The sequence below is a fragment of the Thermostichus sp. OS-CIW-26 genome (assembly GCF_054058395.1).
On the sequence record NZ_JBSSAG010000004.1, the window covers coordinates 1 to 163,552 of the forward strand.

Genomic DNA, 163,552 nt, shown 5'->3' on the forward strand with positions numbered 1-163,552 from the left:
CCGCCCAGAACACAGAGGCCATTGGGCAAGCCTTTGCAGCCATTGGTCAGAACGCAGAGGCCATTGGGCGTGTTTCCACAGTTACTGTCCAGAACACAGAGGCCATTGAGCGTCTTTTCGCAGCCACCGCCCAGAACACAGAGGCCATTGGGCAAGCCTTTGCAGCCATTGGTCAGAACGCAGAGGCCATTGGGCGTGTTTCCACAGTTACTGTCCAGAACGCAGAGGCCATTGGGCGTGTTTCCACAGTTACTGTCCAGAACACAGAGGCCATCGAGCGTCTTTTTGCAGCCACCGCCCAAAACACAGAGGCGATTGGGCAAGTTTTTGCAGCCATTGCCCAAACTAGGGAGTCCATCGCTGAGCTGCGGGCCAGCATTGCCGAGCTGCGCCAGGTGGTTGAGCAGCAAAACCGCGCCATTACCTACCTTATGAGCCAAGACTAGGCCCAGAGCCGTGGATCCCCTTCCTTCTCGGCCAGGGTTGGGGAATAATACCCGTTAGTTCCCCTGAGCTGGCCGTCGCCGAACCAAGACTGCAACCGCTACCCCAATTCTTGCTAATCCTTCGCTGGAGATTTGAGAATGTCTGACCGCAACTTCCCAACCAGTTGGCGTGTTTCCCTTGTTTCCTCAGTGTTGGCCGCCGCTCTGGCCGGGCTGATGGCTGCCTGCGGCTCTTCCTCAAGGGATCCTCTCACGGTTGCCACGCCCACGCCAACTCCGACCCCCACACCAACACCTGTGCCCACTCCAACCCCTACACCAACTCCAACACCCACCCCCACGCCAACTCCGACCCCCACACCCACGGCAACGCCCACCCCGACACCTACTCCCACGCCCACTCCAACTCCAACACCCACTCCGACACCTACTCCCACGCCCACTCCAACTCCAACACCCACGCCAACACCGACCCCGACGCCCACCCCGACTCCTGCCGGCCCGCAGATTACGATCCCGGGCTTGCCCGCAGGGGCCACGGTAACCATTCGACAAGCAGATGGCACGGTGATCGCCACCTCCACCTCGGTGTCTGGGAATGTGGCCACCTTCCCCACTTCCTTTACCATTCCCTTTGGCGGCCAGATCCGGGTGACTCCCGCCATTCCTTCACCTGGGCCGATTGCGGTCGGCGGTACTACCCTTAGCACCTTTGACAACACCACCAACCCTGGCAGCACCACCTACTTCAACTTCGGGCCGGGCATCTCAGTGAACTAGCTTGGGGCTGGCCCTAGAAGGGCAATCGGTTTCCATTCAGGAGCATGACTCTAACCCCCAAAACCCTGAACTTTGCTGAATTTACTGAGCTTTAGGCGGTTTGGCAAAAGTCATTGAGAGGGATATAGTAGACCAAGTTTCCCCCTGATCCTTGAGTCCACCGCAACGGTTGCCGGGAAGTGAAGGGGGAAAGCGCTCGGGGGGTATTCCTCAGGGCTTTGCGGGATACCGCCTTCCTGTTTGGACTCCGTCCCGCTGACGCGAACAGAGATAGGCAGGATGCGATCGCTTCTTTCCTGAACCATGTTCAGGAGAGTTCAGCGTGAATGTATCAGGTGCTAGATGGCAACCGGTTGTCTTCTTCTTCAGCTTTGGGAAAGGCACCGTCGCTGTGCTTTTTTGAGCGCCCTTTGTGGGTATACTTGAGACTAGACTCAAGGTTTGCCTTTGAGTTTCCCTGGGGTGAGCTGGGCAGCTCTTGCTAAAGACGTTGACCCTAGCAAGTTTTTGAAGGAGATCTGCCATGGCTTTCCGCAACTCAAAATCCCGCTTTCGTCACCCGGTAGCTCCCTTGATTTTGGCTTCCTCCCTCGTAGGAGGAGTGGCGGCTTGTTCCCTTACTTCGGATCCTCCGGCTGTTACTCAGCTTCCCCCGACAATTTCAGCTCAGGCGCCAGAAGCAGCAGTGCAGGGCTCTGAGAGCATTGCTTTCTACTACGACGGGGTAAAGACCTCAGTCACCATTAAGGATGCGGCAGTCCTTTTTGCCGCCTGCACCCTCAACACCAACGACTCCGGGAAGATTGTTAACTTTGTCAATAACACGCTCAAGGTGGGGCCGATTACGGCTGCCGACGTGACGGGGTTGGGCGAGCCGCTCAAGCCCTCTGTTTCCGACTTTACTGACGACGGGGTGGTGGACTGCAAGGATGCGGCGGTTTTGTTTGCGGCAATTTCAACAGGTCTTCCGCCGACGGCCAGTAAGATCAATTCCTTCCTTGCCACCACCCTGAAGCTCAGCGGTATCACCGTCACCCAACGGCAGTTGGATACCTTCTTCAGCGAGCCCACCCCGACTCCAACCCCGACCCCGACCCCGACGCCAACTCCCACACCGACTCCGACACCGACACCCACCCCAACGCCGACACCCACCCCAACGCCCACTCCAACGCCAACCCCCGCTGCTCAGTTCTATGTCGATCCGGCTCGTGGTGATGATAACAACTCGGGCGCTTCACGTGATCAGGCATTTAGAACCGTAGCAACAGCTATACAGTCTCCTCTCGTTCGAGCCGCAGCAATTCTTGGGGGCGGGACAGATGTTATTGTAAGGATCATTCGTAGCGGTGACGAGACGGTCTCTAACGACGATATCCAAAGTGCCAATTTACCAATTGGATCCATCACGATAGTTCCTGACGCTGGCGTTAACTTTGAGCTCAAGTTGAGCGGTAATCGTTTAATTCTCGAGAGGGGCAACAAGCTGCAAGGGTTTAGAATTACCAGCGGGGATCCCGGTGGTACTAATACAGGAGCCGCCGCCATCACGCTCGCTGCTGCGGGAACGCCCCTGAAAGACATGATCATTGATTGTACAGGTCTTGGCACTGCTGGTACTGCTGGCGTAGGGTCTGGCGACAGATGTATCGAAGTAACTGCTTCTTTTGCCACCGTCACCCTCGACAATGTGGATGTTTTGATTAAAGGCGACAAAGACTTCACTGCTGGGATCCGCCACGTGGGGACTAGCACAATCCTCAGAGTAATCAATGGCAGCTCGGTTGTGGCTACTGGGCAAGGGTCGTCGGGGAACCAGGGTGTCGTGGGCATTTTGGAGAATTCAATTGTCGGATCTGTAGAGATTGAAGGCCCGAACACAGAGGTCAACTTGAGCGCGATCCAACCTGCTACAGGTGCTCCCAACGTTGCTATCCTCCTAAGAGGTAATTCAGGCCCTGCAAGAAGAGTGATAAACTCCCGGATTAGGGTAAAAGAGGCATCTCCAGGTCAAACAGGTCAAATTGGCGTTTGCGTTGGTAGTAATATTGACGTAACAGTGCAAGGCAACACCTTTACCAATTCTTCTTCGGGAACCAGAAGCATCGCTATCTGTAAAGCAGCTGGAGCTGCAAGTGTGAGTCCTACTCCCCCTCCTCAGTTCAACACGTTCATCAACTTCGGCCAGTCCAGAGAGTTTGTAACTTCTTCCTGCTCTTGCCCCTCCTAACCTTTTCCAGCTCTTTCTCTGGCAGGCCCCTGGCGGGGCCTTTTTTTGTTGCAGCTCCACAACGGGTCGGGCTATCCCTGGGCATTTTGCCAAGGACGAGTTGGGGTAGCGGAGGGCCACCACGCCAAGTCTGGAAGGCTATCAGGGAAGAGGATGGATCTCGCCCCCAATTGGGCCAAAAACCGCATCGTTCCCCAGGAAAAGCCCCTCCCCTGGTCGGATGCGCCCTTCTGGCGGCAGGGCATAGGGATCCGCAGCAGACAGGTTGACGCCCGTGAACCCCAAGTCTTGCATGGCTGCAGCCGTAATACGACTAAGAGCAGGGCGTGCAGGTGGCGGTGGCAGCACCGGCGTCATCAGCTCCAACCCTAGGGTTCGCCGCCAGTGACCTTCGGGAGGTGGCTCAACCTGCACCGGCACATTCCCCGATCCGCCCAGGCTGTTGTACTCAGCAGTGGCCTGCCGGCCGGCAAAGCGCGGGTTGGTGGTGCCGCTGTTGAGGAGAAAAGGACTCCAGTTGGGAACGGTGCCAAACCCCAGAGCATGGCCCAGCTCGTGCAGGACAACGTCAAAGAGGGATCCCTGATCCTCTAAGCGACCCAGATCTGCCGGGTCGATCCCTATCCTGGCATAAGGGATGATGCGGATCCCAGGCCGAAGGGGGCCACAGGGGCCCGCTTGACCCACAACCCTACCCGGACCATCACTCTCAGGGGGGCTGGAGAGGAGCCGGGCGCCGGTTACTTGAACCAAGAGATCATCCACAGGACGATTGACCAGGGGAGTCGGGGGGAAACCAGCTCCGCAGAAGCCAGCCTGCAGAGTTAGGGTGACGTCGGGCAAGTCGCCGGTGATGATCTGTTCCCACCGCCGGGCTGCCCGAAGCACAACCTCTCGCTGGGAGGGGCTGAGGCTGTTGTCGATAAACTCAATCTCGATGTTAAACCCACCAGGAGACGGAGATGGCGAGGGGGTTGGCGGTGGTGGAGGAGGTGAGGGCGTTGGCGTTGGTGGAACTGGCAAGGGGGTTGGTGTCGATGGATCTTCCGGTGGGGGGGGTGGTGTCGGCGAAGGGGAGGCCGTTGGAGGACTTGTGGGGGGAACAAATCCCGGCCCTGGCAGTCTGGCTGCCTGTTCAGGCGTAAGGTTGAGGGGAGGTTGCAGCCGCAAAACGGTGTTGACAAAGGTGTTGATGGGGTTGGCATCGCGGGTCTGCAAAGTGGCAATGGCAAACAAAATAGCCGCATCCCGAATGGTGCCTGGCGTGCCATCCCCATCAAAATCGGAGATGGCCACCGGATTGGGGTCGGCCGTGGTCACCTCAGCCAAGGTGAGAGGAGGCTGCACCCGCAAAACGGTGTTGACAAAGCTGACAATCTGGCTGGGCTGGGTGATCCCGCTGGCTATGGCAAAGGCAATGGCGGCATCGCGGATGGTTACCGATTGCGGGTTGCCGTCGTAGTAGGCAGCAACGCCTCCTTCTGGGGCGGGCGATGAAGTCTCTGGGCGACTGAGGAGGCTGGGCCCGCTAGCTAGCCCACAAGCAGCCAGAATTCCAAGGAGAAAAGTTGCCATTAACCGAAACAGCCGCTTGCGGGGGCTCATCGAAGGATCCCTCTTCCGCCTTCCTGGCTAGTTACGAAACACTCCGCCAGTGTACCATCCTCAGGCTTTTCTGGATTTGCCTCAGTCTTTTGCTTGCTGTGCAGTACGATAGGGTACGTGCTAAGAGTGTTGGGATACCTAAAAGCAGGGAGATCACCATGGCAAAGACCGCTGTGTCTAACCCCGTCCAGGCGCAGTTTGACGAGTTTCCCTACCCAAATGTGCCAATTGAGCAGACGGTTACCGACAACTTTGCTTTGTTTGCCAACAGCCTTACGACGGCCAGGTACCTGCGGGATCGCAAGGTGGTATTGCCGGAAGGCAAGGTGATCCTCAATGCCGGCTGTGGCTCCGGTTGGGAAACCTTAGTTGTGGCAACAGCCAACCCCGGCGCTCGCTATGTGGGTGTGGATATTTCGCCGGAGTCCATCAAGATGGCAGAGCAGCGCTTTAAGTTCCATAAGATTGAAAACGCCCGCTTTCATGTTATGGACATTACCGACATGACGGCGCTGGGGGAGGAGTTTGATTTTATTGCCTGCAACGACGTTCTCTACCTACTGGACGACCCGGTTGCCGGTTTGAAAGGCATGCGGCAGGTGCTCAAGCCCGATGGGATCATCCGCACCAATGTTCATAGCCTTTATCAGCGGCAGTTTATCTTCAACATGCAGGATGCGATGGAGCTGCTGGGGGTGATGGACGAGCCGGCAGCCAAAGCGGTGCCCCTGCTACGAGAGGTGATGGAAGCGCTCACCGACGCCAGCTTTGTGAAGAGCCACTGGAACGGCGATGCCATCAAAACTACAGCGGGGATCCTGGCCAACTTCCTGCTGCGCAGCGACAAGGGCTTTACGGTGCCGCAGGTGTTTGAGATGTTGAGGCAGGCCGGCCTTGAGTTTATCAGCATGGTGAATTGGCAGCAGTGGAAGCTGGAGAGGGTCTTGACCAAGCCGGTGCCCTACTCGATGCGGCAACTCAATAAGTTAAGCGAGGAGCAAAAACTTCACTTCATCGAGCTGATTTTCCCCAACATGACCCGCTTGATTGATTTTTGGTGCGGGCACCCCGGCATTCCCAAGGCTGAGCCGTTTACAAACGACGAATGGTGGAACGGCACGGTGCAAGCCCACCCCCTTCTGGTGAAGTTGGATGCCAAGCAGGCTTTTCTCAACGCCATTCGGGACAACGGGCCTGTCAACATCAACGGCTGGCCGGGAGCTGAGGGGAACATTACCATCGATCCTTTCTCGGTGCGCTGGCTGGTGGATGTCTTCGGCCCCTTGCCGGTGCCGGTGCAATCTCTAGTCCACAAGACCATGGAGATTATGGACTGGACGCAGGAAGAAGCGTTTAGTCAAGTGTTGGCCAACCTGAAGTTTTTGGAAGAACGCCTGGTCATTCTGCTGGATTCCCCACTTCGCTAGGCAAGTGCAAAGCCAGGACTTACGAAAGCCCCCCTGATTCATACATGGGGGCCTTTTTGGTTGACATACCCCCCGCCCTAAAGGACGGGGATTCTTTCTCAGCCAGCAGAATTGCTCTCTTCCCCCTCTTCTTCCGGCAGCGTATCCCCCACCTTGTAGCAAGCTCTCAACTCATACTGCTGGCCATCCCAGCCCATCTCTACCCAAACAGGTGTGTCCCAAGCCCAGTTAATCATCAGGGGCTCATTGCCTTTCCCGTTCGACAATCGCAGCTTTCCATTGACGACTTGGATGGCTGAAGACTTCCATTGAACTTTGGAATAGTACCGACGCCGTCGAGGTGGACGGGCGTTGGGGTCGGTTTGGCGGCGTTCTCGCCAGGACTTCAAAGAGGCAAAGAAGCTTTGCACTACCGCGTCTGCACTGTGAGCATGAAGTGTATTCTCAGGGTCGTTGGGAAACCACCGCATTAGCGTGGAAGGTTTCAACCACAGTCCCTTCTTGCGGACAACCCGCCAAAAGTGAACGAGCACCTTTGAGTACAGCTCGCCTGCTGCCCTGCTCAACAGCTGCAGTTGCTCTGAGACGCCTAGCTTGAGCTTGCGGACAAGGTACATGCAAAGTTGCCTTTTCTGTCGAATAGCATCTTACAAAAGCCGCCCTAGAAGGGCGGGGCTTGTAACCCAGTTTTTTTGGTCATCGTTTTTATCCCAGCCGCTGCTCGGTTTGCGGGTCAAACAGGTGGAAGCGATCCATGTCGAAGACCACTTCTGCCCACTGGTTAACCCGAAGCTGGGTACGGGGATCCACGCGGGCCACAAACTCCTGCTCGGCCAGGATCCCTTCTCGGTCGGTGGTGCTGAGATGGAGGATCACTTCATGGCCGATCAGCTCGGTGACGGAGACCTTAGCCCGCACCGGGGCAGGTTGGATCCCTGGGGGTTGGTACTGGGGATCGTGGATGTTTTCCGGGCGGATGCCGAAGATGACCGACTTGCCGACGTATTGCCAATAGGGCTCTGCCTGGTGGGGCGGGATGGCCACGCGGAAGGCGCCGGTATCGATCCAGAGGGTGCCCTCCTGCTCCCGCAGCTTGGCCTGGAAGAAATTCATGGCGGGGCTGCCGATGAACCCGGCCACAAACAGGTTGGCCGGGCGGGTGTAGAGGGTGTGGGGGGTATCCACCTGCTGCAGGCGGCCATCCTTCATGACGGCGATGCGGTTGCCCATGGTCATGGCCTCCACTTGGTCGTGGGTAACGTAGATAAAGGTGGTGCCCAGTTGCATGTGCAACTTGCTGATCTCGGCCCGCGCCTGTACCCGCAGCTTGGCATCCAAGTTGGAGAGGGGCTCATCCATCAAAAACACCGCCGGATTGCGCACGATGGCCCGCCCGACGGCAACCCGCTGCCGTTGCCCACCCGAAAGTTCCTTGGGCTTGCGGTTGAGCAAGTGCTCGATCCCAAGGCGCTTGGCCACCCCCCTAACCCGGCTTTCGATCTCCGCCCGTGGCAGGCCGCGCAGCTTGAGGCCAAAGGCCATGTTCTCGGCCACGGTCATGTGGGGGTAGAGGGCATAGGATTGGAAGACCATGGCGATATCCCGATCCTTGGGGGGGACATCGTTCACCCGTCGATCGCCAATGTAGATGGAGCCGGCGCTCACTTCTTCCAAGCCGGCCAGCATGCGCAGGGAGGTGGTTTTGCCGCAGCCGGAGGGGCCGACAAAGACGAGAAATTCCCCGTCTTCGACGGTGATGTTCAGGTCATGGACGGCGGTGGTGTCTCTGTAGCGCTTGGTAACGTGTTCGTAGGTAACGCTGGCCATACTCTCAACCTTGGCTCCGTTGCGCACTCAAACCCTATCCAAAGCGGCGGGCAAAAGTCAAAGGGGGGTTCGGTTTAAGTTCGCTAGGGAAGGCTGGGGATCCCTGCAGCGAAGCCAGTTTATGGTCGTTGCCCCTGCCCTTGCCCCGGCCCCTTTCCCAGAAGGAGAGGGGAGCTGGGAAGCCATGGAATCTTGAACCGAAATGTAAAAAAAGGTAGGCTCATCGCCTACCTCTATGGGATCCTTTTTCCCTATTAGGAAGTTGCCTAACCTCTAGGCCATCAGGAGACAACGCTCACTTTAACCACTTGGGCTTTTTCAGAGTCTGCCTTGGGCAAGGTGAGGGTGAGGATCCCATCTTTGTATTCGGCTTTCACCTGATCGTGTTTGATCCGGCTCGGCAGTGGGATCACCCGTTGGAAGCGCCCATAACGGAATTCAGTCCGGGTTACCCCTTTGTCTTCAGAGCGCTTCTCAAATCGCCGTTCCCCGGTGATGGAGACCGCTTCGGCTGTCGCTTGGATATCCAAGTCGTTGGGGTTCAAGCCGGGCAGCTCCAGCTTCAGGGTAATGGTTTCGGGATCATCGTGCATCTCCACTGCCGGCATGAAGGCAAAGCCGTCGGCCTCGGTGGTGCGAGGGATCAACCGGTCGAACATCCGGTTCATTTCCCGTTGAATTTCGTCAATTTCACGAAATGGATCCCAGCGGACAAGAGCCATAGAGCATCCTCCTCCTCTGTTTTGCTTTTTTTGACTTCCACTTCGAGTTTGGAGCTTAGCTTTCGGGGCTCAACTTTAGAGGTGCAAGCAAAACCTCTATGCTTCTAGTGTATTCAAATCTATTCCGAGAAGTGTAGGGTTTTCTGGAATGTTTCTTAGGTGTTTACCCTACAGGTTTATCCATCCAAAACCCTCTGGGACTCCGTATGTTTGGGGCGGCGATGAAGTTTTGTGGGTAACCACATACTGAGACCGGTGGCCACCATCACCAGCAGCCCCAGTCCGTTTAAGAAGGGGTAAACCGCTTGCAGATCGAGGGGGCCCCACTGCCCTTTGTGGATTTGGATCAGCCAGTAGTAGTCGAAGTTTTGGTTAAGGCGGGCAATTTGATACAGGGATCCCGTTAGCACCGTTACCACCAAAGGCACGGCCAGGATGGGGGCAAGGGTGCGGTGGATGCGGCGGATCCTCTTTGGATTCAGGGCCATTGAGCTTTCTCCAGGGCAATGGGGCGATCCCTGCCATGCTATCAGGGCAGCTAGCCCCTATTCTCGCTCAAGAACGGCTCCTGGACAGCTCCTCCACGTGCTGCCGCGGGATGACCCGTCCTTCGTCCTCAAAGCCAGGGATCTCGTGGAAGTTGAGGTAGCGGTACAGCTCGCCGGCAAAGGGCTGGATCTTGGTGGAGACGATCTCTCGGTACTCCTCAGGGGTGGGGATCCGGCCCAAGAGAGCGCAGGCGGCGGCCAGCTCGGCGGATCCCAGATAAACCCGCGCGTCTTTGCCCATGCGGTTGTTGAAGTTGCGGGTGGAGGTGGACATGACGGTGGCCCCGTCTTCCACGCGGGCTTGGTTGCCCATACACAAGCTGCATCCCGGCATTTCCGTTCTGGCCCCGGCGGCAGCAAAGGTGCCGTACACGCCTTCCGAGCGCAGTTGTGCCTCATCCATGCGGGTGGGCGGACAGATCCAGAATTGGCGCACCTTGGCCCGCCCTTGGCCTTCCAGGATTTTGGCGGCGGCGCGGTAGTGGCCGATGTTGGTCATGCAGGAGCCGATGAAAACTTCGTCAATCTTGATCGGCGTATCGGGGTTGCCGGCGGCGTGTTGGGCATGGACTTCGCTCAGGGTCATCACCTTGTCGGGATCGTTGGGGGCACAGACGATCGGCTCGGTGATGGTGCTGAGGTCGATTTCGATGACTTCGGCGTATTCAGCGTCGGCATCCGCCTCCATCAGGCTGGGGTTGGCCAGCCATGCTTCCATTTTGGCGATGCGCCGCAGCAAGGTTCTCGCATCCTGGTAGCCGCGGGCGATCATGTTCTTCAGCAGCACCACGTTGGAGCGCAGATATTCTGAGACCGTCTCGAGGCTCAGCTGGATGGTACAGCCGGCACAGTTGCGCTCTGCCGAGGCATCGGTAAACTCGAAGGCCTGCTCCACCTTCAGATCCGGCAGGCCCTCGATCTCCATGATGCGCCCGGCAAAGACGTTTTTCTTGCCTTTTTTCTCAACGGTGAGCAGCCCCCTCTGAATGGCCACGTAGGGGATGGCATGGACAATGTCCCGCAGGGTGATCCCCGGCTGCAGTTCCCCCTTAAAGCGCACCAGCACCGATTCCGGCATGTCCAAGGGCATCACCCCCATGGCGGCGGCAAAGGCCACCAGACCGGATCCCGCCGGGAAGGAGATCCCCAAGGGGAAGCGGGTGTGGGAGTCGCCCCCGGTGCCGACGGTATCCGGCAGGAGCATGCGGTTGAGCCAGGAGTGGATAATGCCATCGCCGGGACGCAGGACAACGCCCCCGCGGGAAGCGAAAAAGTCGGGCAGCTCTTTGTGGATCTGGATGTCCACCGGCTTGGGATAGGCGGCGGTGTGGCAGAAGCTCTGCAGCACTAGGTCGGCGTTGAAGCCCAGACAGGCCAGCTCCTTCAGCTCATCGCGGGTCATGGGGCCGGTGGTGTCCTGGGATCCCACCGTGGTAATGAGGGGCTCACAACTGGTGCCCGGGCGCACGCCTGGCAGCCCACAGGCTTTGCCCACGATTTTTTGCGCTAGGGTATAGCCTTTGCCGGTGTCTGCCGGTGGAGTGGGGCGGATAAACAAGGTCGAGGGAGGCAAACCCAAGGCTTGGCGGGTTTTGTCGGTGAGGGCACGGCCAATCAACAGGGGAATACGTCCCCCCGCCCGCACTTCGTCGGGGAGGGTCACGGGCCGCAGGGAAAAGGTGGAGAGAACTTGGCCGCTCTCCGAGCGGATGACGCCCTCGTAGGGGTAGATCGTCACCACCATGCCGGTTTCCAGGCGGGAGACATCGCACTGGATGGGCAAGGCCCCGGCATCTTCGGCGGTGTTGAAGAAGATGGGCGCAATGGTGCCCCCCAGGATCACCCCCCCAGCCCGCTTGTTGGGCACATGGGGAATGTCGTGGCCGATGTGCCAGAGCAGCGAGTTGAGGGCGGATTTGCGGGAGGAGCCGGTGCCTACCACATCCCCCACAAAGGCAACGGGATGGCCGCGGCGCTTCAGCTCGGCAATGGTAACCAGGGATCCTGGAGCGCGGGACTCCAGCATGGCTTGGGCGTGGAGGGGGATATCCGGGCGGGTGGTGGCGTGGGCGGCGGGGGAAAGGTCATCGGTGTTGATCTCGCCGGCAACCTTGAACACTGTTACAGTGATGGCTGCGGCCAGGGGAGCTTTGGCGGTAAACCATTCGCCCTTGGCCCAGGACTCGATCACCTGTTGGGCATAGGCATTGCCGGACTGGCTCAGCTCCAGCACATCGTGAAAGGCATCGAAAACCAGCAGGGTGTGGCTGAGGGCGCGGGCTGCTGCCGCTGCAATCTCACTCCGGGGATCCCGCAACAGATCCAGCAAAACCTGGACGTTGTAGCCCCCCAGCATGGTGCCCAAGAGCTCCACCGCCCGCAGGGGAGTGATCAACGGGGATTCAACCTCCTCCTTGGCCACAGCGGCCAAAAAGCCCGCTTTCACATAGGCGGCTTCATCGACCCCCGGCGGGACGCGCTCTGTTAAGAGGTGCAACAAAAAGGCTTCTTCGCCAGCGGGCGGGGCCTTCAGGAGCTCGCACACCTGGCTGGTCTGGGCAGCGTTTAAGGGCAGCGGCGGGATCCCTTGGGCCTCGCGGGCAGCGGCGTGTTGGCGGTATTCGGCCAGCATGGGGGTTTAGGCACTCGACGTGGGTAATTTATTCTACCGCTAGCTCGGCAGAGGAAAGGTCCTCGAGAAGGGATCCCATTCGCTGGCGGTAACTCAGCTTGGCCTAGGATAGCTCTGCCAACAGCTCTTTTTGGTAAAGGCCAATACAAGCTTGGATCAAGTCGTCCAGCTCCCCATCCAAGATGGGCTGCAGAGGGAAATTCTGGTTGAGGCGGTGGTCGGTAACGCGGTTGTCCTTGTAGTTGTAGGTGCGAATTTTTTCCGAGCGGGATCCCGTTCCCACCTGCATGCGCCGAGCAGAGCTGATGGAGGCCTGTTGCTCCTGCAGCTTCATCTCGTAGAGTTTGGCCCGCAAAATCTGCATGGCCCGCTGGCGGTTCTGCAGCTGGGAACGCTCCTCAGTACAAAACACCCGGATCCCGGTGGGCTTGTGGAGAAGATCCACCGCCGTCTCCACCTTGTTCACGTTTTGGCCGCCTGCCCCCCCAGAACGTGCCGTTTTGATTTCGATGTCTTTCGGGTCGATGACCACCTCCACCTCGTCCACCTCTGGCATCACTGCCACCGTGGCCGTCGAGGTGTGGACACGGCCTTGCGCTTCGGTGACGGGCACCCGCTGCACCCGATGCACGCCAGCTTCAAACTTGAGCTTGCTGTACACCTGATCCCCTTGAATCTCCAGGATCGCCTCTTTGTAGCCCCCCAGCTCTCCTTCCGAGAGGCTCGCCAGACGCACCGACCAGCCCAGCTTTTCGGCGTAGCGGGTGTACATGCGGGCCAGATCCGCCGCCCACAGCGCCGCCTCCTCCCCACCGGTGCCGGCGCGAATCTCCAACATGATGTTCTTGTCGTCGTTGGGATCCCGGGGCAGCAGCAGCAGGGTGAGCTTTTCCTCCAGTTGTTCTTGGCGGGCCCGCAGTTGCTCAAGTTCCGCTCTTGCCATCGCCTCCAGCTCCGGGTCGGAGGCCGATTCCCGCAAAAGTTCTTCCGTCTGTTGCAGATCGCGATTCAGCTTTTGCCAGTCGTGAAAAGCCTCGACGGTGGCCTCCAAGGAGGAGCGGGCCTTGGCGATCCGCTGCAGCTCAGCGGGATCCGTGGCCACGTCCGGATCCGCCAAGCGCACCGTCAGCTCCTGAAAGGTGGCTTCGACATTCTTAAGCTGGTCGATCAGTTGAGCAGAAGCCATAGACTTGCGATACCCAGGAATCCAAGTATTGCCCACACCCAGATGGGGGAACCTCTACTTGGCCTTTTTGCCACCGCTCATGCCGTATTTGCGCATGAACTTCTCCACCCGGCCTTCGCTGTCGATGATCTTCTGGCTGCCGGTGAAAAAGGGATGGTTGCCCGACCAAACATCCACCCTGAGCTCCGGCTTGGTGGATCCCACCGTCATCACCACTTCGCCATTGCAGATGACTTTGGCTTCTGGATACCACTGCGGGTGCAATCCTTTCTTGGGCATAACCCTTTCCTCCTCTGGGCCTGTTTCTATACCCTTGTCTATCAACATCTTCCTCTAAAAACAACGGCAGGGATCCCTAGCGCTTCGAGTACTGGGGAGCCTTGCGGGCCTTGCGCAGGCCGTATTTCTTCCGCTCCACGGCGCGCGGATCCCGTTTCAGATAACCCTCTACTTTCAAAGGGCCGCGATTGGCCGGATCCACCTCGCAGAGGGCGCGCGCTACCCCCAGCTTGATCGCATCCGCCTGGCCGTGAACACCGCCGCCATGGGCTCGCACCAGAATATCGTAGGAGTTTTCCAGACCAAGGATCTCCAGCGGCCCCTTCACACTGGCCAGCAGGGCTTCTTGATACTGCAGATACTGGTCTCCCGGCCTGTCGTTGATGATGATTTTGCCCGTGCCGGGCACCAAACGCACGCGGGCAACGGCGGTTTTGCGGCGTCCCGTTCCCCAATAAACGGCTCGTTGGCTGCTCGCTTGAGTCATGCTTTGGCTCCTGGGATCGTGTTGAGGGGATAAACTTGGGGCTGCTGGGCCTCATGAGGGTGGTTTGGCCCGACATAAACTTTCAGCTTGGTGAATTGCCGCCGGCCCAAACGGGTGTGGGGCAACATTCCCTTGACCGCTTTTTCCACCACCCGCTCCGGCAGGCGCGCCTGCAGTTGGGCAAAGGTTTCCACTTTCATGCCGCCAGGACGGCCAGAGTGGCGGCGGTAGAGCTTTTGGGTGCGCTTTTTGCCAGTGACCACCACTTTCTCAGCGTTGATCACAATTACATAGTCCCCCGTATCCAGGTGAGGGGTGAAGTCCGGTTTATGCTTACCCCGCAAGAGGGTGGCCACAGCGGCGGCCAAGCGGCCCAGGCGCTGATTGGCAGCATCCACCAGATACCAGCGGGGCGCCAGAGTCTCGGGGTTGGGAAGGGGAGTTTTGTTCATGGCAGGCAAGGAAACATATCAGGACAAGCTTGGAGATCGCCCAGATCAACCGCAGGAATGGGCCAACGCAGCCGGCGACCGGAGGGCGGAGGGAGGCTCTGTGGGCAAGGCCCAAAAGGGCGGCGAGTGGGCGAACTGTTGACCGAAGGGATCCGCAGCATAGCCCACATCCGTCAGGCACAGCCCTTGCGGAGGAGCGCTGTAGCGGGTGCGCATCTGGCTCCAGTCGTTGTGTTGCCACAGGTGGACAAATTGGGCTGGGCTGAGCTCGCCCCGGCCCACCACCTCTAGGGATCCCACCAAGAGCCGCATCATCCGGTAGAGGAAGCCGCTGGCCTGCACCTCAATGCTGATCAAGTCCCCCAGCCGCTGGCAGAGCACCTCCTGCACCTGTACCCGCGAGTGGGGCCGATCCGATCCCCGCCGCCGGAAGGCTTCCAAGCTGTGCTCCCCCAGCAGGGAATTCAGGGCTTCCGCCATCGGCTCCACCTGCAGAGGCCAACGCACTTGCCAGCTAAAGAGGCGCCAGAACACATCCGGTCGCTCCCGGTTCAGGATCAGGTAGCGGTAACGGCGCCAGCGAGCCGAAAAGCGGGCGTGCCAGGAGTCAGGCACTTGAGCAGAAGCCAGCACTACCACATCTTCCGGCAGACAGTCGTTCAGCACCCTCGACCACTCCGCCGCAGGGATGCCGGAGGTGGTGTCGAAGTGGGCCACCTGGCCTGCAGCATGAACCCCCGTATCGGTGCGACCGGCCCCATAGAGGGTTACCGGATGCCCCGCCCGCGACGCAATCGCCTCCTCCAGCACCCCTTGCACGGTACGGCGGGCTGCCTGGCGCTGCCAGCCATAGAACCTGCTGCCGAGGTACTGAATTCTCAGGGCAATGCGACGGTACGGCATGGATCCCTTTCCGCTACACCAGCTCGATGACCGCCATTTCTGCTCCATCCCCCCGCCGATGCACGGTGCGCAAGATGCGGGTATAGCCACCGGGCCGATCCCGGTAGCGCTCAGGAGCCTGCTCAAACAGGGAGCGCACCAGCTCCTTGTCGTAGATGTAGGCCAGCGCCTGTCGCCGCGCCGCCAGGGATCCCTCTTTGGCCAGGGTGATCATCTTCTCGGTGGTGGCCCGAATGGCTTTGGCGCGGGCTTTGGTGGTGGTGATCCGCCCTTCCCGCAGCAGAGCCGTGGTCAGCGCCCGCATCAGGGCCTTGCGCTGGTCGGCGGGCTTATTGAGGTGGGGGGTACGACGGCGGTGGCGCATGGTAACCTCTGTCTTGTGTCCTACACTCTTCCGGGATCCTTGCGTTTTGACGCGGTTGTGCTAGCGGTGCAGATGCTTGAGACGGAACCTAAACTCTAGGCCTTGCCTTTTTCGCGGGTGCGGGGCAGTGTCAGACCAAAGCGGGCTTTCAAAGCCTGCACCACCTCTTCGGCAGACTTCTGGCCAAAGTTTTTGATCTCCAGCAGATCTTCCTCGGTATAGAGCAGCAGATCGGCCACCGTGTTGATCTGAGCTCGCTTCAGACAGTTGTAGGCTCGTACCGAGAGCTGTAGCTCCTCGATGGGGATCTGGTTTTTTTGGTTGTCCTCGGCTGGCTGGGGCGGCACAGGAGCATCGAAGCTGACCTCCTGCAGCGGTGCGAACAAGCCCACCAAAATGCGGGCCGCTTGGCTGAGGGCCTCTTGCGGGGTGAGGCTGCCGTTGGTCCAGATTTCCAATACTAGCCGATCTTTTTCCAGGAATTGGCCCACCCGAGCTGCTTCCACAGCGTAGTTCACCTTGCGCACCGGCATGAAGACAGAGTCGATCTGCAGAAAATCAATCGCCATCGCTTTGCTGTCGGAGTAATCGACGGCGCGGTAGCCATGTCCCCGGCCAATCATGAACTCCATTTCCAAAATCGCCCCTTCCGCCAGGGTGGCAATGTGGTGACGGGGGTTGATCACCTCCACATCGCTGGGCAATTGCAGCTTCTCAGCAGTAACTTCCCCTGGCCCCTGAGCCACCAAGCGGCCCACCTGAGTCTCGGGGGAACTGGAGCGCAGCACCAGCTCCTTCATGTTTAGAAGGATCTCCATCACGTCTTCCCGCACCCCCGGCACCGTGGAAAACTCGTGGGTCACCCCGGCAATGCGTACAGCAGTCACCGCCGTCCCCTCCAGATTGGAGAGCAACACCCGCCGCAAAGCGTTGCCCACCGTGATCCCTTGGCCGCGCTCCAGCGGCCCCAAAGCAAATTTGCCGTAGTGAACGCCGTTATCATCCCGATGAGATTCGACACACTCGGTCTGGTAGGCAACAGCACTTGCGCTCGCTCTGCTGCCCAGAGAGTGGGAGAGGGTTCGGCTGGTTTGAATCGTCATGGTGGCCCCGTCCGTCTGGCTCGATATCCGTTTGGAGAACTGATGAAACTTCGAGGTCATCTCACGCTTGGGCAGACCTTCGCTGGGGCATGGCGTAGCTCTGGAGAAAACCCCCTACAGACGCTCGACCAGCCCTCAACGCGGGATCCTTCAGACACGCCGCCGCTTGGGAGGACGGCAACCGTTGTGGGGAATGGGGGTAATATCTCGAATCAGAGTAATTTCCAGGCCCGTTGCCTGTAGAGCGCGAATGGCGGTTTCCCGACCGGCTCCCGGCCCGCTGACCATCACTTCGATCTGGCGCATGCCGTTCTCCATGGCTTGACGCGCCGCACTTTCTGCTGCCATTTGGGCGGCGAAGGGAGTGCCCTTTTTGGCCCCTTTGAAGCCCGTAGAACCTGCCGAGGCCCAAGACACCACATCGCCATTGGGATCCGTGATGGTGACGATGGTGTTGTTGAAGGTGGACTGAATGTAGGCCACCCCATTGGGGATGTTCTTTTTGACTTTACGTCCGCGCCGTTGCTGCCGAGCCATGATCCAGGTGTCCTTGCAATCGACTGTTTGGGGTTGGGATTCGGGATGGTGGAAGAGTTTTGCCTTCCGCGCAAAGCCGAGCGACTACTTCTTGGCAGGAGCTTTCTTCTTGCCGGCCACCGTTTTCCTGACCCCCTTGCGGGTGCGGGCGTTGGTGCGGGTGCGCTGACCACGCACGGGCAGACCCAGGCGATGGCGACGACCTCGATAGGTGCCGATGTCGATCAGCCGCTTGATGTTCATCGCCTCCTGGCGGCGCAGATCCCCTTCCACCTGGTATTCGCCCTCCACCACCGTTCGCAGGGCGGCCACCTCAGCGTCGGTGAGGTCGCGGGTACGAGTATCCGGATTGATACCGGTCTTCGCCAAAATCTGGCGGGAGCGGGTTAGCCCAATGCCGTAAATGTAGGTGAGGGCAATCTCCACTCGCTTTTCTCGGGGGATGTCAACTCCCGCAATCCGTGCCATAGTCAGGGGTACCTTTCAAATCAAACCAACTCGAACACACTTGCCCAGTAGGGATTGAGTTGCCTGCCTGAGATGGGATCCTCATTCAGAGAAATGTTGCTGTAGAGATGCCGGTCTTGGGATCCATGCTCACCGAGAGGTCTAGCCAACGTTTTGCTCGGTTGTGTCGGAAGCCTTTGCCTCTGTCTCCCATTGCAGGCTGAACCCACCCACCATCGACCCTCTAGCCCTGCCGCTGCTTGTGCTTGGGGTTGGAAGAACAAATGACCATCACCCGACCGTGGCGGCGGATGACTCGGCATTTCTCGCAGATCCGACGGACGGAAGGCCGCACCTTCATGGTTGATCCTGACAAAACCAGCGAATATCCATTCTATGTTCGTCTGGGCAACCTGTCAAAATGTGTTTGGGTTTGCTGACAGCGAGCGGACAGTCGGGTTGGCTATACTGGTTGGGCGAGGATCTGATACATTCACGCTGAACTCTCCTGAACATGGTTCAGGAAAGAAGCGATCGCATCCTGCCTATCTCTGAGCAGGAAGGCGGTATCCCGCAAAGCCCTGAGGAATACCCCCCGAGCGCTTTCCCCCTTCACTTCCCGGCAACCGTTGCGGTGGACTCTAAGGATCAGGGGGAAACTTGGTCTACTATATCCCTCTCAATGACTTTTGCCAAACCGCTTAAAGCTCAGTAAATTCAGCAAAGTTCAGGGTTTTGGGGGTTAGAGGCATGCTCCTGAGTCAAAGTAGGCGCGACTGTGGGGTGGAGAAGGCCATGCGGTGGCAATGGCTGGTTGTGCTGAGTGGTGTGCTGGGGCTGGGATCCCCTGTGTTGGGGCAAGGGATCCCTTCGCCGGAGGCAGGCTCCTCCTCTGCGGTGGAGAACTTTTCGACGGACGGGAACGGCCTGAGGACAGAGGGGGATTGGCTTTTGCCCTTGCGCAGCTCTGCCGATCGCATCGATGGGGTACCGGATCGGGGCTGGGTTGCGGTTGGGCTGTTGGAGGAGCAGGCCGTGACCCTGCTGGATGGGGCCAGCGGGGATCCCCTGTGGCAGGTGGCGGTGGGGTTTGCTCCCAGTGTGGTGCGGGTGGATGAGGCACGGCAGGTGGTCTACGCCTCTGGCCCCAATGCCCCTGGGCTGGTGGCCCTCGATCTGCTGACGGGGGAGCTGATTCAGGCTTATGGGTTGCCGGCAGGGGTTTTGGATATTGCCGTGGATGGGGTCACAGGGCGGGTTTTCGCCTCCATGCCTTCTGCCCAGAGTTTGGCGGTGATGGCTGCTCCCCTGCGCGTCAGCGGTGCGCAAAGCGATCCCTCAGAGCAGCCGCAAGCCCGCAATTTGCCGATGCCCGGCCCCCCTTTGGCGCTGGCCTACGATGCGCAGCGGGGATCCCTGTTTGTGGGTCTAGCCGGGGAGGATCCCCTCAGTTTGCTGGTGGTCAACCCAGACAATGGGGAGTTGTTGGCCCGTTGGCGCGGCGGCAATACTCCGGAAGCGATGGCTTTGGATGCGGAACGGCAACGCTTGGTGGTGCTCAACTCGGGCAGCCAAGACCTGACGGTGCTGGATCTGAGCCGCAGCGGCGAGGCCCTGCAGCGGGTTGGCCTGGATTGGCGACCGACGCGGCTGGCCCTTTCCCCGGATGGACGTTGGGCTTACGTGACCTCCCGCGATAGCGACCGCCTGCAGCTGGTGGATTTGCAGACGGGGCGATTGGCAGCCTCACTGCGGCTGCAGGGACAACCGACGGGTCTGGTGATGCTGGGGGAGCGGGATCTGTGGGTGGTGGCAGCAGGGATCCCAGCTTTGCGCCGTTTGCAGGATATTCAGGCTCAAGTTGGCGACGGCGGGACAGAGGTCCTGAACGGGGGAGTCCCCTCTCCAGGCAACCGCGGTGTGGTGACCGGGCGGGTGCTGGATATTGCCGGCCAACCTGTTCAGACGGGGGTTTTGCACTTGGCCGCCACGCCAACCCAACCCCAGCAAACTGTTCGCATTGCTGCCGACGGCACTTACGTGCTGCCGGAACTGCCGGCCGGCCTGTATTTGGTAGATGTGGAGGTGCCGGGTTTTCCGCTGACCAGCACCCAGGTGGAAGTCCGGGCCGGCTTTGTCTCCACTCAGGATATTCGTCTGCCGCCCGGGGAACCGACCCGCCAGCCGGAGGGCATTGGCCTTTTGCCCGATGAACCCGTTTACTCGGATGAGCTGGCCCGCCACCTCAGCATGGCCCTGAAGGAGTTGCAGCCCCAGCGACCAGTGATCCTCTTGAAGGGGCCTTTGGGGCCGGATCCCCGGTTTGAGCCGCTTCTGCCCCTCACCCAGGGCCTGACTTTGTTGGATCGGGATGAGCGCTACACCGCCGACTTGGCCAAGCTGAAGGTGATCGGGGATGCCCTGGGATTGCGCTACATCCTTTTGACCCAGATGCAGATCTCGCGGGACTACAACCGCCAGGGCAACTCTCTGCTGAATACAGCCTTACGCTTTGTGGCCCCGACGGTGCCGGTGGAAATTCCCAACTTCACCCCCAACCAGCTGCGCAGCCGCGGGGTGGTGGTGGTGGTGGACTTGCAGAGGGATCGACCTGGGGATCGGGCCCGCTACTACGAAGCCTATGGGCGGGATGATGTGGGCGGGGATCCGATGTTTGAAGATGCGGCAGCGGGCCTATTTCGGCTGCAGGTGCGCAACATGGTGCCGGTGTTTGTCCAACAATGGCAAACCAACAACCCCTTTTCTGGGTGAGGATCCCTGCAGCAGGATCTTGCCCTGTTCGCGTCAGGGGTGCGGAGCAGAATAGAACCGACTGCTACTACCGGATGCAACCTTCGCCATGCCTTTTTTCTTCTTTCATCCTCTCCGGCACAGGATTAGCTATCGCTACGCGACGCTCTCGCGAACAGGCAGTCTGGCCCTCTGCGGCTGGCTGGCACTGGCTTCAGGAGCGCTGGCTCAGGCTCCGGCCACCCCCATTCCGCGGTTGACGCCGTTGTTTCCCTCCCAAAACAGAGGGCAGCCCCAGGGAACGGCACGGCTGGTGGGGCAGGTGAGCAACAGCGTGGGACAACCTGTGGCGGGGGCACAGGTGCAGTTGGAGGGCATGGAGAACCCCAATCAGCCGATTCAAACCGATGAGCGGGGCGCTTTTGAGCTAGACCAAGCCCCAGCCGGGCGTTGGCTGTTGACGGTGTGGCACCCCGACTATGAAAAGGCAGAGCAGGAGATCCTCCTGCAAGCGGGCCTGACCACCCCTGTGGATGTGGTTTTGCAGGTGCCGATTCGGCCTCAACCCCGCCGTCGCCTTGGCATTTTGGGGGTGGGAGGGTTGGAGCACACCCAACTGTTGGGCCAGCGCCTGGCCATAGAGGCGGTGCGTCTGGACTTGATCCCCAACGGCGAGAAGGTGGTGCCTCTGGACAACCGTCGCATTCAGCCCATTTTGCAGAAGGTGGGCTGGCCCATCTACGAGCTGTTTGAGTGGGATCGCCGCAAGCCGGAGGCGGTGGGCCAATTTTTCGATTACCTGGGCCTGGAAGCCATCGTCATCGCCCGCGTCGATGTCCTCACTCGACCAGCTTCGCCAACGGAGCTGAGCCTGCGTTCCCGCAGCCGCCTGGAACTGTGGCGGTTTGATGAGCAAGGCAACCTTGTGGTAGATATCCTGGCCGAGGCCAGTCGCGATCAGGTGGAGCGGAGCAACCTCAATGCTGCCGAGCTGGCCCAGCTTTATCAAATCCAAGTCACCCAGATGGCTGCTGAGGTGGGATCCCGCTGGAAGGAGCATCACCCGCTGGCCCAGTACCTAGAACTGGCTCAGGGAGAAGCCCCACCCCCACGCTCTCGCCTGGATACGGCTGTGGAGCTGCGCATACCCTCTGCCACACCGACTCCCTAGGTCTTAAGCAGAACAGCTCCGGGATCTCTTCTGTTGTCGTGAAAGAGATTGTCCTCTGAGTTCGTCTAGCAACGACGGGAGAAGCCGCCCGAAGAGTGGCGAGAAGAGCTGCCCCCCGATGAAGGGCGGGAGGAGGAGCCGAAAGAGCCAGAAGAGCGCGAGGAGCCGCCACAACAGGAGCTTGCAAAGCTTGGATCTGGTTTTGCAGTTGTCTGCAGCGACGCTGCCTGCGCCAGTACATTGTGCCGCCGATTATCCCTGCAGCACCTGCCCCCACCCCTACCAACGGCCAGGGCGAAGGGGGAGCATGACTCTAGTCAATAATAAGCTCAACTATACTGAAAATAATGTATAATATGTTCAGTACGGATTACTACCAGTTGATCTTTCTGTTTACTTTCGAGTCTGCCAACATGGTAGCCAAAGTAAAGCAGAAAATTGGTAGTAAGACGACACGGAAACTGCGCTTTGGGTATTCTACTCAAAGCTTTGCGGGATACCGCCATTCTGTTTGGACTCCGTCCCGCTAACGCGAATGGAAACAAACAGAATGCTATCGCTGCATAGTTGAACAGTGATGTTCAGCAGTGTTCAGCGTAAATGTATCAGGCGGGTAGGTCATGCCTCTGTTGAATTGCTGCCCGGCGCTGCAGCCGGCCTGACCGCGTCAGCGCTGCAGTTCCCCCACAGCACTTTTCTCCTGAGGCCAGCTTTCCCATTGGCTATTTCTGCCGGGGATCCCCCCTGGTTGCCCGCAGGGCTCTGTCCCAACGGCGCGAAAGGGCGAGCCATCCCAGTTTTAAGGCCAGCCCCAGCACCTGCCAGCCGCGCAACCGGATCACCAGGGATCCCCATCCGTGCCAACCGATGCGAGCGAAGGTCAAGCGCAGGTGTTGGGCCAACGGAAGAGGTAGAGCGGCGATCAGCCCCAAGCATTGCCCCGTCAAAGCTGGATCGGCAAAGCCAATTTCTACGCCGCCTTGCCAAGATTGGATGTGGAGCTGCTTGCCCAGCTTCCACAGGTAGGGCCAATCTCTGGGGGAGCAACGTTCTCCCCGCTGTACCGGCCAACGGCCGCGAAGGCGCAGGGATCCCCAACGCCATTCCCAGCCACGGCGGCTGCCCCGCACGGCCCAGCCTCCCCAGCCGTGCCATTTCCAGATCCAGGCAAGGGGGCCCTGCCAGGGTTTGCGGTAGCGCAGAATGAGCTGTTGAGGCCAGAACAAGAGAGTTCCCACAAAGACGGCCAGCAGCAATCCCAAAGGACTCCGTCCCGCTAACGCGAACAGCTTGAGCACCGACTGGGATCCTCCGCGGTCAATCCATAGCGGGCCAGAAAACGGGGCAAATCGACCACCAGGCAGGTGTAGGATCCCTGCATCACCAGCCGCTCCTGCTGGGTGATCTCCACCTGAAACCGAATGCGTCTTCCCTCCACGGCCACGACTTCGACCCGAACCTGCAAGGGATCCCCCGCCACCGCTGCCGACCGATGCTCCAAGGCAAAGCGGATCCCGACCGCCGCTTCCTCCGGCTCGTAGAAGGGCTGCAAGGTGGTGTGGCTGCACCGCTCGATCAACGTCAACAAAGCCGGGGATCCGATCACCTTCACACCGGGGTTGCCCAGAGCCTCAGCGGTTTGTTCCGGGCCGAGGATCCCTTGCCAGGTGCCGAGGGTGCCCAGGGGAACAGGTTTCATCAGCGGGCGGGGGCGCGCCTTCTCCCAGAGTGCCATAGGCTCCAGCCTTGCCAGAGCAGGAGAATCAACGCCAGGATCCCGACCACCCCGGCCAGCACCAGCGCCCGTTCCAGGCGGGTGGCATGGAAGCCGGTTACCGTCCAATCGCGGCTGAGGTTGGATCCCAGAATGGCAAGCACAGCCAGGCCCAAACCTCGGATCCCCAGAGATTCCGCCCCTCTTCCCTCCTGCTGCAGGAGGATGGGCTGCAGCGCCGCCAGGATCAAAGCAGTCATCAAAGCTCCCAATAGGAAGGCCGCTTGCGGCTGAGCGTGAATGAAGTAGCCCACCCCCACCGGCAAAGCCAGGCTGGCCAGCGTCAGAGCGATCCCCGTCTGCAGGGGTTTGTCTGGCCCGTATAGCCAGTGAATGAGCGCCGCCAGCGCCATGGCCGCCATTCCCAGGTACAGCGCCGCCGACACATAGGGTTGGGTGAGGTCGATCCCGGCAACCTGCAGGTTGAACTGGTGCAACAGGTTTTGCAGCAGAGGGCGGGCCGACAAGAAGAGGGCTGCCATCGCCCCCCAGCGGCTGGGAAAAGCCAGACATCCCAGCCCCAAGAGGGCCGCCCCGTAGGATCCCCCCAATCGCAGCGCCAGCAGCGCTCCTCCCCCCACCAGCGTTAGGCCCACACAGGCCCGCCAGAGCAGCCGTCCTTGTTGCTCGGCAACGCTGACGCGACCGGCTAAAGCCTCCGGCCCGCTGACATGAGCAGGTTCCCCTGGCGCAGGGATCCCCCGTCCCGTCTGGTTCTCCAAGGCAAGCAAGGCCCACGAGAGCAGCACCCCCACCCCGTAGAGCAAGGCCCAGAAGGGATCCTGATATAGACTGTTGCGGGTCAAGGCCAAGGCCAGCGCCAGCGCCACCAGCCACCCCACCCCATGCCCCACTGCCGACAGCAGCCTGGGGGAGTCTTCTGCGGCGGTCAAGAGGGGCACAGTGCCTGCCACCAAGCTGAGGGCGGCCAGCCCCACCGGCAACAGCACCTGCCAAGGGAGATCCGGCTGGGATCCCATCTCCAGCAGGCGGGATCCCCAGGTTATGGCGGCAATGCCGCTCCACCCCTGGCCCAGCGCCATCAGCAAGGACAGGGCTTCTGTTTCGGCCAAGACCCCCAGCAAAGGGATCCCCACCAAGCCCATCCCCAGGCCGCAGCCCCACAGAAAGAGCATTCCATGCTGCTCCGCAATGCCGATGCGACCGGGGGAGCCGACAGCCAGACTTTGCCAGGCCGCCAAACTGAGCAACAGCACCACCAGCCCTTGCCCGGCCCGACCGCAGCCACTCAACCCCAGTAAACCCACCCCCACCAGGCCCCCCAACAACAAAGCCAGGGGGATCAGATCCGGCAACTGACCCAGCCAGCACCCCAGCGCCGCCAAGGCCACCAAGCCCAGCCCCACTGCCGGTTGCCAGCGGCGAACGGATCCCCAGCGGCGATATCGAATCGCTTCCAACAGCAAGACCACCAAGCCAATCGCGGCCGCAATCGCCAAAACTCCACCCAGCACGTGCTGATACATTCACGCTGAACTCTCCTGAACATGGTTCAGGAAAGAAGCGATCGCATCCTGCCTATCTCTGTTCGCGTCAGCGGGACGGAGTCCAAACAGGAAGGCGGTATCCCGCAAAGCCCTGAGGAATACCCCCCGAGCGCTTTCCCCCTTCACTTCCCGGCAACCGTTGCGGTGGACTCAAGGATCAGGGGGAAACTTGGTCTACTATATCCCTCTCAATGACTTTTGCCAAACCGCCTAAAGCTCAGTAAATTCAGCAAAGTTCAGGGTTTTGGGGGTTAGAGGCATGCTCCTTTCAAGCCCTGCACCAACTATCGCCTATCGCTGTCCGGTCATCATCGCCATTCAGAACCAATCGAGCGGAAGCGTTGCCTAGCATCAGGTTTGCTCCTTGCCCCAGACCCGATGGGGAGCAAATGCGTTTGCGTTTGTGAAAGCATCGCGCAGCGATAACGCAAAGATAAGCTGGAGAAGAGCAGCGAGCGGGCGTTCATGTCTTCAGAGCATTACAAGTTCGACCTTTTCTTGCGCTACCACCGAGAGCAAGCCCGGTGGGCGCGTCAACTGGCGGAGCGGCTGGATCGCGAGGGTTTCAAAGTCTGGTTTGACCGCTGGATGCTGCAGCCGGGGGATAACCGCAAGCTGGAGCTGCAACTGGCCATCGAACAATGCCGCTGGGTGGGAGTGGTGGCCTCTCCAGAGTTTGTTGCCGATCCCTGGCCAAGGGATGAGCTGTACAGCGGGTTTCCCCATGCCCCGGCACGACAAAACCAGCGCCTGCTGACGCTGCTGCACACCCCCACCGAGCTACCCCGCCCCCTGGAAGAGGCGCCCCTGCTGGATTTTACCGGCTCAGAAGAGGATCCGGTGCTGTTTGAGTACCGCGCCTTGGAGCTAATGCACTTTTTGGATCCCAGCTTCCCTGCCCCCGGGGATCTGCAGCGGTTCCGGCTGCAATACCGCCGCCGTGAGGGGAAAGAGTCCCTGGAAGATGAAGAGGTGCGGGGATTTCAGGCCTTTTTGCGGGCCATCCAGATGGCCATCCTGCGCATTGCCACAGGCGAAACCCCCTCCGCCACGCCAGAAGAAGGAGCGCGTCAGATCGCCATTTTGCAGTTCATTCAGCGGCTGTTTCAGTGGAACAGTGCCGACATCCAATTCGAGCGGGGGGAAGACTGGCGTCGCCGCGGCAACCTGACGGAAGCCCTGGCCGCCTACGACCGGGCTCTGAACATGGATCCCAACTTCGCCCTGGCTTGGAGCCGCCGTGGGGATGTGCTGGTGCAGCTGGCCCGCTACCGCGAGGCGGTGGACAGCTACAACGGATCCCTGAGCATCAACCCCTACGACGAAGAAACCCGGCTGCGCCTGGCCCTGATTCTGGGGCGCCTGGGGCAATACAAGTCGGCGGTGGTCAACTACGACAAGGTGCTGGAGAGCAACCCGGAAGATGCTCTGGCCTGGCATAACCGCGGCATCCGCCTGCTGCAACTGAAGCGGTCTAAGCTGGCCCTGAACAGCCTGAACAAGGCGCTGCGCTACAACCCCAAACAGCCCCGCACCTGGCTGGCCCGTGGGATCGTGTTGCGACGGCTGCGGCGGCCCAGCTCGGCAGCGGCTAGTTTTGCGCGGGTTTTGAAGCTCAACCCCAGAAGTGCGCGGGTTTGGCGCTACCAAGGCAATGCCCTCTTCCACTGCCACCGGCTGCGCTCGGCTGTCGAGTGTTACAAGCGCTCGCTGCGGCTGCGTCGCCGGGATCCCATCACCCTGCACAACTTGGGGGTGGCCCTGCTGCGCTTGGGGCAGTATCGGCTGGCCAGCAAGGCCCTAGAACGCGCTCTGCGCTACGATGCCGACAACTACAAAAGCTGGTACGCCCGCGGTGTGGCCTTCCAGAAATTGGGCTACCTGAAAGAAGCCTGTATCCACTTCGAGGAAGCCCTCAAGATCAAGCCGGAGCACTTTCCAGCCCGCTATGCCTTGGCGGTAGCTCAGCAGGAGCTGGGGCAATATGAGGCCAGCCTACGGCATTTCCAGCGCTTGGTGCAGCAGCGTCCCGGCAGTTCTGCCTGCTGGTTTGGCCAGATCACCAGCCTGCGGCGTCTGGGCCGGCTGGAAGAAGCCCGTGCCGCCTGCCAGCAGATGCTCCGCCTCAACGAACGGGATCCCTGGGGCTGGTTTGCCCTGGGGTTGATCTACAGCGAGCTGAGGGATCCCGAACAAGCTGTGCAAGCCTACTCGCGGGTTTTGCAGCTCACCCCAGAAGATGCTGTGGCCCTCAACAACCGCGCCTGGGAAGCCTTGAAATTGGGGAAGCTGGAACCTGCCCTGGCAGACGCCCAACAGGCCACGCACCTGGATCCGCAGCGGCCCGCCTTTTGGCATACCCTGGGGCTGATTCAACTGCGGGCCGGCCAGCGAGCAGCCGCCCAAGCCAGCTTGCAGCGCTGTCTGGAGCTGGATCCGCAATTTCAGCCGGCCCAAGCCGCCCTGCAGGACTTGGCCCAGGAAGACTCGGCCTGATACATTTACGCTGAACACTGCTGAACATCACTGTTCAACTATGCAGCGATAGCATTCTGTTTGTTTCCAAACAGAATGGCGGTATCCCGCAAAGCTTTGAGTAGAATACCCAAAGCGCAGTTTCCGTGTCGTCTTACTACCAATTTTCTGCTTTGCTTTGGCTACCATGTTGGCAGACTCGAAAGTAAACAGAAAGATCAACTGGTAGTAATCCGTACTGAACATATTATACATTATTTTCAGTATAGTTGAGCTTATTATTGACTAGGGTCATGCTCCCCGGCGGGAATGGCTCTGCCGGAATTGGAAACCCTCACTCCCCAACCGCAGCCGGTTGACCCCAACCCCTAGCAGGATCCCCTGGGCTTTCAAACTCCCAAGGACAGTGCCTGCAGCACGCCGACGGGAGCAGAACATGCCACACTGGATCCCACCCCCTCAGCACCGACACGCATGGATCCCTATCTGATCCCTGTCAAGCTTCCCCACAGCTCCTACGATATTCTCCTCCAGTCTGCCGAAGGCCCCCCTGGCCACAGCCTCATCCAGCTGGGATCCCAAATGCGAGCTAGAGGGCTTTCCGGCAGGGCTCTGGTGGTGAGCCATCCCGGCATTGCCAAACACTTTGCCGAGAAGTTGCTGCAGGGGCTGCAACAAGCGGGGTTTGCCGCCCACCTCTGCCTATTGCCTGCCGGCGAACGCTACAAAACCCTGCGCTCGGTGGCCAAGATCTACGACGCCGCCCTAGCCTTTGGCCTGGAGCGCTCCTCCACCTTGGTGGCTCTAGGAGGGGGGGTCATTGGCGACATAGTGGGGTTTGCAGCCGCCACCTGGCTGCGCGGGATCCCTTTTGTGCAGGTGCCCACCTCACTTTTGGCCATGGTGGATGCGGCCATTGGTGGCAAGACCGGCGTCAACCATCCTGGCGGGAAAAACCTCATTGGGGCGTTTTATCAGCCGCGCCTGGTGTGGATTGATCCAACGCTATTGCAGACTCTGCCCCAGCGGGAGTTTACCTCAGCCCTAGCGGAGGTGATCAAATACGGCGTGATTCAGGCTGCCGATGTGTTTGAGTTTTTGGAAGATCGACCCCAACTGAGCCGCTACACCGACTTTGCCCCTGACGATCTGCACTATCTGTTGCGGCGCTCTGCCGAGTGCAAAGCCTGGGTGGTGCAGCAGGACGAGAAAGAAGCGGGCCTGCGGGCCATCCTCAACTACGGCCACACCCTCGGCCATGCCCTAGAAGCTGCCACCGGCTACCGCCGCTATCTGCACGGAGAAGCTGTCGCCATCGGCATGGTAGCTGCCGGGGAGATCGCCCGCCGCCTGGGTTGGTGGAGCGCCGCTGAAGCCGAACGGCAACGACGCCTGATCGAGAAAGCAGGACTGCCCAGCCGGTGGCCGGCCGGGATCCCTTGGGAGACGGTGTTGCAGGCAATGCAGGCCGACAAGAAAGTCAAACAGGGGCGGATTCGCTTCGTTCTGCCCCGCCGCATCGGCCAGGCCGAGCTGACCGATCAAGTCGAGCTGGCAGAGGTGCAGGCTGCTTTGGCCTCGATTACAGCCACCTCTGGAACCCTAGAATTAGGAAAACCTAAGGACAAGAAAGCATGGCACGGCAACAACGGGTAGCCATCTTGGGGGCCACAGGAGCAGTAGGGACGGAGCTGCTGACGCTATTGGAAGAGCGCCACTTTCCTGTAGCCGACCTCAAGCTTTTGGCCTCGCCCCGTTCAGCGGGCACTTATTTGACCTTCAAGGGGGAGCGGATCCCGGTTGAGCCGGTTTCAGAAGCGGCCTTCCGGGGCCTGGATCTGGTGCTGGCCTCTGCCGGAGCAAGTGTTTCCAAAGCCTGGGCCAAAACCATTGTGGATGCGGGGGCGGTGATGGTGGACAACTCCAGCGCCTTTCGCCTGGATCCCAATGTTCCGCTGGTGGTGCCGGAGGTCAACCCCCAGGAAGCCTTCCGTCACCAAGGGATCATTGCCAATCCCAACTGCACCACCATCCTAATGTGCGTGGCCATCTACCCCCTGCATCGCCACATCCCCCTGCGCCGCGTGGTGGCCGCTACCTATCAATCGGCCAGTGGGGCTGGGGCCAGAGCCATGCAGGAACTTCAAGAACAAACCCGCGCCTACCTCCAGGGGCAGCCGTTGCAGCCCCAGGTGTTCCCTTACCCTATTGCCTTCAACCTCTTCCTCCACAACAGCCCCCTGCAAGAGAACGGCTACTGCCAGGAAGAGATGAAAATGGTCAACGAATCCCGCAAGATTATGGGATCCCCCAACCTGCGGCTGACAGCTACCTGTGTGCGGGTGCCGGTGCTGCGTACCCACGCCGAGGCCCTCAATCTAGAGTTTGAACAGCCCTTCCCTGTGGAAAAAGCCCGGCAAATCCTGGCCCAGGCCCCTGGGGTGGTGCTCATTGAAGATTGGCAGCAGAACCGCTTTCCCATGCCCATCGACTTGGCCGGCAGGGATGAAGTGGCGGTGGGCCGCATCCGCCAAGACATCTCTGAGCCCAAGGCTCTAGAGCTGTGGCTGTGCGGGGATCAGATCCGCAAAGGTGCGGCCCTCAACGCTCTTCAAATTGCCGAGCTGCTTTTGAAGGACTAATTCACTACAACTGTCCAGGTTACTGGCCCCGCTGTAACAGGGGCAGCCTGAGTGCTGTTCAACGTCACCGGGGAGTTGGGGTAAGTATAGGTACCGGCTGGTGTCAAAGCTACCGCTGTTTTTACAGGGATGGTCACTGTGCAGGTTGCGCCGACAGCCACTTGTCCTCCGGTGAATTGAATGGTGTTCCCACCCACCGAGGCTGTGAGAGTGGGGGAGCCGCACGAAGGTGTAAAAATCCCCGCAGCGGCAACTTGCAAACCAGAAGACGGCGCTCCCGGCAAGGTGTGGTTAAAGGCCAAGCCCGTCAATGGAATGGCTGCGTTGTTGGTTATTGTAAACGTCAGAGTTCCATTCCCGGTAACGGGAGCTGGGCCGATTGGGCCAAGCGGGTTGGGAGAAAAGGCCATGGTAAAGGTGGGAGCTGGCACCGTTACCGTTAGGTTGATAGCCGCAGCGGTGGCATTAGGCGCTTGGTTGCTGCTCAGGGTTACCGCGGGGCTGGTCAGGGATCCCGCTGTCGTGGCTGTAACCTGAAGATCCAGGCTGATGGTGCAGCTAGCGTTGGCTGCCAATGAGCCGTTGACCAGCAAGATGGAAGTTGCTCCTGGTGCAGCTGCCAGCGTCCCGCCACAGCCGTTGTTGAGGTTGTTGGGAGTGGCAACGATCAAGCCGGCAGGCAGGGGATCGGAAAAAGCTAGACCAGTCAGCGGCAGAGCGGCTGTGTTGGTGATCGTGTAGGTCAGAGTTGTTGTGGCATTAGGGCCGGCAGCTACCGAGGTGGGGCTAAATGCCTTGGTAAAAGTCGGGGCACCCGGTGTAGGCGTAGGTGTCGGGGTTGGGGTGGGTGTTGGAGTTGGGGTCGGTGTGAGTGTCGGTGTAGGTGTCGGAGTTGGAGTCGGTGTAGGTGTAGGCACTGTCGTCCCACCGCTTCCGCCGTCACCGCAGCCGGTCAGCCCCAGACAGGCCGCTCCTAGACTCAAGGCCACAAGAGAGAGTTGTAACTGCTTTTTTCTTTTTTCTTCATCGCTCTCTCACTCCTCGTCACTATCGGACTTGACTTTAGTTTTTATCGACCTGTCTTGCTGCAGTGTACTCCAGTCCAATTGCTGTTCAGGACGCTTCTGTGCCGAGGCAATTTACAATTATTGTAATAAACCTTGGCTTAGCTGGCAAACTCCAACTAGGGAATAGCTCCTTCAGACTTGCTCTTAGGTACCTTGCTTGTAAGCACAAAATCTGGCGCTCCAAGCCAACTTTCAGAACCTCGCCTATGCCGCTCGAGCCAGCAATGTTCACACAACGTTGGAAAGGGAGGAGAATTGAGAAGCATTCGGCCTTTGTGGAGATTGGCTTGTGCATCCAATTGGGATGGGATCCCTGGCCAGCTTGATCGCCGGGTTGGCAACCGGGTTAGGGGCCTTGCCCGCTCTGTTTCTCCCCTCGCTCTCGGAAAGGGCGCAAGGGATCCTGCTGGGGTTTGGGGGTGGGGTGATGTTGGCGGCCACCTCTTTTTCCCTGCTGGTGCCGGGCACCGAGGCAGCCATAGCGCTGGGGTATTCCCCATTTGGGGCGGCTGTGGTGATGGTGGCAGGCCTGTTGTTGGGGGCGATCTTCCTGGAGAGTGCCCACCGCCTCTTTCCTCACGAGCACTTTTTCAAAGGGGTGGAAGGGGAGAACCGCGCCCATTTGAAACGGATTTGGCTGTTCATCATTGCCATCGCCCTGCACAATTTCCCGGAAGGACTGGCGGTGGGAGTGGGTTTCGCTACCGGCCAAGTCGGCGATGGGTTGGCGTTGGCGTTGGGGATCGGCTTGCAGAACATGCCAGAAGGGCTGGTGGTGGCTTTGTCACTGGTGGGCCAGGGGTACTCGCGGCTGTTCGCTTTTGGCATCGCCCTGGTGACCGGGCTGGTGGAGCCCATCGGCGGGATCCTGGGAGCAACGGTGGTCTCTCTGGCGCAGCCCCTACTACCCTGGGGCATGGCTTTTGCGGCGGGGGCGATGTTGTTTGTCATTTCCGATGAGATCATCCCTGAGTCGCACCGGCAGGGGTTGGAGCGGGAGGGCACCTTTGGGGTCATCAGTGGGTTTGTGGTGATGATGTTGCTGGATATCACCTTGGGCTAGCAAGGGATCCCGTCGCGAAGTGGAACGGAGTTTTATTTTTTTATGTTTTATGTTGAGTAACGAACCCTTTTTGTGGCGAGGAGCAGGGGAACACGCCTGTCTGCTGCTACATGGATTGGGGGGCGGTGTTTACGAGTTGCAATGGCTGGCAGAGCGGCTGTTGGCGGCTGGCCTGACAGTGCAGGGATTTAACTATCCCGGCCATGACAGTGCTCCGCATCGCTTACACGGCCGCCGGTCTGCCCACATGCCCCCTTCCCGCTGGACGGAGTGGTACGGGCGGGCTTTGGAGCATTACCTGGCTTTGCGGCAGGAGTACCCGCGCGTTTCCTTGGTGGGCTTTTCCACCGGCTGTCTGCTGGCTTTGCACCTGGCTTTTGCCCATCCTGTTTACAAATTGGTGCTGCTGGCGCCGTTTTTCGCCATTCGCCACCACTGGTACTATCTTTTTCGCCCAGAGCAGTACCTGAACAGCCTGGGGTGGTTGTTGGAGGATGTCCCCCGCTTCCATCTGCCCATTCGGGACGGGGATGTCCGCGCTTTGGCGGAAAAGGTAGCCTATTTTCGCAGCTTCAATCTGTCGGCAGTGCGCAGCGCCCTCGAGCTCATCGAGCGGGTCAAGGGGGAAGTGGCCAGCATCCGGGTTCCCACCCTGATCCTGCAATCCCGCCAAGATATGGTGGTGGACCCCGACCAGGCAATGTGGCTCTATCAAGAGCTGGGATCCGAGGAGAAGATCTTGCATTGGCTGGAGCACTCCGACCACATCCTCACTTTGGACTGCGAGCGGGAAACGGTGTTTGCCCAGGTTTGCGCCTTTCTCAACCAGGATCCTTCTGCGCCCGGATCAGCGTAACCCGCTGCCAAGCACCGCGGGCATCGTAGTCCCGGATCAAACACAAGAGACAATGGCAGTCTTCCGACTGCGGAAACCAGCTCAGGCTCACCGAAAAGCTGCGATCCCGCTGGGCAGTGGGGATGGGCAAGGGATCCGGCCCGCCAATCCACAGCCCTCCCGGCAAGGGATCCCAGTTGCTCAACCACTCTGCCCCCGAGCAGTCCACCTCGGTTTCGGCAAACCGGCCCTCGGCAACCGCAAAGCTCTGGGCGATCCCCCGCCATCTCCCTTGGAGGCAGGCTCTCAGCTGCTCTCTGCTCAGGGGTGCACAGTCTGCAACGGGATCCAAAGCTTGGCCGCGCCGCTCCAGGATCGCGGTTACCTCTACCAGACGACCTTGGGCATCCCACTGTTGCACCAGCCGCGCCTTGCGATCCCCCCAGAGAAAGCCCTGCTCGACGGCAAAATCACTAAACGGCGCCAGCTGCAGCCGCCCATTGGAAAAAGATCCATCGGGGAAAAAGCGCAATCCCGGCGAGAAATCCTGGTAGACCCAGCTCTGGGAGCTTTCGGGAGTGGGGGATCCCTGTAGGGGGTAGTAGGCGTTGGTTTGGCGGATCGCGCTCCCTGCCGCCGGACTTCCTGAAGAAGAGGATGGAGCCAAGGCCTCAAAGGTGATGAGGCTGCGCTTTTGGCCCCCCAGCTCCCAGCCGCCGGCGGTGGGTCGATAGTTGGAGAAGAGGCCGTGCCACACTCCCAGGTAGAGAGCCAGACATTGTTTTTGGGTTTTCATGAAGCAATGTGAAGCTAAGATTGTGAGGACGTAACGCTGGAGAGCAAGACCTATGGGGAAGAAGCTCCAAGGTGGCATTTTAGTAAACTACCCGGCTCCGACCGCTAAGCAGTACGGAGCGGGCTTTCAGTAGCCCTGAGCCTGCTCTGCCCTACCAGAGAACAAAACAGGCCCGGACCTCTAGGCCGGTTTACGGCAGCCCCCAAAAGCGCAATCACATTCGCACCATTCAAATCCGCATCCCCTTCCCATCCACAGTGCCCACACTTAAACTTCTTTCCACTGCGGTAGGATTGCGCAGGATCGGGATGGATGTGCAAACACTTGTGGCAGGTCTGCGACGTGTAGGCAGGCGGCACAAGAATCAGAGAAACCCCTGCAACCCTCGCCTTGTATTCCAGAAACTGGCGTAGTTGGTAGAACGCCCAACTGTTGGCCCTGCGCCGCTCGGCTTTGCTGCGGGGTTGTTGATTGACTCTTTTCCGGATCCCTGTCAGGTCTTCCAGGACGATAGCGCTGTTGGTAGCTTTTGCCCTAGAGACAATAGCTTTGGAGATGCGATGATTGACCCACGCCTGAAAGCGCCTCTCCTTGCCAGACAGCCGTTGCAACAGTTCTCTGCATCTGCGCCGCGAACTGCGTGTGCCCTTACTGGCTTTGCGTTGAAGTACCGCCCTCAACCGGGAGTAGTGGTCTCGGATTCGGTTCAACTGCTGTCCATTCCAGTTATCCCCTTCCGATGTATGAGCAATATCCGTCCTTCCCAAATCCACGCCTAGCACTCTATCCGTGCGTTGCGGTGGGGATGGCTCCGCTTCCACACAGATTTGAATGGAGTAGGAACCGTCTTTGCGCTTGACCAGAGTGGCAGATTTGGGATTGGAGCCCGCCAGCCGTTCTCTCTGGTAGCGGCCAATCGCCAGCTCAAAGCGCTCCCGACCCTCCACCGTGGTCAGCGACACCGACCAGTCTTTCTCGCGAAACGAAAAGATACGAGCGTCGTAGGTAGCGAAGCCACCCTTGAACGCTTTGACGGGGCGGTTTTTCTGTTGGGCAACTTTACGGGCGCCGGCCAGCCGCCTGCAGACCTGCTGAGCCAAGTTACTGGATAAGCCGAACCGGGCACGGATTTCGCGGTAGCACAGAGACTGGAGCTTAACGGCGTTGGCGACTTTCTCGGGTGTGTTTTGGTTGACCCAGTTCAAGGCTTGGCCAAAAGCCTCCAAAGTCGCGTCCAATTTGGCGGCTTGCGACTGGGACACCTTGAGCTTGCAGGAGACGGTCAGGACTTGGGTCATGGTTCTATTGTGACTTCCGCATTCCTCCCGGCACTGACCCTACGGGTACAGTGCGGGGCTCCTGCGATTTCTAGCTGACAATGCAACCTGAAGTAGCCAAGGTTTTGGCCGAGCGGGGAGAGCGCTGGGTGCCCTGGATTCTCATGGGCTTGGGGGTGTGGATCCTGTTCAAAAATGAGACTTGGAGATGGCTTTTGTCTTAGACTCTGGCCGGGATTTGTTCGTGATAGCGGGACGGGATTCTTTCGAGTTCTAGTCGTTGTGTCGGTCTAGAGAGGGATCCCAGTCCAGATCTTCGTGGCGGTGCTCCCGTTCCCAGCGATGCACCCAGTCCCAAATGCGATAGTGCTGCTCGGCGGTGAGTTGCTTGGGATCCTGGGCCAAAGCGGCAGCCTCTTCCGGGGTGAGCAAAGCAGCCAAGCTGCCGATCTCCACCAAATAGCGGCGTTCTTCCGCAGTGGTGTGGGACTGATTGAGCCGTCGAATTAAACGACGTAAAGTGGCTACATCTTGACTCATAAGCCGATAGGAAAGAATCGACGAGCATCTAAGCTGGTAAGAACAGTTTAAGAGCAGAATCATCGAAATTATCAAAGTCATCAAAAGAAAGCAGGCCAAATTGCCCAGCCGATGCTCTTCTAATCCTCAAAGGATCCCAGAATGCGCACTTCCGGCTCCAAAAGCACCGACCATTGTTGATAGACCTTTTCCTGGGCCAAGCGAATCAAGCGGTAAATGTCCTTGGCACTCGCCTGATGGCAATTGAGGATGAAGTTGGCATGGCGCTCTGAAATTTGGGCCCCACCGATGCGGTACCCCTTCAAGCCGACCTGCTCGATGAGCCAGCCGGCAGGGTGAGACTCTGGGTTGCGAAAGACGCTGCCACAACTGGGCAAATGGTAGGGCTGAGAGCTTAGGCGTTGGTTGAGGTAGCGCTGGGTTTCCCACTGCACCTGGGACGGATCCCTGCTTGGGATCAACTGCAGCGTCGCTCCTGTCACCGTCCAGGGGGAGTCCTGTAGGCGAGAGCGGCGATAGCCAAATTGCAGATCGGCAGGTTCTAGGCGGCAGGGCTCTTGTTCCTCGTCCAAAATCTGCACTTCCACCAGCACATCCGCCATGGCGCGTCCGTGGGCACCCGCATTCATCACCACGGCTCCCCCCAGGGTGCCAGGGATCCCAATCGCCCACTCCAACCCACTCCAGCCTTGCCTGGCGGCGGCCCGCGACAGATTGACCAAAGGCTCTCCGGCAGCGGCCCAAATTCTCCCCCCTTCCAGCAGTTGGATCCCGCGCAGACGGCGGGTACCGATCACCAGCCCCTTCAACCCCGCATCGCTGATGAGCAGATTGCTGCCTGCCCCTAACAGCGTCGTGGGGATCCCTTCTGCTCGCGCCCAAGCCAAACACTGCTGCAGCTCCAGATGGCTACGGGGCTCACAATACCACTCCGCTTTGCCGCCCACGCGAAAGGTGGTCAGAGGAGCCAACGGGATCCCCGATTGAATTCGTCCAGATAGCAGAGCCGCCGGCCCGCGGGGGAGAAGCCTGTCTTCAGCGGTAAGACTTGCCGCCTCAGACTCACAGGAACCGTCCCGCTGAGGCACCACCGGAGCCGTCGTCATGATTCAATACCTCAGAAGCAGCTATCTTTTCAGCTGAAGTTTGGATTTTTGGCTTGCCCAGGCTGTTCCCTCACCTGAGCCGCATATGCCCGCATCGTAGCGATTATCTGCTGATTTAGGTCCCCTGCGCCCAAAAAAACGGCGAGATCTCCAGGCTGCAGGACGGACGGCAACACCTCCGGCAATCGCGGCAAAGACGACACATAGCGCACATGGGGATGGTGCTCCGCCACCGCCACGGCCAAGCGCAAGCTGTCGGAACCCTCAGGCGCCGGCTCTCCCGCTCCATACGTAGGCACGATCACCACCACGTCCGCCTCCCCAAAGCAGCGGGCAAAATCTTGGAACAGGGCAGCCAAGCGGCTGTGGCGATGGGGCTGAAATACCGCCACCACCCGCCGCTGCTGTAGCCGTGCTGCCTGCAGGGTGGCTCGAATCTCGCTGGGATGATGGGCATAGTCGTCGATAAAGGTGACTCCACCCACTTCCCCCTTGTGCTCAAAGCGGCGATGCGCCCCCCGAAATTGCGCCAAAGCTGAGGCAATCACCGCAAACTCCAAGCCCAACTGTCGCCCCACGGCAACCGCCGCCAGGGCATTGCTGAGGTTGTGGGATCCCAACACCTGTAGGCGAAGCTGTCCGAGCAGGGATCCCCTTTCCCAAATCTCAGCGCAGGTGAAACTGGCAGTGTAGAGGATCTGACGGGCTTGGTACTGGGCTTGGGGATGACCGGTCAGGCTGTAGCCCACATCCACCCTCAGGTGAGCCGCCACGTTGGGACAGTCCAGACAGGCCACCAGGGTTTGGCTTTGCTGCCCATACTGTTGAAAAGCCCGGATCACCTGCCCCAAATCGGCATAATGATCGGGGTGATCCAGCTCAATGTTGGTGATCACCCCAATCTTGGGATAGAGCCGCACCAGGGATCCATCCGACTCATCCACCTCGGCCACCCAATACTCCCCCTTGCCCAGACGGGCATTGCCATCCCAGGCATCCACTTCCCCGCCGATAATCAAGGTGGGATCCCAGCCCGCCGAGAGCAACACATAGCCGATCATGCTGCTGGTGGTGGTTTTGCCGTGGGTGCCGGCCACCCCAATGCCAGAGCGACGGTTAAACAGAGCCGCCAACAAGTCTGCCCGGTGCCAAACCGTCAATCCTTTGCCCAGGGCAGCAGCCAATTCCGGATTGGTGGGGCGAATGGCGCTGGAATAGACCACCTGGGGATCCCCGACCAACCCCTCCAAGCTGTGGCCCTGAAAGAAGCGCACCCCCAAAGCTTCCAGGCGGCGGGTACGGCCATTGGCGACAATGTCGGATCCGGAAACGCGAAACCCTTGTTTAGCCAGGATATAGGCCAGGGCCGACATCCCCACTCCACCAATGCCCACAAAGTGATAGGTGGAAAGCAAGGGATCTAGGGGATCCAAATGCAGGGGCGGAGGCTGAGACCGAACCGGCAACGGCGGGATGGGATCCCCTCCTCCAACTGTTTCCACCATCGCAACTCCACCCCACTCCTAAAACCGCCACACTCCAAAAAAAGGACTGCGTTCTGCTGACTACAAACAGGTTCGAACAGGCCACATCATATCAGGAATCCCCAGAGCTAGGTAGGCTGCGCCCCACCGGTTGCCGTGATCTGCCGGCACCTTGGGGAACCCACAGGGGGTGAAAATACGGTGAGCACAAGCAACACAGAATACAGCTGGACATTTTCATCCCAAAAACTTTACACTTATTTAAGAAAAAGAGGCGGCGTTTGTCGTCTGCAAAGCCACAGCGGGTAAAAGGCCATGAACCCACGAGCGCTTTGGTCGCTGGCAGGAGTCGGGCTGCTTGGTTGTGCCGGTCTGGCATGGCTGGGATTGAGCCAACAGGGAGCCACACAGTCGGTATCGGGAAGTGCAGAGGCAACGGTGGAAATGCGGCTGCCTCCGCAAGTTGGTGCTTTGGGTCGCCTGGAGCCGGAGGGGGAAGTGCTGCGCATTGCCGGTTCCCCCGGAGAACGGCTGGGAGAGCTGCTGGTGGCCGAGGGGGATCGCGTGGTGGCAGGCCAAGTGCTGGCCCGCTTGGAAAGCTACGCCGAGCGGTTGGCGGAGCGAGAGTACGCTGCCGCCCAACTTCAAGAGGCCCGCGCCCGGTTGCAGGCCGAGACCCGTTTCAGTCAGGCCCAAATCCAAGAGGCACGCACCCGCCTCAGCCGTCTGGACGAGCCGCAACAGATGCAAATCCGCTCCCAGGAAGCGGTGGTGGAACGTATCCGGGCAGAACTGGCCGATGCCGAGGCCAATCTGGCCCGCTTTCAGGAGCTCTGGCAGGAAGGAGCAATCTCGCAACAAGAGCTGGATCAACGCCGGCTGCTGGTGCGGCAACGACAGGAGGACTTGCGGGCTGCCGAGGCCACCCTGAGCCAACTGCGCCTGGCCCGTGAGCGGGATCTGCTCAATGCCCAAGCCCAAGTCCAAGCTGCCGAGGCGGGGCTGAGTTTGGCCCAAGCCCGAGTCCAACTGGGATCCCTGGCCCGCAATCTGGAACTGGCAGAAGCTCGCCTAGAGCGCACCCTCATCCGCGCTCCCCGTGCTGGACAGGTGCTCAAGATCCACACCCGCCCTGGAGAGGTCATCCCCGCCGGCGAGGGCATTCTCGAGCTGGGCAACACTGACCAAATGATGGTGGTGGCCGAGGTCTACGAAACAGACATCTTGCGGGTTCGGCCAGGCCAGCAGGCCACCATTAGCAACCGCGCTCTGCCAGAAACCCTGCAGGGCCGAGTGGAGCGGGTGGGCCTGCAGATTGGCAAGAAAGATGTGCTCAACACCGACCCAGCTGCCGATGTGGATGCCCGTGTGGTGGAAGTGTATATCCGCCTGGATCCGGAGAGCAGCGCCCGCGTGGCTGGCCTGACCAACCTGCAGGTGAATGTGGCCATTGATGTCGAGGGGTAAAGCGGGGGGATGTACAGCCTGTTCAGTGTGGCTTTTATCGCGCGCCGGATCCCGTTGGCCTGGCTGCAACTGACGCGGGAGAAGATCCGCCTGCTGGTGGCCCTGGCGGGCATCGCCTTTGCTTGCATCTTGATGTTCATGCAGTTGGGCTTCCAAGACAGTCTGCTGGAAAGTGCCATCCGCTTCCACGTGGCCCTGAAGGGAGAGATCTTCCTGGTCAGCCCCCAGTCCAACGCCCTGATTGCCATGAACACCTTCTCCCAGCGGCGACTCTATCAGGCTTTGGGCTTTGAGGGGGTGCGGGCCATCTCGCCTGTCTATGTGGGCTTTGCCCTCTGGAAAAACCCAGAGACCCGCCGTACCCGCAGCATTTTTGTGGTAGGAGTGGATCCCTCGGCTGATCTGTTGGACTTGCCGGAACTGACGCCGGACAAGCTGGAAGAGATCAAAAAGGCGGACGTGGTGCTGTTTGACCGCCGCTCCCGCAGCGAGTTTGGCCCCATCCCAGAGTGGTTTGAGTCCGGGCGAGAGGTGGTTACTGAGGTGGGAAACCGCCGCGTCCAGGTGGGGGGCCTGTTTGAGATGGGGGCCACCTTTGGAGCCGACGGCACCATCCTCACCAGCGACCTCAATTTCCTGCGCATTTTTCCGCAGCGGGGGCGCGGCCTAGTGGATATCGGCGTGGTGCAGCTTCAGCCGGGTGTGGATCCGGATCCCTTGGTGCGGCAGATGCGGGCTTTGCTGCCGGAAGATGTGCGGGTGCTCTCACGGGCGGAGTTTATCGATATGGAGCAAACCTACTGGGAAGAGGGCACAGCCATCGGCTTTATTTTCGGCCTGGGGGTGGGCATGGGCTTTATTGTCGGCATTGTGATTGTCTATCAAATTCTCTACACCGATGTGTCGGATCACCTGGCAGAATATGCCACTCTCAAAGCCATGGGCTATACCGATACCTACCTGCTGGGGGTGGTATTTCAGGAGGCGCTCCTGCTGGCCGGCTTGGGGTACATTCCTGCCTTTGCCCTGTCGGTTTTGCTCTACGATTTGACGGCAAATGCCACGTTGCTGCCTATTGCCATGACCTTCAACCGGGCAGTGCTGGTGCTGGGGCTGGCGGTGAGCATGTGCTTCATCTCAGGAGCGATTGCCGTGCGACGGCTGCGGGCAGCGGATCCCGCCGACATTTTCTAGAGTTTTGGCTGTGGGTGAAGCGCTAGGGTGTTGAGCAATAGTCTGTCAAAGGGGATCGGATGGATGGTGAAGGGTTTGAGCTAGGCTGTCTAAAAACTTCTGGGATCCTCATCAACGCTCTCCGGCCAAAGGTTTCTAAATGGTCTCATCTCAACGCTCCAAATGACGGCCTAAGTGGTCAATGAGTTGTCAACGCAAAGTTTTGAGATTTTGAGTTTCCTATGCTGACTCCTCTTCTCGATCAAGCTGCCCTTGCTTCTGCCCAGAATGCCGTTGAGCCAGTGGTGAAAGCCGAAGGTGTAAACCACTATTTCGGCGAGGGATCCCTGCGCAAGCAGATTCTCTTCGACATTAGCTTTGCCCTGCAGCCAGGGGAGATCGTGCTGCTGACTGGCCCTTCCGGCTCCGGCAAAACCACCCTGCTGACGCTGCTGGGGGCCTTGCGCTCGGTGCAGGAGGGCAGCTTGCGGGTGTTGGGACAGGAGCTGCGGGGAGCTCAGCCCAGTACTCTCATTCAAATCCGCCGCCAGGTCGGGTACATTTTCCAGGCCCATAACCTGCTGCGATCCCTGACGGCAGCCCAAAACGTGCGCATGGCCCTGGAGCTGCACAACGGCCTCTCTCCTCAGGAAGCCCAGCAGCGAGCGGAAGCAATGCTGGCGGCGGTGGGCCTGGGGGATCGCGTCCACTACTACCCGGAACAGCTTTCCGGCGGACAAAAGCAGCGGGTGGCCATTGCCCGCGCCTTGGTTAGCCATCCCAAGCTGGTGCTGGCGGACGAGCCCACGGCAGCCCTAGATAGTAAGTCGGGCCGCGAGGTGGTGACCCTGATGGAGAAGCTGGCGCGGGAGCAGGGCTGCACCATCCTCATGGTGACCCACGACAACCGCATCCTGGACATCGCGGATCGGGTGCTGCACATGGAGGATGGCCGGCTGGAGAGCCAAGGGGTTGCCTAGCTTTGCCCAGAGCAGGCGTGGCGGCGGTACCAGTCGATGGTGCGCTGCAGCCCTTCCCGCAAGCCGACTTTGGCCACAAAACCCATCCTCTCTCGGGCCTTGGAGACATCCAGACAGCGGCGGGGTTGGCCGTTGGGCTTGTCCGTTTGCCAGCGGATCTCTCCCCGGAACTCCATCAGCTCGCAGATGAGGGCAATCAGATCCCGGATGGAGATCTCTTCACCGGTGCCCAGGTTCAAGGGATCCGCCCTGTCGTAAAGCTGGGTGGCCATGACAATGCCGCGGGCCGCATCTTCAGCGTAGAAAAACTCGCGGGTGGGGCTGCCATCCCCCCACACTTCGACGTAGTTTTGGCCCCGTTGCTGCGCTTCGTGCACTTTGCGGATCAAGGCTGGGATGACGTGGGAGCTTTCGGGGTCGAAGTTGTCCATGGGGCCGTAGAGGTTCACCGGCAGGAGGTAGATGCCGTTGAAGCCGTACTGCTGCCGGTAGGCCTGCAGCTGCACCAGCAGGGCTTTCTTGGCGATGCCGTAGGGGGCGTTGGTCTCCTCTGGGTAGCCGTTCCAGAGATCCTCTTCCTTGAAGGGAACGGGGGTGAACTTGGGATAGGCGCAGATGGTGCCCACGCAGACAAACTTCTCCACCCCGGCCAGGTAGGCGGCGTGGATGAGCTGGGATCCCATGATGAGGTTGTCGTAGAAGAGTTCTGCCGGCTTGGCTTGGTTGAGGCCGATGCCACCCACGTGGGCGGCCAAATGGATGACGATATCTTGCCCTTGCACCACCTCTTGGCAGACTTCCCAACGGCGCAGATCCTGGGTGCGGGAGCGCGGGATGCGCACCTGCTCCGGCTTTACCCCCAGCACCTGCAACTGTTGCAGCACATGTTTGCCCAAAAAGCCGCTGCCCCCTGTGAGCAAAATGCGCTTCTGGCTGAGATCGACGGAGCTGGGCAAGCTGTTGGGCATAGATCCGACGCAGAGAACTTCCGGCTTTCATTATGCTGCAGACGGGATAGCCGTATTCCAGACTTGTTGGCGATGGTCATCGAGAATAGGCAAGGCATCAACTCCAAACCTGGGCAAACCGCGCCGGCGACAGAGCAGGGATCCATTCATCCGCTTGTCCATAGGCTTGTTGGGCGAAGCGACGGGCCAAAGCGGGCAGGATGGGCAGGGGATTGCTGAAGCCGGAAAACAGTTGTAAGCCTTCCCAGCCGGGCAGGGATCCCACCAGAGGCTGGTGATCGGCGCTGAAGGCCACCAAGCAGTGATACCACCGTCCAGGCAGGTGGGCCAACTTGGGCAGGTAGCGACCGGCTTGTGCCCGGATCTGGGCTTCGCTGGCGGCTGCATCCACCTCGGCATGGGGATCCGTCAATACCCGGCTGATCTGGCCCATGCGAATGCTGCCATCTACAAATTGCAGGATCCCGGCATCCAGAATCGGCGGGCAAAGCTCGTGCCCTGGCTCGTCCCAAAGGGGATCCCGATCGGGATGGGCGGCTTGTCGTTCCAGTTCCAAGCGTTGCACGGGCACGCTCATCACCAACGCTTTCAATTGCAAATCCGAGGGCTCCAGCTCCAGGGATTCGGCATGGGTGTAGTAGATGGGCACCCGGATTCCCGCTTGGCGCAACAGAGCCCGTGTCCAGCCGCCGGCGCACACCACCACCTGGCCTGCTCCGTAGCAGTCGGCTCCGGACTCTACGCCCGTGATGCGCGCTCCCTGCCGCCGCAGGGCCGTTGCTGTTGCGATCAAGAGGGATCCCCCCAATCGTTGAAAGGCTTTTTGAAAGGCCAGCGCCGTCAACAAGGGGTTGATGTGGCCATGCCGAGCCCAGAGGACTACTTCCAGAGCGGCCGGATCCAACAGCGGCTCCAGCTCGCAGGCTGCCGCCACCGAAATCCGCCGGGGTGGGATGCGACAGTCGGCCAGATCCGCCTCAACGGCCTCTGCATCGTAGCCGGGGGCAATGGGCATGAGCAGGTCCAGCTCACGAAATTGAATGTCTGCCTCCAACTCCTCTGACAGGGTGCGGTAGCGTTGGATCCCTTCTTCCCCCAAAGCTTTGAGCATCGGCGTTTTGCCCGCCCAATGGGCCAAGCCCCCGTAGCTGTAGCGGGTTGCCCCCTTCAGCACCGCTTCTTTCTCCACGAGGAGAACGGATCCCCCCTGGCGGGCCAGTTCATAGCTTAGGGCTGCCCCGGTAATCCCACCGCCGATCAGAATCCAGTCGTAGTTGGCCATCACTTCCCTCTTTGCCCTGAACCTCATCTTGCGGCAAAGAGGCTCAGTTTGGGGTAGCGAGCGCAGCAGAACTCGGATCCGCACTGGTGGCGGTACTGGCTGAAGCGGAACTCACAAAGGGCTTCCTTGAGTCCAGATTGAGAGTCCCCTTGGGTCCAGAGTCAACATAAAAGGCGGGTTAGTGGCATCGGCCATCTGCAAATGAACCTGTGGCGGCATCTGGCCCAGACTTTATCGCTGCACACTTCCCCAACAGGCAAACCCAGACAGACATAGTATCAACAGAAATAGGCAGGGATCGCCGGGATCTCTGCCCATCTCAAGCCCGAAATTGGATCTCTTCTCGGCTTTCCTCAAGCCTCTTCAAGACTCCTGCGCCAGGCGAGCGTAAAACAAGCCTTGAACGCGAACAGTGTGGGGTTCCATCGCCCCTTGCTCGGTGCTGGAAGGCTGAATGCTAACAAAGGATCCCGCCATCTCCCCGGTGCTGGGATCCACGCGAGCGATCCGCAGGGACATTTTCCCCTGGGAAACCTCGTCCACCTTGCGGTTGGTGGCAAAATCATCTTTGGCAGCCTGTAGACCTACCGCAGTGTCGTAGCCGGTGTTGGATCCCCGCCCGCGCGGGTCGAGGAAGGTGCTGCTGTGATAGCCGGGCACCAAGAACTCCCCTTCAAAATCCGTCGAAGGGTCAATGGCGGAGCCCTGGGCAGTGGCGACCAAGTCTTTCACGCTAAACAGAAACGGCACCAGCTCGCGGCGGGGCATTTGGCCGGTGGTCGGCTGAAAGGTGATCCCATCCACCACTTTGAGCTCCAGCGCACCGTCTTTGGGAGTCACCTCAGCTTTAATCGGCCCCAGAGTGGCCGCTGAGATCATGATGTTTTTGGCCTTGATGAACTCTTTCTCGCCGTTCCGCTTTTCCTCTTCCACCTCAATTTGCACCGGCTGGAAGCAGACATCCGTCAGCTTCAGGGATCCCCCCCTAGGCACTTCGATACGGCCCCGGGCGTTGTCCGAGACCGAAGGGCAAATGGCGGCCTTGCCGGTGTTGCGGATCTGGTCATAGGTCAGCGGCGCCTTGGCAGCCTTAGCCGGAACAGCAAAGACGCTCAAACAAAGCGCCAACAGGATGGCGAGCAGTGGACGGTACCGCATAATCAACCTCGAAAAACCTTTTTTGAATCTGAACGCTGCTGGGGGAAATAAGCCCGAATGCCCCCATTGTACGCAATCGTGATCCCCCTCAGCTAGAAATCGCAGGAGCCCCGCACTGTACCCGTAGGGTCAGTGCCGGGAGGAATGCGGAAGTTACGATAGAACCATGACCCAAGTCCTGACCGTTTCCTGCAAGCTCAAGGTGTCCCAGTCGCAAGCCGCAAAGTTGGATGCGACAATGGATGCCTTTGTGCAGGCGTTGAACTGGGTCAACCAAAACACACCAGAAAAAGTAGTCAACGCAGTCAAACTCCAGTCCCTTTGCTATTACCAGATTCGCGCTCGGTTTGGCTTGTCCAGTAATCTGGCCCAGCAGGTCTGCAGACGGCTGGCCGGTGCCCGTAAAGTTGCCCGACAGAAAAACCGTCCCGTCAAAGCGTTCAAAGGAGGCTTCGCTACCTACGACGCTCGTATCTTTTCGTTTCGCGAGAAAGACTGGACGGTGTCGCTGACCACGGTGGAGGGTCGGGAGCGCTTTGAGCTGGCGATTGGCCGCTACCAGAGAGAACGGCTGGCGGGCTCCAATCCCAAATCTGCCACTCTGGTCAAGCGCAAAGACGGTTCCTACTCCATTCAAATCTGTGTGGAAGCGGAGCCATCCCCACCGCAACGCACGGATAGAGTGCTGGGGGTGGATTTGGGAAGGACAGATATTGCCCATACGTCAGAGGGTGATAACTGGAATGGACAGCAGTTGAACCGAATCCGAGACCACTACTCCAAGCTGAGGGCGGCACTCCAACGCAAAGCCAGTAAGGGCACCCGCAGTTCGCGGCGCAGATGCAGAGAACTGTTGCAACGGCTGTCTGGCAAGGAGAGGCGCTTTCAGGCGTGGGTCAATCATCGCATCTCCAAAGCTATTGTCTCTAGGGCAAAGGCGACAAACAGCGCTATTGCTCTGGAAGACTTGACAGGGATCCGGGAAAGGGTCAATCAACAGCCGCGCAGCAAAGCCGAGCGGCGCAGGGCCAACAGTTGGGCGTTCTACCAGCTACGCCAGTTTCTGGAATACAAGGCGAGGGCTGCAGGGGTTTCTCTGATTCTTGTGCCGCCCGCCTACACGTCGCAGACCTGTCACAAGTGTTTACACATCCATCCCGATCCTGCGCAATCCTACCGCAGTGGAAAGAAGTTTAAGTGTGGGCACTGTGGATGGGAAGGGGATGCGGATTTGAATGGTGCGAATGTGATTGCGCTTTTGGGGGCTGCCGTAAACCAGCCTAGAGGTTCGGGCCTGTTTTGTTCTCTGGTAGAGCAGAGCAGGCTCAGGGCTACTGAAAGCCCGCTCCGTACCGCTTTAGCGGTCGGAGTCGGGTAGTTTACAGGAAGTGCCTCAAAATTAGCCACCCACCAACAGGGATCCCAGCCAGCGTTCCCGAATCTGGGTGATCAACTCGCGGATAGGCTGTTGGTTGACACGGTAGCTGATGGGATGGGCAATCAGGCGAGCTGTACTCTCGAATAGGCAGTCTCGCTCAATCAGGCCGTTTTCCCTCAGGGTGCGCCCTGTGGCTACCAAGTCGACGATGGCATCGGCCATGCCGGTGAGGGGGGCCAACTCCACCGAACCATAGAGAGAGATAAGCTCCACCGGCAAATCCAGGCGGTCAAAATACTCCCGGGCGCAGCCGACAAACTTAGAAGCCACGCGGGCATGAGCAGGCAACTGAGCTGCCGAGTGGTAGGGGCTATCTTGGGGAAGGGCCACCGACATGCGACAGTGGCCAAATTGGAGATCCAACAGGTGGGCCACCCGCGCTTCGGTGCCGGCATAGCGCTCCCGCAAGACGTCGTAGCCGACAATGCCCAACTGCGCCTGCCCGTACTCCACGTACACCGGCACATCGTGAGTGCGCACCAGCAGCGCTTCGTAGCGTTGTCCGTTCAGCCGGGTGGGGGATTCAATCCGCAGCAGGCGATTGCCGGGATCCAAAAAACGGCTGAAATCGATCCCCACCTGCTGCAGGCATTGAATGGCCTCAGGCAGCAAGGTCCCCTTGGCCAGGGCAATCGTGATGGGTGGGCTGTCGGGACGGCCATCCAGCATCTTTTTCAGGATCTACTACATTTGTCTGATACATCCGTCTGAATCTTGGGCCAGGAGCAATCAATGTAAGAATGCTGGGATCCCCGTCTGCCGGGTGGAACTCTCAGGAGAGACGGGGCAAAACGAGGGGCTCAGGGGAAACCCTTGGCGAAATGCCCAGAAGAGCAAGCCCCCTTGATTGTAGGGGATCGGAATCCCAGCAGCGATTCCCCAGCCTCTTGAAAGCCCCGCCGGTTCTCTGGAATGCCGATCCTGGGATGATAAAGTCAGAGCACGGTTAGCCCGGAGGAGTGACGACGGCATGAAAGCCATGATCCTGGCAGCAGGCAAAGGCACGCGGGTACGGCCCATCACCTACATGATGCCGAAGCCGATGATCCCCATTTTGCACAAGCCTGTCATGGAATTTTTGGTGGAGCTGCTGCGGGAACACGGCTTCGACCAGATCATGGTCAACACCAGCCACTTGGCCCACCAAATCGAAGACTACTTTCGAGATGGGCAGCAATGGGGGGTTCACATCGGCTTTTCTTTCGAAGGCCATTTTGAGAACGGCCAGCCGGTGGCCGAACCTCTGGGCTCCGCTGGCGGTATGCGCAAGATCCAGGATTTCTCCGGATTTTTCGACAGTACCTTTGTGGTGCTCTGTGGGGATGCCCTGATCGACCTGAACCTCACGCAGATCGTCAACTTCCACAAATCCAAGGGAGCGCTGGCCACTGTGGTCCTGCGGCAGGTGGATCCCAGCCAGGTCTCCAGCTACGGAGTGGTGGTAACCGATGAGACGGGTCGCATCACTGCCTTCCAAGAAAAGCCCAGGCGGGAAGAGGCCCTCGGCCACACCATCAACACCGGCATCTACGTTTTCGAGCCGGAAGTGTTCGACTACATTCCCCCCGGCTGCCCCTACGACATCGGCAGCGATCTCTTCCCGGCCTTGGTGAAAGCGGGCGCTCCCTTTTATGGGATCACGGCTGACTTTCAGTGGGTGGACATTGGCCGCACCCACGACTACTGGCTGGCGGTGCAAAAAGTGCTGCGCGGCGAGATCAAGGGAGTCAAGGTGCCTGGGATCCAGATTCAACCCGGCGTATGGACGGGGATCAACATCCGCGCCAACTGGGATCGCATCCACATCGAGCCACCGGTCTACATCGGGGCCAGCAGCTATTTGGCGGACGGGGTCAAACTCATCGGCCCCACGGCAATTGGCTACGGATGTGTGTTGAATGAAGGGTGTACGCTGGATGGCAGCTTGATTTTTAACTACACCCAGATTGCGGCAGGCGTGACCCTACGCCACCAGATGGTGATGGGTCGCTACTGCATTTCCTCGGATGGCAATGCCATCGACACCGAAGAGTCCAACCTCACGTGGCTGATCGGAGATGCCCGCAGCAATGCCAACGGCAAATCCCCATAGCGCCCTCTACCTCTACGGGATCGTCGCTGCCCCTGGCCCGCGTCATCTGAGTGTGGTGGGGCTGGACAAGCAGCCGGTGCAGGTTCATGGGCTGGGATCCCTGGCCTTCTTGTACTCCCAGGCTCGACAGGAGCGCTACCTGGCCAGCCGGGCCAACTTGCTCGCCCATGAGGCCGTGCTGGAAAAAGTGATGAACGAGGGACACCGGGCTCTGCTGCCTCTGCAATTTGGCCTGGTGGTGAGCGGCTGGGAGCAGGTGGAACGGGACTTGGTGCAGCCCCGCTTGGCGGATCTGCTGGCTCTGCTGGAGCGCCTAGAGGGCAAGCGGGAGGTGGGAGTAAAGGTCTTCTGGGATCCCGAGCAGGAGCTCAAGCTGGGGCTAGAGGAAAACCCTGCCCTCAAAGCTCGGCGAGACGAAATGGCCGGCGCTCCTCTGGGGCTGGACGCGGTAGTCGAGATCGGACGGGCTCTGGAGCAGCTCTTAGAGCAGCGACGTCAGCGCATTGCCCAGACCTTTACAGCAGCCCTCAGCCCCTTGGCCAGCGACCGCGTAGAAGGAGATCTGCTCACCGAAAACATGGCCTACAACGGCTCGTTTTTGATCAATTGGGAAGATGAGCCGGTTTTTGCCCAAAAAGTAGAGGAGCTAGACCAGACCTTCCAGGGGCGGCTGCGCATTCGCTACAACAACTTCACCGCTCCCTACAATTTCGTCAAACTTTGACACACTCAGCTGTATTGGGTCACTTCTCTACAAAAGACAAGAGGAGACCGCTCGGCTGAATGGTCGAAGGCAGGGATCCTTTTGGAAATCTGCTCAGGTATTGTGGGGATGGGCGCTGCAGTCTGTAAGCCGAGGGAGACGGTATGGGGTTGCTTATTTTTATCTTGTTTTTAGCTCTGGCTGCCGGGATCTTGGCTCTAGCCCTTTACCACGAAAAGAAACGTCGAGAAGCTCTGGAGCGGGTAGCTGCACAGCTAGGAATGCGCTTTTCTGCCCAGTTGCCTGAAGAGATTCGATCTCGCTTGTTGCAAGCAGGCTTTGGACTGTTTGAACGAAGCCATGGGCGGCGTTTCTATAATTCGATGTCCAAGCGGCTGATCGATGGCACTGAGATTACCGTTTTTGATTACCAATACACCCGCGGCAGTGGCAAGAGTTCCAGCACTTATCGCCAGTCCGTCTTCTACGCCTATCACGAGGATCTTCATCTGCCGCGTTTTCGGCTGCACCCCGAAAATGCCTTTTTCCATGGCATCGCCAAAGCTTTTGGCATGCAAGATATCAATTTCGAGAGCCACCCTAAGTTCTCCCGGAGCTATCTCTTGCGAGGAGAGAATGAAGCCCAAGTTCGGCTGCGGTTCCATCCTGGCGTCCTTGGTTTTTGGGAGCAGCATCCCAACTATTGTGCCGAAGGGGCCGGCGCCCACCTCATTCTCTGGCAGGATGACCGACAGGTGAATCCCGAAGGGATGGCAGAATGGATGCGCTTGGGGGAAGAGTTGACTCAACGGCTGCGGCGTATGTAGTAGCAGAGCCTACGGCCCCCCGCCGCAAGCAGCTAACCTCAGCCTAAACCTCAACCGCAGAGGGTGGCCTCTCTACTGGGTGCTGATCTACTGGGCGCTGAGAGCGGCCAACAAATCATCCGCCAACAACACCGCCGTATAGACCAAAGCCTGTCGTTGCTCAGGAGACAAATCGCCAACAGGAGTCTGGGGATTGCTCACGATACCCTGCAGTACTCTGCTGGCTATGTATTCCCGCTTGGAAACCCCTGGGCTGGAGATGGTGGGGTTGTCGAGAGAGAACTTCTGATGGTGCTCGAAGGGGAAGGCGTATTCGGGGGCAACCGGCATCGCTCGACTCCAGATGGATCTCTACACTCTGCTTTGCCTATTTTCCCATCCTCTCTCGCTGGGGATTTTAAAAAAGCGGTGCCTCAAAAAAGACATAACGGGTTATCGTAATCAGAGAGATCCCTATGTGGGGGAAGGATCTGGGCTGCTCTCCCTTGGGAACAGTGGACATGCATTTGAGGGATTCTTTTCGACGCACCAAAATTGTTGCCACCATCGGCCCTGCCAGCTCAAATCCAGCCATTCTCAGGGAGATGATCCTGCAAGGGGCAACCACCCTTCGCCTGAACTTCTCCCATGGGGATCATGAGCTACACCGCCGCAGCATTCGCCTGATCCGCCAAACCGCGATGGATCTGGGCATCCAGGTCGCCATTTTGCAAGACCTGCAGGGGCCCAAAATCCGCCTGGGCAAGTTCGCCGAAGGCTCGATCACCCTCAAGGCAGGGGATCCCTTTGTGTTGACCAGCAAACCTGTCTTGGGATCCCAAGAGCGCAGCTGGGTCACCTACGACAAGCTGGCCCAAGAAGTGCCCGAAGGAGCGACGATCCTCATCGACGACGGTCGAGTGGAGATGCGGGTGGAAGCCGTGGATCCGGAAGCGGGCGAACTCTTCTGCCGCACCATTGTCGGGGGTACCCTCTCCAACAACAAAGGGGTCAATTTCCCCGGTGTGCGCCTGAGCATCCGCGCCGTGACTCCAAAAGACAAAGAAGATCTCTACTTCGGCCTCAACCAAGGGGTGGATTGGGTGGCCCTCAGCTTTGTGCGGGATCCCTCTGATGTGCTGGAGCTGCGGGAGCTCATTGCCTCAGCCAAACGGCCTTCTTCCGGCTCAGCCGACAAGCGGGTACCCATCATCGTCAAGATCGAGAAACACGAGGCCATTGAACAGCTGCCCCAGATTTTGGCCCTCAGCGACGGTGTGATGGTGGCGCGGGGAGATCTGGGGGTAGAGCTGCCTGCGGAAGAGGTGCCGATCCTGCAGAAGCGGGTGATCGCCCTGGCCAACTCCCTGGGGATCCCGGTGATTACGGCCACCCAAATGCTGGACAGCATGGTGCACAGCCCCCGACCCACCCGTGCCGAGATCTCCGATGTGGCCAACGCCATTTTGGATGGCACCGATGCCGTTATGCTCTCCAACGAGACGGCTGTGGGCAAATACCCTGTCGAGGCCGTTGCCACCATGGCCCGCATTGCCGTGCGCACCGAGCGCGATTACTTTGACCTGACCTCCGCCGACCGACGACAACGCCTTCGCACCCTTGCCATGCAGGAGCTGAGCCAAAACAACGGCAACAGTCCTGCCGGGATGCGGCCCAAAACCCTGATCACCGACTCGATTAGCCGCGCCGTGGGGGAGATCGCCCAGGAGTTGGATGCCGTAGCCGTGATGACCCTGACCAAAACGGGGGCTACCGCTCGCAATGTCTCCAAGTTTCGTCCCCGCACTCCCATCCTGGCCGTAACCCCCCATGTGGAGGTGGCACGGCGGCTGCAGTTGGTTTGGGGGGTACATCCGCTGTTGGTTATGGATTTGGCCACCACCCGCCAGACCTTTCAAGCGGCCATCAGCTTGGCTCAGGAAGATGGCTTGCTCAAGGATGGCGACTTGGTGGTGCTCAGTGCAGGAACCCTGCCAGGCGTTGCGGGATCCACCGATCTGATCAAGGTGGATGTGGTGAAAGCGGTGGTGGCTCAAGGCAAAGGGTTTGGCAAAGGCATTGTCAGCGGCCCGGCCCGCATCTTGAGATCCAGCCTCGATGCCAGCAAAATCACCGCCGGAGACATTTTGGTTGCCCAATCCACCGACGCCAACTATGTGGAGGCCATCAAACAGGCAGCCGGGGTGATTACCGAGGAAGAGGGAGCTTCCTCTCATGCGGCGGTCATTGGCCTGCGGCTGGGGGTGCCGGTGCTGGTGGGGGTCAAGGATGCTACCCGCTTAATCCGGGATGGATCTATCGTCACTCTGAACCCAGAAAAAGGCATAGTGACCGCAGGAGCCGATGGCTTGGGCTTTTAAGCGGGCCTTAAGGTTGCCTGCAATACAAACTTGTATCTCTTGCTACGAAACGAGACCAAGTTCTATGATGTGGGTAGCGAGGCAAGATTTTCCCGACCCCTCGGTGCGTCCCATCCATTCCACGTGTAGGTTAAGCTATGCCCACTTTACAAGCCACCCACTATGCGGTTGAGGCCATCCAGGAGGAAGCTCGTCGCCTCATTCAGCAGGGGGTCTTACGCCGCTCTGCAGCCATTGCCCACCTGCAACCCTTTTTCCCGCAGCGGGAGTGGCAGGCGATTGCCCAAGAGCTGGAGCTGCAAGACTACTGCCCCTCGGATCCCCTCTGCGATTTGATCGGCAACTGCGAGGAGTGGAGCGAAGACTAAGCCTCGATCTGCCGAGGATGGCAAGCGGTCGGCGTTGGCAGACAGCCAATGCCTCTTTTTATTCCAGCCGTTTTTTCCTCCTCTAATCTGTCGGCGGCTAAGCTGGATGAACTATAGTCAGTAATCAAACATCCCTTTTCGCCGGGTTCGCATGGGTCAGACGGCTGTCATTGCCACCTCAGATGGAGGTCTCGACCTGAATAGCCTCGGTTTTGAGGTGCCAGGGTGGCTGCGTGCTCTGCTTTCCGGTGCCGAGGATCCCGGCGATGGGTTGCGGCCCTACACGGCTGAAGAAGCCAATCTGCTGCGCCGTGCCTTTGAGTTTTCTTACTGTTTGCATCAGGGCCAAAAACGCAAATCAGGGGATCCCTACATTGCCCATCCGGTAGCCGTGGCCACTCTCCTGCGGGAGCTGGGGGGGGATGCGGTGACAGTGGCAGCGGGCCTTTTGCACGATGTTATTGAGGATACAGAAGTTACCCCAGAAGCCCTGGAAGCTGAATTCGGCTCTGAAGTTCGCCTACTGGTAGAGGGGGTTACCAAACTCTCCAAGTTCAATTTCTCCAGCAAAACCGAGCAGCAAGCGGAAAATTTCCGCCGCATGTTCGTGGCCATGGCCAAAGACATTCGAGTCATCGTGGTCAAGCTGGCGGATCGCTTACACAACATGCGCACGCTGCAGTATCTCTCCCCCAGTAAGCAACGGCAAATTGCAGCCGAAACAATGGAAATTTTCGCCCCTTTGGCCAACCGGCTGGGGATCTGGCATTTCAAATGGGAACTGGAAGACTTGGCTTTTAAGTATCTGGACTACGAGGCTTACCGGAAGATTCAGGAATTGGTCAACGCCAAGCGCGCCGAGCGAGAGGCCGAGATCCAAGCTTTTATCGAAGAGCTGCGGCAGAACCTTCTTCAAGCGGGACTGGAACGCTTTGAGATCAGCGGACGGCCCAAACATTTGTACAGCATCTATCGCAAGATGCAGCAGCAGCACAAAGAATTTCACGAGATTTACGATCTCTCGGCAGTGCGGGTGATCGTGCATACCAACAGCGAGTGCTATCGGGTGCTGGCAGTCGTTCACAACTGCTTTCGCCCCATCCCTGGGCGTTTCAAAGACTACATTGGTCTGCCCAAGGCCAATCGTTACCAATCTTTGCATACGGCGGTGATTGGCCCGCAGGGAAGACCGGTGGAGGTGCAGATCCGCACCGAAGAGATGCACCGCGTGGCTGAGTACGGGATCGCCGCCCACTGGAAGTACAAGGAGGCCGGCAGCACCACTGTCAAGCCCGACGAGGAGCGCTTCACCTGGCTGCGGCAGCTCTTGGAGTGGCAAAACGACCTCAAAGACGACAAAGAGTATCTGGACACCCTTCGCGAGAATCTGTTTGAGAGCGAGGTTTACGTTTTCACGCCCAAGGGGGACTTGCTGGCCCTGCCCCAGGGATCCTGTCCGGTGGACTTCGCCTATCGCATCCACTCCGAAGTTGGGGATCACTGTGCGGGGGCGCGGGTGAACAACAAGATCGTGCCCCTGGATACCCGCCTGCGCAACGGCGACATCGTGCAGATCATTACCCACAAGAATGCCCATCCCAGCCTGGACTGGATCAATTTCGTTGCCACCAGCTCTGCCCGCAATCGCATTCGCCAATGGTTTAAGCGCTCAAATCGTGAGCAAAACATCGCGCGGGGCCGGCATTTGCTGGAGCGGGAGCTGGGCAAAACGGGCTTTGATGCCCTGCTCAAATCAGAGCGGATGCAGAAGGTAGCCGAAAAGCTCAACTACGCCAGTGTAGAGGATTTGTTAGCCGCTCTGGGTTATGGTGAGACAACCCCCACGCTGGTGATCCATCGGCTGCAGGAGGTCAGCAGGCCGGCAGTATCTGCTCCCACAGAGGAGGAATCGCTTGAGGGATCCAAGCTGTTGTTGCCGCGGGCTTCTGTGGCTTCCAGTTCCGTCAAATCCCAATCTCCCATTCTGGGGGTGGAGGGTCTGAAACACCAGTTGGCCAAGTGTTGTAACCCGCTGCCGGGGGATCCGATTTTGGGCGTAGTCACCCGCTTTAAGGGTATTAGTATCCACCATCAGGACTGTCCACGGGTGGCCCAGGTTTCGGGGGAACGCCTGGTGCCAGTACGCTGGAACGAAGAGCAACTGCGGCAGAGCACCCAGATCTACCCGGTAGAACTGCATCTGGAGGTTATCGACCGCGTCGGGGTGCTGCGGGACATCCTTTCCCGCCTATCGGATCAAGGTATCAATGTTCGCAATGCCAAGGTACAAACTTTTGCCAACCGCACCGCCCTGATCGATCTCTGTATCGATGTACGTGATAAAAAACAGCTCACCCAGGTTCAAAGTCAACTGCGCCAGCTTTCTGACGTGCTCGTGCTGCGCTCCCGCCATCACCAAAACGGATCCCGTTGACCTACGCCTGGCCCTTCGCGGGTACGGACTCTAGACCGCATCCCTATTGCGACTCGCTCCTGCAGCAGCCCAATTTTGGGTCAGGCGCTGTCCCATCCTCATCCTGACCTCCTTTGCCGCTTCTGGTGCGCAGAGCGCTTTCCCGCTCCTCTGGGGTCTTGCCAAGAATCCCGTGTCAGCTCACAGGTGGCCAGGCAAGGCCAACAAGCCCAGAGCAATATCCCAGGCTTTCTTCGACAGCCTGTGGAAAACCTGTGGAAATCCAGCGAAGCCCGCCCCAGCTCCGGTGGAATCCCCAGCCATATCTAGGGGGAAGGATTCACTACCTTAGGGGATCTCACACTGACTGTGCGTTAATTTTTATGAATTTGTCAGAAAACCATAACATTAGCCTGTGGAAAACCTGTGGAAAAACCTGGAAAATCTGTGGAAAACCTGTGGAAAAACCCCCCAAGTTATTAACAGGTATAAATACTCTGTGGAAAAGTGGCCAAGTTATCCACAGTTTTTCCACAGGTGGGGAATAAGCTCAAAAGCTCATGGCGCAAGGTGTTGACGATCACTTTCCACAGTTTCCACAGCCCCTACTACTACTAGATCAAAAAATTAAATTAGGCAGGGATCGAAATTTCAGATCTGTCCTACGCGCGAGGCAAATTTTCCAAAACTCGACCGCAAGGGGAGGGATCCAACCGGGGCAGTCGGTGTAGGATGTGCATGTTCAGCCCTCAAGTGCCCCTGATGGTGCAAGCTCAGCGTCCTGTGGATCGAGAATCGGAAACCGAGTCGTTCGCGCCGGTGTTGCGCAGCAGCAAGACTGCAGCTCCCTATCGTGGGGAGAGCCGCTTTAACGAAGCTGTTGACGCGCCGCTGGAGGGTTTTAGCTTCACCTGCGAGCAAGCCGATCTCAGCCACCACCTCACTTCCGTTGGACGGGCTGTGGCCAGCCGCCCCGCCCTGCCCGTTTTGGCCAATGTGTTGGTGGAGGCCGACGCGGAAACTCAGCGGGTTGCTTTGACCGCCTTTGACTTGAACTTGTGCATTCGCAGCGAGTTCGAGGCTCAGGTCAGGGGATCCGGTCGCACCACCCTGCCGGCCAAGCTGCTCAGCGACATCGTCAGCCGCCTGCCCAGCGGCCCAGTGACTCTTGACGCGAGCAGCCAAGCCCAGGAGAGTGCCCCTGTGATTCTCATGTCGGCAGCCGGCCAGTACCAAGTGCGCAGCCTGTCGGCTGAAGAGTACCCCACCCTACCGGAAATACTGCTCCGCACCGCCGACGCAGATGGCGATTTTGTGGGGGAGGAAAGCCCAACAGCTCAGGCCCTGGAGCTGCCCATCGAGAGCCTGTTGCAAGGGATCGGCCAAACCCTTTTTGCGGCCTCTGGAGATGAGACCAAGCAGGTGCTCACAGGAGTGCATGTCAAGCTCTTGCCAGGGGATCCCCCTTGCCTGGAGTTTGCAGCCACCGATGGGCATCGTCTGGCGATGGTGCAGGTGGAGGCCGAAGGGATCCCGGTTGCTTCGGCCCATGGGGAAATAGGGTTGGATTTCACCATTCCCGCTCGCACTTTGCGAGAGGTGGAGCGCATCCTCGGCACCCAGACCGCGGCCTCTACGGTGGAATTGCGGTTTGACCGATCCCAGGTGCAGTTTGTGCTGCCCCCTCGCGCCGGCAAAACCCAGTGCCAAGAGCGGATTACCAGCCGTCTCTTGGAGGGCCAATATCCCGACTACAACCGCCTAATTCCCAAGCAATTTGAGCGGCAGGTAACCCTGGAGCGTCGGCCCTTGATGGAGTCGCTGGAGCGGGTGGGAGTACTTGCTGCCCAAAGAAACGACATCGTCAAGTTCAATCTTTCTGCCGCAACCCAAACCCTGCGCATCAGCACCGAGGCGCCCGATGTGGGCAGTGGCGAGGAATCGTTGCCAGTGCAGATGTCCGGTCCTGACCTGGAGCTGGCCTTCAATGTGCGTTACCTGCTGGATGCCCTCAGGGTGTTTCATACGCAGCAGGTGAGCCTGGAGCTAAACGGCGCCACGCAGCCGGCCATCTGGAAGCCCCTTGGGGCAATGCGGCTCTGTTATTTGGTTATGCCGGTGCAGCTACGGGCTACCTAGTCTTAGGAGAGCTCCACCCAGCTCTAGTCCAAAACTCTCAAGATCATCTCAGTACAAATCTACAGTTGTTTGTACAAATCTACAGTTGTTTGCATTGCCCCCTCTCCCAGAGGGAAAGGAGCCAGGGATGGTCGCGGAAGCGGCGCCGAGCGTTCAGGGAGCATGCCTCTAACCCCCAAAACCCTGAACTTTGCTGAATTTACTGAGCTTTAGGCGGTTTGGCAAAAGTCATTGAGAGGGATATAGTAGACCAAGTTTCCCCCTGATCCTTGAGTCCACCGCAACGGTTGCCGGGAAGTGAAGGGGGAAAGCGCTCGGGGGGTATTCCTCAGGGCTTTGCGGGATACCGCCTTCCTGCTTGGACTCCGTCCCGCTGACGCGAACAGAGATAGGCAGGATGCGATCGCTTCTTTCCTGAACCATGTTCAGGAGAGTTCAGCGTGAATGTATCAGTGTCCTAATCTAGCTTGAAATGACCGTGTTTTAGGTGGGGCTACTGTGTTTGAGTCGATCCAGCTCAAACAAAGCGGTGGGTAAACTCCTGCACCAAGTCCACACGTCCTTTGCGCAAAACCGCTCCTACGAGAGCAAGACCATGGCGGCCCAGCACTGTGGCCTCAGAAAGAGGGTAGGGCATGTATGTTAGCTTGCGTCCCTGGCCCAGAGACAATAGCCCCACCATTTTCTGGCGCCGGCCTCGAGGCCGCAAGATCCTGCTAGGAAAGCGTATCCAAGTTAAGTAGAGGGGGCTTCCAAATCGTTGCTGCCAGCTGCAGAGCTGGAATTGCCTTCCAGGGCTGCTTGGGCGTTGCGGCGCAGGCGGTGGGCCTTGAGCCGGCGCAGGGCAGAGGCCGGAAACTTGTGGTCGAATTCCCGATCATCGATCCGGGCCAGCTCCTGGAGATCAGGGGCAACATTCCAAGAGTAGGGCTGAAAATCCGGGATCCGGCTGGGTTGGGCAAAGCGTTGGTTCCAAGGGCAGACCTCCTGGCAGATGTCACAGCCGGCCACCCAGTTGTGCAGGTTCTGGGCAATCTTGGCAGGGATCCGCTCAGCGTGGCTTTCTAGGGTGTGATAGGCGATGCAGCGGCGGGAATCGACCACCCCCGGACTGACGATGGCCTGCGTGGGGCAAGCCTCTAGGCAGCGGGTACAGGTGCCGCAGTGAGCGGTGTGGGGCTGGTCAGGGAGCAACGGCAGGGTGGTCAGGATCACTCCCAGAAACACCCAGGAGCCGTACTCGCGGGTGAGCAACAGGCTGTTTTTGCCGATCCAACCCAAGCCCGCCTGCATGGCCCAGGGCTTTTCCGCCACCGGGCCGGTATCGACATAGCATCGACCGCGGTAGTTCGGAAATTGCGCTTGCATCCAGAGGTGGAGCTGCTTCAGCCGCCGCCCTAACACGCGGTGATAATCTCGACCCCAAGCGTAGCGGGAGATCTTGCCCTTGCCGGGATCCTGGCTGTGGCGGATGGGGGTGTAGTAATTCAAAGCCACACAGACCAACGACTGCACCCCCGGCAGCACCTGCTTTGGATCCATTCGCCTAGGATCCGCCATCCAGGCCATGTCGGCGGCCATGCCCGCAGCCAGCCAAGCTTGCAGACCCCGCAAGTCGGGGGGATCCTCTATGCTGGCAATGCCGACTTTGTCAAAACCCAGGGCCAGGGCCTGTCGTTTCACCTGCGCAGTGGCTCTGGCCCAGTCGACCTCTGAACCCGCAGGGATCCCTGCCATGGCTATGCCGGCAAACCCATCACGCGGCGGTAGCGGGCCTCCAGCTGTGCCACCTGCTGTGAGCGGCGGGAGGGATCCCAGGTGCTGTGGGCAAACAGATCCTGCCGCAGCTTGGCCACATCCACCGTCGTCACGGCTCCGCCGGACACTACCTGTTTTCCTCGCACCCAAACGCTATGCACTGCCTGGGTGGGCCGACCCAACACCAGCAGCCCAATGGGATCGGTACGGGGCAACAGCGACAGTTGGGTGAGATCGTACAGCACCAGATCCGCTTGCTTGCCCACTTCCAGGGATCCCATCTGATCCCCCAGGCCCAAGCCGATTGCCCCACCTCGGGCTGCCATCTCGATGCTCTCGCGGGGAGAAATCCAGTGGCGGTAGTCGGGATCCGTGATGTTGTGAAGGATGGTGCCGATTTTGATGGCCTCCAGGAGATCCTGGGAATCGTTGCTGGCAGCCCCATCGCAGCCAAAGGCCACGTTCACCCCTGCCCGGCGGTATTTCAAGATGGGGGCAATGCCGCTGCCTAGGCGCAGGTTGCTCAGGGGGTTGTGAACAACCGTAGAGCCGGTACGGGCCAGGATTTCAATATCGGCATCGCTGAGCCAGACGCAGTGGGCCAAGGAAGTTTTCCGGTCTAGGTAGCCCAAGCGCTCCAGATGCTCGACTGCGCTGCAGCCGTACTTTTCCTGGGCCAGCATCTGCTGGGCACGGGTTTCCAGCAGGTGAGCGTGGCGGGGTAGGTCATACTTCTGGCTCAACTCCGCGCAGCCCTTGAACAGCTCGTCTGAGCACAGTTGGATCCCTGTGGGAGCCACCATGAGGGTAATGCCCTCTTCTGGCCGGTGAAAGCGCTGCACCGCCTCTTCCACAATGGCCAGCACCTCTGCTGTGGAGAGGGGATAGGTTTCCGGCTCCCGATCCCAAGAGGAGCTGCTGGGCAACCCCCGAGAGAGAGCCTGATCCTGGATCAAGGGGCCCACGAAGGCGCGGATCCCGACTTCTCGGTAGGCCCGTACCGCCGCCTCAATGGTGGCCAACTCTTGGCCTGGGATCAACACCAGATGATCCACCACCGAGGTGCCCCCCGTCAGCAGGGTTTCCACCGCCGTCCCCAGCGCGCTGAGATAGATTTTTTCCGGATCCGGCGGCGCATACTCGTGCAGTTGTGCCAGCCACAGCTCCAGCGGATAGGGTGGGATGATCCCTCGTTGCCACATTTCGGAAGAATGGGTGTGGGCATTGACAAAGCCCGGCAGCAAGAGTTGGTTACTGGCATCCAGTTCCAGGCTGTCTGCGCCCGTTGCGGGTAACCCTCTGCCTATGGCAGCAATCCGTTCCCCCTCGATTCGCACATCTGCGGTTTCGTAGCCGGTGGCGGTGGGAATTAACGCATTGCGCAAGATAAAACTCATGCCCGGGATCCAAAAAGGCCGTCTGCTACCCTAGCGTGCTGGAGTTAACCCTGCCAAGGCGGGAGGATCAGAACATTTGCATGCATAACCTAGCCTTTCCCCCAAGGGATACCCAAGCGTAGTGGTTATAGAACTGCCGACATAGAGCATGACTCTAATCAATAATAAGCTCAACTATACTGAAAATAATGTATAATATGTTCAGTACGGATTACTACCAGTTGATCTTTCTGTTTACTTTCGAGTCTGCCAACATGGTAGCCAAAGCAAAGCAGAAAATTGGTAGTAAGACGACACGGAAACTGCGCTTTGGGTATTCTACTCAAAGCTTTGCGGGATACCGCCATTCTGGTTGGAAACAAACAGAATGCTATCGCTGCATAGTTGAACAGTGATGTTCAGCAGTGTTCAGCGTAAATGTATCAGGTGCCCACACTCTCCATAACGCAGTTTCAACGCCTCTGCACCGCCGACATGGCCCTACAGCTCAGCCTTGACCGGCTATTTCTTTTTCTTGGCGGAGCCTTTTTTGGCCGGCTTGCTCTCGGCAGCAGGGGCCGGTTCTGGGGCAGGTTCTTCAGGAGGAGCGGGTGGAGTCTCTTCCACTTTGGGGGCCTCTGCCGGCTTGAGACCGGCTTGAGCGGCAACCTCAGCAGCAAAATCCACTTCTTCTTTCTCGATCCCCTCTCCCAGGACAAAGCGCACAAACCGCCGCACCCGAATGTTTTCCCCCAGTTTGGCAATGTGCTGCTTCACCAATTCCTCTACGGTGATCGAGGAATCTTTAATAAAGGGTTGATCCAACAGGGATAACTCTTTCAGGCGCTTTTCGATGCGACCTTGCACGATCTTCTCGCGTATGTTCTCCGGCTTATTGGCCAGATCTTCTTTGCCCATTTCAATGGCTTTTTCCCGCTCCACCACTTCAGCAGGGATCTGGTCAACGCTGACGTATTCTACGTTTTGGCAGGCGGCAATCTGCTTGGCGATGTCTTGCACCAGTTTCTTAAAATCTTCGCTGCGGGCCACGAAGTCCGTCTCGCAGTTCACTTCCACCAACACCCCAATTCGATTGCCGAAGTGGATGTAGCTGTCAACTGCCCCCTCTGCCGCGACGCGACTGGCCTTTTTGGCTGCCCCTGCCAACCCTTTCTGTCGCAGCCAGGTGATGGCTTTCTCCATATCGCCACCGGAATCTTCCAGGGCTTTTTTGCAGTCCATCATGCCTGCGCCCGTCTTTTCGCGCAGCTCTTTGACCAGTTTGGCATCAATGCTCATGAGGGCTCCTCGAATGAAAGAACGGGAAGAATGTGGCGGGATATGAGTGAGAATGAGCGGGCTTCGGTAGAATTGTAAACCTAGATTTCAAGAATACACGCCTCTGGATAGGGAACAGGCAGGGAAGTGCCCGGATTGCACGGGATCCCTGCCCTCGGTCTAGCCTTCCTCGGCTTCTCCTTCTTCTTCGTCCTCCATGTCTTCCAGCATGTCGTCGTCCAGATCCATCGCCCCTTCGTAGTCGTACTCATCCTCCTCAACGGTGTCGAGCTGCCCATGCCGCCCTTCGTAGATGGCATCCGCCAACTTGCCTACAATCAGCTTAATCGCTCGAATGGCATCGTCGTTAGAGGGAATGAAGATATCGCTGAGATCGGGGTCGCAGTTGGTGTCCAGCAGTGAGATGATCGGGATGTTCAGCTTGATACATTCCTGAACGGCGTTGGCCTCCCGCCGCTGATCGACGATGATCACCGCATCGGGGAGCTTGCGCATCGTTTTAATGCCGCCCAAGTACTTTTCCAGCCTGGCCAACTCTCGCCGCAGACGGCTGGCCTCTTGTTTGGGCAGGCGATCCAGAAGACCACTGCTCTCCATCTCCTCAATTTCTTTGAGGCGGTCGATGCGGGTTTTGATGGTGGCCCAGTTGGTGAGCATACCCCCCAACCAGCGCTGGTTGACATAGTAGCTGCCACAGCGACGAGCCTCTTGAGCGATGATCCCGGCAGCTTGCCGTTTGGTGCCCACAAACAGGAAGCGCCAACCCCTGTCAGCAGCATCCCGCACATACTCGTAGGCTTCGTTCAGATAGCGGGCCGTCTGCACCAAATCGATAATGTGGATGCCGTTCCGCTCGGTAAAGATGTAGGGCCGCATTTTCGGGTTCCAGCGGCTGGCCTTGTGGCCGAAGTGAACCCCTGCCTCCAACAGTTGAGGCAAACTGACTACGCTCATGAGTTTTTCCTCTCCTACGGGTTAGCCTCCGCCCGAACGGATCCCAGTTACGGCCTTCCCGCCGGTTACCTGCACAGAGCGCTCTACCCCCATTGGCAAGGAACTCAGGAGCTGTTGCAGCAAACCGCGAAAGGGCTGTAAGGACACCCGGTGGTTCAGGCGTGCGATTTCTTAACGGCTTAACTAAGCTAGCATGTTTTCCACGGGATCCCGCAGCTTGGGGTTAACTCTGGCCGCGATCCGATGCTAGACTAGCTAGGCACTTCATGGGCTTCTACCCGTAAGTGCGTCGGGGCGTAGCGCAGCTTGGTAGCGCACCACTTTGGGGTAGTGGGGGTCGTGGGTTCAAATCCCGCCGCTCCGATACTGAGTAATCAGGGGAGGGCTTGAGCCGGACAAAGCCCACTATGCCGGAAACTTTGAGGTACTTTGGCTCCGCTGTCAATCCCTTGCCATTGGCTCCGTTGATCGGCAGCCTTAAGAATCAGGTCACAAGCTTGGCCGGACAATATGGGATCCCGGTTTTACGGTGCTGGATCCCGATGCGGAGCCGACCTTGAACAACATGGGGTTTCGACGGATCTGGAGCGCTTAATCACGGCCCAGGATCCAGGCAATAAGGGGGGGATCCCTGTGGTCAAGATAATACCGAACGGCTTGGGTCAGGTCGATTTCCAGGTCGCGGTTTTGGATGTCGGTGATCATTCTGTACATCAGCTCCAGGTGAATGCGATCCTCTTTGGTGAGCAGCTCATACTTGCCATTAGGGCTGTTGTTGAGGGCAGCCAAGGCCGCTTGGGTGGCAGTAGCTGTTGGAGAAGGAGGCTTGAGGCGGGCGTCCCGCAGCAAGAGAAACTGAAGCCCAGGGTGAGCAATCACCAATTGGTTGAAGTTATTGACCTGCCAATACATGCTGCCAGCAGCCACTTGGATAAAGGCAATCACCCGCTTTTGGCTGGGGAAATAGAGGTGATCTGGAAGCTTGCGTTTGCCCAGCTTCAGGGCACTCATGGGGACAGGATGGATCCCTTGCAGGGCATTGACGATGGTGCGCAATTTGCCGATATCAGCTGTGCTGTCCATAATCGCCTCTTGGGGATAGCTGGCACGAAGCTGGGCCTCGGTATCACGGAGGTAGGGTTCCAAGACTTCGGCAGTATCCTCAGAGAGGCTGGGTGGCTGGAGAGGCGGAGCTACAGCAACAAGACTCTGGGCAGGAAGAAGGGGGATGAGCAGTTGTTTGAGGGTTTGCAGCTCAGTTTCGAGCCGCTGGACACGGGCGGCTAGATTGCTGGCAGTGGGTACAACTTGCACCTGGGGAGGGAGAGGGATCCCGTTGATGTAGTGGCGATAGTAGGCTGAGGCCCGGTTGAGAATGGCGCGGATGGAGGGTTGGCTGAGGATATCGCTGAGGTCATCGGCGGTGAAGAGAGCTTGGAGGTGGATCCCTGAAGGCAGGCGGCTCTGGAGAAGGGCTTGAAGCTTGGGAAGAGAGGGGAGATCTAGGGAGAGGACGGTTTGGGAGAGGCGATCGACGGTAGCCCGGTCAAATTGGGTTTGGAAATGTTGCCAACGGTCGGGGAACAGATTGAGGATAAACAGACTGTTGGGAATACGGGTAAAAAGCTCTTTTAGAGCATCGCCAAAGTTGAGAAGGATATCTCGATTTTCCTCTCGGCCCAGAGCCTCCAATTGGTCGAAGACAATGATCAGGGGCTGGTCGAGCAGCGAAAGCCTGCCGATGACTTTTATCCCTTCTAGGGCAAAGGTGTTGCGATCCAGATCTGCACTCCAAGGGGGCAACCCAATCAAGTTGGTTTCTTCAGGATCCAGGTCGGTACCGCTGAGCCAGCGGATGATCTGGTGACGGCGGTTGGGATCCCTGTAGCTGCAGTATTTGATGATGCCCTTGAGAATGTTTTCGGTGGAACCGGTAAGGAAGTTTTGCTCTGCCCACCAGCGCAGAACCAGTTTTTCAATGGCTTGCCATTGTTGACGACGACGCTCGGTGCCTTCTGCTCCCAGGCGATGAAAGAGGTTGAGGGGATCCGCCGTGAGAAGGGAGAGAAGCTCTTCAGTTTTTGAGGTTTGGGGGAAGGTTTTCAAGATTTCCACAAAGCTCTTGGCAATCAAGTAGTCGAGCTGGGTGTGGTGATGGGCATCTACCCGTTCGCGCAGGGATTCCAGGGTGTGGCTGTAGATGTGGTGGTAGATGTTGTCGGGATGGGTGGGCTGAGGGATAAACAGGAGACGGTTGTGGCGCAGGAGGTTTTGGGCCACCCGCATGATCAGGTGGGTCTTGCCGGATCCAGGTTCACCCAGTAAGACAACCCCTCGGCTCTGGTGGTTGGGATCCCGTTGGATGTCCTGTAGGGTGGCAGTGAGCTGCTGGTACTGAGGCTGATAGATGGTGGTCTCGTCGGGATAATGCTGAAAGGGATTGTCAACTCTGCTGTTGGCGAAAGGATTGGGAACATTCTGGGCTTTGAGCTGAGCGTGGGTGAGGTGGCGATAGAGGTGGTAGGTAAAGAGGGCATCGTAGCTGGCGTCGTGGGCCAGTTTGGAGTTGAAGTAACCGCTCTCCAGTTGGATCCCGAGATGTTTGCTGAGATACTCTAGGCTGTAACCGGCAAGGTTGGGAAAACATTGCTTGGCGGCTGACCAAGTACAGAAGATGGGGTTAGGAAGCCAATCTTGGTTAACTTGGTCAAAGGCTTGTTTAAGGATTTTTAGGTCGTGATCTGGTTGGTGGAAAACAAGAGTCTTGCCTTGTGCCAAGCGCCGCAGGTCAGCAACGATTTGGGCCAAAGGTTTGGGCTGGGGGTGGTGGGGCGAGTATTCTTGGGTGTAGGCATGGTAAATAAGCTTGCCGCTGCTGTCGATAAGGGCGATCTCTTCCAGGTTGGGGTTGCCCTCGGTGTCGATAACCAAGTAGCTCATGGAGGGGCGGGATCCCGTGATGCTAATGTGCTCAATATCTCAGTGTAATTCTGGGTAGGCGGGTTCACCCGACACCAAGGGAACTAGAGATGAGTGAGCAGTGGTATTTTGCATACGGAAGTAACCTAGATGCCCAGCAGATGGGACACCGTGCTGTTGATTTCAAGGAAGCTAGGCGTGCTCGTTTGCAGGGATACCGCCTGACGTTCAACAAGCGCGGCAACGATGGAACCGGCAAGGCCAACATTGTCCGGGATCCCTCTGGGGTTGTGTGGGGAGTTGCCTATCTGTGCAGCTCGGACAGGCTGGAGAGGATGGATCGGTATGAAGGAATCCCGGGAGGTCATTACCGTCGCCAGCAGGTTCAGGTTCGAAGCGATGAGGGTGAAGTGATCGAAGCAATGACTTACGTGGCGGGAGATTCATTCATTGATGATTCATTGATCCCAAGCGAGGGATATCTTCAAGGAATCTTGAAGGGGGCACGAGAGCATGGGCTTCCCCCCGACTACATTCATCAAATTGAAGCGATGGGGTTGGGTGGCTGAGAGCACTCTGTCCAAGGGGATTGAGGCTGCTGGCAAACAGGTTCCTGCCCCTGACCTTAAGATGGAGCCTCAAACCAGGTGGGTTGATCCCGAACGGTTTTGGCAGCGTCCAGATCCAAGAGAGTGCGGCCTATCCGATAAAAGTGACGGCACATCCGTTGGCAATCCGAAAGGTCGGCGACTGTTATCTCAATCACCTACAACCATGCCAAACAGGCCACAGTAAAAGGCTGGCCATCGCAATGGTACTCCTCTTGCGTCTACAGATGCGGTGGGGCTAGTGTTGCCAGACTCTCATCTAACTCAGTAACTGTTCTTGCAACACGGAGTTTCTCAATAAAACGATGTAGTCTTGAATCTCTTGCGGAAGCATTTTAATACCGTCAAACGGGGGGATCCCTGAGCAAGCTAGCTCTGAGATAGGCGCTTCACCTCAGCTCCAGAGAGCAGGCGATGGGCTTCATGCAACAAGGCCGGGATCCGGTCGCGGTGGGGGCTGTGGATAAGATAAGGTCGCAGGGCTTCGGCATCCACTTTGTCTGCCCGCTGGCCGGGGAGCCAACTGCCGGCATTGCCCAACAGGTTGTAACGGCTCTTGGCATAGTCCACCAAGTCATAGGCCAAGACCAAATTGCGCAGCAGCAGAATGAACGGGATATTCACTTGTCCGGGGGTTTGGTCGTAGCGAGGCAGGCCCTGGTGCCAAGTTTTGGCGTAGTGCTCTCCCACCTGCTCGATCAAAGCTTGCTCTAGGCGGGCCAGGATCGGCGGCAACAGCTCATCAGCCCGATCCAATAACTCCACCGCCTGCAGGTGCTCATCAAAATCGCTGGGTCGGGCCGCCCCAATGCTGAGGGTGTGAACCTGGGGATGGGACAGACAGAACAGGTCGTTGAAGACCATCGGGCTGAGGGGTTGGCACAACTGCACCAGCTTGGCGGGCGGATCGTAAAGCTTGCCCCCCTTATCCGAGGGACTGATGATGAATACCCCCATATCCTGCTGAGCGGCGGCCTCAATGGCAGGCCAGTTGGTCTGGTTGACAAAATACCAGTGCAGGTTGACGTAATCGAAGCCCCCTGACCGTATGGCTTCCACGATCAACTCCGTCGGCCCATGGGTGGAGAAGCCGACAAAACGCACCCGCCCCTGCCGTACCAGGCGCTGACACACCTCCAGACACCCCCCTGGACGCAGGCTGTGCTCCAAGTCTTCCCAGGTATTCAACCCGTGGATGGCCAGCAGATCCACATAATCGAGGTTCAAGTAGCTCATCGATTGCTCGAACTTGGCCAGGAACTGCTGCGGGTCGGCGCTGGGGCCAATTTTCGTCTGCACAATCAGATCTTGCCGGGGAAAGAGCGGCAAAATGCGGCCCAACTGCATTTCAGAAGTGCCATAGCCGCGGGCAGTTTCGATGTGGTTGATGCCCACCTCCAAGGCCTGGCGAATCGTCGCCTCCAGGTTCTGCTGGCTTGCCGCTGGGATCCCTGACCAAGGAGTATCTTGCCAACTGTGTTGATAGCGCATGCCACCACAGCTCAGCACAGGCATAGGCAGCTCGGTACGCCCAAATCTGCGATACTGCATGGTTTTTCCCCTGGACTAAGCCCCATTTTAGGGCGGGCTTTCCATACCCCACCGCCGAAACTTGAACCCTGAGCCGGCCGCATTGTGCAGCAGTCACCGTCAGAAATCAAGAAATCAGATCAGTCTGGAAATGTGAGGGCTGCAGGGGAGCGACTAAGCTAGAGTGTTTTAGGAGTACGGGGCTGACGGGGCTCGAACCCGCAACTTCCGCCGTGACAGGGCGGTGCTCTAACCAATTGAACTACAGCCCCAATCGCTGCGAATATCTATTCTGGATGTGGATGAGGATTGTTGTCAATCATGGTGGTTAGTTTGGCAGCACAGGCCGCAACCCTTGTGGATACCGCTCCGCAAAATGGGATCCCAACGGCGGCGATGCAACAGGTGGCGGATGTGCTCACCCAGGTGGCCCAACACCTGGATCACCTGCAATACACCACCTTGCGCTACCCCGATGGCGGCTGGCTGACGGTGCGGGTGGTCGAGGATCCTGCTGCTGGCGAGGCGGAGTCTTTGTCCTCAGAGGGATCCGAGCCGGCAACTCATCTGTGGATCCCGGCCTTCGGCCACCTGGAAGATGCCCACACCACGCTGGCAGAGCTCAAGGAGCGATCGCCGGAGCTGGAGACCGCTTCTTTTGGGGTTTTGGAGCTGTTGTTCTTGGCGTTGGGCCTTTCCCGGGCCGATGGTATTGTCTTTTACGACCAAGCTGGGGATCGGCAACAGGGCAAAACCGTAGCCTGCCGAGCTCTGACGGAACAGGTCAACCGGTCTCTTCGCAGATGGGCTTCCCCACCCCCTTCGATGGCTTGATCTCTTGTTTATAGTCATCTCGATTCAAACCAGGACACTGTGCCCACACTAAGACGTCGGTCGCGTCTTCGCGTCAGCGTTGCGGAGCAATGGCATTGCGGGGCAATAATGCGGAGGGCCAGAAGGCTTTTCTAAGGACTCCGTCCCGCCGGCGCGATAGGACTCCGTCCCGCTGGCGCGAGCAGTAGCACAGACGTCTCATCCTAACCTGAAACAACTATAAAACTATTAAAGTATTAAAGATCTATAAAGTTAAAGATCGCAACGCAAAATTCCAGATCCGCCAGGTCCGCAATCCGCCCTGCGTCAACTCAAGATGGCCCCCTGTCGGCGGGCAAACTTCCGTAGCTTCTCGTCCATCCGTGCCCCCCGCAGATCTGCTTTGCAAAAGTTGGTAAAGCGCTTGCTCTTTTCTTCTGGGTATCGAGCCAAACGAACCCCACCGCCCATCGACCAGATCACCGAGCTGGCCACCACCAAGGCGATCCCAGCCGCTCCTAACGCATAAACCAAATTGCCCGTGGTCAGGCGGACAAGCAAAAAGGCCAGGATCCCTGAGCCCAGCAGCCCCCCCAAGCCTGTCAGGATCCCTCCCAACGTCTTGGCCGATCCAGACAGTTGGATCAAAACCCGCAGCCAGTAGGGTTGAGGGGTGTTGAAGAGGATGCCGCGCAGATCCGCCCCCTGCAAGTTGGCCCCTGAGAAATCGGCCCCCCGCAGATCGGCCTGGCGCAAATCGTAGCCGGCTAGGTTTTGGTTGGCAAAGGACTTTCCCCGCAGATCCGCTCCCGCCATGGAAGGGATCCGCGGTGGGGTAGCCGGCTTGATCCGTCCGCTGCCTGTGATGCTGCTGGCTCGGCCCAGTTGGGTAAAACCGGTGGTGCTCCCCCACTCAGAGGGGATGGATAGCGGGCTGCTGGCTGTCATTCCCCCTGCAGTGAACTGAGGTAGGGGTGTGGGCGAGAAACCGCCTGAGCGGCGCTTGGCCCAGTAGCCGGAGATCACCGATGTGCTGGGATTGGCAGACAGGGGGGAGTTGGGCAACACAATCGGTGCTTCTTCCACCGGGATCCCTTGCAGCGCCCGCAAGACCTCGGTGGCGGTGGCAAAGCGCTGATTGATGGCCGGCTGCAACATGCGGTGCAGAATGGCGTCGAATTCCGGGCTGAGCTGCAGGCAATCCGACCAATCCCACTGTCCCGTTTCATGGTTATAAAACTTGGCCGGAGATTCCAACGTCATCAAGTTGATGCAGGTGGCAGCCAAGGCATAGAGATCGCTAGAGGGACCGACCGCCTGGCCGGCTACTTGCTCTGGGGGAGAAAAGCCCAGCGAGCGAATGGCCGTCGCCTCTTCTGCCGAATCCTGGCCCGGGCCGAGCTGCTTGACGGCCCCAAAGTCGATCAGCACCAATCGACCATCTTCTTTGCGACGAATCAGGTTGGCGGGTTTAATGTCTCGGTGAACCGTGTTGTGGCTGTGGACATAGCTGAGGATCAGCAGCACCTCCTGCATCACCTGCCGGGTTTGTTCTTCGGAAAAGGGCCCATTGCGACGCATTTCTTGGGAGAGGGTGGTGCCCTGGATAAATTCCTGCACCAAGTAGAACTTGCCGCCTTCCTGAAAGTGGGCGTAGAGCTTGGGGATCTGCGAATGTTCGCCCAGGCGCTCCAACACTTGGGCCTCGCGATTGAAGAGCTCCTCCGCCAGCTTGGCCAGTTGCGGGGATCCCTCGACCGGGCGCAACTGCTTGATCACCCGCCAAGGTTTGGAGGGCATGTCCTCATCCCGCGCCAAAAAGGTAGAGCCAAATCCCCCCTGGCCGATGCGCTTGAAGGCCCGGTAGCGATTGCGCAGCAGGAGGGGATGGCCACAAGAGGCACAGGTAGAGGCATCCGCCGGGTTTTCCGGGTGCAAACAGGCAGGGTTAAGGCAGTAGCAAGTGGGCATACCAGTTTGGGGTTACCGGCTGGCGATCCGGACAACCGAGACGGAGCCAAGAAGTCGGCAGGCAAGTTGTGAGAGATACATACAGGTTAGACCAAGAAGAAACAAATCTTGCACAACTGCCTCAGATAGGCTGATCTTAGCGTCTGCCCGCCCTGAGGTTAATCGGACAAATCGCTCAGGTTTTCGGCGGATGGGGTTTGGTGGAACAGAGGAGAACAACAAGGGCTGGACTGCCCTGCAGAGGGAAAACTTAGAATTGATGAATACAGCCATCTTCGCCTGTCATGTTTCCAGCTCTTTCCGGTGCCGCCATTCGGCAAACTTTTCTGGACTTCTACGCCCAGCGGGGCCACCAGGTGTTGCCCAGCGCCTCCTTGGTGCCAGAAGATCCAACGGTGCTGCTGACCATTGCTGGCATGTTGCCCTTTAAGCCCATTTTCCTGGGGCAACGGGATCCGGAGTACCCACGGGTTACAACGGCCCAGAAATGTGTGCGCACCAACGACATCGAGAACGTGGGCCGAACGGCGCGCCACCACACCTTCTTCGAGATGCTGGGCAACTTCAGCTTTGGCGACTACTTCAAAAAGGAGGCCATCGCCTGGGCCTGGGAGCTGGTGACGGAGGTGTTCGGCCTGCCCCCGGAACGGCTGGTGGTGAGCGTCTTTCGCGAAGATGAGGAGGCTTTTGCCCTCTGGCGAGATGAGATAGGGATCCCGGCCCACCGCATCCAGCGCATGGGAGAGGCGGATAATTTCTGGGCTGCCGGCCCCACCGGCCCCTGTGGCCCTTGTTCTGAGATTTACTACGACTTCAAGCCGGAGCTGGGGGATGAGCGGATCGATTTGGAGGATGACTCCCGCTTTCTGGAGATCTACAACCTGGTGTTCATGGAGCTGAACCGGGATAGCGAAGGTCACCTGATGCCGCTGGCCAAGCAAAACATCGACACCGGCCTGGGGTTGGAGCGGTTGGCCCAAGTGTTGCAGGGGGTGCCCAACAACTACGAGACGGACTTGATCTTTCCCATCATTCAAACGGCGGCTGGGATCGCCGGGCTGAACTACTCCAAGGCCAACCCGGAGCAGCAGATCTCTCTGAAGGTGATCGGGGATCACGCGCGGGCAGTGATGCACTTGATTGCCGATGGGGTGCTTCCTTCCAATGTGGATCGGGGCTATGTGCTGCGGCGGCTGATCCGGCGGATGGTGCGCCACGGTCGGTTGCTGGGGATCGGCGAGCCTTTCACCATCCCGGTGATCGAGACCGCGATTCAGTTGGCCGAGGCTGCCTATCCTCAGGTGCGGGAGCGAGAAACCCTGATCAAGACCGAGCTGCAACGGGAGGAAGAGCAGTTTCTCAAAACCCTGGAGCGGGGGGAACGGCTACTGCTGGATTTGTTTACTGCTGTCGAATCTTCCCGCCGTGACAGCAGCTCGCCAAAGCAGATCTCCGGCGCCGACGCCTTCAAGCTCTTCGATACCTACGGTTTTCCGCTGGAGCTAACCCAAGAAATTGCCCAGGAACACGGCTTCAGCGTGGATCTGGAGGGCTTTGAGCAAGAGATGGAGAAACAGCGGCAGCGGGCCCGCGCCGCCCACCAAACCATCGACCTCACAGCCCAGGGATCCCTGGACGAGTTGGCGGATTTCCTCAGCCAAACGGAGTTTTTGGGATACAGCCAATCTTCCGCCCGCGGCGTGGTCGAGGCCCTGTTGGTCGAGGGAAAATCGGTGCCCCAAGTGGAGGCAGGGCAGGCAGTGCAGGTCGTTTTGGATCGCACGCCCTTCTACGCCGAGTCCGGCGGGCAAATTGGCGACCGGGGCTACCTTTCTGGGGACGGCCTGCTGGTGCGGATTGAAGATGTGCAAAAGCAAGGGGATCTGTTCGTTCACTTTGGCCGTGTGGAACGCGGGATCCTGCGGGTGGGGGATCCCGTCCAAGCCCAGATTGACCTGGCCTGTCGGCGGCGCGCCCAAGCCCACCACACCGCCACCCACCTGCTGCAGGCGGCCCTGAAAAGAATTGTCGATCCCTCGATTGGTCAGGCGGGATCCCTGGTGGCCTTTGACCGGCTGCGCTTTGATTTCACCCTATCCCGGCCAGTCACCCCTGAGGAGCTGGAACAGATCGAGAACTTGGTGAACACCTGGATTGCCGAGGCTCATGCTGCTCAAGTGGCGATCATGCCCCTGGCCGAAGCCAAAGCCAGAGGTGCCGTGGCCATGTTCGGGGAAAAATACGGCGCTGAGGTGCGGGTGATCGACTTTCCGGGGGTGTCGATGGAGCTGTGCGGTGGCACCCATGTCAACAACACCGCCGAGATCGGCCTGTTCAAGATCATCGCCGAGACCGGGGTGGCTGCCGGGATCCGTCGCATCGAGGCCGTGGCCGGGCCGGCTGTACTGGAATACCTGAACGAGCGGGACAGGGTGGTGCGGGAGCTGAGCGCCCAATTCAAAGCCAAGCCCCAGGAACTGCCGGAGCGGGTTGCTGCCCTACAGGCGGAGCTGAAAGCTGCTCAGAAGGAGCTGGAGGAGGTGCGCAGCCAGTTGGCCTTGCTACAGGCCGAAGGTCTGCTGGCCCAAGCGGTTGCCGTCGGAGATCTCAAGGTGCTGGTGGCCGAGCTGGGATCCACCACCCCTGAGGCCCTCAAAACCGCTGCCGAGCATCTGCTCCACAAGCTGGGGGAAGGGGCAGTGGTGCTGGGATCGGTGCCGGAAGCCGGCAAGGTCAGCCTGGTGGCTGCCTTTAGCCCTGCGGTGCAGCAACTTGGCCTGAAGGCGGGATCCTTCGTCGGCGAGATTGCCAAACTGACTGGGGGCGGTGGTGGCGGACGGCCCAACTTGGCCCAAGCTGGGGGCAAACAGCCGGAGAAATTGGCAGAGGCTTTGCAGGTGGCCCGGGAGCGGTTGCAAGCGGAGCTGATCTCGCGCTAGGGGAGCGAAGCCCTTTTGAGCACCAACAGGCCGTCCATCAGCCACTACAGTCGTTCAGTTTAGAGTGCTGTTCAGTTTAGGGTGAGACGCCTGGGCTATAGAGAGAAGCCTTCTGGCCGCGTATGGGGTTATGGGTTTAGTGTCCTAGTTTAAATCGAAATGACTATAGATCTTCGGCCAGTGCAGTTTCCGACAGGTCTTCCAAGCTCAGTTGCACCTGCCGCTGCAGCGCCTGAATCGCCTGGTATTCCTGCTGGATGCTGGCCTGGTACTGGGCAGCCAGGGCGGTGTTGCCTTCGGAAAAGGCTTGATCCCACAGTTGGGTCCAGTAGCGGTAGCGCTTCTGGCGAATTTCCAGCTCCATGTTGGCAATGGCGGCCCGCACCACCATCCGTGGACGCATCAGGGCTACGCGGGTGTTTTCGTCCAGCCAAAGCAGATGGCTGAGGCGCTCGTTGAGCTGCTCATCTTGGGCACAGAGGGTGCGCAAAGCCGTCAGCAACGTCTCTTCTTGCTCTTCCAGCTCCGGCTGTGCCGAGATCAGTTCCAAGATCCGCTGCCACAGCTCCCGGTGGGGGCGAAAACTAAATTGCAGCTCTCGCTCCAGCAAAGTTTGCCGAATTTCGTGGCGATACTCGCCAAAATGCAGAAAGATCTGCAAAAGATGGGACTCAGATTGCAAGAGTTTGGATCCCTTATTGAGGGAAGGTTGCCGGGGTTTGGCCCAGCGGTACTGCCGCACGGCTCGGCGCAGGTCTTCTTCCAAATCTCGACTGAGGCGACCGTTGCCGCGGCTGAGCAATTCTGCCACTTTGTGCAAATACAAAGAGCGCCATTGTCCACCCAAACCGGCCAGCAGTTGCACAAGGGCTTGACGGGCCTGCTGAAAATCGGTGGCCCGGCTCAGATCCCGACCGGCCAACACCTGTTCAATTCGCCAATCCAGCCACAGGGGAGCTTGCTCGATCAGGGTTTGCAGTTCAGCAACCGCTGGTGTCAGCGGGGCGGAGCCCCTGTGCTCCCGCAAAAATTCGTCGGCATCTTTGCCCTCAGGAAGGGTGAGAATGCGCAGCTCAATTTCTCCGCGCCGCGCTTGTTCTTCAATGGCTTCAATGGCCCGGCTGGCGGCGTTCAAACCGGCCCGATCCGCATCAAAATTGAGGATCAGCCGCTTCGACTGGGTGTAGCGCAGCAGGGTCTTCACCTGGTGGGGCGTCAAAGCAGTGCCCATGGCCGCTACAGCATAGGCAACTCCCGCCTGATGCAGGGCGATGACATCGAAATAGCCTTCCACCACCAAGACTTGATCGGCTTTGGCAATGGCATCGCGGGCAAAGTTGAGACCATAGACCACCTGGCTTTTGTTGAAAAGCTCTGTTTCTGGAGAGTTGAGGTACTTGGGCTGTCCTGACTCCCCCAAGGCTCTGCCGGCAAACCCGATCACCCGCCCCTGCACATCGAAAATGGGCAGTATGATCCGGTTGCGAAAGCGGTCGTAGTGGCCGGATCCCTGCTGGCGGGGAACCAGCAATCCAGCCTCTTCTAAAAGTTTGACCGGTTGGCGCTTGTGGTTGACCAAGTATTCGTAGAGAGATTGCCAGCCGGGGGGAGCAAAGCCGATTTGAAATTTTTGCAAAGTTTCTTCGCTCAGGTGGCGGCTGTGCAGGTACTGGCGGGCGGCGGATCCTAGCTGGGAGCGGAGGGCATGCTGATAAAAATCGGCGGCCATGGCCAAAATCTCCAGCAGCTTTTCCCGGTGGGAGAGCTCCCGCTCATCAAGGGATCCCAAGGGCTGCGCCTCGGGATTGCGGGTGGGCAGATGTATGTGGTATCGCCGCGCCAAGTGGCGCACGGCCTCAGCAAAGGAGAGATGCTCGGTCTGCATGACAAAGCGCAGCACATCTCCCCCTGCCCCGCAGGAGAAGCACTTGTAGATCTGCTTGCTGGGACTGACCTGAAAACTGGGTTTGTGGTCGTTGTGGAAAGGGCAAAGCCCAACGAAGTTCTTTCCCTGCTTGCGCAGCACCACTTTTTCGGCCACCACTTCCACGAGGTCGGCCTTTTGGCGCACCAACTGAATGAAATCGGGGGGCAGACCGCTCATGGCTGCAGGGGATCCTGACCTTATAGTAGCCGGGGGAAACTCGACAGGCTGTCTTTTGACCTGGCCCAACGGGCTTGGGATAATGGGCGGGCCTTAAAGGCTAGTTTTCGGTCAGTCCCTGAGATGAAAATGCGAATGATCAACCTTTTTATCGGGCTTTTGGTGGCAGTATTTGCCCTCTTTTTAGGCCCGCAAATGGCTTCTGCTGAGCCGGATTTGGCCTTGGGAGCCAAGGTCTTTCAGGCCAAATGTGTGGGTTGTCACTTGAACGGGCGCAACACTTTGGTGGCAGCGAAAAACCTTTCTCTGGCGGCTCTTCATGAGTACCACGTAGACACCCCTGAGCTGATCCAGGCCCAAGTGAGAAACGGCAAAGGGGCCATGCCGGCTTTTGCCAAGATTCTCAAGCCGGAGGAGATCGAGGCGGTGGCGGCCTACGTTTTGGATCGCGCTGAGCACAACTGGAGTAGAGGCTAGTGTCCAAAGAGAAGACTCAAGATCCAGCCTTGCTGCAGGAAAGCCCGGCGGAGCGGCTGCCTCACGAGCAGGGATGTGAAGGACAGGGATCCCGCCGCAAAGTCCTGTCGGTTGGCGTGGGAGCCCATGGCTTGGTGGCGGTGGGCATCTCTGCCCATGGGGTAGTGGCCATCGGCGTGGTGACCCACGGCATCCTCTCCATTGGCCTGGTGGCTATGGGAGCGCTCTCCTTCGGGCTGGTGTCGATGGGCTTGGCCAGTGCCGGCCTGGTGTCGATGGGCCTCTCCAGTTGGGGACAGCACAGCATGAGCGTAACGGAATCCCACGGATCCCATCACCACCCCTAGGTTTTGACCAACAAACACTGCATTTTTCTCTTTCTCTACAGGCTTGTAAGGAGCATCTGCGAATGTTCAGTCTGCAAAGTTACTTGACCCTGGCCAAGAAATCTCTGCTGGCCCTGGGAATGAGTTTTTTACCCCTTTCCTCTGCCTGGGCCCATGTCACCGTCCATCCCAAAGAGGCCCCGGCGGGCAGCTTTGCCAAGCTCACCTTTCGGGTGCCCCATGGCTGCGATGGATCCCCGACCGTGCGCCTGCGGGTGCAGATTCCGGAGGGATTCGTCTCTGTGAAGCCGATGGTGCATCCCCTGTGGAAAATCGAGACCGTCAAAAAGCCGCTGGAGACCCCCTATGAGTCGCATGGGAAGATGATTACCGAAACGGTTGCCGAGGTGATCTGGAGCGGCGGCTCGCTGCCCGATGAGTTCATGGATGAGTTCAGCATCAGCCTCAAGCTGCCGAATCGCCCCGGTGAGGTCATCCCCATCCCAGTGATTCAGGAGTGCGAGCAGGGCATGTACCGCTGGATTCAGGTGGCTCAGCCTGGCGAGGATCCCAAGAGTTTGCCGCAGCCGGCTCCGCTGCTGAAGCTGACGGGTGGAGACAGTGGACAGGGTCACGGTCACGGCCATGGGCACGGCCATGGACACGGTCACGGTACCCGCTAGGCGGCCTGGTTGGGATCATGTCTTATCCTAGGGGGGGTTTTGCTGGGATTTGGGCTGGGATCCTCTGCCTCTTGCTGTGGCTGGCCGGGATCCAGCCCGTTTTTGCCCATGCCAGCTTGCTATCCACCTTCCCGGAGGATGGGGCAGTGTTGCAGGAAGCTCCGGCCCAGGTGCGGCTTGTTTTCAATGAGCCGGTGCAGATCACACAGCTCCAGGTTTTAGACAGCAACGGACGAGCTCTGCCCTTGGAAAATCGGGTGACCAGGGGTGAGGCACCGCAGGGGGATCTGCCCCAGGAGATCCCAGAGGGGGTTTACATTGTCAGCTGGCGGGCCATTTCTGCCGATTCTCATCCGGTGAGTGGATCGTTTGCCTTCCAGGTGGGGGCAGCCGATCCTGGGCAATTGCAGGCGGCGAGGACAGCTCACGCCCAAGGAAGGGATCCCTTGTACTGGCCGCTGGTGGGGGTGCGCTGGGGGATCTACTTGGGCAGCCTTTTTGTGGTGGGGGTGCTGGGCTGGTGGCGACTGTTGCGGGGGCGGTTAAACGCCGAGGCCGGATCTTGGGCTTTTGCGACAGCTTGGATCACCCTCAGTTTGACCGCGGTGGCCTTCAGTCTGCATTTGGCCCAGCTCTACCCTTACTTTAATGGGCGAGAGCTGCTGCGTGTGATGCTTTCTCCCTACGGTTGGGGTACAGGGCTGCGGCTGGTGGGGCTAGGGATCCTGATCTGGGCCTGTGAGGGAGGTGCCGTCTGGGCCAGCGGTATGGGGTCGGTGTTGGTGCTCGGCTCCTTTTTGCCCATTGGCCATGCTCTCACCAGTGAGCATCCGATGGGGACAATGGCGCTGCTGGGGCTGCATCTGGCCGGTTCAGCTTTCTGGTTGGGAGGGTTGTGGGGGCTGGAGCGCCTGCTGGGCAAGGAATCTGCTCCCTACCCATCTGTAGGCATCATCCAACGGTTTTCTGACGTGGCCGCCTGGGCGGTACCGGGGCTTATCCTGGCGGGGGTGGGGATGGGTGGGATCCACCGCGGCTGGGACTGGGATCATCCGTATGGGCAGTATCTCTGGGCCAAGCTGCTGCTGGTGCTGATGATGGTGGGGTTGGGCGCCCACAACAAGTTTCGGCTGGTGCCGGGATTACAGCAAGGTGGACAGGCCGCGGGCCGGTCGCTGCGCCGGATCGTCCGCCTGGAGTTGGTGGGGCTGATGCTGGTGCTGGCCTTGACCAGCTTCCTGGTGGCCCAGGCTCCTCCCAGTAATGGAAGGCACGGCATGGGATCCCTCCTGGAATCAGGTTGGCAGACCAGTTGTGAAGAGCACTTGAACTGGCCGGAAGGCAGCCTGCACCTGAAGATTCTGCCCTGCCGTCCCGGAGAAAACCAGATCCAAGTTGAAGTGAAAGGGATCCCGGCCCAGGAATTGACCCTTGGGTTTTCCCTGCCAGAACAGGGGATCCCCCCTCTACGCCGTACTGTAGCGCCGGATAGGCCTGGCCAATTTGTGGTGGAAAATGTGCCTCTGGCCCTGGCGGGGGAATGGCAGATCGAGGTGAGACTGCTGATCAGCGATTTTGAAGAGCGGCGAGGTCAGATCGCGGTTTCTCTCTGACTGAATTGTTACAGACATTGAAGATCGCGAAAAGAAAAAGCAGAAAAAGACCCTGGATAGGAGCTGTGGATTGCTCCGCCCAAGGGCGTCCGCCTGTGGCAGAATCGAGCCAGCTTGCAGTGGCAAAAGGCTGCGCCGCTCAGGGACTGACTTGGCCATGGAAGACAAGATCAGAGCGGGAAGTGTGCTCAGGGGACGCTATCGCATTCTCCATCCCCTCGGGGAAGGGGGATTTGGCATAACCTACAAGGCGGTGGATCAAGACACCTTCGATAGCCCCTGCGTCGTCAAGCGCCTTCGCCCCCTCTCCACGGATCCTTATACACTGGCCACGGCTCGCAAGCTCTTTGAACGGGAAGCCAAGGTTCTCAACCGGCTCAACCACTTCGACCAAGTGCCCCGCCTTTTGGCCCACTTCGAGCAGGATCAGGATTTTTACTTGGTGCAAGAGTTTGTTGCCGGGCATGATCTCAGCCAGGAGCTGATCCCGGGCAAGCCGCTGAGCGAGGCCGAGGTTTTGAAACTGTTGTGGGATATTTTGGAGATCCTGCGCCATGTACACGCCCACCAGATCGTCCATCGGGATATCAAGCCGGCCAACCTGATGCGCCGCGATGCCGATGGCAAGTTGGTGTTGATCGACTTTGGGGCAGTCAAGGAAGTGGGGCGGTTGGTCAGCCATGCCCCCGGCCAAACTCAGTTGGCGACGGTGATTGGCTCGGTTGGCTACATGGCGCCCGAACAGCTCAACGGCAAGCCCCAGCCCTGCAGCGACCTGTACTCCGTAGGGGTGCTGGCCATCCAAGCCCTCACCGGTCGTCCTCCCCATAAGATCCGGGACGATCCCCGCACCGGCCAACTGCTCTGGCGGGATTTGGTTCAGGTCAGCGAGGAGCTGGCCGAGATTTTGGATCGCCTGATCTGCCCCCACTGGCAAGAGCGCTTCCAGTCCGCTGCTGAAGTGTTGGAGGCGCTGCGGTCCCTGTTGCCTTTTCCCCAAGAGGCGACGCTCGGCGATGTTTCGGTGGATCAGGTTTTGGTGACGCGCCTGTTGGCCCGCGCACAGGAGAAAGCCCGCCAAGGGGATTTCCAGGGGGCGATTGCCGACTGTACGTTGGCCATTCAATTGGATCCCCAAAATAGCCGCGCCTACAGCCAGCGGGGCAGCGCCCGCTACAAAAGTGGGGACTTGGCAGGGGCCATCGCAGATTACACCCAAGTCATTCAACTGGCAGGGGACGCCCGCGCCTATTTCAACCGCGGCATTGCCCGCTACCGGCTGGAGGACTACGAGGGAGCTGTTGCCGACTACACCCAGGCTCTCGGCCTCAACCCACAATGGGCGGTGGCCTACTACAACCGTGGCAATGCTTACCGGCAACTCAATCAGCAGCAGCAGGCCATCGAAGACTATTCGCGGGCCATTGAGCTCAACCCGGAAGATGTGCGGGCCTATTTCAACCGCGGCGTGGTGCGCGGCCATCTGGGAGATGCGCAGGGGGCAGCAGCCGATTTTTCCGAGGTGATCAAGCGGGACCCTCAGGACGGGGAAGCCTACTTCAACCGGGGAGTGGCGCGGGTCCAGTTGTCAGATCTACAGGGGGCTATTGAGGACTACACCCAAGCGCTGCAGTTGGATCCTCGCCACGGCAAAGCCTATTACCACCGGGGCCTGGCCCGGCAAGCGTTGGGGGATCCCCAGGGGGCTGTTGAAGACTTTTCTCAGGCCCTATCCCTACGGTCTGCTGAGGCCACTGAGCTACCTGAGGCAGAGGCGGCAGCCCAGGCGGATCTCTACTTGCAGCGGGCCATGGCCTACCTGAGCAGCAACGCCCTGGAGTCGGCGCTGGCGGATTGTGAACAGGCTCTCCGCCTGGATCCTAAGCTGTCGCGGGCCTATCTCTGCCGGGGCTTGGCCCGTCAGGGGCTGGGGGATCCCGGCGGCGCTCTGGCAGACTTCAACCGCGCCCTGGAGCTGGATCCCCAGATGGCCAAAGCCTACCTCAACCGGGGCATTGCCCACCTGGACTTGGGCAACATTGAAGCGGCTTTGTCCGACTTGAACCAGGCCATTGCTTTGGATCCCCAAGATGCCAGTGCCTACAGCAGCCGCGGGCGAATCCATTGGCTGTTGGGGGATCCCCTGGCGGCTCTGCGGGATTATACAGCTGCCCTGGAGCGGGATCCGCAGAACCCTCAGCTCTACTTCAACCGCGGCCAACTCCATGCTGAGCGGGAAGATTGGCCGGCAGCCTGTGAGGACTTCTCGCAGGTGTTGCAGTGGGGGATCCCACGCGGGCCGGAGCTGCTGGTTAATGCCCATCTGCGCCGCGGTATGGCACGGCAACGGTTGGGGGATTGGCAGGGAGCGCTGGCCGATTTCGACCAAGCTCTGCAAGGGGATCCTCAGTCGGGCTTGGCTTATTTCCATCGCGGCCAAGTGCGGGCTGCTCTGGGAGATGGGCTGGGGGCCATCCAGGATTACCACCAGGCTTTGGCGCTGGGGGTGGCAGTGGCCGAGGCGGATATCCGCCGAGATCTGGCGCGGGCCCAAATCCAGACGGGAGATCTGCAGGCGGCCTTAGAGCAGTTGAACGAGGCGGTGCGCTTGCAGCCGGAACGGCGGGATCTGCGCCAAGAGCGAGCTGAGTTGTGCCGACAGCTGGGCCGGTGGCCAGAGGCCATTGCCGACTACGACGAGGTGTTGCGGCAGGATCCTCAGGACTGGACGGCTTGGCTGGGACGGGGCATGGCCCATGGACAGGTGGGCAACTGGGATTCCGCCATTCAGGATCTCAGCCGGGTTTTGCAGCAGGATCCTGACCACAGGGAAGCGCTGTGGCACCGCGCACAGGCCCTGCAACAGTTGGGCCAGACCGTTGGCGAAAGCGGGAGGGAGTCCTTAGCGGCCTTGCAAGATCTAAACCGTCTGCTGCAGCGGGATCCCCAACACAGGATGGCCCGCTTGGCCCGCGGCTCTCTGTTGTTGGCGTTGGCGGTGCGCGGCACCGATGGCCCTACCAACCGTGCGGAGCAGGATCGCGTCAGCGGGACGGAGTCCTTGGAGCTGGGGTACTACGCGCAGGCTGAATCCGACTTCGACCAAGTCATCCAGGAAGAGGCCCAAGACGGGGAACAGTCCCGGCAGCTCTATCTGGAGGCCCACCTGAAGCGGGCCCAAGTCCGCCGCCTGCGCCACAACCTGGAGGGGGCAATAGCCGATTGGGATCGGGTCTTGGAGCTGGCCAGCCCAGGGGATCCAGAAGTGCTGGTCACCGAAGCCCTGTTGTATCGGGGCTTGTGTCGCCAAGAGAGGGGAGATCTGGCTGGGGCGTTGGCCGATTTCACGGCGCTGATCCAGCAGCAACCGCAGGCTTCTCAGGCTTTTGCTTTGCGGGCAAGGGTGCATCTGGCTTTGGGGGATCAAGAGGCGGCATTGGCGGATCTCAACCAAGCTCTGAGCCTCGACCAGAACTGGGGGGTGGCCGATGCTGCCCTGGCCTACCGTCAACGGGGGGATCTACACCGGCAGGCCAATTGCCCTGAGCTGGCCATTGCCGACTACACGCAGGCCCTGGCCTTGAACCCTCAGGAGCACTCTGCTTTGCTCTGCCGAGCTCTCTTGTGGGATCGCGCGGGACAGACGGACAAAGCGATAGAAGACTACACCCGACTGCTGCAACTGGAGCTGGATCCCCAGGAGCGGGTCTGGGTTTTGAACAACCGCGGCTGGGCCTATGCCCAACAGGGGGATTTTTCGGCGGCCATCCGCGACTACGACCAAGCCATAACACTCTGCACTGCTGACGCGAGCGATAGGGATCCCTGCCACCTCAAGGCCCACCTCAACCGCGCCCTGGCCCGGACTGCCCTTGGGGATTGGCAGAGAGCCTGCCAGGATTTCCAGGCTGCCCTCCAGATGCAAGGGTACGAAGGTCGGCTTTTGGAAGACGTTATCGCTAGTTATTTCAAAATAGGTTGAGACACTTCCCAAAGGCTCCGCGCCGTCGCCGCGGCCACCTCCAACCTCTCTTAGAAATCGATGGGATTTGAATGGACAGTTAGAGGGATCGGCTCAAGCCTCCTCCGCCACTTCTCCCGTCTCGGGCCGCAGCAGCGGAAAGGCAATGACATCGCGAATGCTGGGAGCGTCGCACAGCAGCATCACCAAGCGGTCGATCCCCACGCCCAGGCCACCTGTGGGGGGCAGGCCATATTCCAAGGCGGTGAGAAAGTCTTCATCCAGAAAATGGGCCTCTTCATCGCCGGCTGCCTTCAGGGCTGCCTGGGCCTCCAGCCGCTGCCGCTGATCCACCGGATCGGTGAGCTCGGAGTAGGCGTTGGCCGTCTCCCGCCCAACGATGAACAGCTCGAAGCGCTCGGCCAACCCCGGTTTGCTGCGGTGGGGCTTGGTGAGGGGACACACCTCCAGGGGATAGTCCAGAACAAAGGTGGGCTGGCGCAGGCGGCTCTCGCAGCAGTGCTCAAAGGCTTTGACCAGCAACTGGCCGGGGGAGTCCTGGGGGGAGAGATCGGGGATCCCTTGGGCGGCCAAGGCCGGCAAGAGCTCTTCAGGGCATCCCTTTTCCACATCGATGAAAATGCCAGTGGCCTCCTCCACCAGCTCCTGCATCGTCACCCGTCGCCAGGGAGGGGTGAGGTCGATGGCTTCCCCTTGGTAGGTGAGCTGCAGGGATCCCCGCACCGCCAGGGCGGCGTTGCAGACCAGGGTTTCCGTCAGCTCCATCATGGTGTGGTAGTCGGCGAAGGCTTGATAGGCCTCTAGAGAGGTGAACTCCGGGTTGTGGCGGGTGGAGATGCCTTCGTTGCGAAAGACCCGCCCAATTTCATAGACTCGCTCGATCCCGCCCACCACCAGCCGCTTCAGGTGCAGCTCGGTGGCAATGCGCAAGTAGAGATCCAGATCCAGGGCGTTGTGGTGGGTAACAAAAGGCCGCGCCTCCGCCCCGCCGGGGATCACCTGCAACACTGGCGTCTCAATTTCCACAAAACCTCGCTCTTCCAGAGTCTGCCGCAGGGAGCGGATGATCTGGGCGCGGTCGAGCAAGGTCTGCTTGACCTCAGGGTTGACGATGAGATCGACGTAGCGCTGGCGGTAGCGTTTCTCCACATCCCGCAGGCCGTGCCACTTGTCCGGCAGCGGCAACAGCGCCTTGGTTAGCACCTGGTACTCGTCCACCCGCACCGACAATTCCCCTTTTTCGGTGCGCTTGAGGCAGCCCTTGGCCCCCAGCCAATCGCCCACGTCGATGAGCTTGTCCAAGTTCTTGAAGGCCAACTCCCCCATATGCTCCGTCAGCCGTTGCTTCTCCAGGTAAAGCTGGATGGTGCCGGAGCGATCCTGAAGGGTAAAGAAAGCCAGCTTGCCCATGACCCGCCGCGCCCGGATCCGCCCGGCCACCGCCACCTGCACATCCTCCCGCTCGCCGCCGGGCTCTAGGTCGGCAAATTGCTCCTGCAGCTCGGCAGCCAGATGGGTAACAGGAAAAGAATAGGCATAGGGCGGGATCCCTTGTTCCCGCAGGTGTTGGGCTTTTTCCAGGCGGGCGGCCCGTTGGGCGGCTTCGCTGCTGCTGGGGAGGGTAGACATGGCGGTGGATAGGCAATGGACAATGGAAGCCCCGTTAGGGACGGGATTTTTCAGGCTGCCGGCGGTGCGATCGCGTTAGCGGGACGGAGTCCTTTCGCGTTAGCGGGACGGAGTCCTTTGTCCTCCAGCCATGTGGACGCGAAGGGGACAAACTCACCTCCCCGCCGCTGAAAAAGGGCCAGAGGGGATCCCTGCAGTTCCCTTAGTTGCCGCAAGGGAGAGGCTACGCCCGCTGTGCGATCGTAGACCGCGTAGTAGCTGACGCCGGCGCGGGCATAGTCTTTGCGTTTGCGGCCCAGCTCTTCCCCTTTGCGCTTGGAGACAATCTCAATGACCACATCCGGCGGCTTACCCATCTCCCAGACCAGGTAGGTGCGATCTTCCTTGCGCTCAAAGCTGGCGGGGGGAGCCACCTCCAGGCTGAGCGTCACATCGGGCATCAGGGGGGGCAGTTTGAGGGCAGAGAACAGGCCAATATTGGCTGTGGCCAAAAAGGGGATCAGCTCCCCCGTGTCTTCGGCCTTGGGCTGGAAGGAGGCGTAGAGAGCGCTGGTGAGCAGGCGCTGCAGCTTCTCCGAGTGAATGCTGTCCACAGGCTCATCGTCCTCGATGACCAGGTCGCTGTTCGCGCAGCGGGTGTAGCCTTTATCCGGTGGCGGAGGAAATGCCGTCTTTGGCATCGAGGGCTGGACTGGGCTGGAGGGTGCGGAAACCATGCTCACCGGGATCCCTTGCTGGTGCCGCTAACTGAGGGCTGGGGTTTGACTCATGCTACTGAGCTGTTCGCGCAGCAGGCGTAACCTTTTTTGAGAGTAACAAAAGTCTTCGGGAAAGTGATGAAGGCACCACCAGAGCAGCCGACGATGTTCCTGCAGCAGGCGTAGCCTCTGGAGATAGGGCGCAGCAAAACCCGGCGACGGGATGAAGTGCAAGGGGATTTTCTTGGGCAACTGCCCTCATTCTGGGCTCTGGGAACTGGGCAGAGCCACGAGCAGAGCCTCCAGCACCCGCTGCACCCGGCTCAAGCGCAATCCATAATCTGACAAAACGGGACTGTTGGGAATGATGGCGTGGCGAAACCCCAGCTTGCTGGCTTCTTTCAAGCGCTGCTCCAATTGGGCCACCGGGCGCACCTGTCCTCCCAACCCCACTTCGCCGATCAAGACCGTCAAGGGATCCACCTGTCGATCCCGGAAGCTGGCGGCCACAGCCACTGCCACCCCTAAGTCGGCAGCCGGCTCGGCCACCTGAATGCCGCCGGCAGAGGCGATGTAGGCATCGTATTTGGAAAGCGGGATCCCCACCCGTTTTTCCAGCACAGCCAAGATCTGCAAAAAGCGGTTGATTTCAATGCCGGTGGAGGTGCGGCGGGGGGAACTGTAGCTGGTGGGGCTGACCAGGGCCTGCACTTCCACCACCAGAGGACGGGTGCCCTCACAGGCGACGATGGTGGCCGTTCCGGGTGTGGCCTGATCCCGGCTGCTCAAGAAAAGCTGAGAAGGATTGTCCACCTCCACCAAGCCAGAGGCGGTCATCTCAAAAACACCCATTTCCTGGGCTGCCCCAAAGCGGTTTTTGACGGCGCGCAATAGGCGGTGGCTTTGGAAGCGATCCCCCTCAAAGTACAAGACCGTGTCCACCAAATGCTCCAGCACCTTCGGCCCGGCCAGGGATCCGTCTTTGGTAACATGGCCTACAATCAGCAGAGCCACCCCCAGTTTTTTGGCCAGCCGCATTAACAGGCCGGTGCATTCCCGCACCTGGGAAACGGATCCCGGCGCCGAGGTGAGCTGCCCCCAGAAGATGGCTTGAATGCTGTCGATCACCGCCACCTGCGGTTGCAGAGCCTGGATCTCCGCCACGATGGCCTCCAGGTCGGTCTCGGCCAAGAGGTAGAGCTGCTCGCTTTCCACCCCCAGCCGATCGGCGCGTAGCTTGATCTGCTGGGCTGATTCTTCCCCCGACACGTATAAGATGGGCCCGCTCTTGGCCAGGTGGGCAGCGCTCTGCAGCAGCAGGGTGCTCTTGCCAATGCCCGGATCCCCGCCGATGAGCACCAGGGATCCCGGCACAATGCCGCCCCCCAGCACCCGATCAAACTCGCCAAAGCCGGAGGAAAGGCGAGGGTGGCGATCTGAGGAGACCTGGGAGAGGGGGAGGGCCGACCGGGGGATCCCATTGGCGCGGTTGGACCTAGGAGCGAGGGCTTGGGCCCGTGGGGACTTGGCCGCTGGGGCGACGACCACTTCCGTCAGGGTGTTCCAGGCGCCGCAATGGTCGCAGCGGCCCAAAAACTTGGCATAGCGCTCGCCGCACTGGCTGCACTCCCAGACGGTTTTGGCCTTGGCCATAGCCGGGGACTCCTAGGCCTGGGGAGCAGCGGCGACAGGAAGGGGCACCTCCGGCAAGACCAGGGATCCGCACTGGGCGTGGTGGCGCAGCAGATGGTCGCAGAGGACCAGGGCCACCATCGCCTCCACCATCGGCACTGCCCGCGGCAAGACACAGGGATCGTGGCGTCCCCGCGCCGCCAAAACCGTCTCTTGCCCATTGAGGGTGACGGTGTTTTGAGGCTGGCGAATGGTGGCAGTGGGCTTAAAGGCTACCCGCAGGACGATGTCTTCGCCGTTGCTGATGCCCCCCTGGATGCCGCCGGAGCGGTTGCTGCGGGTACGCCAGCCGGCAGGGGTCATGTAAAACTCGTCGTTGTGCTGCTTACCCGTCAAGTAGGTGCCGGCAAACCCAGAGCCGATCTCAAACCCTTTGCTGGCCGGCAGGGACATCACCGCCTTGGCCAAGTCGGCCTCCAGCTTGTCAAACACCGGGGATCCCAGCCCGCGCGGCACCCGGCGGGCTACACACTCCACCACTCCCCCCAGCGAATCCCCTTCCCGCGCCGCCTCCTCAATTTTTTGGATCATGGCCGCCGCCGCTTGGGGATCGGGGCAGCGGACGATGTTGGCCTCCACCTGCTCTGCCGTCACCGAGCTGGGATCCACCTGGGCTTCCACGTCTTTCACCCGCTGCACATAGGCTAGGATCTCCACTCCCGCCGCCAGGCGCAGGATCTTCTTGGCAATGGCCCCGGCAGCCACCCGGCCAATGGTCTCTCGCGCTGAGGCCCGTCCTCCCCCCTGCCAGTTGCGGATGCCGTACTTGGCCTGGTAGGTGGCATCGGCATGGGAGGGGCGGAAGGTGGTGGCCATTTCGCTGTAATCCTGGGGGCGGGCATCCTGGTTGCGTACCAGGATGTGGATGGGGGTGCCAAGGGTGAGGCCCTGGAAGACTCCCGAAGTGATCTCGCAGCGATCGGCTTCCTGGCGCGGCGTGGTGATGGAGCTCTGGCCAGGGCGACGCCGATCCAGCTCCGCTTGAATGTCGGCCTCGGTCAACGGCAGGCGGGGCGGACAGCCATCTACCACCACCCCCACTGCCCCACCGTGGGACTCGCCGTAGGTAGTAACCGAAAACAGGACGCCGAAGGAGTTGCCGTTGGCCATGGGATCCCGAACTTTTGGGTTTGCAACTTTGTCTTGCAACTATTCTGCAACAGGGGGCTGCCCGGCGGCGCGGTGCCACTGACGGCAGCAGGCGATCCCCCGCAACACCAGGTGAGGATCCCAATGTAGTGGAGTGAGGAGTGAGGCTCTCTTCTCTCCGCTCTTTCCTCTCTGCTCTCTGCTCAAGGACTCCGTCCCGCTGTCGCTAACGGGGTTTTGCCGGTAACTTTGCAGGTGGGAGTAGAGCCACTCCCCATCCCCGCCGGTCAGCAGCAAAGGGCCTTGGGGAAAGCGGCGACGCCAGTCGGCAATAAACTCCCGCAACCCCGCCAGCAGAGTGTGGAGAATGCCGCTGCGGATGGCAGCCACGGTGTCGTTGGCCCAGCGAGGGGGCAAGGGATCCTGCGGATCCCACTGCACTTTGGGCAGCAGGGCTGTGTGATCAGCCAACGCTTGCGCCTGCAGCCCTAGGCCGGGCAAGATCGCCCCCCCCACCAGGGATCCTTCAGAGTCAGCTCCTGTGAGGGTCAGGGCAGTACCCGCGTCGATCACCAAACAAGGCCAGCCGTAGTGGATCCCGGCAGCCCACAAGGCCAAGGCCCGATCCAGCCCCAGCCCTGGGTAGGGATCCCGCAGCGGCACCTGCGATAGCTCCAATCGATGCACCCAAGGGGATTCCGGCGGCAGGGGAGCAGAGCCCACAGGAGCCAGCCACAGCTCTGTCTGCTGCGGCCAGGACAAGGGCTGGTGGGCAGGAAACCGCTCCACCTTCACCAGGGTCTCCCCCACAAACCAGCCCCAGCGCACGTGAGTGTTGCCCAGCACGGCTGCCAGCCATTCACGACAGCGGTGCGAAGCGCTGAGATCTGCCCCCTCCTCAAAACTCATGCAGCAGCTCTGCCTCCACGCGAAACAGCTCCACCGGCTGGTCGACAGGGATCCCGGCCAACCTCTTAGCGGTAGCAAGCTGCCATTCTGTCGTCAAAGCCTCTCCCGGCAGCAACACCGCTCCCCGGGTTCCAGAGCGGACAAATAGGCCCATGCGGGTGGGATCCACCTGCTCCACAGCGGCAAAAGGACTCCGTCCTGCCGACGCAATGGGCACCACCCGCCGCACAATGGCTACCTGAATGGAGGCCGACTCCAGCTCCCCGGGTTGCAGAGGTACGTAGCGCCAATCGCGGGTGACTGCCCCCACCGCCGCCCGGATGGTGGCCCTGACCAGGTCCTCGCCGCTGGGATCCAAGCTGCCCCAGCAGCCACGGGGCCGACCCTCTGTACTCACCGTTACAAAAACCCCCGCAGAGCGCCGCCAGTGGGGCGGGATCTCGTCTGGAGGTGGCAGCACCTGGCCGGTGGCGAAGTAGTAGGCAATGGCCTGACGCGCCAGCGCCGGCAGGGTGTCAGGGAGAGGTTGTCGCCGGCTGGGAGAGGGGATCCCTTCTGAATCGGACTCCGTCCCGCCAGTGCGATCCCGTAAGCGGTGCGAGGCACCCATGGACTCCGGCGGAGGAACAGGGGCAGTTGTCTCAGAAGGCTGCGGCAGGGATCCCGTCCACAAGCCCAGCCCCGCAGCCAGGAGCAGGCCGATCGCGTTAGCGGGACGGAGTCCAATCGCGTTAGCGGGACGGAGTCCTTGAAGACCCAGCAATCGAACCGTGAAGTGAACTCGGCAGGTGAACACCCAAGAGAATCCCGTTGGTGGTCACAACAACCGTACTCTAAAAGCTACGTCCCCGCTGCTGCAAATACTTGAAAACGGTGTTTAGATCCTTGTCGCCGCGCCCAGAACAGTTGACCACCACCCGCTGCTGAGGGCCGAGCTGTGGGGCCAAAGTTTTCAGGTAGGCCAGCGCATGGGCCGTCTCCAGCGCGGGGATGATCCCTTCCAGCCGCGACAGCAGCAGCAACGCCTCTACGGCCTCATCATCGGTGGCAGCGTAGTACTCGGCTCGTCCAATTTCTTTCAGATAGCTGTGCTCGGGCCCTACACCGGGGTAATCCAAGCCGGCGCTGATGGAGTGGGCCTCCTGCACCTGCCCTTCTTCATCCTGCAGTAGGTAGCTCATGGCTCCATGCAGGACTCCAATCCGACCGCGGTTGAGGGTGGCAGCGTGGCGGGGCGTGTGCAGCCCTTCTCCGGCGGCTTCGATGCCGATCAGTCGCACCCCTGGATCCCGGACAAACTCGTTGAACAGCCCCAGCGCGTTGGATCCACCCCCCACACAGGCCAGCAACACATCCGGCAGCCCTCCCCATTTTTCCTGGCACTGCTGCCGCGTCTCCTGGCCGATGACATCGTGAAAGGCCCGCACCAGCTTCGGGTAAGGGTGGGGCCCCGCCACCGTGCCGATGACGTAGTGGGTGGTCTCCACGTTGGTTACCCAGTCGCGGATGGCCTCGGAGAGGGCGTCTTTGAGGGTGCGCGTGCCCGATTCCACTCCCCGCACCTCAGCGCCCAAAAGGCGCATCCGCTGCACATTGGGGGCCTGCCGCTCCATATCCAGCGCCCCCATGTAGATGACGCATTCTAGGCCAAAGCGGGCGCACACGGTTGCCGTGGCCACCCCATGTTGGCCGGCGCCAGTCTCGGCAATGATCCGCCGCTTGCCCATGCGCACCGCCAGCAGCACTTGGCCAAGGGCGTTGTTGATCTTGTGGGCGCCGGTATGGTTGAGATCTTCCCGTTTGAGGTAGATCTGCGGGCCGCCGTAGTATTCGGTTAGCCGCTGGGCAAAGTAGAGGGGGCTGGGCCGCCCAACAAAATCCCGCAGCAGGCTGTGAAACTCAGCGCGAAAATCGGGATCCCGCCAATGCTGCTCAAAGGCTTCCTCCAGCTCTGTCAGGGCGCTCATCAGGGTTTCCGGCACAAACCGACCCCCAAACGGCCCAAACCGCCCCTGGGGATCCGGACGCACTTGAGGGTCGAGAGGATCCAAAACACGAGGGGGAGAAGCAAGAGGAGCTGAGGTCATGGCAAAATCCGTCCGGGCCTTGCAGCCTGCAATAAGAGATTGAGACGAGCTTTCCCATTCTACAGAAGTTGGGAACTCGAGAAGGGGGGGTGGCCAACCTCTCCTCTCTTTTCCTGCCGTTCTCCCCCAACAGGGATCCCGAAAAGTTGTTTTGAACAAGGGTCTTCCCAGGATTTTTAAGATAAGGCCGTCCGATTTTGAGGCGGCCTTATGGACAAGCATCTGCAAGAGTTGCTCCAGCAAGAAGATCAAAAGCGCAGAGATGAAGAGGTGCGGCGCACCTATGCCCTTTCTCAAAAGTCCGAGGGGATGGTGATCCTTCTGTCTATTCTGCTTGCCTTCGGAGCCTACCTCTACACGCGGCGGTGGAAAGCTTTGATGGTTTTTCTGGGCTGGTGTTTCTTCCTTGGCGTGTTGTTTAGCGACGACGAGGGAGAGGTTTCCCTACCCGGACTGTTTCTGGCCTCTACCTGGGCAGCGGTAGACAATTGCAGCGCTATCCAGCGGGCAAGAGAAGAAATTGAACGGCTGCGCTCCGGCCAAAACCCTGATGTTGATCGGCAAACTTAAACTTGGTCGACAAAACAAAATAGTGGCCCAAAAATCGGTATTTTATTTCAAACTCTCGAAAAAGATGCTATACCTACTATTTCAAGTGGCACCCAGATACAAGCGGCGCAACCGACCCATTCTCAACGGCAGTGAAACTTGGATTCTCATTCCCTTTGTCTTTTGGGAAAGAGCTTGGACAAACCAAATTCTGTCCCCCTAGGAGAGGGGCTGGAGGTGAGAGAGCTTAGGATAGCTACAGATTAGAGCAATCAAAACCATGAAGTCTGCTGCTCGCCTAGCTTGTCTGCTTGCCGGACTGATCCTAGGAGCGGGGATCCCCGTCATTGCTCCCGCCCCTGCCCTTCCCGTTGCCCAAGCCGGTTTCCGGCCCTATCTCAATGCCCGTTTCGGCTACCGCATCGACTACCCGGCAGACTTCATTCCGCAAGGGGAATCGGACAACGGCGATGGCCAAGTGTTTCTCGGTCAAGACGGGGCTGAGCTGCGCGTTTGGGGTGGGTACAACATTTTTCAAGCAACGCCCGCCAGCGCCCTGCAGGAAGAACTTCGCCGCAGCCGGGAAAACCAGCGCCAGGTTACTTACCAAACCGTTGGCCGGGATTTCTTCGTGGTCTCCGGCTACGAGCCCGTTCGTGTCAGCGGTGCGGAGCCCTTTGGCCAGCGGATTTTCTATCTCAAAACAGTTGTCCGCCCTTCGCTGCAAGCTGGCTTTGAGTTCGTGTACCCGGCCAGCCGGCGCGAGCGCTATGACCGAGATGTGGAAGCTATAGCCCGTTCCCTGCGCCTTGCCGATCCCTGAGCTAGACCCAAGTTGGGGCATGATCGTAGGGATCCCTGGCAAAACCCAATGGCCGAGAGACCGCTGGATAGTTGGCTGCAGGAACGCATGCGGGTTGTTGGCCTGTCTTCTTGGCGCGCTTTACAGGCCCAAGCGGGGATCAGCCGCCGCGCCCTTGATCAGGTGCGCCGAGGGAAGTGGGGATCCCTGCGCCTGGAGCAACTGCAAAAGTTGGCTGCCGCTCTGCAGTGGGATTTGGGATCCCTACTGCGCCTCAACGGGAATGACAAAATGGAATCCACCGATTCCTCAGAAGTCCTCTTCTCTCTGCTGCAGCCGCTGCTGACCAGCTACCCCACTGTCCGCCAGATTGCCCAGCGCAAGCCCGATTGGCCGGCCCAAAACGTGACAGCTCTGTTTCGCTCCTTAGACGCTCTGCTGCAGCGCTGGGGGTATGAGCCCATCGGCAACCCCCTGGAGTCCGTCCCCTTTGATCCGCAACGGCATCAGCCGGATCAGCCGGATATTCAGAAGGGGGATCCCGTTTACATTCGCTTTGTCGGCTACCGCCGCGGTGACCACATCCTCTGCCCAGCCAAAGTCAGCCGTTCCCTGCCTGGAGGATTGAGCTGATGGCACCTGCCCCCAAAGCGACCCTAGCCATTGATTTTGGCACCAGCAACACGGTGGTGGCAGTTTGGGATCCCGCCCAAGCAGTGCCCCGTCTCCTCACTCTTCCCGGCCTCTCTCGCCCAGACCACTCGGCTATTCCCAGCTTGGTCTACGTGAAGGGAAAAGGCCAGCTCCTGGTGGGGGAAACCGTGCGCGCCGGTCGGTGGGGGGCAGTGGATCCGCAACGGCTGTTTCAGGGGTTTAAGCGGGACTTGGTGGCGGAGTTTGTCCCTCCGCCGCGAGTTCTAGATGGAGAGCGCTACGACGCCGAGAGGGTGGCCCAAGCTTTTTTGCAGACGGTGATGGAAGCTGTCCCGAAAGAACACCTGCAGCCGCAACAGCTGGTGTTCACCGCCCCTGTCGGCTCTTTTGAGCGCTACCTCAATTGGCTGCGGGGAGTGGCCAGTGCCTGTGGCTGGGATCCCGTTCAAATTGTCGATGAAGCCACGGCAGCAGCCCTGGGCTATGCGGTTGGCCAGCCGGGATCCCTAGTGCTGGTGGTGGATTTCGGCGGCGGTACCTTGGATCTCAGCCTGGTGCGCACCCTCGCTCCCCAAGCGGGTAGCCCTGTCCTCAAAGCGGAGGTGATCGCCAAGGCCGATGCCTATGTGGGCGGGGTGGACATCGACATTTGGATTGCCGACTACCTACTGCAGCAACTGGGGCTAAGCCGACAGCAAATTGGAGCTCTGGGCTGGCTCAACCTCCTGGAGCAGGCGGAACAGCTCAAGATCGCCCTTTCCACTCAGATGGAAGCGGTGGGCAGTTGGTTTGACGACGAAGCCCTCACTGCCCATGAGTTGAAGTTAAGCCGGCAGGAGCTGGAAGAGATCCTGGAAGCTCGTCAGCTTTTGGATCAAATCCGCCAGTGCCTAGACGACGTTCTCCTCACCGCCCAGGCGAGGGGATTGGGCAAGAACCAAATTGAGCAGGTGCTCTTGGTAGGAGGCAGCTCCCAACTGCCAGCAGTTCAAGAGCTGCTGCGCTCCTACTTCGGCAAAAAGAAAGTGCGCTGCGAACGCCCCTTCGATGCTGTGGCCCTGGGCGCCCTGCAGGTGGGCCGCCAGGTGAAGCTGGAGGATCGCCTGCACCACAGCTATGCCCTCCGCCTCTGGGATCCCTTGCAGAAAAGCTACATCTACTACCCCCTCTTCGAACAGGGCAGCCCCTATCCCTGCCGACGGGCTGAGCCCTTGATCCTGCAAGTGGCCAACGACGGACAAACGGAGATTCGCCTAGAGGTGGGAGAAGTGGCCCAGGTAGTCCAGTCGGAAGTGGTTTACGACGAGCTGGGGCGGATGAGCAGCCGGCAGCTCACCCGGCAAACCGATTTCCGATCCCTAGCTCCTCTTGGATCCCTGCCCATTCGCCTCAGCGAGACGGAGTCCTTACCGGTTTGTCTGGCCCGTTTGCAGCCCCCTGGCCGCGTGGGAGAGGATCGCCTTCGCATCGAATTTGCCATTGATAGCTCGCGGCGCTTGTTGGTCACCATCACCGACCTGCAAACTCAGGCGCTCTTGGCAGAGGCCCAGCCTGTAGCCACCTTGAGTTAAGAGACGAAAGTAGAGAGAAGAGAGCGTCTTCACTGCAACGGAAGACAAAGAAAGCAATGTAAAGGGCACGACATGGCCACGATTCCCAACTCTCATCTCCCCTTGTGAGAGAGGGGTCGGGGGCTTGAGGAGAGTAGAGAGCGGTTGCGCCGACGGCGTGGGGTCTCAGGGGAAGGATCTCAATCATTGATATTGTTGATATTGATTATTGATTGAGAATGGCTGCATATCCAGTGATCTCTGTAGCGACTTGATGAATAATCTGAGCGATGGGATATGAATCTGATTTGCGTTTAACTACACTTCTTCTCTTGAGCTACCTTGGGAACAAATCTTGCTCTTGTCACCACCGCCCCATTTTGCCCGTCCTCCCCTCGACTTTATTCCGCCCGCCTATAGCGCCTGGGTGCTACGGCTCGTCCACGGGATCCTGCCCCTGCTCTTGCGGGTGAGGGTGCGGCGCTGGCTTCCTTCCGGCATTGCCAAAATCGAGGCCACAGGGGCGGAGATCTTGGCGCGGCTCTACCACCAGTTCCAGGAGGGTCAAATTCGCCTAGTCCTGGCTTTCCGACATGTGGAGGTGGATGACCCGCTGGTGGGCCTGTACGTTCTATCTCGCCTGGTGCCCGAAGCCGCCCGTCGACAAGGGATCCGCCTTCGAGAACCCCTTCACGCCCATTTTCTCTACGACCGGGGCATGCCCCTCTGGGGAGGGGAATGGCTGGGGTGGCTGTTGTCTCGCCTGGGCGGGATCCCTATACGCCGCGGTCGGAGGGTGGATCGGGTGGCGCTAAAGGCGGCCCGGCAACTGCTCCTGGATGGGCAATTTCCCTTTGCAATCGCCCCAGAAGGAGCCACCAACGGCCACAGCGAACGGATCAATCCCCTGGAACCGGGAATGGCTCAGCTGTGCTTTTGGTGCGCCGAGGACCTGGCCAAAGCTGGTCGCTCAGAGACCGTCATTTTGCTGCCCATTGGCATTCGGTACTACTACACGGATCCCTCCTGGACGAAGCTGGAGCGCCTGCTGGCGCGCCTTGAGCACCTGAGTGGGTTGACGCCTCCGAAGCCAGAGCCAAGATCCTCCAGGAGCCCCAACCTTCGCTACACCCAGCGGATCTGCCGCCTAGCCCAGCATCTCCTGGGACAACTGGAAGCCTTCTACGACCTACCTCCTTTTGTCTCCGAAAGAGATGATAAAGAGCCACCGCTAGAGCAGAGGCTAGCCCCTGGCCACTTTAACGCTCGCCTGGAGCGGCTGCTCCACAGAGCCCTGGAAACCGCAGAGACCTACTTTGGCCTATCTCCCCAGGGGGATTGGAACAGCCGCTGCCGCCGCATTGAAGAAGTCGCCTGGATCCAGATTTACCGAGAAGAATTGCGGCATCCTGGATCCCTGTCTCCCCTGCAGCGGGGGTTGCTCGACTGGAAAGCCCACCAGGCAACGCTCTACCTGCAGCACATGCGCTTGGTGGAAAGCTGTGTAGCCGTCCAGGAAGAGTATTTGCTGAGCAAACCCTCTTTTGAGCGGCTGGCAGAAACTGCCCTCATTCTATTTGATGTGCTGGCCCGCCTTCGAGGGGAATCCTACCCAGCCCGCCCTCGCCTAGGCTGGCGGGGGGTTCACGTGACCGTCGGGGATCCCATCTCCGTTAGCGAGCGGTTAGAGCGGTATTGCCGAGGCCGCCAGGAAGCCAAACAGGCGGTGACCGAGCTAACTCAGGATGTTTTTTCTTTCCAATTTCTTTCTTTTTCTTCCAATTTCTAGGGATCCCCCAAAGGGGGAACCAGCTTAGGTGAGAAGCCTGGCACTACCGCCGAGAGACTGCCGAGAGATAAACCACCTTCCCGTCATAGAACAGAGCTGAGCCTTGGTCGCCCCGCTGGGACTCTGCTCGGTACTCCCAGCAGCAATAGGAACTCACTGTGGTTTTCCACAACCAGGTGAGGTACTGCTCCGGCCTCGCTCACCTCGGTGATGGTTGCTTCCTGGGTTTGCAGTTCTGGAAGGCGATAGGCAACTTCCTGCTCCCCCTGAGAAAAGAGAGGGAAAACCTGGAAACTGCCCTCTTGAATGGGATCCCCAATACGCAAGGTTGGAAAGTTAAGGCTGGCCATCGACTCCTCCTTCTCGTTGAAGTTGCAAGGGTGTTGCGGAAGCTGCCCTTCCCCTTGTTGGCTTGGGATCAGCTCGCCGGATCCTGCTCCAATCTAAAGTCCTTTGGAAATGCTCCCTTCCTAAAAAAAAGAGGTGAGGGGACAGCCTTCGCCTTTCGGGACTCTGGTAGCGCGGCTGGAAATCATCCTGACCAAAAGAGAGGGATCCCTAAAAAAGGGATCCCTGCCTCAATATCTGGGGTTGATCTCTAGCCTGAAATAATTGAAATTAATCAGCACTAGTGAGTATCAAAGCACTCCGGGACTAGTCCCGCTCAATGTACAAAAAAAGCACTGCCATGCCCACTGCAGGAAGCAGCCAACCAACAATGGGGATAAAAATCCAAGGAAGATAAGCAGCAGCGTAAGAACCGGTCATGATTTTGCTCCTCTCAAGTGACTTGACAAACTTGACAACTAATTTACCAGCCCTCGAAAGATGGCGTCGATCCCGGCAAAGTTCTCCAGCAGGAAATAGGCAGCGAACACGCCACCCATACCTCCCAAGAAAAATCCTGCCGTCAGATCCCCCCAACCCCGAGCTGTAGCCAGAGGAGCGGCCCCCGGTGTTTCCGGCTTGTTTCCGAAGGTAACGCTGCCATAGGCCGACATGCAGGCGGTTCCCAGCAGCACAATCGCCATCGCCGTAACCAGCCCGCCTAAGTTAGCTGCCTCAGGGTAATCCCGCAGCGGCCCCAGCACAATTTCTGGCCCTACCAAGAAATAGCCATGGGCCAGCCCAATTTCTAGACCCCGCAACAGCGGCGATAAGCCAGGACGGTTGATGGGGAGATTGTTGATAAACAGACGGGTGACAGGAGAATCGCTGATGGGCGTCGAAAGATGCCCCTCGCAGGGATCGTCGTTAAAGGTGCGAATGTAATCCATGTCCGAATGTCCTGCCTGGAATTTTGCGATTCATTCTACGGGGCCTAAGTTACCCTCTCGGCAACCACCACCCGGATCGTTAAAAAAGTTCATGCTCGCTTAACACAGAGATAGCTCTTGTGACATCCTCTCAACACTCACCCTAACAACCAGTTGGCTGTCTTGTAGTGGAAATCCTTGCGCTGATTGGCTACTTTGAGATGGGCCTTCGCCACTCGCCTTAAGGCTTTCTTACGGCGGTTTGACCCTTGCTTCTTGCGGGATAATGACCGCTGTAATCTCTGTAACCGCTTTTGTGCTTGGCGATAATACTGGGGAACTGGAACAGACTCCCCTGCATTGGTCACCAAAAAGGATTTCAACGTGATGGGTAGCCCCGGAAAAAGTGGTAGATACAACAGCATCGAAAGGCCTAACTGAATTCAGCTAGGCCATAAAAACCATGCGGCTTTGTACCCCTACCTATTGCGGGCTACTACCAGACTAACAGACTAAAAACCTCAAACTTACAGGCTCGAGCCCAAGCCCACATAGGAGCCATAGAAGAAAAGCCCAACTACCGTGAGCACACCCAAACCGGCAACCACGGCCACTATCCACAAAGGGATCCTTGCTTGACTGGTCATAGCAACTGGTCTCCAAAAGAACTAAAGACGGAACTAGCAGCAATTACATTTTCGGTAACAAGGGAACAAAAGCTGGCCAAAAGCCAACTGTATCCCTTGCCAGCCCCTTTCAACTCTAAGAAGAGCAGAGTGGGATCCTGGCCTCAGTTGAGAAAGTAGCTGGAGAACAACAGCCCAACCACAAACACCAGCAGCAAACCCAGGTAAAGGGAAGTGCGGTTTAGCTCCACCGGTTGGGAGTTGGGATTCCTTTCGGGTTGATCAGCCATTGGGTTCACCGTTGAATAAACTGCATTGCAGCAATGGCTCCCAAGAAGAAAACCGTTGGGATCGCCAAGGTATGCACCGCCAGCCAACGGACGGTAAAAACAGGGTAAAAAACGGGTTCATCAGATTTAGTGGCCATAGATATCACCCTACGCAAAAAGCTCAATCAACTTACAAATTGCAACAACGAATAGCCCACTTACCCACGGGCACTCCTAGCGAGTCAGCCTCTCCAGCTCCTCCAGAGCATTGAAGCGATCGCTAACGATCGGCAACTCCTGGCGCTCTGCCGTGAAATACTCATTGGGGCGCGGGGTGCCAAAAATATCATAGGCCAGGCCAGTGCTCACAAAAAGCCAGCCTGCCAAAAACAAAGCGGGAATGGTCAGGGCGTGAATAACCCAGTAGCGGACACTGGTAATGATATCGACAAAAGGTCGCTCTCCGGTGCTGCCAGCCATGAAACTCCTCCCTAGGGTAGGGGCAAAAGTGCTTTCTGAACTTTCTGAGTCTATAACACAATGATAAGGATTTGGATGCACAACTACAAGTTACGAGACCCTTGCTTAGGCCCTTTGCTGTCAAGCCGGATCCCGTCTTGCATAGGTAAAATCTCCTAAGGGATCCCTGCGGCGAACCTTCTTACCCGAGTTTTCAGAATCTCACTGCCAAAGGGCGCAATCCCAAGGGGCATCGAGGGCTTGAGGATGGGGCGGAAGTTTGAGATAAGCTGGCCCTGAGGGGATGTTGTTGGAACAGGAGTGACAGCTATGCGGTGCTCGTGGCCCCTAGCTCTGAGCTTGTGTTGGACGCTGGGCTGGTCGGGTGTCAGCTTGCCGGCTTGGTCCCAAGGGGTGGAGCAGCAAGCCTCGCTGGCCTGGACCGACCCCTACGTGGCGGCTCTGGAACGTCAGACAGATGTGGTGATCACCCAAGAACCCCTGTCAGCCACCCTGACCCGTCTGGAATTGGCCCAGTGGCTGACGGAGTTTTTCGGCTACATTCCCAATCCCAACCAGGTGCAGGAGATTCGCGACCTGGAGCCCAACACCCCCGACTATTGGACTGCCCAAGCCGTGCTACAGGCGGGGGCGATGCGCCTATACGAGGGCAACGAGTTTCGCCCGCAAGGGGACATTACCCACCTAGAAGCCCTGGCCATTTTGGTGCGGGCTCTGCAATTGCCTGCTCCCACTCAGGCCGATATTGAGCGCTGGATGGCTCTGTACACCGATGCGGCTGATGTGCCGGAGGTAGGGCGGGCTTTTGTGGCCATGGCAGGCGAGGCGGGGCTGCTGGTGAATGTGCCGGATCCAGCTCGTCTTCAGCCCAATCGCGTGCTGAGGCGAGCAGAAGGGGCGGTGTTGTTGCATCAGGCCCTGGTGTATCGCGGTCAGCTTCCGCCCTTGCCACCCCCTGTGGCCCAGTTGCGTCCCTCCCCAGCGCGGGTGGCCGAGACTGTCCAACCCGAAATCTTCCAAACGCGGATCACTCCCGAGGGAGGAAGTGTTCCTGCAGGGGGAACCTTGACCATTGAAGCGCAGGCCACTCCCAACGGCAGGGCTACGGTTGATATCGGCGGCGTGGTTCAGGGTCTGCCGATGCAGGAGGTGCAGCCCGGCTACTACCGCGCAGTTTATAGCCTTGGTCCTCAGGATGCCGTCTTTGGCCCCGACATCAGTATTCAGTTGACCCTCAATGGCGTCAGTACCCGCGTTCAACGGCGGCTACCTCAACTGGCCTTGGGCAATGTCGCTCCCCCGCCGGTGGAGTCGGTATTTCCGCCCCCGGCTCCTCTGCCGCAGCCGTCCCCTGCCCCTCTGACTGCAGCCGGCAATCGCTATCCGCGCATTGAGGCCATTCGCTTGGATCCCCAGCGCGACTTGGTGGAAGGGGACATTCTCACCATTGCCATTTGGGGGGAATCTGGAGGGATCGCCCAGTTTGATCTGGGGAATCTGGCCCTGAACCAGCCGATGCGGGAGGTACGACCCAACCACTACGAAGGCACCTACGTGGTAGCCCCCACCCACCAGGCCAACAATCCCACCTTGAGGATTGTGCTCACCAAGGACGGCCTCAGCCAGGAACATCGGGAGATTTTTCCTTTTTCCATCGATGGCTCCAGAGGAACCCGCTCCACCATTCAGCCGGTTTCCGCACCCGTCGCCACGGGACTGCCCCAGATTTTCAGTGTCACCACCAACAGCACCAATCTGCGCATGGGAGAAATTCTCAAAGTCACCATGCGAGGGGATCCGGGGGGGCGGGCTGCTTTTCGGATTGTTGGGGTAACGCCGGAAGTCGAAATGCGGGAGGTGGCGCCGGGCCTATACGAAACCCAGCAGCAGTTGCCCTTCAACATGCAGCCGGTCAACAACGGCATCATCGAGGTGATTTTGCAAAGAGGGGGCCAAAAGACCACCCAAACCAGCCCCTCGCCCATTACCATCGCCCCTTAGCTAGGATCCCCGAGAAGGCTAAACTGCTGCCTCAAAGGGATCGGCGCTGCGCTGGATCTGGGTAGAGAGCTTGGGGATTACCTGCAGGTTGAACTGTTGCTCGAAGACTTTTTTCTTCTCGTTTAAGCTCCACAACTCTAGGGCACAGTCGTCCTTGGGATGCCTGGGATCCAAAATCAACTCCATGCGGCGGGGGCCTTCTCCCAGGAGCTGAAAACGGCAGTGCAGGGCTTGAATGGCCTGCAGGCGGCGGCGATCCAAAGCACAGGCTATGCGCAGCAGGGGGCTCAGTTCCAGCACCACTTGGCGATCCCGCTCGTCGCTGAGGCGCTGGAAGTTCTCGTGCTTCTTCTTGGGAGGCGATTTGCGGTGGTAGCGGGCCAAGTTGGCGATCACCTCCACCTCTTCTTCGTTGAAGCCCAAGAGTTCTCCATGGCGGATCAGGTAGTAGGAGTGCTTGTGGTGGGCGGCATGGCTGATGAAGTGGCCGCAGTTGTGCAGCATGGCCGCCGCCCAGAGAAGAGCCCGCTCCCGGGATCCCCAGCCATGCAGGATGCCGCGGGTTTGATCGAAAAGGCTGAGGGCAAACTCGGCCACCCGCTCGGCATAGGGGATCTCCACCTGGTATTTTTCCGCCAACTTGAGGACGCTGCGCCGCCGCACCGAGCTGTGGTAGCGCAGCCGATCCTCAATCAGCCCTTGGCCGATCATCCAATCCACGATCAGCCCTTCCCGCAGAGCCCGTTCGCAAAACTGGATCCGCTCCACCCCCAGCAGGGTCATCACTTCTTCCAAGATGACCGCCCCGGCTAGGATGATCTCCCCCCGCCTTTCCCCCAGGACGGGCAGCTTTTGCCGTTCGGCCACCGTGAGGGAGCGCAGCTCTTTGATGTAGCCGCGCAGGGCTTCCAGGCTGAACTCATACCCCTGCAGGCGATGGGGGAGAGCGCCCAACCGACGGCGGGCATCCAACTGGGCCAGGCACTCGACGGTGCCAGAGGTGCCCACCAAAGGCAGGGATCCCTGTTGTTGTGAAGAGGCAAGGATCCGCTTCATCTGCTCGATGGGGGATTCCAGCATGCCGCGGATGTGCTGGCGCAGGGCTTGCAGTTCGGCAGAAGTGGGCGGGTCGTGGTGCAAAAAAGCCTGGGTCAGACGCACTGCCCCTACCTTGACGCTGCGCAGAAACTCCGGCTCTTGGCCATTGCCCAAAATCAGCTCGGTGGAGCCGCCACCAATATCCACCACCGCGTGCAGCCGGTTGTGGAACTCCATCGCCGAGAGCACCCCCAGGTAGATGCGGCGGGCCTCTTCCTGCCCCGAGATTAACTCCACCCGCAGGCCCAGCTCCCGTTCAATCCGCTTCAAAAACTCCAGCCCATTGGGGGCCTCGCGCACAGCACTGGTAGCCACGGCAACAATATCCTGCACCTGAAAGCTCTCAGCAATGCGGCAAAACCGCTCCAGAGCCGTCCGGGCCCGTTCCATAGCTGCAGGCGTGAGGGCGCCCGTCTGGCTGCAAAACTCCCCCAGCCGGACGGTGGCTTTTTCGCGGGAGATGATGGTGAAGCTAGGGATACGGGGATTGATGCGCACCACCACCATGTGGAGAGAGTTGCTGCCCACATCGATGGCGGCCAGAACGGGGGCAGCCCAAGATTCAGGACGAGAAGCCGGGCCGGTTTCGGAAACTGGGGGAGCAGAGGCGACAGGGCATTCCGTGAAGTCGGTGCGCGAAGAGATCATGGCTCGGGTAAGGGGGTCAACCCCTTTAGGATACTGTGTACTTTCCCCCCTTGTTCCGGGCCGAGTCGTGAGGTGAGGTTCGCGGTTGACTCGGCAAACAGGGGAATTGATTAGCTGGGGATCCCTGCCGCTCTCGCCCCAGCCTAAGATAGGGACACAGTATTTGATTTGTTTGTTTCAAAGTAGGTTCCGATGTCTCAGCCAGCCGAATCACCTCAGAAGGCCAACAGCACCCTCAAACTGCTGCGCACTCACGAGTCTCCCAAACTGGAGCGCATCCGCCACACCACTTCCCATGTCCTGGCTATGGCGGTGCAAAAGCTGTTTCCCAAGGCCCAGGTGACCATCGGCCCCACAACCGACTACGGCTTCTACTACGATTTTGACCATCCCGAGCCCTTCACGCCGGAAGATCTGGATCGCATCAAAAAAGAGATGCAGGCAATCATCAAAAAGGGCCTGCCGGTGATCCGCGAGGAGGTGAGCCGTGAAGAGGCCAGGCGCCGCATCGAAGCCCTCGGAGAACCCTACAAGCTGGAGATCTTAGACAGCATTCCCGAAGGGGAGGTCATCAGCATTTACCACTTGGGGAATGAATGGTGGGATCTCTGTGCCGGTCCCCACGTGGAAAACACCCAAGAGCTCAACCCCAAAGCTTTCGATCTGCTCAGCGTGGCCGGCGCTTATTGGCGGGGGGATGAAACCAAGCCGCAGCTCCAACGCATCTACGGCACCGCCTGGGAAACTCCAGAGGAGCTGAAGGAATACAAGCGGCGGCTGGAGGAGGCCAAACGGCGGGATCACCGCAAGCTGGGCAAAGAACTGGGTCTCTTCCTGTTTTCCGATGAAGTGGGTCCGGGCTTGCCCCTTTGGACTCCGAAAGGAACTACCCTACGCTGGGTGCTGGAGGATTTTCTCAAGCAGGAGCAGCTCAAGCGGGGCTACCTGCCGGTGGTTACCCCTCATATTGCCCGTGTGGACTTGTTCAAGATCTCCGGCCACTGGCAAAAGTACCGGGAAGATATGTTCCCCATGATGGCGGAGAATGAGCAGGATCGCGCAGCCGAACAGGGCTTTGTCATGAAGCCGATGAATTGTCCTTTTCACATCCAAATCTACAAATCCGAGCTGCGATCCTACCGCGATTTGCCCCTACGATATGCCGAATTCGGCACCGTCTATCGCTACGAGCAATCGGGGGAATTGGGAGGTCTGACGCGAGTGCGTGGCTTTACGGTGGACGATGCCCACCTGTTTGTCCGGCCCGATCAGCTGGAGGAGGAGTTTCTTAAGGTTGTTGATCTCATTTTGGTGGTCTTCGACAAGCTTAAACTCAAAGATTTTCGCGCCCGCCTCAGCTTCCGCGATCCCAAGTCGGACAAATATCTGGGATCCCCTGAGGACTGGGACAGGGCCGAGAATGCCATCCGTCGCGCTGTAGAGAAGTTGTCGATGCCCCACTTTGAAGGGATCGGCGAAGCAGCCTTCTATGGGCCAAAGCTGGATTTTATTTTCCGCGACGCCCTGGATCGGGAGTGGCAACTGGGCACGGTGCAGGTGGATTACCAAAACCCACAGCGCTTTGATCTGCAATACGTAGCTGAGGACGGATCCCGGCAACGCCCGGTGATGATCCACCGTGCTCCCTTTGGCTCGCTGGAGCGGCTGATTGGGATCCTCATCGAAGAATACGCTGGGGATTTTCCCTTCTGGCTGGCCCCGGAACAGGTGCGCATTTTGCCCGTTTCCGACCAATACCTGGGCTACGCCCTCCAGGTGCGGGATCAACTGCGAGAACACGGGATCCGCGTCCACATCGATGCCGACAGCGAGCGCCTGTCCAAAAAGATCCGCAATGCCGAGAAGGCCCGGATCCCCTTCATGCTGATCGTGGGGGAACAGGAACAGGCGGCAGGAACGGTGAGCGTGCGCCAGCGCCACGGAAAAGACCTGGGATCCCTGACGGTGGCAGACTTCCTGGATCAGGTGCAGGCGCTCAACTAGCCGGTTGCGGCAATGGAGGGCAGTGGAGTTTTCAGAACTTGAGGATCCCAGATGCCGGGGAGCTCAAGAAAGGGCCTAAATGTCCCTTTCTAAAGAAAAGCCAGCCGACGGCCGTGTTGACGGCCCGCCGCTATTCTGGCGGCAATGCCCAGAAGATCGTTGTGGGGCGGGAGCTTTCCTGTGGATCCAAGGTGCTGGTGGCTGCCCAACCGACGCGGGGGGTGGATGTGGGGGCCATCGACGCCATTCATCGGCGCATCCTGCAGGCGCGGGATCAGGGCATGGGGGTGCTGCTGGTATCGGCGGATTTGAATGAGGTGATCAGCTTGTCGGATCGCATTTTGGTGATCCATGAGGGCCACCTGGTGGGAGAACTCACGCCTGAAGAGGCTACCGAAGAACAGCTAGGGCTGCTGATGGGCGGGATCCAGCATTAGACGAGGCCGGGGGCAGCTTGAGAAGACCCTGCCGCCCGTTCTTGGGCTAGGGCTGCTCGCCGTTGCTCCAACTCTTGAGGAGAGATGCGCCCATAGGTCACGCTCATCTCGGCCAGGCGCTGGATCATGTCCTGCCGCAGCATGTCCTCGCGGTAGCGCCAGGCCCAGTTGTTCTCGGTGGTGCCGGGGAAGTTCATGCGCGCCTCTGCCCCCAAGCCCATCACATCTTGCAGGGGAATGATGGCCAGATCGGCTACGGAAGAAAGGGCTAGGCGAATGAGATCCCAATGGATGCCCCCGGATCCCTGGCAGCCCAAATAGCGCAGCAGGTTTTGTTTTTCCCACTCCGAGCGCTCCGGGTCATGAAACCAGCCCACCACCGTGTTGTTGTCGTGGGTGCCGGTGTAAACGACAAAGTTGCGCTCATAGGCATGGGGCAAATAGGGGTTATCGGGCCCGGAACCAAAAGCAAACAGCAGCACCTTCATGCCGGGCAAGCCAAATTGATCCCGCAGTTGCAACACCTCGGGCGTGATGTCTCCCAGATCTTCGGCAATCACCGGGATTTCCCCCAGCTTGTCGGCCAGGGTCTGAAAGAAATCTGCCCCCGGCCCTTTTTGCCACTCCCCTTCCACAGCCGTTTCTGCATCGCCTGGAATGGCCCAGTAGCTCTCGAAGCCGCGAAAGTGGTCGATGCGCACACAGTCCACCTGCTTGAGGATGGCCTGGATGCGCCGGATCCACCAGTCGTAGCCGCGAGCCTTGAGCACCTCCCAGTTGTAGAGGGGGTTACCCCAGCGTTGCCCAGTAGGGCTGAAATAGTCCGGCGGCACACCGGCTACCTGCAAGGGCTGTCCCCGTTCATCCAGGTGAAACAGCTCCCGGTTGGCCCACACGTCGGCACTGTTGGGGGCAACGTAGATGGGCACATCCCCAATGAGCCGCACTTGATGCCGATGAGCATACTCCCTTAGGGATCCCCACTGCTGGGCAAACAGATACTGCCAAAACATCTGCTCGGTAATGGCATCGGCATAGCGATCGCGAGCCTCTTGCAAAGCCGGCGGATCCCGTCGCACCAAGGCCGGATCCCATTGGTTCCACTCTTGCTCGCCGTACACATCCTTGAGGGCCATGAACAGGGCATAGTCCGGCAGCCAGTCGGCCTCGGCAGCGCAATAGGCTTGGAAAGCTTCCCAATCGGGGCCGGAAGCTTTTTCTTTGAAGGTTGCCCAGGCGCGGTGCAGCAGGCCCAGCTTGAAGGGGATCACGGTTTCGTAGTCCACCCGCTCGGCAGACCCGGCTTGGATCGTTGGCCATTGGGGCAGATCCTGCCAACTGTCGGGCTCTAGCCAGCCGGCTTTTACCAACAGCTCCGGGCTGATGAGCAGCGGGTTGCCGGCAATGGAGGAAAAGCTCATGTAGGGGGAGTTGCCCCAGCCGGTAGGTCCCAGAGGCAGCACCTGCCAGAGGCGCTGGCCGCTCTCCACCAGAAAATCCACAAACCGGTAAGCAGCCGGCCCCAGGTCGCCGATGCCAAATGGCCCCGGTAGCGAGGTGGGGTGCAAGAGGATCCCGCTGAGTCTGCCCATGCGCATGGCCAAGCCCTTTTGCTGAAGGTGGCTTCACCGCCTATGCTGTCACTTCCAGAGCCACGGTGGACAGCTCCAGACAAGACAAAATTAGAACAAAGTTAAAAAATGAGCAGGATCCAAGGCCAAGACGCGCTTTTCCCTCTGGCCAGGGGATCCCGTCAGGGCGTCTCAGGAGCAGGGCAGGCTTGGGCATACCAGTCGTAGAGGCCATCACCGGTGGTGAGCCAAGTCTGAGGGCGAGATTGGATGTGCTGCAAGGCTTTTTTCAGGGATCCCATCCGCAGCGGCTGCCCAACGATGAAGGGGTGCAGGCCAATGGCCATGATGCGGGGGGAGCGTTCCCCATCCTGCCAGAGTTGATCAAACTGGTCGATGAGGGCTTGGGCAAAGTCTTCTGCCGACAGGCGGGCGCTGAGACAGAGGCTGATGTCGTTGGCCTCCAGGGTGTAAGGGATCCCCAAGAGGGGGCCGGCGGCGGTCTGCAGCCAATAGGGTTGGTCGTCGTTTACCCAGTCGGTGGTGTAGCGGATCCCGGCAGCCTTGAGCAGGTCAAAGGTGTTCTCGCTAACGGAAAACCCCGGCGTCAGCCAGCCCCAAGGGCGGGATCCCGACACCTTCTCCAAAAGGGACAAACTGCGCTCAATGAGCTCCTGTTCGACGTCACGGGCCAGGCCGCTGTGGCCGGTGGAGTTGTTCCAGCCGTGGGCCAGCACCGACCAGCCGTATTGGCGGATCCCTTCGATGATGGGGGGGTAAAGATCCACCATTTCCGCATTCAAGGCCGCCGTCACCGGGATCCCCAGCTCGGCAAACAGCTCAAACAAGCGCCAAATGCCCACCCGATTGCCGTAGTCCCGCCAGCCATAGTTGGCGATCTCAGGGGAGCTGGTGAGATGGGGTTGAATGGCTGTGCCCAGCTTGCCAAAGGTGAAGTGCTCGATGTTCATCACCACGTACACAGCCACCCGCGCCTGATCCGGTAAGCTCGGCAGATTTCGGCTGGGCAGAGCTGAGTAGGCAGGGGGCAGCATGTCCGCTCTCCAGATACTCCATACCAACTTAGCGGGCAAGCCGGCCTTCCGATCCTCGGGTAGAGGATACACAAGCCCGCACCTCTTCAAGGGTGAACAGGCGGCGAAACGGGATCCCTGCTTCTCGGTAGCGGTCTTCTGCCCCTTCCAGCCGATCCACCAAAGCGAGGATCCCTTCCGCCCAGTAGCCGGCTGCCCGCACCCGTTCGACAGCCTTCAAAGCAGAACTGCCGGTGGTCACCACATCTTCCAGGATCCACACCCGACTGCCTGCCGGCAACTCCGGCCCCTCGATCCAGGCTTGCGTGCCGTGCCCCTTGGGCTCTTTGCGCACGATTAGGGCGGCTAGGTTGGCAGGCTCAGCCCTCAGGGAGGCCAAACTCACCGCCGTCACCAGGGGATCCGCTCCCAGCGTCATCCCGGCCACTGCTTCGGTTTCGGGCGGCAACAGTCGGTGCAGCAGGGATCCCACCCAATAAGCCCCCTGGGGGTGAAGGGTGACCGGCTTGCAGTTGATGTAGTAGGGGCTCTTCTGTCCAGAAGTGAGGGTAAAGGAGCCTTCTCGATAGGCCAGTTGGGCAAGGAGGTACAACAGTTTCTCCCGCGCTGCCTCTGGGGAAAGGGTCAGGGGAGAGCAGTCAAGAAGCAACACAGCGGGGATCCTCTTGGTTCAATGGCTGGCAAGAAAGATCACTCAGGACATTTCATTATGCGGCAAATCTCCACCGAATCCAATCTCCCGTTTTTCGGCTTCACGGGAGGGATCCCTGTCACGCAAAAGATACGCCTGTCTTGGCTAGGGCCAATGTTGCTGAAGTTCTAGACCGGCGGATACCTGAAAATCTGTTCAAACAACCACCTGGGGCATCATTTGCTCAACCAACAGAAGCAACGTGTTGGCAACAGAAGCCGGCTCTTGGGCATTCAAAGTGGTGTGGGGAATCGCGCCATCTTGATTCCCCAAAATTAACAAAATGTCTTCTGGATCCCACGCATTGGGTTGATCGACGTGGGTGATCCCAATCACGCAGGGGGCACTTGTTCTCACCTTCATAAAAGATTGAATGGCTTGGGCATTGCGAAATTGACCCGGCAGGTGCGCGGGCACCAGGAGGACATAACCGTGAGCGCGCTTAATCAAAATATCCCACATAAAGTTAAAGCGAGACTGGCCGGGAGTACCGTAGAGATGCAGCCACATCTCTTCTTCCTCCTCTCCAATCCTCAAACGGCCAAAATCCATGCTTACCGTTGTGGTTTTCTTCAGTTCTGCCACCTCGTCTGTTGCTTTGCAATCGGTGTCTACTACCTCAATCTCGCTAATCGTGCGAATAAAGGTAGACTTTCCAGCTCCCACCGGCCCTGTTACAACAATTCGCAAGATATTTCCCATAAACTGGCCTCAGACTAAGCTCTAGCGACAAAGCTGAATAAAACTCGGGGGAGTGCACCGATGTGCCGCACGGGAGGTAAAGCTATCTCCAGGTTGCTTCTAAGATAATCTAAAAAAGATACCAACGCCAGCTCTGCTCCAGAGGGATCCCAGAAACTCAAGCACCTCAGCCCAAGAAGGTAGAGAAATTAAGCAAGTAGAGTAAGCAAGAGCCCACTCTAACTCAAACAACTCAAATTAAACTGTTGGCACCATTGGCAATTAACCGTTTGAATAAAGCCTCGCTCATGCCTGTTTCCTGTTGCATGGCGTTATAGGCCACCTCAAGGTAGGCTTGCTCAATAAAGGAGAGGTCAATCATACAGACCTTGCTCAAGCTGGTGCGCAACTGCTCAGGCTTGCCTTCTTTCACCAACCGCCGACTGACCTCCTGCACAACTGTGGCCATAGAAGGTACAACATGTTGGGGGCCGATGCCAACGCGCACATGAACTATGCCGATTTTCCAGCGGCGATCCGCATACTGGGGGCCCCAATTGTCCATGCCCGTAAACATTTCCTTGAACCAGTCGGCAAAGGTTTGGCCCAGCCGCTGCCGGTTGTGCTTGGCTATCACTGCCGCCATTTCGGCATCGCGATCCAGATAGCCGTAAAAGGCGTCTGACATTTCCGCCGCGATACTGCCGCCCCAGTCAGCACTTTGCTGCAAAACTTTCTTGTCATCATCTGTGAATTGCGTGCGCGAGATCAGGACTTGGAGCAGCTCAGAAGGTTTAATGGCCATACTTCCCTCAACGTCAGGACAGAATCAAAAACTTAGCCTCCACATTTGATTTTCTTACTTCATTGCCTCTGCAATGCTTGCCGCGACTCGCTTAATTTCCAAAAAAAGCAAGCCCTGCTTGACTTCATGGCTGGCAATTGTCAGCAAGACAGCATCGGGGCCACAACTGGTTAAAACCCCGTATCCTTTTTCCCCCTGTACAAAAACTCTCTCTATGGCTCCGCGCCCTAGCTCTCTCCCAATCCGTTCGCCCAAAGAAAGCATGGCAGCCGACATAGCAGAGGTTCTCTCTTCATCCATACCCACAGGCAATGTGGAAGCCAAAGGTAACCCGTCAGGGGTGACCACTGCTGCTCCCTGGACTTCTGGCGTATTGGCAACATAGCTCTGGAGGATCGCCTGCAAAGAGGACAGATTAGCCATCCTACATCTCCCTAATGTCCTTATGCTTTTACTTTTCGCGAATGCCCTTGAGGAGGGTGGCTAATCGACTGACCAGAGAAGGCTTGACGGGGCCGCCCTCATCCTGGAGACCAGGCACCCTTGCCCCCAGCCTCTCCCTCACCGGCTCGGGATTCACCTCCTCAGCAATCGACGGCAGTTCGGTGCTGGTACGCCAAAAGCAACTATCGGGTTCGGGCAGGTCTTTTTCGGGGCGTTGCTCCAGCTTGAGCTGCTGCAGGGCTTCCAGGACAGCAGCGGTGGCGCTTTTGCTGAGGCCAGTCATTTCTAGGTAGGGCATGGGCACGTTGGGCAGGAAGCTGAACTGGCCGGATTCGAGGGCGAAGAGGCTGTAGAGGCCGGTTTGCAGTTGATGGCGGAACAGCTTGGCCAGGGCTGCTGGGGTAATCAACCCTTGCCGCTGCAAGCAACGCCCCAGAGGCTCTTCCGAGCCGCAAAAGGAAGCCAGCTTCTCGACCACCCGATCGCTCACCAAGCAGGAATGGGCCAGCAAGCTCTCCAGGCGGTGTTCTTCTTGGGGGGGTAGGGCAGCAATGACCCGACCTTGGTAAAACCAGATCCTGTAGATGCCGCCGGGCGCCCAGATAGAGAGCTGTCCTGTTTTGCTGCCTCTCTCGATCAGTTGCAGCAGATCGGGCAAGGAAAATTCTTGGAGGTCTCCAACTATGGCCATAAGAACTCTCTATGAACCTCGCTTCGATGGAATGGGTGAAAAGCAATACTCAAACAACCCTGCAGACCCCCCCATTTTCGTACATGGCTTCTCAGGCAACAACCGTGTATCAACGACTACACTTATTGTAACTAGATACTTCGACCGTCCGCAATTGCACTTACGGTTTCAGAAAATCTGTCAAGGAATACAATTACTCAGCGATCCCAAGCCCCTTCTAGAAGGCTTGCAACCGCTTTTATTTTAGCTTTATGCCGCAATCATGTTGCTTCGTAAACATGGAGTTCCTGAATTTATTGTTCTTTGAAGGGAAAGAGAGAGAAAAGTTGCAGATTCTTCAATTTCTTTACGAAGCCAGAAAAGCCTAAATTATGTCTTAGGTTTGCTTCACTTTTCGCGAATGCCCTTGAGGAGGGTGGCTAATCGACTGACCAGAGAAGGCTTGACGGGGCCGCCCTCATCCTGGAGACCAGGCACCCTTGCCCCCAGCCTCTCCCTCACCGGCTCGGGATTCACCTCCTCAGCAATCGACTTGGACAGCTCCCAGTGACCAGACCGAGCCAGAACCGTTGGCCCCTCACAAGGGCTGATCAACCCCAGCTTGGCCAGACGGGCGCAGGCATAGCGCACCTCCAACAAGTCGGCCCCCAGGGCTTGAGCCAAAGCCGTCAGCTTGCGGGAAGGCGACACCTGCTCCAGGATCCCCCACTCCAGCGCAGAAAGTTTGAACAGAGGCAGTTCGGTGCTGGTACGCCAAAAGCAACTATCGGGTTCGGGCAGGTCTTTTTCGGGGCGTTGCTCCAGCTTGAGCTGCTGCAGGGCTTCCAGGACGGCAGCGGTGGCGCCTTTGCTCAGGCCGGTCATTTCTCGGTAGGGCATGGGCACGTTGGGCAGGAAGCTGAACTGGCCGGATTCGAGGGCGAAGAGGCTGTAGAGGCCGGTTTGCAGTTGATGGCGGAAGAGCTTGGCCAGGGCTGCTGGGGTAATCAACCCCTGTCGCTGCAAATAACGCCCCAGAGGCTCGTTTAGGGGGTGAGGGCAAGCTGAGCGAGTTGAGGCGGCAACTTCCTGCTCGCACGCCAATCTGGGGTCAGCCAGCAAATTCTCGAGTTGAGGCGGCAACTTCCTGCTCGCACGCCAATCTGGGGTCAGCCAGCAAATTCTCAAGACTATGCTCTGGTTGGGGCGGTATGGCCGTAACCACTCGACCTTGATAAAACCAGATCCGGTAAATACCATTGGGAGCCCAAATGGACAGTTGGCCTGTTTTCCTGCCCCTTTCTATGAGATGTAACAAATCGCATAGGGAAAACTCCTGAAGGTCACCCACCATGGCCATAGTTCTGTCCTCTCCTGTGCTTTCTTCGACGACCAACTTTCTCAGTAATTGTACGGTTTTCCTTTTGCTAAGGAAGTAACTGAGTGCGAGAGCCTTTGAGTTAAATTGGCTCAATTCTACACTCGGGGTTACAAAAATTCAAGGATAGTTAACATTGTCAGGCAAACTCGATCGAAATGGACGAAGCTCCCCTTAAGATTTGGCAAAGATATGTAGGGGATTCAGTGAAACTTCTGAAATAGCAATGAACTGTGACAGAAGATTTGCAGGTTTTGATGATTCTTAGCGCGAGTTGTAAGGGGATCCACTGAATACAAGAGTTCGCCTCAAAAGGAGTGAATTGAGGATTACACTGAGGGAACTCAAGGCCATGAGACCCCCAGCGATTGCCGGGCTAAGCCCAATGCCAAAGGGGGGTAGGAGCACGCCTGCTGCCACTGGGATCCCCACCAGGTTGTAGCCAAAGGCCCAGAGGAGGTTCTGCTGGATCTTGCGGAAGGTGGCGCGGCTGAGGCGGATAGCTTCCACCACATCCCAGAGGCGGTTGCGCATGAGGATGATATCGGCGGTTTCTAAGGCCGCATCAGTGGCTGAGTGCAGGGCGATGCCCACATCGGCTTGGGCCAAAGCCGGAGCGTCGTTAATGCCATCGCCCACCATGGCCACCCTCTGACCCTGGGCCTGCAGATCTCGGATGACTTGAGCTTTGTCTGCCGGGTAAACCTGGGCAATAACGCGGAGACCTGGCACTTGCAGAGCCTCAGCCACCTGGTGGGCCACCTCCGCCCGATCGCCGGTTAGCAAAACCACCTGCAGGCCCATTTTCCGGAGCTGTTGCAGCGTTGCCTGCGCATCGGGCCGCAAGGGATCCTGGGCTGCCAGCAGCCCCACCAGGGATCCCTCTAGAGCCACGCCCACCACTGTTTTGCCGGCTGCCAATAGCGCCTCGGCCTGGGCCTGCGCCTCTGGGGAAATTGGGATCCCCAGAGCAGCCAGACCATCCAGGGATCCCAACACCACTTCCTGCCCTTCCACTTGGGCGGCGACTCCTATCCCCGGTTGGGTTTGAAACTCGCCGGCGGAGAGCAACGGCAAACCCTGGGTGCGGGCGGCTTGCAAAATGGCTTGCGCCAGAGGGTGGCGAGTGCCGCTTTCCACTGTGGCCGCCAGTTGGAGCAGGCGATTGGGATCCAGGGAGGGGTCAAGGCTGAGACAGTCCGTCAGGTGGGGATCCCCTTGGGTGAGGGTGCCGGTTTTGTCGAAGACCACCGTTTGCAAGCGATGGGCTTTCTCCAGAATATCTCCCCCTCGGATGAGCAAACCCCGCTCGGCTCCCAAGCCAGTACCCACCAGGATGGCCATCGGCGTAGCCAATCCCAAAGCACAGGGGCAGGCCACCACCAAAACGGCAATGGCCATCTTGAGGCTGCTGAGCAGGGGTGTGGGGTGAGGGGGATGGTCACCCAGATGCAGATGGGAGTGCAGGCTGAACCCCTCCAGGACAAAGTGCTCCGCACCGTCGCTCCCCCAAAGCGGGATCCCAATCCAGTACCAGAACCCAAAGGTGAGAATGGCCAGCGTGACCACCCCATAGGTGAAGTAGCCCGCCACCTGGTCGGCTATCCGTTGGATGGGGGCCTTGCGAGCTTGGGCCTCTTCCACCAGGCGAATGACCTGGGCCAAGGTGGTGTCTTTCCCGGTGCGCGTCGCCCGGCACAGCAGCAACCCCGATTGGTTCAGCGTTCCCGCCACCACGGGATCCCCCGCTTGTTTCAGCACCGGCAAGGGTTCCCCTGTCAGCATCCCCTCGTTGACCGTGGCCTGGCCGGCAATGACTTCTCCATCCACCGGGATCTGTTCGCCGGCCCGCACTTGGAGCCAATCCCCCACTCGCACCTGTTCGACAGGGCACCATTCTCCGGTTTGGGATCCCAGATCCAGGTTCCCCTCTGGGCTGGAAGCCAGAGATCCCGCCTTCTCTGCAGGCTGAACCCGCCGAGCCAAACTGGGACACAAGCTCACCAGCGATTGCAGGCTGCTGGCCGCCCGCAGGCGGCTGTGCTGTTCCAAGGCCCGTCCCAACAGGATGAAGCTGAGCATCATGACGGGCTCGTCGAAAAAGCACTCCCAGCCCACCTGAGGGGCCAACAACCCCACCAGACTGGCCAGGTAGGCCGATCCGGATCCCAGGGTAACCAGGGTGTTCATGTTGGGGGCCAGCCGCCGTGCCCCTCTCCAACCATCCAGGACAATGCCGCGAGCTGGGCCGACAAAAGTCAAGGTCGCCAAGCCCCAGTGCAGCCAGACATCATTAAGGAGGGGCAAGCCCAGACGGGCGAAGAGATCCAAGTGTCCGGCGGCAGAAATCAGCAGCAAAAAAGCGGCGGTGAGCGCTTGGCGAATGTGGTGTCGGGTCTGCTGTCGCTGCCGAGAGAGGGGATCCGCAGGCACATCCAAGGCTTCTTCCCACCCACTGGGAGGGGAAGAGGGATCTTGAGAGTGCTCCGCACTGCTGACGCGAACGGAACTCCCGCCGGAGAGGGCCTCACCCTCTGAACTGTAGCGGCTGGGAAACCCTGCCTCTGTCAAAATCTGGGCCAGGTGCTGCGGGTCGGGCCGGATCCCAGGGGCAAACTCCACAAGGGCCGACTCGGTAACCAGGTTAACGCTGGCTTTGACCACCCCCGGCTGTCTCAGCAGGGCCTGCTCAACGGTGCGAACGCAGCCGGCACAACTCATGCCCCCCACGTGGAGAATCAGGGATCCCGCCTGAGAAGGCGCTGTGGGCCTATCTTGGCCAGCTGGATCCCTTGGCCTGTCTGCCTTATGGGCCTTATGGGTCAGAGTGCTCCGCACCGCTGACGCGAATGCATCTGGGATGGCCATCTTTGTTCTCCCGTGGTTAACAGCCCCCTCGCCCTACTGGCCAGTTATGTAGCGGTAGGACAGAGCTCTACATCCCATTTTTTGCCAAACTCAATCGTAGGACTGGGATCCCGGCGACAAAGTGCTCCCCACCGCTAACGCAAACGGCAAGGGAACAGAAAGCAACAACTAGGCAGCGCGGGCAGGCGGGGACATAAAGCTGGGGGGAATGGACTCGGGAACATACCTTTGCAAAATATCCTCGATGGTCTGCATCGCTTCCGCATCCAGCGACCAGCCCCAAAGGCCGGATATCGCTTCCAGATGATGGGGTTTGCGCGCCCCCCACAGTGCCACACTCACCCCTGGTTGATCCAGCAGCCAGCGCACCGCCAACTGGGCCAAGGTCTTGCCATAGCGATCCTGAGCAAACTGGCTCAATGCCTCTGCCGCCTTTAGGTACTGGGAGTAGCGCGGTTCAACAAACTTGGGGTCGATCCCGGCGCGCATGTCCCCTGGGGGGAAGGTGGTTTGCGGCGTCATCCGTCCGCTCAGCAGACCTCGGCAGAGGGGACTGTACACCAAAGTGTGAATGCCGTGCTGATACATTTACGCTGAACACTGCTGAACATCACTGTTCAACTATGCAGCGATAGCATTCTGCTTGTTTCCATTCGCGTCAGCGGGACGGAGTCCAAACAGAATGGCGGTATCCCGCAAAGCTTTGAGTAGAATACCCAAAGCGCAGTTTCCGTGTCGTCTTACTACCAATTTTCTGCTTTGCTTTGGCTACCATGTTGGCAGACTCGAAAGTAAACAGAAAGATCAACTGGTAGTAATCCGTACTGAACATATTATACATTATTTTCAGTATAGTTGAGCTTATTATTGACTAGAGTCATGCTCTCGACAGTAGGGCAAGACCTCTGCTTCAATCTGCCGCTCGAACAGGTTGTAGGGGGGCTGGGCGGTGTGCAGAGGAGCCACCTGGCGAAACCGATCCATCTGTTCGGGGGAAAAGTTGCTGACCCCAATGGCGCGGATCTTGCCCTGCTGCAGCAACTGCCCCAGAAACGCCGCCGTTTCTTCGATCGGTTCCAAGGGATCCGGCCAATGAATTTGGTAGAGATCGATCACATCTGTTTGCAAGCGGCGCAGAGAATCCTCCAGTTCTTGGGCCAAGCAAGGCAGGCTGGAGTTGCGCACCACTTTGTTGTTTGTCCACTCCAGTCCCGCTTTAGTCCCGCTTTGGTGGCGAGAACCACCCGATCGCGGCAACCTGAGTCTTTGATCGCTTGCCCCAGCACTTCCTCCGAAACACCCAGTCCGTAGATGGGAGCGGTGTCGAAGGTGGTTATGCCCAAATCAATGGCTTTGCGAATCGTGGTGTAAGATTCCTGGCGGTCGGAAGGGCCCCACCAGCCGCCGCCCATCGCCCAAGTGCCCAGGCCCACCCGGCTCAACCTTAGCCCTGCATCTGCGAGGGTGACGAACTCCATGGCTGCTCCTGCTGAACCCCGATCCTCCCACTGTGGCCAGGGATCCTCTCCAAAAATCTAGCAGACATTGCTGACAGCAGCCGAGGTTGCGTGAACGACCCAAGCCTGTGACCGGGGTTGGAAGGAGAGGAGAGGCTTTTGACTCTGCTGTTGTAAGGAACTGAATCGATAGGATCCCCTTCAAGAGCTGCAGCGTCTCTCAACCCAGAACTTTTGCGAGGAATGGCTCCATGAAGCCCACTTTTCTTGTCTCTACTGTCAGCTCCGTCGGTATGGCTCTCCTGTGGGGATCCCTTCTGGCTGGAAGGGCTGCCCAAGCGCAGGTGATCACCCCTCTTTTCCCCTCTGGAACTCCCATCCCCGTCGAACCCTTGCCCCCCAGTCCCGATATTCCCACCCTGCCCATTGTGCCGGATCCCCGGCCTGTGCCGGCAACCCCTGCTCCCCAGCGACCGCTGCCCAGGGGGAGTTTTGAGGAGATCAGCCGCTACTTCCGGGATCTCAACCGCGCCAAAAACCTGGCCCGTCAAGCTGCCGAGATCGCCAATGGGGGCCTACAGCGCTATCGCGCCGAAGCTTCCATGCACGGGGCAGCCATCGACTCGCCGTTTGAAGAGTTTGAAGATGCTTGGATCTTCACCTTCCGGGGGGGAGAGCCCGGCTTTGTCCAGCCCAGCATTGAAACCCAGGTGCGGGTGGACAGGCGCACCTTTCAAACCACCATCCTCTACAACGGCCCCATCCGCTCTCTGCGCTGAGGGATCCCTGGCATAATCAAAAGGCAAAAGGGAAGGGATCCAGGCCATGACCAAGTTTGTCTTCGTCACCGGTGGAGTGGTCTCCAGCATCGGCAAAGGCATTGTAGCGGCCAGCTTGGGTCGCCTCCTCAAATCCCGCAACTACACGGTGTCGATTTTGAAGCTGGATCCCTATATCAATGTGGATCCCGGCACCATGAGTCCCTACCAGCATGGAGAAGTGTTCGTCACCGACGACGGCGCCGAGACCGACCTGGACTTGGGCCACTACGAGCGCTTCACCGACACCAACATGTCTAAGCTCAACAACGTCACCACCGGCTCCATCTACCAGGCCGTGATCCACAAAGAGCGGCGCGGCGATTACCAGGGCAGCACGGTGCAGGTGATCCCCCACGTCACCCAAGAGATCAAAGAGCGGATCCGGCGAGTGGCCCGCGAGACCAACCCCGATGTGGTGCTGGTGGAGGTGGGGGGCACGGTGGGGGATATCGAGTCTCTGCCCTTTTTGGAGGCCATTCGCCAATTTCGCAAGGATGTGGGCCGCGCCAATGTCGCCTATGTGCATGTCACCCTGGTGCCCCTGATCAAAGCGGCAGGGGAGATGAAAACCAAGCCCACCCAGCACTCGGTGAAGGAGCTGCGCTCCATTGGCATCCAGCCGGACGTGTTGGTGTGCCGCTGCGAACAGCCATTGCCCCGCGGGATCAAGGAGAAGATCTCCGAGTTTTGCGATGTGCCGGTGGAATGTGTGATTCAGGCTCAGGATGCCCCCAGTATCTACGATGTGCCTTTGGTGCTCGAGCAGGAGGGGTTGGCGCAGCGGGTTTTGGAGATCCTCAACTTGGATCCGCAGCAGCCAGATCTACGGGAGTGGGAGCTCCTGGTGCAGCGGCTGCACCACCCCCAAGAGCAGGTGGAGATTGCCATTGTCGGCAAATACGTGCGCCTTACGGATGCCTATCTTTCGGTGGCCGAGGCCCTGCGCCATGCCGGGTTGGCCCTCAATGCCGGCGTCACGCTGCGCTGGATCTCTTCTGAGGAGATCGAAGAGCGGGGACCAGAGGCATTGCTTTCCGGCGTGGATGGAGTGGTGGTGCCAGGGGGGTTTGGCAATCGCGGCATCGAGGGCAAAGTGGCCAGTATTTGCTACGTGAGGGAGCGGGGCATTCCCTTTCTGGGCCTGTGTCTGGGCATGCAATGCGCGGTGATCGACTGGGGATGTCACATTGCCCAACTGGAGCGGGCCAATAGCTATGAGTTTGATCCCGATACCCCCCACCCTGTCATCAGCCTGCTGCCGGAGCAGAAAGATGTAGAGGATCTGGGGGGAACCCTGCGGCTGGGCCTCTATCCCTGTCGTATCATGCCCAATACCCTAGCGGCCAAGCTCTACGGTGAGGCCATCATCTACGAGCGGCACCGCCATCGCTATGAGTTTAACAATGCCTACCGCAGCCTTTTTCTGGACTCTGGTTATATCATCAGCGGAGTCTCGCCGGATAACCGCTTGGTGGAGATTATCGAGCTGCCCAGCCACCCCTTTTTCATCGCCACCCAGTTCCATCCGGAGTTTCGCTCCCGCCCCAACCGCCCCCACCCCCTCTTTTTGGGGTTGATCGAAGCTGCCCTGCGCAGCCGCCCTCAGCCTCACCCCCTGCAGTTGCAGAAGATGGGCTAGTTGACAGATCCCTTGTCCAAAAGTGGGGGCACGCCTCTGGTCCTGGTTCTGCAGAGCTTTGCTGAACATAAACTGCTGCGGAATCCTGGGTTTCGCCTGTGGAGCAGCCGTGGCCTACTGCCTAAAACGAGGTCATCCAATCTGCCAAAATTTCCTGTCGGCGTGGATGGCGCAGTTTGCGCATGGCTCGTGCTTGAATTTGTCGGACGCGCTCTCGAGACAGGCCGAAGAGCTGACCAATTTCGGAGAGAGTGTGCAGGTGGCCATCTTTCAGCCCATAGCGGAGCTTGAGGATTTCTTGCTCTCGGGGGCTGAGCTGCTCCAGCATTTCTTCCAGTTGGGCAGACAGCAGGTGCAAGTCCATTTGCGATTCGGGAGTGAGGCTGTTGGCGTCCTCGATAAGCTGCATCAGCTCCGTATCTTCCTCTTTGCCGACCGGAGTATGCAGCGAAAGAGTTTGGCGACCGGCTTCCAAGAGGGTTAAGAGAGCGTCCAGCTTGTCGGGGGAAATCTCCAGAGCTTTGGCAATCTCTGCTTGGGTGGGGCGACGGTTTAGGGTCTCGGTCAGCTCCCGCCGGATCCGCTTCACCTGGTTGAGCTTTTCTACCATATGCACCGGGATCCGCACCAGGCGCCCCTGATTGGCAACGGCGCGGGTGATCCCTTGGCGAATCCACCAGTAGGCGTAGGTGGAAAACTTGTAGCCGCGTTCGTACTCAAATTTTTCTGCGGCTCGGATCAGGCCAATGGTGCCTTCTTGAATCAGATCCAGAAACGGCACACCGCGATTTAAGTACTTTTTGGCAATCGAGACCACCAGGCGCAGGTTGGCCCTAACCAATTCCCGTTTCGCCCGTTCCCCGGCGGCTCCCCCCTCTGCAATCAGCCGTCCCAATTTCACTTCCTGGTCGGCACTGAGGAGTGGGTAGCGAGCCATTTCCCGCAAAAATACGCCCGCTGAGTCTTCCGAAAGCGAGGCTTGGGTCGCTCGGTTGCCGGGTTTGCTGAGCCGTACCTCAACCCGTTTCGGTGGGGGGGGACAATTCTGAACAGCTACATCCATCCCATTCGGTTGAGACTTCATACAAACTCACATCCACAAGCGGATGTTGGAAACTTTGCTTGGATACAGGACAGAACCGGTTGACCCTTCAGCAAACCCAGCTCCCTGCAGACACAGGGCAGAGATCTCGCCGGATTTCAAGAGGCTACTCGATTTCTCTAGGTTCAGACTTCAGCTTTTGCTAAGGTGGGGCGCAGACTAAACACTTCCGTGATGGTAACGGTCAGCATCCGGTAGGATTGTTAAACTGACTACAGAGTTGACCTTGTTTTGCAGTGCACCATGCCACGCCAACGGAAGAAATCGGATTTGCCCAGCAAGATTTGTCTCACCTGTCAGCGACCCTTCACCTGGCGCAAAAAGTGGGCCGACTGTTGGTCGGAGGTGAAATACTGTTCTGAGCGGTGTCGCAATCATCGCCCCAAGGGATCCCTGCCTGCTTCCCGGCAAGACGGTTGGGACGGATAATGTTGTCTCAGGATCAGGACATAAGGGTTTGGATCTGTCGGGGTTGGCGATGCGGTTTCTCAAGTGGCTGTTGCACAATCCCCACGAGACAGAAGAGGAGGATCCCTTTTTGCGGGCCATCACCCGCCTGGAAAGCCTGATCTCGAAGCTACTGTCAATTTTGATGATCGGGCTAATCACAGTAGCAGTGGTGGACTTGGCCCGGTTCTTGGTGGCAGATTTGCTGACCGAGCCAACTGGGTTTTTCTCCACCACTTTAATAGAGATCTTCGGCCTCTTTTTAAATATTCTGATTGCGCTGGAAATTCTGGAGAACATTACCGCCTACTTGCAAAAGCAGGTGGTGCAGGTGGAGCTGGTGATCGTCACCTCTTTGATTGCGGTGGCCCGCAAGATCATCATTTTTGATTTCGAGAAGCTGGGGGGGTTGGAGCTCATTGGCTTGGGGGCAGCAACGTTGGCCCTCTCGGTGAGTTATTGGCTGGTGCGGCGAGCCAAGCCTCCATCCAAGTCCGGGGAAAATTAGGCTAGGACAGAATCCTGGTACGATGGGGATGGAGCTTTCCTGCAAGAAACGTGCGTGTGCGATCTAAGTTGGCCAGCCTGGTGAAGTTAGCTGTGCTGATGGTGGTGCTTTGGGTGGGGCTGAGTGCTCTCCCTGTCTTGGCCCGCCCGCATTCTTCTCGCGATTTGCTCCTGGCACAACACTTGGGCAAACCCGTGAAAACCTACAACAGTCCCCCGCCGATGGTGATCGACCCGGCCAAGTCCTACACGGCCACGATGGAGACCACCGCCGGCACAATGGTTCTGGAGCTGTTCCCGCAAGAAGCTCCCCTCGCCGTCAACAATTTCGTCTTTTTGGCCAACGACCACTTCTACGATGGTGTCATCTTTCACCGCGTGATTCGGGGCTTCATGATCCAAGGTGGGGATCCCACGGGTACAGGGCGGGGTGGGCCGGGCTACCGCTTTCCCGATGAGCCGGTGCAACGTCCCTACAGCCGCGGCACTTTGGCTATGGCCAATGCTGGCCCCAACACCAACGGCAGCCAGTTTTTTATCATGCACGCCGACTATCCGCTGCCGCCCAACTACACGATCTTTGGGCAATTGATCGAGGGAGAGGATGTCTTGGATAAAATTGCAACGGCTCCCACCGGCCCCCAGGATCGCCCCCTGAAACCGGTGGAGATCAAGTCGGTTCGCATCTTGGAATCCAATTAGGTTGGGCCAATCGGGTGGAACAGTTTGGTTAAATTAACTTGGCCTCTGGCCCCATTTTTGCAACTTGCCCCCAGGGGGACTCAGGTATGGAGTTCGCTAGGCCCCGGCGAATGTCCCCCCGCATTCTGGTTCTGGATTTTGATGGTGTGCTCTGCGATGGGCGGGCGGAGTATTTTGCTTCCTCCTGCCGCGTTTGTGCTCAGGTGTGGGGCCTGGCTCCTGCTCAGCTAGAGCCGCTGCGTCCTGCCTTCGACCGTCTGCGCCCGCTGATCGAGACCGGCTGGGAGATGCCTTTGTTGTTGTGGGGGCTGCAGCAAGGGATCCGGGAGGAAGACTTGCGCCAAGACTGGCCCAGCTGGCGGCAGCGGTTGTTGCAGCAGTCAGGGATCCCTGCCCTCTCTCTAATCCAAGCGTTGGATCGGGTGCGGGATCGTTGGATTGCAGAGGATCTGCAGGGGTGGCTGGGGCTGCACCGGTTTTATCCGGGGGTGGCGGCTTGGCTACGCCAGGTTCAGGCTGCAGGGGAGCCGCGCTTGGCCATCCTCAGCACCAAAGAGGGACGGTTCATCCAGCAGCTCTTGGGCCGAGCAGGGATCCAACTGCCGCGCCACCGCATTCTGGGCAAGGAAGTGCGCGCCCCCAAGGCCACCACTTTACAGCGGCTACTGGCTGCCGCCCAACTGCCGGCTGAGGAGCTGTGGTTTGTGGAGGATCGCCTGCAAACGCTGCGCCAGGTGCAGAGGGTGCCGGAGCTGGAGCAGGTTCTCTTGTTTTTGGCCGACTGGGGCTACAACCTACCAGAGGAAAGGGAAGAGGCCGCTCGGGATCCCCGTCTCCATTTGCTCAGCCTGGAACAGCTTTGCCAGCCCTTTGACCGTTGGATTGCCCCTTCTCCCCCGCCGCGCTTTTCGATCAGTCCCGCCAGCTCGGAAGACTTGAGCCAGGCTCGGCCCACCCCTGGCCGGAAACGCCCGGAAGCCGGTTTGGCCTCTCTGGTGCTGACCTTGGTGGAGCTGTTGCGGCAGTTGATGGAGGCGCAGGTGGTGCGGCAAATGGAGGCCGAGCGCCTTTCTGCAGAGCAGATTGAGCGGGCCGGCAGCAGCCTACAAGCCTTGCGGGAGCAAATTCGACAAATCTGCAGCCTGTTGGAGATTGACCCGGCGGATTTAAACCTGGATCTCGGAGATCTGGGCACCCTCCTGCCCCGCCAGGGGGACTACTACCCTGGACAACCCCACCGCGAGGGATCCGTGCTGGAACTCTTGGATCGCCTGATCCACACCGGCATCGTCATCGATGGGGAGATCGACCTGGGGCTGGCGGACTTGGATCTGATCCACGCCCGCCTGAAGTTGGTGCTCACCTCCAGCGCCAAGCTCTACTGAGCATGTAGATTGAGAGCGCTGATGGAGACGATTGGGAGAAGAGATGCCTGAAGCGGAAAGAGAGACCGGAAATCGCGGTATGCTGGCTGTGGATCCCCTTAATCTCTCTTCATAGTCTTCTCCTATGGATGTCTTTGCCCCAACCGGAAACCTGTATGCCGGTGCCATTTGGCCGGAAGTGGTGGTTACCCTCACCCTCTTGCTCGTCTTGGTGGTGGATTTGGTCGGTGGTTCGGCGGCGCGCAAAAGTCTTCCGGCCCTCTCCATCTTTGGCTTGATTGGGGCTTTGGTGACCTTGGTGTTGCAGTGGCAGCAGCCCCAGTTGGAGAGCTTCTTGGGCAGCTTTGCGGCGGATCCCATCAGCATTCTCTTCCGTGGCCTGGTGGTGGGGACGGCGGTGCTGACGGTGATGATGGCAGAACGCTACATCGCCCAGTCGGGAGCCCCCACAGGCGAGTTTTATGTGTTGCTGCTCACGGCCACCTTGGGGGGCATGTTCCTCTCCGGGGCGACGGACTTGATCCTAGTGTTTGTATCTTTAGAAACGCTGGGCATCGCCAGCTACCTGATGGCCGGCTACACCAAGCGGGATCCGCGTTCTTCCGAGGCAGCCCTGAAATATCTCTTGATCGGGGCCAGCAGCACAGCCATTTTTCTCTACGGCATGTCGCTGCTCTACGGCCTTTCGGGTGGGCAAACGAAGCTGGAAGCCATTGCCTCCTCTATGGGGGATGCCGGCTTGGCAGGGATCATCGCTTTGGTCCTCTGCATTGGTGGTATCGGGTTTAAGTTGGCGGCAGTGCCCTTTCACCAGTGGACTCCTGATGTCTACGAGGGATCCCCAACGCCGGTGGTGGCCTTTTTGTCAGTGGGATCCAAAGCAGCAGGCTTTGCCTTGGCGGTGCGCTTTCTGGCCACCGTGTTTCCGGCCATGACGGAAGAGTGGCGGGCGGTGCTCTCGGTGCTGGCCATTTTGACCATGGTGCTGGGGAATGTGGTGGCCATTGCCCAAACCCGCCTCAAACGGCTGCTGGCCTATTCTTCCATTGGACAGGCGGGCTTTGTTTTGATCGGCTTGGTGGCGGGCACTGAGGCCGGCTATGCCAGCTTGATCTTCTACTTGATGGTCTATTTGGCCATGAACTTGGGGGCCTTTTTGTGCATCACCCTGTTCAGCCTGAAGACCGGCACCGACGAAATCAACGAGTACAGCGGCCTTTACCAGAAGGATCCCTTCCTCACCCTGTGCTTGAGCATTTGTTTGCTCTCCTTGGGTGGGTTGCCGCCTCTGGCGGGCTTCTTCGGCAAGCTGTATCTGTTCTGGGCCGGTTGGCAGGCGGGGGCCTATACCCTGGTGTTGGTGGGGTTGGTCACCAGTGTTATCTCCATTTACTACTACGTGCGGGTGGTGAAAACGATTGTGGTGAAAGAGCCGCAAGAGATGTCGGTTTCGGTGCAAAATTACCCCGAGACCAACTGGCAGGCAGAAGGTATGCCTGCTCTGCGGGTCGGTATGGTGTTGACTCTGGTGGCCACCATCTTTGCCGGGATTCTCTCCAACCCCTTGTTTACCTTGTCCATCCAGGCGGTGGAGCAAAGCCCGTTCTTAGGGTTCCCGACAGCACAAGCGCCCATTCCAGAGTCGGCGAGTCTTCAGGTGGCAGTCGATGGATCTTTGGGTTCATTGACTCAGCCCAGCCAAGGGTAGTCTGTAGTTTTTCAGGGATCCACCAAGCTGACCACAATGCGTCGGTTTTGCTTGCCTTTGCTTTCGATCTTGCTCACCACCAACTTGCCAATTTCTCCTGTCGCCCGTACATGAGTGCCGCCGCAGGGTTGCAAGTCCACATTCTCAATTTCCAGCAAGCGCACTTGCCCCTGTCCGGTGGGGGGCTTGACCGACATGGTGCGCACCAGGCTGGGATTGGCTTTTAGTTCTTCATCGCTAACCCAGCGGGGGTTCACGGCGTGGTTACCTTGTACCAAAGCATTGAGACGCACCCGTCAGGGTTTCTTTGTCGGGTTTTTCTCCAGGGATGTTAAAGTCCAATCGGCTTTTGCTTTCACCCACCTGACCCCCCGTAACGCCACCTTCTACCACTGCACAGAGCAGGTGTAGAGCCGTATGCATGCGCATGTGCCGATAGCGACGTTCCCAGTCGATGCTGGCGCTGACTGACTCCCCCAGACTGAGGGGTGGGGATCCCTCTGCCGGGATTTGGAGGATGCCCGTTTCCCCCTTTTGGGTATCGACAATCGGGATGACACGACCGTCCGATGTAATCAGGGATCCCGTATCGCCGGGTTGTCCACCGCCAGTGGGATAGAATACCGTCCGATCCAACTGGATCCCGTTATCCACAAGGGCAATTACCCGAGCCTGGCAGGTGGTGAGATAGGCCTCCGCCCGAAACAGTTCTTCCGTCATGAGTCATACAGTTGTGCTGTTGCAAACTGCCCTTCACCGTAGCCTATCCGGATCCCTGGGCTAAATCAGAGCTTGCCGGGCCTTGGCGGAGATCCACTCGCTGATGAGCACAGAAACGAAGATCACAAGCAGGATCATGCTCACCTGATTCCAGCGCAGGGTGTTGATGGAAGCATCTAGCTGTAGGCCAATTCCACCGGCACCGACCAATCCAACCACCGTAGACTCTCGCAAATTGATATCCCAACGGTAAACTGTTACCCCGAGGATGTTGGTGATCACCTGCGGCCAAATGGCATAGCTCAGTACCTGGGCACCGCTAGCCCCCGTGGAACGGATCGCTTCTACTGGCTCTTCGTTAATCTCTTCGATGCCTTCATAGATCAGCTTGCCCATAAATCCGATAGAGCGTAGGGCAATGGCTAAGGTTCCGGACAAGACCCCTGGCCCAAGAACAACCACCAGGATCAAAGCCCAAATCAGGGAGTTAACCGAACGGGTGCCGACGATGATGAACAGGGCGATGTAGCGCACCAGCAAATTGGGAGTGGTGTTGCGGGCTGCCAAAAAGGCCACCGGCACCGAAATCACAAAGGAAAGGGCCGTACCCAATGTGGCAATGTTGAAGGTATCCCAAAGGGGGCGCCAAAGCTGTGACATGTAGTCCCAACGGGGCGGTACCCCCCGCGAGAGCATTTCTCTTCCCTGGCGCGGTGCATCCAGCACAAAGCCCCAGGTGGTACGGTCTGCAATGAACTTAGCGCAGGCAAACATCAGTAACAGCAGAGCCAACCAGAAGGCATACTCAAGCAAAGTTTGCTTTTGATTGCGCCACTGCCAGGTCTTGATCCCACTGCTTTCCAGAACAGGCATTATTGCACCCTCTTGCGAATCCAACCAGAACTCAATTCCACCACCATCACCAGAGCGATAATCACAAGGATGATGGCAGAGGCCGTGTCATAGTCGTAGCGACGTAAGGAGGTGTTCAGGGTAGAGCCAATCCCACCGGCACCGACAATCCCCAGAATGGCCGCCTCCCGAATGTTGATGTCGAAACGATACAGAGTCAAGCCGATCATGCGGGGCAACACCTGCGGCACCACCGCGTAGCTGACCATTTGGAGCCAAGAAGCCCCCGTGGAGCGAATCGCCTCCACCTGTACTGCATCAATTTCTTCGATGTCTTCTGCCAAAAGCTTGCTGAAAAAACCCAAACTCCCAAAGATGAGGGTGAGCACTCCAGCAAAAGGCCCAAAGCCAAACATGACCACAAACAAAATGGCGATGATCACCTCTTGGAAGGTGCGCGACAGGGCAATCAGGCCACGACAAACCAGGTAGACCGGCATTGGCACCAAGTTGCGTGCGGCCCCAAACCCCACCGGAACCGCGACAATAAATCCTGCCACGGTGGAAATGGCGGCCATGGTCACACTTTCCAGCATCCCGGTGAAAATCAAGTTGCCGCGGGTGGTGAAATCGGGATGCAAAAAGGCCAACAAGAGACGGCCACTACGCTGCATACCGCGGGCTACCCGGGCTGGATCGAAATTGAGAGTAGAAAGCGCAAAGATCAGGTAAATGACCGCCCCAAGAATCAGTCCCCAGCGAACCCAAGGATTTTTAATCAAAGGTGGTGGCGACCATTGGCGCCCGCTCAGTGTCGTTGCCTGTGCCATGGGTGTGCTCCGCACTACTGACTTCTATTGACTTCTACTGACTTCTGCAAGGGATCCCTTAGTGGGTGGCTACTCCAGCCGAGACGGCTTCGTTTTCTTCGGAGTCTTGGGCTGGGCCAGAAGCGGGCCAGAAGCATTCCAATCTTCTTCGCCGTAGATTTCGTTTAAGACGCTGGGGGTGAGGCAATTGGGGGGGCCATCATACACCACTTCCCCAAACCGCAAACCGACGATCCGCTGGGCAAACATTTGCGCTAGAGGCACATCGTGAATGCTGATGATCACCGATAGGCCCCGCTCTGAAGCCAGCTCGTTGATCAGGCGCATAATTTGGCGGGAGGTTTTCGGGTCCAAACTGGCGGTCGGTTCATCCACCAATAGCAGCTCTGGGTTTTGCAGGAGAGCCCGGGCGATTCCCACCCGTTGCCGTTGCCCCCCAGACAAAGCATCTGCCCGCTTATCAGGAAAGTCCGACAATCCCACTCGATCGAGTAAGCGGAAGGCTTCGTCGATGGTGGCTTGGGGAAACTTGCGGAACCAGCTTTGCCAAAAATTGACGTAGCCCAACTGACCCGCAAGAACATTTTCCATCACGGTCAGGCGCTCCACGAGGGCATATTCCTGAAAGATCATGCCGATTTTGCGTCGTGCTTGCCGCAACTCCCGGGTGTTCAAGCGAGTGAGGTCGATTCCATTGAGCCAAATGCTGCCACTGGTCGGCTCCACCAAGCGGTTGATGCAACGGAGCAGCGTACTTTTCCCAGCACCCGAAGGACCAATCAAGGCCATCACCTGCCCATCGGGAACTTCTAAGGTCACCCCTTTCAGGGCCATATCGCCTGTGGGGTAACGTTTGCTGAGGGAGTCGATACGTAGCATCTTGATAACCTACTTGAAGTGGACATTTGCAATTGCGGGCCTTCTAGAACCAGATGTTTGCAATCTTGAGAGAATTTTGAAATCAGAAGGGATCCCCTATGGCTTGCCCTGAACAAGGGATCCCGATTCTGTTCAGCCCACCTATTGGGGAGGGGCATTTTCTTGAATCAGCCGGATCACTTCCCAATCTTTCTTGTAGGTGATGGGAGCAAAGGAAGCTCGGTCAAAGGCTTTTGCCAACTTAGTGCCTGCAAAGTCAAAGGTATAGAAGGCCTCGCGGATTTTCTCCTGCAGCTGTGGATCCAAATTGTGAGCATAGCCAAATGGGCCGCTGGGGAAAGTAGCCGATTTGTAGAGGGTACGAAACTGATCGCACTGCACTTGTCCGGCGATGCACATGCGGTTGAGCACATCGTTGGCAATGGGGGCCGCATCGTAGTCTCCGTTGAACACACCCAAAATGGAGTTTTCGTGCCCCCCAGAGAAAGTGGCTTCGTAGTCCACACCGTCCTTAAAGCCAGTTTCCGCCTCGATCAAAATACGGGCGCTGATGTAGCCGGAATTGGAGGAGGGCTGGGTGAAAGCAATGCGGCGGCCTTTGATGTCTTCTAGTTTTTCCAAGCCACTATCGATGCGAGTGATCACTTCCATTTCGTAGCCAAAGCTACCATCTTCCTTGGCAAAAACGGCGAAAGGCACAAAGCCTGCTTGGTTCACAGCGCGGGGGGTACAGCCGGTGCAGGTGCCCATGATGTGTAAACGTCCGGCCCGCATTGCCTCGGTTTGGGCGGCCTCGGAATCAACTGGCACAAATTGCACATCTTTACCGGTCACTTGCTTGAGGTAGTCGGTAAATTCCTGCCAGGTTTCTGAATAAACGGCGGGATCCTCGGAAGAAGTGTAGGAGATGAGCAAAGTGTCAGGATTGACAATTTGAGCGGGATCCGTCGGAGTATCCGCCACCAGATCCCCATCGGCATCACAATAGCGCTCATCCATGCCTGCCGGACGAGGGCAAGATTGAGCTTGAGCAGATTGATAACCCACTAGCACAGCAACCAAACCAGCCAGGGCAAGGCTTTTGGATAACAGACGAGCCACAGAGCAAAACGCCAACATTGCAAAAACCCCCGAATGCAAGATGAAGCAAACCGTTATCAGCTAAAAAACACAAAAGTGGGCGAGAAGATCCAGCTAATCAAGAGACTTGATGTGAATTCATAAGCTACAGAACCCAAAGAAGATCTGCAAAACTCACGTCGCCTAACGAAACTTAATAATATAGTAGCGCTGTTTGACCCCTGTAGAGTTAAGACAGGTTTAATAGGAAGTTAAGAGTGGGTTATCACATACTCGTCGAGATGGGGTATGGACGGAACCAGCCAGTGCGATTTCTCTAGATTCAGCTCTAGATTCAGAACTATGTAAATCAGGGATCCTCTCTGGGCAGGGGATCCCTGAGGACTGCCTAAAGCGTATATTCCACGCCCTCTTCTTCCTGAATGCGACGGATGATCTCCCAGTTTTCTTGATAAGTAATCGGTGCAAAAGCTACCCGGTCAAAAGCTTGTCGCATGGCTGTGCCCTCAAACTCAAAAGTAAAGAAGGCTTCTCGGATCCTTTCTGCCAGCTCAGGGTGGAGATTGTGGGCATGGCCGAAAGAGCCGCTGGGGAAGGTCTCCGATTTGTAGAGGCTGCGGAACTGGCTACAATCCACTTGCTCGTTGAGGCACATGCGATTAAGCACATCGTTGGCAATGGGGGCGGCATCGTAGTCTTCGTTGAACACACCCAAAATGGAGTTTTGGTGGCTGCCAGAAAACTCGGCGATGTAGTCTCCTGCCTCATCATCCAAGCCTGTCTCTTGTTTGATCAAAATGCGAGCACTGATATAACCGGAGTTGGAGGAAGGATGGGTAAAAGCTACACGACGACCGGCAATATCATCGAGGGCTTGAATATCGCTATTCACATGAGTGATCACTTCCATCTCGTAGCCGATGGATCCATCTTCTTGTTGGAAAATGGCAAAGGGCACAAAGCCGGCAACATTCACGGCTACAGGAGTACAGCCTGTGCAGGTACCCATAATGTGTAGACGTCCAGCGCGCATTGCCTCGTACTGAGCAGCCTGAGAATCGGCAGGGACAAATTGCACCCGTCTACCGGTGACTTCCTCTAAGTGAGCGGTGAATTCAGCCCAGGTATTGGCATAGACAGCTGGCTCTTCTGAGGAGGTATAAGACACCAACAGCACTTCCGGATCTACCCACTCCGAGGGATCCTCCGGCAAATCGGCAACCAGATCCCCCACCCGATCACAGTAGCGGGCATCCATTTGAGGAGGGCGGGGACAGTCTAGACGAGCCTGAGAAAGGCTGCTGCCCAACCCCAAGGTGACAGCTCCCGCCAATCCAGCTCCCATCACCAGCTTTCCCAACGGGATCCGAGTTCCAAAAGAAGATAGTGTCATCATGAATAAAAGCTCCCAACTATGGCAATCAACAAGAGCATCTGACGAACCCAGAAGAGGTAAAAATTCCTCCTCTAGGCCCTAGAAGTCTTGCCTGAAAAGCAAAAACCATCTCAAATTCATTGAGATGGTTCATTCATTTGTATTTATGTCATATTACAGTTAATAAATTTTTAAGAAGAGTCTAGGATCTCGTTAAGGTTGCTCCATTAGCGCCCGCCAATCACAGCGATGTAGTTGGTCACCCATTCGTAGTAGGGCACACAATCCATCCGGCCATCCCCACAATCGGCCACCGGCGTCTTCCAGAAGGAGATGCGCTCAAAATTGTCGATGCCATTGGTTTGGCAACCTTCCGGCCCCAGCAGCTCACTGGCCTGACAAGCGGCTGGCACCACCGGCACCGACCCAAACCAAGCCGCCAGATCCCCTTGCACCTTCGGGTTCAAGGAATGTTCCATCCACAGGTAGGCACAGTTGGGGTGTTTGGCGGTAGCGCTGAGCATGGTGGTATCAGACCAGCCGGTGGCTCCCTCTTCCGGTACCACGCTGGCGATGGGCTGTTCCTCGTACTGCAACAGGTTCACCTGGAAGGGCCAAGAGCCGGAGGCCACCACTCCTTCGTTGACAAAATCATCCACCTGCACCGCCGCATCGTGCCAGTAGCGTCCAATCAGTTGCCGCTGCTGTCGCAACAGATCTAGGGCGGCATCAAACTGTTCACGGGTTAGCTCATAGGGATCCGTGATGCCCAATTCTGGGCGGTGGGCCTTCAGGTAGAGGGCGGCATCGGCAATGTAGATGGGGCCATCGTAGGCTTGGATGCGGCCCTTGTTGGATTTGCCGTCTAGCAGGATTTTTTCTTCAAACACCACATCCCAACTGGTGGGGGGTTCCGGGAAAACCTTTGTGTTGTACATCAACACGTTGGATCCCCATTGATAGGGTTGGATCCCCATTGATAGGGCACGCCGTAATGCTTGCCATCCACAGTATGCCAGGGAGCATCCTGCAGGCGCGGGTCGATGGTCTCCCAACTGGGGATCAGGCGGGGGTTAATCTGCTGCACCCGTTCCCCCTTGATCAGTCGCAGGGTGGCATCGCCGGAGGCCGTCACCAGATCAAAGCCGCCCTCATTCATCAGGGCCACCATCTCATCGGAGGTGGCTGCCACCTTAACGCTGACTTGGCAGCCGGTTTCTTTCTCAAACTCGGTCACCCAGTCATAGGCGGGATCCGTTTCCCCCCGTTCGATGTAGCCTGCCCAAGCCACAATCGAGACCGCCCCTTCTGGACGACCCAAGCGATACAGGGGCCCGCGAGCAGCATGGGCGGAATGGGAGGTCAGCAGCAGCGTGAGCAAGGCCAAGCCCAATGAGAGCAGAAGAGTTAGCCAGAGGCGAAACAGAATAGACCCCAGCTTCTTGGCCTGTAGGGGAATGAAGGGGTTCAGGTTGGCCATCACAGGCTTCTCCCAGGCAACAACTGCGCTGGCATCAAGGGTAGATCATTCCTCGAAGAGATCCCGCTACATTGAAAACAATCTCGACAACTCTCTATTCGACTCCACAGTTCTGGATCCCCCTCAATGGTTTCACTGTTGCCCAAGGATGGGATTCCGTCTCGCTCAAGCGACCAGCAGGGCGGGGTCAAAGCAATGGCACCGCAGGGAATCAAATGCCCTCTAAGCTGACGTTGAGAAAGCGGGCAATCTCGGCGGCTTGGTTTTCAATCTCGGCCAAAGAAGGCGGCTGCCCAACGCCGGTGAGGGGGATGTCGCCACGTCCTTTCACCCGCAAGTAGATGGCTCGGCGGGGGTTAAGCCCCTCTCTCAGCTCCACCCGTAAGCTTTGCACATCGGCAAAGTCATACTCCAGGCGGACTTCACGGTTTTTGCCCGGAAAGCCCTGGCGCACCAGCGTTATCTTTTGCGTGCGCCGGTCGAACTCGTTGTAGCCGCCTCCCAAGTTCCAATACAAACTCAGCCACTGGTATAGCCCCGCCAGGGATCCGAGCACCCCGTAAAAGAGCATGGCAATGCCCTGGGGAATAAACACCAGGCTGGCGGGATCGGAAAAGGGGAGCAAATTGCGGTGGAGATAGCTGGAAAGGCCGGCCAAGGTAAAGCCCAGCCCTCCCCCCGTCAGCGCCACCGCCCAAAAGTACACGCTGGGCCGCCGCGACCCAATCACGGTGTAGCGCAGCAGATCGGCAGAACGGATTTCAGGAACAATGGCGGACACAGTTGGGATCCCTGCGGGTTTTCCAAGGTTGGCTTCTCTCATTTTATTAGGTGGCAAGGGCTCTCCCCGGCAGAGGGGCGCTCAGGGGACTGTCAAGAGCCAATGCTGCCCAGGGAGTGGCGACGGAAGTGCTCTGCGCTGCACAGCCCTCACTGCTAGCCGCTTTCTCGAAAGGAAAAGGAGCTGGGGAGCGATGGAACGAGCCGTTGGGTTGCCCCTTGCAATGACTGTAGCAGGGATCCCTGCTGGAGCTCTGAGGTGTTCCATCTGCTGATAAAACCTGGACAGTATACGCCGATGGGATCCCTCTCACCTCAGGGTTAGGGCTTACCCGGCGTGACGATCCTACCCTCTCCTGGGGCGACTTCCGGGGGGTTGGGTCGGGTCTGCCCAGGGGGCTCATCAGCAGCATTCGAGGGAGAGGCAGGGTTGGGATCCGGCTTGGGAGAAGCCGTCTGCTCCGGTTCTGCGGCAGGGGGAGAAGGCTGAGGCTCAGGGGTTGGGTCTGGCAAGGCTGGCGGCTGGGGTATGGCGTCTTGGGCCGTTCGTTCCCCAAAAGCCGACAGGGCGATGGCGGCTTCCCCGCGGCTAACCGGCTCGAAGGGGTTGAAGGTGCGGATGGGGCCAAAGGTGCGCAGCACGGTGGAGGCATTCTCCAGACTGCGATCCGCTACCAGAGCAGGAATGGCTTCAGGAGGAATTTGCGCCGCATCGGTGAACCCCCAGCGCTCCTCCAGCTCCGCTCGGGATCCCTTGATCTGGCCGGGAGGTAAGTCCAGAGGCACCTTCATGCGGATCAACTCTGCCCGCGACAGCAGGCTGTTGGGGCGAAACTCTCGATTGGCATCTCCGGCAATTATGCCGGCAGCTCCCAGGGCTTGAATGTAGCGAAAGTTGGGATCCTCTTCCGGCACATCCAAAAAGAGGGGGCGTTCCGAGGGGGATCCCAGGCGGATTTGCCGGCTGGGCTCATCGGCGTGGATGGCGTTGTTGGCCAACACCAGCCAACGGGCAAATTCTCCGCGACGAACGCTGCGCTGCGGCTGAAATTCGCTGCTGGAGATATCGGCAAAAACTCCCAACCGATCTAGGTATCCCACCGAACGGGCCACCAGAGATCCGGGCTCCAAGTCTGTAAAGCGGCTGCTGTCCGGGCTGGGCAGGGGTGAGGAAGGGGTGGGAGCAGTGGGGATCGAGATAGAGGGCGGGATGGATCCCGGCGAAGGTTGAGGCGAGGGAGGTGCCAGCGGCTCGGATTGGGCTGTGGGCGGGCCCACTGGGCGTACAGCGCGCTCTAGCTGTTCTCCCCACTCGGTTCCCTGACAGGCCGACAACAGCCAGAGCAGCGGAATAAGGCTGCCGAGCTTGAGCCAGAGGCCGGGCCGCATAGGTTTAGACTGATGATGCACCGCTCTACCTTTCTCTATTGGTCTCTATTGGGCCCATTTGCGGCTGAACTCCTCCAGCACGTCCAGCAGGTTAAGCAGGCTTTGCATCGGCAGGAGATCGGCCAGGGGCAATTCTTTGCGCCCACCCCCCACTTTCACCGGGATCCCTTGCAAGATCTCTGTGACGGCGTCCTCATCCACCTTGCCTGCCATCACCTGGGGTGCCAGTCGCTCCGCCAAAAGGGTATGCAGGTGGGCATCGCGCAGGTAAAGATGCCAGCGGGCCACATCGATGTAAACTTCTTTACCAATGGCAGCAGCTAATTGCTCAATGTCTGGGTTGCTGGGCACTTTGGCCATCGCTCAGCTCCGTTGGGGGTTGCGTCTGCCCTTGCTCAATCATAACCCGAACCCAAGGACTCCTCAGGGAGAGCTGGCAGCCGAGCGGTCGGGTAGAGGTAGGGCGAAGTTCTCTTGCAACTGCCGCAGCATCAACAGGTGTTCCAGAGCTAGGCGATCCCGTTCTGTCCGCAACTGGCTCAGTTGGGCCTGAATTTGGCGGATATCGGCCTCGTCGGAGTCCCAGGTTTGCAAAAGGCGGTAGAGGCGCTCTTGTTGGTTGGCAATTTGCCGGTTTAGGCGGGCTAGACGGCGGCTGAACTCCACATCCATTTCCTCTGCCAGCTCGGGATCCGGCAGCAGGGCCAAGCGATCCCAATGGATGCCCAGGTCGGCCAAGCTTGGCGGGGACGGATCCAACTCCTTGAGGAGGGGGAAATCCGGAAAGGGCGATAGCTCCGTCTTGGGAGGGGTCCATTGGTTTTGATCGGGGGCAGGGGTGAGACGGGATCCGGGTGAAGGCAGGTTTGTGGGCTGGGGGGCAGGCTCCTGTCCACTGGGAGAGGGGCGCAACTCCTTCGGACTCTGTCCCGCCGGCGCGGACGGCGTTGCCAGATGGCTACTGCTGGGATCTGCCTGGGCCGACAGGGATCCCAGACTGCATAGCCAAAGGCAGACTCCTAGCCCACAAGCCCAGCGAACTGCTTTTTCCACCCTGCGCTCCTCAGTCTTTCTCAAGCCTGCTTAGGTCATTCCCAGCCCACCTCGGCCCTGGTCGCGTTGGCGGGGCGAGATCCACGGTTGGGGATTGTCTCAAACAAAATCGAGTAGGCATCTTGCTTTTGCCCCGGCTCGAAAAGATAGCGTTGGGCAACACGAGCAGAGGCAGGCACGATGGCCACACGCACCGGCGGATCTTCCAGCGATACCAAAGGCTGGGGATGAGACCAACGCCATCCCACCCAGCCCGCCCCTGCCAAGGCCACTACAGCCGCTGCCACCCGTCCCCAAGGGGTGCCCTTACGTTGCCGCCAGCCCAGGTCGAGCATTGGCCGCCGATCCAGCTCAGCGAACACACGGCTGATCAACAGCTCCGTCTGGATGGGATCCAAGGTGGGGGCCTTGAGATTGGCCAAACCGGCCTGCAGAGCTGCCAGTTGGCTGTACAGTTGCCGCGCCTGAGGATCGCTGGCCAGCCAATCTTCCACCTGCCGCGCCTCTTGAGACGACAATTCCCCATCCAAGTAGGCGCTCAACTGTTCAAAGCGCTCATCCACCACCGGCAGCTCTTGCTGGGGATCCCTGGGGTCGGGGTTGGGGTTGCCGCGAACCATGGTCATTCACCATTAAGGTAGGGTTTTAGGGTGGATTGTAGGCGGGCGCGGGCGCGCGCAATGCGAGACTTAACAGTGCCCAAAGACACCCCTGTGATCTCGGCAATTTCCTCATAAGCCATTCCCTGAATTTCCCGCAGCAGGATTGTCTGGCGAAAGGCCTGCGGCAAGTCGCGGACGGCTTGGTGCAATCGCTCGTAGAACTCGCAGGTGGCGAGGTGCTCATGGGGACTGGGGCTCTCGCTGGGCAGCTCCCATTCCATCTCGCTATCCCGCATCTGAATCGGCGCATCCAGAGAAAGGGGCTGCTGCTGTCGTTTGCGCTTGCGCAGCTCGTCGTAAAACAGGTTGGTGGCGATCCGCCCCAGCCAGCTGCGAAATTTTGCCGGCTCCTGTAGGCGTTTCAGGTTGCGGTAGGCCCGGATCCAAACTTCCTGGGCCAAGTCATGCCGGTCCTGCCAGTCCGGGGCAAGATGATAGAGCACCTTGTCCACATGGGCCTGATGGCGACGCATCAACTCGGCAAAAGCCTCCCGATGGGGCTGGGATCCCTGCTGACAGAGCAGCACCAGATCCGCATCAGCGAGCTTTTCGGGCCGCACAGGCACGTTCTTCACCAAGACCGACCAGCGCTGGCCACTGATGTCGCTGAGGGCAGCATCCATAGGCATCCATAGGTTGTAACAACAGCAACAGCGGAGGGCTCCCCTCCCAGACAGAACCTCTGTTGCCCAGACGAAATGGCAGAGTTTGGGTTCCCCCCACCCTCAACCGCAGGGTAGCTCCAGAGGCTCTGAGGGCCATACCGGCAAGACTCCACAGCAAGACCACCTCCTCACTAGATCTTGGCGCACATGGCGGGGTGGTGGATTGCAGGATAGCTCTTGAGTTGATAACTGGGCTACAGTGGGCTTGCGGTATGGTAAAACCCCGACCCGGCATGACTTCCGATGCTCCTGTTGCCGTCCTCTCCGAGCTCAAGGCGGTGCCCATGTTGGCCGAACTTTCGGCAACGTCCTTGCAATGGTTGGGATCCCAGGTCAAGCTGCGGGATATCCCGGCGGGACAGGCCCTCTTCATGCAAGATGCCTGGGGCAGCGTAGTTTATCTGATCCTCGCCGGCTGGGCTAAGGTGCGGCGGGCTTTGCGGGCGCAAGACAGCACCAAAACCCTTGCCTTGCTGGGGCCGGGCGCTTGGGTGGGGGAAATGGCGGTACTGGACGAAGCTCCCCGCTCGCGAGATGTGCTGGCCCTAACCCCGCTGCGGGTGGCCGGGATCCCGGCGGCAACCTTCAAAGCGCTGATGTTGCGGGAGCCGCAACTGTGTTACCAGCTGGCCTGCAGCCTCTCCCGTCGCCTGCGCCTGGCCAACTTGCAGGCGGATCTTGACCAGCAGAGCCCCCCGCTGCGAGTGGTGCATACGCTGGTGCAACTGGCGGAAGCTTTTGGCGAGAAGACCGCCCAGGGGATGCGCATTGTCTACCCTCCCCCCCAGGATTTGGCCGATATCAGCCAAGTTAGCCGGGAGACAGCCCTGGCGGTACTGAGCCGTCTGCAGCAGCAGGGGGTTATTCAGCCGCTGCCGGAGCAACAGTCTTTGCTGCTGATCCAGTACGCCAAACTGGTAGAGGCCACCCGTCTGCTTTAGATATTGAAGATATTGACCCATGTCTCCCCAACCGATTTCTCCCCATCCAGGACAAGAATCTGTCTGGGACTATCCGCGCCCACCTCGTCTGGAGCCCACCACAGAACTGGTGGAAGTTCTCTTCAATGGCGAGCTCATTGCCCAAAGCCGCCGTTGCTACCGCGTCCTGGAAACCAGCCACCCGCCCACCTACTACATTCCCCCCACCGACGTTCGACTGCAGTATCTCCGCCCCAGCTCTCGCACCTCTTTCTGTGAGTTCAAAGGGGCTGCCTGCTACTGGACAGTTCAGGTCGGATCCCAAACAGCCGTAGATGCCGCCTGGAGCTATCCGGATCCCAGCCCGGCGTTTTTGCCCATCCGCGACTACCTTGCCTTTTATCCAGGCCGTGTGCAGGAGTGCCGGGTAGGTGGAGAACGAGTCCGGCCTCAACCCGGAGATTTCTACGGCGGTTGGATCACCTCAAAGGTCGTAGGCCCTTTCAAAGGAGAGCCGGGTAGCTGGAACTGGTAGGGGCGGAGCAGCGATTCCCGAGGGGGGATCCCTTTTACCCACGAAAAGGACTACAGTTAAGTCGATGCGGGTAAGTTGTCCAAGGACTCCGTCCCGCTGGCACGAACAGGAGAGCGCGGACAAAAACCATGACGGTGCGGGTGCCCCTCGACTATTATCGGGTTTTGATGCTGTCGGCACGGGCAGATGAGCATCAGATTGAGCAGGCATACCGGGAGCGGATCGATCTCAAGCCGGGCGAGCGCTCCTGGCTGTCGGGGTTCTCGCCACAGGCTGTGGAAGCTCGCGCCCAGATGATCCAAGAGGCGGCTTCTGTGCTGCTGAACCCTGAGGCACGACGAAACTACGACGAACACCTCATGCCAACGGATCCCACCTTGACGGTGGAGGAGGCGCACCTACCGGGAGTGCTGTGCTTGTATTGCGAAGCCGGAGAGTACCAGGCTGCGTTGGACTTGGCTCAACACCTGTTGGAGCAGGGCCACCCTGCTCGTTCCGATGCCATTTTGGCGCGGGCCATCGCTCGTCTGGAACTGGGTCGAGAAGCCTGGCAACAGGGATCCTACGAAGAGGCGGCGCGTTCCCTACAGGCGGGCTTGGCGGAGCTGGAGGAGTATCAGGCCTTTCCGCAGATGCAAGCGGAGATCCGTATCGATTTGGGCAAGCTGCGTCCCTATCGCATTTTGCAACTCCTCAGCCAAAGTGCTCCCGCCCAAGCTGGAAGACACACCGCTGATGGGAACGGGGAGCGGCAGCAGGGACTGGCTCTCCTCAAAGCCATGCTGGACGAACGGGGCGGCATCGAGGGGATGGGGCAAGATGGCTCTGGCCTCAGCACCGAAGATTTCCTGCGCTTTATCCAACGGGTACGTCGCCACCTCACCCTCAAAGAACAGCAGGAGTTGTTCGAGCGGGAGGCTGAGCGTCCCTCGATGGTGGCCGCCTACTTGGCCGTGCAGGTGTTGCTGGCGGCAGGTTATCTGGAAAACCGCCCGGCTCTGGTGCGGCGTGCTCGCGGCTACCTGGCTCGTCTGGCGCAGCGGCAGGATGTGCATCTAGAGCAGGCCATCTGTAGTCTGTTGCTGGGGCAGACCGAAGACGCGCTCGCCCATCTGCGCTCCACCCAAGAAGTAGAGGCCTTGCAGTTTATCGAAGAACACTCCGCCGGTTCTCCCGACCATCTGCCGGGTCTGTGCCGCTTCACAGAAAAATGGTTTCAGGAGGAGGTGTTCCCGGAGTTCCGCGGTCTGGAAGCCGCCCAAGTGACGTTGCAAGCCTACTTCGACAACCCCCAAGTACAAGCTTACCTGGACGAAATGCCCAGCCGCGAAGACCCGCCGGCAGGGATGCTCTCTCCCAGTGCTCCGCACCGCTGTCGCGAACAAGCCCCCCATCCCCCACCTCATTTGCCTGCCGTGGTGGGTCCTGAGCCAACCCAGGAATTGTATCGCCCACCCGCCCCTTGGCAACAGGGGGTGCCAGAACCCCCGCGCCTCTCGGATTTGCCCTCTTACCGCAGCACCCCCAAGGCGGGCGTCTCTGCTCTTGCGGATGAGAGTTCTAGTGCTCCGCACCCCTGTCGCGAACGCGCCCAAGACCGTTCCCCTCAGGGGGACGGAGTCCAGGGCCTAAGGTCCGCTGGCGCGATCGGTTTGCAGGATGTGGAGCGTTACCGCCGCAGCCGCTTGGGATCCCGTAAGCGTCCTGCCCTTCCCGCCGTGGGCTTCGCACCGCTGACGCGAGTGGCCGGGGTGGTCGGTGTGGGCATTCTCTCCCTGCTGGTCATCTGGCAAATGCTGCGGGGCCTCTTCACGCCGCCGCCGGCACCACCGCTGGAGCAACCCCAGGTGCAAATTGAGCAGCCGCCGGTTGACATATCGCTACGCGACGCCTCCGCGAACGACAATCCCGGCCAGACAGAACCCGCTCCCCCGCCTGAGCTAACCGGCCCTCTGGCGGAGTGGCAAGGAGTACAACAGGTGCGGGTGGTCTCCAACGATGGCCTCAACATTCGCCAGCAACCCAGCCTGACGGGAGCCATTGTCGGGACAGCCCCACGCCAAGCCCTGCTGCGGGTGGTGGAGGTGCAGGCTGGGGAGGGACAGGTGCCCGTCTGGCTGCGCATTGAGCGAGATGGCGCGCCCGGGGGATGGGTCGCCGCCCAGTCGGGCTCCACCCGTCTGGTGGAACGGCTCTAGCTCTGATACATTTACGCTGAACACTGCTGAACATCACTGTTCAACTATGCAGCGATAGCATCCTGTTTGTTTCCATTCGCGTTAGCGGGACGGAGTCCAAACAGAATGGCGGTATCCCGCAAAGCTTTGAGTAGAATACCCAAAGCGCAGTTTCCGTGTCGTCTTACTACCAATTTTCTGCTTTGCTTTGGCTACCATGTTGGCAGACTCGAAAGTAAACAGAAAGATCAACTGGTAGTAATCCGTACTGAACATATTATACATTATTTTCAGTATAGTTGAGCTTATTATTGACTAGAGTCATGCTCCCTTGCTGCCAGCTGTTATTGCTCCGCAACGCTGCTGCGACCGCGCTACGGGGACGGAGTTCTCGGTCCCGCCCTTTTAAGGGGTATAGTCTGCTTCCTTCTCAACTGTTGTGGATATTCTGCGCAATGCCCCGCTGGGGATTTATCTGGAAGAGCCTCGCACCTGGCTACATTGCCTGGATCCGCGAGTCAAGCTGGCCTGGCTGCTTAGCTTTCTCCTCAGCCCCATTCTGGCCGGCAATGGTTGGCGCTTGGCTGTGGTGGTGGCTCTTCTGCTGCTAACTGTGGCGGCCCGTCTGCCGCGCCGGGTTTGGTCAGGCCAACTCTCCCTGGTGCTGGCCCTGAGCCTGCTCACCTTTGGAATCACCAGCTTGGCCCCCGATGGGTTGGGGGTTTTCCCGCAGCCGCAACGGCAGGATATGCAGGTGGTGGGCTATGGGCTGACCGGGATCCCCGCTGTTCCCGTTAGCGGTGCAGGGCACTTCGACTTGGCCGTAGAACAGGGATCCCCAGACCGTGCCTGGCGGGCGCAAACCCGTGCCTGGCAAACTCCTTATCGCTACCGCCTGGTTCAGTTTTCCCTATTGGGACGAACCTTTCAGGTCTCCCGCCGTTCTCTATCGGTGGCGCTGCGGCTGGGCACCCTCATTTTTACGTTGCTCTACGCTACCCATTTGTTTCTGTTGACCACGGCCCCCGAAGAAATTGCCGAGGGGATCGGCCAATGGTTGCAGCCTCTCAAGCGTTGGAGATGGCCGATTGCCGAAGTAATTCTCACCCTCACCTTGGCGCTACGCTTTCTGCCTCTGGTGATGGAAGAGGTGCAAAACTTGACGCGGGCGGTGCGAACTCGGGATGTGCGCTGGGGATCCCTGAGTTTCCGGGGCGGGATGCAAACCCTGCTGGCCTTGGTGGAGCGCTTTTTTGAAAACTTGCTCCTGCGTGCCGAACAGACGGCTATGGCAATGCAGGCCCGTGGGCTGACCGGCCCAGACCATCCCCTGCGCTGGCACCGCCTACAACTGCGGCGGCTGGATCGCGGCCTACTGGCTCTACTGCCCCTGTTTTGGCTGCTCAGAACCTTGTCCCCCTAAGGTGACCGGCAACACAGCTTTTTCCTACCCAGGGGGATGGGGCTCGTCGCTGCCCATCGGCAGGAGCAGCCGAGAGACACAACGCCCATCGGAAGAGAGGTAAAAGGAGAGCTGGCCCCCCATCCGCTGCACCACCCGTTGACACAGGCTGAGTTCCAAACCAGGACTCACCGATAGAGGCGACTTGAGCAGAGGATCTGCGTAGATCACCTGGTTCGGATCCAACTGAAGGGCGGCCATCAGGTGAGGGTCGAAGCTGCCCTGATCCACCACCAGCAGCTCTGCATACCCAAAGTGCTCCGCACCGCTGTCGCGAACGCTGGCTTGGCTCCACAGATCCAGCCGCCCCCCTTCCGGGCTGCGCAAAATAGCGGCTGTCAACACCTCCCAGAGCACCATCTCCAGTCGTTCGGGATCCCCCTGGACGGCAATGATCATGTCCCCATGGGCCCGCGGCCACAGCTTGCGTTTTTGGGTCAGGGCCTCCACTCGGCGTAGGCTTTTGCGCACCAAGGTTGCCAAGGGCACCGACCGCAACTGCGGCTGCACCTGCCAAGTTTCCGACTGCAACAACGGCCTTGTGGAGACGGTCAGATCCCGCAGCCCTCTGCCAATTTCCACTACTTTTTGCCAGCGGGTGGCTTCGTCTCCGGGGATCTCCGGCACCTGACCCAGGCGGTGCAGGCTGTCCAGAAGGGCATTCTGCATATCCAGCAGGCGGCGGTGCTTGTACCAGTTCAACTCCCTGAGCACCTCCTGCTGCTCTTGCAAAGTTTGCATCCAGAGCAAGCGCCGCAGCGTCCAGCCGCAGGTCTGGGCGATCAGCATCACAGCCGCCCGCTCGTCGGGATCCCAAACCTTGCCCGCTTCTGCCCCCAAGATCAAAACTCCCAAAGCTCCCGCCTGCGAGGAGTTTGTCTCCCCCAGCGCCACCAGCAGCCAGGATCCCAGGCCGGCAGCAAAGTGCTCCGCACCGCTGACGCGACTGAGCCAAGTGCGGCTGGCAGGGGGGATCTGCTCCTGGGTGAGCGGCAGAGGTTCTGCTGACTGCAGCGCGTAGGCCAGTAGGGGATCTTGCAGGTCGATCTCGGTGGAGCCGGTCTCCGTCCCGGCAGCGGTAGTAAAAGGCCCCTGGAGCTGAGCCCGGCTCTCCCCCGGCTGCCAACTAACCATGAGCGCCAGAGGGATCCCCAGCAATTGGGCCGTCTGTCGGACGGTGGTGGTGTACAGATCTGACAAGGTGGCCAAGTTTGGCAAGGTTGAACAAGTGGCGATCAGGCCCTTGAGCAATTGCTCTTGTCGTTGCCGGCGTTGTTCTGACCGAATTTGCCGCAGGATCACCCCCACCTGTTGGGCGATCCCCCGCAGCAGTTGCCGCTCTTCCCGGCTCCAGGCCCGTAGCTGGGGATGCAACACCAAGAGCAGCCCTTCCACAGGTGTGGTGGCGGTACCGCCGACCCCGGTGTGGGTCAGCATCAAGGAACGAACCCCTGCCAGTTCCTGCCGCCAAGAGAGCAGGCGCAGATCTTGGTCGTAGTTTTCTGCCACGACCACCTCGCTGCGCATGAGATCCTGCCAGTCCTGGTCGCTCAGAGGGCTGAGCTGCTGTGGCAAAGTCTGCTTGCCTTCCCTGCGGTACTCGTAGAAGAGGCGGGGGATGGGGCTGTCGGGATCCACCGTCAACACGGCCACTGCACCGACTTTCAGGCGCTGGGCCAGGCCGACAACGGCTTGCTGGAGAGCCTGTTGCAGCTCCGCCGGGTTGTAAAGCGAGCGGCCCACCTGTTGCACAAACTCTTGGTCATCGGCCAACTGGCGAATGCGGCGATCCAGATTTTCTAGGGGGGCAGCCAAGGCCAACCCATTGGCGGCAGCAGCTACCAACTGTCGCTCAGCGGCTTGCCAGGTACGGGGCACATCCGATTGCACCCAGATGAACCCCAGCAGATCCTTTTCCAGCAAAATCGGGGCCGCCAAAACGGCCTGGGCCCGCAACTGCTGCATCAGCTTGGGGGGAACCTCAGAGCGAGTCGTCCCTGTGCCGCCCACCACCACCTGGCCATCGGCGAGGGTGTAGTACATGTCCCCCAATTCCCGCAGCGAAAGGCTGACCTCCCCTGTTGGCCCTGCTCCGACTTTCTCCGCCCCGCTGTCGCGAACAGCTTTGGGGACGCTCCCGTGGGGAACGAACTGACCCTGGCCGCGCTCGTGCCAATACACCTGAATGTGGACGGCGCCCAGGAAAGACTGTAGCTCTTGCTTCACCCAGCTGACCCGTTCCTGCAGGGATCCCGCCTGGCGCATCGCCGTTCCCAACCTCAGGAGTGGATCCTCAAGGCGCTTTTCGGTCTGCTGCTGCCAAGCGTTTTCCAACTCTTGCAGAGAAGCTGCCAACTGCCCCAGCAAAATCCCCAGGAGAGCCTTTTCGTCCTCACGGGTGGTAACCCCCCACATTTGGGATCCCAGCATCAGGATCCCCAAGCAGCGCCGCCGTCCCACTGCCGTTCGCGACAGCGGGCCGTAGGCCGAGAAGGGATAAATGAAACAGCCCTGGATCCCGCCCAGTCGCCTGGCCTCCCGCTGCCAAATGCCCATGCGCGGTTCCTGAGAGAGGTCAGGCAGGCTGATCGGTCGCTGCTCGATCACCACCTGCTCCAGGATCTCCCCCGGCTGTAGAGGATGCACCGCCCGCAGTAGGGTTTGATCCTCAAGAAGGGTCACTCCCCCCTGACCCACCAACTGGTGATTTGGATAGTCGTAAAAGGCCAGCCAGATCAGCGGCGCCCCAAACGCCGCCTTGACATACTCCAGCGTGAGCTGAACGAGGGTGTTGGCATCGCTCTGCTCCCGCATCTGCTGCAAGGTTGCTTGCAGGGCCACCAGGGGAGATATTGGCCCAGCTCTATCGGAATGAGGGGGAACAGACTGAACCATACCTGTGTGGAGCTATTCTACAGGTTCCTCTGCAAGTCAATGCCCTCTCAGCCAGATCTCCGTCGGATCTGAGCCTTATTTGTTGCTGGGCAACGCTGAGGCAACAGGTGAGAAGAAGAGAGCCCGGACTTGTTGCTGTTTGGAACAACTTTGGCATACTCTCCGCCCCAAGGGGCAGGGATTCTCGACGTCGGGCGTTCGCCCCATCCTCGACGCAGTGAAAGATTTGGTTTTCATCTCTCACCCAGCCCCAGTGTAGTCTGTCTGCAGCCGTCCTTCATGGCTTCCTAACTTCCCTGGGGTTGGTCGCGGAACGCTTGGAGCATGACTCTAGTCAATAATAAGCTCAACTATACTGAAAATAATGTATAATATGTTCAGTACGGATTACTACCAGTTGATCTTTCTGTTTACTTTCGAGTCTGCCAACATGGTAGCCAAAGTAAAGCAGAAAATTGGTAGTAAGACGACACGGAAACTGCGCTTTGGGTATTCTACTCAAAGCTTTGCGGGATACCGCCATTCTGTTTGGACTCCGTCCCGCTAACGCGAATGGAAACAAACAGAATGCTATCGCTGCATAGTTGAACAGTGATGTTCAGCAGTGTTCAGCGTAAATGTATCAGAGTGTCTCAATCTAGTTTGGAATGACTGTAATTTCAGGAAGGCTTCACCACTGGGATCCCTCGCAGCTTGTGAGTATGGGTCACCAAGCTCTGGACAAAGTGTTGAAAGCGCTGTTGTAGCTTCTCGTCTTTGAGATTGCCTTGCTCGTCAAAAGCGTTCCAAGCCCGACCGATGGCGATTTGCTCTGGGATCACCCAGCCATGCACCCAACGCACAATCAAGCGCATCTGGTTCAGGGTATTGCTGTTGCTCTCGCCGCCCAAAACGCTGATTAACCCAAAGACCTTACCCTCCAGTTGCTCAAAACTCAACAGATCCAGTGCATTTTTCAGGCTGCCGCTGATGCCGCCGTGGTACTCCGGGCTGGCTAGGATGATCCCATCCGCCCGCTTCATGGTTGCTCGTAGGACTGCCACATCGGGATAATCTGCATAGGATTCCGAGCCATCCACAAAGGGCAACTTCATCTGCCGCAGATCGAGGATGTGCAACGGGATCCCCAACTTCTCAAACTCGCGCCGCGCCACCTCCAGCGCCTGGTACGTCAGGGAATTGGGCCGCAAGCTGCCTCCGATTGCCACGAAACGAGCCGCAGAGGTTTCAGCCATGGTGGTTTGAGGATTGCCAGTGAGGGCTTGTAGAGGAGACATGGGCCGGACTCCCGAGCAGACATCAGTTACGTTGCAAACAATCATAACTCATACCAACTTCGAGTTGTAAAGATTTCCTTAACTTTTCTGCTCCGCAACGCTAACACGTTTGCCGAAGGGTCGCGTAGCGATAGCAGCCGGATTCCTATCCAGAACTGGGGATCTGGATACCCTTTAGCAAAGGGATCCGGGGCCAACGGATCACCTGCAGCAGGTTGGAAAAATCATCCCGCCAGACGGGATCCCCGGCTTGGGGCAAAAGGGGCTGCCAGGGATCCAGTTCCTGCAGGACTCCAGAGTTTTGGGCCAAAGGGCTCCGCCCTGCTGAGGCGGTCGTCGAAGCGTCGCGCGGCGATAACAGCACCCAGTGGGAAGGGGCCAGCCCCGCCTGTCGTTGCTCAGGGGAGAGATCCCGGTGGTCTTGGTGCCAAGCGTGAAGCTGCAGGGATCCGGCCAGGCCGGCCAACAGCGGGGCCAGGTCGAGGTGGCGGTTGGTGATGTTGAACAGCAGCCAGCCCTGGGGCTTGAGCTTGCTCAGGTAGAGGGCCAAAGCCTCTTGCGTGAGCAAATGCACCGGCACCGCGTCAGAGCTGAAGGCGTCCATCACCATCAGGTCATAGCTGCCCTCTGGGATCCCCTTGAGGCTGAGCCGGGCATCACCGAGGATGACCTGCACCCGCGCCCGTGCCTGAGCCCACCGGAGATAGGAAAAATAGCGGCTCGCCCAATCGACCACGGTGGGATCCAACTCGAAAAACGTCCACTCATCCCCTGGCTCGGCATAGGCGGCCAACGTGCCGATCCCCAGCCCCAACACCGCAATGGCGGGCGTGGGATCCACAGTCTGGGCTCTGAACGCCGCAAACACCTGCCCAACCGGCCCAGACCGAGAAAAATAGGTCAGCGGCTCCAGCGCTTTTTCCGGATCCAAGTTTTGGCTGCCGTGTAGAGTGGTGCCGTGCAGAAGGCCACGAAAGGATCCCTGCTCAGTTTGGTATTCCACGATCCGGTTGAGGCCGAAGGCGCTGCGCTCGCTGTGGATCACCTGCAGTCCCGGCTGCAGCCAGGGTTGCCCCAGCAGCACAACCAACCCCGCCAGCGCTCCCACCCAACCGACCTTGGCCTGCCAGCCAGGGGCTCCGCTCTGCTGCTGTGAACGGCTCTCCCCTGACGCCAACAGCGCCAGCACCGCCCAGCCCAACGCCAAACCCACCCCAGCGCCCACCTGCAGCAACGCCTGCGGTCGAAAGTGCAACAGCAGCAAGGGCAGGAGCAGCCCCAGCCCCAGCCACAGGCCCACCCGCCCCCCCTGAGCCCCCAGCACTGCCAGCGACATCCCCAGCAACAGGGGATATTCCAGCACCGTCTCGAACACCTGCGGTGCCAAGAGGGCAGAGAACATTCCCCCTAAGCTCCCCCCCAAAGCCAGCCACAGGTAAAACTGCGTCAACTGCTCCACCGGCGGGCGACGGCAAGCCAACCGGCTGTGGCAGCCCCAGCTCACCAGCCCAAAGGTGATCAGATGCAGCGGCAGAAGCAAAAAACCGGGCCTCACCCAGCCCAAGACCTGTGTCCCCACCGCCCCGCAGGCCAGAAGAGCTGTCGTTCCCAAAACCCCCTTATTGGGGTGGATCCCCCCGAAAGCCAGCATGAATGTCAGCAGATAGATCCCCAGGGGGATGGCCCACAACAGGGGCACTGCCGCCACGTCGGTGGTCAACAAGGTGGTGACCGCCACCAACAGGCCCGCCGGCAAAAAAGCCAGACCCGCCCAGCGCCAACGCTCTCGCCAGGAAACAGCCCAATTCCCCAGAGCAGCGCCGGATCCCTGGGAATCCGCCCCACGTTCTTGTGGCTCGGCAACGCCGTTGCAACTGAGCAGCAGACCCACCCCGCTCAGCAGCACCAGGGCTGCCACCAGCGCGTAGGATCCCGTCCACAGGAGAGTTTGCCAAGCCAAAGACAGACGAGGCTCCAACACCAGCGGGTACCCCAGCAGCCCGCCCAAGCTGCCGGCATTGCTGGCCACATAGAGAAAATAGGGATCCAAAGCCTCCCGTTGCCCCGCGACCCCTCTTGCCGCCAACCCCCGTTGCAGCAACGGCGTCGTCGCCGACAGGAGAAACAGCGGCACCCCAGCTCCCAAAGTCAAGTTTGCCAACAGAGCGAGAGGGGGCCACCATCCTTCCGGTTGGCCGGGGATCCCCAGCTGAAAGGGCAGAAGCCTCAGCCCGACCAGCAGCAAGATCCCGTGGATCAGCACCCCCATCCTGGGATTGAGGCCGCGCCCCAGCCGATCTGCCCACAGGTAGCCCAAAAGCAGGGTGGCCTGAAAAAAGGCCAGGCAGGTATTCCACACCAGGGGGGATCCCCCCCACAGCGGCAGCAGCAACTTGCCCACCAACAACTGTCCCCAGAAGAGGCAAAAAGCGCTACCAAACAAGCTGAGGCCAACTAGCCAAACCAAAGCCGACCCACCGCAAAACCCTCAACTGCCAGTATTCCCCACTTTCTCCCGGAAGCTTGAGATGGGATGTTGTAGCCGCTTGGTGGTGCCCCTTGGGATCACCCAACTCAGAGGAAGGCCGATCCTTGTTCCTCGATTCAAGTGCGCCAACGGGTGGAAGGGGGCCACCCTCCGCCAGTACTCTCAGTTGCCCCGATCACAAGGACTTTGTCCCGCTGTCGCGAACGGTTAGGATCGCAACGCTGACTCAAACCTACACTGCACCCCCATGTTGCCATGCAGCGCCAACGCGAACACAGAGCATCGCTGGCTCTGGCGTGACCAGCCCATTCGCTACCAACAGTCGGGATCCACAGGCCCAGCCGTGTTGCTCATCCATGGCTTTGGGGCCAGCAGCGACCATTGGCGGAAAAATTTGCCGGAGCTGGGGCAGCACTGTCAGGTGTATGCGGTCGATTTGTTGGGGTTTGGGGGATCCGCCAAGCCCCTGCCGGGATCCCCTTTGCCCTACACCTTTGAGACCTGGGGATCCCTGGTGGCAGACTTTGTCCGAGAGGTGGTGGGCCAGCCAGTCTATCTGGTGGGCAACTCGATTGGCTGCATTGTGGCTTTGCAGGCGGCGGTTCTGGATCCGGCCCAGGTTTTGGGGGTGGCGATGTTGGATCCCTCGCTGCGGCTGTTGCACGAGCGGAAACGGGGCCAGGTCTCCTGGCTGCGCCGCCGGTTCACCCCTTTGCTGCAATCCCTGCTGGGGTGGCCCCCCTTTGGTCGTTTCTTCTTTGCTCAGGTGGCCCAGGCTAGGGCCATTCGCAATATCCTTCTACAAGCCTACGGACGCAAAGAAGCGGTCACCGAGGAACTGATCCAGCTTTTGCTCAAACCCGCTTTGGAGCCGGGGGCGGCAGAGGTCTTTTTGGCCTTTGTGCGCTATTCTCAGGGGCCTTTGGCTGAAGATCTCTTGCCTCAGCTCACCTGTCCCGTCTTGATCTTGTGGGGGGAAGCGGATCCCTGGGAACCCATTGCTCTGGGGCGGGCCCTGGCAGAGTTTCCTTGCGTGGTGGGGTTCATCCCATTGCCGGGGGTCGGCCATTGCCCCCAGGATGAAGCCCCCGAGCTGGTCAACCCGCTGCTGTTGGACTGGATCCGGGATCCCACCCGAAAACCTGAGAAAGGACTCCATTCTCTCCCCCCAGAAGAGGGGAGCTAGGAAGCGGCGCAGCAAGAGCTTCCCTGGGCTCAAGGATGGCGCGGGCTGCCCTTGGAATTCTCATAATCTACGCCCGACCAAGGTGCTCCAGTTGATCCAGGTTGGGGCCCCTCAGCCGGAATGCCTGGCCAAACCCCTGGATGAAGCTGCCAGCTTTGGGGACGATCTGACAGAAGTGAAAATCCGCCAAGCCCAGGATCATCTCGGCAATCTCGTACTTGGCGCGGTAGAGGGCTTCAAACCCCTGCGCCTGCGCCTCCTCGCGGCTGAGAAACTGGGCTTCTCCGCTCACCATCACCCGCGGCAGGGCATGGTTACTGCGGGGATCCCCTGGCGTAGGCGGCTCGTGGATGAGTAGCGCGGCCCGGGGATCCGCCCGCAAAGCCTGGGTGTGGCCAGAAAGATCGCTGATGACAATGGCAAAGCGCAAGGGATCCCGCTGCACCACAAAAGGCACCAACGACACCGCCGGGGATCCCTGCTCCAGCACCGCCAAGCTGGCCACCGGCTGGCCATCCAGCAGCATATTTAACTGTTCCAGCACCGACATGGTTGTCCTCCAGTCCCCTTGCTATTATCAGCTCCCCTGTACTGGGACAAGAGCCACAACCCTGCTTACAGGCTGTTCCTGGCCTGGTTGAACTCTGCCCGGCAGCTCGGAGCGTTGGGCATTAACGTTGTAAATAAAACTTTACAATCCTACGCAAAGCGAGCTACGCTGGGAAAGAAAGCACGAGGAGAACCCTATGACCCGATATCGCTCCGTTGTCGTCGAAGAAGGTGGTCGGCTGAACAACTACGCCATCGAGCCGGAAATGTATGTGGACAGCACCCCCCGCGTGGGCTTCACCGACTATGCAGAGCGCTTGAACGGGCGTTTGGCGATGATCGGCTTTGTTGCCCTGATCCTGTTTGAAGCTCTGTCCGGTACCACCCTGATTGGCTGGCTGCAGTCCCTGGGCCGATAAGCCAAAGAACGCTTCCTAGGAAGAGGGCTGTCTCTAATCGCCGATTGACTGTTCGCGATAGTGGGACGGAGTCCTTACTTTGCTGCACAATTCTCTACAACCTGATGTGCAAACGCTAGGCAGTTGTGCGAGTGTGCAGGGAGCGGGTGGTTAGGTTTATGTTTCTAGACCCCAGCTACCGTTTGAAATGTACCCCAAGCTCTGGGGGAAGTGACATACTCCCATCACTGACCCTACGGGTACAGTGTGGGCTTCTCGCTTCATTGGGGAGCCTACGCAAGAACCCTCTGCGAGCAGACACGGGATGTCCCACCGCGTAGCTGCACCAGATTCCGGCAAAAGCCGTTTTGTGCAACTACTCTCACCATACACCATGTGGGGGTATCTGTATCCCGACACTGACGCTACGGGTACAGTGCGGGGCTTAGCTAACCCCACACCCCGACAAGCTAACGCCTGTGGAGACTCCTCTGGCGGGGTGGTAGGTCTAAAACCTACCGCTAGTCAAGGGTTGCTGAAGCAGGAAGAAAGCAACAGCGCTGAGCAAAAATCTGTTCTGTTCAGTGCTGTGTAGGTCTTTCAGAGCGGCATCTCCCAGTGCAGCTCGACATGGGTATGGCCTTCTGGGGTGCGGGTGCGATGCCAGGATCCCTTGGGTAGATAGCGGGCGATGGTGTTCATGGCCTTGCTGCCGTAGCCGCCGCTGAGGCCGGGAGCGTACTCGATACCATCGTTGACCACGGAAAGGCAGCAGTGGCGCTCCGTTTGGGCCAGCGACACCTTGACAAAGGAAGCATTGCCTTTGGGGGGTTGCACGTGGGCGATGACATTGCCGATGGCCTCTCGCAAGAAGCGCAAGATGTCTTCTCGCTGATCAAACCACTCACCGGTGTTGGGCTCCTGCAGCGGTTGCAGTTGCCGCTCTACAGATAGCGTTAGGCTGCCCGATTGGATCAGTTCATCCAGATAGATCTCGATGCCTCGATGCAGCCCTTCTCGTAAGCTGGGGGAGATGCGCAGCTTGGCAGCTAGAGTGCGCACATCGTTGAGCTGATTCCGGATCCCGCGTCCGATCCTCTCCAGTTGCTCGAGCAGGTGGTCGTAGACGGTGGGATCGGGAGCTTTTCCCTGGTGCTGCTGCCATTGCAAGCTCTCCAAGTTGTCCATCACCACCTTCAGCTCCTGCAGCTCGCGATCGTGAATGTCGGTGGCTACTCGGTAGAGCAGCTTGCGAGCCTGGTCAATGGCGGCCTCCTGTTCGGCTCGGCGCAGGCGCTCCAGTTCCTGTTGCTGGGCCAAGAGCCGTTCTTGATTCTCCACAATGACCAAAGTGAGCAGCAGGCTCACCCCCGTTAGCCCACTGGCCAGGGCCGGCAAGACGAGAGGCCAAACCCAACGCCCCAGTAGAAACTGGGCCACAGCCCACCCTTCGTAAACGGCAAGCCCCACCACAGGCCGCAGGAGAAACTGCTGTTGCTTCCAGCCCCAAGGGCTCAAAAGTGCTCCGCACCGCTGACGCGAACGTAGGGGGGGACGATAAAGCACCAAAAGCAGTCCCGTTCCCACTCCCAGCAGCAAGACCACCGCAGCCGCCACCCCCCCCGGCACGGATTGGTAGACCTCCCCGGTGAGCAGGCTGGAGAGGACTTGCGCCTGCAGCTCCACCGCCGCAATCTGGGATCCATCCGCAGTCCGCACTGGGAAGGTTTCGGGGTAGCCGCCCACAAAACCCACCAGGACAATTTTGTCCCGCAGTTGGTCGGCAACTTCGGGATCGAGGGGAGGGATCCCTTCTTGGCCGCGGCAGGCTTGGCTGGGGTTGATCATCGGGGCAACAGACCCGGATCCTGCCTGGAGAACAGCTGGAGGGCAAACCCGTTCGATGGGGATGATGGGGATCCCGTGCTGGGAGCCGAGGGGGTTGAATTGAATCGGCTGCAAACCCCGTTCTCGAAACCAGCGGCTGGCCCGCTCCGGGTCGTATTTGGCAAAAGCCAGAGCCTCGACCGAGGCGAACATCTGCTCCTCTTGGCTGTCGCGGCGCAGGTAGAGCCCCCGCAGCTGGGCCTGGCGCAGGATCCCGGCCCTATCCACCCGATATTGCACCACCCCCTGCACATGCTCTGGCGGCACCAAGTACTCCAGCCGCAGGGAAGAAAAGGGCAGGAAATGGTTGTAGATGTTAATCTCGGAGCGGCCAAAGCTCTCGCTGCTGCGGGTGGCCAAGACCAAGCGATCTGGGTAGCGCTGTACCACCTGACGCAGAGGGGCATCTAAGTTCTCGTTGCCCAGGTTTTGAGGTACCACAAAGCTGCTGGGCAGGTTTAGCACCACCACCCTGGCCTCAGCTTCTTCCAGTAGACGCAACGTCAGGCCGGCGTAGTTGGCCCGTTCCAGAAGAAAGTCAACCTTTTGGCCAAGGTGCTCTGCACCACTGGTGCGGCCATTGCTTTCCCCCTGTCCGCTGTTCCCGTTAGCGGGAACGTGCTCCGCACCGCTGTCGCGATCGAGTCCTATACGACCATCAATGCCGACGATCACCACCTCGGGAGAGGGCTGCTGAGGGCCACGCCAAGCGTACAGCCACTCCTGGGCGTCGCTCTCCATCCGCACCAACAAAGGATGCTGAGCAGAAAGGTTAAGCAGAGCAGCCCAACCCAAGCCCCAAGCCAACGCCCAGCCCAGCCGCCGCCGGGAGGGGGACAGTCGAGCTGGAGAAGTATAGCCTTGGCCAACGAGAAAGGGAGGGACGGGATCCGGCATATTGCAAAGGGCTTTGCACCGCTGACGCGACCACACGAACGGCAGTGCAGACGCGAGCCAGCTAAAAAGCGCTCCGCACCGCTGTCGCGATGGAGTTTTCTCTGCCATTTTGGCCGCTGCCGGCGGCTGTCGAGGGGATCCCTGGCCCCCCCGTTGCTGGGGGAAAACCGCAGCCTCAGTGGTGATGGTTGCGCACCCGCGCTGCTTCCTCAGGGCTAATGCCGAGGCGAGTGAGGTTGATACGGCCTTTGTGATCGATGCTGCGCACCTTGACCACCACCTCATCCTCCACAGCCACCTCATCTTCCACCCTGCCGACGCGGTACTCCGCCAGTTGCGAAATGTGGATCATGCCCTCTTTGCCGGGCAAAAACTCCACAAAAGCGCCGATGGGGATGATGCGGGTCACCTTGCCCAAATACACCTGCCCCTCTTCCACCCGCCGCACCAGATTTTCGATCATCGCCCGCGCCGCCTCCGCCTGGCCGCCCACCGAGGAAGACACGGTGATTGTGCCGTCGTCGCTGATGTCCACCTTGGCCCCTGTCGCTTCGGTGATGCCGCGCACGGTCTTGCCACCGGGGCCGATGATCTTGCCGATGTCCTCCGGATCCACCTTGAACGTGAGCAGACGGGGAGCCGTTTTGGCCAACTGGGGTCGAGGCGCAGCAATCGTCTCCAGCATCTTGTCGAGGATGAACTCGCGTCCGGCCTTGGCTTGCCGGATGGCCTGTTCCACCACGTCAACGGTGATGCCGGTGATTTTCATGTCCATTTGCAGAGCGGTGATCCCCGCCCGCGTACCGGCCACCTTGAAGTCCATGTCGCCCAGAAAGTCCTCGATCCCCTGGATGTCGGTGAGGATGCGCACCTCGTCCCCCTCCTTGATAAGACCCATGGCCACCCCGCTGACCGGCGCTTTGATCGGCACCCCGGCATCCATCAGAGAAAGGGTAGAGCCACAGACGGATCCCATCGAGGTGGAACCATTGGAGGAGAGCACTTCCGAGACCACCCTCACCACATAGGGAAACTCCTCTTCCTTGGGCAGCACCGGCACCAAGGCCCGCTCCGCCAGCGCCCCATGACCGATCTCCCGCCGCCCCGGGGAGCGTGAAGGCCGCGTTTCTCCCACTGAAAAGCCCGGAAAATTGTAGTGGTGCATGTAGCGCTTCTCATCCACCGGGTGCAAGTCGTCCAGCTCCTGGGCATCGCCGGGGGTGCCGAGGGTGGTAATGGAAAGGACTTGGGTGAGGCCGCGATTGAACAGGGCACTGCCGTGCACCCTTGGGATCAAACCCACCCGGCAAGAGACCGGTCGCACCTCGTCCAGCTTGCGCCCATCCACCCGCACCCCCTCTTGCAGGATCTGCTGGCGCATCAGCTTCTTGAGCAGAGCCTTGAACTGGTTGTCCAACTCTTTGGGGTTTTCCAGAAGATAGAGCCGCAAGGGATCCCCCTCTGGCCGTTCCTGGATTTGGGCCTCCAGCTTGGCCTTGAGCTCCTCCAGTTGCTGTTCCCGGCTGGTCTTGTCCAAAAACTGCCTGAGGATGGAGCGAATGCCCTCCTGAGCCTGCTCTTCCACAAAAGCAATCAGCTCCTCGTTTTTGGGGGGAGGGGGCAGCTCTACCGGGGTGATGTTGAGATCCGCCAGGACTTGCTGTTGGGCTTTGAGCAGCTCCTGGATGGCCTCAAAACCAAACTCGATGGCCTCCACCACATCCTTTTCCGGCAGTTGGTTGGCCCCGGCTTCCACCATGATCACGCCATCGGCACAGCCGGCCACCACCAAATCCAGATCGCCCGCCTCAATTTCGGCATAGGTGGGGTTGAGGATAAATTCATCCTTGACCAAGCCCACCCGCACCGCCGCCACCGGGCCATTGAAGGGGATGCGAGCGCCGTGAATGGCCAACGAGGCTCCCAAAATACACAACACATCGGGCGGCACCGTATCATCTACAGAGAGGGTGGTGGCCACCACCTGCACATCATCCCGCAGCCATTCCGGGAACAACGGACGAATGGGTCGGTCTATTAAGCGAGAGATCAAAGTGGCCCGTTCCGGTGGCCGACCTTCTCGCCGCAGATATCCCCCTGGGATCCGCCCCGCTGCGTAGAGGCGCTCTTCGTAATCGACCAACAAGGGCATAAAATCAACGCCAGGCCGGCCTGGCTGCCGTGTGGCGGTAACCAAAATCGAGGTTTCGCCCGAAGTCAGCCAAACCCCACACCCTGCCTGGGGGGCCATCAGCCCAATATTGATGTCAATTTCCCGCCCATAAAAGGAAATCGACCGAGTGTATTCTGCCATGTAACGCTTCGCCTTCTTTTTTTCTTGCCGCTATCGTAGCATTCTCCTTTTGCTCCTTTTCAGCCCCCGCTGACCGGAGGGATCAGGGCGACTTCGTCTTCCGCCGATAGGGGAGTGTCGGCAGCTACAAAATTGAGGTTGAGACCGAAGCGCGTTTGGGAGCGCCAAGGAGCCAAGCTGGGGTAGCGCTGGATCAGTTGATCGCACAGCTGCCCGACGGTGGTACCAGGGCTCACCTGCAGGCGCATCTCGGTTTGTCCGATTACTTCTTGATAGACGGCAAAGAGCTTCAGCGTGATGGGAAAAAGCTCATCGGAGGGCAAATTTTGGGCAGCAGCCATCGGTAGCGCTCCCACCTGCTTTGGACGGTCTTGTAAACCATCTTGGGCAAGCTTGGGCCTGGCCGTCCACCAGAATCCTCTGCCCATATCCTACTCATCAGGGATCCCTACAGCCACAGAAAAATCGGCTCCGGGGAAAAGATGCCGTCTTTCAGATTCCAGTGAACTGTTCTTCTGGCTCTGGCCGGGGATTCGTGGCAAGGCTAGGGTAGGCCAAAAGCTTGCTTGGCAGCCAACCGGTTTCTGTGCTGATGCTAGAGCCAGTAAACTACCCGGCTCCGACCACTAAGCGGTACGGAGCGGGCTTTCAGTAGCCCTGGGCCTGCTCTGCTCTACCAGAGAACAAAACAAGCCCGGACCTCTAGGCTGGTTTACGACAGCCCCCAAGAGCGCAATCACATTCGCACCATTCAAATCCGCATCCCCTTCCCATCCACAGTGCCCACACTTGAACGACTTGCCACTGCGATAGGATTGCGCAGGATCGGGATGGATGTGCAAACACCGGTGACAGGTCTGCGACGTGTAGGCAGGCGGCACAAGAATCAGAGAAACCCCTGCAACCCTCGCCTTGTACTCCAGAAACTGACGTAGTTGGTAGAACGCCCAACTGTTGGTCCTACGCCGCTCGGCTTTGCTGCGTGGCTGTTGATTGACCCTTTCCCGGATCCCTGTCAGGTCTTCCAGAGCGATAGCACTGTTTGTGGCTTTTGCCCTAGAGACAATAGCTTTGGAGATGCGATGATTGACCCACACTTGAAAGCGTCTCTCCTTGCCAGACAGCCGTTGCAACAGTTCTCTGCATCTGCGCCGCGAACTGCGTGTGCCCTTACTGGCTTTGCGTTGGAGTGCCGCCCTCAACCGGGAGTAGTGGTCTCGGACTCGGTTCAACTGCTGTCCATTCCAGTTATCTCCTTCCGATGTATGGGCAATATCTGTCCTTCCAAAGTCCACCCCGATCACCTTGTCGGTATCTTGTTGCTTGGGTGGCTTTTCCTCTACGCAAATCTGGATGTCGTAGGAGCCATCCTTCCGCTGGACTAGGGTGGCCGATTTGGGGTTAGAGCCAGCCAGCATTCCCCTCTGGTAGTTACCAATGGCTAGCTCAAAGCGTTCTCTCCCTTCAACCGTGGTCAGCGACACCGTCCAGTCTTTTTGACGGAACGAGAAGATGCGTGCGTCGTAGGTAACGAACCCACGCTTGAACTCTTTAACTGGACGGTTGCGCTGTCTCGCCACTTTGCGAGCGCCGGCCACCCGTCTGCAGACCTGTTGAGCCAAGTTACTGGACAAGCCGAACCGGGCTCGAATCTCGTAGTAGCAAAGGGATTGCAGTTTGACCGCGTTGACGATCTTCTCCGGCGTGTTCTGGTTGACCCAGTTCAATGCCTGCACAAAGACATCCATCGTCGCGTCCAATTTGGCGGCTTGTGACGGGAACGCCTTGAGCTTGCAGGATATGGTCAGGACTTGGCTCATAAGTTCATTGTACTTCATCAAAGCGCATTCCTCCCGGCACTGACCCTACGGGTACAGTGCGGGGCTCCTGCGATTTCTAGCTGACCCCCTCCCAAATCAGGGCCTACTTGGATCGGATCGGCTACGTTGGCTCCACCCAGCTCACCCTGCAAACCCTCCGCCAGATCCACCTAGCCCACCTGCTGAGGGTGCCGTTTGAAAATCTGGACATTCATCGGGGTCGTGCCATTTGCCTGGAGCGGGATTTCTTGTTCCAAAAAATCGTCCGAGAGCGGCGGGGCGGCTTTTGCTTTGAGCTGAACAGCCTGCTGGCCGCTGCCTTGCAGGGAATGGGGTTTTCGGTACACCTGCTCTCAGGACAGGTGAGCCGCGCCGTTCGCGCTACTCCGACGGAGTCCGATGTCCGCTTTGGACCTGAGTGCGACCACTTGGCTGTGCAGGTGAACATCGGCGATGAAGCCTGGCTGGCAGATGTGGGGTATGGGGAGGCCTTTCGCGAGCCGTTGCGGCTGGGGGATCCCGGGATTCAAGCCCAGGCTGAAGGACGCTACCGCCTCACCCCTTGGCCAGGGGATCCCACCGCTTGTCGGTATTGGCTCGTTCAGCAGGAACAGCCGGATCACACCTGGAAAACTCTGTTTCTTCTGGATCGGATCCCACGCTCCCTGCAGGAGTTCGAGCCCATGTGCCACTTTCACCAAACTTCGCCAGAATCGATGTTTACCCGGCTGCGCCTTTGCACCCTGGCCACTCCGACCGGACGGGTCACCCTCGCCGCCCGCGCCAATGGCTCTTTTAAGTGGATCGAGACCACCCCAGAAGGCCGCTGGGAACGCCCTCTCAGGGATGAGAAAGAGTATGAACAACTGCTCGCCTGCGCCTTCGGGATCCACCTTTCTCCATCTCCTTCTGCCGCCGAGGAACGCAGGGAAAACAAGCCAAATGGCAATTTAACAGAGCCCACCCAAATCTTCCCCGAGCCAGGTTAGAACCCCTGCCAGTTAATGTCAAAATAGTAAGGCAATGTTTCGTTATCTCAGTAACCGTTATGGATGCTGCCGCGGTCGCCGGGTTTGATGGCCAAGCTTTGGATCATGTACTCATTTTCGACACCACCCTGCGAGACGGGGAGCAGTGCCCCGGCGCCACCCTCAACACCGAAGAAAAGCTGGCCATTGCCCGGCAGTTGGCCCGGCTGGGCGTCGATATCATCGAAGCGGGATTTGCCTATGCCAGCCCCGGTGACTTTGAGGCCGTGCAGAAGGTGGCCGAGCAGGTGGGAACCCCCGATGGCCCTGTGATTTGCAGCCTGGCCCGTGCCCTCAAGCCGGACATTGAGGCCGCCGCCGCCGCCCTGAAGCCTGCTGCCAAGCCCCGCATCCACACCTTCATCTCCACCTCCGACATTCACTTGAAGTATCAGTTGCGCAAAACCCGCGCCGAAGTGCTGCAAATTGCCGAGGAGATGGTGGCCTACGCCAAGTCCTTCGTGGACGATGTGGAGTTCTCCATGATGGACGCCACCCGCTCCGATCCCGAGTTCCTATACCAGGTGATTGAGGCGGCCATTCGGGCAGGGGCTACAACCATCAACATCCCCGATACCGTCGGCTACGTCATGCCGGAGGAGTTCGGCCAACTGATCAAGGGCATCCGCGAGAACGTGCCCAACATCAAGCAAGCGATCCTTTCCGTGCATGGCCACGACGATCTGGGCGTCTCGGTGGCCAACTTCTTGGAAGCGATTAAGCAGGGCGCCCGTCAGGTGGAAGTGACGGTCAACGGCATTGGTGAGCGGGCCGGCAACACAGCCCTGGAAGAGTTGGTGATGGCCCTGCATGTGCGGCGCAGCTACTTCAACCCCTACTTCGGCCTGCCGGTGGACTCCGAGAAGCCCCTCACCCACATCAAAACTCAGGAGATCTATCGCACCTCGCGCCTCGTCTCCAACCTCACCGGCATGTTGGTGCAGCCCAACAAGGCTATCGTCGGCTCCAACGCCTTTGCCCACGAATCCGGCATCCACCAGGACGGCATGTTGAAGAACCGCCAGACCTATGAGATCATGGATGCCCAGACCATCGGCCTGCAATCAAGCACCTTGGTGTTGGGCAAGCACTCGGGCCGCAACGCCTTTCGCACCCGCCTCAAAGAACTGGGGTTCGAGCTGTCGGAGCAGGATCTGAACAAGGCCTTCTTGCGCTTCAAAGAGCTGGCTGACAAGAAAAAAGAAATCTCCGACCTGGATCTGGAAGCGATTGTTAACGACGAAACTCGCCCGGTGCCCGAACTCTACCGCCTGGAGCATGTCCAAGTGGTGTGTGGCAATCGAGAGGCTCCCACTGCCACGGTGCGTCTGGTAACCCCGGAAGGGGAAGAGCGGGTGGACGCTGCCGTGGGCACAGGCCCGGTGGATGCGGTGTACAAGGCCATCAACCGCATTGTCAATATCCCCAACAAGCTGATCGAGTTTTCCGTCCAATCGGTTACCGCTGGCATCGACGCCATTGGGGAAGTCACCATCCGCCTGCGCCACGAAGACCGCATCTTTTCCGGCCATGCCGCCAACACCGACATCATCGTCGCTTCGGCCCAAGCCTACATGAATGCCCTCAACAAGCTCTACTCTGCGTTGCATGCGGCGCGCTCCACTCCTGAACAACGGGAGGCCGCCACACAAAAAATCTAAAGGTGCTCTGCACCGCTGGTGCGAACGCTTTGGGGGCTGCCAGAAGGGATCCCATCCGCAAACACCCGCCCGATCACTTCCTCGATGGGCGGGTCGGTTACCGTTAGATCCAGCACATCCAGCTCTGCCAAGAGCTTGGCCACCGTTTGGGTGAGCTGCTCCCGCTGCACCCAAAGCCGCGCCTCACAGCTGCCCGGATCCCCGTCCGTGCGCACCTCTCCATAGAGCTGCAGTTGGGCAACAGGGCAAGGGCGAGCCAATTTCAACCTCACCTCTCGGTAGGGGGCAAAGCGCTCCAGCAATGCCTCGAGGTCGCCATCGTACATGAGCTGCCCCGCGTTGATGACCAGCACCCGTTGGCACAGCGCAGTAATATCGGCCATGTAATGGCTGGTCAACAGCACCGTTGCTCCATAGCGGCGGTTGTAATCCCGCAGAAATTGCCGCACGCCGGCCTGGGCGTTGACATCCAACCCCAAGGTGGGCTCGTCCAAAAACAAAATCTGCGGGCGGTGCAACAGAGCCGCCAACAGCTCCGCCTTCATCCGCTCCCCCAAGGAAAGCTTGCGCACTGGTTGCTTCAGCTTGCTTTCTAGGTCGAGCAGCTCCGCCAGCTCCCCCACCCGCTCCCGAAACTCCTTCTCAGGGATCTCGTAAACGGCAGCGTTGATGCGCAAAGAGTCCATTGCCGGCAGATCCCAAATGAGCTGCTGCTTCTGCCCCATCACCAGGGTGATCTGCCGCAAAAACGCCGGCTCCCGGCGGTAAGGCACATGACCCACCACTTGCACCGTGCCGCCGGACGGATAGATCAAACCAGTCAACATCTTGAGGGTAGTGGTCTTGCCCGCCCCGTTGGGCCCCAAAAATCCCACCATCTCCCCCGGCTGAACTTGAAAGCTCACGGACTGCACTGCCGGGATGTGGCGATAGGTGCGGCGAAAAAAGTGGCGCAGGGTGCCAACCACTCCGGGATCCTTGACGGCCACCGGGTAAACCTTGCTCAGGTTGTGGGCAGCGATGATTGGCTCCAACCGGGTCGGCACATCAGGCAACATCTACCCCCACCCCTACAAAACGGCCAGATCCGCTACCCCAACCCCAAGAACAGAGCTTCCAGAGCTGGGCATACCGGATCTGCAGAGGGCTATTTCTCAGTATCCGAGGGAAAGCAACGAACGAATAGGGGAACTACAGCAGTCCTACGTCCATCCCAGGCTTACCCGTGGCCAGCTCCACCTTCAGGATGCGGCCACCCGATTTCTGGATGCGCTGCTGTTCCCGAAACCAGTTCTCATAGGGCACCAGCTTGGTGAAGTAGGTATTTTGCAGCTCCCGCTGGGTGCGAATTCGGGTTTGGCTGGGCACACAGGCCGTGATCTTGAACATGCGCATGATATGGGATCCCCGCTCAACAACAAAATGGGCTATCTTGACCAGCAAAACAGGCGACTCACCCCAGAAAGCTCGCGTACTTCAGCTAGCACACCAGATCCCTGTGGCAAATCGCCCGCCGTGCTCGTTGAAGAATGCACCTCCCCTGAGGCAATGACGCCGGGAGTTAGCTCAGGCCAGAGCAGATGTAATCGAAGTACACCCCCATTTCCTTGCCGGCCTCAGCACCCACCAGAGCGGCAGTTACCTCTTTCATGGCTTGGATGGCCTGGATGGTTGCCCCAATGGGCACTCCCAGGGAATTGTAGGTCTCCTTGAGCCCGTTCAGCACCCGCTCGTCCAGAATGGAGGGATCCCCGGCCAGCATGGCGTAGGTGGCGTAGCGCAGGTAGTAGTCCATGTCGCGGATGCAAGCGGCATAGCGACGGGTGGTGTACATGTTGCCGCCAGGACGGGTGAGATCAGAGTACAGCAACGCCTTGGCAGCAGCATCCTTGACGATGGTGGAGGCATTGGCCGCGATGGTGGCAGCCGCCCGCACCCGCAGCTCGCCTGTGGCGAAGAAGGCTTTCAACTTCTCCATGGCCGAGCTGTCCAGATACTTGCCTTGAACATCGTAGCTGTTGATTACAGCAGTAATTGCGTCTTGCATGATGAGCTTCCTAAATCCAAATCGACGAACAGCAAAGGGTTGTGCGGCAAAAACAATGAGGGATTAGCTCATTGCCCCCACCACAAAGTCGAAGTAGTAGCCGGCTTCAGCCGCATCGTCAGGAGAGAGCAGACCCATGGCCACCTGCTTCATTTGACGAATGCTCTCGGCCACCGCCGGAATGGGTGTGCCCAAAGAGTTGTACATCTCGCGAACACCCACCAGGCCGATCTCTTCGATTGGGGTGACATCGCCGGCAATGATGCCGTAAGTGATCAGGCGCAGGTAGTAGTCCATATCCCGCAGGCAAGTCGCCGTCATCTCTTCCCCGTAGGCATTGCCCCCCGGAGAAACAATGTCAGGGCGCTTCTGGAAGAGCTGGTCGGCAGCTTGTTTGACGATGCGCTCACGAGACTCGGTTAAGACTTGAGCAATGCGCAACCGCTTCTCACCCGAGGTGACAAAGGACTTGATCCGATCCAGTTCCCCCGGGCTGAGGTAGCGGGCCTCCGCGTCCGCGTTCACAATCGATTTCGTAACAACACTCATGGATATCCATCCTCAAGTCGATTTTTTAAAGAGTATGACGAGCATACCCGCAAGTTATTTTCCGATATGCTTGCCGTCTGCCATCTCAGATCTTCACACTTCTTAAAATTTCTCCCAGAAAAGGGACAGTCCCATTCCCGCCCCGACAGGGCAGTTCCCTCCCCAAAGTCCGGCAAGAGAGGGGCTACAATCTCACCAAATTTTCGGGCTGGAGGCCCGCACCATAGCCGCAGGCTTGGTGTCGGGAGGAAAGCCCTCCTCCATATAGGTTTGCTGGCCAAGTCTGGATAAACTACAATAAGCCCATGAGCCAGA

At 59.0% G+C, this 163,552-nt stretch carries 141 protein-coding genes, 2 tRNA genes and 6 pseudogenes; 55 read left to right on the forward strand and 94 right to left on the reverse strand.

The genetic code is table 11. The annotated features are described in order from the left end of the window. The 3 genes and pseudogenes from ACVW0C_RS02830 to ACVW0C_RS02840 all read left to right on the forward strand — a co-directional run. Positions 1–446, forward strand: a pseudogene (locus ACVW0C_RS02830) (hypothetical protein); the annotation flags it as partial. A gap of 138 nt (positions 447–584) precedes the next feature. Further along, positions 585–1,226: a hypothetical protein gene (locus ACVW0C_RS02835; protein ID WP_457384277.1), complete on the forward strand. Its 642-nt coding sequence runs from the start codon at positions 585–587 to the stop codon at positions 1,224–1,226. 523 nt (positions 1,227–1,749) lie between these two features. Next, the gene (locus ACVW0C_RS02840; RefSeq protein ID WP_457384278.1) at positions 1,750–3,456 is read left to right on the forward strand and encodes a hypothetical protein; all 1,707 of its coding nucleotides are present in this window, start codon (positions 1,750–1,752) and stop codon (positions 3,454–3,456) included. 141 nt (positions 3,457–3,597) lie between these two features. Here the strand turns inward: ACVW0C_RS02840 and ACVW0C_RS02845 are convergent, their stop codons facing one another. After that, entirely contained in the window at positions 3,598–5,061 is a 1,464-nt protein-coding gene (locus tag ACVW0C_RS02845; protein ID WP_457384279.1) for a peptidase M8, read from the reverse strand. Positions 5,062–5,219: 158 nt separating this feature from the next. Here ACVW0C_RS02845 and ACVW0C_RS02850 point away from each other — a divergent pair, with 158 nt between their 5' ends. After that, entirely contained in the window at positions 5,220–6,488 is a 1,269-nt protein-coding gene (locus ACVW0C_RS02850; RefSeq protein ID WP_457384280.1) for a class I SAM-dependent methyltransferase, read from the forward strand. Between the two features lie 98 nt (positions 6,489–6,586). On the opposite strand, the gene ACVW0C_RS02855 is transcribed toward ACVW0C_RS02850, so the two are convergent. The 15 genes from ACVW0C_RS02855 to rpmJ form a co-directional block, all read right to left on the reverse strand. After that, positions 6,587–7,105 (reverse strand): hypothetical protein, encoded by a 519-nt coding sequence (locus ACVW0C_RS02855; RefSeq protein WP_457384281.1) that lies wholly within the window; start codon positions 7,103–7,105, stop codon positions 6,587–6,589. 88 nt (positions 7,106–7,193) lie between these two features. After that, positions 7,194–8,315, reverse strand: a complete 1,122-nt coding sequence (locus ACVW0C_RS02860; protein WP_457384282.1) for an ABC transporter ATP-binding protein — start codon at positions 8,313–8,315, stop codon at positions 7,194–7,196. A 281-nt stretch (positions 8,316–8,596) separates the two neighbouring features. Next, positions 8,597–9,037, reverse strand: a complete 441-nt coding sequence (locus tag ACVW0C_RS02865) for an Hsp20/alpha crystallin family protein (RefSeq protein WP_414343518.1) — start codon at positions 9,035–9,037, stop codon at positions 8,597–8,599. 176 nt (positions 9,038–9,213) lie between these two features. Beyond that, complete coding sequence (locus ACVW0C_RS02870; RefSeq protein ID WP_457384283.1) at positions 9,214–9,525, reverse strand: PepSY domain-containing protein; 312 nt, start codon at positions 9,523–9,525, stop codon at positions 9,214–9,216. 67 nt (positions 9,526–9,592) lie between these two features. Further along, positions 9,593–12,217 carry a bifunctional aconitate hydratase 2/2-methylisocitrate dehydratase gene (gene acnB / locus ACVW0C_RS02875; protein WP_457384284.1) on the reverse strand — a complete coding sequence of 875 codons (2,625 nt, stop codon included), beginning with the start codon at positions 12,215–12,217 and terminating at the stop codon, positions 9,593–9,595. Positions 12,218–12,320: 103 nt separating this feature from the next. Beyond that, positions 12,321–13,403, reverse strand: coding sequence for a peptide chain release factor 1 (prfA, locus tag ACVW0C_RS02880; RefSeq protein ID WP_457384285.1), 1,083 nt, complete (start codon positions 13,401–13,403; stop codon positions 12,321–12,323). Between the two features lie 54 nt (positions 13,404–13,457). Next, positions 13,458–13,682 carry a 50S ribosomal protein L31 gene (gene rpmE / locus ACVW0C_RS02885; protein WP_414343514.1) on the reverse strand — a complete coding sequence of 75 codons (225 nt, stop codon included), beginning with the start codon at positions 13,680–13,682 and terminating at the stop codon, positions 13,458–13,460. Positions 13,683–13,758: 76 nt separating this feature from the next. Continuing rightward, positions 13,759–14,169 carry a 30S ribosomal protein S9 gene (gene rpsI / locus ACVW0C_RS02890; RefSeq protein WP_011433194.1) on the reverse strand — a complete coding sequence of 137 codons (411 nt, stop codon included), beginning with the start codon at positions 14,167–14,169 and terminating at the stop codon, positions 13,759–13,761. Then, positions 14,166–14,621: a 50S ribosomal protein L13 gene (gene rplM, locus ACVW0C_RS02895; protein WP_011433193.1), complete on the reverse strand. Its 456-nt coding sequence runs from the start codon at positions 14,619–14,621 to the stop codon at positions 14,166–14,168. The genes rpsI and rplM overlap by 4 nt, the downstream gene beginning before the upstream one ends. A gap of 45 nt (positions 14,622–14,666) precedes the next feature. Then, positions 14,667–15,524, reverse strand: a complete 858-nt coding sequence (gene truA / locus ACVW0C_RS02900) for a tRNA pseudouridine(38-40) synthase TruA (RefSeq protein WP_414424562.1) — start codon at positions 15,522–15,524, stop codon at positions 14,667–14,669. A 13-nt stretch (positions 15,525–15,537) separates the two neighbouring features. Further along, a complete protein-coding gene (gene rplQ, locus ACVW0C_RS02905) occupies positions 15,538–15,888 on the reverse strand; it encodes a 50S ribosomal protein L17 (RefSeq protein ID WP_011433191.1) in 351 nt (116 codons plus the stop codon). 95 nt (positions 15,889–15,983) lie between these two features. Next, positions 15,984–16,991 carry a DNA-directed RNA polymerase subunit alpha gene (locus ACVW0C_RS02910; protein ID WP_457384286.1) on the reverse strand — a complete coding sequence of 336 codons (1,008 nt, stop codon included), beginning with the start codon at positions 16,989–16,991 and terminating at the stop codon, positions 15,984–15,986. Between the two features lie 150 nt (positions 16,992–17,141). Next, positions 17,142–17,528, reverse strand: coding sequence for a 30S ribosomal protein S11 (gene rpsK, locus ACVW0C_RS02915; protein WP_011433189.1), 387 nt, complete (start codon positions 17,526–17,528; stop codon positions 17,142–17,144). 84 nt (positions 17,529–17,612) lie between these two features. Then, positions 17,613–17,996, reverse strand: coding sequence for a 30S ribosomal protein S13 (gene rpsM / locus ACVW0C_RS02920; protein ID WP_011433188.1), 384 nt, complete (start codon positions 17,994–17,996; stop codon positions 17,613–17,615). 223 nt (positions 17,997–18,219) lie between these two features. After that, on the reverse strand, positions 18,220–18,336 hold the full coding sequence (rpmJ, locus tag ACVW0C_RS02925; protein WP_011433187.1) for a 50S ribosomal protein L36: 117 nt from the start codon (positions 18,334–18,336) through the stop codon (positions 18,220–18,222). Positions 18,337–18,770: 434 nt separating this feature from the next. Here rpmJ and ACVW0C_RS02930 point away from each other — a divergent pair, with 434 nt between their 5' ends. After that, positions 18,771–20,747 (forward strand): carboxypeptidase regulatory-like domain-containing protein, encoded by a 1,977-nt coding sequence (locus tag ACVW0C_RS02930; protein WP_457384287.1) that lies wholly within the window; start codon positions 18,771–18,773, stop codon positions 20,745–20,747. A gap of 88 nt (positions 20,748–20,835) precedes the next feature. Beyond that, positions 20,836–21,897 carry a carboxypeptidase-like regulatory domain-containing protein gene (locus ACVW0C_RS02935; protein ID WP_457384288.1) on the forward strand — a complete coding sequence of 354 codons (1,062 nt, stop codon included), beginning with the start codon at positions 20,836–20,838 and terminating at the stop codon, positions 21,895–21,897. A gap of 722 nt (positions 21,898–22,619) precedes the next feature. On the opposite strand, the gene ACVW0C_RS02940 is transcribed toward ACVW0C_RS02935, so the two are convergent. The 3 genes from ACVW0C_RS02940 to ACVW0C_RS02950 are packed head-to-tail and all read right to left on the reverse strand — an operon-like array spanning position 22,620 to position 25,158. Further along, a complete protein-coding gene (locus tag ACVW0C_RS02940) occupies positions 22,620–23,195 on the reverse strand; it encodes a hypothetical protein (RefSeq protein ID WP_457384289.1) in 576 nt (191 codons plus the stop codon). Beyond that, positions 23,174–23,632 carry a thioesterase family protein gene (locus ACVW0C_RS02945; RefSeq protein WP_414383507.1) on the reverse strand — a complete coding sequence of 153 codons (459 nt, stop codon included), beginning with the start codon at positions 23,630–23,632 and terminating at the stop codon, positions 23,174–23,176. The genes ACVW0C_RS02940 and ACVW0C_RS02945 overlap by 22 nt, the downstream gene beginning before the upstream one ends. Then, complete coding sequence (locus tag ACVW0C_RS02950) at positions 23,596–25,158, reverse strand: hypothetical protein (protein ID WP_457384290.1); 1,563 nt, start codon at positions 25,156–25,158, stop codon at positions 23,596–23,598. The genes ACVW0C_RS02945 and ACVW0C_RS02950 overlap by 37 nt, the downstream gene beginning before the upstream one ends. Before the next feature lie 486 nt (positions 25,159–25,644). Between ACVW0C_RS02950 and ACVW0C_RS02955 the strand changes: the two genes are divergently transcribed. The 3 genes from ACVW0C_RS02955 to ACVW0C_RS02965 all read left to right on the forward strand — a co-directional run bounded on the left by ACVW0C_RS02955 (position 25,645) and on the right by ACVW0C_RS02965 (position 30,296). Next, on the forward strand, positions 25,645–27,675 hold the full coding sequence (locus ACVW0C_RS02955; RefSeq protein ID WP_457384291.1) for a tetratricopeptide repeat protein: 2,031 nt from the start codon (positions 25,645–25,647) through the stop codon (positions 27,673–27,675). A 453-nt stretch (positions 27,676–28,128) separates the two neighbouring features. Further along, complete coding sequence (aroB, locus tag ACVW0C_RS02960) at positions 28,129–29,310, forward strand: 3-dehydroquinate synthase (protein WP_457384292.1); 1,182 nt, start codon at positions 28,129–28,131, stop codon at positions 29,308–29,310. Continuing rightward, the gene (locus tag ACVW0C_RS02965) at positions 29,289–30,296 is read left to right on the forward strand and encodes an aspartate-semialdehyde dehydrogenase (protein WP_457384293.1); all 1,008 of its coding nucleotides are present in this window, start codon (positions 29,289–29,291) and stop codon (positions 30,294–30,296) included. The genes aroB and ACVW0C_RS02965 overlap by 22 nt, the downstream gene beginning before the upstream one ends. On the opposite strand, the gene ACVW0C_RS02970 is transcribed toward ACVW0C_RS02965, so the two are convergent. Next, entirely contained in the window at positions 30,293–31,285 is a 993-nt protein-coding gene (locus tag ACVW0C_RS02970) for a DUF7933 domain-containing protein (protein WP_457384294.1), read from the reverse strand. The genes ACVW0C_RS02965 and ACVW0C_RS02970 overlap by 4 nt on opposite strands. Before the next feature lie 367 nt (positions 31,286–31,652). Here ACVW0C_RS02970 and ACVW0C_RS02975 point away from each other — a divergent pair, with 367 nt between their 5' ends. Continuing rightward, entirely contained in the window at positions 31,653–32,426 is a 774-nt protein-coding gene (locus ACVW0C_RS02975; RefSeq protein WP_457384295.1) for a ZIP family metal transporter, read from the forward strand. 49 nt (positions 32,427–32,475) lie between these two features. Next, entirely contained in the window at positions 32,476–33,282 is an 807-nt protein-coding gene (locus ACVW0C_RS02980; RefSeq protein ID WP_457384296.1) for an alpha/beta hydrolase, read from the forward strand. On the opposite strand, the gene ACVW0C_RS02985 is transcribed toward ACVW0C_RS02980, so the two are convergent. Both ACVW0C_RS02985 and ACVW0C_RS02990 read right to left on the reverse strand, forming a co-directional pair. Beyond that, on the reverse strand, positions 33,248–34,057 hold the full coding sequence (locus ACVW0C_RS02985) for a DUF3598 family protein (RefSeq protein WP_457384297.1): 810 nt from the start codon (positions 34,055–34,057) through the stop codon (positions 33,248–33,250). The genes ACVW0C_RS02980 and ACVW0C_RS02985 overlap by 35 nt on opposite strands. 104 nt (positions 34,058–34,161) lie before the next feature. After that, complete coding sequence (locus ACVW0C_RS02990) at positions 34,162–35,355, reverse strand: RNA-guided endonuclease InsQ/TnpB family protein (RefSeq protein WP_457384298.1); 1,194 nt, start codon at positions 35,353–35,355, stop codon at positions 34,162–34,164. Positions 35,356–35,435: 80 nt separating this feature from the next. Here ACVW0C_RS02990 and ACVW0C_RS02995 point away from each other — a divergent pair, with 80 nt between their 5' ends. Further along, positions 35,436–35,558 (forward strand): hypothetical protein, encoded by a 123-nt coding sequence (locus tag ACVW0C_RS02995; RefSeq protein ID WP_457384299.1) that lies wholly within the window; start codon positions 35,436–35,438, stop codon positions 35,556–35,558. A 49-nt stretch (positions 35,559–35,607) separates the two neighbouring features. On the opposite strand, the gene ACVW0C_RS03000 is transcribed toward ACVW0C_RS02995, so the two are convergent. The 3 genes from ACVW0C_RS03000 to murC form a co-directional block, all read right to left on the reverse strand. Continuing rightward, complete coding sequence (locus tag ACVW0C_RS03000) at positions 35,608–35,874, reverse strand: hypothetical protein (protein ID WP_041436475.1); 267 nt, start codon at positions 35,872–35,874, stop codon at positions 35,608–35,610. 119 nt (positions 35,875–35,993) lie between these two features. Beyond that, complete coding sequence (murB, locus tag ACVW0C_RS03005; protein ID WP_011433172.1) at positions 35,994–36,980, reverse strand: UDP-N-acetylmuramate dehydrogenase; 987 nt, start codon at positions 36,978–36,980, stop codon at positions 35,994–35,996. 29 nt (positions 36,981–37,009) lie between these two features. Continuing rightward, positions 37,010–38,485: a UDP-N-acetylmuramate--L-alanine ligase gene (gene murC, locus ACVW0C_RS03010; RefSeq protein WP_457384300.1), complete on the reverse strand. Its 1,476-nt coding sequence runs from the start codon at positions 38,483–38,485 to the stop codon at positions 37,010–37,012. Positions 38,486–38,779: 294 nt separating this feature from the next. Between murC and ACVW0C_RS03015 the strand changes: the two genes are divergently transcribed. The 3 genes from ACVW0C_RS03015 to ACVW0C_RS03025 all read left to right on the forward strand — a co-directional run bounded on the left by ACVW0C_RS03015 (position 38,780) and on the right by ACVW0C_RS03025 (position 42,084). Continuing rightward, positions 38,780–39,931: an ABC exporter membrane fusion protein gene (locus ACVW0C_RS03015; protein WP_457384301.1), complete on the forward strand. Its 1,152-nt coding sequence runs from the start codon at positions 38,780–38,782 to the stop codon at positions 39,929–39,931. Positions 39,932–39,940: 9 nt separating this feature from the next. Further along, a complete protein-coding gene (gene devC / locus ACVW0C_RS03020; protein ID WP_457384302.1) occupies positions 39,941–41,125 on the forward strand; it encodes an ABC transporter permease DevC in 1,185 nt (394 codons plus the stop codon). Positions 41,126–41,346: 221 nt separating this feature from the next. After that, entirely contained in the window at positions 41,347–42,084 is a 738-nt protein-coding gene (locus ACVW0C_RS03025; RefSeq protein ID WP_414383324.1) for a DevA family ABC transporter ATP-binding protein, read from the forward strand. On the opposite strand, the gene ACVW0C_RS03030 is transcribed toward ACVW0C_RS03025, so the two are convergent. From ACVW0C_RS03030 to ACVW0C_RS03040, 3 genes are all read right to left on the reverse strand, one after another. Beyond that, entirely contained in the window at positions 42,081–43,052 is a 972-nt protein-coding gene (locus ACVW0C_RS03030; protein WP_457384303.1) for a GDP-L-fucose synthase family protein, read from the reverse strand. The genes ACVW0C_RS03025 and ACVW0C_RS03030 overlap by 4 nt on opposite strands. Positions 43,053–43,149: 97 nt before the next feature. Next, the gene (locus ACVW0C_RS03035; protein ID WP_457384304.1) at positions 43,150–44,334 is read right to left on the reverse strand and encodes an NAD(P)/FAD-dependent oxidoreductase; all 1,185 of its coding nucleotides are present in this window, start codon (positions 44,332–44,334) and stop codon (positions 43,150–43,152) included. 363 nt (positions 44,335–44,697) lie between these two features. After that, positions 44,698–45,492 (reverse strand): photosystem II manganese-stabilizing polypeptide, encoded by a 795-nt coding sequence (locus tag ACVW0C_RS03040; RefSeq protein ID WP_414342666.1) that lies wholly within the window; start codon positions 45,490–45,492, stop codon positions 44,698–44,700. A 166-nt stretch (positions 45,493–45,658) separates the two neighbouring features. Here ACVW0C_RS03040 and ACVW0C_RS03045 point away from each other — a divergent pair, with 166 nt between their 5' ends. After that, positions 45,659–46,870 (forward strand): RNA-guided endonuclease InsQ/TnpB family protein, encoded by a 1,212-nt coding sequence (locus tag ACVW0C_RS03045; protein ID WP_457384305.1) that lies wholly within the window; start codon positions 45,659–45,661, stop codon positions 46,868–46,870. A gap of 21 nt (positions 46,871–46,891) precedes the next feature. Here the strand turns inward: ACVW0C_RS03045 and hisG are convergent, their stop codons facing one another. After that, a complete protein-coding gene (hisG, locus tag ACVW0C_RS03050; protein ID WP_457384306.1) occupies positions 46,892–47,599 on the reverse strand; it encodes an ATP phosphoribosyltransferase in 708 nt (235 codons plus the stop codon). Positions 47,600–47,900: 301 nt separating this feature from the next. Here hisG and ACVW0C_RS03055 point away from each other — a divergent pair, with 301 nt between their 5' ends. The 3 genes from ACVW0C_RS03055 to ACVW0C_RS03065 all read left to right on the forward strand — a co-directional run bounded on the left by ACVW0C_RS03055 (position 47,901) and on the right by ACVW0C_RS03065 (position 50,552). Beyond that, on the forward strand, positions 47,901–49,022 hold the full coding sequence (locus ACVW0C_RS03055; RefSeq protein WP_414329069.1) for a nucleotidyltransferase family protein: 1,122 nt from the start codon (positions 47,901–47,903) through the stop codon (positions 49,020–49,022). After that, on the forward strand, positions 49,000–49,746 hold the full coding sequence (locus ACVW0C_RS03060; protein ID WP_011433160.1) for a GvpL/GvpF family gas vesicle protein: 747 nt from the start codon (positions 49,000–49,002) through the stop codon (positions 49,744–49,746). The genes ACVW0C_RS03055 and ACVW0C_RS03060 overlap by 23 nt, the downstream gene beginning before the upstream one ends. 143 nt (positions 49,747–49,889) lie before the next feature. Next, the gene (locus ACVW0C_RS03065) at positions 49,890–50,552 is read left to right on the forward strand and encodes a hypothetical protein (RefSeq protein WP_457384307.1); all 663 of its coding nucleotides are present in this window, start codon (positions 49,890–49,892) and stop codon (positions 50,550–50,552) included. A gap of 87 nt (positions 50,553–50,639) precedes the next feature. Here ACVW0C_RS03065 and ACVW0C_RS03070 read toward each other — a convergent pair whose 3' ends face one another. Continuing rightward, positions 50,640–50,882, reverse strand: coding sequence for a hypothetical protein (locus tag ACVW0C_RS03070; RefSeq protein ID WP_414422470.1), 243 nt, complete (start codon positions 50,880–50,882; stop codon positions 50,640–50,642). 170 nt (positions 50,883–51,052) lie between these two features. Between ACVW0C_RS03070 and pyk the strand changes: the two genes are divergently transcribed. The 4 genes from pyk (at position 51,053) to dnaN (ending at position 57,832) form a co-directional block, all read left to right on the forward strand. Next, positions 51,053–52,912 (forward strand): pyruvate kinase, encoded by a 1,860-nt coding sequence (gene pyk, locus ACVW0C_RS03075; RefSeq protein WP_457384308.1) that lies wholly within the window; start codon positions 51,053–51,055, stop codon positions 52,910–52,912. 137 nt (positions 52,913–53,049) lie between these two features. Next, a complete protein-coding gene (locus tag ACVW0C_RS03080; RefSeq protein WP_414342658.1) occupies positions 53,050–53,280 on the forward strand; it encodes a DUF4327 family protein in 231 nt (76 codons plus the stop codon). Between the two features lie 151 nt (positions 53,281–53,431). Continuing rightward, positions 53,432–55,714: a RelA/SpoT family protein gene (locus tag ACVW0C_RS03085; RefSeq protein ID WP_457384309.1), complete on the forward strand. Its 2,283-nt coding sequence runs from the start codon at positions 53,432–53,434 to the stop codon at positions 55,712–55,714. Positions 55,715–56,455: 741 nt separating this feature from the next. Next, complete coding sequence (gene dnaN, locus ACVW0C_RS03090; protein ID WP_457384366.1) at positions 56,456–57,832, forward strand: DNA polymerase III subunit beta; 1,377 nt, start codon at positions 56,456–56,458, stop codon at positions 57,830–57,832. A 517-nt stretch (positions 57,833–58,349) separates the two neighbouring features. On the opposite strand, the gene ACVW0C_RS03095 is transcribed toward dnaN, so the two are convergent. The 5 genes from ACVW0C_RS03095 to rpsB all read right to left on the reverse strand — a co-directional run bounded on the left by ACVW0C_RS03095 (position 58,350) and on the right by rpsB (position 63,219). Continuing rightward, complete coding sequence (locus tag ACVW0C_RS03095; protein WP_414380595.1) at positions 58,350–58,541, reverse strand: hypothetical protein; 192 nt, start codon at positions 58,539–58,541, stop codon at positions 58,350–58,352. Positions 58,542–58,567: 26 nt separating this feature from the next. Beyond that, positions 58,568–59,569: a tRNA epoxyqueuosine(34) reductase QueG gene (gene queG / locus ACVW0C_RS03100; protein WP_457384310.1), complete on the reverse strand. Its 1,002-nt coding sequence runs from the start codon at positions 59,567–59,569 to the stop codon at positions 58,568–58,570. A gap of 2 nt (positions 59,570–59,571) precedes the next feature. After that, the gene (locus tag ACVW0C_RS03105) at positions 59,572–60,987 is read right to left on the reverse strand and encodes an amidohydrolase (protein WP_414342282.1); all 1,416 of its coding nucleotides are present in this window, start codon (positions 60,985–60,987) and stop codon (positions 59,572–59,574) included. Between the two features lie 501 nt (positions 60,988–61,488). After that, positions 61,489–62,280, reverse strand: a complete 792-nt coding sequence (gene tsf / locus ACVW0C_RS03110) for a translation elongation factor Ts (protein ID WP_457384367.1) — start codon at positions 62,278–62,280, stop codon at positions 61,489–61,491. A gap of 144 nt (positions 62,281–62,424) precedes the next feature. Further along, a complete protein-coding gene (gene rpsB, locus ACVW0C_RS03115; protein WP_414328871.1) occupies positions 62,425–63,219 on the reverse strand; it encodes a 30S ribosomal protein S2 in 795 nt (264 codons plus the stop codon). A 290-nt stretch (positions 63,220–63,509) separates the two neighbouring features. On the opposite strand from rpsB, the gene ACVW0C_RS03120 reads away from it, so the two are divergent. Continuing rightward, positions 63,510–63,583, forward strand: a tRNA-Pro gene (locus tag ACVW0C_RS03120). A gap of 227 nt (positions 63,584–63,810) precedes the next feature. On the opposite strand, the gene ACVW0C_RS03125 is transcribed toward ACVW0C_RS03120, so the two are convergent. Beyond that, positions 63,811–66,159: an AAA family ATPase gene (locus tag ACVW0C_RS03125; protein ID WP_457384311.1), complete on the reverse strand. Its 2,349-nt coding sequence runs from the start codon at positions 66,157–66,159 to the stop codon at positions 63,811–63,813. Between the two features lie 89 nt (positions 66,160–66,248). On the opposite strand from ACVW0C_RS03125, the gene ACVW0C_RS03130 reads away from it, so the two are divergent. Next, positions 66,249–66,707: a gamma-glutamylcyclotransferase family protein gene (locus tag ACVW0C_RS03130; protein ID WP_414342279.1), complete on the forward strand. Its 459-nt coding sequence runs from the start codon at positions 66,249–66,251 to the stop codon at positions 66,705–66,707. A gap of 408 nt (positions 66,708–67,115) precedes the next feature. Here ACVW0C_RS03130 and ACVW0C_RS03135 read toward each other — a convergent pair whose 3' ends face one another. Further along, positions 67,116–68,297 (reverse strand): aldo/keto reductase, encoded by a 1,182-nt coding sequence (locus tag ACVW0C_RS03135; RefSeq protein WP_457384312.1) that lies wholly within the window; start codon positions 68,295–68,297, stop codon positions 67,116–67,118. A gap of 177 nt (positions 68,298–68,474) precedes the next feature. After that, positions 68,475–68,548, reverse strand: a tRNA-Asp gene (locus tag ACVW0C_RS03140). Positions 68,549–68,597: 49 nt separating this feature from the next. On the opposite strand from ACVW0C_RS03140, the gene ACVW0C_RS03145 reads away from it, so the two are divergent. After that, entirely contained in the window at positions 68,598–69,110 is a 513-nt protein-coding gene (locus ACVW0C_RS03145; protein ID WP_457384313.1) for a hypothetical protein, read from the forward strand. Between the two features lie 306 nt (positions 69,111–69,416). On the opposite strand, the gene ACVW0C_RS03150 is transcribed toward ACVW0C_RS03145, so the two are convergent. Further along, positions 69,417–71,060 (reverse strand): protein kinase domain-containing protein, encoded by a 1,644-nt coding sequence (locus tag ACVW0C_RS03150; RefSeq protein WP_457384314.1) that lies wholly within the window; start codon positions 71,058–71,060, stop codon positions 69,417–69,419. A 284-nt stretch (positions 71,061–71,344) separates the two neighbouring features. Between ACVW0C_RS03150 and alaS the strand changes: the two genes are divergently transcribed. After that, entirely contained in the window at positions 71,345–73,999 is a 2,655-nt protein-coding gene (gene alaS, locus ACVW0C_RS03155; RefSeq protein WP_457384315.1) for an alanine--tRNA ligase, read from the forward strand. A 163-nt stretch (positions 74,000–74,162) separates the two neighbouring features. On the opposite strand, the gene dnaG is transcribed toward alaS, so the two are convergent. Further along, a complete protein-coding gene (dnaG, locus tag ACVW0C_RS03160) occupies positions 74,163–76,103 on the reverse strand; it encodes a DNA primase (protein WP_457384316.1) in 1,941 nt (646 codons plus the stop codon). Between the two features lie 135 nt (positions 76,104–76,238). Between dnaG and ACVW0C_RS03165 the strand changes: the two genes are divergently transcribed. From ACVW0C_RS03165 to ACVW0C_RS03185, 5 genes are all read left to right on the forward strand, one after another. Continuing rightward, positions 76,239–76,580, forward strand: coding sequence for a c-type cytochrome (locus ACVW0C_RS03165; RefSeq protein ID WP_011433133.1), 342 nt, complete (start codon positions 76,239–76,241; stop codon positions 76,578–76,580). After that, positions 76,580–76,927 carry a hypothetical protein gene (locus ACVW0C_RS03170; RefSeq protein WP_457384317.1) on the forward strand — a complete coding sequence of 116 codons (348 nt, stop codon included), beginning with the start codon at positions 76,580–76,582 and terminating at the stop codon, positions 76,925–76,927. The genes ACVW0C_RS03165 and ACVW0C_RS03170 overlap by 1 nt, the downstream gene beginning before the upstream one ends. Positions 76,928–76,989: 62 nt before the next feature. Beyond that, positions 76,990–77,589 (forward strand): YcnI family protein, encoded by a 600-nt coding sequence (locus ACVW0C_RS03175; RefSeq protein ID WP_457384318.1) that lies wholly within the window; start codon positions 76,990–76,992, stop codon positions 77,587–77,589. 17 nt (positions 77,590–77,606) lie between these two features. After that, positions 77,607–79,202: a copper resistance CopC/CopD family protein gene (locus ACVW0C_RS03180; RefSeq protein ID WP_457384319.1), complete on the forward strand. Its 1,596-nt coding sequence runs from the start codon at positions 77,607–77,609 to the stop codon at positions 79,200–79,202. Positions 79,203–79,359: 157 nt separating this feature from the next. After that, positions 79,360–83,184, forward strand: coding sequence for a tetratricopeptide repeat protein (locus ACVW0C_RS03185; RefSeq protein WP_457384320.1), 3,825 nt, complete (start codon positions 79,360–79,362; stop codon positions 83,182–83,184). 93 nt (positions 83,185–83,277) lie between these two features. Here the strand turns inward: ACVW0C_RS03185 and lysS are convergent, their stop codons facing one another. The 7 genes from lysS to trpB all read right to left on the reverse strand — a co-directional run bounded on the left by lysS (position 83,278) and on the right by trpB (position 91,288). Beyond that, entirely contained in the window at positions 83,278–84,813 is a 1,536-nt protein-coding gene (gene lysS / locus ACVW0C_RS03190; protein ID WP_457384321.1) for a lysine--tRNA ligase, read from the reverse strand. A gap of 50 nt (positions 84,814–84,863) precedes the next feature. Next, complete coding sequence (locus ACVW0C_RS03195) at positions 84,864–85,493, reverse strand: Uma2 family endonuclease (RefSeq protein ID WP_457384322.1); 630 nt, start codon at positions 85,491–85,493, stop codon at positions 84,864–84,866. A gap of 276 nt (positions 85,494–85,769) precedes the next feature. After that, on the reverse strand, positions 85,770–87,164 hold the full coding sequence (gene radA / locus ACVW0C_RS03200; RefSeq protein WP_457384323.1) for a DNA repair protein RadA: 1,395 nt from the start codon (positions 87,162–87,164) through the stop codon (positions 85,770–85,772). 12 nt (positions 87,165–87,176) lie between these two features. Next, complete coding sequence (gene aroC / locus ACVW0C_RS03205; protein WP_457384324.1) at positions 87,177–88,313, reverse strand: chorismate synthase; 1,137 nt, start codon at positions 88,311–88,313, stop codon at positions 87,177–87,179. A 39-nt stretch (positions 88,314–88,352) separates the two neighbouring features. Then, positions 88,353–89,201 (reverse strand): pantothenate kinase, encoded by an 849-nt coding sequence (locus ACVW0C_RS03210; protein ID WP_457384325.1) that lies wholly within the window; start codon positions 89,199–89,201, stop codon positions 88,353–88,355. After that, positions 89,191–89,997, reverse strand: a complete 807-nt coding sequence (locus ACVW0C_RS03215) for an AMMECR1 domain-containing protein (RefSeq protein ID WP_457384326.1) — start codon at positions 89,995–89,997, stop codon at positions 89,191–89,193. The genes ACVW0C_RS03210 and ACVW0C_RS03215 overlap by 11 nt, the downstream gene beginning before the upstream one ends. Positions 89,998–90,034: 37 nt before the next feature. After that, entirely contained in the window at positions 90,035–91,288 is a 1,254-nt protein-coding gene (trpB, locus tag ACVW0C_RS03220; RefSeq protein WP_457384327.1) for a tryptophan synthase subunit beta, read from the reverse strand. A gap of 210 nt (positions 91,289–91,498) precedes the next feature. On the opposite strand from trpB, the gene ACVW0C_RS03225 reads away from it, so the two are divergent. The 5 genes from ACVW0C_RS03225 (at position 91,499) to ACVW0C_RS03245 (ending at position 96,632) form a co-directional block, all read left to right on the forward strand. After that, positions 91,499–91,858, forward strand: coding sequence for a hypothetical protein (locus ACVW0C_RS03225; protein WP_011433121.1), 360 nt, complete (start codon positions 91,499–91,501; stop codon positions 91,856–91,858). Positions 91,859–92,117: 259 nt separating this feature from the next. Further along, positions 92,118–92,660, forward strand: a complete 543-nt coding sequence (locus ACVW0C_RS03230) for a hypothetical protein (protein WP_457384328.1) — start codon at positions 92,118–92,120, stop codon at positions 92,658–92,660. A 48-nt stretch (positions 92,661–92,708) separates the two neighbouring features. After that, on the forward strand, positions 92,709–93,272 hold the full coding sequence (locus ACVW0C_RS03235) for a helix-turn-helix domain-containing protein (RefSeq protein WP_457384329.1): 564 nt from the start codon (positions 92,709–92,711) through the stop codon (positions 93,270–93,272). After that, the gene (locus tag ACVW0C_RS03240; RefSeq protein WP_457384330.1) at positions 93,272–94,864 is read left to right on the forward strand and encodes an Hsp70 family protein; all 1,593 of its coding nucleotides are present in this window, start codon (positions 93,272–93,274) and stop codon (positions 94,862–94,864) included. Before ACVW0C_RS03235 ends, ACVW0C_RS03240 begins: the two co-directional genes overlap by 1 nt. Before the next feature lie 340 nt (positions 94,865–95,204). Further along, on the forward strand, positions 95,205–96,632 hold the full coding sequence (locus ACVW0C_RS03245) for a 1-acyl-sn-glycerol-3-phosphate acyltransferase (RefSeq protein WP_457384331.1): 1,428 nt from the start codon (positions 95,205–95,207) through the stop codon (positions 96,630–96,632). Between the two features lie 83 nt (positions 96,633–96,715). On the opposite strand, the gene ACVW0C_RS03250 is transcribed toward ACVW0C_RS03245, so the two are convergent. The 8 genes and pseudogenes from ACVW0C_RS03250 to psbE form a co-directional block, all read right to left on the reverse strand. Beyond that, entirely contained in the window at positions 96,716–96,982 is a 267-nt protein-coding gene (locus ACVW0C_RS03250; RefSeq protein WP_414329880.1) for an ARPP-1 family domain-containing protein, read from the reverse strand. A gap of 304 nt (positions 96,983–97,286) precedes the next feature. Continuing rightward, positions 97,287–97,400 (reverse strand): photosystem I reaction center subunit VIII, encoded by a 114-nt coding sequence (locus ACVW0C_RS03255; protein ID WP_011433114.1) that lies wholly within the window; start codon positions 97,398–97,400, stop codon positions 97,287–97,289. A 38-nt stretch (positions 97,401–97,438) separates the two neighbouring features. Then, positions 97,439–97,909, reverse strand: a complete 471-nt coding sequence (locus ACVW0C_RS03260; protein ID WP_011433113.1) for a photosystem I reaction center protein subunit XI — start codon at positions 97,907–97,909, stop codon at positions 97,439–97,441. Positions 97,910–98,052: 143 nt separating this feature from the next. Next, positions 98,053–98,286, reverse strand: a pseudogene (locus ACVW0C_RS03265) (transposase); the annotation flags it as partial. Positions 98,287–98,415: 129 nt separating this feature from the next. After that, on the reverse strand, positions 98,416–98,535 hold the full coding sequence (locus ACVW0C_RS03270; protein ID WP_414356643.1) for a photosystem II reaction center protein J: 120 nt from the start codon (positions 98,533–98,535) through the stop codon (positions 98,416–98,418). 143 nt (positions 98,536–98,678) lie between these two features. Then, complete coding sequence (locus tag ACVW0C_RS03275; RefSeq protein WP_011433111.1) at positions 98,679–98,804, reverse strand: photosystem II reaction center protein L; 126 nt, start codon at positions 98,802–98,804, stop codon at positions 98,679–98,681. A gap of 5 nt (positions 98,805–98,809) precedes the next feature. Further along, entirely contained in the window at positions 98,810–98,941 is a 132-nt protein-coding gene (gene psbF / locus ACVW0C_RS03280; protein ID WP_011433110.1) for a cytochrome b559 subunit beta, read from the reverse strand. A gap of 76 nt (positions 98,942–99,017) precedes the next feature. Next, the gene (gene psbE / locus ACVW0C_RS03285; RefSeq protein ID WP_011433109.1) at positions 99,018–99,263 is read right to left on the reverse strand and encodes a cytochrome b559 subunit alpha; all 246 of its coding nucleotides are present in this window, start codon (positions 99,261–99,263) and stop codon (positions 99,018–99,020) included. Positions 99,264–99,572: 309 nt separating this feature from the next. On the opposite strand from psbE, the gene ACVW0C_RS03290 reads away from it, so the two are divergent. Then, a complete protein-coding gene (locus tag ACVW0C_RS03290; protein ID WP_457384332.1) occupies positions 99,573–101,264 on the forward strand; it encodes an S-layer homology domain-containing protein in 1,692 nt (563 codons plus the stop codon). Between the two features lie 18 nt (positions 101,265–101,282). On the opposite strand, the gene ACVW0C_RS03295 is transcribed toward ACVW0C_RS03290, so the two are convergent. Then, positions 101,283–103,010: a Ppx/GppA phosphatase family protein gene (locus tag ACVW0C_RS03295; protein WP_457384333.1), complete on the reverse strand. Its 1,728-nt coding sequence runs from the start codon at positions 103,008–103,010 to the stop codon at positions 101,283–101,285. A 192-nt stretch (positions 103,011–103,202) separates the two neighbouring features. Here ACVW0C_RS03295 and thrS point away from each other — a divergent pair, with 192 nt between their 5' ends. Both thrS and ACVW0C_RS03305 read left to right on the forward strand, forming a co-directional pair. Continuing rightward, complete coding sequence (thrS, locus tag ACVW0C_RS03300) at positions 103,203–105,014, forward strand: threonine--tRNA ligase (RefSeq protein WP_457384334.1); 1,812 nt, start codon at positions 103,203–103,205, stop codon at positions 105,012–105,014. 107 nt (positions 105,015–105,121) lie between these two features. After that, a pseudogene (locus ACVW0C_RS03305) lies at positions 105,122–105,451 on the forward strand (heme ABC transporter ATP-binding protein); the annotation flags it as partial. Here the strand turns inward: ACVW0C_RS03305 and malQ are convergent. The 11 genes and pseudogenes from malQ to ACVW0C_RS03360 all read right to left on the reverse strand — a co-directional run. Next, complete coding sequence (gene malQ, locus ACVW0C_RS03310; RefSeq protein ID WP_457384335.1) at positions 105,448–107,049, reverse strand: 4-alpha-glucanotransferase; 1,602 nt, start codon at positions 107,047–107,049, stop codon at positions 105,448–105,450. The pseudogene ACVW0C_RS03305 and the gene malQ sit on opposite strands and share 4 nt — an antisense overlap. Positions 107,050–107,204: 155 nt before the next feature. Beyond that, positions 107,205–108,077 carry a polysaccharide deacetylase family protein gene (locus tag ACVW0C_RS03315; protein WP_457384336.1) on the reverse strand — a complete coding sequence of 291 codons (873 nt, stop codon included), beginning with the start codon at positions 108,075–108,077 and terminating at the stop codon, positions 107,205–107,207. A gap of 28 nt (positions 108,078–108,105) precedes the next feature. After that, entirely contained in the window at positions 108,106–108,729 is a 624-nt protein-coding gene (pyrE, locus tag ACVW0C_RS03320; protein WP_457384337.1) for an orotate phosphoribosyltransferase, read from the reverse strand. Positions 108,730–108,924: 195 nt separating this feature from the next. Continuing rightward, positions 108,925–109,470: a GTP-binding protein gene (locus ACVW0C_RS03325; RefSeq protein WP_457384338.1), complete on the reverse strand. Its 546-nt coding sequence runs from the start codon at positions 109,468–109,470 to the stop codon at positions 108,925–108,927. Positions 109,471–109,702: 232 nt separating this feature from the next. After that, entirely contained in the window at positions 109,703–110,254 is a 552-nt protein-coding gene (locus tag ACVW0C_RS03330; protein ID WP_457384339.1) for a protoglobin domain-containing protein, read from the reverse strand. 54 nt (positions 110,255–110,308) lie between these two features. Further along, a complete protein-coding gene (locus ACVW0C_RS03335) occupies positions 110,309–110,677 on the reverse strand; it encodes a roadblock/LC7 domain-containing protein (RefSeq protein WP_011433098.1) in 369 nt (122 codons plus the stop codon). 28 nt (positions 110,678–110,705) lie between these two features. After that, positions 110,706–111,389, reverse strand: coding sequence for a DUF4388 domain-containing protein (locus ACVW0C_RS03340; protein ID WP_457384340.1), 684 nt, complete (start codon positions 111,387–111,389; stop codon positions 110,706–110,708). Between the two features lie 387 nt (positions 111,390–111,776). Then, positions 111,777–112,728: pseudogene (locus ACVW0C_RS03345) on the reverse strand (DUF4388 domain-containing protein). Between the two features lie 282 nt (positions 112,729–113,010). Beyond that, entirely contained in the window at positions 113,011–115,614 is a 2,604-nt protein-coding gene (locus ACVW0C_RS03350) for a heavy metal translocating P-type ATPase (RefSeq protein ID WP_457384341.1), read from the reverse strand. A gap of 168 nt (positions 115,615–115,782) precedes the next feature. Then, positions 115,783–116,202: an aldo/keto reductase gene (locus ACVW0C_RS03355; protein ID WP_457384342.1), complete on the reverse strand. Its 420-nt coding sequence runs from the start codon at positions 116,200–116,202 to the stop codon at positions 115,783–115,785. A gap of 291 nt (positions 116,203–116,493) precedes the next feature. Next, positions 116,494–117,092, reverse strand: a pseudogene (locus ACVW0C_RS03360) (aldo/keto reductase); the annotation flags it as partial. A 230-nt stretch (positions 117,093–117,322) separates the two neighbouring features. Between ACVW0C_RS03360 and ACVW0C_RS03365 the strand changes: the two are divergent. Next, positions 117,323–117,850 (forward strand): hypothetical protein, encoded by a 528-nt coding sequence (locus ACVW0C_RS03365; protein ID WP_414329187.1) that lies wholly within the window; start codon positions 117,323–117,325, stop codon positions 117,848–117,850. Positions 117,851–117,896: 46 nt separating this feature from the next. Continuing rightward, positions 117,897–119,531, forward strand: coding sequence for a CTP synthase (locus ACVW0C_RS03370; protein ID WP_457384343.1), 1,635 nt, complete (start codon positions 117,897–117,899; stop codon positions 119,529–119,531). A gap of 121 nt (positions 119,532–119,652) precedes the next feature. Here ACVW0C_RS03370 and ACVW0C_RS03375 read toward each other — a convergent pair whose 3' ends face one another. Beyond that, complete coding sequence (locus tag ACVW0C_RS03375) at positions 119,653–120,615, reverse strand: sigma-70 family RNA polymerase sigma factor (protein ID WP_457384344.1); 963 nt, start codon at positions 120,613–120,615, stop codon at positions 119,653–119,655. 261 nt (positions 120,616–120,876) lie between these two features. On the opposite strand from ACVW0C_RS03375, the gene ACVW0C_RS03380 reads away from it, so the two are divergent. The 5 genes from ACVW0C_RS03380 (at position 120,877) to ACVW0C_RS03400 (ending at position 125,382) form a co-directional block, all read left to right on the forward strand. Next, positions 120,877–121,062 (forward strand): DUF2256 domain-containing protein, encoded by a 186-nt coding sequence (locus ACVW0C_RS03380; RefSeq protein ID WP_041437321.1) that lies wholly within the window; start codon positions 120,877–120,879, stop codon positions 121,060–121,062. 49 nt (positions 121,063–121,111) lie between these two features. Beyond that, positions 121,112–121,588: a phosphate-starvation-inducible PsiE family protein gene (locus tag ACVW0C_RS03385; RefSeq protein ID WP_457384368.1), complete on the forward strand. Its 477-nt coding sequence runs from the start codon at positions 121,112–121,114 to the stop codon at positions 121,586–121,588. A 221-nt stretch (positions 121,589–121,809) separates the two neighbouring features. Next, positions 121,810–122,289 (forward strand): peptidylprolyl isomerase, encoded by a 480-nt coding sequence (locus ACVW0C_RS03390; protein ID WP_414356714.1) that lies wholly within the window; start codon positions 121,810–121,812, stop codon positions 122,287–122,289. Positions 122,290–122,399: 110 nt separating this feature from the next. After that, positions 122,400–123,674, forward strand: coding sequence for a gas vesicle protein GvpJ (gene gvpJ, locus ACVW0C_RS03395; RefSeq protein ID WP_457384345.1), 1,275 nt, complete (start codon positions 122,400–122,402; stop codon positions 123,672–123,674). 124 nt (positions 123,675–123,798) lie between these two features. Further along, complete coding sequence (locus ACVW0C_RS03400; RefSeq protein WP_457384346.1) at positions 123,799–125,382, forward strand: NAD(P)H-quinone oxidoreductase subunit N; 1,584 nt, start codon at positions 123,799–123,801, stop codon at positions 125,380–125,382. Between the two features lie 11 nt (positions 125,383–125,393). Here the strand turns inward: ACVW0C_RS03400 and ACVW0C_RS03405 are convergent, their stop codons facing one another. The 14 genes and pseudogenes from ACVW0C_RS03405 to ACVW0C_RS03470 form a co-directional block, all read right to left on the reverse strand. After that, complete coding sequence (locus ACVW0C_RS03405) at positions 125,394–125,639, reverse strand: alanyl-tRNA editing protein (protein WP_202943694.1); 246 nt, start codon at positions 125,637–125,639, stop codon at positions 125,394–125,396. Between the two features lie 7 nt (positions 125,640–125,646). After that, the gene (locus ACVW0C_RS03410) at positions 125,647–126,102 is read right to left on the reverse strand and encodes an alanyl-tRNA editing protein (RefSeq protein ID WP_457384347.1); all 456 of its coding nucleotides are present in this window, start codon (positions 126,100–126,102) and stop codon (positions 125,647–125,649) included. Positions 126,103–126,162: 60 nt separating this feature from the next. Next, on the reverse strand, positions 126,163–126,975 hold the full coding sequence (gene phnE, locus ACVW0C_RS03415; protein WP_457384348.1) for a phosphonate ABC transporter, permease protein PhnE: 813 nt from the start codon (positions 126,973–126,975) through the stop codon (positions 126,163–126,165). Next, on the reverse strand, positions 126,975–127,784 hold the full coding sequence (gene phnE, locus ACVW0C_RS03420) for a phosphonate ABC transporter, permease protein PhnE (RefSeq protein ID WP_457384349.1): 810 nt from the start codon (positions 127,782–127,784) through the stop codon (positions 126,975–126,977). The genes phnE (ACVW0C_RS03415) and phnE (ACVW0C_RS03420) overlap by 1 nt, the downstream gene beginning before the upstream one ends. Before the next feature lie 69 nt (positions 127,785–127,853). Beyond that, complete coding sequence (gene phnC, locus ACVW0C_RS03425; protein WP_457384350.1) at positions 127,854–128,663, reverse strand: phosphonate ABC transporter ATP-binding protein; 810 nt, start codon at positions 128,661–128,663, stop codon at positions 127,854–127,856. A gap of 141 nt (positions 128,664–128,804) precedes the next feature. Then, positions 128,805–129,782, reverse strand: coding sequence for a phosphate/phosphite/phosphonate ABC transporter substrate-binding protein (phnD, locus tag ACVW0C_RS03430; RefSeq protein WP_011433081.1), 978 nt, complete (start codon positions 129,780–129,782; stop codon positions 128,805–128,807). Between the two features lie 349 nt (positions 129,783–130,131). Beyond that, positions 130,132–131,088: a phosphate/phosphite/phosphonate ABC transporter substrate-binding protein gene (phnD, locus tag ACVW0C_RS03435; protein ID WP_049749639.1), complete on the reverse strand. Its 957-nt coding sequence runs from the start codon at positions 131,086–131,088 to the stop codon at positions 130,132–130,134. A 257-nt stretch (positions 131,089–131,345) separates the two neighbouring features. After that, positions 131,346–132,598: pseudogene (locus tag ACVW0C_RS03440) on the reverse strand (ABC transporter substrate-binding protein). Positions 132,599–132,809: 211 nt separating this feature from the next. After that, complete coding sequence (locus tag ACVW0C_RS03445; protein WP_414357899.1) at positions 132,810–133,379, reverse strand: photosystem I assembly protein Ycf4; 570 nt, start codon at positions 133,377–133,379, stop codon at positions 132,810–132,812. A 320-nt stretch (positions 133,380–133,699) separates the two neighbouring features. Then, positions 133,700–134,767, reverse strand: a complete 1,068-nt coding sequence (locus ACVW0C_RS03450; RefSeq protein WP_457384351.1) for an S-layer homology domain-containing protein — start codon at positions 134,765–134,767, stop codon at positions 133,700–133,702. Positions 134,768–134,812: 45 nt separating this feature from the next. Further along, positions 134,813–135,127: a DUF3181 family protein gene (locus ACVW0C_RS03455; protein ID WP_011433076.1), complete on the reverse strand. Its 315-nt coding sequence runs from the start codon at positions 135,125–135,127 to the stop codon at positions 134,813–134,815. Positions 135,128–135,190: 63 nt separating this feature from the next. Further along, positions 135,191–135,820 (reverse strand): hypothetical protein, encoded by a 630-nt coding sequence (locus ACVW0C_RS03460; protein ID WP_457384352.1) that lies wholly within the window; start codon positions 135,818–135,820, stop codon positions 135,191–135,193. Between the two features lie 35 nt (positions 135,821–135,855). After that, complete coding sequence (locus ACVW0C_RS03465) at positions 135,856–136,440, reverse strand: anti-sigma factor family protein (RefSeq protein ID WP_457384353.1); 585 nt, start codon at positions 136,438–136,440, stop codon at positions 135,856–135,858. A 2-nt stretch (positions 136,441–136,442) separates the two neighbouring features. Continuing rightward, the gene (locus ACVW0C_RS03470) at positions 136,443–137,105 is read right to left on the reverse strand and encodes a sigma-70 family RNA polymerase sigma factor (RefSeq protein WP_457384354.1); all 663 of its coding nucleotides are present in this window, start codon (positions 137,103–137,105) and stop codon (positions 136,443–136,445) included. 254 nt (positions 137,106–137,359) lie between these two features. On the opposite strand from ACVW0C_RS03470, the gene ACVW0C_RS03475 reads away from it, so the two are divergent. The 4 genes from ACVW0C_RS03475 to ACVW0C_RS03490 all read left to right on the forward strand — a co-directional run bounded on the left by ACVW0C_RS03475 (position 137,360) and on the right by ACVW0C_RS03490 (position 142,202). Next, a complete protein-coding gene (locus ACVW0C_RS03475; protein ID WP_457384355.1) occupies positions 137,360–138,088 on the forward strand; it encodes a Crp/Fnr family transcriptional regulator in 729 nt (242 codons plus the stop codon). Between the two features lie 19 nt (positions 138,089–138,107). Next, complete coding sequence (locus ACVW0C_RS03480) at positions 138,108–138,602, forward strand: DUF427 domain-containing protein (protein ID WP_011433071.1); 495 nt, start codon at positions 138,108–138,110, stop codon at positions 138,600–138,602. 128 nt (positions 138,603–138,730) lie between these two features. Next, a complete protein-coding gene (locus ACVW0C_RS03485) occupies positions 138,731–140,800 on the forward strand; it encodes an SH3 domain-containing protein (RefSeq protein WP_457384356.1) in 2,070 nt (689 codons plus the stop codon). 418 nt (positions 140,801–141,218) lie between these two features. Then, positions 141,219–142,202, forward strand: a complete 984-nt coding sequence (locus tag ACVW0C_RS03490) for an energy-coupling factor transporter transmembrane component T family protein (protein WP_457384357.1) — start codon at positions 141,219–141,221, stop codon at positions 142,200–142,202. Between the two features lie 24 nt (positions 142,203–142,226). Here the strand turns inward: ACVW0C_RS03490 and ACVW0C_RS03495 are convergent, their stop codons facing one another. From ACVW0C_RS03495 to ACVW0C_RS03505, 3 genes are all read right to left on the reverse strand, one after another. Further along, positions 142,227–145,136, reverse strand: a complete 2,910-nt coding sequence (locus ACVW0C_RS03495) for a GAF domain-containing protein (RefSeq protein ID WP_457384358.1) — start codon at positions 145,134–145,136, stop codon at positions 142,227–142,229. A 659-nt stretch (positions 145,137–145,795) separates the two neighbouring features. After that, the gene (locus ACVW0C_RS03500) at positions 145,796–146,371 is read right to left on the reverse strand and encodes an NADPH-dependent FMN reductase (protein ID WP_041437310.1); all 576 of its coding nucleotides are present in this window, start codon (positions 146,369–146,371) and stop codon (positions 145,796–145,798) included. 187 nt (positions 146,372–146,558) lie between these two features. Continuing rightward, complete coding sequence (locus ACVW0C_RS03505) at positions 146,559–148,880, reverse strand: fused MFS/spermidine synthase (RefSeq protein ID WP_457384359.1); 2,322 nt, start codon at positions 148,878–148,880, stop codon at positions 146,559–146,561. A 268-nt stretch (positions 148,881–149,148) separates the two neighbouring features. On the opposite strand from ACVW0C_RS03505, the gene ACVW0C_RS03510 reads away from it, so the two are divergent. Continuing rightward, positions 149,149–150,087, forward strand: a complete 939-nt coding sequence (locus ACVW0C_RS03510; RefSeq protein WP_041436448.1) for an alpha/beta fold hydrolase — start codon at positions 149,149–149,151, stop codon at positions 150,085–150,087. Between the two features lie 67 nt (positions 150,088–150,154). Here ACVW0C_RS03510 and ACVW0C_RS03515 read toward each other — a convergent pair whose 3' ends face one another. Then, positions 150,155–150,637, reverse strand: coding sequence for a pyridoxamine 5'-phosphate oxidase family protein (locus ACVW0C_RS03515; protein WP_457384360.1), 483 nt, complete (start codon positions 150,635–150,637; stop codon positions 150,155–150,157). Positions 150,638–150,833: 196 nt separating this feature from the next. On the opposite strand from ACVW0C_RS03515, the gene ACVW0C_RS03520 reads away from it, so the two are divergent. Beyond that, positions 150,834–151,055 carry a high light inducible protein gene (locus ACVW0C_RS03520; protein WP_011433062.1) on the forward strand — a complete coding sequence of 74 codons (222 nt, stop codon included), beginning with the start codon at positions 150,834–150,836 and terminating at the stop codon, positions 151,053–151,055. A 579-nt stretch (positions 151,056–151,634) separates the two neighbouring features. On the opposite strand, the gene ACVW0C_RS03525 is transcribed toward ACVW0C_RS03520, so the two are convergent. The 4 genes from ACVW0C_RS03525 to ACVW0C_RS03540 all read right to left on the reverse strand — a co-directional run bounded on the left by ACVW0C_RS03525 (position 151,635) and on the right by ACVW0C_RS03540 (position 157,952). Then, a complete protein-coding gene (locus ACVW0C_RS03525; protein ID WP_457384361.1) occupies positions 151,635–153,818 on the reverse strand; it encodes a CHASE2 domain-containing protein in 2,184 nt (727 codons plus the stop codon). Between the two features lie 175 nt (positions 153,819–153,993). Then, the gene (locus ACVW0C_RS03530) at positions 153,994–156,132 is read right to left on the reverse strand and encodes a polyribonucleotide nucleotidyltransferase (protein ID WP_011433060.1); all 2,139 of its coding nucleotides are present in this window, start codon (positions 156,130–156,132) and stop codon (positions 153,994–153,996) included. A 59-nt stretch (positions 156,133–156,191) separates the two neighbouring features. Beyond that, entirely contained in the window at positions 156,192–156,473 is a 282-nt protein-coding gene (locus ACVW0C_RS03535; RefSeq protein WP_457384362.1) for a MoaD/ThiS family protein, read from the reverse strand. A 285-nt stretch (positions 156,474–156,758) separates the two neighbouring features. Beyond that, positions 156,759–157,952 carry an RNA-guided endonuclease InsQ/TnpB family protein gene (locus ACVW0C_RS03540; protein ID WP_457384369.1) on the reverse strand — a complete coding sequence of 398 codons (1,194 nt, stop codon included), beginning with the start codon at positions 157,950–157,952 and terminating at the stop codon, positions 156,759–156,761. A gap of 107 nt (positions 157,953–158,059) precedes the next feature. On the opposite strand from ACVW0C_RS03540, the gene ACVW0C_RS03545 reads away from it, so the two are divergent. Further along, the gene (locus tag ACVW0C_RS03545; protein ID WP_457384363.1) at positions 158,060–158,941 is read left to right on the forward strand and encodes an arylamine N-acetyltransferase family protein; all 882 of its coding nucleotides are present in this window, start codon (positions 158,060–158,062) and stop codon (positions 158,939–158,941) included. A 59-nt stretch (positions 158,942–159,000) separates the two neighbouring features. Next, positions 159,001–160,641 (forward strand): 2-isopropylmalate synthase, encoded by a 1,641-nt coding sequence (locus ACVW0C_RS03550; RefSeq protein WP_457384364.1) that lies wholly within the window; start codon positions 159,001–159,003, stop codon positions 160,639–160,641. Here ACVW0C_RS03550 and ACVW0C_RS03555 read toward each other — a convergent pair. The 4 genes from ACVW0C_RS03555 to ACVW0C_RS03570 all read right to left on the reverse strand — a co-directional run bounded on the left by ACVW0C_RS03555 (position 160,638) and on the right by ACVW0C_RS03570 (position 163,237). Then, positions 160,638–161,699 carry an ABC transporter ATP-binding protein gene (locus ACVW0C_RS03555; protein WP_457384365.1) on the reverse strand — a complete coding sequence of 354 codons (1,062 nt, stop codon included), beginning with the start codon at positions 161,697–161,699 and terminating at the stop codon, positions 160,638–160,640. The genes ACVW0C_RS03550 and ACVW0C_RS03555 overlap by 4 nt on opposite strands. 133 nt (positions 161,700–161,832) lie before the next feature. After that, positions 161,833–162,036: a phycobilisome linker polypeptide gene (locus tag ACVW0C_RS03560; RefSeq protein ID WP_011433055.1), complete on the reverse strand. Its 204-nt coding sequence runs from the start codon at positions 162,034–162,036 to the stop codon at positions 161,833–161,835. A gap of 166 nt (positions 162,037–162,202) precedes the next feature. Further along, positions 162,203–162,688 carry an allophycocyanin subunit beta gene (gene apcB / locus ACVW0C_RS03565; protein WP_011433054.1) on the reverse strand — a complete coding sequence of 162 codons (486 nt, stop codon included), beginning with the start codon at positions 162,686–162,688 and terminating at the stop codon, positions 162,203–162,205. A gap of 63 nt (positions 162,689–162,751) precedes the next feature. Continuing rightward, positions 162,752–163,237, reverse strand: coding sequence for a globin family protein (locus ACVW0C_RS03570; RefSeq protein WP_011433053.1), 486 nt, complete (start codon positions 163,235–163,237; stop codon positions 162,752–162,754). Between the last annotated feature and the right edge of the window lie 315 nt (positions 163,238–163,552).

Coding starts and splice junctions, on each gene's coding strand:
- ACVW0C_RS02835 (WP_457384277.1), top strand. CDS start 585: ATGTCTGACCGCAACTTCCCAACCAGTTGGCGTGTTTCCCTTGTTTCC.
- ACVW0C_RS02840 (WP_457384278.1), top strand. CDS start 1,750: ATGGCTTTCCGCAACTCAAAATCCCGCTTTCGTCACCCGGTAGCTCCC.
- ACVW0C_RS02845 (WP_457384279.1), bottom strand. CDS start 5,061: ATGAGCCCCCGCAAGCGGCTGTTTCGGTTAATGGCAACTTTTCTCCTT.
- ACVW0C_RS02850 (WP_457384280.1), top strand. CDS start 5,220: ATGGCAAAGACCGCTGTGTCTAACCCCGTCCAGGCGCAGTTTGACGAG.
- ACVW0C_RS02855 (WP_457384281.1), bottom strand. CDS start 7,105: ATGTACCTTGTCCGCAAGCTCAAGCTAGGCGTCTCAGAGCAACTGCAG.
- ACVW0C_RS02860 (WP_457384282.1), bottom strand. CDS start 8,315: ATGGCCAGCGTTACCTACGAACACGTTACCAAGCGCTACAGAGACACC.
- ACVW0C_RS02865 (WP_414343518.1), bottom strand. CDS start 9,037: ATGGCTCTTGTCCGCTGGGATCCATTTCGTGAAATTGACGAAATTCAA.
- ACVW0C_RS02870 (WP_457384283.1), bottom strand. CDS start 9,525: ATGGCCCTGAATCCAAAGAGGATCCGCCGCATCCACCGCACCCTTGCC.
- acnB (WP_457384284.1), bottom strand. CDS start 12,217: ATGCTGGCCGAATACCGCCAACACGCCGCTGCCCGCGAGGCCCAAGGG.
- prfA (WP_457384285.1), bottom strand. CDS start 13,403: ATGGCTTCTGCTCAACTGATCGACCAGCTTAAGAATGTCGAAGCCACC.
- rpmE (WP_414343514.1), bottom strand. CDS start 13,682: ATGCCCAAGAAAGGATTGCACCCGCAGTGGTATCCAGAAGCCAAAGTC.
- rpsI (WP_011433194.1), bottom strand. CDS start 14,169: ATGACTCAAGCGAGCAGCCAACGAGCCGTTTATTGGGGAACGGGACGC.
- rplM (WP_011433193.1), bottom strand. CDS start 14,621: ATGAACAAAACTCCCCTTCCCAACCCCGAGACTCTGGCGCCCCGCTGG.
- truA (WP_414424562.1), bottom strand. CDS start 15,524: ATGCCGTACCGTCGCATTGCCCTGAGAATTCAGTACCTCGGCAGCAGG.
- rplQ (WP_011433191.1), bottom strand. CDS start 15,888: ATGCGCCACCGCCGTCGTACCCCCCACCTCAATAAGCCCGCCGACCAG.
- ACVW0C_RS02910 (WP_457384286.1), bottom strand. CDS start 16,991: ATGACGATTCAAACCAGCCGAACCCTCTCCCACTCTCTGGGCAGCAGA.
- rpsK (WP_011433189.1), bottom strand. CDS start 17,528: ATGGCTCGGCAGCAACGGCGCGGACGTAAAGTCAAAAAGAACATCCCC.
- rpsM (WP_011433188.1), bottom strand. CDS start 17,996: ATGGCACGGATTGCGGGAGTTGACATCCCCCGAGAAAAGCGAGTGGAG.
- rpmJ (WP_011433187.1), bottom strand. CDS start 18,336: ATGAAGGTGCGGCCTTCCGTCCGTCGGATCTGCGAGAAATGCCGAGTC.
- ACVW0C_RS02930 (WP_457384287.1), top strand. CDS start 18,771: ATGCGGTGGCAATGGCTGGTTGTGCTGAGTGGTGTGCTGGGGCTGGGA.
- ACVW0C_RS02935 (WP_457384288.1), top strand. CDS start 20,836: ATGCCTTTTTTCTTCTTTCATCCTCTCCGGCACAGGATTAGCTATCGC.
- ACVW0C_RS02945 (WP_414383507.1), bottom strand. CDS start 23,632: ATGGCACTCTGGGAGAAGGCGCGCCCCCGCCCGCTGATGAAACCTGTT.
- ACVW0C_RS02950 (WP_457384290.1), bottom strand. CDS start 25,158: ATGTATCAGCACGTGCTGGGTGGAGTTTTGGCGATTGCGGCCGCGATT.
- ACVW0C_RS02955 (WP_457384291.1), top strand. CDS start 25,645: ATGTCTTCAGAGCATTACAAGTTCGACCTTTTCTTGCGCTACCACCGA.
- aroB (WP_457384292.1), top strand. CDS start 28,129: ATGGATCCCTATCTGATCCCTGTCAAGCTTCCCCACAGCTCCTACGAT.
- ACVW0C_RS02965 (WP_457384293.1), top strand. CDS start 29,289: ATGGCACGGCAACAACGGGTAGCCATCTTGGGGGCCACAGGAGCAGTA.
- ACVW0C_RS02980 (WP_457384296.1), top strand. CDS start 32,476: ATGTTGAGTAACGAACCCTTTTTGTGGCGAGGAGCAGGGGAACACGCC.
- ACVW0C_RS02985 (WP_457384297.1), bottom strand. CDS start 34,057: ATGAAAACCCAAAAACAATGTCTGGCTCTCTACCTGGGAGTGTGGCAC.
- ACVW0C_RS02990 (WP_457384298.1), bottom strand. CDS start 35,355: ATGACCCAAGTCCTGACCGTCTCCTGCAAGCTCAAGGTGTCCCAGTCG.
- ACVW0C_RS02995 (WP_457384299.1), top strand. CDS start 35,436: ATGCAACCTGAAGTAGCCAAGGTTTTGGCCGAGCGGGGAGAGCGCTGG.
- ACVW0C_RS03000 (WP_041436475.1), bottom strand. CDS start 35,874: ATGAGTCAAGATGTAGCCACTTTACGTCGTTTAATTCGACGGCTCAAT.
- murB (WP_011433172.1), bottom strand. CDS start 36,980: ATGACGACGGCTCCGGTGGTGCCTCAGCGGGACGGTTCCTGTGAGTCT.
- murC (WP_457384300.1), bottom strand. CDS start 38,485: ATGGTGGAAACAGTTGGAGGAGGGGATCCCATCCCGCCGTTGCCGGTT.
- ACVW0C_RS03015 (WP_457384301.1), top strand. CDS start 38,780: ATGAACCCACGAGCGCTTTGGTCGCTGGCAGGAGTCGGGCTGCTTGGT.
- devC (WP_457384302.1), top strand. CDS start 39,941: ATGTACAGCCTGTTCAGTGTGGCTTTTATCGCGCGCCGGATCCCGTTG.
- ACVW0C_RS03025 (WP_414383324.1), top strand. CDS start 41,347: ATGCTGACTCCTCTTCTCGATCAAGCTGCCCTTGCTTCTGCCCAGAAT.
- ACVW0C_RS03030 (WP_457384303.1), bottom strand. CDS start 43,052: ATGCCCAACAGCTTGCCCAGCTCCGTCGATCTCAGCCAGAAGCGCATT.
- ACVW0C_RS03035 (WP_457384304.1), bottom strand. CDS start 44,334: ATGGCCAACTACGACTGGATTCTGATCGGCGGTGGGATTACCGGGGCA.
- ACVW0C_RS03040 (WP_414342666.1), bottom strand. CDS start 45,492: ATGCGGTACCGTCCACTGCTCGCCATCCTGTTGGCGCTTTGTTTGAGC.
- ACVW0C_RS03045 (WP_457384305.1), top strand. CDS start 45,659: ATGACCCAAGTCCTGACCGTTTCCTGCAAGCTCAAGGTGTCCCAGTCG.
- hisG (WP_457384306.1), bottom strand. CDS start 47,599: ATGCTGGATGGCCGTCCCGACAGCCCACCCATCACGATTGCCCTGGCC.
- ACVW0C_RS03055 (WP_414329069.1), top strand. CDS start 47,901: ATGAAAGCCATGATCCTGGCAGCAGGCAAAGGCACGCGGGTACGGCCC.
- ACVW0C_RS03060 (WP_011433160.1), top strand. CDS start 49,000: ATGCCAACGGCAAATCCCCATAGCGCCCTCTACCTCTACGGGATCGTC.
- ACVW0C_RS03065 (WP_457384307.1), top strand. CDS start 49,890: ATGGGGTTGCTTATTTTTATCTTGTTTTTAGCTCTGGCTGCCGGGATC.
- ACVW0C_RS03070 (WP_414422470.1), bottom strand. CDS start 50,882: ATGCCGGTTGCCCCCGAATACGCCTTCCCCTTCGAGCACCATCAGAAG.
- pyk (WP_457384308.1), top strand. CDS start 51,053: ATGCATTTGAGGGATTCTTTTCGACGCACCAAAATTGTTGCCACCATC.
- ACVW0C_RS03080 (WP_414342658.1), top strand. CDS start 53,050: ATGCCCACTTTACAAGCCACCCACTATGCGGTTGAGGCCATCCAGGAG.
- ACVW0C_RS03085 (WP_457384309.1), top strand. CDS start 53,432: ATGGGTCAGACGGCTGTCATTGCCACCTCAGATGGAGGTCTCGACCTG.
- dnaN (WP_457384366.1), top strand. CDS start 56,456: ATGGTGCAAGCTCAGCGTCCTGTGGATCGAGAATCGGAAACCGAGTCG.
- queG (WP_457384310.1), bottom strand. CDS start 59,569: ATGGCAGGGATCCCTGCGGGTTCAGAGGTCGACTGGGCCAGAGCCACT.
- ACVW0C_RS03105 (WP_414342282.1), bottom strand. CDS start 60,987: ATGAGTTTTATCTTGCGCAATGCGTTAATTCCCACCGCCACCGGCTAC.
- rpsB (WP_414328871.1), bottom strand. CDS start 63,219: ATGAGCGTAGTCAGTTTGCCTCAACTGTTGGAGGCAGGGGTTCACTTC.
- ACVW0C_RS03125 (WP_457384311.1), bottom strand. CDS start 66,159: ATGAGCTACTTGGTTATCGACACCGAGGGCAACCCCAACCTGGAAGAG.
- ACVW0C_RS03130 (WP_414342279.1), top strand. CDS start 66,249: ATGAGTGAGCAGTGGTATTTTGCATACGGAAGTAACCTAGATGCCCAG.
- ACVW0C_RS03135 (WP_457384312.1), bottom strand. CDS start 68,297: ATGCAGTATCGCAGATTTGGGCGTACCGAGCTGCCTATGCCTGTGCTG.
- ACVW0C_RS03145 (WP_457384313.1), top strand. CDS start 68,598: ATGGTGGTTAGTTTGGCAGCACAGGCCGCAACCCTTGTGGATACCGCT.
- ACVW0C_RS03150 (WP_457384314.1), bottom strand. CDS start 71,060: ATGCCCACTTGCTACTGCCTTAACCCTGCCTGTTTGCACCCGGAAAAC.
- alaS (WP_457384315.1), top strand. CDS start 71,345: ATGTTTCCAGCTCTTTCCGGTGCCGCCATTCGGCAAACTTTTCTGGAC.
- dnaG (WP_457384316.1), bottom strand. CDS start 76,103: ATGAGCGGTCTGCCCCCCGATTTCATTCAGTTGGTGCGCCAAAAGGCC.
- ACVW0C_RS03165 (WP_011433133.1), top strand. CDS start 76,239: ATGATCAACCTTTTTATCGGGCTTTTGGTGGCAGTATTTGCCCTCTTT.
- ACVW0C_RS03175 (WP_457384318.1), top strand. CDS start 76,990: ATGTTCAGTCTGCAAAGTTACTTGACCCTGGCCAAGAAATCTCTGCTG.
- ACVW0C_RS03180 (WP_457384319.1), top strand. CDS start 77,607: ATGTCTTATCCTAGGGGGGGTTTTGCTGGGATTTGGGCTGGGATCCTC.
- ACVW0C_RS03185 (WP_457384320.1), top strand. CDS start 79,360: ATGGAAGACAAGATCAGAGCGGGAAGTGTGCTCAGGGGACGCTATCGC.
- lysS (WP_457384321.1), bottom strand. CDS start 84,813: ATGTCTACCCTCCCCAGCAGCAGCGAAGCCGCCCAACGGGCCGCCCGC.
- ACVW0C_RS03195 (WP_457384322.1), bottom strand. CDS start 85,493: ATGCCAAAGACGGCATTTCCTCCGCCACCGGATAAAGGCTACACCCGC.
- radA (WP_457384323.1), bottom strand. CDS start 87,164: ATGGCCAAGGCCAAAACCGTCTGGGAGTGCAGCCAGTGCGGCGAGCGC.
- aroC (WP_457384324.1), bottom strand. CDS start 88,313: ATGGCCAACGGCAACTCCTTCGGCGTCCTGTTTTCGGTTACTACCTAC.
- ACVW0C_RS03210 (WP_457384325.1), bottom strand. CDS start 89,201: ATGAGTTTTGAGGAGGGGGCAGATCTCAGCGCTTCGCACCGCTGTCGT.
- trpB (WP_457384327.1), bottom strand. CDS start 91,288: ATGACCTCAGCTCCTCTTGCTTCTCCCCCTCGTGTTTTGGATCCTCTC.
- ACVW0C_RS03225 (WP_011433121.1), top strand. CDS start 91,499: ATGGACAAGCATCTGCAAGAGTTGCTCCAGCAAGAAGATCAAAAGCGC.
- ACVW0C_RS03230 (WP_457384328.1), top strand. CDS start 92,118: ATGAAGTCTGCTGCTCGCCTAGCTTGTCTGCTTGCCGGACTGATCCTA.
- ACVW0C_RS03235 (WP_457384329.1), top strand. CDS start 92,709: ATGGCCGAGAGACCGCTGGATAGTTGGCTGCAGGAACGCATGCGGGTT.
- ACVW0C_RS03240 (WP_457384330.1), top strand. CDS start 93,272: ATGGCACCTGCCCCCAAAGCGACCCTAGCCATTGATTTTGGCACCAGC.
- ACVW0C_RS03250 (WP_414329880.1), bottom strand. CDS start 96,982: ATGGCCAGCCTTAACTTTCCAACCTTGCGTATTGGGGATCCCATTCAA.
- ACVW0C_RS03255 (WP_011433114.1), bottom strand. CDS start 97,400: ATGACCGGTTCTTACGCTGCTGCTTATCTTCCTTGGATTTTTATCCCC.
- ACVW0C_RS03260 (WP_011433113.1), bottom strand. CDS start 97,909: ATGGATTACATTCGCACCTTTAACGACGATCCCTGCGAGGGGCATCTT.
- ACVW0C_RS03270 (WP_414356643.1), bottom strand. CDS start 98,535: ATGACCAGTCAAGCAAGGATCCCTTTGTGGATAGTGGCCGTGGTTGCC.
- ACVW0C_RS03275 (WP_011433111.1), bottom strand. CDS start 98,804: ATGGCTGATCAACCCGAAAGGAATCCCAACTCCCAACCGGTGGAGCTA.
- psbF (WP_011433110.1), bottom strand. CDS start 98,941: ATGGCCACTAAATCTGATGAACCCGTTTTTTACCCTGTTTTTACCGTC.
- psbE (WP_011433109.1), bottom strand. CDS start 99,263: ATGGCTGGCAGCACCGGAGAGCGACCTTTTGTCGATATCATTACCAGT.
- ACVW0C_RS03290 (WP_457384332.1), top strand. CDS start 99,573: ATGCGGTGCTCGTGGCCCCTAGCTCTGAGCTTGTGTTGGACGCTGGGC.
- ACVW0C_RS03295 (WP_457384333.1), bottom strand. CDS start 103,010: ATGATCTCTTCGCGCACCGACTTCACGGAATGCCCTGTCGCCTCTGCT.
- thrS (WP_457384334.1), top strand. CDS start 103,203: ATGTCTCAGCCAGCCGAATCACCTCAGAAGGCCAACAGCACCCTCAAA.
- malQ (WP_457384335.1), bottom strand. CDS start 107,049: ATGCGCATGGGCAGACTCAGCGGGATCCTCTTGCACCCCACCTCGCTA.
- ACVW0C_RS03315 (WP_457384336.1), bottom strand. CDS start 108,077: ATGCTGCCCCCTGCCTACTCAGCTCTGCCCAGCCGAAATCTGCCGAGC.
- ACVW0C_RS03325 (WP_457384338.1), bottom strand. CDS start 109,470: ATGGGAAATATCTTGCGAATTGTTGTAACAGGGCCGGTGGGAGCTGGA.
- ACVW0C_RS03330 (WP_457384339.1), bottom strand. CDS start 110,254: ATGGCCATTAAACCTTCTGAGCTGCTCCAAGTCCTGATCTCGCGCACG.
- ACVW0C_RS03335 (WP_011433098.1), bottom strand. CDS start 110,677: ATGGCTAATCTGTCCTCTTTGCAGGCGATCCTCCAGAGCTATGTTGCC.
- ACVW0C_RS03340 (WP_457384340.1), bottom strand. CDS start 111,389: ATGGCCATAGTTGGAGACCTCCAAGAATTTTCCTTGCCCGATCTGCTG.
- ACVW0C_RS03350 (WP_457384341.1), bottom strand. CDS start 115,614: ATGGCCATCCCAGATGCATTCGCGTCAGCGGTGCGGAGCACTCTGACC.
- ACVW0C_RS03355 (WP_457384342.1), bottom strand. CDS start 116,202: ATGTATCAGCACGGCATTCACACTTTGGTGTACAGTCCCCTCTGCCGA.
- ACVW0C_RS03365 (WP_414329187.1), top strand. CDS start 117,323: ATGAAGCCCACTTTTCTTGTCTCTACTGTCAGCTCCGTCGGTATGGCT.
- ACVW0C_RS03370 (WP_457384343.1), top strand. CDS start 117,897: ATGACCAAGTTTGTCTTCGTCACCGGTGGAGTGGTCTCCAGCATCGGC.
- ACVW0C_RS03375 (WP_457384344.1), bottom strand. CDS start 120,615: ATGAAGTCTCAACCGAATGGGATGGATGTAGCTGTTCAGAATTGTCCC.
- ACVW0C_RS03380 (WP_041437321.1), top strand. CDS start 120,877: ATGCCACGCCAACGGAAGAAATCGGATTTGCCCAGCAAGATTTGTCTC.
- ACVW0C_RS03385 (WP_457384368.1), top strand. CDS start 121,112: ATGCGGTTTCTCAAGTGGCTGTTGCACAATCCCCACGAGACAGAAGAG.
- ACVW0C_RS03390 (WP_414356714.1), top strand. CDS start 121,810: ATGGTGATCGACCCGGCCAAGTCCTACACGGCCACGATGGAGACCACC.
- gvpJ (WP_457384345.1), top strand. CDS start 122,400: ATGTCCCCCCGCATTCTGGTTCTGGATTTTGATGGTGTGCTCTGCGAT.
- ACVW0C_RS03400 (WP_457384346.1), top strand. CDS start 123,799: ATGGATGTCTTTGCCCCAACCGGAAACCTGTATGCCGGTGCCATTTGG.
- ACVW0C_RS03410 (WP_457384347.1), bottom strand. CDS start 126,102: ATGACGGAAGAACTGTTTCGGGCGGAGGCCTATCTCACCACCTGCCAG.
- phnE (WP_457384348.1), bottom strand. CDS start 126,975: ATGCCTGTTCTGGAAAGCAGTGGGATCAAGACCTGGCAGTGGCGCAAT.
- phnE (WP_457384349.1), bottom strand. CDS start 127,784: ATGGCACAGGCAACGACACTGAGCGGGCGCCAATGGTCGCCACCACCT.
- phnC (WP_457384350.1), bottom strand. CDS start 128,663: ATGCTACGTATCGACTCCCTCAGCAAACGTTACCCCACAGGCGATATG.
- phnD (WP_011433081.1), bottom strand. CDS start 129,782: ATGTTGGCGTTTTGCTCTGTGGCTCGTCTGTTATCCAAAAGCCTTGCC.
- phnD (WP_049749639.1), bottom strand. CDS start 131,088: ATGGGAGCTGGATTGGCGGGAGCTGTCACCTTGGGGTTGGGCAGCAGC.
- ACVW0C_RS03450 (WP_457384351.1), bottom strand. CDS start 134,767: ATGCGGCCCGGCCTCTGGCTCAAGCTCGGCAGCCTTATTCCGCTGCTC.
- ACVW0C_RS03455 (WP_011433076.1), bottom strand. CDS start 135,127: ATGGCCAAAGTGCCCAGCAACCCAGACATTGAGCAATTAGCTGCTGCC.
- ACVW0C_RS03465 (WP_457384353.1), bottom strand. CDS start 136,440: ATGGTTCGCGGCAACCCCAACCCCGACCCCAGGGATCCCCAGCAAGAG.
- ACVW0C_RS03470 (WP_457384354.1), bottom strand. CDS start 137,105: ATGGATGCTGCCCTCAGCGACATCAGTGGCCAGCGCTGGTCGGTCTTG.
- ACVW0C_RS03475 (WP_457384355.1), top strand. CDS start 137,360: ATGGTAAAACCCCGACCCGGCATGACTTCCGATGCTCCTGTTGCCGTC.
- ACVW0C_RS03480 (WP_011433071.1), top strand. CDS start 138,108: ATGTCTCCCCAACCGATTTCTCCCCATCCAGGACAAGAATCTGTCTGG.
- ACVW0C_RS03485 (WP_457384356.1), top strand. CDS start 138,731: ATGACGGTGCGGGTGCCCCTCGACTATTATCGGGTTTTGATGCTGTCG.
- ACVW0C_RS03495 (WP_457384358.1), bottom strand. CDS start 145,136: ATGGTTCAGTCTGTTCCCCCTCATTCCGATAGAGCTGGGCCAATATCT.
- ACVW0C_RS03500 (WP_041437310.1), bottom strand. CDS start 146,371: ATGGCTGAAACCTCTGCGGCTCGTTTCGTGGCAATCGGAGGCAGCTTG.
- ACVW0C_RS03510 (WP_041436448.1), top strand. CDS start 149,149: ATGTTGCCATGCAGCGCCAACGCGAACACAGAGCATCGCTGGCTCTGG.
- ACVW0C_RS03515 (WP_457384360.1), bottom strand. CDS start 150,637: ATGTCGGTGCTGGAACAGTTAAATATGCTGCTGGATGGCCAGCCGGTG.
- ACVW0C_RS03520 (WP_011433062.1), top strand. CDS start 150,834: ATGACCCGATATCGCTCCGTTGTCGTCGAAGAAGGTGGTCGGCTGAAC.
- ACVW0C_RS03525 (WP_457384361.1), bottom strand. CDS start 153,818: ATGCCGGATCCCGTCCCTCCCTTTCTCGTTGGCCAAGGCTATACTTCT.
- ACVW0C_RS03530 (WP_011433060.1), bottom strand. CDS start 156,132: ATGGCAGAATACACTCGGTCGATTTCCTTTTATGGGCGGGAAATTGAC.
- ACVW0C_RS03535 (WP_457384362.1), bottom strand. CDS start 156,473: ATGGCTGCTGCCCAAAATTTGCCCTCCGATGAGCTTTTTCCCATCACG.
- ACVW0C_RS03540 (WP_457384369.1), bottom strand. CDS start 157,952: ATGAGCCAAGTCCTGACCATATCCTGCAAGCTCAAGGCGTTCCCGTCA.
- ACVW0C_RS03550 (WP_457384364.1), top strand. CDS start 159,001: ATGGATGCTGCCGCGGTCGCCGGGTTTGATGGCCAAGCTTTGGATCAT.
- ACVW0C_RS03555 (WP_457384365.1), bottom strand. CDS start 161,699: ATGTTGCCTGATGTGCCGACCCGGTTGGAGCCAATCATCGCTGCCCAC.
- ACVW0C_RS03560 (WP_011433055.1), bottom strand. CDS start 162,036: ATGCGCATGTTCAAGATCACGGCCTGTGTGCCCAGCCAAACCCGAATT.
- apcB (WP_011433054.1), bottom strand. CDS start 162,688: ATGCAAGACGCAATTACTGCTGTAATCAACAGCTACGATGTTCAAGGC.
- ACVW0C_RS03570 (WP_011433053.1), bottom strand. CDS start 163,237: ATGAGTGTTGTTACGAAATCGATTGTGAACGCGGACGCGGAGGCCCGC.